This is a genomic window from Pseudomonas sp. S3_A09 (assembly GCF_054668065.1).
In genome coordinates this window covers 5,930,497-6,159,037 of record NZ_CP162752.1, presented here as the reverse complement: position 1 = coordinate 6,159,037, position 228,541 = coordinate 5,930,497, and the positions used below count along the sequence as shown (strand labels likewise).

The following is a 228,541-nucleotide window of genomic DNA, read 5'->3' as shown; positions in this document are numbered from 1 at the left end:
ACTGCCGCACAAGGACGTAACCCCATGAGTCTTGAGACCAACTCCGAACTCGACCAAGCCAACCTGCGCATCGTGGTGGCCAGCATTGCGATTGTCTACATCGGTGCATTGGGCTTCCTGCCCGGACAGTCGGTGGACACCTACCTGCCGGTGATCCTGTATATCTTTCTGTTCCTGCTGGCCTCCATCGTGTTGCGCCAGGTGATCGCCCGATGGCCCGGACATTACCCGGCGCGGCGGATCTTCGGCATGCTTCACGACTACACCGGCACCTCGTTCGGCATGGTGGTCGGTGGTGAGGCGGCATTGCCGCTGTATGCGGTGATGGTGTGGGTCAACCTCGGCAACGGCATGCGTTACGGCTCGCGTTACCTGGCGATTGCCACGGCGTTGGCGCTGCTGGCACTGCTGATTGTGTATCGATTGACGCCGGTGTGGCAGGCACAACCCTTCATGGTGCTGATGCTGATGATCACCAGCACGGTGATCCCGGTGTATGCGCACATTCTGCTGGAGCGCACGCGCAAGGCGTCGGAGCAAGCCATCGCCGCCAACCTGGAGAAATCCCGTTTTCTCGCTCAGGCCAGCCACGACCTGCGCCAACCCATCCATTCCATCGGCCTGTTCACTGCCTGCCTGCGCGAAGCCCGGCTGGGCGACGAAGAACGGAGGCTGGTGGACAATATCGACCGCTCCCTGCTCAACGTGTCGCAACTGTTCCGTTCGATTCTCGACCTCTACACCCTCGACAACGGCCGCCTGATGCCCAAATACCAGGCGGTGCACCTGGGCGAGTTCCTCGCCGACCTGGTACGCCAGAACGCCGAAGCTGCGCGCTGGGCCGGCGTGGAGCTGCGCCTGCGGCCGTGCGCGCACTGGGTGCTGGTCGACCCGGCGCTGCTGGCGACCATGGTGCAGAACGTGCTGTCCAATTGCTTCAAATATGGCGCGCATCGTCCGGTGCTGATCGGCGTGCGCGTTCGCGACGGCGGCTTGGCGGTGGAGATTCATGACCGGGGGCGGGGAATTGCCGAGGAGCATCTGTCAAAGGTCTTCGAGGAGTTTTATCGGGTACGCCACCTGCGTGACAAAGACGTCGAAGGCGTGGGCCTCGGGCTGTCCATCGTCAAGCGCCTGGGGCAATTGATGGGCGTGCAAGTGAGCCTGCGCTCCCGGGTTGGCCATGGCACCTCCGTGTGCCTGTATGGCCTCACTTTGGCCACTGCACCGCGGACTACGGCACCGCGTGACGACACGCGCCAGGCCGGGTTGCTCACGGGTTTGAAGGTGTGCCTGGTGGAGGATGACCACAACGTGCTGCTCGCCACCCAGGCGCTGCTGGAGCGCTGGGGGTGCGAGGTGCAGGCGGAGTCGTCTGGGCGTGACCTGGTCAGCGACTGCGACATCATCGTCGCCGACTATGACCTGGGTAATCATGCCACCGGTATCGAATGCATCGACGCCCTGCGCGCGCAACGTGGCTGGGCGGTCCCGGCGCTGATCCTCACCGGGCACGATGTGGAGAAAATCCAGGCCGCGTTGCACGACCGTCAGATCGCCATTCTCTCCAAACCTGTACGCCCCGCTGAACTGCGTGGCAGCCTGCGGGACCTGAGCCAGGAGTCCGTTACTGGGTGAAGCCCTGCAGTGGGTTGCCGCGTGCGCCTTTGGGCTGGCAGTAGGCGGCAGGCTTCATCAGGCCAAAGCTTGCGACCGCAAACGCGCCGCCGCTGGCACCGCTGGGCACCGAGCAGTTGTACTCGCCAGACGCCGCGGTGGCCACGTAGTAGGTGGTCATCGAGTCGCTGCGTACGTTGGAGATACGCTTGACCGGCTCGCCCAGGTTGGTTTCCGACAGGGTCTTGAGGTGGTCTTCAGTAGGCTTGATGTTGCTGCAGCCGGCCACGCCGATGATCAAGGCACCCAACAGGGTCAGGCGAGTAACAGAGGATTGCAGTTTCATGGTGATTCTTCCTTGGGGTTGTTATGGTTTTTCCAGCGCACAACACGCCCACGCGCAAGAAATGCACGGTGCCGGAGGAGCGTTGGAAGTGTCGGGGAATATAGCGCCGCAGGGGGGAGGGGTCGATTAGCACAGGTGTACTAATGGCACGATGACTTCATGGAAATCGCGTGAAGGGCTGAAGATAAAACCGGCCACTCCAAAGGATGCCCAGGTAGCGTTCGCTACCCGTTTGCAAGCCGTTCGCACTTCCGGCAGGCGCTTCCTGACATGGATCTCACGTAGCAGCCGTAAGAAAGCGTTTTCACCGTTAAATGATAAAGCCGTCCCGGATGGCTTTCGGTTCAACAGAATCGGCCAATAGCGCAGTTCAGCATGAGTTTTTGCTTATAAAGCGATACTCAACAGCCCGCCCATGACGCCGCTGCCGAGTACCACCAGCCACGGCGCAACTTTCCAGAACATCAACGCAACCAGCGCCACAAGGGCCAGGGCAAAGTCCTGCGGGGCGTGAATCGCACTCGTCCATACCGGCTGATAAAGCGCGGCGAGCAACACACCGACAACCGCCGCATTGATGCCCATCAGCGCCGCTTGCGTGCGGATGTTGTGCCGCAGATGCTCCCAGAACGGCAAGGCGCCCAGGACCAACAGGAAAGAAGGCGCAAATATCGCCAGCAGGCAAACCAGGCCCCCAAGCCAACCGTTGGGCGCTTGGTTCATCGACGCGCCGAGAAATGCAGCGAAGGTGAATAGCGGCCCAGGGATGGCTTGCGCGGCGCCATAGCCCGCCAGGAATGCATCGTTGCCGACCCAGCCAGTAGGTACGACTTCAGCCTGCAACAGCGGCAGTACCACATGTCCGCCACCGAAGACCAGCGAGCCAGCGCGGTAGAACGCATCCACCCTCGACAACATTTGACTTGGAAACCACGTTGCCAGGAGCGGCAGCCCGAGCAACAGAGCACAGAACAGAACCAGCCAAAACATGCCGGCACGACGGCGGATGCGAATGGGCAGCGGATCACGGGCTTCGCTCGGCTCGGGCTTGAAGAGGCACAAGCCAATGATCGCACCCATCGCTATGACCCCGACTTGCCCCAACGCGGAGGGTACGAGCAGCACGAAGCAGGTTGCTGCTGTCATGATGGATCTACGCGGTGTATCGGGACACAGATTGCGCGCCATCCCCCATACCGCCTGCGCGACCACCGCCACGGCTACCACCTTTAACCCGTGCAATACGCCAACGGGTATGACATCGCCATAACGGGCTATGCCCAACGCAAAGAGGATCAGGGCAATCGCGGAAGGTAAAGTGAACCCCATCCACGCCGCCAGCGCGCCACCGTAGCCTGAGCGAGAAAGCCCAAGCGCGATGCCGACCTGACTGCTTGCAGGCCCTGGTAGAAACTGGCAAAGGGCGACCAGATCCGCATAACTGCGCTCGCTGAGCCACTGTCGACGCACCACGAACTCGTCTCGGAAGTAGCCCAGGTGGGCGATTGGGCCACCGAAAGAGGTCAGGCCCAGGCGCAGGAAAATTAGGAAAACTGTCCAGTGGCGGCGGTCAGTCTGGCGGGTGTCGGTCATGTTGATTGATTCATCATCGGCCTATTCAACAGACATTAATCGAAAATTGTTAACGAAAGACAATACTCAAGCTGCGCGCATCACAGGATGCAGAGGCCTGCTGAGTCTTCACCGAGCGGATTGAGCCCGAACGTGGCACGAGTGATGCGACGGATGAGCTCGCTAACAGAGCAGCAAAGGCCAACGACAGACCGAAAGACCACTCCATTCATTTTCAGTCGGCGACGTCTTCCGGCGAAACCACCCAAACACTGCAAGGCATTTTGTATAACAGGTGTTCCACGGTGCTGCCGATCAACTGACCGATCCCTCGATGGACGACGCGTCCCATGACAATAACGTCAATGTCATAAGCATCCGCATAGCTGGAAAGCACCTTGGCCGGGTTACCCATGATCATGTGCTGGTTTTCCGCCGGGATGTTATTGCGCTTGGCCAGCTCATGGAAAGCATCGCTTTGTGCATCGAACAGCGCCTTGGCGGCGCTTGGAGAGAAGAACGCGGAGGCATTGTTGAAACCGAACTCGGCGGCGCTGATCGAGGACAGGTCGTGGGCGTAAATAACGTCCAGCTCAGCATTACAGTTGCTCGCCAGTTTTGCCGCTTCGTGCAGAATTCTGTCGTTAAGGCCTTCGTAGTGGGCATTGCGATGGAACGGGTCGACCGCAGCAACGATTCGCCGTGGAAGGGCGTGGTGCAGATGACTGACAAAGTGCAGGGGCACCGGGCATTCGCGTAGCAGATGAATATCCAACGGAGTGAACATCAGGCGTGACAGGACTGACTCGTGCTCCAGAGCTTTCACCAGTGCTGTCATGGGTTGTTCCCGGAGGTGGATGAGAATCTCTTGCAGGGGGCTTTGCACCCACACCACTTCAGTGGTCACGTGCACGCCGAGCTTGCGCAAGGGGCGGGCCTGATCCTCTAGCCATTGGTGGTGGCGCTCGACATATCCCAAGCGCATCTGTTCCAGAGCTTGCTCATTGACCAGGCCAGCAGTCGCCAGCCCCTCCAGATAGTCGAATGCCACGATGTGCAAGGCGGCGTCCGACGCCTTGGCCAGAGCGGCAGCGCGCTCGAAGGCCGGGCTGTTTTTCATGAGGGGCGAAACAACCAGCATGAAACGTGATTGCGCAGACATGGCAAATCTCCCATTGGTAATCGCTCAAACGCTCGCCAGTCGAACGTCCGGGCAGTGAGCCTTGCGCCTAGGGTGGCGCTGGCTACGCCAACGGGCTTGATTTTTGTCAAAGAGACGAGTGAGAGCGCCAAACGATCTGCGGCAGGCGCTTTGATTCTCTGATTGTTGACCATTATCAATCTGCGGTTGGTCGCCCTGGCGCAGTCTCGGGTGAGTGCAGCACTCACGAACTCGATCTGCGTAGGAGAACCGATGATGGCCACCATGAAAGCCGCAATATTCGTTGAGAAGAACCGCATCGTGCTCGAGGACAAACCGATCCCCGAGGTCGGCCCGCTGGATGCTTTGATTCGCATCACCACCACGACCATCTGCGGCACCGATGTGCATATCCTTCGCGGCGAGTACCCGGTGGCCAAAGGCTTGACCATCGGTCACGAGCCAGTGGGCATCATCGAACGGCTGGGTTCGCAGGTGCGCGGTTTCGTCGAGGGACAACGGGTCATCGCTGGGGCAATTACCCCAAGTGGCCAGAGTTATGCCTGCCTGTGCGGCTGCGCCTCACAGGATGGCCCCGACACCCGGCACGGATTTCGCGCCACGGGTGGCTGGAAATTCGGCAATATCATCGACGGCTGCCAAGCCGAATACGTGTTGGTACCAGATGCACTCGCCAATTTGTGCCCAATCCCCGATGGTTTGAGCGATGAACAGGTGCTGATGTGCCCGGACATCATGTCCACCGGGTTCTCTGGGGCGGAGCGCGGTGAGATCAATATCGGTGACACAGTCGCCGTATTTGCCCTCGGGCCGATCGGTCTGTGTGCCGTGGCCGGTGCACGACTTAAAGGGGCCACCACCATCATCGGCGTCGATGCCGTGGCGCAGCGCATGAGCGTCGCCCGTCAGTTGGGCGCGACCCACGTGGTGAATTTCAAGGAGGCAAATGTGGTCGAGCAAATCATGGCCCTGACCGATGGCCGGGGAGTCGATGTCTCGATCGAGGCTCTGGGCACCCAAGGTACGTTTGAGTCGGCATTGCGCGTGCTGCGCCCCGGCGGCCGGTTATCCAGCCTGGGGGTGTACTCCAGCGACCTGCGCATCCCGCTCGATGCCTTTGCCGCCGGCCTCGGTGATTACAGCATCGTGACCACGCTGTGCCCCGGTGGCAAAGAGCGGATGCGCCGGTTGATGGCAGTGGTGCAAAGCGGTGCCGTCGATTTGTCGCCGCTGGTGACTCACCATTTCAAGCTCGATGACATCGAGGTGGCCTATGAGCTGTTTGCCAATCAGCGTGACGGGGTGATGAAAGTGGCGATAACGCCTTGAGAACGTCTTTCGCAGGTGTTCATGAACTTCGAGATCACGCACTCACAACCCGCTCATTACTGGGATCAGGGCCACCATGATTGAAACCATTGGCATGGCGGGGGCGGCCGCCGCGCTGGGGATCGGCATGCTGATCGGTCTGGAGCGCGAGCGCCACAAAGGGACCGGAGATACCCGTGACTCCGCCGGATTGCGGACGTTCGCGATCACCGCGCTGCTGGGATATGCGGCGATGCAGGTGGGAGGGGCGTTGCTGGTCGGGATGGTCGCGATCAGTCTAACCGCGCTGGCGACTGTCGCCTATTGGCGAAGTCTGAGTGACGACCCCGGCGTGACCAGCGAAGTGGCTTTGCTCACCGTGCTGATCCTGGGCGCGCTGTGCAGTACCGCTCCCGAACTGGCCGTCGCTATGGGTGTGGTGGCGGCGGGGCTGCTGACGTATCGGGAGACACTGCATCATTTCGCCAAAAGCCAGTTGACCGAGCCTGAGATGCGCGATGGACTCGTCTTGCTGATTACGGCGCTGGTGGTGCTGCCATTGCTGCCGGATCGTTACATCGGCCCTTACGCAGCCCTCAATTTGCGCACCGTCTGCAGTTTGACCGTTTTGTTGATGCTGGTGGGCGCCGCGGGGCATATTGCGGTGCGTACGCTGGGAACTCGCTACGGCTACGCTATCAGTGCGATCGCCTCCGGATTCGCCTCCAGTACCGTGACCATCGCCTCGATGGGACATCGCGTCGCCACGGAGCCTGGCAATATCCGCGCCCTGAGTGCTGCGGCGATATTGTCCAATTTGGCCACCGTGATTCAGGTCGGGCTGATTTTTGGCCTGGTTGATCCCGCACTGTTGCGCAGCATATGGGGGCCATTGGCCTGCGGATTTGCTGTCACGGGGTTATATGGCGCATGCCTGATGTTTCCCGTCCAGAGCGGGGGCGCCAACGGGCCGATCAAGGTGGGGGGCGCATTCGATCTCAAGCTTGCCTTGATTGTGACGTTGACCATGACCGGTATCACCCTGGTTTCATCAGCCATGCTGAGCCACTTCGGTCAGGTCGGGATAATGTTGACTGCGACCTTGACCGGTTTTGCCGACGCGCATTCCTCCACAGCGTCCATCGCCTCCCTCGCCAAGGCCGGCTTGTTGCCGTTCGATGCCATCGTCGGCCCTGCGCTGGTTGCTGTCAGCAGCAACTCTTTGAGCAAGTGCCTGATGGCCTGGGTCAGCGGTGGCAGACGATTTGCCGCCTATGTTATCCCGGGCCAGGTGTTGCTGACGCTGGCCATGTGGGCGGGCACCTTGCTGCATTGAGTTCGGCCGGTATGTCCAGAACGCTGAAACGGCAACCGTTGCCACCGTTTCTCTTGGCCTGGTACATCGCGCTGTCGGCTTGGGCGAGCAGATCATCCACACTGCTTCCATCGCCGTGAAACAGGCTGATACCGATGCTTATAGCGGTTTCGATCCGATGATTGTCCACCATGAAAGGCTGATGGATAGCGGCGACCAATTTGTTCGCCAAGGGCTCAAGTTGGTCAATCTGGTCCACGCCGGAGATCAGGATCGCGAACTCGTCACCGCTCAGGCGGGCGACCACGTCGGAGCGGCGCACTGACTGGCCCAGGCGTTCAGCCACCGCGACCAACAGCCTGTCCCCGCAAGCGTGGCCGAGGGTGTCGTTGATGGATTTGAAGTGATCCAGATCGATAAACATCAGCGCCAATGGCTGCTTGTATTTGATCGCACCATTGATTGCCTGGTTGAGCAGGTTCAGGAACAGCAAGCGGTTGGGCAACCCCGTCAGAGCGTCGTGGAATGCCAGTTGCTGCATGGCGGCGCGCTCTTCGTCTATGAGACTGAAGTTGTGCAGGATGGCGATGAAGTGCGTCACCACACCGTCCTGGTCGAGCACCGGCGTGATGATCTGATTGACGGTGCAGGTGCCTCCGTCCTTGCGCCTCTCGACCATTTCGCCTTGCCAGCTCAGCCCCGCCATAATCGTCATCCACAAATTGCGATAGAACGTAGTGCTTTGTCTGCCTGAAGACAGCAGATGCGGGGTCTTGCCCACCAGCTCTTGCTTGGAATAGCCGCTCATCAGGCAGAATGCTTTGTTGAGCCACACGATGCTGCCACTGCGTTCGGTGATTAGCACCGGGTTTGTTGCAGCGTCCAATGCCCTTACCAACACTTGCTGGTCATTTTCGATCATTGCCTATTCTCTCTGCAGACACAGGACGCTTTGGTTCAGGCTATGAGGGTGCGAGGGGGTACTTGTTGATCAATATCAACTTTATTCGGGGCGATGTTCACCCTTACGACTGGCATACCTGACAAATATCAAACAGCTGAAGCCTGTAACGCTCAACCTTGAGCAATAGCCATCCAGATGGCCCCGTCCCGAGGTGCCCCATGTCACAGATCCAGCGTTTATTATTGATTGCCCCTCCAGCCATGATCCGCACTCCAGCCTTTGAGCGTGCCACGGCTCTGGCTCGGGCGATGCAACTGCCGTTGCACATCGTCGCGTTTGATTATCTGCAGGCACTAGCGGTGGCAGGCCTATTTGCCCCCGAACAGATGGGTGTAGCGCGGGAAGGGTATTTGCAAACTCATCGACAGTGGCTTGCGGAACAGGCCGAGCTGATGAGCAAACATGGCGTTGCAGTCTCCAGTGAGGTGGTGTGGGTACAGCATCCTTATGAAGAAATCCTGCATTTCGTCAGCGAGCTGCCGTTGGCACTGATCATCAAGGATGCTCACGAAGAGTCGGCGTTGAAACGGATATTTTTCACCCCGCTGGACTGGCAGTTGCTGCGTGATTGTCCAGTGCCGGTGCATCTAGTGATCAATGACCTGCATGCTCGACCTCGCCAGATCCTGGCTATTGTCGATGTCCTGCGCAGTGAAGAGCAGGATCAGGTATTCAACGATCAGATTATCGATGCCGCCGTGAAGCTGGCCGAGCAATGTGGTGCCACATTGGAGTTGGTGCATGTCTATGACTGGATGGCGGTGTATGCGACGGACATGGGCGTTGGTGCGTTACCGCTGGCCACGGGTCTCTATGAGGCGTTGGGCAGCGCAGAGCGTGAGGCGTTTGCGGCGCTAGCCGAGCGCCATCATGTGGCACCGCAGAACCGTCACTTTATCGAAGGTGCGGCGGTTCCAGGCATTTGTGAGTTCGCGACTAAACACGCTACGGACGTGATCGTCATGGGGACGGTGCAGCACCATGGCTTGAGTAAACTGTTAGGCACAACCGCCGAACAGCTCTTGCATAGGGCGCCTTGCAGCGTATGGGCGATCAAACCGTCGCGCGACTGATACGTGGCCCAGCCGGCAGGGCAGGCCGGCACTCCACGCCTACGGCGTGTCCCCTACCTTTAATGACGCGGCGCCCTTGAGCAAAGGCGCGCGTTATCGCGGGGCAACTGTTTACAGGTGAAGACGATGGATAACCTGAGATGAGTTGTCGGGGTCGCTAGACGTGTCGAACCCCAAGCTTCTTGCCAGGTCACGCATCGGCGTATTGCTTGCCGCGTCAATCGAGTACATCTGGGTGAAAGCGTTGCGACGCGCCGCCTTGATCAAATGCGTCATCAGATGCGTGCCCAAACCCAGATGCTTCCACTCATCAGCAACGGTGACTGCGCATTCACATACATGTTCTCCGGTGGCGGCATACCGACTGATACCGATCTCGGTAAGCTTGCCGTTATCGTGAGTCAGTGCGATGTAGGCCATGCGCTGGTCGTTGTCAGTGTCCATCAACTGATCCAGCATCGCTTTGCTCGGCTCATTGATCTGGGCAAGAAATCGCATATGCCGCGACTCGGGAGACAGGCGCTTGATAAACGCATACTCACGCTCGCGGTCTTCATCCGTGAGCGGCCGTATCAGCACGTGGCGGCCGTCTTTAAGGGGTTCGATCCAGTGGTGGCCGGTCACTTTGGCGTAGACATCAACGGCGCGTTCATTGTGTTCTTTGACGGTTTGCATGAAAAACCTCCATCCAGTTCAGATCGGCGCGCCGTGATTACCGCGCGGGTCATACCTTTCTACGTCGATGGGGCGGTCTGATTCTGATCTGGATCAGAAACCCGTGAGGTCGGTGCTCAATCGTGAGGTACTCAGTCAAACCGTCGTCGTGATGACAGTCGGGGAATGCGTCTGATTGCAACGTTTTCCACGGCGCTGGCTGCCGCGCGTACGCGATGGGGCGCCAAATGTGCGGGCGTTAGAGGACGGTCGGACGATTGCAGCCTGATACCAGTTGTTTAAGGCCCTCCATGTCCTGAATCTTGACGTTCCGGCCGGCAATATCCACCAGGTTCAGGTCTCGCAGGTGCGCGATACCCCGGCAGATGGTCTCCAGGCGTAGTCCTAAGTAGGAACCGATTTCCTCTCGGCGCATTTTCAGAACAAAGTCCTTGGGGGAATAACCGCGAATGCTCAAACGTTGTGAAAGGTTGAGCAGGAAGGCCGCTAGGCGCTCGTCCGAGTTCATGTTGCCCATGAGCATCAGCATTGTCTGGTCACGCACGATTTCCCGGCTCAACAGGCGGTTGAGGTTGTGTTGCAGCGACGGCAGGCTCTGCGAGAGTTTTTCCAGTTGCGCAAAGTGGATGGGGCACACTTCGCTGTCTTCCAGGGCAAACGCGCTGCACGCATGTATGTCGGCACTGATAGCGTCCAGGCCCAGCATCTCGCCAGGTATCTGAAAGCCGGTGACCTGCTCACGACCGTCGACTGACACCATGCTGGTCTTGAATGAACCAACTCGCACGGCGTAAAGCGAGCGCAAGGGGTCTCCGGTGCGGTACAACGCCGTACCTTTTTTGATCTTGAAGCGCTGGACGATCAGTTTGTCCAAGCGCTTCACTTCATCGCCCGATAGCCCTATCGGCAGACAAAGCTCTAGAACACTGCACTGTGAGCAGGCTGATTTGAGGCTCTGGACTTGTAACGGACGGGTTCCAGTCATCGGGTCTCGCTCCGCCAGGTATCTCCTGAGCATAGCGGGGGGGCGTGTGGGTCCGCACTTAATTTGCCCTTTTTCAGGTTAAAGGTGACGAGTGGAGAAGAACGCTATTCGAACGAACAGTCCTGCCGTTCCATGCTCCCCAAATTGATGGGTGCATCTGAACCGGCAGCGCGCCTTGCTGGCGGCCCGTTATTTACTTGATAAAGATCAGAGTCTGCCGTGGGCCGAATCCGATACTGCAGTCACAGCGCCGCCTGCAGTCCGAACAGGATGTCGGGTTTGCAGTCGGGTACAACGCTGTTGTCAGGAGACCGCGGTGATGCAGAAACTTAAACGTATTTTATTGATCGTACCGACCGAAATGACCCGTACTCCAGCATTCGACCGCGCGCAGGCGCTGGCCTGCGCCACCGGAGCGTCGTTGCACATGGTTGCGTTCGATTACGTCCAGGCCTTGGCGGTAGCAGGCTTGTTCGACCATGAAGCCATGACGCGTGCCCGAGAGGGTTATTTGCAAGTGCATCGGCATTGGTTGGAGCAGCAGGCGCGCTTTGCGGGAGGACAGGTGACCAGTGAGGTCGTCTGGGCTAAAGCAAGCCCTGGCCATGTACTCGATTATGTGAACGACTTCCATGCAGATCTCGTGGTCAAGGATATTCACCACGTGCCTGCACTGGGGCGGGCCTTTCACCAGCCACTGGACTGGCGGTTACTGCGCGAGTGTGAAGCGCACTTTCATCTGGTGACCGAAGCCAGGCACCCCAACCCTCTGAAAATACTCGTTGCCATCGACCTGTCCCACCTTGAAGAGTTGACTCAAGGTGTCAATGAGCAAGTGCTTGAACTGGCGTCGACACTGGCAGCCTCCTGCGGTGCCAGGTTGCACCTGCTCAGTATCAGCAACTGGTCGGTTGTGGGAGACACATCGACGAGTGTGTCCACGCTGAGTCTGAATGAAAGCCTTAGGGACGCGGTCAATGACGCGCAGGAGGAGGCGTTCGAGGTGCTTGCGTCACGCTACGGGATTGACGGCCACCGCCGTCACCTGCTGACGGGCATCCCCCACGCGGTCATTGAGCGGTTCGCCCAGCAGAATGAATTCGATATCGTGGTGCTAGGCGCCAGCCATGCTCGTGGCGGCGACATGTTCATCGGCAGCACAGCCGAGCGCTTACTCAATCACCCGCCGTGCAGCCTGTTGGTTGTGCAACCGTTAGCCTGAGCATGCACGTGCGTCAAATTTCGTTGCATCGACGCTTTATCGCCGTTCTCTGCCGCTCATGTCTCGACTAAAAGCGGCGCGCAATCGCGCTATCACGTGCTGGACTGACTCTCCTTGAACCTGCGGTGGTGTCGCGCTTTCTCCAAACTCACGCCATACAAACAGCGTCAATTCGGCCCCGTCGGTCAATGTCTGCGTCAGTTGCTGTGTGCCAAAACCTTGCAGCAACCGATAACGCTCATCTTGCCAGAACGCGTCCTCCACCCAGTCGTACACCGGAATGAAATGAAAGTGCAGCGCAAATCCCGGCATGTGCCCATAACGGCTGATATACAGCCATTTCGGTTTGAGCTGCGCCTCCATCACTCGCTGGGTTTTTGCCAGCAGCCCACCCAACTCGGCCAGCGCCGCTTCCGGCATGTCGGCCAGGGAGTGAATCGGCGCCTTGGCGCCTAGCATCAGGTAGCCGGGCAAGGCTGAAGCCAGGTGATGGTTGAGCAGCCAGTGTTCGGTTTCGTGAAGGACGTAGGCGGGGTCGATCTGCATAAGCGAATCCCTGTTAGCGATGCGGGCAGGATACCTGTATCCCAGAAAAGTGGTGGATCTGTGCCTATCGCCCGCGGGTCCAGATGGATAGCCTCAAGCCCCGCTAATCAACCACCGAGCCCACCATGGACCTCACTGCCGTCCCCTTTGGCACCACTGACTGGACCACGGTCGAATCCGTGACTTACCCAGGCATCACCGGCAACGCTTTATGGCGCACCTGCCACTTCGGAACCATCCGCGTGCGCATGGTTGAGTACACCCCCGGCTACTTGGCTGATCACTGGTGCTGGAGAGGGCATATTCTCTTGTGCCTGGAAGGCGAGTTGCATACGGAACTGGAAGACGGCCGCCAGTTCACCCTGACGGCCGGAATGAGTTACCAGGTGGGCAATGACATGGAGGGCCATCGCTCGTCGACGAGCGTAGGGGCGAAGCTGTTTATTGTGGATTGAGGCGGTATATCGGGTTGTTCAGCCAGTTGCGGATGCAAGCGCAAGCCCGCTCACCACAGGGCTCCCATGCCCTCAATGCATCTTGCTATGGTCCATCCCATCCACGCCACGGGCCGGGGCCTTCACTTCAATCGCCTGCTTCTCACCCTTGGCGTTTTGCACGGTGAGGGTCAGCGGCACCTGGTCGCCTTCCTTGATCTGGCCGGTCAGGCCCATCAGCATCACGTGGTAGCCGTTGGGGTCGAGGGTCACGGCCTTGCCGGCGGGCAGGGCCACCGAGTCCACCGGGCCCATGCGCATCACGTCGTCCTTCATGCTCATTTCATGGATCTGCACGTCCTTGGCCACCGGCGAGGCCACGCTCAGCAGTTGGCTGTCGCTGTCGGCGGTGACGGTCATGAACGCGCCGCTGGACGGCTGGCCCGGCACCGTGGCGCGTACCCACGCGTCGGTTACTTGCACCTGGGCACTGGCGTGGGCGGCAAGGCCCAGCAGGGTCAGGCCGATAAGGGTACGTTTGAGGTGTTGAACGGCAGTCATTAGCAGACCTCCATGACGGTGAGCAGGTCTTCTGCGCACTCTTTAGCGGTAAGGGATGCCTGCAGGCCCAGGCGCAGGTTGCCACGGGTGTCGAACACGAAGCTGGTGGCGGTGTGGGACAGGGTGTAGGTGTCGCCGGCAGGGATCTTTTCATAAAAGATCCCGAATTCCTTGGCGGCCACGGCGATTTCTTCCGGGGTGCCGTACAGCGCTTCGAAGCTGGGGTCGAAGGCTTTGACGTACTTGTCGAGGATCTCGGGGGTGTCGCGTTCCGGGTCCAGGGTGATGAACACCACCTGCATGATTTCGCCGTCGCGACCCATCAGTTTCTTGGCCTGGGCGGCGCGCGCCAGGGTGGTCGGGCACACGGCCGGGCATTGGGTGAAACCGAAGAACACCACCGGCATCAGGCCACGGTACGAGCTCAAGGTGACGGTTTCGCCGTCGGTGTTCTTGAGCTTGAAGGTACGGCCCATGATCTTGTCGCTCAGGTCCTTGCCGTACTTGAAGTTCAGCTTGGGGCTGTAGTCACAGCCGCCCAGCAGGCTGCCCAGGCCCAGCAGGCCCATTCCGGTCAGCACTTTGCGGCGGGTGAATAAGGTACTCATCAACTGTGCATCCTGTGAAACGCCTGCATTGCTCTGGATCAATACGTCAGGCTTTGAGGGCGTCCAGTCTACCAACCCTGGGAAGTGCACGTAATCTGCGACGTTCTGCCACAGGGGCAGGCGGCACTTCATCCTTTGGCGGCTCTGGTGGTAGAGTCGCCGCCATGAAATTGAGCCACCCCGACCGTTCCCTGATTGCCTGGGCCTTGTACTTCTGCGTGCTGATGAACCTGTTCGTCTGCGGTTTGGGGCATGGTCAGATGATGGGCCAGACACTGAATGGCATCGGTGGGGCGTTTTGTTCGGTGGACGGCAAGCAGGCGCCACTTTCCGACAAAGGGTTGGGCAGCCCGTCTTCCAGCAACATCTCGAACTACTTTGCCTGCCCGGTCTGCAACGCCTTGACGGTTGCCCTGGTGTTTTTGGTCGGTCTGGCCTGGTTGCTGGGGCTGGGGCAAACTCCACGGCCCGCCCATGAACGTCGCAACAAGGCGCCGCCGCGTTATTCCTGGCCTTCGGCCAACCCCCGCGCTTCCCCTGCATTCTGACGTTTGCCTTGGGCTTCCTGAGACCAGGAGGCATTCCATCGTCATGACTGTGAGTGCGTTTCATGAACCACCTGTTGCCCGCAGGCGCCAGCCGCCTGGTCAGCAAGGCGTCCCGCCGCCTGCACGCGGTACCGACGCCGCCTGAATACCCGAGCAATTCCCGCAACTTCGTGCACCTGGATGCACGGTTATTGCCGTATTGGCACACCCTGTTCGATATCTGCCCGGCGCTGCTCAAGCTGGATCCGCCCGAAGGGTTGAACCTGTTCCGCAGCTTCATGACCTGGGCCTACCGCAACCGGCCGCCGCAGGACTGGACCTATCACCTGAATGTCTGCCGCTGGCTGCTGGGCTCGCCGTATCGGTCGCAGATCGACGACGAGCCGATCGAGGCATTCATGGCGGCGGCCGCCGCGTGTTGGGTCAATACGGACGAAAGCCAGGCCCAGGGCGTGGCGCTGGCCTGGCAGTCGTCGAGGGTTGTCGATTGGAAAGACGCCCGGAGTGTCGGGGTCGAACAGCAGGCGCTGCCGCCGCCACCCTGGGATTTCGCCTGGTGTCCGTTGAAGGCGCCGGGTGGGTTCAGTGGGTGGTTGGCGGTGCCTTGACATGCGGCTGAATACCTTGACGTGACACGTGGATTGTTACGCAAACTGAAAAAGTGAATAGCGGTTTTGACGGCTTTTTCCCGTGGGACCAAGCCTATACCGTGCGCGCTCCCGTCGAATGTCACACGTTAGAGGCCTGCAACAAGAACAGGCTGAACGCCGACGGTGTTGCCTCAATCACTTCTCGGAGCCTTCATGAACCACAAGACTTGCCTGGCGCTCGCCGTCTCCCTCGGCGCTGCGCAGCAGGCGGCTGCGTCGGGTTTTATCGACGACAGCAAAGCCAGTCTCGACCTGCGCAACTTCTACTACAACCAGGACACCCGCAACGCCAAGGCCGCCTCGGACAAGGAGTGGGGCCAGGCCTTCATGTTCAATTACCAGTCCGGTTTCACCGAGGGCACGGTCGGCCTGGGCCTGGATCTGCAAGAGTGGTACGGCCTGCGCCTGGACGCCTCGGGCCGGGCCGGCAAGGCCGGTGCAGACAACACCCCCGGCAGCGTTTTCCCGCTGGACGACGGCAAGGCCGTCCATGATTTCAGCAAGACCGGCGTCACCGGCAAACTGCGTATCGCCCAGACGCAACTCAAAGCCGGCAACCTGATGCCCAAGCTGCCGGTGCTGACCACTGAGGACGGTCGCCTGTTGCCCCAGACCTTTCGGGGTTATCAGGTGGAGTCCAAGGACTTCAGGGACGTCAATCTGATCGCGGGCAAGATCGAGCAGGTGATGGACCGGAACTCCAGTAACGGCCAAGGCTTGTCGATTGCTGGGGCCAATGACCCGGTCAAGGGTAAGGCCAGCAACCAGTTCTACTACGGCGGTGTGGATTACGCCGTGAGCAAACGGCTGCAGGTGCAGTACTACTACGCCAGCCTGGAGAACTTTTACCAGCAGCATTTCCTCGGCTTGGTGCATAACTGGCAACTGCCGGTGGGCCAACTCAAGAGCGACCTGCGGTATTTCTACAGCACCGCCGACGGCAAGAATGGCAGCGTTGCCGGGCGCGGCGAAGGTTATGTCAGCTCGGGCTACTACGGGCCTGGCGTCAACGCCGGCAAAGTCGACAACCGTTTGTGGAGCGCCATGTTCACCTATGCCTTGAGCGGGCATTCGCTGAGCTTGGGCTACCAGAAAACCACCGGGCAAAGTGACTTCCCGCACATCAACCAGGGCCAGGGCCGCTCGCTCTACCTGATCACCAATTCCCAGTCGCTCAAGTTCGTGAATGCCGGTGAGCAAGCCACGGTTGGCAGCTATGCCTATGACTTTGCCGGCCTGGGCGTGCCGGGGTTGCGCTCCAGCGTGACGTATATCCACGGCAGCCACATCCGCACTGCCGGCCGCGACAACAGTGAGTGGGAGCGTGACCTGCGCCTGGATTACGTGATCCCCACCGGCACCTTGAAAGGCTTGGGCTTTACCTGGCGCAGCGCGGTGCTGCGCGGCAACGACACGGCGGACAAGGACGAGACGCGGCTGATTGTCAGCTACAGCATCCCGTTGATGTGATGGGTTGACCGGAATCAAGGTGTGCACGCTGGCAGGTCGTCACACTGGCGTTCCGGTACCCCCCCGCGAGGCCATCATGCCTTACCTACTGTTTCTGCTGGCGCACCTCTTCGCTGCGTTGATTTTTATCGGCACAGTGTTTTTCGAAGTGCTGATCCTGGCACGCCTGCACCACCAATTGCCTGCGCGGGTGATGGTGCTGGTGGAGCAAGGCGTCGGTCAACGCGCCAGGGTGATGATGCCCTGGGTATTACTGGTGCTGTTCGGCGCGGGGCTGGGCATGGTCTGGCTGCGTTACCTGCCGGTGCTGACCGCGCCTTTCGCTTCGTCCTTCGGGACTTTGCTGACCGTTAAGTTGACCCTCGCCGCCAGTGTGCTGCTGCACTTTCTGCTGACGATGCTGCGTATGCGTCTGGGGCGTGTAGGGCCGCGCTATCTGCGGTTTGTGCACTTGAGTTTGTTTGCGCATATGGTTGCGATTGTGGTGTTGGCCAAGGGCATGTTTTACCTCACTTGGTAAAACCCTCGATAGATAAACCGATAATGAGTTGAGGAGCCGTGGCATGCACGTACTGGATCGGCGCAAGGCAATGTCGATTACCCCGTTGTTGCGCCTGGCCTTCCGGCCATTTTTTCTCGGCGCGTGCCTGTTGGCGGCGCTGGTGGTGCCGTTGTGGCTGTTGGCCCTGGGCGGGCTGACTGGCGAGTGGCAACCGGCCGGCGGCTGGCTGGCCTGGCATCGGCATGAGTTGCTGTTCGGCTTTGGCCTGGCGATCATCGCCGGTTTTTTGCTGACGGCGGTGCAGACCTGGACCGGGCGCGCCGGCCTCAGCGGGACGCCCTTGGCGGTGTTGGCGGCACTGTGGCTGGCGGCTCGCGTGGGCTGGTTGCTGAATGTTCCGATGCCGTTGCTGGCCGTGCTGGAGTTGAGCTTCCCATTGGCAGTTGCCGGGGTGATGGGGTGGACGCTGTGGAAGGTCCGGCAGACGCGCAATTACCCGATTGTGCTGGTGCTGGTGTTGCTGGCCTTGGCTGACGGGCTATCGCTGTCCGACCCAGCGTTGCAGCGCCAGTCGGTTCTGACCGGCTTATGGCTCGTCGCGGCGATGATGGGCCTGATCGGTGGCCGTGTGATTCCGTTTTTTACCCAGCGTGGCCTGGGTCGGGCCGAAGCCGTCAAGCCCTGGCCGTGGTTGGACCACCTGTTGCTGAGCGGGTCGATTCTGGTGGCGCTGTTGTATGCCAACGGATGGGCCTTGATGCCTAATCTCTGGGTTGGCGTGCTATTCGCCGCGTTGGGCCTGGGCCATCTGCTGCGCTGGCTGCGCTGGCAGGATCGCGGCCTGTGGCGAGTACCGCTGCTGTGGTCTCTGCACCTGGCCTATGCCTGGCTCGCGCTGGCGTGCCTGGGCATGGCGCTGTGGCATTTCGGTGCCGCCTTCAATCCAAGCCTGGCGGTGCACGCGCTGACCATTGGTGCGATGGCTGGGTTGATCCTGGCGATGATCGCACGGGTCAGCCTGGGCCATACCGGTCGACCGTTGCAGCCGCCACCCGGCATGACGCTGGCTTTCGCGTTGCTGAACCTGGCGTGTGTATGCCGCGTGTGGTTGGTGCTGGTTTGGCCCTTGGCAGCCCTGTGGTTGGCAGGACTTTGCTGGTCCATTGGGATGGGCCTGTACCTGTGGCGCTATGGACCGATGCTGTGGCAGGCGCGGGTCGATGGGCATCCGGGCTAGGAGAGGTCAATGTCTTCTGTGTTGTGGATGGTTCATCGGTTGACGGTCCTCGCCAAGTCGTTGTGGTGAACCGCGATGCGGCGTCATGCCGCGGCGGAGTGTTGACCGCGGTCAAGGGATAGCGGCGCGGCAGTTCCCACACTGTGGCGAACTTTCTGGAGGACCGCGCCATGCCCCTGTCCCTTGCGCAATTGCGCCGCAACTACACCCTTTACGGTCTTCGCGACGATTGTGCGCAGGCCGACCCGTTGGCATTGTTTGGCCAGTGGCTGGACCAGGCACGCAAGACCGAAGTGCCCCCGGCGGAAGCCAACAGCATGGCCCTGGCCACGGTGGACAGCCACGGGCATGCCCATTGCCGCATCCTGTTGCTCAAGGGGTTCAGCGTCGACGGGTTTTTCTTTTTTGGTAATTACCAGAGTGCCAAGGGCCAGGAGTTGGCGGACAACCCCCATGCCGCCATGACGTTTTTCTGGCCGGGCCTGGAGCGTCAGGTCCGTATCGAAGGGCCGGTGGTGAAGGTCGCTGCGCAACTGTCGGACGACTACTTCGAGGCGCGTCCGACCGCCAGCCAACTGGGCAGCTGGGCCTCACCCCAGAGCCAGCCCCTGGCCCATCGCAGCGAGTTGGAAGGACGCCTGCGTGAGGTCACCGAGCGCTTCGCCGGGCGCCAGCCTCCTCGGCCCGAACATTGGGGTGGTTTCTGCCTGCAACCCCGGCGCATCGAGTTCTGGCAGGGCCGTCCCAACCGTCTGCATGACCGCCTCGACTACCGCCTGCTGGACGGCGAGTGGCAGCGCACGCGCCTGGCTCCCTGACGGCATACCTCCTTCGAGGAATAGGCCCTGCGCTCATTGCGGCGCAGGCTGGATGCATCTTTTCAATACCTGGAGCCTGGACCATGGCCCATCTGACCCAACGCAGTTTTGTCTCCCTGCATATCGCGGTGCTGACCATCAGCGATACCCGCACCTACGACACCGACATCTCCGGGCAAACCCTGGTGGACCGCCTGAAAGACGCCGGACATAGGCTGATCGACCGTAGCATCGTGATGGATGACATCTACCAGATCCGCGCACGGGTCTCCCAGTGGATCGCTGACCCTCACGTACAAGTTGTACTGATGACCGGCGGCACTGGCTTTACCGCCCGTGACAACACCCCTCAGGCCGTGCTGCCGTTGCTGGACAAACAGGTAGACGGGTTTGGCGAGTTGTTCCGGCAGGTGTCTTTGGCGCAAATCGGCATGTCCACCTTGCAGTCCCGCGCCCTGGCAGGGGTCAGCAATGGCGTGCTGGTGTGCTGCATGCCCGGTTCGCCGGGCGCCTGTCGGACTGCCTGGGACCAGATCCTGGTCGGCCAACTGGACAGCCGCACCGGCCCGTGTAACTTCGCGCCGCACCTCAAGCCGCAACTCGATCAACCGCTTCAAGCCTGTGGGGTACGGTCATGAGCCTGTGCGACAGCGGCGACCTGCTGCCGGTGGAGGAGGCCATCGAACGGTTGCTGGCTCAGGCACCGCCGCCACCGCCCACTGAGGTGATTGCGTTGACCGAGGCCCTCGGGCGTGTCACTGCCGAAGAGGTGTTTTCACCGATCGACCTGCCGGGCTGGAGCAACAGCGCCATGGACGGCTATGCGCTGCGCGCGTTCGATGTGCCGGAGCAGGGCGGTCATTTGCAAGTGGTTGGACGGATCGCCGCCGGGCACAGCAGTGACGTGCCATTGCAGCCGGGGCAAACCGTGCGGATCTTCACCGGTGCGCCGCTGCCCCCAGGTGCCGACAGCGTGGTGCCCCAGGAGCGCTGTCGCGTTTACGGTCAGCGCATCTGGTGTCCGCCGGTGCGCCTGGGCGAACACGTACGCAGGCGCGGCGAAGAGTTGCAACGCGGGCAGCGTGTGATGAGTGCCGGTAAACGCCTGCGTGCCCAGGAAATCGGCTTGCTGGCGGCCGCGGGCATACCGCGGGTCAAGGTCTTCCGGCCACTGCGCGTGTGCCTGCTCAGCAGCGGTGATGAACTGCGCGAGCCGGGTGAGTCCCTGGCGCCAGGGCAGATCTACAACAGCAATCGCTATCTGGTCGCGGCGCTGCTGCGCGGCTGGGGCGTCACGGTTCACGATTACGGTGTGATGGCAGACGCTCTCGCGGCCAGTCGTGATGCGCTGCTGCTGGCCTCTTCCGAATGCGATTTGCTGCTGACGACTGGCGGTGTGTCGGTGGGCGAAGAGGACCACCTCAAGCAAGCGATCCAAGCGCTGGGCAAGATCGAGTTCTGGCGCTTGGCAATCCAGCCCGGCAAGCCGCTGGCGTTCGGTCAGGTGGCGGGTAAACCCTGGATTGGCCTGCCGGGTAACCCGACGGCTGCGCTGGTGACCACGCTGATCGTAGTGCGCCCATTCCTTTTGCGTGCTCAAGGCGCGGAGCGAGTGTTGCCAGTGCCCATCAGCGTGCCCGCCGCATTTGAATGGGTGAAACCCAACAAGCGCCGCCAATACCTGCGCGCACGGCTGAGCCCCGGCAGCGACGGGCAATTGCGCGCCGTCCTGCACCCCCAGCAAAGCTCGGCGATGCTCGTCGCCGCCTGCTGGGCCGATGGTCTAGTGATCATCGAGCGCGAGCAGCAAGTATCCAAGGGAGCGGCAGTGTCTTTCCTGCCCTTCACCGGTTTTGAATAAGGAGCGGTCATGCAACTGGTTTGTCCGGCGGGTAACCTGCCTGCGCTGAAAGCCGCCGTGCGCCAAGGCGCCGATGCGGTGTACGTAGGGTTTCGCGATGACACCAATGCCCGGCACTTTGCGGGGCTGAACATGGACGACAAGCAGTTCGATGCCGCTGTCGCCCATATCCGCCAGCACCAGCGCAAGCTCTATGTGGCGGTCAACACCTACCCGCAACCGAAAATCTGGCCGCGCTGGCAACGCGCAGTGGACCGTGCCGCCGATCATGGCGTCGACGCCTTGATCGCGGGCGACCCTGGCGTACTGGGCTATGCCGCGCGACGCCATCCGCACATGGCGTTGCACCTCTCGGTGCAAGGCTCGGCCACCCATGCGGCAGCGTTGAAGTTCTACGTCGAACACTACGGCATCCGCCGTGCCGTGCTGCCACGGGTGCTGTCCCTGGCCCAGGTCAGACAGGTGGCGGCCAGCGGCACCGTGCCCATTGAGGTGTTCGGTTTTGGCAGCCTGTGCATCATGGCTGAGGGGCGTTGCCATTTGTCGTCGTATATCACCGGCGAGTCGCCCAACCTCTGTGGCGTGTGCTCGCCGGCCAAGGCCGTGCGCTGGAGCGACGACGCCGACGGCCTCAGCGCACGGCTCAGCGACGTGCTGATCGACCGCTATACCCCGGACGAACCTGCTGGCTACCCGACCTTGTGCAAGGGCCGTTTCCTGGTGGGCGGCAAGCGCTTCCACGCGCTGGAAGAACCCACCAGCCTCGACACCCTCGACCTGCTGCCCGAACTCAGCGCCATCGGCGTGGAAGCGGTAAAGATCGAAGGCCGGCAGCGCAGCCCGGCCTATGTGGAGCAAGTCACCCGTGTGTGGCGTGCGGCCCTCGACGCCCACCGCGCCAACCCCGCGAGCTTTGTGGTCAAGGCCCCATGGCGCCAGGTGCTCGCCGGGCTTTCCGAAGGCAGCCAGACCACCTTGGGTGCTTACCATCGTGCGTGGCAGTGAGGAGACACAGATGAAACTCAGCCTGGGACCGGTGCTGTTTTATTGGGACAAAGATCACCTGGGGCGCTTCTATGCCGACATGGCCGGCTTGCCCCTGGATGTGATTTACCTGGGGGAAACGGTGTGTTCCAAACGCCGCGCGTTCAACCTGGATCAATGGCTGGGCCTGGGCCGCGAATTGCAAGCGTGCAGCTCGGCGCAGATCGTATTGTCGAGCCTCACCTTGATCGAAGCCGCCTCCGAACTGTCCAGCCTGCGACGGCTGTGTGACAACGGCGATTTTTTGGTGGAGGCAAACGACATGGGCGCCGTGCAGTTGCTGATCGAGCGCAAATTGCCCTTTGTCGGTGGCCCGGCACTCAATCTCTACAACGGCCACGCGTTGGTGCAGTTGCTCGACGCGGGAATGCAGCGGTGGGTGCCGCCAGTGGAGTGCTCCCACGATCTGATCGCCGATGTGCTGGAGCAAGTGCGTGAACTGGGGAGGCCATTGCCGGAAGTGGAGATCTTCGCCTACGGGCATCTGCCCCTGGCGTACTCGGCGCGTTGTTTCACTGCGCGGGCGGAGAACCGGCCGAAGGATGATTGCCAGTTCTGCTGTATCAACTATCCGGATGGCATGGCGTTGACCAGTCAGGAAGGGCAGGCGTTGTTTACCTTGAATGGGATTCAGACGATGTCTGCCGATGTGACCAACTTGCTGGCTGACTATCCCGGTTTGGTTTCGTGTGGTGCCGATTTACTGCGCCTGAGCCCGCGGGCTGAAGGGATGGCTGATGTGGTGCGTGCCTTTGATCAAGTGCGCCAGGGAGCCCTGCCGCCGTTGTTTGTGGACGGGTGCAATGGTTATTGGCATGGGCAGGCAGGAATGTTGCGGGTTGAGGAGGTGGTGGGGTGTTGAGTCGCAAGCAGTGGGTGCTCAAGGGCGTGGATCGGGTGTTGCCGTTGATTCGGCGGGTGCCGTTTGCCGCGCAGCGGTTGGTGTTGGAGCAGGGGCTTAATCGGTGTTTGGCGGAGCCTTTGCGCGATGGAGGTTTCGATCTGCTGCGTGGGCGTTGGATGTGCCTGCGTGTTGCGGATTTGGGGGTGTGTTGGTATCTGACGTTGGGACGGGAGGGGTTGCGGGTGGCTTCGAAGGCTGCTGCCGAGGTGACGATCAGTGGGAATTGGCGGGAGTTTTTGTTGTTGGCCAGTCGGCAGGAGGACCCGGATACTTTGTTTTTTCGGCGGCGATTGGTGATTGAAGGGGATACGGAATTGGGGTTGGGGTTGAAGAATCTGATTGATAGTCTGGATTCGGATGTGTTGCCGGGGTGGTTGTGGTGGGGGTTGGAGAGGGCTGGGTTGGCTGTTTGACTGTGGGCATATCCGTTGCTGCGGAACCCATACCCGCGATCACCCCAATAACGGATATGCCCACAAGCCCCTGTCACCCCGCCTGCCTCAGATGCTCCATCGCCCAAACCGCCGCCTCCACCCGCGACCTCAACCCCAGCTTATGCAGCACATTCTTCACATGCACCTTCACCGTCCCCTCGGTAATCCCCAGCTTATGCCCGATCACCTTATTGCTGTACCCCCCGGCAATGGTCCTCAACACCTGCCGCTCCCGCTCAGTCAGCTCCACCGCCGCATGCGGCTGCGGCGAACGCAATGCCTGGGCCAGTACGCGGGTCAAGCCAGGGCTGATCACCAAGGCTCCCTGCAAGGCATCACGGATGAACTCCACCACCAACTCCGGTTCCATGTCCTTGAGCAGATAACCATTGGCATCCAGTCGTAGCGCATCACGAATATCGTCCTCCGCGTCGGACACGGTAAACAGCAGCACCTTCCCCGCATAGTTCATGGCCCGCAGGCGACGCAGTGTCTCCAGGCCGTTCATGTGCGGCATGTTGTTGTCCAGTAACACCAGGTCCGGTTGCAACGTAGCGATCTGATCAAGGGCCTCCTGGCCGTTACCGGCCTCACCAACCACGTGCAAATCGTCTTCCAGTTCAAGCATCTGACGCATGCCGTGACGCATCATCGGGTGGTCGTCGACCAACAGGATTCGGTGGCGAATAGCGGTGTTCATGAGGCGGTGCCTTGTAGAGAGTGGCCAAGAAATTCCGGCTGGAAACGCAATTGCACCCGCGTGCCCTGGGGCTCACGCGGGCTGATGTCGAGATGGCCGTGCAGGCTGCGTGCGCGCTCGTCCATGATGGTCAGGCCGTGGTGTTCGCGTTGGTCGACGTCGCCGCCGAAGCCACGCCCATCGTCTTCGATGCAAAGGCTCACGGTCTCACCAACCTGGCGCAGTTGCAGCCAGGCATTTTGCGCATGAGCGTGGCGCAGGCAATTGGACAGGGCTTCGCGGGTGATCTGCAGCACGTGGATCTGTTCACTGGCCGACAGCTGGAATGCCAAGGCGTCCACGTGCAGGTGTACCTGGAACTCGCCACGGCGGGAGAACTCTTCGGCGGTCTCCCGCAGCTCCTGCACCAACCCGGCGTCATGGATCTGCAAGCGGAAGGTGGTGAGCAGTTCGCGCAGTTGGCGGTAGGCGTTATTGAGGCCGTCACGCAATTCACTGGTGACGCAGGCCAGGGTTTCCACGGGCTCGCCACGGCGGATCAGGGTCTGCATGCGGCTCACTTGTAGCTTCATGTAGGACAGTGCCTGGGCCAGGGAGTCGTGCAGTTCGCGGGCGATGATGGTGCGCTCCTCCAGCAGTAACAGGCGGTGGTCCTGTTCCCGCTGGCGCTTGAGAGACAGCGAGGTGCCGATCAGGTTGGCCAGGGCCTGGATCAGTTGTTTTTCCCAATCCTGCGGGGGGTGGCCGTCGAGGAAGTGCGCCTTGAGTTCGCCCAGTTCTGCGCCCTGGTTGCTGATGCTGAATACCTCTGGCGGCGCCGCGTGGTGGCGTTCGCACGTCGCGCAGTCGCCGATCGCGCAGACGTTGCGGCTGTGTTCGCCATGCAGCGCCAGCATCTGCTGCGCCGGTGCGAGGAAGTGACCTTGCAGGCACAGCGACAGGCGCAAGCCCGGCAGGCGTTTCTGGAAGCGCCGGATCAGTTCATCCAGGCCTTCGGCATTGGCCAGGCGCGTGGCCAGGCTGCGGCTGCTCTGGTAAAGCAATTCCAGGGCGGCATTGGCTTGTTGCAGGTTGAGAGTTTTGAGCTGCACCTGGGCTTCCAGAGTGCGGTGGGAGGCCTCGATGGTCTCGGCCATGGCGTTGAAGCTCAGGGCCAGTTGGCCCAGTTCGTCCTCGGAACGGTGGTTGACGCGGGTCTGGTAGTTGCCATCGCGAAAGCGCCGAGTGGCGTGCACCAGTTCCTGCAAGGGCGTGACCACGCCGTACTGCAATTCGTAGAGGCCGATCAGCAGGATGATCAAGGTGCTGAACAACGCCAGTCCCTGGATCGCTTGTTGCCAGCTTTGCTTGTGCTCGCTCTGTTGCTGCAACAGGCTGACGAACTGGTTCAGTTGCTCGACGAACGCCGGCGCGCTGGCCTGGAACAGCACCGCATCGCCGCGCATCACCGCCGGGCGCAGCTCGTCGTTCCAGCGCCGCTGGATCTGCTGGTAGCTCTGTAGCAGGGCGCTGTGGGGGCCGTCTTCGAGCACCGCCTTGAGCGACTGGCTGTCGAGGCGCCGTTGCAGGCTCTGGCTGACCTCGGCGACCTCATCCGGGCGTGCACCGGCCGCCAGTTTCCAGCTGAGGTGATAGGTCTCCATGCGCACCGAGCCCGCGGTGTTGATCGCGGCGGCGTCGCCCTGGCTGAACCAGGCGATCAGCCCGGCGCTGAGGGAACTGGCCAGGGCCAGGATCGCAATCAGGATCACCGCCAGACCGGCGCGGGCGGGCAGGGAGCTGCGCAGCCAGTCAAACATGACGGCACAGTTGAAGGGGGCAGCAGAGCAGCATGGTCGCACCTGGAGCGGGAAAGGGGGGAGATGGCCTTCCCTGGCGCACTACCTCTAAAGAATTGCCGGCGAACCCTCCCACGGACAAAAGCCGGCACAAGAGAACAATCCATTGATAAATAAAGGCTTTCTCTTGTCTTGCGGGCTACCTCCTTGGAGGTAGACGGGGCCAGCATAGCGCCATACCCAACCGGCCCACGTTGATCTGGGTCAAGTTCTGCGAGGGGGTCGCCCCTAACCTGCGCTCATGGAATCACTTTCTGGAGCGCATACCGTGACTCAACCCCGTATGAGACAAGGCCTGGTGCTGGGCATGAGCACCCTGGCCTTCACCGTCTGCTTTATGGTGTGGATGATGTTCGCCGTGCTCGGCGTGCCCATCAAGGACCTGCTGCAACTCAACGAAACCCAGTTCGGCCTGTTGGCCGCCACCCCGGTATTGACCGGTTCCCTGGTGCGCCTGCCCCTCGGGTTGCTGACCGACCGTTTCGGCGGGCGCATCGTGTTCTTTGTGTTGATGCTCGCCTGTGTACTGCCGCTGTACCTGATCACCTACGCCACGGCGTATTGGCAGTTCCTGGTGCTGGGCCTGTTTGTCGGTTTGGCCGGCGGCTCGTTTTCAGTAGGCATCGCCTATGTCGCCAAGTGGTTCGATAAAGAGAACCAAGGGTTTGCCATGGGCGTGTTCGGCGCGGGTAATGCCGGCGCTGCCGTCACCAAATTTCTGGCCCCGGCGCTGATCGCCCTCGGCACCTGGCACCTGGTGCCCAAGGTGTTCAGCGCGATCCTGTTTGTCACCGCGCTGTTGTTCTGGTTCCTCACCCGCGAAAACAAGGCCCACCGCAGTGCTGGCGGCGCCACCCTGCGTCAGCAACTGCTGTGCCTCAAAGACCCGGCTGTGTGGCGCTACTGCCAGTACTACTCGATTGTGTTCGGCGGCTACGTGGCCCTGGCGTTGTGGATGACCAAGTACTACGTGCAGGAATACGGCTTCAGCCTGCAAAGCGCCGCACTGCTGGCCGCGTGTTTTTCCTTGCCTGGCGGTGTGTTGCGGGCGGTGGGCGGCTGGATGTCCGACCGCTGGGGCGCACACAGCGTGACCTGGTGGGTGCTGTGGGTGAGCTGGATCTGCCTTTTCCTGCTCAGCTATCCGCAGACGCAGTTGCAAGTGATGACCGTCAACGGGCCCGTCTATTTCCATCTCGGCCTCAACGCCACCCTGTTCACCGTGCTGCTGTTCGTGATGGGCATCGCCTTCGCGTTCGGCAAGGCCTCGGTGTTCAAGTACATCGCCAATGACTACCCGCAGAACATGGGCGCGGTGTCCGGCATCGTCGGCCTGGCCGGCGGCCTGGGCGGCTTTGTACTGCCGATTCTATTCGGCGCCCTGGTGGACCTCACCGGTGTGCGCTCCTCCTGCTTCATGTTGATGTACGGCGTGGTCTGGGTCTCCCTGACCTGGATGTACATCAGCGAGATCCGTAAACAGCCGTTGCTCGGCAAACAAGCGCTCCAAGGAGAATGATCATGTCTATCGCGCAAAAGCCCGAATCGGGGCCGGTGATCCACGACTGGCGCCCTGAAGACCCGGCGTTCTGGGGCGCCAGCGGCAAGAAGACCGCCACCCGCAACTTGTGGATTTCGATCCCTGCGCTTTTGCTGGCCTTTGCGGTGTGGATGGTGTGGAGCACGGTGATTGTGCGCCTCAACGCCATTGGCTTCAGCTTCACCACTGACCAGTTGTTCTGGTTGGCGGCGCTGCCGGGTTTGTCCGGCGCGACGTTGCGGGTGTTCTACTCGTTCATGGTGCCGATCTTCGGCGGGCGCCGCTGGACCGCCCTGAGCACCGCGTCGCTCTTGCTGCCGTCACTGTGGATGGGCTTTGCGGTGCAGGATCCGAGCACGCCTTACAGCGTCTTCGTGTTGATCGCCTTACTCTGCGGTTTTGGCGGCGGCAACTTTGCCTCCAGCATGTCCAACATCAGCTTCTTCTACCCTAAGGCCCAGCAGGGCACCGCCCTGGGGTTGAACGCCGGCCTGGGCAACCTGGGCGTTTCGGTGATGCAGTTCTGCGTGCCGTTGGTGATCACCTTTGGGGTATTCGGGTTGATCGGCGGGCAACCGCAAACCCTGGCGGACGGTAGCCAACTGTGGCTGCAGAATGCCGGCTTCATCTGGGTGCCATTCATCATCCTCGTCACCGTGGCGGCGTGGTTCGGCATGAATGACCTATCCAGCGCCCGCGCGTCGTTCAGCGACCAGGCGGTGATCTTCAAGCGCAAGCACAACTGGCTGATGTGCTGGTTGTACCTGGCGACTTTCGGTTCGTTCATCGGCTTCTCGGCGGCGTTTCCGCTGCTGATCAAGACCTCGTTTCCGGACGTGGTAGCGCTGAAGTTCGCCTTCCTCGGCCCACTGGTTGGCGCACTGGTGCGGCCACTGGGCGGCTGGCTGGCCGACAAGCTGGGCGGCGCGCGAGTGACCCTGTGGAACTTCGTGCTGATGATCGTGATGGTGTTCGGCGTGCTGCACTTTTTGCCGCAGAACCAGCAGGGCGGCAACTTCTACGGTTTTCTCGGCCTGTTTATGCTGCTGTTCATCACCACCGGCATCGGCAACGGCTCCACCTTCCGCATGATCCCGGTGATCTTCCGCACCCTCCACGAAAAAGCCAGTGTCGGCAAACCCGCCGCCGTGCGTGAACAGGCCTTGAAGGACGCCAGCAAGGAATCCGCCGCCGTGCTCGGGTTCAGCTCGGCCATGGGCGCGTTCGGCGCGTTCTTCATTCCCAAATCCTTCGGCAGTTCCATGGCCGCCACCGGCAGCCCGGCCATGGCCTTCTACCTGTTTGTCGGTTTCTACCTGAGCTGCATCGTCGTGACCTGGTGGTGGTACGCCCGCAAAGGCTGCGCCACACCCTGCTAGTCCGACCCGAATTCGCGGGGCAACGCACCCCACGGCACGCCTGATGAGGAAAGCATCATGAGTCACCTACTGGATCAACTGCGGTTCTTCAACCGCAAGCAAAACGAGTTCTCCGAGGGCCACGGCGAGACCCGCAAAGAGTCCCGCGATTGGGAGAACGTCTACCGTTCGCGCTGGCAGTACGACAAGATCGTGCGCTCCACCCACGGGGTGAACTGCACCGGTTCCTGTTCGTGGAAGATCTACGTGAAAAACGGCCTGATTACCTGGGAAACCCAGCAGACCGACTACCCGCGTACCCGCAACGACTTGCCCAACCACGAACCCCGAGGCTGCCCGCGTGGCGCCAGCTACAGCTGGTACATCTACAGCGCCAACCGGCTCAAGTACCCGAAAATTCGCAAACCACTGCTCAAACTGTGGCGTGAAGCGCGCCTGACCCTGGCCCCGGTAGACGCCTGGGCGAGCATTGTTGAGGACAAGGCCAAGGCCGAGTCCTACAAGAGCAAGCGTGGCATGGGGGGCTTCATCCGCTCCAACTGGGACGAAGTGAACGAGATCATCGCTGCTTCCAACGTCTACACCATCAAGCAGTACGGCCCGGACCGCATCGTCGGCTTCTCGCCGATCCCGGCCATGTCCATGGTCAGCTATGCCGCCGGCTCGCGTTACCTGTCACTGCTCGGCGGGGTGTGTCTGAGCTTCTATGACTGGTACTGCGACCTGCCACCGGCTTCGCCGATGGTGTGGGGCGAGCAGACCGACGTGCCGGAATCGGCCGACTGGTACAACTCCAACTACATCATCGCCTGGGGTTCCAACGTCCCGCAGACCCGTACACCGGACGCGCACTTTTTCACCGAGGTGCGCTACAAGGGCACCAAGACCGTGGCCATCACCCCCGATTATTCGGAAGTGGCCAAGCTCACTGATCTGTGGCTCAACCCCAAGCAGGGTACCGACGCCGCGTTGGCCCAGGCCTTCAATCACGTGATCTTCAAGGAGTTTCACCTCGACCACCCAAGCGCCTATTTCACCGACTACGCCAAGCGCTTCACCGACTTGCCGGTGCTGGTGATGCTCAAGCCCGTGACCGGTTTTGCACCGGGCGCCGGGTTCCAGCCTGACCGCTTCCTGCGTGCCTCGGACCTTGTGGGCAACCTTGGCCAGGACAATAACCCGGAATGGAAAACCATTGCCCTTGACGAAAGCGGCGAGCTGGTCTCGCCCCAAGGTTCCATCGGCTATCGCTGGGGCGAGAAGGGCAAGTGGAACATCCTCGCCAAGGAAGGCGGGGAAGGTCGCGCCATCGACCTGAAACTGAGCCTGATGGGGGCGGACGTAGCGGAGGTGGGCTTCCCGTATTTTGCCGGCGAATCCCACGAGCACTTCCAGCACGTGGCGGGCGATGCCGTGCAGTTTCGCCGCGTGCCGGTGCACAGCGTGACGTTGGCCGATGGCAGCGTGGCCAAGGTCGCCACGGTGTTCGACCTGTCGGCCGCCAACCTGGCCATCGACCGTGGCCTGGGCGGCAGCAACGTTGCCAAGGACTACGACGACGCCAGTGTGCCCGGCACCCCGGCGTGGCAGGAAGCGATCACCGGCGTCAGCCGCGAGAAAGCCATCCAGATCGCCCGTGAGTTCGCCGACAACGCCGACAAGACTAAGGGCCGCTCGATGATCATCGTCGGTGCGGCGATGAACCACTGGTACCACATGGACATGAACTACCGCGGGCTGATCAACATGCTCATGCTCTGCGGTTGCGTCGGCCAGACCGGCGGCGGCTGGGCCCACTACGTCGGCCAGGAAAAACTGCGCCCGCAATGCGGCTGGCTGCCCCTGGCGTTCGGCCTGGACTGGAGCCGCCCACCCCGGCAGATGAATGGCACCAGCTTCTTCTACGGCCATAGCTCGCAGTGGCGCCACGAAAAAATGAACATGCACGATGTGCTCTCGCCCATGGCGGACAAGTCGCAGTTCCCCACCCACGCGCTGGACTACAACATCCGCGCCGAGCGCGCCGGCTGGCTGCCGAGCGCGCCGCAACTCAACACCAACCCGTTGCACATCTGCCGTGAGGCGGCTGCTGTTGGCATGGATCCCAAAGACTATGTGGTCAAGGCCTGGCAGGACGGCACCCTACGCTTTGCCTGCGAGCAACCGGACAGCCCGGCGAACTTCCCGCGCAACATGTTTATCTGGCGTTCCAACCTGCTCGGTTCGTCGGGCAAGGGCCATGAGTACATGCTCAAGTACCTGCTGGGCACCAAGAACGGTGTGATGAACGAAGACATCGGTTTTGGCGGCGAAAGCAAGCCCACCGAAGCCGAGTGGGTTGACGATGGTGCCATCGGCAAACTCGATCTGGTGACCACGTTGGACTTCCGCATGTCGTCCACCTGTGTGTATTCCGACATCGTCTTGCCGACCGCCACCTGGTACGAAAAAGACGACATGAACACCTCGGACATGCACCCGTTCATCCACCCGTTGTCGGCAGCTATCGACCCGGCGTGGGAGTCGCGGTCCGATTGGGACATCTACAAGGGCATCGCCAAGGCGTTCTCGGCCATGGCGGTCGGCCACCTGGGTGTCGAGAAGGACCTGGTCACCGTGCCGCTGATGCATGACAGCGTCGGCGAGTTGGCCCAGCCTTTCGGCGGCACTGACTGGAAAAGTGCCGGTGTGGCACCAGTGCCGGGCAAGAACGCGCCGAACATGGCGGTGGTGGAGCGCGACTACCCGAATCTCTACAAGAAATTCACCTCCCTTGGCCCGCTGCTGGAAAAACTCGGCAATGGCGGCAAGGGCATCAACTGGAATACCGATGAGGAAGTGAAATTCCTCGGTGAACTGAACCATCACGAAGGCGACGCGGGCATCAGCCTGGGGCGGCCGAAAATCGACACGGCCATCGACGCCGCCGAAGTGATCCTGTCCCTGGCCCCGGAAACCAACGGCCACGTGGCTGTCAAGGCCTGGGCTGCGCTGTCGGAGTTCACCGGCATCGACCACAGCCACCTGGCATTGCCCAAGGCTCACGAGGCGATCCGCTTCCGCGACATCCAGGCGCAGCCACGCAAGATCATTTCCAGCCCCACCTGGTCGGGCCTGGAAGACGATCACGTGAGCTACAACGCCGGCTACACCAACGTCCATGAAAACATCCCATGGCGCACCCTCACCGGGCGCCAGCAGTTCTACCAGGATCACCCGTGGATGCAGGCATTCGGCGAGCAGTTGATGAGCTATCGACCACCGGTCAACACCCGCACCATCGAAGGGGTGAAGGGCAAGCGCAGTAATGGCGAGACCGAGATCGTACTGAACTGGATCACCCCGCACCAGAAATGGGGGATCCACAGCACCTACAGCGACAACCTGCTGATGCTCACCCTGAGCCGTGGGGGGCCGATCGTGTGGCTCTCGGAAATCGACGCCCAGCGCGCCGGTATCGAGGACAACGACTGGATTGAGTGCTTCAACGTCAACGGCGCGCTCACCGCCCGTGCGGTGGTGAGCCAGCGGGTCAAGGAGGGCATGGTGATGATGTATCACGCGCAGGAACGCATCGTGAACGTGCCGGGTTCGGAGACCACCAAAACCCGCGGCGGCCACCACAACTCGGTGACCCGCGTGGTGCTCAAACCGACCCATATGATCGGCGGTTATGCCCAGCAGGCCTACGGCTTCAACTACTACGGCACGGTCGGCTGCAATCGCGATGAGTTCGTCGTGGTGCGCAAGATGGCCAAGGTCGATTGGCTCGATGGCTCCGACGGCGATGATCTGCCACGCCCATTGCCGACCGATATCGAGGAGAACTGAGATGAAAATTCGCTCACAGATCGGCATGGTGCTGAACCTGGACAAATGCATCGGCTGCCACACTTGCTCGATCACCTGCAAGAACGTGTGGACCAGCCGCGAAGGCATGGAATACGCCTGGTTCAACAACGTCGAATCCAAGCCCGGCATCGGCTACCCCAAAGAATGGGAGAACCAGGACAAGTGGAAGGGCGGCTGGATCCGTAACGCCAATGGCACGATCAACCCGCGTATCGGCGGCAAATTCCGCGTGCTGGCAAACATCTTCGCCAACCCCGACTTGCCTAGCCTGGACGACTACTACGAGCCGTTCGACTTCGACTACCAGCACCTGCACACCGCGCCCCTGGGCGAACACCAGCCCACCGCGCGCCCGCGTTCGGTGGTGTCGGGCAAGCGCATGCAGAAAATCGAGTGGGGGCCCAACTGGGAGGAGATCCTCGGCACTGAGTTCGCCAAGCGCCGCAAGGACAAGAACTTCGACCAGATCCAGGCCGATATCTACGGCGAGTACGAAAACACCTTCATGATGTACCTGCCGCGCCTGTGCGAGCACTGCCTCAACCCGGCATGCGCAGCGTCATGCCCCAGCGGTGCGATCTACAAGCGTGAAGAAGACGGCATTGTGCTGATCGACCAGGAAAAATGTCGCGGCTGGCGCATGTGCATCAGCGGTTGCCCGTACAAGAAAATCTACTTCAACTGGAAGAGCGGCAAGTCCGAAAAGTGCATCTTCTGCTACCCGCGCATCGAAGCCGGCATGCCCACGGTGTGCGCCGAAACCTGTGTCGGCCGTATCCGCTATCTCGGTGTTCTGCTGTACGACGCCGACCGCATCAGCGAAGTCGCCAGCACCGCCAACGAGCACGACCTGTACGAGAAACAGCTGGAGATCTTCCTCGACCCGAATGACCCGGCTGTGATCCGTCAGGCCCTGGCCGATGGCGTGCCGCAGTCGGTGATCGACTCGGCGCAGCGCTCGCCCGTCTACAAAATGGCGGTGGACTGGAAGCTCGCGCTGCCGCTGCACCCGGAATACCGCACCTTGCCGATGGTCTGGTACGTGCCGCCGCTGTCGCCGATCCAGAACGCCGCCGCTGCCGGCACCGTGGGCATGAATGGGGTGATCCCGGATGTGGACAGCCTGCGCATTCCTTTGCGTTACCTGGCCAACATGCTCACGGCGGGCGATGAAAAGCCGGTCAAGCGTGCCCTTAAGCGCCTTCTGGCAATGCGCGCCTTCAAGCGTTCCCAGCAGGTGGACGGCGTCCAGGACCTGCAAGTCCTTGAAGACGTGGGCTTGAGCGTGCCGCAAGTGGAAGAGATGTATCGCTACCTGGCCATCGCCAATTACGAGGACCGCTTTGTGGTGCCAAGCGCCCATCGCGAGGACGCCATGAGCGATGCCTTCGCTGAGCGTTCGGGCTGTGGTTTCAGCTTTGGCAGCGGCTGCAGCGGCAGTTCCGACACCAATATGTTCGGCGCGAAGAAGGCCAACCGCCGCGACGTGTTGAAAACCGTACAGATCTGGGAGGACTGAACCATGCGCATTCTTAAAGTGATCTCGCTGCTGCTGGACTATCCCACGGAACACCTGGTGAGCGGCCGCGATGAGCTGGAGCAGGCGATTATCGAGTCACGGGAAATCAGTCCCAAACAACGCGGCGCCTTATTCGAACTGCTGGAGCTGATCTGCGCCAACGACCTGATGGATGGCCAGGAACACTACGGCGCGTTGTTCGGCCGCGGGCGTTCGCTGTCGTTGTTGCTGTTCGAGCATGTGCACGGCGAATCCCGCGACCGTGGTCAGGCGATGGTCGACATGATGGCCCAGTACGAGGCGGCTGGTTTTGCCATCGGCGTCAAGGAGCTGCCCGACTTCATCCCGCTGTACCTGGAGTTCCTCTCCACCCGTGAGGACATCGAGGCCCGCGAGGGCCTGGCGGATGTGGCGCACTTGCTGGCGTTGCTCGCGGCGCGCCTCGAAGAACGTGAAAGCGCCTATGCCAGTTGCTTCCGGGCACTGCTGCAAATCGCCGGCGCCGAGCCGCACCAGGCGGTGGCCGAAGTGCGCGCCCAGGTCGCTGCCGAGCCGCGTGACGACTCCCTCGAAGCCCTTGACAAGGTGTGGGAAGAAGAGGCCGTGGACTTCATGCAGGCCGAACAGCAGGACCGTTGCAGTGCGCTGCCGAGCGCTCCGGGCAAGGCGCGGGAAGAAAGCGCCGTGCCGTTGCACTGGGTGGATTTTCAGCAGGAAGGGCGGGCCGTGCTGCCTGCCGGGGAGGTGGGTAATGTCTAAGTGGAATTTGCTGGTATTCGGGGTGTACCCCTATGTGGCCCTGGCGATCTGCCTGTTGGGCAGTTGGGCGCGGTTCGACCTGTCGCAGTACACCTGGAAGGCCGGCTCCAGCCAGATGCTGAACAACCGTGGCATGCGCGTGGCGAGCAACTTCTTCCATATCGGCGTGCTGTTTGTGCTGGCCGGGCACTTTGTCGGCTTGCTGACGCCCGCGTCGGTGTACCACCACGTGATCAGCACGGAAAACAAGCAACTGCTGGCAATGGTCTCCGGCGGTTTTTTCGGCCTGCTGTGCCTGGTGGGGTTGCTGATGCTGATCAAGCGTCGTCTGAGTGACCCGCGTGTGCGGGCTACGTCGAGCGCGTCCGACATTCTGATCCTGCTGGTACTGCTCGCGCAGTTGCTGCTGGGCTTGCTGACCATTGTGGCCTCCACCGGGCATATGGACGGCTCGGTGATGGTGATGCTCGCCGATTGGGCGCAGAACGTGGTGTTGCTGCGGCCAGTGCAGGCGGCGGAGTCGATTGCACCGGTGTCGCTGATCTACAAGGCCCACGTGGCGCTGGGTCTGACCCTGTTCGTGCTGTTCCCGTTTACCCGCCTGGTGCACATGGTCAGCGCGCCGGTCTGGTACCTGGGCCGTCGTTATCAAATCGTGCGGCAGAAGTCGTGAGGAACACATGATGACCCAGCCTGAATTGATTGCCAGCAGTGAACAGGAATGGCCCATCGTCAGCGTCAACGGCGTGTCGATCACGCCCGAGGCGATGGCCCTGGAGCTGCAATACCATCCTGCCGAAAGCCGCGAAGCCGCGGTGTACCTGGCCGCTCGCGCGCTGGTGATTCGCGAGCTGCTGCAACAGCGCATCACCGAGTTGGGCCTGGCGGTGGACATCGCCCCCGGCGAGAACGAAGAAGAAGCCGCCACGCGCTTGTTGCTGGAGCGCGAGATCACCGTGCCGCAGTGCGACGAGGCGACCTGCCGGCATTATTTCGAAAGCAATCGAGGGCGCTTCCACAGCGCACCGTTGCTGGCGGTGCGGCACATCTTGCTCGAATGCGCGCCGGACGATGCCGAGGCACGGCAGATGGCCCATGTGCAGGCAGAAATCCTGCAGCTGAGCCTGGCGCAGACACCCGCCAGCTTCGCCGAACTGGCGCTCAAGTATTCGGCGTGCCCGTCCAAGGCCCAGGGTGGCTCATTGGGCCAGATCAGCAAGGGCCAGACCGTGCCGGAGCTGGAGCGCCAGTTGTTTACCCTGGCGCCCGGCCTGGCCGATAAGCCCTTGGAAAGCCGTTACGGCTGGCATGTGATCAGCGTCGACCAGCGCATCGAAGGCCAGCCGTTGCCTTACGAAGCAGTGGCGGGCGCCATTCGCACCCAGTTGCAGCAGGGGGTGTGGCAGAAGGCGCTGGTGCAGTACCTGCAAACCCTGATTGGCGCCGCGGACATCCGTGGTCTCGCGCTGCAAGGCGCCGACTCGCCGTTGGTGCAGTGACATGAGCCTGGTGGATGGGCTCGGCCGTTCAATCGATTACCTGCGTCTGTCGGTGACCGACCGTTGTGATTTTCGCTGTGTGTACTGCATGGCGAAAACCATGACCTTCCTGCCGCGCCAGCAGGTGTTGAGCCTGCAAGAGCTGGAGCGCCTGGCCCGGCTGTTTGTGGGCCAGGGCGTGCGCAAGATCCGCTTGACCGGCGGTGAACCTTTGATCCGTCCTGGCATTGTGGGGTTGTGCCGCACTATTGCTGCGTTGCCAGGCTTGCGTGAGTTGGTGATGACCAGCAATGGCTCACAGTTGGCGCGGCTGGCGCAGCCGCTGGCGGCGGCGGGGGTCAAGCGCATGAATATCAGCCTCGACAGTCTGGATCCCGTGCGGTTTCGGGCGATCACGCGCAACGGTGATTTGCGCCAGGTGCAGGAGGGGATAGAGGCGGCGCGGGACGCCGGGTTCGAGCGGGTCAAGCTCAATTGCGTGGTGATGAAAGGGCGTAATTTTGATGAGGTGCCCGCGTTGGTGCGGTATGCGATCGAGCAAGGGATCGATATCAGTTTCATCGAAGAAATGCCTTTGGGGGATGTAGGGCGTTCGCGGGGGGAGGCGTTTTGTGCCAGTGATGAGGTGCGGGAGGTGATCGCTCGTGAGCATCTGTTGCTCGACACTGCGGAAAGCAGTGGGGGGCCGGCGCGGTATGTGCGTTTGGCGCGTTACCCCGACACGCGCATCGGGTTTATCTCGCCCAATTCACAGAGTTTTTGTGGGAGTTGTAATCGGCTAAGGATGACGGTGGAGGGGCGGCTTTTGTTGTGCCTCGGGCAGGACGACGCGCTGGATTTTCGTGAGTTGCTCAGGCGGTCTCCGTTGGATGATCGGCCGTTGGTTGAGGCGTTGCATCTGGCGTTGAGGGGAAAGCCAGCGCGGCATGATTTTTCGGGGGCGGGGGAGGTTCAGGTGGTGCGCTTTATGAGCATGAGCGGTGGGTGAGGTTGGGGGGCACCGTAAGGGCGGAACCATGGATAGCCGTGACGGAATAAAGGGATATGCCCCGATCAGAAAACGTTGATCCCGATCAAGGGTTTCCAACGCTTCTCTCCGTAATATCACTGCATATTGTGTTTTATGTTATCGGATTGTCTATATGTAGTGTTTGGAGCTTCCAATGCAAAGCACGCTCACCCCGCTCACCAGCACCCACCTCCACAAACGCGACGGCAGCCTGGCCCCCTTCGACGCCGAAAAAATCCGCCAAGCCCTGATCGCCGCCGGCACTGCCACCGCGGAGTTTCAAGCGAACGACGCCGACCTGTTGCTGGGCGCAGTATTGGCACGCCTAAGGGGCATCGAACAACTGGACGTCGAACTCATCCAGGACAGCGTCGAACGCGTGCTGATGGACGCCGGTTACTTCCAATCGATGCGCGCCTACATCGTCTACCGCGAACAACACGGCCGCATGCGCCGTGACCGCAAGACCCTGGTAGAGGTCGCCACCTCCATGAACGAATACCTCGATCGCGAAGACTGGCGCGTGCAGGCCAATGCCAATCAGGGCTATTCCCTGGGCGGATTGGTGCTCAATGTGGCAGGCAAGGTCACTGCCAATTACTGGCTGGACGAGGTCTACAGCGAGCAGATCGGCCGCGCGCACCGCGAAGCGGATCTGCATATCCATGACCTGGACATGCTTGCCGGCTACTGCGCCGGTTGGTCACTGCGTTCGCTGTTGCACGAAGGCCTAAACGGTGTGCCGGGCCGGGTCGAAGCGGGCCCCCCCAAGCACTTGAGCAGCGCCCTGGGGCAGATGGTCAACTTCCTCGGTACCCTGCAAAACGAATGGGCCGGCGCCCAGGCCTTCAGTTCGTTCGACACCTATCTCGCGCCCTATGTGCGCAAGGATCAACTGAGCTACCCGCAAGTGCGCCAGGCCGTGCAGGAGTTCATCTACAACCTCAACGTGCCGTCGCGCTGGGGCACCCAGACACCGTTTACCAACCTGACCTTCGATTGGGTCTGCCCAGAAGATTTACGTGAACAGGTGCCGGTGATCGGCGGTGAAGAAATGCCGTTTGCCTACGGCGACCTGCAAGCCGAAATGGAGCTGATCAACCGCGCCTACATCGAGGTGATGCAGGCCGGGGATGCCAAGGGCCGGGTGTTCACCTTTCCGATTCCCACCTACAACATCACCCATGATTTCCCCTGGGACAGCGACAATGCTGACCGCCTGTTCGAGATGACGGCGCGCTACGGTTTGCCGTATTTCCAGAACTTCCTCAATTCCGATATGCAGCCCAATCAGGTGCGCTCGATGTGCTGCCGCCTGCAGCTGGACGTGCGTGAATTGCTCAAGCGCGGTGGCGGGCTGTTCGGTTCGGCGGAACAGACGGGCTCCCTGGGGGTGGTGACAATCAACTGCGCGCGCCTGGGCTACCTGTTCAAGGGCGACACCTCAGGCTTGCTGCAACGCCTGGACAGCCTGATGGAAATGGCCATGGAAAGCCTGGAGGTCAAGCGCAAGGTGATCCAACACCACATGGATGCGGGCCTGTATCCCTACACCAAGCGTTACCTGGGCACGCTGCGCAATCACTTCTCCACCATCGGCCTTAATGGCATGCACGAGATGCTGCGCAATTTCAGCGCTGACGAGGAGGGCATGCACACCGAACAGGGCCGCGCCTTTGCCCTCAAATTGCTCGACCATGTGCGCGCCACTTTGCTGCGCTTCCAGGAAGACACCGGCCACCTCTACAACCTTGAAGCCACCCCGGCGGAAGGCACCACCTACCGTTTTGCCAAGGAAGACCGCAAGCGCTACCCAAACATCCTGCAAGCGGGCAGCGACATCGCGCCGTATTACACCAATTCCTCGCAACTGCCGGTGGGCTTTACCCAGGACCCCTTCGAAGCCCTGGAACTGCAAGACGAACTGCAATGCAAATACACCGGCGGCACTGTGTTGCACCTGTACATGGCCGAGCAGATCTCGTCGACCCAGGCCTGCAAGCAATTGGTGCGCAAGGCGCTGGGGCGTTTCCGGCTGCCGTACCTGACGGTGACGCCGACATTTTCGATCTGCCCGGTGCATGGCTACCTCGCCGGTGAACATGAGTTCTGCCCCAAGTGCGATGAAGTCCTCGCCCTGTAGGAGCGAGCTTGCTTGCTCCCGTATGAAGCCATTCAACTCAACTCCACCCCAAGGAGATTCACCATGCAAACCTCCCAGCCACAACGCCAGCGCTGCGAAGTCTGGACCCGAGTAATGGGTTACCACCGGCCGGTGTCGGCGTTCAATCCAGGCAAGCAATCCGAGCACAAGGAGCGTGCGCACTTCACTGAAACGGCCGCTGCGGCCGGTCGCCAATGAGTCGAGCGCTGCGGGTCGGGGGCCTGGTGCCCCTGACCACCCTCGACTACCCCGGCATGCTCGCCTGTGTGCTGTTCTGCCAGGGCTGTGCCTGGCGTTGCCGTTACTGCCACAACCCGGACCTGATCCCGCCGCGCGCGAGCACGCAAGTGGATTGGCGCCGGGTGTTGCTGTTTCTGCAACGGCGCCGAGACCTGCTCGACGCCGTGGTGTTCAGCGGCGGCGAGCCGACCTTGCAAGAGGGTTTGCCGGCGGCGATGGATGAAGTCCGGGCGATGGGTTTTCACATCGGCCTGCACAGCGCGGGGATCAAGCCGGCGGGGTTTGCCCATGCTTTGCGGCATGCCGACTGGGTTGGTTTTGACGTAAAGGCCCTGGCCGAAGACTGCCAGTCGATCACCCAGGTCAAGGGCAGCGGCGCCGCCAACTGGCGCAGTCTCGATATTTTGCTCGCCAGCGGCATGGACTACGAATGCCGTACCACGGTGCATTGGCACCTGATTGACCCAGCCCGCCTGCTGCGGCTGGCCCAACGTTTGCAAGCCCGTGGCGTGCAGCGCTTCGCCGTGCAGATGGTGCGCACTGCCAGCATGCTCGACACGCAACTGCCGAGTTCCCCGGCACAGGCTGCGTTACCGGAGCTGTGGGGCCGCTTGCGTGAGTTGTTTCCCGCGTTTGTCTTACGAGGGTGACCCGCGCCCTCAACCGCGTTTTTATCGATGCTGCCCCTGGTGGGCAGGTGTTCATCAAGGAAGGTTCAGAATGAAGCAGTTAACCACGGCACAACGCATTGTCATCGGTTTCGCGATTGCGCCGCTGGCTCTGGTCGGTTTGGTGTTCTACGCCCTGCACGACCTCGCAACCCTCAAGCAACAATCCGAACAGATTGTGCAGCAGGACTGGCCGAAAATAGCGCCGATCATGGTGATCGCCACCGGCGTACGCGATAACGGCCGCAACACCCGTGACTTGCTGATCGACCAGGACAACCAACAAGCCCAGGAAGCCATCGGCGGCACCCGGCAACGCATCACCGAGGCGTTCGCCACCCTTGAGCCGCTGCTCGATACCGCCGAAGGCAAGGCCGCCTATGCGACCTTGAAAACCCATCGGGAAGCCTATGTGGCCGCTTTCACCCAGGTGCAGGCGCTGATCAAGCAAGGTGCTCGCGAACAGGGCCTGGCCCAGCTCAAGCAACAGGTGATGCCCGCCGAGCTTGCGGTGTTCAAGAGCCTGGACGCGTTGATGGCCATGCAGGGACGTCTGTTCGCTGAACGCGAGCAGGCGGCGCAGGTCCTGTACGACGAGGCCCGGCGCAACATGATCGGGTTGTTCCTGTTGTGTTTGGCCCTGGTGGTTGCCGCCGCGATTATCGTCACCCGCAGCGTGATTCGCCCATTGGGCGGCGAGCCGGACGAAGCCGCGCGCGTGCTGAGCCATATTGCCCAGGGCGACCTGACCATCGTGGTGCCAGTGGGCAACAGCGCCGAAGGCAGCGTGATGCGCAACCTGCACCAGATGCAGCAGAACCTGAACCAGATGGTGCGGCACATTGCGACGTCGGTGGACGGCGTGGCCAGTTCCTCCGAAGAACTGAGCGCGGTGAGCAGCCAGACCAGCAGCAGCTTGCAGTCCCAGGGCCAGGAGATCGAACAGGCGGCGACGGCGGTGAATGAAATGACCGCTGCCGTGGATGAAGTGGCGCGCAACGCGGTGAGCACCAGCGAGGCTTCGCGTCTGTCGGAACAGACCGCCCAGCGCGGCCGTGCCCAGGTGCAGGAAACCGTGGCGTCGATCAACACCCTGGCCACCGGCGTAGTGGAAACCTCCGAACGCATCCAGCAACTGGCGGGCCGCGTACAAGACATCAGCAGTGTGCTGGAAGTGATCCGCAGCATTGCCGACCAGACGAACCTGCTAGCCCTCAACGCCGCCATTGAAGCAGCGCGGGCTGGGGACGCCGGGCGTGGGTTTGCGGTGGTGGCTGATGAAGTGCGGGCGTTGGCCCATCGCACCCAGGCTTCGACCCAGGAGATCGAGCAGATGATCGGCAATATCCGCCAGGATACCGAGCATGCGGTCGCGGCCATGCACAGCAGCAGCGAGCGCGTGCAGGCGACACTGAGTGTGGCGCAGCGTTCGGGTGAAGCCTTGGATGAGATTACCCGGTCTATTTCGCAGATCAACGAGCGCAACATGATGATTGCCAGCGCCACCGAGGAGCAGGCGTTGGTGGCGCGGGAAGTGGATCGCAATCTGGTGGGCATTCGCAATCTGTCGCAGCAGGTGCTGCAAGGGGCGTTGCATACCGAGACGGCGGGGCATGACCTGGCGGGGATGGCGGGGGCGCTGCACCAGACCGTGGCGCGCTTTAAAGTGTAGCCAGATACCGGCAAAAAACTGCACTTCGCCAGGGCGTGAATAGCGGCGGCGAGCATCGAAACAGTGCGTGATCGAGAGTGAGGCTGGGCGCTTGATTTCGGTCAAGGCAGCATGGGTGTTTTAACACTAGGGTGTGAACACCGTCTCCAACAAGGCAAATGCCATGGCCAAGCCTTTTCCGCTGCACCCCAAGCATCCCGAGCGTATCTGCTGGGGGTGTGATCGCTACTGCGCTGCGAGCGACCTGGCCTGTGGCAACGGAGCCGACCGCACCATGCACCCTGCGGAGATGCTCGGTGATGACTGGTATGAGCACGGCGACTGGGGCGTTACGCCCGAGCCGCCGGATAAGGATGAGCCGTCAGCTGCTTGAGCGGGGTTTATCTTTACTGGGCTTATGGGTATCAGCAGGCTTGGCCGGCCTGGGCGGCTGCTTGTCGGTGTCTTTGGTCTTCTTACTGCTGTCGGAGGGGCTGCTGGGGTAGGTCCCCGGCGGCAGGGCAGAACCGGCGGCACCGTTACCATTCAAGGCGTTCGCGGCTGGCTCTGGGTTATCGCCGAACGCGGCGAGGGCGGGGCCAGTGAGCAAAGCGGACAGGCCGACAATGAGTAAAATCCTTTGGGACGATCTGGTCTTCATGACGCAATCCCCTCGTGTGATGGTTCCAGAGCCTGGATTACTCTCAGGCCCTGGTCATGCCTCGATCAAGCCGCCATGGGCTTGGTCGACTGCAACTTCTTGTGCGCTGCTTTCATCGCTTCCATTTCGGCGCCCAGTTCTTCCAGCAGCGCTTTGCCTAGCAGCTTTTTAGCTTGCGGGAACATCTCGGTTTCCTCTTCCTCGATATGGTGCTCCAGCAATTCCTTGACCACTTTGACGCGGCCGGAAAACTCCGTTGTCGAAGGCTCGGTCTGCTTCAGGTCCGGCAGTACCAGGGTGTCAACGGTGCGATGCTCTTCCTTGGCCTCGTGGTACATGATGTCTTGTTCCTTGCCACCAGCCTTCCTGAACGCCGGGTAGAGGATTTCTTCTTCCAGCCTGGTATGCAGGCTGATTTCGGCTTCCAGCTTGGCCAACAACTCAGTGCGTTTTTTCACCCCACGTTCGGTGGATTCACTCAACTGAGTCAACAGGGCCTTTACGCGTTCGTGGTCGGCTTTGAGCAGGTCAATCGCATTCATGGGTGACACCTCACGGGGAAATCAGGGCGTGTCGACATGCACACCTCGTCCATGACAGGAGTGCATCAGTTGTACCAACTTGAGCTGTTTTTAATTCGTGAGGAAATTCAAAGGCCTACGATGACATGGCGACTGAACCTGTCGTGCAGGTTGCATGGTCGGTGCGGTTGCACGTTGCATTCCACAACCCCGGGACATTCGCGCAAATTTTAATGAACCCTCGCGCTAAACACTTGACCTAACGTGTACGACCTAGGAGGTGAAGCATGGAAATTCAATATATCTGGATCGGTTTGGCGGTGGTTCTACTGCTACTGGAATTGTGGGCGATCAATATCGTATTGCGCAGCACTGGGGGCTGGGAGACCAAAGGATTGTGGGTGGTGGTGCTTATCTTTGTGCCACTTTTGGGCCTTATCGCTTGGGCGATGTTCGGGCCTAAACGCGAAATGCCGCAGCAGCATAAAAGCTGAGGCAGAAGTAGATAGAGAACAGGCGCCGTCGAGGCGCCTGTTTTCGTTGCGCGGTAGGCTTATCAGCCTGCCAATGCCTTGGCGATCGCCTCATTGAACGCCGGCAGATCATCCGGGGTGCGTGAGGTAATCAGGGTCCAGCCATTGGCTTTGCAGACCTTGACCTCTTCATCGACCCATCCGGCGGCGCCGGCGTTTTCCAGATCGATGCGCACGCTCTTGTAGGAGGTCAGGGTCTTGCCTTTGATCACACCGGCATCGATCAGCGCCCAGGGGCCATGACAGATTGCCGCCACGGTTTTGCCTGCCTCGACGAACTCGTTGATCAACTTCTGCGCCGCTGCATCCTGGCGCAATGTGTCAGCGTTGACGGTACCGCCAGGGATCACCAGTGCATCGAAATCACTGCCCGACAGCTCGGACAGCTTCGCATCGGACTCAACCGTCGTGTCCTTCTCGGTATCGCCGACGAAGGTCTGGGTGATGCCGCCTGTGCTGGAGCCGTGGGTCACTGTCGCGCCATAACCGCGCAGCGCTGCCAATGGTTTGAGCAGTTCATCGCGCTCGATACCGGTGTTGGACGTGATGACCAGAATCTTCTTGCCGTTAAGGTTTGAACTCATGATCGAATGTCTCCTGATGGGTGTACGAAGGATGGGATATGGGAGAGTTGATCCGGGTCGGGTGGCAAAGGTTTAAATTAATTTTCAGCAAATTTGCACCGGGTTGGCGCGGGCAATTTCCTTGAACTATCCAGGGCCGCAGGCTTCTGCTGCATAGGCGCTCGCTATTTTTACCCGCGCCATTGATTGGAGAACCACCATGACTGCCGATAAGACCCCAGCCCCCATCAGTTCCGAAGAAACTCAGAAGGGCACTGATAAAGCCACAAAAGGCCAGACCCTGGAACGCCCGAATCCCAAGACCGAAACCGTCGATAAAGTGCTGACCCCCACCTCGATCAAGGACACCGAGCGCCAGACCGATGCCATCAACGAACAGGCCGCCAAGGCCGAGCGCAAGCTGGGCCACTGAACATGGCCCGTTCTATTTCTGCGTCGGAGTTGGGCATCGAGCTCAAACCTGGCGATGACGGCAGCCTGTTCAAGTGGTTTATCGCCAGCTTCCTGATGGGCAAGCGGATCCAGGCACCGATTGCCGCACAGGCCTACAAGGTGATCGTTGAAGAGCAAGGCCGCGATACCGCGCGCAAGCTGCAGCACTGCACGTCGCGTGAGTTGGTAGCCATGCTCGGACGCGCGCATTACGTGCGCTATGATGAAACCACTGCCCAACGTTTACTCGACCTCAGCGCCAAGTTGAACGCCGAGTATGCCGGCAAGATCACTCATATGCGCAGTGCCAGCGAGAGCCGAGAGGCCTTCGAAAAACGCCTTGGGGCGTTCGACGGGGTCGGGCCCAAGACCATCGAGATTTTCATGCGTGATGCCGCCAAGGTGCTGTTTTGACGGCAACGCTGTTTGTGGGCTGTGCCGGCTGGAGTTTGCCGCGTGAGTACTGGGCAGCATTTGCCGAGGAGGGCACGCATTTGGAGCGTTATGCGTCGCGCTTCAATGCGGTGGAAATCAACAGTTCCTTCTATCGCCCGCACTTGGCGAAGACGTACGCGCGGTGGGCGCATTCGGTGCCGTCGGGCTTTCGTTTTTCAGTCAAGGTGCCCAAGCGCATCACCCATGAATTGCGCTTGCATGGCTGCCAGGCCGCACTGGATGCGTTTCTTGGACAATGTCTGCAACTGGGTGAAAAGCTGGGTTGCCTGCTGGTGCAATTACCGCCTTCGTTGCAATACGAACCGAGTGTTGCCGACGCATTCTTCACGGCGTTGCGCCAACGTTTTACCGGTGACGTGGTGCTTGAACCACGGCACGCGAGCTGGTTGGCGGCTGAAGAGATGATGCAGGCTCTGCAGATCGGGCGGGTGGCTGCCGACCCGCCGGTGATCCCGGCGGGAGATGTGCCGGCCGGTTGGCAAGGCGTGCATTATTGGCGTCTGCACGGAACACCGCGTGTCTATCACAGTGGCTATGGGGCTTCACGCGTTCAGGCGTATGCGCGTGTGTTGAGCGCGTCCGTAGCGGCTGGTATTCCTACCTGGTGCATCTTCGACAATACTGCCAGCGGCCTGGCTACGCCTGATGCGCTGTCACTACTCGACGTCCACTCGCAACACTTCCAACCCTAGCTGCTCATACGCCTCTACACTGGGCACATGCCATTCGGTGATCAGCGTGTGAATGCGACTGCACGGCGCCACCACAAAGGGCTCCACGGCGCCGAGTTTGTCCGCCATGGTCACCGCCACCACGTGGGACGCACTGTCGAGCAAGGCTTGCTTGACCGCCACCTCATCGAAGTGCAACGAGCTGATGCCCACTTGCGGATGCAGTGCGCACACGCCGGTGAATAGCACGTCGGCCTTGATGCTCTGGATCATGCGCACGGTTTCATGGCCGCTGGTAGACAGCGTCGCCGGGTTGAGCTGGCCGCCCGTGAGGATCACCTTTACGTCAGAGTGGTCGGCCAAGGCGATGGCGATCATGGGGGATGTCGTGACCACAGTGAGACGCATCGAGCGTGGCAACGACTGGGCAATTTGCAGCGTGGTAGACCCGGAGTCGAACAGTACGATTTGCCCCTCTTCCACGCGGTCGGCAGCGAGCCTGGCGAGGTGACGCTTGGCCTCGTTAGTCTCGCCGACACGGGTGAAGAAGTCTTTGCCGGTGTCCTTGGGCCGGGGCAGGGCGCCGCCGTGTACGCGTTGCAGCAGGCCGGCGGCGGCGAGTTCGCCGAGGTCGCGGCGGATGGTGTCCTGGGACACTGCAAAGTGGTCCACCAGCTCCGAGGCGGTGACTTTGCCGTCACGTTCCAGCAGCAACAAAATCTTCTGCTTGCGCAAAGAAGGCAGGTCGATGGCTTGATGAGTGGTGTGCATGGTTTTGCGTCTTTTTGCGTGTTTGTGCCAGATTAGTCGCGCTGCGATCTAAACGCAATGGCTGGTTGTGCAGCTGATGGGCGGTTACTCTCAGCATTCAGTTCAGGGAGAGGTGACCTAGATGCTGTTGATCACAACCATCGAAGATTTACGCAAACTCGCGCAAAAACGTGTCCCACGGATGTTCTACGACTACGCCGATTCCGGCTCCTGGACTGAGAGCACTTACCGGGCAAATGAAAGCGATTTTGCCTCCATCAAGTTCCGCCAGCGGGTGGCGCGCAACATTGATGAACGCTCGATCCGCGCCACGATGATCGGCCAGGAGATGGCCATGCCGGTGGCGCTCGCACCCACCGGGTTGGCCGGCATGCAGCACGCCGATGGCGAGATTCTCACCGCCCGCGCCGCCGCCGCGTTCGGCCTGCGCTACACCTTGTCGACCATGAGCATCTGCTCCCTGGAAGACATTGCCGAGCACGTCGGCCAGCCGTTTTGGTTCCAGTTGTATGTGATGCGCGACCGCGCCTTTATCGAACAACTGATCGAGCGCGCCAAGGCTGCCGGCGTGGATGCGCTGGTGCTGACCCTCGACCTGCAGATCCTCGGCCAGCGCCATAAGGATCTGATCAATGGCCTGTCCGCGCCGCCGAAGTTGACCCTGCCGAATATCCTCAACATGGCCACCAAACCGCGCTGGGTGATGGGCATGCTCGGCACCCAGCGTCGTGGCTTCGGCAATATCGTCGGGCACGTGAAAGGTGTGGCGGACATGAGTTCGCTGTCGTCCTGGACCGCCCAGCAATTCGACCCGCGCCTGAGCTGGGACGATGTGGAGTGGATCAAGAAGTGCTGGGGCGGCAAGTTGATCATCAAGGGCGTTCTCGATGTGGAAGATGCGCACCTGGCCGCGAATGCCGGTGCCGACGCACTGGTGGTGAGCAACCACGGCGGTCGTCAACTCGATGGCGCGCCTTCGAGCATTAGCCAGTTGCCGGCGATTGTCGAAGCGGTGGGCGAGCGCATTGAGGTCTGGCTCGACGGTGGCATTCGTTCCGGCCAGGACGTGCTCAAGGCGATGGCATTGGGCGCCAAAGGCACCATGATCGGTCGCCCGCATTTGTATGGTTTGGGGGCGATGGGCGAGGCAGGTGTAACCAAGGCGCTTGAGATTATCGCCCGAGAGCTGGACGTGTCGATGGCACTGTGTGGGTATAACGATATACGCGATGTGAATCGCGAGATTTTATTGCCGGGTACATTTCCCGAAAGCGTTTACTGAGCAAAAAAATCGTAAAAATATAAAAAGAGTTGTCCACGAAAACCGTGGGTATCTCTGTGGATAACTTTGCGAAGCCCCGGCAGGGTTGGCGATTTATGCAGAGATCATTATTTGATCAACTTCTGGTTTGGCCCCGCATGGGCTGGGTTTGCGCTTGACATGCAAGCGCGAACCCAGTGCCGGAAAGCGTTTTATGAGTCGCGATCACGGCCTGTGGAGTGCGTGACAACGTGGGGTGGTGCCTTCGCTTGCATCAGTTTGTCCAGCGCCTGGCCATAACTGCGACCGGCCAGGCTCATGCTGTTGTTATGGCTGGCACCGGGCACCAATAACAGCCGCTTTGGCTCCTGGGCGGCTTCAAACAGCTGCTGGCTGAAGCGCGGCGGCACGTAGCGATCGTCAAGGCCATGTACCACCAGCAGCGGCATACGGATATCGGCAATCTTGTCGATGGAATTGAATTTTTGCGACAGCAACCAGCGCACCGGCAACGACGTATTCGCCACGGCCGTGGCCACATCCGCCAGCGATGTGAAGGTGGACTCGATCACCAGGCCGCGCACCGGCAGTGGTGTTTGTCTGCCCAGTTCGGCAGCCAGGTCGATGGCCACCGCGCCGCCCAGGGAATGTCCGTAGATCAGGCGTTTGCTTGGGTCCGGTTGCAGTACCTGGAAACGCTCCCAGGCAATGCGTGCGTCTTCGTACACGGTGGTTTCCGACGGTAATTCGCCGCGGCTCTGGCCGAAGCCGCGATAGTCGATGGCCAGTACCGAATAACCCAGGGCGTGCAGTTGCTCGATGCGAAACAGTTGCCCGGTGAGGTTCCAGCGTACGCCGTGCAGGTAGAGGATGGCAGGTGCGTCCTTCTTGTCCGCCGGGTACCACCAGCCATGGATATTCTGTCCGGATTTGAAACTGGCCGGCTTGAGTTCGAACTCCTGCACCGCCTTGGGCAAGCCGCTGTACCAACTGGCGGTGCCCGGCTCGATGCGAAACACCAGTTCGCGCTCCTTGTGTTGCAGCACGGCGCAACCCACCGGCAGACCGACGATCAACAAGGCCATGCACACCATGGGAAACCAGCGCAGGCTCAGGCGCGAGAGGAAACGAGAGGACATGAAGGTTCCAGGAAAAAGATGAATCAGGGGTTTTACCAGATGGCCCAACCAGGCAGGAATTATTTCGACAGCCGTAAACGGGTATTCCTTGCAAAGTGTTACACCATTGAACAACGCGTGCCGGGGTTGTTAGGGTGGGCGGCCCGAACAGGAGAGCAAGCACATGGAATTCACAGGCAAAACCGCACTCGTCACGGGTGGCGCACGCGGGTTGGGGCTCAGCTATGCACGGGCTTTGGCCCAGGGCGGCGCGCGGGTGGTGATCAGCGATATCGGCACCGATAATGCCGGCGTGGGCAGCGATGCCTCGGTGGTCCAGGCCGCGGCAGACACCTTGCAGGCCGAGGGCTTGAACGTGATAGGTCACGGTGGCGACCTGTCCACGAACACCGGCTGCCAGCAACTGATCGCGTACGCCATCGAAGCCTTTGGCCAACTCGACATTCTGATTCACAACGCCGGCTGGGTCGGTTACCAGAACATCGCCGACCTCGATGCCGCGTTCCTGCAACGCGCCATGGACATTAACCTCTATGCGCCGCTGTGGCTGTGCAAGCATGCCTGGCCGCACCTGCTGCGCTCATCCGCGCCGCGCATCATCCTCACCACTTCCGACCGCGCCATGTACACACAATATGAGCAGACTGGACTGGTGGCCTACAGCGCGGGCAAGATGGCGCAACTGGGGATCATGAACGCGTTGAGTCATGAAGGTGCTGAGGCCGGGATCAAGGTCAATGCGATCTCGCCGGTGGCCAAGACGCGCATGTGGGGCGTTACCGAAGAACCGGATGAACTCAAGCCCGACTGGGTGACGCCGGGGGTGGTGTTCCTCGCCTCTGAGCAATGCCAGGACAGCGGTTACATCCTGCGCGCCAGCAACGGGCAATTCACGGCCACGCGCTTCACCGAGAACCCCGGGGTGGACTACCCGCGGAACCTCGCACGGATCAAGGCGAGCAGCGCAGAAGCAGTCGCCGCCGCCTGGAACAGCATCAAACAAGCACAACCCCTTTCTTGAGAAACCCGAGCATGGACAACAGCCCCGTTCGCATGACCGCCGAAGAAACCCTCTCGGAAAACTGGTACCTGCTGAAAAAATACAGCTTCGACCTGCGCCGCCGCGACGGCAGCTGGCAAGCCCAGACCCGCGAGGTGTACGACCGCGGCAATGGCGCGACCATCCTGCTGTACAACCGCGAGCAGCGCACGGTGTTGCTGATCCGCCAGTTTCGCATGCCGACGTTCGTCAACGACTATCACGGCTACCTGATCGAAGCGGCGGCCGGATTGCTCGACAATGCCAGCCCCGAAGAACGTATTCGCCTGGAAGCGGAAGAGGAAACCGGGTATCGCGTGGGGCATGTGGAGAAGATTTATGCAGCATTCATGAGTCCGGGGTCGGTGACGGAGCGGATTCACTTTTTCATGGGTGAATATCAACCAGGGGATCGGGTGGGGAGCGGTGGCGGCCTTGAGGAGGAGGGTGAGGATATCGAGGTGTTGGAGTTGGGCTTTGATGAGGCGTTGGCAATGGTGCAAAACGGCGAGATTGTGGATGGGAAGACCATCATGTTGTTGCAGCATCTGGAATTGCGGATGCTCAAAGAAGGGTGGTGAGTTGGTTGGTTAGGGTGTGAACACTCATTGTGGTGAGCAGCCTTGCCCTGCGTTGGGTTGCGGAGCAACCCTGAAACAAACGCTGCTGATTTAGCTGAAAAAACCATTGCCTGGATGGGGGGCCGCTGGGCGGCCCAAGGCGAACAAGCTCGCTCACTCCAGGACGGTAGATTAGGTTGAGTATTCATATGAAGAAAGACTCAGTTGAACTTTTCATAATCTTGGGCACCGAGTGATGCTAGCCACTTTTTAAAGAAGTCAATTTGTTCTTGTGGGTTGTTAGTAAGGTTTTCTTCTTCGTAATCGAACAGGTGAACGATGTTTTCGTTAGTGGCTTGCTTGCCTAGCGTCATTTCGTATGCGACAAGGCCAGCGCTCATTTGAGATGCCATTCTTGAAGGCTTGACATTCAACTTCGCGCCTTTGCATAGAAATGTTATGTGGGGGAAGTCTGCCCTGATTTTTGCGAGGCAGACATACATGTCTCTTCCTTCGTAAACTGTTTTGAAATTATCAGCCTCTGAAAAAACCATGATTGATTTCGATGTGTCATATTTTACAGTCACTTCTTTTTTCTGACTGCCGATTATTGCGAGTATTTTTTGTGTTTTCATGTTATTTCCTGTTTGGGTTCGGGATCGAATAACCTACATAACTTCCATCGGCTTTGAGTGGTGTAGCAAGGCGAGCAGCGCAGAAGCAGTCGCCGCTTGGAACAGTATCAAACAAGCACAACCCCTTTCTTGAGAAAACCGAGCCTGGACAACAGCCCCGTTCGCATGACCGCCGAAGAAACCCTCTCGGAAAACTGGCACCTGCTGAATAAATACAGCTTCGACCTGCGCCGCCGCGACGGCAGCTGGCAAGCCCACACCCGGCGAGGTGTACGACGTTGCTGATCCGCCAGTTTCGCATGCCGACGTTCGTCAACGACTATCACGGCTACCTGATCGAAGCGGCGGCCGGTTTGCTCGACAATGCCAGCCCCGAAGAACGTATTCGCCTGGAAGCGGAAGAGGAAACCGGGTATCGCGTGGGGCATGTGGAGAAGATTTATGCAGCATTCATGAGTCCGGGTTCGGTGACGGAGCGGATTCACTTTTTCATGGGTGAATATCAACCAGGGGATCGGGTGGGGAGCGGTGGCGGCCTTGAGGAGGAGGGTGAGGATATCGAGGTGTTGGAGTTGGGCTTTGATGAGGCGTTGGCAATGGTGCAAAACGGCGAGATTGTGGATGGGAAGACCATCATGTTGTTGCAGCATCTGGAATTGCGGATGTTGAAGGACGGCTGGTGAGTCAATTTTTGTCGTGAGAAGGCTTGCCCTGTGCCGGGCTGCCCAGCAGCCCTAAAAACGGTCAACACGTGTTCACTTGAAAACACCCATCGTCTGGATCGGGGTTGTTTCGCGGTCCAGCGCAAGCAAGTAGATTGTTTAAATGGCGGATTATCGTAAGATCTAGTTGGATTCCTCGTGAGGCAGACGGCGGTTGTTAACGGGTTTGCAGAGACTCGGCCCACTTATTTCGATAAGCGATCTGCTCATTGATATCGTTTGTAAGATTGCTTTCTTCGTAATCGAATATACGAACGAGTTCCGCATCGGGCTCACTCATTGTTACGTCATAAGCAACTAATCCGCTTGACATCTGTGAGGCCATCGCAGAGGGGTAGACACTCACCTTTGAACCTTTACACAAAAAAGCTATTTCACTGAACTCTCTTCTTAATAATCCAAAGCATGTATATATATCTATGTCAGAGTATGTTTTTTTTGTGCCGTCGGTAAATGTTATAGAAAGTGTTGATGTCGCTCTGTCAATCCCAAGTGTAGCGGTTTCTCTTTGGGTGTTTTTGATTATGGTTATGTCGAGTTCTTTCATTGGTCATTTTCTATTTGGATTAATGAGTGAGTAGCCTTTATGCGTTCCATCATCGTGGACGGGTGTGGCTCCTAGAATATCCTTGGTATCTATCCGGTTTGGTATGGCAATTTCGCGCTCCTTTTTATAGTCGGATAAAATGCCTAGTTCTTTGTTGACATCCCGACCCGGAATTTTCTTTAGGGTGTAAAGATAGCCTTCCTCAAACCCAAAGGATGTTGCGAACGTCAACCCTTGCTCCCTTGATATCGATGTGCTCACAAAATTGCTTGGTGGACTCGCATTGTTTTGCGAGTGTAAGTATAGGTCAGTGCTTTTTCCTCTGCTCTCAAAGCCTGTTTCAAAAATTTCGTCCGGGTGCCTTGAGTCCCCTCGATATAAATATTCTTGTTTTTTACTTGATGCTGGTAGCGAAGGAGTGCCGTCGTCTACGTTCAGCTGTTTATTTGAGTTTTCTGTGTTTGTGTGTGGTTTGCATCCATCCCCGCCGGGACACGTGTTCAAACCCAGTGGATCAACCCAGCCCGTAGGGTTGGGCACGTATTGGTACGCATTGATCCCACCCGCCAGCTTCACCGGGTCCGGCGTGAGGTAACGACCAATATCCGGATTGTAGTAGCGATGGCGGTTGTAGTGCAGCCCGCTTTCTTGGTCGAAGTATTGGCCCTGGAAACGCAGCGGGTTGTCGATTTTTCCGATGTCGAGACGGGTGATTTCACCGTAAGCACGGTAATGGGCGGACCAGACGATTTTGCCATCGGAGGCGGTGAGTTCCTGCGGCGTACCCAGGTGGTCGAGTTGGTAGTGGTAGGCCTTGGTTTCCTTTGGACCGAAACCTTCCAGTAGGACCAGCGGGCGAAAGGTGTTCGGCTCGTAGAGGTAACTGCGGTGGCGATCCGCGTGGTGCTCGGCGATCAGTGTGTCGCCCTGCCAGAAAAACTCCGTAGTGATGCCGTCAAGGGTTTTGCTGATGCGCCGCCCAAACGGGTCGTAGCAATAGCTGACAGTCTGGCCATTGGGTTTTTTAATGCCGATCAGACGGTGCTGGCAGTCGTAGCGGTATTCGGTGACGAGCGCGTGGCCTTTGCCGCGTCGTTGGCGGATAAGGTTGCCGAAGGCGTCGTAGTCGTAGTGGTGGTCGCCCTGGATCATCAGGCGATTGCCCGCCACGATGTCGGGGCCGGGGCGGTTTTGCATGAGCAGGTTGCCAGCCGGGTCGTGGGCGAAGCGTTCTTGCTCGCCTTGGGAGTGGTCGGCGCGGGTGAGGCGGTTTAGTGGGTCGTAGTGGTAGTGATGCTCGCCTTTGCGAGTGTCGAGGAGGCGGGTGAGGTTGCCGGATTGGTCGTAGTCGTAGTGGCATTGGTAAAGGGTGTGTTGTTGCTGGGTGACGGCGTGGGCGTGCAGGCGTTGCTGGTCGTCATAGTGGTAGTGGCTGATCAGTTGGCCTTGTTGGCGTTGGAGTTCCTTGCCGGCTTTGAATAGATGAGAAGTAAGGCTTTCACCGTTCAGTTCGACGGTCGCGAGGTGGCCGCCTTTGTCGTGGTTGAAGGTGAGACGGTTGTTGTCCGGCAGGCGCAGGTTTTGCAGTTGGCCGCAGGCGTCGTAGCCATAGCGCAGCGTGCCCCAGCCTTGGTGTTCGGCGGTGAGACGGTTTTGGCTGTCGTACTCGTAGGCCAACACCCAGTGGCCGTCCTCGACGCTTAAGAGGTTGCCTTGGCGGTCGTAGGCGTAATCGACAAGGCTGCCGTCGGGTAGGGTTTTTCTTACGAGTCGACCGGCATGGTCACGCTCGTAACGGGTAACCAGCTGACTGCCGTCATCGCCGTGTTCGGTCTTCTCCTGAAGGTTGCCGTTGAGGTCGTAGACGTAAGCCGTGCGCTGGCCATCAAAGCCGGTTTCCTGTTGGATCAGGCCGTTGCTGTGGTATTGGAGTCGGTAGGTTTCGCCCACCTCGTTTTCGATTTCGGTCAGCAATAACCTAACGTTGTCGTACCGGTATTTGACCTGGGTGCCATCAGCGTTGATGCGACGGCTGATCAGGTGCAGGCCGTCGGCGTATTCGTAGCGGGTGAGGTGGCCCAGTTCATCGCGTTCGGAGGTGATTTTTCCGTAAGCGTTGTAGCTGTATTCCCGTGTGGCACCGCCCGGTAGCACAACACGGATCAACCGACCTACGCTGTCCCACTGATACTGGGTTAGCGCCCCCTGTGCATCTTCACGGGCAACCTGTCGCCCAAGGTCGTCATAGCGATAGCGCTTAACGCCACCGTTCGGCAACTGCTCCTCAAGCAACTGCCCACGCTCATTCCACACCAGCCGATGACAGCTGTGATCCGGGTACCAAACACCAACCAGCTGCCCATATTTGTTGTAGCTGTAGTCAGTAGCGTTGCCGTCAGAGTCGGTCTTGCGCGTCACGTCGCCCTGGTCATTACGCTCGTATTTCCAGACCGCCTGACCCCGCCTTACAACCCGTACAAATCCATTGTCATGCTCGTAGGTCGTCGGCTCATCGTCCCCCGGAAACAGCGCCACCAAACGCCCGGCTTCGTCGTACTGATACGCCGTGATCGCTCCCAGCGGATCCTGCTCAACCGTCAGTCGGCCTTTGTCATCGTAGGATTTAAAGTGTTGGGCACCGTCAGGGTCCACGCGCTGCACCAGCCGCGCCCGCGGGTCATGCACGTAGACTTCCTGGCTTCCGTCGGCGTTAAACACCGTGACCTGCCCGTTGTCATCCCAGGCGTACCGCGTGTCCATCTGCGAGAAACTGGCCCAGTGCCGTACGCACCGTGCAGCCTTGCCAGACCGTTCCCACGCCCAGAAGAAACTCGCTCCACCGGCCAGTTCGCGCTCAAGAATCACGTGCTGATCGTCGTACCGGTAAACCTCGCTTTCGCCTACAGCGTTGGTTGCACAAACCAGTCGTCCACCAGCGTCGTAGGCGTAGGAAACAACGTTCTGCTCCGTCACCCAGACAAATGGGCCGTCATCCACAGCCCGCTCAATCTGGTAATCCACCGCCACAATGCGGCCCGACGCATAGCGCAAAAACAACGAGCGCCCGACGCCGTTATCCAACCGCTCAATCTGCCCCAGGTAATTACGGGAAATGCGCAGCCGGTTGTCATACGCATCGCTGATCGCTGTCAGCGCACCGTCGTGGAAGTGGTAGAAACGTGACCCTTGAGACAGGACTAACTCATCGGGCACAGCCCCCAAGTAGATCGCCGCTTCGGCCAGGCTATTGGTAATTGCAGGTCGCGAAACAGTCGGCAAGGGCAGGGCAGTCGAGCGATTTTCATGATCGGTCCACACCACCGAATCGCCGGAAACACTCAGCCGATGCGCCAGCGAGTGACTCCAGCCAAACCCCAACCCGCAATCCATTTCCACCGCACTGGTGCGGTACAAGCGGGTCCACTCAAACGGCAAGAGCCCGTCCAGCGTTCCATCGGTGAGGGTCAGCAGTTCCTCGCCCGTGACCATCGACACCGGGCACCCGTTGGTGGCGGTCTTGTCCGAAGACGAAGCGGCATTCCCAGCCGGGTTTCGAGCAGAAGCAGGCACATCGTCGACAGGCTCCTGCCGCACCAACACCGTCCGTTGCGTGGCCTTGTCCCGAACCAGCGGCACCGGGTTGGCAACCACCTGATCTCCAGCCTTCAACGGCACATCCGGAATCGTCTTGATCGTCGTTGCCCGGCTACTGAGCAATATCGGCTTAGCCAGCTCCGCGTGGTCATCCCCACGGAACCTCCCGAACTGCCCAGCCATATGCTCCAACCACTTACGCGCTCGCTGAGACTTGATGCCGCCCAGCACCTTCGTACTCAAGCGCACCGCCATCCCCATTCCTGCGGTAGCAAGACACAGCAGCAAATTGATCAATACTTCAGCGCTGATTTCCCCCAGCAACTCGTTCATATAAGGCGGCGGCAACATCCGCACCCAGCTGACCATCGCCGACACATAAATGAACAGCAGCGGCTCATCGCTCAGCACCAACAAGCCCTTTGCGATGCTTTCGGTGCCGAGCTTCAACAGCTTTTCACATTCATCCTGGGACAGGTAATGCAGGAGTTTTTCCGCGTAACCCATTGGGTCCGAAAGCCACTGAAACATCTGCTTGATGTTGTCCCAGAGCGCATACAACGCCTCACCAAACCCCCGAGCGTAGGCTTGGTGCAGCGAGAGATAGCGTTCCAGGAAGTTGGCTTCGGAATACCCCTTCCACAGCGGTTCAAACGTGGTGGTCCATTCAGCGCGCAGCCAACCTTCCAGCGGCGCGATAACCGACTGGTAAGAGGCGTACAGCGCCTTGAAATGCGCTGTGGAAACGTTGGGGTAGAAACTGACCCGGTACTGCTGGTTGCGATCACATTCAGTGATTTCGAGAATGCCGCTCGGGCCAATGGTTTTATGGAGGGGCTCCCCGAGCGGGCCACCCGTTGGATCGATGCGTTGCACCATCACGGGCGTATTGCCAATGGGCACGAACCGTGAACTTTGGAACATGTGCACCAGGGTCAACGTGCCGTTGGCCTGGCAGGTTGCGGTGATGGTGCTGGGAAACAGGGAGCGGTTGATCGGCGCGACCAGCGCCACTTCATCCCCGACCTTGAAGACCTGCTCGATATCCAGCGCCGAAAAGCTGAAAAAGCTTTCCGCCCAGGCATCGTAGTGATTGAGGCAGCGCTTGAAGTCGCTGATGACCGATTCAACGTCTCGCGTCTTTGAATCCAGGGTGGCCAGTACCAAATAGCCAATGGTTTGGCTGGTCACTTCGATCATGAGGCGGCCCCATCAACCGGGGGCCAAACAAACAACGCCATCCGCAATCCCTCGCACTGTGTACTCAGGCGAGGGACTTTGCGGACCTTTTCACGGGAGGGGAGTAGAGCTTATCCGGCAGGCATGTAGGACGTTTCGACAAACCTTGTCGTCCCTCACGCGACTAGCGGCTATTGTCAGAAATTTCCCGCAGGAGTACAAATGTACTCCATGACAACTCTAACGCCCCGCCGTACCGCCATCCTGACCTTCATCCGCGACCGTATCGCGCAGCAAGGCCAGTCCCCCAGCCTCGCCGAGATCGCCGAGGCGTTCGGCTTTGCCTCGCGCAGCGTGGCGCGCAAGCATGTGCTGGCGCTGACTGAAGCCGGGTTTATCGAGGTCAACCCGAACCAGGCACGCGGTATTCGCTTGCTCAATCAACCGATGCGTCCGCAATGGCTGGATGTGCCGGTGCTTGGCCGTGTCGCTGCAGGCTCGCCTATCGGCGCCGATGCCGAGGTGCATAGCCGCCTGCAACTTGACCCGTCGACCTTCGCGAAAACCCCGGATTACCTGCTGCGCGTGCAGGGCGATTCGATGATTGAGGACGGTATTCTCGATGGCGACCTGGTGGGCGTGCGCCGCAGTGCCGAGGCCTTGAACGGGCAGATTGTGGTGGCGCGCCTGGACGGTGAAGTGACCATCAAACGTTTCGAACGCCATGGCGACAGCGTGCGCTTACTGCCGCGCAACCCCGCGTATCAACCCATCGTGGTCGGGCCCGATCAGGACCTGGCGATCGAAGGGGTGTTCTGCGGTCTGGTGAGGCAAGGTTGATGGGCTCCGTGGTTGCACTGGACACGCTGTTCAATGGCGGGCGTGTCTGGAAAGGCCGGCCTGCCACGCCGCCAGCCAGTGTGCACCCCACCGGGCTGGCGGCGCTGGATGCGGTGTTGCCCACGGGCGGCTGGCCGGAGGCGGCCCTGAGTGAAATCCTCATGGCCAAGGAGGGGGTGGGCGAACTGCAACTGGTGCTGCCGACCCTGGCACGCTTGTCAAAGGCGCGGGAGCGCATTGTGCTGGTGGCGCCGCCCTATACACCGTACCCCCATGCCTGGCAGAACGCCGGGGTGGATCTGCGCTTGCTTTCGGTGATCCAGGCCGAAGAGCGTGATGCCCTGTGGGCGGTGGAACAGTGCCTGCGTTCCGGCAGTTGCGGCGCGGTGTTGTGCTGGCCACGCAAGGCCGATGACCGCGCGCTGCGGCGCCTGCAAGTGGCGGCGGAAACCGGGCAGACCCTGGCCTTTGCCTGGCGCGCCTTGAGTGAGGCGGTCAACTCATCTCCCGCCGCCTTGCGCCTGGCCGTGGAAGCCAAACCCGCGCAGGTGCGCGTGCTCAAGTGCCGGGGCGGCCTGGCCCATCCGGCGCCGATTACGCTGGCGGGGCATTGAGGTTGCCATGCGCTGGGTGTGTATTGTCTTCCCGCAATTGGCGCTGGACGGAGTGCAGCGTGCGCATCCCGAACCGGAGCAGCCTCTGGTCTTGCTGGCCGGCACGCCACAGCGGCGTGTGCTGCAAACGGTCAATGACGCCGCCCGCGCCTTGGGCTTGCGCCCCGGTCAATCCCTGACAGCTGCACATGCCCTGGCCAAGACCTTTGCCAGCGCCGAATATGATCCCGCCGAGATCGAACGCTACCAGCAGTTCCTCGCCGCCTGGGCCTATCAGTTCAGTTCTCAGGTCAGCCTGTATTATCCACGCGCTTTGTTGTTTGAGATCGAGTCGAGCCTGGGGCTGTTCGGACCATGGCCACGGTTCGAAGCGCGCTTGCGCAGAGAGTTGACCGAACTGGGTTTTCGCCACCGTATCGTCGCGGCACCCAACCCGGCGGCGGCGCGGGTGCTGGCAAATATCTACGATGGTTTGGCGGTGCAGGATGACGGCTTGATGCAGGCCCTGGCGCCGCTGCCCATCGACCGCGCCGGTCTTGACCCGCAGGCCGCTACGGCCTTGTCGCGCATGGGCCTGCGCACATTGGCCCAGGTGCAGGCGCTGCCTCGGCATACCCTGGCGCGACGCTTTGATGCCGGCTTGCTCAAGCACCTGGATGCACTGGTCGGGCACCGGCCGCTGGGCCTGGCGTTCTATCAGCCGCCGGACCGGTTCGATGTGCGTATCGAGCTGAATTTCGATGTGCAATCCCATCAGGCGTTGCTGTTTCCTTTAAGGCGTTTGACCGGCGATCTGTCCGCCTTCCTCTGTGGTCGCGACAGTGGCGTGCAGCGCTTCGACCTGCACTTGGAGCACGCCCAGGCGCCCGATAGCGTGATCAAGGTCGGCCTGCTCAGCGCCGAGCGTGAACCGGCGATGCTGTTTGAACTGGCGCGTGGCCGCCTGGAGCAAGTCCAAGTCACCTCACCGGTCCGCGGCTTTCGCCTGGTGGCCCAGGACCTGCCGGTGTTCGTGCCCCAGCGCCAGGACCTGTTCGACGACCGCCCGCAACAAACCCTGCCATGGGAGCAACTGCGCGAACGCCTGCGTGCCCGCTTGGGCGATGAAGCGGTGCAGGGCCTGCGCTTCCACGCTGACCACCGACCTGAATGCGCCTGGCAAGCGGCTGCGGATAAAACCCTGTGCCCAACCCTGAACAACGTGCAGCGCCCCGGCTGGCTGCTGAACGAACCGACCTTGCTGGGCGAGCAGGGTGTGCAGATCCTCATGGGGCCTGAGCGCATCGAGTCCGGCTGGTGGGACGGCGCCGATATCCGCCGCGACTACTACCTGATCCTGACGCGCGCCGGTCAGCAAGGCTGGGCCTTTCGCACCGTGGGGCAGGGCGATGGATTATGGTTGCAGGGTTGGTTTGCATGAGTTACGCCGAGCTGCACTGCCTGTCCAACTTCAGCTTCCAGCGCGGCGCCTCCAGTGCGCTGGAGTTGTTCGAGCGCGCCAAGCGCCAAGGCTACAGCGCGCTGGCGATCACCGACGAATGCACCTTGTCCGGCATTGTGCGCGCCTGGCAGGCGGCTAAGGCGGTGGAGCTGCCGCTGATCATCGGCAGCGAGGTGCGCATCGACAACGGCCCGAAACTGGTCCTGCTGGTGGAAGACCTCAGCGGCTACCAGCACCTGTGCCGCTTGATCACCCTGGCCCGGCGGCGTGCCGAAAAGGGCAGCTATCGCCTGCTGCGCGAGGACTTCGATCAACCGCTGCCCGGCCTGCTGGCGCTGTGGGTGGCCGAAGATAGCGACACCCAGGCCGATAGCCAATGGCTGCGCCGCACCTTCGGTGAGCGACTGTGGCTGGCGGTGCACTTGCACTGCGGCCAGAACGATGCGCGTCACTTGGAACAACGCCTGCAACTGGCCGCCAGCCTGCACCTCCCCGCGGTGGCTTGCGGCGATGTGCACATGCATGCGCGTGGCCGCCGCGCCCTGCAAGACACCATGACTGCCATTCGCCATCACGTACCGGTGGCCGAAGCCGGCACGCGCCTGCACCCCAATGGCGAGCGGCACCTGCGCAGCCTCGACGCCCTGGCCGCGCTGTACCCGCAACCCTTGCTCGACGAAACCGAGACCATTGCCCGCCGCTGCACCTTCGACCTCAGCCAATTGCGTTATCACTACCCGCGCGAACTGGTGCCCGCTGGCCACAACGCCCAATCCTGGCTACGCGCCGTGACCGAAGAAGGCATCGCCAAACGTTGGCCGCAAGGGGTCGACGCCAAGACCGCGCAGCAGATCAACAGCGAGCTGGAGTTGATCAGCGAGCTGGGCTACGAAAGTTACTTCCTTACGGTGCACGACATTGTGCAGTTCGCCCGCAGCCGGTCGATCCTGTGCCAGGGGCGCGGCTCGGCGGCGAACTCGGCGGTGTGTTATGCCCTGGGCATCACCGAGATCGACCCGAGCCTGACCAGCATGTTGTTCGAACGCTTCCTTTCAAGGGAGCGTAATGAACCGCCGGATATCGACGTGGACTTCGAACATGAACGCCGCGAAGAGGTGCTGCAGTACGTGTTCCAGCGTTACGGCCGTACCCGTGCGGCGCTGACGGCGGTGGTCAGCAGTTACCACGCGTCCGGCGCGGTGCGTGATGTGGCCAAGGCCTTGGGGCTGCCGCCGGACCAGATCAACGCCCTGGCTGACTGCTGCGGGCGCTGGAGTGACGCAGCGCCCCCGCTGGATCGCCTGCGTGAAGGCGGCTTCGACCCCGACAGCCCGATCCTGCGCCGCGTGCTCACGCTGACCCAGCAATTGATCGGCTTTCCCCGGCACCTGTCCCAGCACCCGGGTGGCTTCGTGATTTCCGAATACCCGCTGGACACCCTGGTGCCGGTGGAAAATGCCGCCATGGCCGAGCGCACCATCATTCAGTGGGACAAGGACGACCTCGATGCCGTCGGCTTGCTCAAGGTGGATATCCTCGCCCTGGGCATGCTCAGCGCAATCCGTCGCTGTTTCGACTTGCTGCGCCGCCATCGCAACCGGGACCTGGCCTTGGCAACCATCCCCAAGGAAGACCCGGCCACTTACGCGATGATCAGCAAGGCCGACACCATCGGCGTATTCCAGATCGAGTCGCGGGCGCAGATGTCGATGTTGCCCAGGCTCAAGCCGCAGAAGTTCTACGACCTGGTGATCGAGGTCGCCATCGTGCGACCTGGGCCGATCCAGGGTGGCATGGTGCACCCGTACTTGCGGCGGCGGAACAAGGAGGAGGAAACCACTTATCCTTCGCCGGAACTCAAAGTTGTGCTGGAACGTACCCTGGGCATCCCGCTGTTCCAGGAGCAGGTGATGCAGATCGCCATGGTCGCCGCCGACTACGGCCCAGGCGAGGCCGATCAGTTGCGCCGCTCCATGGCCGCCTGGAAACGCCACGGTGGCCTGGAACCGCACCAGGAACGCCTGCGCACCGGCATGCTGAAAAACGGTTACAGCGAAGCTTTTGCCGCGCAGATCTTCGAGCAGATCAAGGGTTTTGGCAGCTATGGCTTCCCCGAATCCCACGCGGCCAGTTTCGCCTTGCTGACCTACGCCAGTTGCTGGCTCAAGTGCCATGAGCCGGCGGCCTTCGCCTGTGCGCTGATCAATAGCTGGCCCATGGGGTTCTACAGCCCGGACCAGATCCTGCAGGACGCACGGCGCCATCGCTTGCAGATCCGGCCAGTGGACGTGCAAGCCAGCGACTGGGATTGCAGCCTGGAGCCGATCGACGGGGCACAGCCGGCGATTCGCATGGGCTTGCGCATGATCTCGGGGTTTCGCGAAGAGGACGCGCGGCGCATCGAAGCCGCACGCCACCGCCGGGCATTCAGCGATATTGCCGACCTGGACGATCGTGCCGGGCTGGATGCACGCGCCCAGGCACTGCTGGCGGATGCGGGTGCTTTGCGCGCCCTGTCGGGCAACCGGCACAAGGCGCGCTGGGAGGTCGCCGGTGTACACAAGCAACTCGGGCTGTTTGCCGGCCTGCCGAGTCCGGACGAAGCCGTGGTGGAGTTGCCGTCGCCCACGGTGGGTGAGGATTTGCACGCCGACTATGCCACGGTCGGCACCACCCTGGGCCCGCATCCGTTGGCATTGTTGCGTGCGGAACTGCGCAAGCGGCGCTGCCGCAGTTCCCAGGAGCTGATGGCGGTGGAGCATGGGCGCAACGTCAGCGTTGCCGGCCTGGTCACCGGTCGTCAGCGTCCCGGCACAGCCAGTGGGGTGACTTTTGTCACGCTGGAGGATGAATTCGGCAATCTCAATGTGGTGGTTTGGCGCGATCTGGCTGAGCGTCAACGCCAGGCGTTGGTGGGCTCGCGTCTGATGAAAGTGGATGGGCGCTGGGAAGCGGTGGGTGAAGTGCGGCACCTGATCGCCGGGCGCCTCACCGACCTGACGCCGTTGCTGGAAGGCATCACTGTGCGCAGCCGGGATTTTCATTAGGGGCTGTGGTTTCTGCGGGCATTCCTCCCTAAGTTATATAAGATGAAACCATCAGCTTCTGACGCGCTCCAAATTTCGCAGCTGTCTTTTCTTTGCGCAGAGTTCAATGATGCAATTTTTATCCAACCCTCATGGCTGTGAAGGTTGGGCCGGTGAAATGGCCCAGCGAATCCGCGCTTTCGATTGGGCCACCACCGACCTGGGCCCTATCGACAAATGGTCCACCAGCCTGACCTGCACCGTGCAGATGATGCTGGCATCACCCGTGCCCATGGTGATGCTGTGGGGGCAATGGGGGTACATGATCTACAACGACAGCTATTCGGTCTTTGCCGGTGGTCGCCACCCGTACCTGCTGGGAACGCCGGTAGAACTGGGGTGGCCGGAAGTCGCCGAGTTCAACCGTCACGTGGTGGACACTTGCCTGGCAGGCGGCACGCTGTCATTCAACAACAAGGACCTGGTGCTGTTGCGCAACGGCAAGCCAGAAACCGTATGGCTGGACCTGTATTACAGCCCCGTCGCCGGCGACAACCAGCAACCGGCGGGGGTGTTGGCGATTGTGGTGGAGACGACCGAGCTGGTGAAATCCGAACAGGTGCGCCAGGAGCTCACGCATAACCTGGAGCAGCGGGTCGCCGCTGAAGTGCAGGCGCGCTCGGCCGCCGAGGACCAACTGCGTCAGTCACAGAAGCTCGAAGCCATCGGCGGCCTGACCGGCGGTGTGGCCCACGACTTCAACAACCTGCTGCAGGTGATCGCCGGCAACCTGCATTTGCTGGCCCGCCACGAACCGGACAACGCCCAGGTGCAGCGCCGTGTCGCCGCGGCCATTGCGGCGGTGGAGCGCGGGTCCAAGCTGTCATCGCAATTGCTTGCGTTTGCCCGTCGCCAACCTTTGTCACCGGCGGTCTACAACCCGCAACGTATCTACGCAGGCCTCGGCGAGCTGCTGCAACGGGCGCTGGGGGAAACCATCCATATCGATGTGCAACTGCCCCAGGACTCGTGGTTTATCAACGTCGACCGCAACCAACTGGAAAATGCACTGCTCAACCTGGCGATCAATGCCCGGGACGCCATGAACGGCGAGGGCGTGATTCGTATCACCGGCGAGAACATCATCCTTAATCCGGACGATTGCGCGGGTAAAGGCATCAAGCCGGGCGAATATGTGCGCCTGGCGGTCATCGACACCGGTGTGGGTATGTCCGAGTCCACGTTGAAACGTGCGTTCGAACCCTTCTTCACCACCAAGCGCGAAGGCCATGGCACCGGCCTGGGCCTGAGCATGGTGTTCGGCTTTGTGCGCCAGAGTGGCGGGCATGTGGAGATGTGGAGCGAGGAGGGCAAGGGCTCGGTGGTGCAGATGTATTTCCCTCACAGCCTGGAGCCGGAAAGCCTCGATGTGCATATCGACCAACTCCCCCTAAGCAGCGGCCAGGAAACCATCCTGGTGGTCGAGGACAATGAAGGCGTGCGCCTGACCGTCGTCGAGTTACTCGAACAGTCCGGCTACACCGTGCTCACGGCCGATGACGGTGACCAGGCCATGCTCAAGCTACAAGCCGGTTTGCAGCCGGAGCTGATTTTCACCGATGTGGTCATGCCCGGCCGCGTCAAAAGCACCGACCTGGCCAACTGGGCGCGTGCGCAAAACCCGCCGGTGGCAGTCCTGTTCACCTCCGGCCACACCCGTGACATTCTCTCCAGCAATCATCTGCTGAGCGCCGATATTCATCTGCTGAGCAAGCCCTACAGCCCCGAAGCGCTGACGCAACGGGTGCGCAGCGTGCTCACCGCCCGACAAGGTTGTCCATGACTTCACAGCGCAACACGCCTGCAATCACTGCCCAGCAAACCGGTTTCGTCCGTGTGCGTGGCGCCCGCGAACACAACCTGCGGAATGTTGATGTGGATATTCCCCGGGATGCCTTGGTGGTGTTCACCGGCGTGTCGGGTTCCGGCAAGTCGTCCCTGGCGTTTTCCACGGTGTATGCCGAAGCGCAGCGGCGTTATTTCGAGTCGGTGGCGCCGTATGCCCGACGGCTGATCGACCAGGTGGGCGTGCCGGACGTGGACAGCATCGAAGGCCTGCCGCCCGCCGTGGCCCTGCAACAGCAGCGCGGTACGCCGAGCGCGCGCTCATCAGTGGGCAGCGTGACGACGTTGTCGAGCCTGATCCGCATGTTGTATTCCCGCGCCGGCAGTTATCCGCCGGGACAGCCGATGCTGTACGCCGAGGACTTCTCGCCGAACCTGCCCCAGGGGGCGTGCCCGCAATGCCATGGCTTGGGCCGTGTGTATGAAGTGACCGAAGCACTGATGGTGCCGGACCCTTCGCTGACCATCCGCCAGCGCGCGGTGGCGTCCTGGCCATTGGCGTGGCAAGGCCAGAACCAGCGGGACATTCTGGTGACCCTTGGCTACGACGTGGATATCCCCTGGCGCGACCTGCCGAAAAAGCAGCGCGACTGGATCCTGTTCACCGAAGAAACTCCCACCGTACCGGTCTATGCCGGCTTTACCCCGGAGCAGACCCGCGATGCGCTGAAACGCAAACTGGAGCCGAGCTATCAGGGCACCTTCATGGGCGCCCGGCGTTACATCCTGCACACCTTCGCCCACACCCAGAGCGCGCTGATGAAGAAGCGCGTGTCACAGTTCATGCAGGGCAGCGCCTGCCCGTTGTGCGAGGGCAAACGCCTGACCAAGGCTGCGCTGTCGGTGAAGTTTGCCGGGGTGGACATAGGTGAGTTGTCACAGTTGTCATTGGCGCAATTGGCCGAGTTACTGCGGCCAGTGGCGGCGGGGCAGGACACGATGAAACTCTCGGTGGAAAAACGCCTCGCCGCTCAGCGTATTGCCCAAGACTTGCTGGAGCGGGTCAGCACCTTGACCGAGTTGGGCCTGGGTTATCTGTCCCTGGAGCGCAGCACGCCAACCTTGTCGTCCGGCGAGTTGCAGCGTCTGCGCCTGGCCACGCAATTGGGCTCGCAGTTGTTCGGCGTGATCTATGTGCTGGATGAGCCTTCGGCAGGCTTGCATCCAGCGGATGGCGAGGCACTGTTCACCGCACTGGACCGTTTGAAAGCGGCGGGCAATTCATTGTTTGTGGTGGAGCATGACCTGGAAACCATGCGCCGCGCCGACTGGCTGATCGACGTTGGCCCGGCGGCCGGCGAACATGGCGGCCAGGTGCTGTACAGCGGCCCGCCTGCGGGGCTGGCACAGGTGCAGGCGTCGCAGACCCGCGCCTATCTGTTCGCTGAAAAGCGTGTCTCCAAGCAAGAGCGCCGTGAACCCACCGGTTGGCTGACACTGCAAGGTGTGACGCGTAATAATCTCAAGGACCTGAATGTCGATTTTCCGCTGGGCTGCTTCACGGCGGTCACCGGGATTTCCGGGTCGGGCAAGTCCAGCCTGGTCAGCCAGGCGCTGCTGGAACTGGTGAGCGCCGGTTTAGGGCGCGTGGTGGAAAATGACGAAGAACCAAGCCTGGAAGACGATGCGCCGCAAACCAGCGGCGGGCACATCCACGCCGGTCTGGAGCACATCCGCCGCCTGGTGCAGGTAGACCAGAAACCCATCGGCCGCACTCCACGTTCGAACCTGGCGACCTATACCGGGCTGTTCGACAATGTGCGCAAGCTGTTCGCGGCTACACCGGCGGCGAAGAAACGGCACTACGATGCCGGGCAATTCTCGTTCAACGTCGCCAAGGGGCGTTGCCCGAACTGCGAAGGGGAAGGGTTTGTCAGTGTCGAGTTGCTGTTCATGCCCAGTGTGTACGCGCCATGCCCGACCTGTCATGGGGCGCGCTACAACCCCGAGACCTTGGCGGTCAAATGGCAAGGTTTGACCATCGCCCAAGTGTTGGGGCTGACGGTCGAGCAGGCGGTCGAAGTGTTTGCCGAACAACCGAGCGTGCTGCGCTCGTTGCAGGTGCTGCGGGATATCGGCCTGGGCTACCTGCGTCTGGGCCAACCGGCCACCGAGCTGTCGGGCGGTGAAGCGCAGCGCATCAAACTGGCGACCGAGCTGCAACGCAATGCGCGGGGCGCGACCTTGTACGTGCTGGATGAGCCGACTACAGGCCTGCATCCGCGGGATGTGGACCGCTTGCTCAGCCAGTTGAATCACTTGGTGGATGCGGGGCATACGGTGGTTGTGGTGGAGCATGAGATGCGCGTGGTGGCGCAGAGTGATTGGGTGATAGATATCGGGCCGGGGGCAGGGGATTTGGGCGGGACGGTGGTGGCCAGTGGTACGCCGCAAAAAGTTGCGAAGAGCAAGAAAAGCCGGACTGCCGCCTTCCTGGCGAAAGCACTCTAAACCTGTGTAGGCGCGGGGCTTGCCGACAAGCCCGGCGCCTATACAAAAGCTGTCAGGTCTGTTGGATTTGCTGCTTGGCCTGCTTCACCACATTCTCCACGGTAAACCCGAACTTCTCCTGCAACTTGGCCAACGGCGCGGACGCACCGAAGCTGTTCATCACCACCTTGGCGCCGGTCTGGCCTACATAACGGTCCCAGCCCAATGGGCCTGCCTGTTCCACCACGACCCGCGCTTTCACCGCCGGCGGCAGCACACTGTCGCGGTAGGCCTGGTCCTGGTCTTCAAACAATTCCCAGCTGGGCATGGACACCACTTGCGCGGCAATCCCTTCGGTCTTCAGCTGCTCATAAGCCGCCACGGCCAGGCCGACTTCGCTGCCGGTCGCCAACAGCAGGACCTTGGGGTGGTCGGCAGCGGCCAGCACGTAAGCCCCCTTGGCCGCCCCGGACGCCGCTGCGTACTTTGTACGATCCAGCGTCGGTAACGGCTGACGCGACAACACCACGCAACTCGGCCGATGGGTTTGCGCCAGGGCAACCTTCCACAGCTCCAGGGTTTCATTCGCATCGCCCGGCCGCAGGGTCAGCAGCCCCGGCGTGGCGCGCAACTGCGTAAGGTGTTCGATCGGCTGGTGCGTCGGCCCATCTTCACCCACGCCAATCGAGTCATGGGTAAACACGAACACCACCGGCAACTCCATGATCGCCGCCAGGCGGATCGGCGGTTTCATGTAGTCGCTGAACACCAGGAACGTCGAGGTGTATGGCCGCAGGTAGGACAGCGCCAGCCCGTTGGCGATCGCGCCCATGGCGTGCTCACGAATGCCGAAGTGCAGGTTGCGCCCGCTGTAGTCGTCGGCACTGAAACGCCCGGCACCGTCAAAGGTAAGGTTGGTCTTGGTCGACGGTGACAAGTCCGCCGAACCGCCCAGCAGCCAGGGGACCTGTTCGGCGAACGCATTCAGCACCTCGCCGCCAGCGGCGCGGCTGGCGATGCCCTTGGGGTCGGTATCGAAGTCCGGCAGGTGCTTCTGCCAGTGTTCCGGCATTTCCCCGGCACGCATACGTCTCAATTCATCGGCCAATTCCGGTTCGAACTGCTCCAGCAAGGACAGGTGTTCGGTCCATTTTTCATACAGGGGCTCGCTGCGTTCAAGCAGGGCATCACGCAATTGTGCGCGTGCTGCTTCGGGGACCAGGAAGCTCGAGTCCTCGGGCCAGCCATACGCCGACTTGGTCAGGCGAATTTCCTCTTCGCCCAAGGGCTCGCCATGGGCGGCGGCCGTGTTGTGTTTGTGCGGTGAGCCATAGCCGATCACGCTGTCGACCACAATCAGCGTGGGTGCGCCACGATTGCAATGAAAGGCTTCCAAGGCATTGCTCAGGGCTTGCAAGTCGTTGGCATCGGTAACGTGCAGGGTGTGCCAACCATACGCCTGGAAGCGCTGGATCACGTCTTCGCTGAACGCAAGTTCAGTGTGGCCTTCAATGCTGATGGTGTTGTTGTCATAGATCCAGCACAGCTTGTCCAGCTTCAAGTGACCGGCCAAGGACGCGGCTTCACCGCTGATGCCTTCCATCATGTCGCCGTCGCCGCACAGGGTATAGACGTTGTAGTCGAACAAGGTTTTTTCTTCGCGGTTGAAGCGCTTGGCCAGCCAGCGTTCGGCCATGGCCATGCCGACACTGTTGGCACAGCCCTGGCCGAGCGGGCCCGTGGTGGTCTCCACGCCAGTGGTCATGCGGTATTCGGGGTGGCCAGGGGTCTTGGAGCCGGCTTGTCGAAATTGCTTGATATCGTCCAGGCTGACCGCGGGTTGGCCGGTGCGCTCGCCGTTGGCATCCAATTCCACTACGCCGGCCAGGTGCAGCAGCGAATACAGCAGCATCGAGGCATGACCAACGGACAACACAAAACGGTCACGGCTGGGCCAGTCGGGATGCTGGGGATGATAGCGCAGGAAGCGGCTCCACAACGTATACCCCACCGGTGCAAGGCCCATGGGCGTGCCCGGATGGCCGGAATTGGCCTTCTGCACGGCGTCCATGGCCAAGGTGCGAAGGGTGTTGATGCATTGGGTGTCGATATCAGTGGCAGCATGAGTCATGAAACCGGTCTCCCTCGGTTGGCTATCTAGAGTGGAGGGCAGGGGGCGGCAAAGGTTTGATCCAAACGCCCGCGCTGCGACGAACGGGGCTGTATTGACCCCGGACATGACAAGACCCCTCGCAATGGTCTAGCTTCTAGGGCGTAAGCCATTGATCAACTTGCGGAGGTACGCCATGCCAGTGAAACACGACCTGTATCAGGACTTGGGGTTGAGCAAGGAAGTCGTTCACGAACGCAGGGCGAGCGACAAACGCCTGGACTCGCTGCTCACTCAATACGATGACGCTGATAAGGAGGTGCTGAAGGCAGAATCGGCAAGCGCCAGCGATGAGGATGTGGAGAAGCTGAAGAAGAAGCGGCTGTTGATCAAAGACGACATTGTCGCAAAGCTGGGGTAAACCAAAACGCCTCCCCTGTAGGAGCAAGCTTGCTCCTACAGCAGGGACGGACATATTTGTTCAGAATTGTCTGGGGGACAGGATGCTTCTCTCTGCCTATCATGCCGACCGCCCACCCGGCTCTGGGGACTGTTGCGGCGCAAGGATTGTGCTGGTGAGTCGGGTGGGCACTTCATTTCAGGCCAGCAGTGCCTTTGTGCATTCATCGATAGAGCGTTGCTGCGTCACGCCATACAGCTTCAATTCATCAATCGTCCGACGTCCCAGCGCCTTTTCAAACTCGGCCCGATTCGAGTTGGCCGCGTAGTGACTCTGGGCTGCATCCCCCAGGTTCGACTGAAAAATCCCCGCCGCACTCACCGGTAGGAAATCCTCATACACCAACGGCTCCACATCGATGTGGCCGGCCTCGACCAGCGCTTCCAGTGTGCGCGGTTGAGCGGCAGTACCGCGCGCCGCCAAACCTTGTTCGGTGGCGAAGTAGCGGAAGTAGGCCAAGCCCTGTTCGCGCATCTGTGCATGGTTATCCGGGAACGCCTGGAAATGCCGTTCCATCAATTCGACATAACGTGCAGCGTTGCCCTCATTGGGAAAGGCGCCCAATTCGTCGCGCGCGGCGTTCAGCAACTGGTCGTACAGCGCGCGGCCTTTGGGGGTGAGCGCCACGCCGCGCTGTTCGATTTCGCCAAAGCGCGCACTGTGGCTGCCTTGAGCGTCGGTAAAGGCGATGGGTTCGTCGAGGGCCTTGAAGCTGGTCTGGCGCAGCAGGATCGGGCAATGCCGGCGCGGTGGGCCTTCGATCACAGCCTTGGGGGTGATGCCTTTGCCGGGCATGGCGGCCTGGACCTGGTCGATGTCCAGGGTGCGCGGGGTCAGGTGGTTGATATGCGGGCCTTTGAAGGCGACCACGTCGGCGATCAGGCGGTGCTGGTCGCTCAGTTGCTGGTACTGCGCGCCGGTGACGGTGGCGGTGTGGTGCCAGCGGAAGGTTTCCAGGGCCTGGCGGATAAACTCATCGGCGTCCTCGGCGTTGAGGCCGCCGTCCTTTTCCGCTTGTTCGATCAGCGTCAGGGCGCCAGGGGTGAAGATCGAGCGCTTGGCCAGCGCGGTTTCGGCGAAGGTGCGCAGGTCGGGATTTTCGATCAGTTCCAGGCGCAGCAATGAGGTAAATACCCGAAACGGGCTGGTTTGCAACGCCTGTTCATGCACGGCGCGAAACGCGGTGGAGTGCACCGGTACGCCGGCCGGTGTCAGGTCGTAGTAGCCCACCGGTTGCATGCCCATTACGGCAAACAGGCGGCTGATGGTCGCCAGCTCTGCCGCGGTGCCCAGGCGGATCGCGCCGTGGCGTTCCATGTCCAGGCGCTGTATTTCGCCGGTGCGTTGCAGCTGCTGCGCCAGCTGCGGCTGGGTGTCGAGTACGTGGGCATTGGTCTCGGCCACCAGCTCCATCAGGGCGCCATACAAGGGAACTTCATCTCGGTACATGTCGGACATGGCCTTGGAAAAGCCCCTACGGATCTGGTCGGGGCTGACATGTGCGGTGCTGGGCATAGAAAAATTCCTGATGGCTATAGCGGTAGAGGTGGCCTTTGCCTGGATTTTGTTGAGCGCAAAGCACCCTTGCAAACGAAGATTCCTCAGGACTTCATTCTGCAAATGAATGAGATGACGTGAATATGACAAAAAACAGCCCGTGAGAAATTTCATTTAACGGCGGCTTTCCTAACTAATTCTTCACGGATTCCGCCCTGGTCGGCATGAAAGAATCGTCACGTTTGCAAGGATGAAAACGCCGTTATGCACACCAGACACATAAAAAAATGTTTAGGGGCTGTCGTTAATGAAAATTTCTACACTGGCGTTGTCGATCACCGCCGCCGTTCTTGCACAACAGGCGTTCGCTGATGATTTCGGGCTCGGTTCGCTGGGCACCGGCAACGGTCACAGCGGCTTCTTGGAAGACAGTCATGCGGCCATCAGTTCGCGGACCATGTACTACAGCGCGGATAACCGCTCGGGGACCAACAACGACCTGCGCGAAGCCGCAACCGCGCTGCGTTTTGACTACAAATCCGGTTTCACCCAAGGCACCATCGGCTTGGGCTTTGACGTCATGGCTTTCGGCGCGCTGCGTCTGGATGGCGGTGATGGCCACACGGCGGGCGCGGGCCTCTCGGGCAACGGCAACAGCTTCTTCCCGACCAAGAACAACGGCACCGAGCCTGCGGATTCCTTCGGTCGCGCGGCGGGCAACGTGAAGTTCCGCATTTCCCAGACCGAATTGCATGTCGGTGGCGGCTTGGCGCCGGTGTTGCCGATCCTGGTTTCCAACGACAGTCGCGTGGCTCCGCAGACCTTTGGCGGTGGCATCCTCACCTCCAATGACATCCCCAATGTCACCTTCACCGGCGGTGAACTGAACCGCGCCGAAGGCCGTGCTTCCAGCAACTCCACGGGCTTGAGCGTGGCAGGCGGTACCCGCGACAGCGACAGCTTCAAATTCGGTGGGGTGGACTACAAACCGTTTGGTTCTTCCGACAACGTGATCGCGAAAAACCTGACGTTGCAGTACTACTACGCGCAACTGCAGGACTTCTACAAACAGAACTACTTCGGCCTGGTCCACGTGCTGCCGCTGGGCAATGATCAGTCGTTCAAGACCGACCTGCGCTACTTCGACAGCTCCAGCGACGGCAAGAACGGCGAGAGCGGTTACCAGTTCAACAACAACGGTGGCTACGCCAAGCACGCCAACGAAGTGGACAACAAAACCTACAGTGCGGCCTTCACCTACCAGTTGGGCGGCAGCAGCCTGATGCTTGGCCACATAGGCGTGGGTGATGACGGCGGCTTCGTGTGGGTGAACCAGGGCAGCCTGGCCGACCCGCACGCACAAGGCGCCGGCGGCAGCGACTTCTACCTGTTCACCGACGCCGTGGTCGGCCAGTTCTCCCGTGCGGGCGAGCAGGTCAACTTTGGTCAGTACTCGTATGACTTCAAGGCCTATGTGCCGGGTCTGAAGGCGTCCGTGGCTTACCTGGACGGCAGGGACATCAAGTCGAAGGTGGCCGGTGGCCCTGAACAGAAAGAAAACGAAGCCGACTTCCGCCTGGACTACGTCGTGCAGGCCGGTCCGCTGAAAGGGTTTGGTACGACTTTCCGTACCGGCACCTATCACGGTAAAAACACCGGCACCGCCGACCAGGACCAAACCCGCCTGATCTTCAACTACACCTACGCGATCTTCTAAGTCTTCATGTGCGCCCGGACGTCATTGGGCTCTACACTGCCTCTCACTGGGTAGGCGATGGAGGACCCGATGACGGCCACACCCGACAACCGGATACTTGGAACCCTCGAAGGCCAACGCTTGGCGCAGCAGGATGCCGAACGTTGGCGCGAGTGGGGCCCTTATTTAAGCGAACGCCAATGGGGCACGGTGCGCGAAGACTACAGCGCCGATGGCGATGCCTGGACTTACTTCCCCCATGAACACGCGCGCAGCCGTGCCTATCGCTGGGGCGAGGATGGTTTGGCGGGATTCAGCGACAAGGCGCAACGCTGGTGCCTGGGCCTGGCCCTGTGGAACGAGCGCGATGCGATCATCAAGGAGCGCTTGTTCGGCCTCAATAACGCCGAGGGCAACCACGGTGAGGACGTCAAGGAACTGTATTTTTTCGTCGACGGCGTACCGAGCCATGCCTATATGCGCATGCTCTACAAATACCCGCATGCCGCCTTTCCCTATGACGACCTGATCAGCGAAAACGCCCGCCGTGGCCTGGCGGATGCCGAATACGAGATCCTCGATACCGGCGTGTTCGAAGACAACCGTTACTGCGATGTCAGCGTCGAATATGCCAAGCATCAGCCCGACGACATTTTCATGCGCGTGACTGTGCGCAACCGTTCGGAGCAGTCGACGCGCGTGCAGGTAGTGCCTCAACTCTGGGCGCGCAATGACTGGAGCTGGACCTTCGACGCGCCCAAGCCGCAATTGACGATGGACGGGGAACAGGTGCTGGCGCGCCACCCTGAGTTGCCTGATCGGCATCTCGGCGCCTGGGGCCAGGACGGCGTGGAGTGGTTGTTTTGCGAGAACGAGACCAACGTTGCGCGGCTGAATGGGCAGCCGGCGCCGGGACCGTTCAAGGACGGGATCAATGATTACGTGGTGGCGGGTGTGCAATCGGCGATTCGCCGTGACCGCGGCACAAAAGTCGCGGCGCGCTTCATCCTTGAGCTGGCAGGCCTGGAAAACAAAACCCTCTACCTGCGTTTCGCCCCCGTTGATGCACCGCAGGTCAACGCCCGCAAGCTGTTCGAACAGCGCCGCCAGGAGTCCGATGACTTCTATGCCGCCTTGCAACACAACATCGCCGATGAGGATGCGCGCAATGTGCAGCGTCAAGCCTTGGCCGGGTTGCTCTGGTCAAAGCAGCTCTATTATTTCGATGTGAACCAATGGCTCGACGGCGACCCGGCACAACCCGCGCCGCCGCCCGAGCGCCTGCATATCCGCAATACCCATTGGCGGCACCTGTCCAACTTCGACATCCTCTCGATGCCTGATACCTGGGAATACCCGTGGTACGCCTCATGGGACCAGGGCTTCCAGGCGGTGGCCATCGCGCTGATCGATCCGGGATACGCCAAGCAACAGCTGTTGCTGTTGGTGAAGGACCGTTTCATGCACCCCAACGGCCAGTTGCCGGCCTATGAATGGCGCTTCGACGACGCCAATCCGCCGGTGCATGCCTGGGCCAGTTGGCGTGTCTATCAGCAGGACAAAGCGCTGACTGGCGTAGGCGATATGGATTTTCTTGAGCGAATTTTCCACAAGCTGCTGCTGAATTTTTCCTGGTGGGTCAACCGTAAGGACGCGGAGGGACGCAACCTGTTCCAGGGCGGCTTCCTCGGGCTGGACAATATCGCGTTGTTCGATCGCTCAGCCGCGTTGCCACCGGGTTACCAGCTGGACCAGGCCGATGGTACGGCGTGGGTGGCGGCCTATGCGCTGGACTTGATGCGCATCGCCCTGGAGCTGGCAAAGCGCAATGGCGTGTACGTCGACATTGCCGTGAAGTTCTTCGAGCACTTCCTGTATATCGCCGGCGCCATCAATCGCGTCGACGACAGCGCGGAAGGCCTGTGGGACGAGCAGGACCTGTTCTTCTACGACGTGCTGCATCGGCCCGACGGCGCGAACGAGCCGGTGCGCCTGCGTTCGATCGTCGGGCTGATGCCGCTGTTTGCCGTGTTGGTGCTGGAGCAGCGCGAGCATGAAGGCCTGGAAGGTTTGCGCGAGCGTTTGCTGGGGTTTATGAAGCACCGGCCGGACCTGGCCAAATTGGTCTCGCGCTGGAACGAGCCGGGGCAGGGCAATCGCCTGTTGCTGGCATTGTTGCGTGGTGAGCGCACCAAGGATTTGTTGCGGCGCATGTTGGCTGACGAAGAGTTCTTGTCGGCGTTTGGCGTGCGCTCCCTGTCCAAGGCGTTCGCCGAACAACCGCTGGCGTTGAAGATGAACGGCAACACCCTGTGTGCGAGCTACCAACCCGGCGAATCCGACTCGCGGTTGTATGGCGGGAATTCCAACTGGCGCGGGCCGCTGTGGATGCCGGTCAACTACATGCTGATCGAGTCGTTGCGAGAGTTTCACCGCTACTACGCGGACAACTTCTCGGTGGAGTACCCGGCCGGCAGTGGTTACCTGTCCTCCCTGGAGGACGTCGCCAACAGCCTCAGTCAGCGCCTGACGCGTCTGTTTCTGCGCGACGAAAATGGCTCAAGGCCGTCGATGGCAGGGTACGCCCAGCTGGAAGCTGACCCGGCCAGCCGCGACCTGGTGTTGTTCCACGAGTATTTCCACGGGGAAACCGGGTGCGGGTTGGGCGCGTCCCACCAGACGGGGTGGAGCGCGCTGGTGGCGTTGCTACTGCAGCCAGGGGCTTGAGCTTCTTTGTGGCGATTGTTGTGGTGAGCGGGCAGAGCGCTGAACTACAGGCGACGCAGGAAGGATTTAACGATGTGCCGGGTGGCGTCGGTGGTGTCCAGTTCATCCATGGCGCCATAAGGGTGCCACTGGCAATCGATTATTTCATTGCAGGGTTTTGCATTGGCGATGTTCACCACTGACGCTTCGAACACGTGGTGAACGGTGTCGCGCGCCTTCAGTTCCTGCAAGTACAGCAAGCCGTCCACGTTCAATCCGGTTTCTTCTTCCAGTTCGCGTTCCGCCGCGCCGACCGGGCGCTCATTGCGTTCGACCTTGCCGCCCGGCAGCGCCCATTTCGATCTGGCCTTGCGTACGAAGAGGATATGCCCCTCGTGTTCGCAAATGACCGTGGCCCTTATTTTCATCGTCTGTGCCCCCGCAGTGGGATGAATGTCATAAAAGTGTAATGCAATTGTCATGCTAAGTGGTTATGGCGCTGACGCGTGGGGTTGTGGATACTGCCCGATTGATCAAAACGGACGAGGAGAGCAGATGAGCACCGTACGCTGGGGCATGATCGGCTGTGGCAGTGTCACTGAGTTAAAGAGTGGACCCGCTTTCTACAAAGCGCCAGGTTCGGCGCTGGTCGCCGTGATGGGGCGCCGTGAAGAGGCTGTGCGCGATTATGCGACACGCCACGGGATTGCCCGCTTCTACACCGATGCCCAGGCCCTGATCAACGATCCCGAAGTGGACGCGGTGTACATCGCCACGCCACCCGACAGCCACCTGGAATACAGCCTGATGGTGGCCGCCGCGGGCAAGCATTGCTGTGTCGAAAAGCCGATGGCATTGAATGCCGAGCAAAGCGCATTGATGCAGCGCACCTTCGAGCGTGCCGGCCTGCATCTGTTTGTCTCGTATTACCGCCGATCACTGCCGCGTTTCCAGCAAGTGCGCCAGTGGCTGCAGGACGGGCGCATTGGCCAATTGCGTCACCTGACCTGGACCTTGTGTAAGCCACCGGGCGCCGACGACGCCAGCGCCGCCAATTGGCGTACCGACCCGCTCATTGCCGGTGGGGGTTACTTTGCCGACCTGGCCAGCCATGGGTTTGATCTGTTCCAGTACCTGGCCGGGGATATCGTCGAGGTCTCGGGCTTTACCGCGCGACAGGCCGGGCGCTACGCCGCCGAGGATGCGGTGACCGCCTGCTGGACGTTCGCGTCCGGCGCGCTGGGCATGGGCTGCTGGAATTTTGTCGCCGACCGCCGCGAAGACAAGGTCGAGCTGATCGGCAGCAAGGGGCGCATCACGTTTGCAGTATTCGAAGACCAGCCGCTGCGCCTTGAAGGCGAGGTGGACGAGGTGCTGGAGGTGCCTTGCCACGCGCATATCCAGTGGCATCATGTGCTGGCCATGAACGCCCATATTCGCGGGGAAGCCGAACACCCCTCACAGGCAATCGAGGCGTTGAAGACCGATCGGATCCTCGACAAGGTGCTACAGCGTAACCCCCATCATCCTGGCTAGGTACGATAGGGTTGTGTTTTTTCAAGGAACAGATGGATGAAATTCTGGATGATGGTGTGGCTGGTCATTGCCACCAGCGCAATGGCCGCACCACGAGAACAACGCCCGGCAGGGGATTTTGATTTTTATGTGTTGTCACTGTCGTGGTCGCCCACGTTCTGCCTGACGCACCCGAGCAACGAGCAATGCACGGGTAAAGGCTACGGCTTTGTATTGCACGGGTTATGGCCGCAGTATGCCCGAGGCGGGTGGCCGGCGTCGTGTGACCCGCAATCGCGGCTGTCGGCCGAAGACATTGCCAAGGGCGCGCTGATGTTTCCCACCCAGGCATTGCTCAAGCATGAGTGGGCCAAACACGGTACGTGCAGCGGCCTGGGACCCACGCGTTACCTGGACGCCACCGACGCGGCGCTGGCCACGGTGCAGATCCCGCAGCAACTGCAGCCATTCAATGTGCCCAATTACCTTGAAGCACGGGACATCGAACAGTTGTTCCGCCAGAGCAACCCCGCCATGGGCGATCACAGCATGGCGGTGATCTGCAAGGGCAAGGTGCTGTCCGAAGTGCGCGTGTGCCTGAGCAAGGAACTGCGCTTTGCCGGCTGCCCCAAAAGTGTGAAAACCCAGTGTCGCGGCGGTGATATTCGTATTCCGGTTCAGCGCTGATCCGGCGTCTGGAGCGCGTGCAACGCAATGGTTGCCGCGGCGTTGGCCGTTGGCGCCCCGGCGCGATCTGCCAGGTAACGTGCTGGCGGCTGGCCTACCGCCTTGCGGAACATGGTGATGAAGCCGCTGGCGTTCTCGTAGCCCAGGTCCAGAGCGACCCGCTGCACACTGTCGCCCCTGGCCAGGCGTTGCAGTGACAGGATCACATGCAACTGCCGGCGCCAGCGGCCGAAACTCAAGCCAAATTCTTCCAGCAACAGGCGCGTCATGCTGCGCTCGCTCATGCCGATGCGCATGGCCCATTGGCCGAGCGTGGCCTTGTCGCCGGGGTCGGCCAGCAGGCTGTCGGCCAGGCGCCGCAAGCGCGGATCCCGGGGCATCGGCAGGTGCAGGTCCTCGATGGGCGCCTGGGCCAGCTCGTCCAGCAGTGTGCGGATCAGGCGCCCCTGTGCGCCGTCCTCGTCATACAGTTGCGGGAAGCTTACGGCCTTGCTGATCAGTTCATGCAACAGGCCGGACACCGACAGCGTGCAACATTGCGCGGGCAGGGCGCCGGCGGCGTCCGGGTCGATCAACAGGCAATACACCTCCGCTTCGCCGGAACCGCGCGCCGCATGGGGCAGGCCGCCGGGAATCCACAGCGCGCACTGGGGCGGCACGATCCAGATGCCAGCCTCGATCTGGCAATGAATCACCCCGCGCAGGGTGTACATCAGCTGCCCTTTGCGATGGGAATGCGGGGCATGCTCCCAGCTCTCGGACGTGCTGGTGGCGTTCACGGCCACCACGGCGCGCGGGAGCAGGTCGGCGTCCCTGACTCTGGCGGGATCACGATGATCAAGGCGGTGGCGTTGCATGGCGGCTTCACGTATTGGCTGAATTGCGAAACATTCTGGCTATTCTGTGCAATGCCGTCCAGCGGGTTGAGCCTTATGCTGAGATTCACTCTCATCAACGGCTACTCAAGGGGCTTTGCCATGCGACTCGACAGTTCAACATTCCCAGTGGTGAAAATCGTCTTCGATGCACCCAACGAGGGCGGGCCGGAAGATGCCTTCCTGACCTTCGAAAGCCTGCTGGCCCGCCAGCAATCCTTCGTGCTGCTGCACGAGAAATCCGTGGATGAAAACAACCACGAGCACTCCCACGAGGAGCGCAAGCACGCGTCGATCTGGATGAAGAAAAACAAACAGGCGCTGCGCACCTACGTCAAAGGCATGATTCAGGTGGAGCCCAGCGCCGCGCAACGCTTGGCGCTCAAGCCGTTTGCCGTCATGTTCGGCAAGGCCTGGGGCTACCCGCTGCTGGTGGTGGAATCCAGGGAAAGCGCCTGGGCACTGGCGCGGGATGTGCTGGATGAGCGGGTGTCGGATGTGGCGCACTTCTAACCGCTCCTACAGGGGGATATGGCTCAGTCCACGCAGATCGCCCGCCCCAGCTTGCCTTTCTCCACCGTCGCCGAGCAGCCGAAGTGGCTGTTATCCACCTGGCAGGTGCCGCTGATCGGTGTGGTGCCTGTTTGCGTGGTCACGCTGGTCTGGCACTCACCCTCGCACTGGCTTGAATCGGTGCACGCCTTGCCCGCGTCCCTGTACGGCGTGATGCACTTCCAGGTCTGCAACTTGCCGACTTGCTTCATCGTGCCGCCGCCGGCCAGGCATGTTGACGCAGCGGAGTCTTGGGCGGGGGGCGTGGTGGGCGTGGTCGTGGTGCAAGCCGATACCAACAGCAGGGCGGCCAGGCCGATCATCAATTTCATGCAAAAGTCCTCATGGAGTAAGCGCAACGGTGCAGTGTACGGGCATTTGGACTACTTTGATTGACGAGCGATCCCTACCCGGTACTGGCCATGCGCACGTTATGGAAGCGGTATATGGCGTTGTTGGAAAACGATCTGAGCACGCAGATCTTCGACAACGTGAAAAACTTGCTGGTGTGTGCACTGCTGTTTGCGGCGGGGACGAATACGTTGCTGGGGCAGCGTGACTTGTTTATCGGGGTGTTTGCCTCCAGCGTGGCCGGCTGGGGCCTGATCATCCTGTCGACGCTGTTGATGCTCCTGAATATCAGCGACGGTATTCGCCGGCTCGCCAAGCTGCGTTATCACCTGGCGCTGCAGTTATTGTTGATCCTTGTCTACCTGGTGATCGCCGAACGGGTGGTCGAGATTGTGTGGGGCTTTCGGGCGCATTGAAGTATCCTCCGCGACCCGTTTGCCAGTGATTCAAACACAGATGACAGGACAAGACATGCAGGCGATGCTCTCGTCGATCCTCGACGAAGTGCGCCCCCTGATCGGCCTCGGCAAAGTCGCCGACTACATCCCCGCACTTGCCGATGTGCCCGCCAACCAACTCGGCATCGCCGTTTACGGCAACGATGGTGCGGCCTACTGCGCCGGTGATGCCGATACGCTGTTCTCGGTGCAGAGCATCTCCAAAGTGTTCAGCCTGGTGCAGGCCATCGACCACGGCGGCGAAACCATCTGGGAACGCCTGGGCCACGAACCTTCGGGGCAGCCGTTCAACTCCATGGTGCAACTGGAGTTCGAACGCGGCCGCCCGCGTAATCCGTTCATCAATGCCGGCGCGCTAGTGATCTGCGACATCAACCAATCGCGCTTCGCCGTGCCGATTTTGTCGATGCGCGACTTTGTGCGGCGTCTGTCCGGCAACCCGCAGATCCTGGTCAACAGCGTCGTCGCCGAGTCCGAAGCCCAACACGGCGCGCGCAACGCGGCCATGGCCTACCTGATGAAGTCGTTCGGCAACTTTCACAACGATGTCGATGCGGTGCTGCACAGCTATTTCAATTATTGCGCGCTGCAAATGAGCTGCCTGGATTTGGCCCGGGCCTTCAGTTTCCTGGCCAACGAAGGCGTGAGCGCCCACAGCGGCGAGCAGGTCCTCACCGCGCGCCAGACCAAGCAGGTCAACTCGATCATGGCCACCAGCGGGCTCTATGATGAAGCGGGAAATTTTGCCTATCGCGTGGGGTTGCCGGGCAAGAGCGGGGTAGGCGGCGGGATTGTCGCCGTGGTGCCGGGGCAGTTTACGGTGTGCGTGTGGTCACCGGAGTTGAACGCGGCGGGGAACTCGCTGGCGGGGATGAAGGCATTGGAATTGTTGAGTGAGCGGATTGGGTGGTCGGTGTTTTAGATCGCGTCGGATGGCAGCACTCAGGCCGTTCAGGCATAGATGGGTAAACGTCCAACTTTGTGGGGGCAGTTCACTCTGCGTGGGAGCGAACTCATCTCCCCCTGTGGCGGGGATCTGTTCAGTATTTGTGTTGCTTCATTTTGAACGTCTCTTCGGTATCGGAAAAATCATGCTGACCTCTCCCTGATACTCGCGATACCTGTCTCCAAACAACACCGTCAGATCCTTCTCTTCAAAGTAGGTGCCGATAAAGAGATAGACCGTCAGCCCCATCGCAAACTGTAAATGACCGACCGTCATGTCCGGCGTAGCCCAAAAGGCAATCAGGAACCCAAGATACAGCGGGTGACGAATGATCTTATAGAGCAACGGGGTCCTGAACACTGGCGCGTATTGCGCTGTGTCGCGCCAGCGGTCAATCGCTTGCTTGAGCCCGAAGAGTTCGAAGTGGCTGATCAACAGCGTCGCCAATAACACAATGGCCCACCCCGCCCAGAACAGCCCCGTTATCAAAGCCCTCGCCCAGGCTGTTTCGATATGCCATACCTGATAGGTGATGGGGTGCCACAGCCAGAACATCACCCCCAGTACCAGACTGCTGAACAACACATAGGTGGAGCGTTCAGCCGCCGTCGGAATGAGTGCAGTCAACCTGCTCTTGAAACGTTTACGCGCCATGACGCTGTGCTGTAGACCAAACAGGATGATCAGCAAACTGTTGATCAACGTTGCCAGTGGCCAGTCGATAAGTCGCCCCGCGTTGATGTTCTTGGGCACCACGACGCTGCCCAAGAACCCCATCAGGTATAAAAAGGTGACTAGGAAAACCACGTAGCAAGCGATGCTGTACACCAACCCGACCAAGCGCGCGGGGAGGCTGTCGGCGTGTGTTTGTGGGTTCATGGACGATTCCTTTCGCACATGGTAAAGGCGTGAGCCAGACGAGGATTGAGTTCGACTGGCTCAGGCTAGCAGGGTGCGTCGGTTCAGTAACCTGTGAGTGTTGACAGCTCTTTAGAGTGTTTAGCGATTCAAACGATGTTCAACCGGTCCAACAGGCTATACCACGCCACCCCCGCCCCGATGTAGAAACGCTGCAACCCATGCATCGGTAGCCGTTGCAACGGTGTCACCGGGTAGGCGAACTCCGCCTGGCTGTCACACAACTTGCCCGCCAACTGTTGCCCCAGGCTGGTACACAGTGCGATCCCGCGCCCATTGCAGCCCAGTGCCAACGTTAAACCCGGCGCGGGCTGGTGAACGTGGGGCATGAAGTCCCGCGTGATCGCGATACGTCCGGCCCAGCGATACTCGAACTGCAGTGGCCCCAACTGCGGAAACAGCAGCGCCAGCGAGCGTTCCAGGTGGGCGAAATCTGTCGGTGAAGTGGGGTCGTTGAACAGTCCGCGGCCGCCCATCAACAAGCGCCCATGGCTGTCCTTGCGAAAGTACAGCAGCAGCCTTTGCGCGGTGGAGACGGTTTCCTGGCCCGGCAGGATGCGCTCGGCGACGCTGCCACTCAACGGTGTGGTAGCGACGATAAAGCTGTTTGCCGCAAGGACGCTCTGCGCCATGCCCGGCCACAGGTTGCCGCTGTAGCCGTTGGTGGCCAGCACGACTTGATCGGCCATGACCCGTGCACCCGAAGCCGTCTGCAATTGCCAGCCCGCTCCCTGGCGCCGCAAGTCTGTCACCGCGCTCTGCCCATGAATGCGTACACCCGCCGCCAATGCCGCGCCCACCAATCCACGGGCATACGCCAACGGTTGAATCGCCCCTGCACGACCATCCAGCCAGCCGCCGGCAAATGCGTCACTGCCCATGCGTGACGCCACCGTCGACGCATCCAGACGCTGCACCGGCACACCGCGCCGCGCCCACTGATCCGCTCGCGCGTGCAGCCCGGCGACGCCTTTTTCGGTGTATGACACCTGCATCCAGCCCTTGCGTACCGGCGCGCAATCAATGCCGTGCTTTTCGATCAGCTTGAACACCAGGTCTGCTGAACTCGACACGGTCGAGATCAACGGTTCGGCGCGCTCCGGCCCGAACATCTGCACCAGTTGCTCGGGGTCGTATTTGAGCGTGGGATTGACCTGCCCACCATTGCGTCCAGATGCCCCCCAGCCGGGCTCATTGGCTTCCAGCACGCACACGCTGACACCACGCTCGGCCAAGTGCAGTGCGGTCGACAAACCGGTGTATCCCGCCCCGACAATCGCCACATCCACCTTCACCGACTCCCTCAACGCAGGTGTCGGCACCACCGAGGGCGCCGTCGCGGACCACAATGACTTCATGACAGGCTCCGCGTATCGCCAGTGGGGTGCAGCACCCGCCGCAGGAAATCCTGGGTACGCGGATGCTGCGGATTACCCAGCACCTGTTCCGCCGCACCACTTTCGACGATGTAACCGCCATGCAGGAAACACACGCGGTCGGCGACTTCGCGGGCAAAGCCCATTTCGTGGGTGACCACAATCATGGTCATGCCTTCGTCGGCCAGGGTGCGCATCACCGCCAGCACATCGCCCACCAGTTCCGGGTCGAGGGCGGAGGTGGGTTCGTCGAACAACATGGCGTCGGGTTTCATCGCCAAGGCGCGGGCGATGGCCACGCGTTGTTGCTGGCCGCCGGAGAGTTGCTCCGGGTAAGCATCGGCCTTGGCGCTCAGGCCGACCTTTTCCAGCAACACCAGGGCTTCTTCGCGGGCTTGCGTGGGCGGTTCGCCTTTGACGTAAACCGGGCCTTCCATCACGTTTTCCAGTACGGTGCGATGGGGGAACAGGTTGAAGCGCTGGAACACCATGCCCATGCGGCTGCGCAGGGCGTGCACGGTCTTGCTGCCGCGCTGCACGGTTTCGCCGAACACGGTGATCACGCCGCCGTCGTAGGCTTCCAGTGCATTGATGCAGCGCAGCAGGGTGGATTTGCCCGAGCCCGAGGGGCCGATCAGGCACACCACTTCGCCCTTGGCCACGTTCAGGTCGACACCGTGCAGTACGCGGTGGCTGCCGTAGTGTTTGTGCAGTTGGTGAATGTTGATCATGCTTTTTTCCTCCGACCCAGGTGTTGTTCCATGCGGCGCAGGCCATACACCAGCGGCAGGCTCATCAGCAGGTAGAGCAGGGCGACCAGGGTGTAGACGGTCATGTTCTGGAAGGTCGACGAGGCGATCAGCTGGCCCTGTCGGGTCATCTCGGCCACGGTGATGGTCGACACCAGGGACGAGTCCTTGAGCATCATCACCAGGGTGTTGCCGTAGGGCGGCAGAGCGATGCGAAACGCTTGTGGCAGGATCACCCGGCGCATCATCAGCGCCGAGCGCATCCCCAAGGCTTCGGCAGCTTCGCGCTGGCCTTGTTCGACGGCAATGATGCCGGTACGGAAGTTCTCGGCCTGGTACGCCGAGTAGGCGATGCCCATGCCGATCACACCCGCATAGAACGCGGTGAGGTGTACGCCCATGTCGGGCAGTACGAAGTAGATGTAGAACAGCTGCACAATGATTGGCAGGCCACGGATCACGTTGATGATGGTGCTGGCCGTCCACGACAGTGCACGAATCGGCGACAGCTTGAGCAGCGCCAGTACCAACCCGAGCGCACTGCTGAGCAGGAACGACAGCACGGTGATCTGGATCGTCACCCAGGCGCCTTGCAGCAGGATCGGCAGGAAGTCCAGGGCGTTTTGCAGGAACTCAGCCGGCTTCATGGGCGCACCTGGGTATCAAGTCCCCACTTCTTGAGGATGCTGTCGAGGGTGCCGTCAGCCTTGATGCTGGCGATGGCGGTGTTCAGGCGCTCCAGGGTTTGTGCATCGCCCTTGCGCACCACCAGGCAGACTTCGCCGACGTTGCTGGGCGTGTAGTCAGGAGCGAGCTTCACGCCTTTGAACAGCTTCTGGCGAATCTGGTAGGCCACCACTGGCTGGTCGCCCACAGCGGCCTTGATGCGGCCCAGGGAGAGGTCGCGGACCATCTCGCCGATGGAATCGTAGGTGCGGATCTCCTTGAAGATGCCGAGCTTGTTCAGCTGGTCATAGAAGATCGTGCCGGCCTGCACGCCGACCACCTGATCCTTGAGTGGCATGAGATCAGGGTAAGCGGCGTTGTCGTCGGCATTGATGATCAGGCCTTCACCGTACGCGTAAACCGGGGCGCTGAAGTCGACGACCTTGGTGCGCTCTTCGGTCTTGAGCATGCCGGCGGAAATGAAGTCGAGCTTGCCAGAGGTGAGGGAGGGGATCAGCGCGGCGAAGTTGGTCTGCTCGATCTGGCTGGTGAAACCGCCGGCCTTGCCTACGGCTTCAGCGACATCAACCATCACGCCCTGAATGCTGTTGCTCTTGATGTCGAGGAAGGTAAACGGCGAACCACTGGCCGTTGCACCGACTTTGTAAGAGGACGCACTTTCTGCGTGCACGGCGGTAACGCAGAACGTGGCACAGAGGCCGAAGGCAAGGCGGCGAAACAAGGGCGAAAGACTGTTCATCGGGTTACTCCAGAAGGAAAACGGAAAGTCAGTACCGCAAGCGGCTGCCGATGAAATCGCAAGCTCTGTGCCATTTCGATTAATAAAAATCGTATATCGCTACACAAAATTGAAAAAATGAAGCAGTCGTATCGATATGCGATATTAGATGGTCTATTTTTGTAATTTAAGGTAGAAATATCGCCACGCCTGATCGACCTGACCACGAGTACGCCATGTCCGAAGATCGCAACAGTCTGCACAACCAATCCCTGGAAAAAGGCCTGTCGGTGCTCAAGGCATTCAGCGCACAGCGCCGCAGCATGAGCCTTGCGGAGGTGGCCGAGGCCGCCGGCATGACCAAAAGTTCGGCCCAGCGCATGGTATTTACGCTCGAAAGCCTGGGTTACCTTCGGAAACACTCGCGCACACGGCATTACCAACTCACACCTCGGGTGTTGGAGTTGGGCTTCAGCTATCTGGATGCGCATTCGTTGATCGAGGTGGCCAACCCGTTTTTATCGGAACTGACGCGATTGACCGGCGAGACGTCGTGCCTTACCGAGCCTGCGGGCTACGACATGACCTACATCGCGCGCTTCGTCAGCTCGGGTTTCGTACCGGTGCACATGCCGATTGGCTCGCGGGTACCGATGTACTGCACGGCGTCGGGGCGGGCGTATTTGAGCGCGTTGCCGCAGGAGGAGGCGTTGGTGTTGATCGAGAACAGCCAGCGCATTGCGCATACCAGCCAGACATTGACCGAGGTCGACAGGATTCTGGAGTCGTTGCAGCAAGTGCGCGAGCAGGGCTATGCGGTAAATGGCCAGGAGCTGTTCCTGGGCGACATGACCATCGGCGCGCCGGTACTGGGTGCCAATGGCCGGCCGGTGGCAGCGGTGCATGTGGTGGCGCCGACCAGTCGGTGGAGCAGGGCGGATGCGCAGAAGCAACTGGCGCCGGCGTTGTTGCAGTGTTCGCGGGCGCTGAGCAATTCAGCGCGGAACCTCGAATAACCGACAACCTCTGTAGGCGCTCGCGAAAAACCAACAGGCACCGCGTGCATCCAGAATGCCCGCGTCTTCGTTGACGTTCTTCGCGAGCAGGCTCGCTCCTACAGTAGGGTGGGTTGGCATCAAAAAAAATGCGCCCCTCAGGACGCATTTTTTGTTCGGTCAACGATTGCCTATTCAGGCAATTGCATCCCAGGCACGATCACCGTGCTCGTCTTTGATCCGCGTCGGCAAGCCCATCACGTCCAGCGCTTTCAGGAACGGCTCGGCTGGCAGTTCCTCGACGTTGGCCATGTGCTTCACATCCCATTCGCCACGGGCGACCAGCAGCGCAGCGGCCACCGGTGGTACGCCTGCGGTGTAGGAGATGCCCTGGCTGTCGGTTTCGGCAAAGGCTTCTTCATGGCACGCCACGTTGTAGATGAACAACTCGCGTGGCTGGCCATTCTTGGTGCCCTTGACCAGGTCTCCAATGCAGGTTTTGCCGGTGTAGCCCGGTGCGAGCGAAGACGGGTCGGGCAGCACGGCCTTGACCAGTTTCAGCGGCACGACTTCCAGGCCTTCGGCGGTGGTGACCGGCTTCTCGGAGAGCAGGCCGAGGTTCTTCAGTACGGTGAACACGTTGATGTAGTGTTCGCCGAAACTCATCCAGAAACGCACGTTGGGCACGTCGAGGTTTTTCGACAGCGAGTGCACTTCATCGTGGCCGGTGAGGTAAAGGTTCTGCGAACCGACTACCGGCAGGTCGTCGGTGCGTTTGACTTCGAACATGGTGTTGCTGGTCCACTGGCTGTTCTGCCAGCTCCACACCTGTCCGGTGAACTCGCGGAAGTTGATTTCCGGGTCGAAATTGGTGGCGAAGTATTTGCCGTGGGAGCCGGCATTGACGTCGAGAATGTCGATCGAATCAATGCGGTCGAAATGCTGTTGCTGCGCCAGCGCGGCATACGCGTTGACGACACCCGGGTCGAAGCCCACGCCAAGGATGGCGGTGATGTTCTTCTGTTTGCACTCTTCCAGGTGGTTCCACTCGTAGTTGCCGTACCACGGCGGGGTCTCGCAGACCTTGCCCGGCTCTTCGTGGATGGCGGTGTCGAGGTACGCAACGCCGGTGTCGATGCAGGCCCGCAGGACCGACATGTTGAGGAACGCGGAACCGACGTTGATGACGATCTGCGATTCGGTCTCGCGGATCAGGGCCTTGGTCGCTTCCACGTCCAGGGCGTTCAGCGCGAAGGCTTGGATATCGGCGGGAACCTTGAGGCTACCCTTGGCCTTGACGCTGTCGATGATGGCCTGGCATTTGGAGATGTTGCGCGACGCGATAGCAATACGACCGAGTTCGTCGTTGTGCTGCGCGCACTTGTGGGCCACCACCTTGGCGACACCTCCTGCACCAATGATAAGAACGTTCTTTTTCAATTGCTTTATCTCTCCTTTATCCGCCAGCTTACGAAAGGCTGGACAGGTAGTCGTCGTAACCAAATTCACGAACCACTTCGACAGTACCGTCGAGTTGTTTCACTACGATGGACGGCATTTTCAGGCCGTTGAACCAGTTTTTCTTGACCATGGTGTAGCCTGCGGTGTCGATGAACGACAGCCGATCGCCGATGGCCAGCGGACGATCAAATTGATACTCGCCGAAAATGTCCCCGGCCAGGCAGGATTTGCCGCACACCATGTAAGTGTGTTCGCCATCGCTCGGTGCCAGCTTGGCATTGAGGCGATAGATCAGCAGGTCCAGCAGGTGGGCTTCGATGGAGCTGTCTACCACGGCGAGGTTCTTGCCGTTGTAGAGGGTGTCGAGCACGGTGACTTCCAGGGAGGCACTGTTGGTGATCGCCGCTTCGCCGGGTTCCAGGTACACCTGCACGCCGTACTGTTCGGAGAACGCTTTCAGGCGCGCGCAGAACGCGTCCACCGCGTAGTCTTCCCCAGTGAAGTGGATGCCGCCGCCGAGGCTGACCCACTCGACCTTGTGCAGCAGCGCGCCGAAGCGTTCTTCGATCACGCCCAGCATCTTGTCGAACAGGCTGAAATCGCCGTTCTCGCAGTTGTTGTGGAACATGAAGCCGGAGATCTGCTCGATCACACCTTCGATCTTCACCGGATCCCATTCGCCCAGGCGGCTGAATGGACGCGCCGGGTCGGCCAGCAGGTAGTCGGAACTGCTCACCTGTGGGTTCACGCGCAGGCCACGGGTCTTGCCTTCGGAACGTTCGGCAAAACGCTGCAGCTGGCTGATGGAGTTGAAGATGATCTTGTCGCAGTTATTCAGCATCTCTTCGATTTCATCGTCGGCCCAGGCCACGCTGTAGGCGTGCGCCTCGCCTTCGAACTTCTGGCGACCGAGCTTGAGCTCATACAGCGACGACGACGTGGTGCCGTCCATGTATTGCTGCATCAGGTCGAACACCGACCAGGTGGCAAAGCACTTGAGCGCCAGCAACGCCTTGGCGCCGGACTGCTCGCGCACGTAAGCAATCTTCTGCATGTTGACCAGAAGCTTCTGTTTATCGATGAGGTAGTACGGCGTTTTGATCATTTTTGAGAGCCTGCGGCGGTGCCTGCCAAAAAAGGACACGCATTGTGCCCGCACTTGGATCGAATCGAAAGGTTAGTGGGCGGATTTTGCGTGCCCGATTTTTCCAGACTAGCCCAGGAGTATGACTGTCTATGGATAGACACCGGCCCACATTTGGACCGCTGTTCATCCTGCTGCAGGGTATTTGCTGTCATCAAACCGTAACCCTCCCACCACCGTCCTGCCATATTCCCCCGCTAGTGTCCTCGCCAATGAGATCGATCTCAAGCGAGTGACAATGACTGACCTGAAAGACGTAGCACGGCTGGCTGGGGTATCCCGCGCCACCGCCGCCCGTACCTTTGCTTCCCCTGACCAGGTGCGCCCGACCACCCGTGAGCAGGTGTTCGCCGCCGCCCGTGAGCTGGGCTTTCGCCCCAATCTGCTGGGCCGCCAACTGCGCCTGCAAACCACCCAGTTGATTGGGGTGGTGGTGCCCAACCTGCTCAACCCGGTATTCGCTGAACAGTTCCAGGCCATGGAACGTGCGGCGCGGGCGCGCGGCTACAGCCTGTTGCTGGCGACCACCGACTACAGCAGCGAACGCGAGTGCAGTGTGGTCGAAGAGCTGCTGCGCCAGCGTGTCGACGGCCTGGTGCTGACGGTGACCGATGCCGAAAGCAACAGCGTGCTCAGCAGCCTTAACACCGAACAGACCCCGTTCGTGCTGGCCTACCACCAACCGAACAACCCCGACTACAGCGCCGTGTCGGTCGACAACCGCGCCGGCATGGCAATGGCTACCCGTTATCTGCTGGATGCGGGCCATCGACGCATCAGCATGGTCGCCGGCCCCGCGTTGCAGTCCGACCGTGCCCGCCTGCGCTACGCCGGTTATTGCGATGCCATGCTCGAATACAGCCTTGAGCCCCGCTCAGTGATCGAAATGCCGGCCCACACCCAGGCCGAATTCGCCGCCATCCAACCCGTTCTCCAAGGTGCTGATGCGCCCTCCGCGCTGGTGTGTTCCAACGACTTTCTGGCAATCAGCCTGATCGCCGAACTGCGCCGTAACGCCTGGAACGTGCCCGAACAACTCTCGGTGATGGGTTTCGACGGCATCAGCCTCGGCACTCAGATGCACCCGACCCTGTGCAGCGTGGTGCAGCCCATCGCCTTGCTGGCCAGCACCGTAATTGACCAACTGCTGGCGCAAATCGCCGGCAATGCCCCGACGTCCCATTGCCTGCCTTGCCATATCCGGCCGGGCGACAGTACTCAACCCCACGAGGAAACCCACGATGCGCGCACTCAGTAAAACCCTGGCAGCCGTGCTGCTCTGCGGTGCGGCCAGCCTGGCCCAGGCCGCCGACACTGCAATCTGCTACAACTGCCCGCCGGATTGGGCCGACTGGGGCACCCAACTCCAGGCCATCGCCGCCAGCACCGGTGTGCAAGTGCCGCTGGACAACAAGAACTCCGGCCAATCCCTGGCACAGTTGGTGGCGGAAAAAGCCGCACCGGTGGCGGACGTCGTTTACTACGGCGTGACCTTCGGCCTGCAGGCGCAAAAAGCTGAAGTGGTCGACACTTACAAGCCCAAGGCCTGGGACCAGATTCCTGCAGGTTTGAAAGACCCCGCCGGCCATTGGTTCGCGATCCATTCCGGCACCTTGGGCATTATGGTCAACGTCGATGCGCTCGGTGGTTTGCCGGTGCCGCACAGTTGGGCTGACCTGCTCAAGCCGGAATACAAAGGCATGGTTGGTTACCTCGACCCGTCCAGCGCCTTTGTCGGCTACGTCTCGGCAGTGGCGATCAACCGCGCCATGGGCGGCGACCTGGACAACTTTGCGCCGGCCATCGACTACTTCCAAAAGCTCGCGAAAAACACGCCCATCGTGCCCAAGCAAACGGCCTATGCGCGCGTGCTGTCTGGTGAGTTGCCGATCCTGGTGGACTACGACTTCAACGCTTACCGCGCGCGCTACAAGGACAAGGCCAACGTCGCCTTCGTGATCCCGGAGGAAGGCAGTATCAGCGTGCCCTATGTGATGAGCCTGGTGGCTAACGCGCCGCACCGCGCCAATGCGCAAAAGGTCCTCGATTTCGTGCTGTCGGACGAAGGCCAGGCACTCTGGGCCAAGGCCTACCTGCGCCCGGTGCGCCCGATGAAAATGCCGGCTGACGTAGCTGCACAGTTCCTGCCCGACAGCGACTACGCCCGCGCCGGGGTGGTGGACTACGAAAAAATGGCCGCCGTGCAGGAAACCTTCGCCGCCCGTTATCTGAACGAGGTCAAGTAAGTGGCAGCATCGTCAAGACATGCGGCCTGGGCGCTGGCCCCGGCCTTTGCGGTGCTGCTCGCGTTCTGGCTGTTGCCGCTGGCGCAATTGGTGGTGCTCGGTGCCGACAGCCGCGACAGTAACGGCAGCGGGTACTGGCAGGTGCTCAGCAGCGCGCAGTACTTGGGCAGCCTTGGGCAAACGTTGGTCCTGGCCGTGGTGGTAACGCTGGTTGCGTTGGTGATTGGCGGCATCAGCGGCGTATTCCTCGCCCGGCAGCAGTTTTTCGGGCGCTCGGCGTTGGTGGCATTGCTCACCTTTCCTTTGGCCTTTCCCGGTGTGGTGGTGGGCTTCCTGGTGATTTTGCTGGCTGGCCGACAAGGCCTGCTGGCCTCACTGGGCCTGCAACTGGCCGGCGAGCGCTGGATCTTTGCCTATTCGTTGGCGGGACTGTTTATGGGCTACCTGTACTTCTCGATTCCACGGGTGATCCTCACGGTGATGGCCGCGTGCGAAAGCCTTGACCGCAGCCTGGAGGAGGCTGCGCATTCCCTCGGCGCCGGGCATTGGCGCGTGGTGTGCGACGTGATCGTGCCGGGCCTGGCGCCCGCGTTGGCGTCCTGCGGCGCGATCTGTTTTGCCACGTCCATGGGGGCCTTCGGTACGGCCTTTACCTTGGGCACGCGACTGAATGTCACCCCGGTGGCGATCTACAACGTATTCACCAACTACGCCAACTTTGCCGTCGCCGCTGCGCTGTCGGTGGTGCTTGGCGTGGTGACCTGGGCGGTGTTGCTGCTCACGCGACGCCTGGTGAAAAACGCGGGAACTGTGCTGTGAAACGCTCATCACTGTTTGTGCTGCAACTGCTGTTCACCCTGCTGGTGTGTGCCTTCATGTTGGTGCCGGTGCTGATGTCTTTGCTGGCCGGCTTGACCCGCAACTTTTTCGTGGGGCTGTCCAGTGGCTTGACCTTTGATTGGTTGATCCAGGTGTGGCAGGCCTATTCGCCCACCGTGTGGTTGTCGCTGCAATTGGCGCTGGCCTGCGCGGTAGGTGTCTGCGTGATCGGCGTGCCGGCGGCCTACGCGCTGGTGCGGATGAACAACCGCTTCAGTCGCGCCTTCGAAGAGTTGATGGTGCTGCCGGTGGCGATGCCGGGGTTGGCCAGTGCGCTGGCCTTGCTGCTCACCTACGGCCAGTTCGGCAGTTTTCGTAGCAGTTGGCTGTTCATCCTGGTTGGCCATGTGCTGTTCACCTTGCCGTTCCTGGTACGCCCGGTGATGGCGGTGATGCAACGCCAGCAACTGCCGCTGCTGGAGGAGGCGGCGGCCAGTCTGGGCGCGGGTCCGATCAAACGCTTTTTCAGCGTGGTGGTGCCCAACTGCCGGGCGGGGATTCTGGCGGGTGTGCTGATGGTGGTGACCTTGTCCCTGGGTGAATTCAACCTGACCTGGATGCTCCACACCCCCATGACCAAGACGCTGCCCGTGGGCCTGGCCGACAGCTATGCCTCGGCGCGCCTGGAAATCGCCAGTGCCTACACCCTGATCTTTTTGCTGATGATCGTGCCGCTGCTGATTGCGTTGCAGGCCATCAGTGCCCGTTTGTCCCGTGGAGAACGTCGATGACCGCTATCACTATCCGCCTGCAAGGCTGTCGCAAGGCGTTCGCCGACGGCACCGTGGCCGTGCATGACTTGAACCTGACCGTCGAGGGCGGCGAAACCCTGGCGATCCTTGGCCCATCCGGCTGTGGCAAAACCACCACGTTGCGCCTGATCGCCGGCCTGGAGCGCCCGGATGTGGGCCAGGTGCTTTTCGGCGATCAGGACGTGACCCGCCTGCCCATCGAGCGCCGCGACGTGGGCATGGTGTTCCAGAACTATGCGCTGTTTCCCAACCTGAACGTGGCGGGCAACATTGTTTATGGCTTGAAGATTCGTGGCATGGGGGGAGTGGAGCGCGAGAAGCGCTGCGAAGAGCTGCTGGAGCTGGTGGGCTTGCAACACCACGGCAAGCGCAGCATCCACGAACTTTCCGGCGGCCAGCGTCAGCGCGTAGCACTTGCCCGCGCCTTGGCGCCACGTCCGAAAGTGCTGTTGCTGGACGAACCGCTGGCGGCCCTCGACGCGCAATTACGTGAGCGCCTGCGCAGCGAACTGAATGACCTGTTGCGCGGTCTTGGCATCACCTCGGTGTTCGTCACCCATGATCAGGGCGAAGCCATGGCCCTGGGCGATCGCATCCTGGTCATGGAGCACGGCCGTGTGGCGCAACTGGCCAGCCCGCGTGACATCTACCACAAACCTGCCAACGCCTTTGTCGCCGGCTTCGTCGGCAACCTCAATGCCTTTCCGGTCATCGAACCGTCGGCCCATGGCTTGAAAGTCTGCGGCGGCGAGTTGCCGTGGCACGCCGCCGAGCTGCCCAGCACAGTCTATTGCCGCCCCGAACACCTGAGGGTGATGGAGGGTGAGGGGCACCTGCACGGCCACCTGCTGGCGCAGTTCTTCCAAGGCGCGCAAAGCCGCCTGCTGGTGGATGTGGGCGGCCCGCAACCGCTGTTGGTCGACAGCAGCGACAACCAGTTGTACGCCGTCGGCGCGCCAATTGCCCTGGCGATTGCGCCGCACATGTTGTTCACCCTGAATGCTTGAGAATCTATTGTGAATCGACCGTTTCTTGTCGCGCAGATCAGCGACCTGCACCTTAAAGCCGGCCAGCGTCTCACTTATGGGGTCGTCGACACCTTGGGCGCATTGCGTCGCGCCGTCGACCACCTGAACGCCAGCGACCCGCGCCCCGATATCGTGGTGATCAGCGGTGATCTGGTGGACTTCGGCCGCGCCGATGAATACGCCGTGCTGCACCCCGAACTCGCCCGACTGCACATGCCGTACTACCTGGTCCCCGGCAACCACGACAGCCGCGGGCCGTTGCTGGAGGCGTTTCGTGATCACGCGTATTTGCCGTTGTCCGCAGAGGGTCCATTGGACTGGGTGGTGGACGAGCATCCGCTGCGCCTGATCGGTCTCGACTCCACCCTCCCGGGCAGTCACGGCGGCCAGCTGCATGACAGCCAATTGCAGTGGCTGGACGCGCAATTGTCCTTGCGCCCGGAGGCGCCGACCTTGTTGATCCTGCACCACCCGCCGTTCATCAGCGGCATTGGCCATATGGACCGCGAACCCTTCATCAATGCGGCCGCGCTGGAGCAGGTCGTTGCCCGCCATCCGCAAGTGGAGCGCCTGCTCTGTGGGCACTTGCACCGCCCCATGCAGCGCCGTTTCGGTGGCAGCTTGAGTTGTGTGTGCCCCGGCACCTCCCACCAAATCGTACTGGACCTACAAGAAGCGGCGCCCGCGCATTTCAACCTGGAGCCGGCGGGCTATCTGTTGCATCGCTGGGAGGCGCAACAGGGTTTGATCAGCCACAACGGCGTATTCGGGGACTACCCGGGGCCGTATCCGTTTTATGACGCTCATGGGTTAATTGACTGAGGTTGTGATGAAAGCCACTTTGAATGTGTTAAGCGTGTTGACCGGCAGCCTGGGCGTTGCCCTGAGCCCTTTGGCGTCGGCTGATTTCTTGAGCGACAGCAAAGCCAACTTGAGCATGCGCAACTTCTACTTCAACAACGACAACCGGGATGGCACCGCCGCCCCGTCGAAGACTGAAGAGTGGGGCCAGGCGTTTATCCTCAACTACCAGTCGGGCTTCACCGACGGCACCGTGGGGTTTGGTCTCGATTCCATCGGTATGCTTGGTGTCACCCTCGACAGCGGCGCCGGTCGCCATGTGGGCAGCTCGATGATCCCCAACGATGACGGCAAGGCCACCGACAACTGGGCCCGAGGTGGCGCCACCGCCAAGGCACGTTTTGCCAAGAGCGAACTGCGCTACGGTTACCTGCGCCCGAACCTGCCGATCCTGGTGAGCAACGACGGCCGCCTGTTGCCGCAGTCGTTCGACGGTGGGCAAATCACCAGCAAGGACATCGACAACCTGACCCTGATCGGCGGCCAACTGCAACACACCACCGGCCGTGGCTCCAGCGACCGTAGCGGTCTGGCGGTGGCGGGCGGCACCCAGGAAAGCAACACATTCAACTACGCCGGTGCCGATTATCAGGTGACCAAGGACCTGATGCTCCAGTACTACTACGCCAACCTCGAAGACTATTACCAACAGCACTTCGCCGGGCTGATCCACGTGTTGCCCCTGGGCGACTACGGCTCGTTGAAAACCGACCTGCGCTACTTCAAGACCACCTCCGACGGCAAGAACAGCAGCGTCGCCGGCCGTGCCGAAGGCTACAAGCTCGGCGGCTACACCAAGAACGGCACGGGTGAAATCGACAACAACACGTGGAGCGCGGCGTTCATCTACTCCCTGGGCCCGCACGCGATCACCGCCGGTTACCAACAGGTCTCGGACGACAGCAACTTCGCCCAACTCAACCAGGGTGGCCTGGTGAATAAAGGGGAGGGCGGTTCCAGCCTGTACCTCTACACCGACCGTACCGTGCAAACCTTCATCCAGGCCGGCGAGCGCACCGCCTTTGCGCAATACGCTTATGACTTCGCGTCACTCGGCGTACCGGGGTTGAAGGCCTCGGTGATGTACTTGAAGGGTGACCACATCCTCACCGCCAGCGGCAACGATGCGAGCGAGTGGGAGCGGGACATCTCGTTGGATTACGTGGTGCAGAGCGGGACGTTCAAAAACGTCGGGTTTGGCTGGCGCAACGGTGTGTCGCGCAGTGAAGTGGCGCGGGATCAGGATCAGAACCGGGTGTTTGTAAATTACTCGATTCCGTTGATGTAACGTCCCTTCAAACACCGCAAAGCCCAATGTGGGAGCCGTCGAACCCAGTGAGGTCGCGATGACCACAGCACTGTCGATAGAGATGCCGCCTGACACACGGCTATCGTCGCCTCGCTGAAGCTCGACAACTCCCACTTTTGCGCTCTGTCATTGAGCCTGCAGCATCTGTCTCAGCTGTGCCCCAAGGCTTTTGTGTGGGTGGCCGTGTCATCAGCCACTTGATCAAAACCACAGCGAAGGTAGAAAGCTGCCGCCTCAGAGGAATCGGTGGACAGACGTACCTGGTAAAAATGCACGGCAGCGTTTTCCAGCAATTGATGCACCAAGGCCTTTCCAGCCTGCCGCCCACGGTGATTGCGCTCTACGTAGACCCGGCGAAGCCGTCCAACGCCCGGTCCCGCAAAGGGATCACAAGACAGACCGCCGACTGCGATCAACTGCCCTTCACAAAACATCCCTAGAAAGCATTCACCCGGTTGATCAAATCGATGGGTGCCATCTTCCCACTCTGTGATCAATCGTGTCAGGAACCTGAAACCTTCGGCGACTGCCTGAACTTCGAGCGCGCGGATCTGCACCGGAAGTTGCTCCAGTTTACGTATCGAGACGTTTGCGTTGCGCTGACTCAAAGGAACTGTCCGTGAATCCAGGTTGCCTTGATTCGTTGTGTCCATGCCTGGTTTTATCCCGAAGAGTTCGACAAACACTATACCCGTGGCGAGGCAGCTTGCTCCCGCTGGAAGGCGCAGCATCATCCCCATATCGGCCACAACCACAAACGTACAAGAATCCCCCCAACGCCCCTCAGTAGACTCGCCGCACTCTTTCTACTGCAGGTCTCCCATGGACATCTTCCTCTACGCCTTCAGCGTCATGTACAGCCCCGGCCCCGTAAATTTCATGGGCCTTAACGCCGGGCTCACGGGGCAGTTCCGTCGCTCCACCGGGTTTTTCGTCGGCGTGGGGTGCGCGATGCTGGTGTTGTTCATGCTGTTCGGCTACACCGGCGAAGCGATCATTTCTCAGGCGGCGTTGCCCTATATCTCATTGATTGGCGGCGTGTACACCTTGTACCTGGCTTATCAGGTGTTCACCGCGCGCACGGTGGTCGATGAAGAAGCCTCAACCGCTCCGACCAGGACCCTCACGTTCTGGAACGGCCTGGTGATCCAGTTGCTCAACCCCAAAGGCATCATGGCGGTGCTGCCGATCACCAGCGTCATGCTGCCGGCGGCGCATATCACCGGGGTGTCGATTGCGGCGGTGTCGGGGTTGCTGGCCTTTGGCGCGTTTGGCGCGCCGTGGATCTATGCGTTGCTCGGCGCACTCCTGGGACGGCGGATCAACGGGACGTCAGCGTTTACGGTGTTCAACCGCTGTATGGGCCTGGCGCTGGCGGTGTGTGCGTATTTCATGTTTCACGCGTTCTATCTGCATCTGGTCGCGACATGAAGGGCCCTGGGCGCCTCGGTAGCCTGCATAGACCGAGGTGATGCAATCGCAGGCAAGCCAGCGCCCACAGAAAAGCTGTCCGGATTCTATAGATATTTGAGCCAGGCCAGGTCGCGGCGCCGCGCCTTCAGCCCGGCGAACCAATGTACCGGCGGGTACAGCGCCAGCGGCAGCAGCAGCGCCACCAGCCAAATGGCGCCCATGCCGTCAAAGCCGAAGTAGTTGCCGTGATTCAGGCCAAACAGCGCCACGCACACGACGTAGAGGATTTTCAGCACATACAGGTGCAGCAAATAAAAGAACATCGGCGCCGCCCCGAAGGTGGCGAGCATGCTGATCCAACGCTTGGCCCCAGCTTGTTCAAACGCCAGCAACAGCAACAATCCGATACCCAGCGTCAGGGCCAAAAACAGCAACGAAGGCGGGTACTTGGTGATGTTGAAAAAACTCATCAGGGTTTGCACGCCGTTGTCATAGGCTTGCCATGGTGTGTCGCCATACCCATTGGCCGCTCGCACCACCACGAACCCCACCCACGCACTCACACCGCCGAGCAACAGATAACGTTGGCGCAACGTCGGCTGCATGCTTTTGGCAAACCACGGGCCCAGGCAATAACCCAGGGCTATCACACCGATCCACGGCAGCACCGGATAAGTGATGCGCAGGCGCAGCGAGTCGCCCACCTCGATCCAACTGCGCTCATGCAGGATCGCCCATGGAACATGCAGTGCCGAACCGGTCTCGAAGTGCAGCCCGTCCAGCAGGTTGTGCCCGGCGATAATCACCACCGCCAACGCAATCAACAGCGGACGCGGCAACCACACCAGCGCGGCAAGGGCGATCATGCTCACGCCAATCGCCCAGATCACTTGCATGTAGATCACGCTGGGCGGCAACTGGAAGGTCCACGCGAAGTTGACCAAGGTGAATTCCAGCACCACCAGAAACAGCCCGCGCTTGAACAGGAACGCCGACACGTCGCGTCGGCCCTGGTATCTCTGGCCATACAGCCAGGCCGATAACCCCGTGAGCAACACAAACACGGGCGCACACAGGTGGGCGAGGGTACGGCTGACAAACAGCGCAGGCTCGGTGCTGTCGATGGTCATCGGGTCGCTGACCTGGCGGTGCAGCAGGAAGGTTTCGCGCACGTGGTCCAGCAGCATGAACAGGATCACCAGGCCGCGCAGGGCATCGATGGAGAGCAGGCGTTGGCGCAGGGGAACAGCATCGGTCATGGGCGGGGTCACAGGGCAGGGCGGAAGTGGGGTGTTATCCTATAACATTAGTGTGCGCGTTGCTGCGATTCGTTGCTCAAATTTGAATGCGATCAGCTCTTAACTGCTACCGGGGGCGGGGGATCGGCATGTCGTCTTCGCTCCCTCTGCCTGTCCAGGCGTTGTATTGCGAACATCGCCGGTTTCGGCAGCGAGCCGCACGCAGTCAAGTGCTCGGCAACAGTGGACTTCTGATCCGCAAACACGGTCCACTGTAGGCGCCGGCGAGCCGGTTCCTACAGGAGATAGCCCCGTGAGTGCGACCCAACACACCCCACAATCCGTCATCGAGTTCTGGAAACACGCCGGCCCCAAGCGCTGGTTTGCCAAGGACGAAGCCTTCGACGCCCGCTTTCGCGACACCTTCCACACCACCCACCTGCAAGCTGCCCGGCGTGAACTCGAACACTGGCTGGACTCTGCGCAAGGTGCCCTGGCCCTGCTGATCCTGCTCGACCAATACCCGCGCAACGCCTTTCGCGGCACCGCCCATATGTTCGCCACCGACCCGCTGGCACGCTTGTACGCCCGCCGCCTGGTCGACGCCGGGTTGGCTCAACAGATCGACCCGGGGTTGCGCGCATTCTGTTACCTGCCGTTCGAACATTCGGAAAACCCGGCGGACCAGCAGCGCTCGCTGATCCTCAACCAGGCATTGGACGCCAGCACCTACCATTGGGCCAAGGAGCATGCCCGGATCATCGAGCGGTTCGGGCGCTTTCCTCATCGGAATGAGGTGTTGGCTCGGGAGACCACGGAGGAAGAACGCGCCTTCCTGGACGAGGGTGGGTTTGCCGGCTAGGCCAGTATTCCGCCAAGGAATGCCCCCATAAAAACAGCGCATTGTCTTTCTTGCGGCACATCTCGTAGCGTGGTGTTCCCCTCAAGGAGAATCGTTATGCGCCTGTATGTTGACCATATGTACACCAGCCCCTACGCCCTGTCGGTGTTCGTCACGCTGCGCGAAAAAGGCCTGGCGTTCGAGACGATCACCCTGGACCTGGATGCCGCGCAACAGCACGCGGCCGACTTCGCCCGCCTGTCCCTGACCCAACGCGTACCGACCTTGGTAGAGGGCGACTTCGCCTTGTCGGAGTCCTCGGCGATCACCGAGTATCTGGAGCAAGCCTACCCCGGAACGCCGGTGTACCCGGCCAACCCAAAGCTGCGGGCGCGGGCGCGCCAGATACAGGCTTGGTTGCGCAGTGACTTGCTGCCGATCCGCCAGGAGCGTTCGACGATGGTGGTGTTCTACGGGCAGAAGATGCCGCCATTGTCCCCAGTCGCTGAAGCGGCGGCGGCCAAGTTGATCAGTGCGGCGCAGGACTTGTTGGTCGGCAACCCAGCGTATCTGTTCGGCGACTGGTCAATCGCCGATGTGGACCTGGCCGTGATGCTTAACCGCCTGATTCTCAACGGCGACAGCGTACCTGCCGAATTGGTGGAATACGCGCAGCGCCAGTGGCAGCGGCCCTCCGTACAGGCGTGGGTCAATCAGCATCGTCCTGCGCTGTAGAGCGCTCAGAGATTTGCAGGACCCGGCGATCCAGGTCCTCCCAATCCGCCATGCCCAGCACCCGCGTTGTGTTCAGGCCGCGCAGGTAACCGCGCAGTTGTTGGGCGCTGGCGCTGACTTGATCGTTGTCAGCCGCCTCGTCCAACAGCACGTTTTCATAATCGACCAGGTAATCGGCGACCCGCTCGCGAAACTCCGGTAGTACGGCTTCGCGGATGCGGTCGAAGGTTTTCTGGTGGGGCTTCATGGCGGGGTCCTTATAAGTTTTATGTCAGCACTATCGGTTCAGATAATAGTCACCATCATGGAACGCAAGTTCTGTTTTTGCGGGAAAAGCGCAAAATCACCCCATCGAGATGCTGTTCAAGGAAATACGCGATGAGGACGTTTATTCAGCTGGCTTTGATGACTTTGATGCTCGGCACGGTTGCCTTCAACAACGCGGCAGTCGCCGATGATCTGCGCACGCGCCATTTGCTACCTGTCAACGGTAGCGTAGAATCCCTGCAGCACGCGCAGTCGGTGGGTGTATTGCTGAGTGACAACACCCGCGACAACCTCAGCTACCTCGAACGCTACCACGACATGGCCTTGAATGGCGCCAGGGATGCCCTCGACGGGCGTATCCGCCAGGCGTTCGTCAACAGCTCCGACCCGGAGCTGGCCATCGATTGGTTGATGAGCTCGCTGCAAGGCACCTTTTTGTCGGTGACGGTCTACGACAACCTGGATGCCCTGGTGCAGGCTCACCCCGATGTGGTGGTGATGCTCGATACCCATAACCAGTTGCTGACCCAGCGTAACGACCAGGTCGAGGCGCGTTTCATTGCGCGGTTCTACGATGCGAACCTGCAATACATCGCCAAGGCCGAAGGCTCGGTGCACAAGCAGGTGCCATCGGTGTGGGTACGCGACAAGGCCGCGCCGGAAATTGCCGCGCAGATCGAGCAGCAGCGGGATGTGCAACTGGATGCCTTGAAGCAGTTCGATGCCTCGCTCAAAGCGTTGGTTCGTGCCGGTTGATGTGAACCTTTATTTTTATCGTCAGGAATTTTTGATGCGCGCTTTTTTCGCCCCGGCCTTGGCCCTTGCTTCCTTGTTGTTGGCCGGTTGTGTTTCCGCCCCCAACGCTCCAACCATGACCTTCCAGACCAGCAAAACGCCTGAAGCCTATGTGCAGTGTGTGTTGCCCAAGCTGGAAAAACACGGGATCGCCGCCACCGTGACGCAGAACTCGCGCCACGCCAAAGTGGTATTGACCAGCAAGATTGCCGCCGATGATGTGCTGGAAGCCTACAAGTCCCAGGACGGTGGCAAGGTGTTCCTGTATGAGCGCAAGCCGCTGGCGTCGACGATTAAGCCGTCGCGATTGGAACTTGCCGCACAGGAATGCAAGTAACACCGCCCCCTGTGGGAGCGGGCTTGCTCCCACATTTTGAAGTGTGTCAGGCCTAGGGTTTGGCTTCGTTGCTGAAGGCGTTGACCGTCTTGATCAACCCCTGCGCCGCCAACGCCACCAGCTCCCCACCTTTTTCCACTGTCGCCAGCGCCGGGTCCGAACCCATGCGTCCGTCCGGGAAGCGTGCGCGGAAGTCCAGGGCTTCACGGATCGGCCCGGTGTTGGCAATTTGCGGCGAGTAATCCGCCGTCTTGATCGCGTCCGGGTAGGCCCATTGGGTCACTGCAATCTCCGAAGGCGTGGCATGGCTGCCATGGCCCACCGGGAATTGGCGTTGCGCCAGGTCGTTCACACCTTCCAGGTCCCACCAGTTCACCAGCTTCAAGGCAAACCCGGCCGGGCGCCGGGCGAAGCTGGCTTCGGCGTACAGCTCGGAAAATGCGGCTTCAATGGTGGCGATATTGCCGCCGTGGCCGTTCAGAAACAGGATCTTCTCGAAACCATGCCCGGCCAGCGAACGCACCCAATCGCCAATCGCGGCGATAAAAGTGGAAGGGCGCAGGGAAATGGTGCCGGGAAAGCCCAGGTGATGCTGGGCCATGCCGATGTTGAAGGTGGGGCCGATCAGCAGGTCAGCGTTCTTCTGCGCTTCATGGGCGATGATTTCCGGGCACATCCAGTCGGTGCCCAGCAGGCCGGTGGGGCCATGCTGTTCGTTGGAACCGATCGGAATCACCACCGTGCGGTTGCGCTCCAGAAACTGCCCGATCTCGATCCAGGTGGATTTGTGTAGAAGCATGCGACGCTCTCTTTTATCTATGGGGACAGGCTATCCGCCACGGATTGTACGACTACTCGCCACCTGTTGGGGTTTGCAATTGAGGTAGGTCGAAGACTTCAACCAGCGCTGATCGGGGTACCACGAAAACATGAACTGCCCATCCTTGAGCTTATCCACTACCTGGCGCGCCACTTGCGGGCGCACGGCCGGGCAACCCTGGCTGCGGCCGATACGGCCTTCGCGCTTGCTCCACAGGGGGCTCACATAGTCGGCGGCGTGAATCACGATGGCACGATCGCGGGCCTGGTCATTGAAGCCCGGCTCCAGGCCGTCCATGCGCAGCGAGTAGCCGTGGGTGCCCAGGTAGCTTTCCTGGGTGCGGAACAGCCCAAGGCTGGACTGGTGGCTGCCTTCCAGGTTGGAGAACTGTGTGGCGAAGTTCTCCCCGGATTTGGCACCATGGGCCACCAGGTCGCGCAGCACCAGGGTCTTCTTGCGCAGATCGAAGATCCACAGCCGACGGGCGGTCGATGGCTGGGAGTAGTCAATAACCGCTAGGCGCTCGGAACGTTCTTCGCCGTTATTGACCGCACACTGCACCGCGTTGAGGGCGCTTTTGAGTACGGTGGGATTGAGTTCTGGAGCCGAGCGCGCCAGGCTGCTATACAAGTTAGGAGAGGTCTGATTGGCAGCAAGCGCAAAATCGCTCAGCGTAGCCAACGCCACGGTCATCAAACCGAGGCGGCGCATGAAAGTCAGCATCTACGAAGTGTCCCCCGGTGTGGATTGGAGCCTGGTCAATTGTTCAAAAAACACGCATGTTACTTGAGCATTTGCCTGCTCGTTGCACCATTGGTCGCGACAGCCGTCGCGCTGCCGGTCGGGCCGTTGCCGGTGACCACACCGGCGCCGGTCGATCTGGCACCCGTGCAACAGGCGTTGGCGCAACTGCCCAGTGTCTGCCCGGACCTGGCTCGGCAGGTCGACGCCGCCGCCCAGTTGCGCCTGCAAGCCTTCTACCAGCAGCAAGGCAACATGCCGCTGTGGTCCGCCGATGACCGTCGACAAGCCCTGCAATCTCAGTTGCTGATGCTCGCCGATGACGGCTTGGACCCTACCCACTATAGCTTGCCTGTGCCAGATGCCACGGCTAACGTGCTGTGCAGCGATATCACCAGCAGCCAGCACTACCTGCAAGCCCTGCAGGATCTTCATTACGGCCGCCTGCAGCAATCGCGCTTCGAACCGCTGTGGCACGCTCAACCACCCACCCGCGACCCCAACGTCGAAGTGCTGGCGTTTGCGGCCCAAGGTCTGCAAGACATGGCCCAGGCGTTCGACCAGGCACGGCCCAGTGCCGATTTGTATCGCAGCCTGCGCAACGCTTATTCCACCGTGCGCCAGCAACCCTTACCGCATTGGGACCCTGTGGCCAGCGGCCCGCTGCTGCGTCCGGGCATGGAAGACCCACGCGTGCCGGAGCTGGCGCGGCGCCTGATCAGTGGCGGCTACCTGGCCAACGCGCCCAGCGGCAAGCAGTACCGTGATGAACTGGTCAAGGCGGTCAAGGCCTTTCAGCTCAGCCATTCGTTGCAGGCCGACGGGGTGATCGGCGCCGGCACTGTGGCCGAATTGAACATCAGCCCGGCGGTGCGCCGCGAACAACTGCGCATCAACCTCGAACGTTTTCGCTGGCTGGCCCAGGACTTGGAGCCCGAAGGCGTGTTGGTCAACGTCGCTGCCGCGCAACTGAGCGTGTACCAGAGCGGCATCCCGGTCTGGCAAACCCGCTTGCAAGTCGGTCGCGCCGAACGTCAGACGCCGCTGCTCAAATCGCGCATTACCCGGCTGACCCTCAACCCCACCTGGACCATCCCGCCCACCATCATGCGCGAGGACAAACTCCCGGCCATCCGCCTTAACCCCGAATACCTGCGCCAGCAGAACCTGCAAGTACTGGACGCCGAAGGCCACCCGCTGACTGCCGAACAGGTGGACTGGGCCCGACCCGGCAATATCCTGCTGCGTCAGGAAGCCGGTCCGCGCAATCCGCTGGGCAAGATCGTGATGCGTTTTCCCAACCCGTACTCGGTGTACCTGCATGACACGCCGAGCCAACCGCTGTTTACCAAAGGACCGCGGGCATTCAGTTCGGGATGCGTGCGGGTCGAGCAACCGTTGTTGCTTCGGGATTTACTGGTGAGCCCGGCTGAGCGCGCCCGTACCGATGAGCTGCTGGCTACCGGCCTGACCCATGAGTTCAGGTTGGCCACGCCGGTACCGGTGCTGTTGAGTTATTGGACGGTTGAGGTCAATCGCGAGGGCGGGTTGGTGTATGCGCCGGATATCTATGGGCGGGACCTGGTGTTGATGAAGGCGATGGGGAGCGTGCTTTGAGCGTCGCCAGCACTCTTGTTACCGCCTCATCCGGCGTCATGAGTGCGGTGTCGAGCGTCATCGGCACTTCGGCCCACGCCTCGTACTCATGCGCCAGCACCGACTCCCAAGGGGGTGGAGCCAGGCCGGGAATATCTCCCGTGCGGGCTTCCACCCGCCGTTGATGTTCCTGCCGGTCAGAACAAATCACCCGAATATCCAGCAACTGCGCACCTGCCATTGCCGCCGATGTTTTCCACGCCTCCCGGCTTTCCTTGACCGGGTTCACGCAGTCAGCCACCACCGCATGCCCCAATCGCAGATTGCTCAACGCCAAGGCATTCGCTACCCCATAACCGCTGGCACCCACATCGCTCGCCAACACGCCCGCGTCACGGATCGCCTGCTCAATCACATCGATGCGCAGGTACACTGCGCCGATCTGGCCTGCCAGCGCCTGGGCGATGGTGGTCTTGCCGGTGCCGGGCAGTCCGCTGAAGACAATTAGCATGGGTGGCTCTCGATAAGATGGGTGCGGTTCAGGGTATCCTTCAGTTCCCCATCGGTCGACCACAGGAAAGCCCATGCCTCTGCCGTTTGTGAAAATGCACGCCCATGGCGATGATTTCATCATCATCGATCGCCGGGGCCTGCACGATCCGATTACCGCGAAAGTTGCCCGCCAACTCGGTAACCGCCACACCGGTATCGGTTTCAACCAACTGGCCGTGCTGCTCGATTGTGATGACGCCGCCGCGCGCATCAAATTCTGGAACCCCAACGGTACGCTGCTGGCCACCTGCGGCAGTGCCACCCGTGGCGTGGCTGACCGTCTGATGCATGAGGCGGGCACGGATTCGGTGGTGCTGCGTACTGACCGCGGTTTGCTGACCTGTGCGCGGGCTGCGGGGCGGCAAATTTCGGTGAACATGGGTGAGCCGTCGCTGGACTGGTCGGCCGTGCCGCTGGCCGAGGCCATGGATACGCTCACCTTGCCCATCGATGGCAACCCGGCGGCGTGCAGCATGGGCAATCCGCATTGCACCTTTTTCGTGGAAGACCTCACGGCTGTCGACGTGGCGACCGTGGGCCCGGCGCTGGAAATTCACCCATTGTTCCCAGCCAAGACCAATGTGCATTTCGTGCAGGTGCTCGACCGTGGTCATATCCGCCTGCGCATCTGGGAGCGCGGCGGTGGCGTGCCGCTGGGTTCCGGGTCGTGCTGCTGTGGCGCGGTGGTCAATGGGATCCGCCGTGGCTTGCTGGACGCCACGGTGCAGGTGCACTGCGACGGCGGCACGGTGACTGTGCACTGGGCGGGCGAGGGGGCAGTGGTGCTCACAGGCAGCGTGGAGCCGGTGATGCAGGGCAGCGCCTACGTAGGCTGAAAGTTGACGGTAAACGTCGTGCCGCCCGTGACACAGGAACTCACCGCTACATCGCCGCCATGCACCCTGGCCAATTCGCGCACGATGTACAGGCCAAGGCCGACGCTGCGTACGTCACTGCCCTGATCGGTACCACGTGTCATGGGCTCGAACAATTCGGCCAGCAACGCTTTCGGGATCACTCGGCCGTAGTTATGTACCGACACTTCGCACCGGTTATCTCCCAGGCGTGAAGTGATGGTGATTGGTCGTTGCGGGTCACCATACGCCACGCTGTTCGCCACCAGATTACCGATGATCTGCTGCACGCGGTCGGCGTCCAGACTGGCGTCGCCATTGCCATCGGCGAGGTGCACCAAGGATGCCTTGGGAAAGGCCACGCGCAGTTCATCCACAGCACGATGAATCACCTCATGCAGGTCCAGCGGCGCTGCCTTGATGGTGATGCCCTGGCCGACGCGTGCCTGGGTGAAGTCCAGCAGGTCGGCGATCATGCGTTGGGCACGCTCGGACGACTGGCCGATATGCCCGAGCAGTTGGCGTTCCTTGGTCGTGCGTTCGCCCCTTGCCAGAAAATCCGAGGCCATACGTATGGCGGTCAGCGGGTTTTTCAGGTCATGGCTGACAATCGCCACCATTTGCTCGGCAAACCGTGCGCGACTCTGGGAAATGGCATAGGCCTCGTGCAATTCGGCCTGGGCGTGCTGCAGGGCAAGTTCGGTGTCAGTCTTTTCCTGAAGCAAGGCCTCGGCCAGTTTGCGTGCATTGAGCAGCTCGCGCTCGTACTTGTCACGGTCAGTGGTGCCGAACAGCGCCAGGTCGTGTACCACGGCATCGGTCTGTTCTCGCTTGATACCGTTGAGCAGTACGGTCACTTTGTGGCCGTCACGGTGCAGCATGTCGAGTTTCACTTCGGTGACGCTGCCGCGCATGCGCAGCATCGGCGCCAGATGGGTCTGGTGGAAGATTTGCCCGCCCATGGTCAGCAAATCCTGAAAACGCTTGCCGCACAGCTCAGTCGTGCTGAACCCCAGCCACTCGCTGAACCGCGCATTGACTTGCAGGATCGTGCCGTCCTCTGCCGTGACGGCGAGGGCGCAGGCGGCGCTGTCGAACAGATCAGTCGGCACGTGCAGCCGCCCAAGGGGCCAGGAAGCTGTGCATGGCGGTTGCACAGGCGTGCGGCGCGCTCATGTGCGGGCAATGGCCGACGTTGTCCACCAGGCAATAGGTGCTATTGGGCAACACGCTGTGCAGGTATTCACCTACGGCGACCGGGGCAATCAGGTCGTCGCTCGATTGCAGGACCAGTACCGGAGTGGCCAGGCCGATCACGTCCTGGCGGTTATCCGACATGAAAGTCACCCGTGCAAATTGCTTGGCGATCTCAGGTTCGGTGCGGCAAAAGCTGTCGGTCAATTCCTGGCTCAACGCCGGTTGCCCAGGCGCGCCCATGATCACCGGCGCCATGGCGCTGGACCAACCGAGGTAGTTGCTGTCGAGGGTGTCGAGCAGGTCCTGGATATCGCCCCGTTTGAAGCCGCCGACATAACCGTCGGCGTCGATGTAGCGCGGCGAGGGGCCGATCATGACGTGGGCGGCAATACGGTTGGGGGGCTGGCGGTCGGCGAGGGTGCTGATCATGGCGCTCACCGAATGGCTCACCAAGATCACTGGGCCCACGGCGAAGGCGTCAATGATCTCGTTCAAATCGCGCGCGTAACCGTCGAGGGAACTGTATTTGGCCTTGTCGAACGCACTGAGGTCCGACAGGCCGGCGCCCACCAAGTCGTACATCACCACGCGAAAACGCTCGGAAAATTGCGGGGCCAGGTAGTTCCACATCGCCTGGTTGCAGCCGAAGCCGTGGGAGAACACCAGGGTCGAACTGCCGTTGCCCATCACACTGACATTGTTGCGGTGGCGTAGATCCATGGGCTTTCCGGTTGTGGCGTTTTGCTATGCGTGAAGGGAGTTTAAATAGTCAACGGCGTGGGGTCACGCGATATAGTGCGGATAAGGTAAAGTCGCCGCCTTCAGGAAGAAACTTCAGGTAACAAAACATGATGGCGATTCTGCGGCAATCCGTCTTGAGTCTGGTGGCGCTGGTGTTCTTAGGCCTTTTGAGCACCGCCCAGGCGGACACTTCACCGATTGGCGTCGCCCTCGACCAACGGGTGATCGACCTCACCGACACCCTGGATGCCAGCACCACCACCCGTCTGAAAAACCAACTGGCCGACCTTGAGCAGCGCAAGGGCGCGCAGGTGGCCGTGCTACTGGTGCCCACCACCGGCGGTGCGAGCATTGAGGATTACGCCAATCAACTGTTCCGCGCCTGGAAGTTGGGACGCAAGGGCGTCAATGACGGCGTCCTGCTGGTGGTGGCCAAGGAGGACCGTAAGGTGCGTATTGAGGTGGGGTACGGCCTGGAGGGTACGGTGACTGACCTGCTGGCACACCGCATCATCGAAGAACACATCACCCCGGCCTTCCGCCAGGGGGATTTTGCCGGCGGTGTTTCCCAGGGGGTAAACGACTTGGTGGTGCTGGTGGACGGCGGCGACCTGCCCAAAATCGCCGGGCCAGGGGCGAATCCTCAGTTCATTGCGATAGCGCTGGCGTTTGTCATCGGCGCCATTGGCGGTGTGCTGATCAGCGCCGGTAGGCTTCACTGGCGCCGCGCCTTGATTGCGATGGCGGCCGTCACCGTGCTGCTGGCGATTTTTGGTGGGGGCCGCGACTGGCTGATGTTCCTGCTGGTGCTGCCATTGACCCTGCTGATCGGCGGCGCGACGTTTGGTGCGTTGTGGATGGCCCGCTCGGTGTTTTACGGCGTGGTTGCGCTGCTGGCCTACATCCTTGGGTTGGTGGTGGTTGATCAGCGATATGCCGACGTCAACTTCATTCATTGGTTGGTGTTTCCGCTGGGTGCGTTGCTGGCGTTGGGGTTGTACCTGGTCCTGTTGATGATCATGAAGGACGCCTGGAAGCAGAGCCGCGTAGGGTTTATTGCGCGACTGGTGGCCGCGGTGGGGGTGTATGTGGCGGCGGGGATGCTGATGGAACTCGGCCGTAACGGTTGGTTGTACGCCTTCCCGATAGCCTCGTTCGCAGCGCTGTTCATTTTTGGCAAGACCAGCGGCGGGTCTGGGTCCGGGTCGAGTGGTGGCTCAAGCTCGGGTTCCAGCAGCTCCAGTTCCAGTAGCAGTTCTTCCGGTGGCGGAGGCTCCAGTGGGGGTGGCGGGGCATCCGGAAGCTGGTAAAGGCGCCAGGCTGCGTGTAATCCACCGATCTCTGCACGCCGCCCCCGGGCTGGACGTGCGCAGACCGCTTCGCGGCTGCCGCGTCATCCCTTCAATAAATAATGCAAACAGCTCCGCCAGGGATAGTCCGCCCCGCTGTAGAAGCGTCAGGTCAGGACGATGTAGTCATTCTGCTGGCGGATCGGCTGGTGCGGGCCCTGTACCAAGTGAACATAGCGACCGTCCACCAGATCGATCGGCAGGCAATCATCGATATCCAGTACGCCGTCGGTGTGGGCCTGGGACCACTGGCGCAGCATTTGTTGCTTGCCCTTGCTCGTAGCCTCCTGTTTATTGCGGGCCACCACCAACAGGTAGTGGTGGGCTTCGCCAAAGCTGTTGGCTTCATAACCGCCAAGGTTAATGAAGTACAGGTGATGCGCGCCGGCAGCAGGCGCCAGGGGGCTGAACTCGACTTTCCAACCGTCGACGCCATCCACCGCCATCCACGCATCGATATGCATACCCTTGGGGCCGCCAAACCAGCCATCGCGCAGTTGCGGGTAGGTGGCCTCCAGCGTGTCCGCGACAACAAATACCACATCGTGTACTTCAATTTTCGCCCGGGGGTGCTTACCCCCGAGCATGACGACAAACAGCATTACAGGTTCTTCCTGGCGACTTGGCAGAGGCTAACCATACTTCGATTGAACCCTTTTGTCCGGCCAATGCCACACTGTTAATCCGCGAACTCATGAGGAGGTTGTCATGCGCACCATCGATCTGGCGGGTGTTCCCGTTCCTGTTATCGGCCAGGGAACCTGGCGCATGGGCGAAAACCCCGACCAGCACCGCGCTGAAGTCGCGGCGTTGCAATTGGGCATCGACGAGGGCATGACCCTGATCGATACCGCCGAAATGTACGGCGATGGTGGCGCCGAAACAGTGGTCGGCGAAGCCATTCGTGGCAAGCGCGACCAGGTATTTCTGGTGAGCAAGGTCTACCCGCACAACGCCAGTCACAAGGGCGTGCCCCGCGCCTGTGAAGCCAGTCTCCAACGCCTGGGCACGGACTACATCGATCTTTATCTGTTGCACTGGCGCGGCCAGTACCCCCTCGAAGAAACCGTCGAAGCCTTCGAACGCCTGCGCGAAGCCGGCAAAATCGGACGTTGGGGGGTGTCCAATTTCGATGTGGCCGACCTGCAGGAACTCGCATCCCCGGCCTGCGCCACCAACCAGGTGCTCTACAACATCGAAGAGCGTGGCATCGAATTCGACCTACTGCCGTGGTGGCAACAGCATCACTTGCCCTTGATGGCGTATTGCCCGATCGCCCAAGGTGGTGAGTTGTTGTCCAGCCCGACCCTCAAGCAGATCGCCCACCGCCATGAGGTCACACCCGCGCAGGTCTCCCTGGCCTGGGTGTTACGCCAGGATGGCGTGATCGCAATCCCCAAGGCCGTCACCCCTGAGCACGTGCGGCTCAATGCGGCCGCCGCCAAGCTGGTACTGGATGAGCACGACCTGGAGGCGATTGATCGCGTGTTTGGCGCACCCAAACGCAAACATCCACTGGCGATGGTTTAGCCCCTTCGCAGGGACGGCGCCATCCTTGGCGCCGTCCCTGCGTCAAGCCGGTTTAACCTGCAACCGGGCTACGCCAGTCATCTGACCCTGATGTGCCGGACACTTCGTGGGTCCACACGATCTTGCGATAGGTGAAGTAAACGTCTTCCAAGTGAGTGAAATGAGCGTTGTCCGGATCCTGGCAGTTCGGCATGCGTGACTGGATGTCCACGATGGTCGCCCCCTCCAGTTCAATCGTAAAGTAGTGCTCCTGGGTGCCGGCCGACGAGGTGCGCAACCATTCCAGCCGGCACTTGACCTCTTCGCCGCTGGTCAATGCACTGAACAGCAACGGTGAGGATTTATCGAAGACTTTGCTGATCATCATGGGCTTATGCACCCTCTGGCCCGTTGGTTGGCCGGATTGAGGGTCACGCGGAATGATCACCTGGTGAGAAAAGGCCTGGACCAGGATCTGGTCCTCATGGCCTTCCTGATAAATGTTACCTACCGAGTCCTGGGTAAACGTGCCTGCCGTGATCAAACCTTGTTTGACGCCGGTGACGGAGAGATACGCGGGTGTTGGCATGACGGGTTTCCTTGTCTGATTGAAGAGGTAGTTCCAACCGATAATTACGCGGGTTGGGAAAGGTGCCTAGTACAAGAACCGTGCCTGAAAGTACGCGGGCCAATAAACATTGAGGTGTGGCGTTATATAAGTTCGTTTTTTGGATTGTGTGGGATGAACTTTGTGGGTGTAAACCGTATTTAATTGCGCAGCTGTGCGCATTTAGTTGCTCAGTTGGAAGAATGGTTGAATGTCGAAGTTTTAAGGTCAAGTTGAGCGCATAAGCATGAATGGGTGCGCAAAATGCTGCGCAGTGGCCCATTTAATAAGGTTGTAGGAAAAGGATTAAGTGTCATTCCGTCGCTTGCTGAATGATTTGGGCGTGGCTAAGGTTCGGGAACTTTGCAGAAGTTAGGGCAAGGTTCAGATGCCTTCTAATGCGTATTTCAAGTGCGGTTAGTTGGCTGCTCACGTATTGGTTAGTTGCGCCTGGTGCGAAATGTCTTATTCGGACACGCTGTGTGATTATTATCTTGAGGTTGCAAGGTCGCCTTGTTCGCAAACATGTTTTGCGGGCGGCGATATGCGCTTTTCAAGTGAATATGAATGCCTGGAATCCGAGTTGACCAAGGCGCAATCCATTCATGGCACCCGCCAGCCTGATTGGCACAAGATCCTGGAAACCAGCGAACGCCTGTTGCGCCAGCAATCCAAGGATCTACGCGTGGCGGTGTGGATGACCTGGGCGTTGTACCAACGTGAGTCTTATCCTGGCTTGCTGGCGGGTCTCGGGTTGCTGCGCTATCTCTGTGAGCATCATTGGTTGGAGAGCTACCCCGAAAAACTGCGTACCCGAAGCGCAGCGTTCGCCTGGCTGGTGTTGCGCATTGAGCCTCTGTTTGCACAGGGCCTGCCACTCCAGAACCAGCAGCTGTTGTTCCGCGCCGTGCTTGAGCACCTGACGAGCCTTGAAGAGCTGTGGGGCAGGCACTTGGGGGACGACGCGCCGCTGCTGCTGCCGATTCGCAGGCAATTGGCCCAACGGCTGGAGCAGGCGCTTCAGGCTGATGCCCCGGCAGCAGGCTTGAGCGGCGTCATTGCCCAGGTCAAGCAGGCGACCAGTCAATTGCTCAAATCCGAGCCCGTGGTGGACAACGAAAAAGACGCAGGCAAGTTGCTACGCACTTTGCAGGAGCAGGCCCGTCCGTTGTGTGCCTGGTGGTTGCGCCAGAACGCCACCGATCTACGCGCCCTGCGTCTCAACCGAACGTTGAACTGGCTCGTCCTGAGCGGATATCCGGACGCCGACAGCGAACGGGTTACCACCCTGCGTGGGCCAGCCCCTGAAAAACTCAAGCGTTATCAGGAGCGTTTTGCTCAAGGGCATCACGCCGACCTGGTACTTGAACTCGAAGCCAGTCTCGCCGGTGCGATGTTCTGGTTTGACGGGCTGCACATGCTCTGGCAATGCCTGGAAGCCTTGCGGGCCGAACAGGCCATGATCGAGTTGGAAGTGACCTTCGCCTTGCTGCTGCAACGTCTGCCGGACCTGCCGTCCTTCTGTTTTCACGACGGCATCCCTTTTGCCGACGCCGCCAGCCGTGACTGGATCACGCTGCAGGTCAGCCGTCATCTGCAAACACCCGAATCAGCCGCCGTGGTGATTGATACCGAAGCCGAGCCTTGGGAGAGCGCCTTGCAGGCAGTCGCACCCCGGTTGCGACAGGACGGGCTCAAAGCCGCGATCCATGAACTCAAACAAGGGATGTATGCCGCTCGCAGCGAACGCGCGCGATTTCATTGGCGGCTTGCCCAGGCGCGCCTGTGTGTGCAGGCCGGCAAGCATGAGCTGGCGAAGATCCAGCTCGAACACCTGGACCACGAACTGCAACACACAGGTCTTGAGCACTGGGAGCCGGAGTTGGCCCTTCAGGTCACCCAGCTTCTGTATCGCTGCTGCGACCTGTTGCCACAAAACCACGCAGTGCGTGAGCGCAAGGAAGACACCCATCGCAGGCTGTGCCTCTTCGATCTGGAAGCGGTACTTGAATAGGCTTTCGAGCCACTGAATAAGGAAATACACCATGGCCAAAGACGTTTCGGTCGCCCCCAAGGAGCGTATCAACATCACTTTCAAGCCCGCTGTAGGCGGGGCGCAGGAAGAAGTCGAGCTGCCGTTGAAGCTGTTGGTGCTGGGCGATTTCACCCAGCGTGAAGATGCTCGCAAGCTCGAAGATCGAAAGCCAATTGCGATCGATAAGAACACCCTGGATGACGTGTTGGCCAAACAGGCGTTGAGCCTGACGCTGAACGTCCCTAACCGTCTGCAGGAGGATGCAGACGTTGAGGAACTGGCCATTCAGGTAAGCATTAATTCCATGAAGGATTTTAATCCCGCGAACCTGGTAGAGCAGGTGCCCGAGTTGCACAAGCTGATGGCGTTGCGCGAGGCGTTGATGGCGCTCAAAGGCCCGTTGGGCAACACGCCGAGCTTTCGCAAGGCTATCGAGCAGGCCCTGGCCGATGACGATTCCCGTGCCCGGGTATTGGCGGAGCTGGGGCTGGACACGCCTGACGCCTGACATTTTTCAGTAAAAGGACACTGACCGCATGACGACACAACAGCACTCACTGCCTGCACAAACCGCTGATCAATACAGCATTCTCGACAACATCGTTGCACAGACTCTGCTGAGTGCGGACGACGAGGCGTATGGCATTGCCAAGCGTGGCGTCTCTGCGTTCATCGAAGAGCTGATCAAGCCGCAGAACCGTGGCGAGCCCGTCAAGAAGCGGCTGGTGGATCGGATGATTGCCGAGATCGACACGAAGCTCAGTCTTCAGATGGATGAGATTCTGCACCACCCGGATTTCCAGGCCTTGGAAGCTTCCTGGAAAGGTTTGCAGTTGTTGGTTGATCGCACCAATTTTCGCGAGAACATCAAGATCGAACTGCTGAACATCTCTCGGCAGGACCTGCTTGAAGATTTCGAGGACTCTCCGGAAGTGACCCAGTCCGGGCTGTACAAGCATATCTACAGTGCGGAATACGGTCAGTTCGGTGGCCAGCCTGTGGGCGCGATTATCGCCAATTACTTTCTGTCCCCCAGCGCACCCGACGTGAAGCTGATGCAATACGCATCCAGCGTGGCCTGCATGGCCCATGCGCCGTTTATCGCAGCTGCCGGGCCTGGGTTCTTCGGGTTGGAAAGTTTCACCGGCCTACCGGATCTCAAAGATCTGAAAGACCATTTCGAAGGCCCTCAATTCGCCAAATGGCAAAGCTTTCGCCAAAGCGAAGACGCACGCTATATCGGCTTGACCGTGCCGCGTTTCCTGCTTCGTACGCCCTACGATCCCCTTGAATGCCCGGTCAAGACCTTTGCTTATCAGGAAAACGTGGTCAATAGCCATGAGCACTACCTGTGGGGCAACACTGCCTACGCCTTTGCTACGCGTTTGACCGACAGTTTCGCGCGCTTTCGCTGGTGTCCGAACATCATCGGCCCGCAAAGCGGTGGCGCGGTGGAGGACTTGCCGCTGCATCACTTCCACAGCATGGGTGAAATTGAAACCAAGATCCCGACTGAAGTGCTGGTTTCCGATCGGCGTGAATACGAGCTGGCGCAGGAGGGCTTCATTGCCTTGACGATGCGCAAGGGTAGCGACAATGCAGCATTTTTTTCCGCCAGTTCGGTTCAGAAGCCGAAACACTTCGGTCTCAGTCCAGAAGGCAAGGAGGCCGAGCTGAATTACCGCCTGGGCACTCAATTGCCCTACATGATGGTGGTGAATCGCCTGGCCCACTACCTCAAGGTCTTGCAGCGCGAGCAATTGGGGTCGTGGAAGGAGCGCACTGACCTGGAGCTTGAACTCAACAAGTGGATTCGCCAGTACGTCGCCGATCAGGAAAACCCCAGTGCCGAAGTGCGTGGGAGGCGACCCTTGCGGGCGGCCCGCATCGTTGTCAGCGATGTCGACGGCGAACCCGGTTGGTACCGCGTCAACTTGAGTGTGCGCCCGCACTTCAAGTACATGGGGGCGGATTTCACATTGTCCTTGGTCGGCAAGCTCGACAAAGAATGAGCAGAGGCCAGGGAATGCCCAATCACCAGAGTCTTTTCCAGCGCCTTGAACGCCCGGCTACTCCCGCAAGTGCCGTGACATCCGTCGCGAGTCACCTGGGAAAAATGCTCAGCATCCGTGCGGGCAGTGTGCAGACGCTGCCGGATTACGGCTTGCCCGACCTCAATGACATGAACCAGAGCCTGCATGAGTCATTGGCTCAGTCACGCTTGTTGATCGAGCGATTCATCCGCGCCTACGAGCCGCGCTTGAAGGATGTGCGGGTCAAGACGTTGCCGAGGGACCATGACCCGCTGGCCCTGGCCTTCGCCATTGAAGCCACGCTAGTGATTAAGGGCACCCAGCACCCCGTAGTGTTCACCGCTCGGCTAGGCGACTCCGGTCGGGTAGAGGTCTTGCCGGATGTCGTTTAATCGTTATTACCAAAGCGAACTCAGCGCGTTGCGACAGCTCGGGCGGCGGTTCTCCGAGCGTAATCCTGCACTCGCTCCCTTTCTCGCAGAGTCCGGTCAGGATCCGGATGTAGAGCGGCTGCTGGAAGGCTTTGCGTTTCTTACGGGGCGCTTGCGCCAGAAACTCGATGACGAGCTTCCAGAACTGACCCACTCGCTGATGCATTTGCTCTGGCCCAACTACATGCGCCCGATGCCTGCGTTCAGCATGCTGCAGTTTGATCCGTTGAAGCACTCAGGTCCTGACGTGTGCGTGGCGAGGGGAACGCCGGTTGAGAGCGCCGCAGTCAATGGCGAGCGATGCCGTTTTCGGACCTGCTATGCCACGCAGGTTCTACCGTTGCAGCTGAACGCCTTGGAGTATGGCTCCCGAGCAGGACAGGGGGTGTTGAGTCTGCGTCTGGAGATGAGCGCCGAAGGGAATTTCAGTGAATGGACCCTCAACCGGTTGCGCCTGCATTTCGCCGGGGATCGCTACATCAGCCAGGAGCTGTACCTGAGCCTGCTGCGTCATCTCGAGGGTATCGAGCTGCTGCCTTTGGGCCACGATGGCCTACCGGTCAATGGGGTTGATGGTCAGGCGTTATCGCTACGACTGGGTGCCGACCAGGTCCAGCCGGTGGGTTTCAGCGAGGAACAGGCGTTGATCCCGTATCCGCAGAATACCTTTCCGGGGTATCGCCACCTGCAGGAGTATTTTGCCTTCCCTGACAAGTATCTGTTTGTCGATGTGGGGGGGCCTGGGCGTACTGCAGGAATTACCTGGCGAATTGCTCAAGCAGGTCAGTGGAGTGATGTTGCGCTTCGAGTTGCGCAGTCCATGGGGTGAGTCCCGGCAGCCCACCCTGGAGAACGTCAAACTGTACTGCACCCCCATCGTGAACCTGTTCAAGCATGATGCAGTGCCCATCCGCCTGGACGGGAAGCAGGATGAGTACCTGCTCGTCCCCGGTGAGTATTCACGGGAAAACGCGAGCGTATTTTCCGTTGACAGTGTTACAGGGTGGCAACCGGGTGGGCGTGGATACAAGACCTACGTACCCTTCGAATCCTTCGAACATGATGTCGATAACGACCTGTCGGATGGCCCAGCGAGTTACAGCATTCGTCAACGGCCATCGACACAACATGCAGGCCTTGAGACCTGGCTTGCGTTTGGTAACGGTCCTGAGTCAGCGCAGCAAACACTGTCGATCGAGTTGACGTGTACCAATCACAATCTGCCTCGGCTATTGCAGCTTGGGGACATCAACCTGCCTTGCGAACAGACGCCAGAGGGGTTGTCGTTTCGGAATATCTGCGCACCGACGGCCAGTTTCCCGCCCCCCTGGATCAGGATTTTCTCTGGCGGTTGATCAGCAACCTGTCGCTCAACTATCTGTCGTTGAGCGATATCAATGCCTTGAAGGTGATCCTTCAAACCTATGACTTACCGCGCTACCACGACCGACAAGCGCAGAAGATCAGCGAGAGGAAGCTGGGCGCAATGCGATCCGTCAGTCATACGGCGGTTGACCGATTGCACCGTGGCTTGCCGTTTCGGGGGATACGAATTGATCTGAGCATCGATCCCCAAGGCTTTTTGGGGCATGGCGAAGTGTTCGTCTTCGCGTCGGTACTCAACGAATTCTTCGCGCTTTACGCCAGCCTCAACGCCTACCACGAACTAAGAGTCATCAGCACACAAGGAGACGTGTACCTATGGCCACCACGGATGGGGCAGCAGCCCCTGCTTTGACGCGATTGTCCCTGAGCATCCGCGAGTACTCGCTATTCCAGGCAGTTTTGCAGGTGATCAAACGCTTGCGCGTTGCCCATCCGCTGTTGGATGAAGACGCGTTGTATGACCTGTTGGAGTTTCACGCCAATCCAGGTCTTGGCTTTCCCGGTCACGATATTGACCGGGTGGAGTTTTTCATCGAACACGAGCAGTTGCGTGCGCGTCTTCGACTCAACCTGTTGGGCTTGTGTGGCGCGGGGTCGCCCTTGCCGGCGTTTTATGGCGAGCAGGCGTGTGCCGACGGGGTGGGTGGCAATACCACGCGAGATTTTCTGGACGTGTTTCATCACCGTCTGCAACGACTGATGCTACCCGTCTGGCGTAAGTACCGTTACCGGGCGCGTTTCCAGGCAGGCGCGCGTGACACGTTCTCCGAGCAGATGTTCGCGTTGATCGGCCTGAGCGGACAGCAGATTCGCAGTATCGCGCGATTGAACTGCGAACGGCTGCTGCCGTACCTCGGGATGCTTGGCCTCCGGTCGCATTCGGCATCCTTGATCGAGACGGTGCTGCGCTACTACTTCAAACACCACCGCTTGTTCATTGAACAGTGGGTACTGCGCACGGTGGTCATCGACGATCCGCAGCGAAACCGGCTCGGCAACGCGAACAGTGTGCTCGGTCATGACCAGGTGCTGGGCTGCCGGGTGGCCGACCGTAGCGGCAAGTTCAGGGTGCATCTGCAGGGCCTGGGTTGGCAGCAACTCCATGGGTTTCTGCCCACTGGGGCCGACTACCCGCTGCTGTGTTCGCTGGTGCGCCTGACGGCTCGGGATCCATTGGAATATGACCTGCGCCTGGTGCTGGCCGAGGAAGAGATCCGACCGTTGCACATTGGCGAACACAACGTCTGCGGCCTCGGCTGGACCAGTTGGCTGGCACATGAGTGCGCCGATGGTGTGGTCATGGTGTCGGGCAATGCTCATGAAGGATGAATCATTATGATGAATGTGGATCTGCAACAACTTATCCAGACATTGACCGCCCAGGCTCGCCGGGATTTGGTGCGCGCTGCTGAACGCTGCGTGACACGCGGGGGCAGGGAAGTGTTGGTGGAGGACCTGCTGCTGGCGCTGCTGGAGCATCAAGACGGCCTTCTGGTACGGGCAATGGCGGATGCGGGCATTGAGGCCGGCGAGCTGCAAGCCACACTGCAACCGAAGGGGGAGGCCAGTGCTTCGCGCAATCCAGTGTTTGCCCTGGCGCTTGTGCAATGGCTGCAACAGGCCCTGATGGTTGCCCATGTGGAACTGCGCCAGGCTGAGGTCGATCACGGCGCCCTGCTGTTGGCACTGCTGCGTCACCCGCTGCAGTACGCGGGGAGTGCCTATCAAGTGTTATTGAGCCGGTTGGACGTGCAACGGGTGCATGGTTTCGTGCTGGGCCAGGCGCCTTGCCCAGGTCCTGCGCCGACGGTTGATTCATTGCTGGAGCGCTTTACTCACGACCTGACACGGCAGGCCCGTGAAGGACATATCGATCCGGTGTTGTGCAGGGATGCTGAAATTGGCCAGTTGATCGACATCCTGATGCGCCGGCGCAAAAACAACCCAATACTTGTCGGAGAAGCCGGGGTCGGCAAGACGGCCGTTGTCGAAGGCCTCGCGTTGCGCGTTGTCACTGCGCAGGTGCCGGAACCTCTCCGGGATGTGCGGGTGCTGACCCTGGACATGGGGCTGCTACAGGCCGGCGCGAGCATCAAGGGGGAATTCGAACGGCGCCTCAAGGGCGTGATTGACGAGGTCAACGCCTCGATGAAACCGGTGATCCTGTTTATCGACGAGGCGCATACGCTGGTCGGGGCGGGCGCCCAGGCGGGCGCGTCCGACGCCGCTAATCTGCTCAAGCCAGCCCTGGCCCGTGGCGAACTGCGCACCATCGCCGCCACCACCTGGTCGGAATACAAGAAATACTTCGAAAAAGACCCCGCACTGGCGCGGCGCTTCCAGTCTGTATTGGTTGGCGAGCCTAGCGTCGAGCAAGCGGTTTCGATCCTGCGTGGACTGGTTTCGGTGTATGAGCGCAGCCATGGCGTTTACGTACGGGACGACGCGGTGGTAGCGGCGGCGCAGATGAGCGCGCGTTATCTGTCCGGGCGTCAGTTGCCGGACAAGGCAGTGGATGTATTGGACACCGCCTGCGCTCGCTTGCGTACCCGTCGGGACACGGCGCCGGAGGCATTGCAACGCTTCTACGCGGAACAGGCAGAAGGTGTGCGGCAGCATCAGGCAATAAGTCGTGACAGGCAGGAAGGGTTTCCCGTGGATGAGCAGGTGTTGCACGGACTTAACCTGCGCATGGAGACGATGGAAAGTGAACGTCAGCACTTGGAGCAGTGTTGGCTGGAACAGCCAACATCGACGCAGCAGGTGTGCCCGCGCCTGGTGGCCGAAGTCATCAGTGGCTGGACCGGTATCCCGGTTGAACAACTGGCATTCGAACACAGTGCACGGGTGCTGGGCCTAGCCGATGCGCTGCGCGCGCGCATTCTTGGCCAGGAACACGCGGTGCAAGCCCTGGACCGCAACCTGCGCGCCGTTGCCGCCGGGCTCAATAAGGTCGATGCGCCGGTCGGAGTATTCCTGCTGGTCGGCCCAAGTGGCGTCGGCAAGACCGAGACTGCGTTGGCCCTGGGTGATCTGTTATATGGCGGTGAGCGTTTTGTTACCACCCTCAACATGTCCGAATTTCAGGAAAAACACTCGCTGTCTCGCTTGATTGGGGCACCGCCCGGTTATGTCGGTTTCGGCGAGGGCGGTGTGCTGACCGAAGCCGTACGCCAACGCCCATATTCGGTGGTGCTGCTCGATGAAGTCGAGAAAGCCGACCCGGAAGTGGTGAACCTGTTCTATCAGATTTTCGACAAGGGCGTGGCCAATGATGGGGAAGGCCGGGAAATCGATTTTCGCAACACGCTGATCCTGATGACTTCCAACCTGGGCAGCGAGTGCATCGGTGAGCTGTGCGCAGGTGGCCAGCGACCTGAGATGCACGTGCTGCAAGAGGCAATCCGTCCTCTGCTGCGTGACCACTTCAAACCCGCGTTATTGGCCCGAATGCGCGTGGTGCCGTATTACCCGGTGACGGGTGAGATTCTGAATGATTTGACCAGGCTTAAGTTGGAGCGCCTGGGGCAGAGGTTAAGTCTGCGCAAGCTGGCGTTCAGCTATACGCCCGAACTGGTTGCACACATGGCCGAGCATTGCTCCCACGGAGACAGTGGCGCTCGTTTTATTGACCAGTGGATCGAGCTGCATTTGTTACCGCAGGTGGTGGACCGCTTGCTGCGGGCGATGGCTCAAGATGAACCCTTGACGCATGTGCATGCGTACCTGGCGGGGAATGGCATGCCCATCTGTGAGTTCAGCCAATGAGGGACGACCGGTCCAACCAGGAACCCCATTCGCGGGCTTACGCCGACGCGCTGCTTGGCTGGTTCATTCGGCTGGGTATCGATGGCGACGAAGCCACGTTGCCCGGTCTATGTGTTACGGCGGTGGCGCAGTTGAGCCAATGCGAACTCAGTCAGTGGTACTGGCGAGATGAGTCCACTGGCCGGCTTGAGCTGATTGCCCAGCATTTGTCCGGAGCGCTTAGCTCCGGCGATCCGGTCGGCACCAAGGACTTTCAGCATGAGCAGATGCTGCGCCATGTACTCAGTCATCAGATGGCCCTTAGCTTGGAAGATCCCACCGACAGCGTGTATGAATGCGGGTTTCTGCCAACGCTGGCATCCCCCTGGAAAGCGCTGTCCTGCGTGCCGTTGTTCAACCGCGGCAAGGCCATCAACGGCGTGTTGGTATGCGCCAGTCAATGCCGGAAAAATTTGCAGGACTACTCTGTCTCCTTGAGCCAACTGGGCAGTTTTGCCTTGATGCAGCTGCTTCTGCTGAAGCGTCAATGTTCCACAGGAAGTATCGCCCTCCAGAATGACCGTACACCGGCCCCCCGTGCAGAATTTGGGCTGATCGGCAGCAGTTCGGCGATGGATGAAACGTACCGCCTGATCGGCAAGGTCATGCAGACGCCTTACACCGTATTGCTGCGTGGCGAGACGGGGACAGGCAAAGAGGTGGTGGCGCGGGCTATCCACGCTGCAGGACCGCGCAAAAGCAAAGCGTTCGTGGTGCAAAACTGTGCGGCGTTTCCGGAAGGGTTGCTGGAAAGCGAACTGTTCGGCTATCGCAAAGGGGCTTTCACGGGGGCTGAACGCAACCATGTCGGGCTGTTTGACGCGGCGCATGGTGGCACGCTGCTCCTGGACGAAATCGGCGACATGCCGTTGTCTCTGCAGGCCAAGTTGCTGCGGGTTCTGCAGGAGGGCGAAGTTCGCCCGCTGGGCGCCAGTGCGGCACACAAGGTTGATGTGCGCATCATCGCTGCGACGCATCGCGACCTCGCCGCAATGGTAGCCCAAGGCAGTTTTCGCGAAGATCTCTACTACAGGCTGGCGCAATTTCCCATCGAACTGCCGCCCTTGCGTGAACGCGACGGGGATGTGTTGTTGCTGGCGCGGGAATTTGCGCAACAGGCTTCCATTGCGCTGGGACGTGTACCGGTGTCGTGGTCCAGCGCGGCCCTCGACCAACTGTCGAGCTATGCCTTCCCCGGCAATGTCCGTGAGCTCAAATGCCTGGTGGAGCGCGCAGTACTGCTCTGCGATGACGGAGTGATCCTGCCGGTGCATCTTTCCTTGCCTGCACCACCTGCCAATACCTCTGTCGATGCGACGTTACGCCAACGCTTGGAGCGGGTAGAGCGGGTGTTCCTGATCGATTGCTTGCACAAGAACCGTGGTAATCGCACCCGAACTGCGCGAGAGCTGGGCGTCGCCCGCCGCACGCTGCTTTATCGCCTGGCGCGTCTGAAAATCCCCGTTGGCGATGTACGTGAGGAGTGCTGAGTGGGGACGTGCTGGCACCTGGTTTTCATGGGAGATACCTGATGTTTTTTCATCCGTGGCAAGCCCTGTTGCTTGCGCTGTGTTTGTTGAGTGGCTGTAACGCCAATTATGTCTTTGACGATGCCGACTACCGCCCCTTGGGTGATCCCCAGGCTGTCCGTCGTGGGCAGTGAGCAGGAGAGTTCTGCCATGCAATTAGTGTTTGAAGTCTGCAGTGTCGTGAACGGTGAACCGTTGGCCCGCAAGACGTTTGAGGGGGGTGGCGGTGTGATCGGCCGTGGGGTGGGGTGTGACTGGATCATCCCCGATGCCCATCGCCTGATCTCCAGTCATCATGCCCTGGTCAGTTATCGAGAAGGTCACTACTTCCTGACGGATATCAGCAGCAATGGCATCACGGTGTCAGGCAGCATGGAACGCCTGGACAAGGGGCAAGCGCGGCTGATCAAAGATGGGGAAGTGTACCAACTGGGCCAATTGGAAATTCGTGCTCGCCTGGTGGCCAATGAACGGCGGCCCTTTGCTCGGAATGACTTGATTCCAGACGACGCATTCCTCGGGCTTGACCCTCTTCATGCACTGGATCGCGAGCAATTGTGCGTCGACTCATCGGCAGAATTGGATGCTCTGGATGCGTCAACGCAGGTGTCTCCCCAATCCCACATGCAAGGGCCTGTGGATCGCGATCATCTGATCGTACCGACATGGGCCGCACCCGACAGGCAAGTGAACCCTCCCGAACCCGTCATCGCCGTGCCTGCTGCCTCGCAAGCGTTCTGGCCGCAGTTCGCGCAAGCATTGGGCCTGCCATTGGACACGCTTGATACGCCAGGTCGCGAAGCCCTTGCGATCAAGGTGGCAGGGCTGTTCAGGCACGCCATCGAAGGGCTGCAGCAAAGCCTGCGAACGCGCGATGAGCTCAACAGCGAGATCAACGTTGCGTTGGTCTCCCCAGTGCTGAACATTCGCAACCCGTTGAAAGTCTGCGCCGACAGCCAGGCTGCCATGGCGTCGTTGTTGGGCACTGGTGAGTCGGGTGAACTCGCTGCCGAGCAAGCCGTCGCCGAGGCCTGTCGAGACCTGCAAGTTCATCAGCTGGCGATGGTCGTGGCCTGCCGGGCCGCGGTACGGGGTGCACTGGCAGCCTTTGCGCCTGGGCAGTTGTTGCCGTGTTTCGAGCGCGAGGGCAAGCGCCCCAGGTTTTTCACCGAGGCGGCCCATTGGCGGAGTTACCAACGCCACTATCGACGACTGGTTGACGAAAACTCCTTGGGTGATCAGTTGCTGCGCAATGACTTTTCCAATGCCTACGGGGAGCAGGTACGCCTGGTTTCCACCCTGAATGTAGGGTGCCCAGGATGACGTTCAGGTACCGAATTACTGCCCTGTCACGGGTGTCAGCACTGTGCCTGTTGGCCGGATGTAGCAGCCTTTCACCTTTTTCGACCCTGACCAAACTCGACCTGACGTTGATCGCAGGTGATGAAGTCAACCCCGACCTTCACGGTCGCCCGTCACCCGTGGTGGTGCAACTGCTTGAACTGCGGCACCCCGTGGCCTTTGAAAACGCCGATTTTTTCAGCCTGTACGACCGCGCCGAGCAGACGCTCTCCAAGGATTGGGTCAGCGGCGAGGAATTGGAATTGCGTCCTGGTGAACAGCAGGCACTCAAGCTCAGTGTCGAGCCGCATAGCCGCTACGTCGGCGTGCTGGCGGCCTATCGCGACTTGCCTCATGTGCAATGGCGGCTGGTGCTGCCGGTGGCGCCGGGGCAATTGACGCGTGCCGACATTGTGCTGGACCAGACGGGCCTGCGGATGGCAGCCCCTCAGACTGACAGGGCGGAGAATTGAGATGCTGGTCCATAACGTTATCTGGCAAGAGGGCATGCTGTTGCGGCCCCAGCACTTGCAACACAACGACCGCTACTACCATCGACAGCTCAACCGAACTCGGTTGCTGAGCAGTGATGCGTGGGGGTTCCTGACCCTGGACCTCGATTTGCAGTACCTCAATCTGGGCAAGGTGGTTGTCAACCAGGCCAGTGGAGTATTGCCGGACGGCAGCTTGTTCGAGTTGAGCGGCGCGATGGAGCCCTTGGTGTTGCAGGTGCCTGCCAACGCGGGCAGGCAAGCTGTTTACCTGGCGTTGCCGCTGGCGACGGAGAATCAGGTCGAAGTGCGCAGGAAGGAGCAAAGCGATGTGCTGGCACGCTACGTCGCCTGTGAAACAGAGATCGGCGATTCCAACGCTGGCGACGATTCGCGTTGCCAGATCAACTGCGCACGCCCGGACTTGCGCCTGATGCTGGGCGAGGGGCCCAGTGATGCGTTCTACGTGAAACTCCAGGTCGCCCAGGTGCAGGATTCGACGCCCGAAGACGGCGTAAGCCTGGATGCGGATTTTGTGCCGACGTTCATCTATCTCCAGGGCACCGGTTATGTGTCGTCATGCATCAAGGAGGTGATCAGCCTGCTGGCGACGCGTGGCGATGCGATTGCAGCGCGAATCCAGGGGAGTGGCGCCTCGACAGGCGCACAGGTCGGCGACTTTCTAATGCTGCAACTGATCAATCGTGCCGAGTTGATCCTGCGTCACTACCTGGTACAGGCCCAGGTGCGACCGGAGCGGCTGTATCGAGAGTTGCTGTCGATCCTCGGTGAGCTGTCGACGTTCGCCAACGACAACAAGCGCGCGCAACTTGCCGTGCACTACAGGCATGGTGATCAGGGGGCGAGCTTTCGTGGGCTGATGGAGGGGCTTCGCACAGTGTTGTCGTCGGTGCTGGAGCAACATGCCATCGAGCTGGTGTTGCAACAGCGGCAATACGGGGTGCTGGTTTGCCCGGTCAGCGATCTCAAGTTGCTCGGCACTGCCACATTCATTTTGGCCGCCACCGCCCAATGTGATTCGGAAGAGCTTCGCCATCGTTTGCCAGCGCATCTCAAGATCGGTCCCGTGGAACGGATCCGCGAGCTGGTGAACCTGCACCTGGCCGGTATCAAGGTACAGCCGCTGCCGGTCGCACCGCGGCAGATTCCATATCACGCCGCCAAAACCTATTTCATGCTCGAACTCAGTCCGCGTGACATCGCGCAGTTGGAGCAGTCGGGTGGTTTTGCCTTCCACGCGAGCGGTGAGTTCGCCGAGCTGGAACTCAACTTCTGGGCTATCAGGAACTGAATACCATGACGATGGACAGTGAATACCCGCTGGATGAAAAAACCGTATTGCTGGACCGTGATGGGCTCGGACCGGCACGGGGACCCGTTACGGACTTCCCATCGCCGCCACGCTTCGAGCAGTTGGAAGATCGGATGATCTACGCCGCCAACCTGCCGGGGCAGCGTTTCAAGATGGGCACCAACATGCTGTTGGCTGCGGCCTGGGAGCTCCTGTCGCAGGTTGCCCAGCTCAAGGCCAGCCCCGCTCGGGAAAGCTTGCAGGCGCTCAATGACCAGCTCTCATCGGCCATCAGCGCATTTGAGGCCCATGCCTTGCACCTGGGGGCAGAGACCAGCCAGGTGATGTCTGCACGCTATGTGCTGTGCAGTGTTATCGACGAGGCAGTAGTCACCACGCCGTGGGGAAGTTGCACCGATTGGTCCAAGAGGAGCCTGTTGAGCCGCTTTCACAACGAAACCTTCGGTGGTGAAAAGTTTTTCCAGTTGCTGGAGCGTTTGTCCCGCGATCCCGTCAAGCACATTGCCATGCTCGAGCTTATGTACCTGTGCCTGGCGTTGGGATTCGAAGGCAAATACCGCGTCATGGAGCGGGGAAGGGGGCAACTCGAAGCGGTTCAGGATGCTGTTTACCGCCAGATCAGGCATGTGCGGGGTGACCGGGTGCCGCTATCCATTTCCCCAGAGAGGGGGAAGGCTCCTCGCGGACGAATACGCATCGTCTCTGCCATGTGGGCCGCTGTCGGTGTGCTGGCCTGTTTACTGGTGATGTATTCAGGGTTTGCCTGGGTGCTGAGCCAGGAGCGCGAGGCGGCACTGCAACCTCTTCAATTTCCGGTGTCAGTCCTGTCTCGGACACCCTCGTAACGCAGGGAGCAATGGATGAACGCATTCTTCAAAGGCGTGGGTACGGTGCTACGTAAAAGTTGGGTATATAGCTTGCTGCTGGTGCTGTCCTGTGCGCTGCTGGTGTGGTTCTTCGGGCCGTTGCTGGCGGTGGATGACTACCGTTTCTGGCAAAGCCCGACGTCCCGTTTGCTGACCATCAGCGGGTTGCTGTTGCTGTGGGGGCTGGCGATGGTCGGGATGGGCGCGCGTCGTACCGCTCGGTTGAATCAGCCTGAAGAGCATGAGCGCCATCAGCGGCGGGCATTGATCAACGAGGAAATACGACAGGTACGGGCGCGCTTCAAGGAGGCGCTGCAGGCGTTGAAAACCTCACGACGCTACGGTGAGCGCAGTGAGCGTTGGCGAGACGAGTTGCCTTGGTATCTGTTGATTGGCGAGCAAGGCAGTGGAAAGACCAGCCTGCTGGCGGCCAGCGGCTTGCCGTCCCCATTCGACCACCCCGACGCGGCGCCCCTGGGGGCTGCGTCTTGGTGTGACTGGTATTTTGCCGAAGACGCCGTTCTGGTCGAGGCTGCGGGCCGTTACTTGGGCCAGCCGGACCCTTCAGTGGATGCAGCCGGATGGTCGACGCTGCTTGATCTGCTCAAGTGGCGGCGCAGGTCGCGGCCACTCAATGGCGTAGTTGTCACGTTGTCGGCCGACACACTTTCAAGCAGCAACGAGCACGACCTGGAGCGTCATGCCCGCCATGTGCGTACGCGCTTGCAGGACATCCAACAGACACTGCACGTGGATGTGCCGGTGTATCTGGTATTGACCCAGTCTGACCGGTTGGCCGGTTTTGCCGAGTTTTTTGATGCTCAGCAGGGCGATGGCACAGAGCAGGTCCTGGGAGGGGACCTGGGTACGGACCTCGCCCAGGTGAGAGACGTGTTCGAGAACCTGTTGCAGCGCCTGGGTGGAGACCTGATTCCGCGCTTGCATCAAGAGCGAAATGTCGAGCGCCGAGGGCACATGCTTGATTTTCCCCGGCAGGTCGCACGCATCGGTGACGCCCTGTGCCTGTTTATCGAGGCGGCGTTTTCTGTCAACCGCAATCAGCCGATCAATGCCCTGCGAGGTTTCTACCTGACCTGTGCGAAGACCGTCGATGTACGTCCGCATTTTGTCCAGGGGTTGTTTAAACGCGTGATATTTGCCGAGGCCGACCAGGCCGGACTGCTGACCCCGGAGCGGCAGCGCATACATCGGCGCCACGGATGGATGGCGCTGGCAGCGACTGTGGTCATCGGGACAGTGGGGGCAGTGTGGGCGCACAGTTACTCGTTCAACCATCAGCGCCTATTGCAACTGACGGGACTGATCCACACCCAGACCGGCACCCCGCCAGGGGCGGACGAGAGCCATGCGTTGCTGACGCTGCTGGACAGTCGCCTGGCGGCAACCCAAGTGTTTTCGTCACAGGCGCAAGCTCGGTGGATCGATCGGGCCGGCTTGTATCAGGGCGCGCTGAGTATTGCACCGCTGGCCGCAGCCTATGAGCACACCTTGCAGCAGCGGTTTCTGCCATACGTGGCCACCGTGCTCGAAGGACGCGTGCGAGGCAGCCTGGGTGACCGCGAACAACTGCTGGATAGCCTGCGTGCCTACCTGATGCTCAACCTGCGTGAGCGGCGTGATAACGCCTGGCTGGCAGAGTATGTGTCTGGCCAATGGTCGGGAGACTCCTCGGCGAACAAGCGCCTGAATGAGCACTTTGCTCGGCTCCTCGAACAACCGTTTCTGGCGCCGTTGGATGAAGCGCTGGTCGCCCGGGCGCGCCTGGTATTACGCGGGGAGTCACTGGCGGAGGTGGTCTACCGGGCGCTGCGGGAACAAGCGCGGAACCTGGAGCCTTACCCGCTGGCCGAAGGCCCGGCGTTTTCCAGGGTTGCACCGCCCATACCGGGGTTTTACACCAAGAAATACCTGCAGTTATTCGAACAGCAGGGCACTCAGATGGTCCATGCCATTGCTCAGGACAATTGGGTCCTTGGAGAGGGCGGCGATCTCAGCGCAGCAGATTTGCGCAGGCTGATGCTGGCGCTGGAGCAGCGCTATTTCAGTGAGTACGCCGACGCCTGGAGCGACGCCCTCGGTCGAATCAGATTGCGCGAAAGTGGCAGCCTGCAACAAGGCGCTGAATATCTCGCAAGCCTTACATCGGCTCAATCGGCCCTGGTGCAGCTGTTGCAGCAGGTGCGCGAAAACACACGGTTAGTGTCGGTCTCCGATCGACTTGAAACGGCAGTCCAGCCAGTCGCCGGGCTGGGCGCGGTGACGTCCAGGAGCCTGTCCCGCGCGGGGCTACCGGATAATGCCCGGCGTGCCTTGCAACGCCGCTTCGAGCCCTTGCACCTATTGCTCGACGAACAGCAGAACCCAGGGGGCGAGTTGACGCAGGCATTGCGCTTGCTGGATGAGCTGCAGTTGCAATTGTCGGCAGTGAGCCGGGACAGTTCACCGGAGCAGGCAGCGTTCAAAATGGCCAGGCAACGCATGGATGGACAGCAGCCCCTGCTGGGCAACCTGCGTGATACGGCGGCTCGCTTCCCGCAGCCGCTCAAAGGGTGGTTCGAAGGTATTGCCGACCAAAGCTGGCGCCAGCTGCTCGATAACGCCTACGGGTTTGTGAATCAGCACTATCAAAACGAAGTCTATGGCTTCTATGCGAAAGCCATTCAGCGCCGCTACCCATTCGATGCGCATGCTGGCAGCGACGTTGCCCTGGGCGATTTCCAGGCGTTTTTCAAGCCTCGGGGTGCCATGGCACGCTTTTATGAGAGTTACCTGCGGCCGTTCGTCGTCGTTGAGGGCAACCGCTATCGCCTGCGGGGGATAGAAGGGCGCAGCCTGCCGATGTCGCGCTCGTTACTGGAACAACTGACCAGGGCGCAGATCATTCGCCAAGGTTTTTTCACCGAGGATCAGGGGGAGTTGGCCGTACGGTTCACGCTGGCGCCCTATAGCCTGGACCAGGCCGTCAGCCGGGCGACGCTACGGGTGGGTGATCAGCAGTTGGAGTACCGCCACGGCCCGATCGTGCCGGTGGCGTTCCATTGGCCAAACGAGGCGGAGAATGGTCGCAGCAGCCTGGTGCTGGAGCGTGGTGCCGAGCGGCCATTGGGCATTGAGAAAGACAGTGGCGCCTGGTCGTTGTTCCGGTTTTTCGACCTGATGCAAAGCGAGCCCGCGAGCGGCAGGGATGCGCAGGTTCTCAAGGCTGACCTGGCCGGCCTGCGGGCCAATTACCTGCTCACCAGTCAACGTGACTCGAGCCCATTCCAGATGGCGACATGGCGCACCTTCCGCCTGCCGGAGCAACTGTGAGCGGTGCACAGCCCTGGCGCAGCGCCGGGCGCACGGCGCAAGGCAAGAGCCGCACACGCAACGAGGATGCGTTCCTCGATTGCCCGCAACGTGGTTGTTGGGCGGTGGCGGATGGTATGGGGGGGCATCATGCCGGGAATGTGGCCAGCCAACGGGTGGTTCGCAGCCTTGCTGCACTGCCCGGCCAAGGCGATTTTGACCAACGCATCGAGGCCGTTGGGCGGTGCCTGCGAGGCCTCGACAGCCAGTTACAACCTGCCGATGGCGTGGCGGGCATCATGGGCAGTACGGTGGTGGTTTTGTTACTGGAGCACCATCGCGCCGCCTGTGTCTGGGCAGGGGATAGCCGATGCTACCTGTGGCGAGGGCAGCGGCTGTATCAACTGTCGCGGGACCACTCTCTGCAGCAGCAACTGATAGACACGCAACAGTTGAGCCCGGAACTGGCCCAGGCTCATCCTGGCGCAAGAGCCTTGACCCGTGCGGTGGGAGCCAGGCAGCCATTGAGCCTTGAGATATTGGAGCTGCGCGCCCAGCCCGGTGATGTGTTTTTGTTGTGCAGCGACGGTCTGTACCAGGGGCTCAGCCATAAGGAGTTGGGGAGTGCCATGAGCGCAGGCACGCCACGGCAGGTGGTGGATCGGTTGTTCCGTGGCGTGCTGCAGGGGCCGGCACGGGATGACCTGACCGCCGTGGTAGTCCAGCCATGAGCGCAGCGGCAGGTCCGCCGAACTTGCTGGCGGGGCGCTATCAGCTTGAGCGGATCCTCGGCACCGGGGGCATGGGGGTGGTCTATCGCGCGCGGGATCTGCTGCATGAAGCTTTCGGCGAGCCAGACTGCCGTGTGGCGCTGAAATTGTTAGGCGAGAGCCTATCCGCCTCCACCGACGCGCATGTGCTTCTCTACAGCGAGTTCGCCCTGACCCGAAGCCTGCGCCATGATCACGTGGTGCGTGCATTTTCGTTCGAGGTAGACACAGCCCTCCAAGTGGCATTCTTCACTATGGAAGTGATGCCTGGACTGACCCTGGATCGCCTGCTCCAGGAGTGTCCTCAAGGACTGCCATGGCAAGAGTTGCAACCCATGGCCCTGCAACTGCTGGAAGCACTGGCCTACACCCACCGGCAGGGTGTCCTGCATGGCGATGTGAAACCGGCGAATATCATGGTTGGGGAGCAGGGGCTACGCTTGTTCGATTTTGGCTTGGGTCACGCGCAAGCCCAGGCAGAGGCGGGCTTGCCGGCTTTGAGCCGCAACCGGCTGAATGCCTGGACGCCGGCGTATGCGGCACCGGAGCTGATAGCAGGAGGATTGCCGTCGGCTAGCGCCGACTTGTATGGGGCGGCCCGGGTGCTCTATGAGATGGCCGAAGGACGGCGGCCTGTAGAGCCTCAACGCAATCAACGATTGCCGCGACCCAGGCAACTGCCCAGGCAGTACTGGCCGTTGTTACGTTCAGCATTGGCCATTGACCCTGTGCAGCGAACCGTCGATGTTGCCGAGCTGTGCGAGGGCTTGGCAGCCCGTCGGTGCCTATGGTTCAGGGGCTAATGCGTCAACCGGCCACATCATGTATCCGGCAGTATTCGTCCCAGCTCAGCCCCGCCATCTGTGCTACTTCCTTGTGGACGTCAAGGCGTTGGGTTTCAAAGGCTTCGGGGGACTCGGCGGTCAGTTTCAGCGTCAACTCCCAAGCAAACAGGCCCTGACGTTCGGCTTCGGCTTCGAAGGCTTCATGCAGCCGTTCGGCGCGGTAGTGTGCCAGGGTTTCGCCCTTGGCTTGTGCGGCCAGCGGGTTCAAGGTCTCGAGTTCTGCGGCAACATCGGGGTGTTCGTTGAGGAATCTGTCCAGTGCCAACTGGTGGTTATCGCCGGGTGGTGACAAGGGCTTACTCCATTCAATGGCCGGGCTTTGGTCCGTGGCCTGCCGCGAGGCGGCGGGTGCGTTTGTATCGCCGGCGGTTGGTCCAGGCACGCATAGGATTGAGTAAAAACAATAACAGGAAGGTCATCAGCACCGAAGCAGATTTAGTGAGTGGCCCACGTCACAAAACTCAATTACTTTTGAAATCTGAGGAATTGACTGTCATCCATTATGGAAAAACATCTGGATAAATGGCAAAAGGCTTTCGCTCAGCGTGCCTTGACGTGTAGCGTTAACCCCGTATTTCCGGCCCTGCCTTTCAGGGACAGTGGGCGATGGGCAGAGGGATCGGTCATGGCGCAAACGCTGTTCAAGCTTTTCTTCACCCAACGTCTGGCCGCCTTGGCCAGCACGGAGTCTCTTCGAGCGATCCGCGAAGGTTTGTTGTGGATCCTGCCTTGCCTGCTGGTGTCTGCCGGTTTCCTGATCCTGTCCGAATGCGCGCGGATGCTGGGTTTCGATGCGCAAGTGGTGGCGTTCTTCGCTGGCTTGCACAATCAAATCAGCTCTGTGATCCCGCTGCTGGTCGCTGCGTCCATCGGTTACATGTTGGCAATCCAGCATCGATTGCCGCAACTGCCGGTGGCGTTCCTGTGTCTGGCCCATGTAGTGGTGGCAACGTTTATCCTGCGTGAATACCCACGCGCTTCGGCCACTTTCGTCCTGTTTATCGCGATTGCTTCGCCGCTGTTGAATGTGCCGGCGATTGCGTGGCTGCACCGTTACCGCTGGACTCGGTTGGTCAATGAAGACCTGGTGGGGCACAACCTGCGGGGCACTATCAATATGGTGGTACCGGGCGCCATCACCGCGCTGGCGTTGGTGGTGGTGTTGTCTTTGCTGCTGCAGATTCCTTACGTGGCGCAACTCCAGGGGCCCCAAGTACTCCATGCCCTGGAGTCGCCTTACGGCAGCGGCCTGTTTGTGACCCTGATGAATTCGCTGCTGTGGTTCTTCGGCATCCACGGTGTGTACGCCATGCAGCCGCTGTTCGATGTGCTGGACCAGGCGGTGGCGCTGAACGGTGCGGCGTCGGCGGCGGGCGAGCCGATCAACTACCTGTTGAACAGCGGCCTGTTGGGCAGCTTCGCGTTTATCGGCGGTTCGGGTGGAGCTTTATGCCTGTTGCTGGCGATCCTGCTGTTCTCCAAGAGCCAGTCCATGCGTTTGTTGGCGATGGCGAGTCTGCCGCTGTCACTGTTCAACGTCAGTGAGGTGCTGTTGTTCGGTTTGCCGATCATCCTAAACCCGCGCTTGTTCATTCCCTTTCTGGTGGTACCCGCGTTGAATGCCATGGTGGCGTTGACGGTGGTGCAGATGGGCTGGGTCTCGCCGGCGGTGGTCAGCGTTCCACTCACAGCGCCGGTGCTGCTCAATGCCTACCTGAGCACTCATGGTGACTTCGCGGCGGTGGCGCTGCAACTGACGCTGCTGGGCCTGGGCACGTTGGTGTATGCGCCGTATGTGCTTGCGATTCATCGCCAGGCCACCGAAGGCGGCACGGTCTACCTCAAGTCTCTGGACATGACCTTCCGTGGTCTTGAAGAAAAGGGCCGGCTGCGTGAGCTGGATCCGGTGCTCGCCTCCCACAAGGCCCTGGCGCGCCAGGCCAATGAACTGAGCCGCATCCAGCAAATCAGCGACTACGATTTCTACCTCGAATTCCAACCACAAGTCTCGACGCGCACCGGCCTGTGCACCGGCTGTGAAGCGCTGATGCGTGCCCGTGACGCCCAGGGCAAGGTGCATTCGCCTTGGGAGTTCCTGCAATGGCTGGCCCAGGCGCAGTTGATGCCGGACGTGGATGTGTGGGTTGCCTCCCAGGCGGTTCGCCAGTACCAGAAGTGGCAGAAACTCGGCTTTGTCCTGCCGATGACTATCAATATTTCCAGCGCGACGCTGACCGACGCCGCCTATGGTGAACGCCTCGTAGAAATCCTGGCCCAGGCCCACGGGCACGTTTCGGTGGAAATCACCGAAGACGCGCTGGTCGGCGATATTCAGGTCACGCGCCAAACCATCCAGAAGCTGCAGGCCATCGGCGCCAAGGTCTATATCGATGACTTCGGCACCGGCTTTTCGGCCTTGAGCTACCTGCATCAGTTTCCAGTGGATTTCATCAAGATCGACCGCAGTTTCGTGGTGGCCCAGCGCGACCCCAAAGGCGCCCAAGTCATGACTGGTATGCTGCGCTTCTGTGAGGCGCTGAACCTGGGTGTGGTGGTGGAAGGCGTGGAAACCGCCGAGCAGTTGGCCTTTCTGAACACCGGCGCCGAATTGATTATCCAGGGCTGGTATTTCAGCAAGGCACTGCCGGCAGATCAGTTGGAAGACTTTGTGCGTGAGCGCGCCGCCTTGGCGCAAGCCTAATACCCGCGCTGAGTCTGTTCGATCTCCTCGACCAACCCGTCGATTCCCGCCAGGCGCGCACGGTTGTCGTGGTCCCAGGGGTGAAAGCCGGGTTTGAAGTAATGCAGCCACGGCACCAGCATCCGTGGGAAAACTCCCTTGGGCCCATACAGAAATTTCAGCATGCGCCAGAAGCCTTTCAGGTGCCCGCCGGACTTGCGGTCAGCGATCAGCAGGCGCAGGTGGAAATCGAAGACCACCAGCCAGAAAAACACCGTGGTGGTGAGCATGGTCCCGGTACGCAATAAATAGCGCTTCGGCCCGGGCTTGATCACGGTGTTCCAGACATCGAAGGCCACCGCTTTGTGTTCGGTTTCCTCCAGGGCATGCCAGTACCACATCTGTTGGTAGCCCTTGAGTGAATCGCCGAAGCGAGACGGGTCGCTCAGCAGGATTTCGGCCAGCATCGCAGTGTAGTGTTCAAGGGCAATGGTCACGGCCAGGTTGAACGAAGCTGGCAGGTGTTTTTTCTGCAGGTCGAGGATGAACTTCAACCGACGGTCCAGCGTGTGCGCTGGTAGGCCGGCCGCTTGCAGCAGATCGTTGTAGGCCACGTGTTCACGGCTGTGCATGGCCTCCTGGCCGATAAAACCCTGGATCTCTTTCTTCAGCGCTGGATCGTCGATGCGTTGGCGGTAGTGGCGCACGCTGTCCATGAAAAACAGCTCGCCCTGGGGGAATAGCAGCGACAGTGCGTTGAAGAAGTGCGTGATGAACGGCCCCTGTTCATGCCAGTTTTTGATGCGCTCGGCGGGCAGGGCGAAATGAATGTCACGGCGGATCGGCAGCATAGTGCGTGCTCCTGTTCAGAGACGAGGCTCGTCGTTGGTTTCAAGCACCGGTGTGCGGGGTTTCGGCGCCATGCGCTGGCTGGCGAACACCACCAGGGCTTGATAGGCCGCCGGCAGACAGCGGGCGAGCAGGTCGAGGAAATAGGCGTCGCGGCCGATCAGCACGCGACGTTTGTTTTTACGCACCCCGTGCAGGATCACCTTGGCGGCCTGGTCGGGGTCGGTGATGAACAGCTTTTCGAAGTCGGCGCGGGCCTGCTGCTCGCTGTGGATCAGGAACCCGGTCATGTTGGCGTCGATACGGCTGCTGCGGCAGATATCGGTGCGTATCCCACCGGGGTGCACGCAGGTGGCCGATACGCCGCAACGTTGCATGTCCAGCTCTTGGCGCAGGGATTCGGTAAAGCCACGCACGGCAAACTTGGTGGCGTTGTAGCCGCTCATGCCCGGTTGGGCAAACAGGCCGAACACGCTGGAGGTGTTGACGACATGGCCTTCTCCTGAGGCTTTCAGGTACGGCAGAAACGCCTTGGTGCCATGGACCACTCCCCAGAAGTTGATGCCGACAATCCATTCCAGGTCGGCGTAGTCCACACCCTCCACCGTACTCGACAAGGCCACCCCTGCATTGTTGAAGACCAGGTTGACCCGGCCGTGTTCGGCCACGCAGCGCGCAGCCCAGTCCTCCATGGCCCGGCGATCGGACACATCCAGCACCTGGGTGGTGATCAGCACGGGGGCCAGGGTGGAGGCCTTGATCAATGCCAACGTCTGTTCCAGCCCCTGGCTGTTTTTGTCCGCCAGTGCCAGGTGGCAGCCTTCCCGTGCCAGGGCCATTGCCAGGGCGCGGCCCATGCCGGATGCCGCGCCGGTAATGGCCGCTACGCGGCCGTTGAATGACTTCATGACAGGCTCCCTTCGGCAGTGGAATGGGCTGTAGGCACAGGACGGTGGGGCGCATGGATCGGCACCCGACTGGTCACATAGTCCTTGAGCGCAAACTGGCGGGTGACGCGTTTGAAGCGCCAGGTCGAGCCCGGCCACAAGGTGGTGTTCTTGCCCGTGCGCGGGTCCAGGTACCAGCTTTGGCATCCGCCGGTGTTCCAGATGGTGCGCTTGAGTTTGGCTTGCAGCTGTTGGTTGTAGGCGCTCTCCACGCTGGGTTTGACGTCCACGCTGGCGATGCGATGTCGCTGCATTTGCTCAAGTGCATCGAGAATGTAGGTCACCTGGGCTTCAATCATCAGGATCATCGAGTTGTGCCCCAGGCCGGTGTTGGGCCCGACGATCAGGAACAGGTTGGGATAGCCGGGCACCGTGGTGCCCTTGTAGGCATGGGCGCCGTCTCGCCAGGCATCCATCAGGTCCACGCCGTCGCGCCCGATGATGCAGTCGCGGGGCAGGGGGTCAGTGGCCTGGAAGCCGGTGCCGAAGATCAGGCAGTCGGCTGGGTGCTTGATACCGTCGGCAGTGATCACCCCGTCTGCTTCGATGCGCAGCACGTTGTCGGTGACCACTTCGACATTGCTTCTCGACAGCGCGGGGTAGTAGTCATTGGAAATCAGCACGCGCTTGCAGCCGATGGTGTAGTCCGGGGTCAGGGTCTTGCGCAGGGAAGGGCGTGCCACTTGTTTATGCAGATGGCGCAGGGCAATTTTCTGCACCATTTTCATCAGCCGTGGGTGCAGGGCAAAGCCGACCACGCGGCCTTCCAGAGCCCAATAAAAGGCACTACGCACCAGGCGTTGGGTGAAGGGCAGGTGCTTGAACAGCCAGCGTTCGAGAGGTGAGATTGCCCGGTCCGGCTTGGGCATGATCCACGGTGGCGTGCGCTGGAACAGGTCCAGATGAGCCACTTGGGACGCAATCTGCGGCACGAACTGAATGGCGCTGGCGCCGGTGCCGATCACCGCCACGCGCTTGCCCTTCAAGGAGTACGCGTGGTCCCACTGCTGTGAGTGGAAGCGTTTGCCCTTGAAGCTGTCGAGTCCCGGGATATCCGGCAGCGCCGGACGCGACAGGCCGCCCATGCCCGACACCAGCACCCGCGCGCTGACCTGGCGGCCATCACTGAAGCGCAATTGCCAGCGCTGGTGTTGCTCATCGAATACCGCCCGCTCAAGGCCCATGCCGAAACGCAAGTAGGGCGCCAGCTCGTAGCGCGTGGCGCATTGCTCCAAGTACGCACGGATTTCTGCCTGGGGCGCGAACTGCCGCGTCCAGTCCGGGTTGGGCGCGAAGGAAAACGAATACACGTGGGACTGCACATCGCAGGCGCAGCCTGGGTAGTGGTTGTCACGCCAGGTGCCGCCGAGGGTGTCGGCCTGCTCGGCGATAAAGAAGTCGGTGAACCCGGCCTTCTTGAGCTTGATCGCCATGCACAAGCCGGCAAAGCCGGAGCCGATGATGGCGATATCGATTGAGTCGCTCTGGGCATTCATAAGCATTCCTTCATGGGCATCGGGTGTGCTCCTTTTCTTGTTGTGTCTTTTAGATAGAACACCATTGCAAAGAAAAATTGAATTACTTATTTTAAAAAAGATTTTAAATAATCTACCTGAAAATATCACCTACGCTAGTCCCAGGTTCCTCATGTGCGACTTGTCCGACGGACAGGCGCGATATTCAGGTCCAGGGTGTGGGCGATAGCTGAGGCTTTGATCAATTCCGGTCAGGTCGACAGCAGCAGGGAAGCAGAGGACCGAGCTATGGCTGTTGAATGGGTTATCGCTGCGGCTGTATTGATAGGCGCGAGCGCCATTTCATGGGGGTTTAGTGCGTGGATGACTCGGCGCATTGAAGCCGCCGTTCCGGGCAGCGGGCGTTTTGTGGAGGTGGACGGCGAACGCTTTCATTATTACGAAGAGGGCAAGGGCCCACCGCTGCTGATGATTCATGGGCTGATGGGCAGCAGTCGCAACCTGACGTATGCCCTGTCCGGGCAGTTACGTGAGCACTTCCGCGTTATCACGCTCGATCGTCCTGGATCGGGTTACTCCACGCGTCATAAAGGCACCGCTGCGGACCTGCCGGCCCAGGCGCGGCAAGTGGCGGCCTTTATCAATACGCTGGGCCTGGATAAACCCATAGTGTTGGGGCATTCCCTGGGCGGGGCGATTTCCCTGGCGCTGGCCCTTGACCATTCCCACGCGGTGTCGGGGTTGGTGTTGGTGGCGCCACTGACCCATCCACAACCCACTTTGCCGCTGGTGTTCTGGTCACTGGCGGTGCGACCGGCTTGGCTGCGGCGCTGGGTGTCTCACACCCTCACGGTGCCTATGGGCCTGTTGACGCGCCGTGCCGTGGTCAAAGGCGTGTTCGCACCGGACAGCGCCCCCGACGATTTTGCCACCCGTGGAGGCGGGCTGCTGGGCATGCGCCCCGATAACTTCTATGCCGCGTCCAGCGAGATCGCCCTGGTCAACGACGACCTGCCGGAGATGGTCAAGCGCTACCCGCAATTGACGCTGCCCATCAGCCTGATCTACGGCGCGCAGGACAAGGTCCTCGACTTTCGCAAACACGGCCAGGCCCTGGCCGATAAGGTCCCAGGGCTGAAGCTGCAGTTGGTGGAGGGGCGCGGGCACATGTTGCCGATCACTGCCACCGCGCGGGTGGTGGAGGCGGTGCAACAGCTGGCGAAGCGTGCGCGGCCAGCGCAAACCGCGGCAATCCTGCATCCTCCGTTCGCCCTGACAAGCCAATAATCGTGGCACTCACCGCGGGTTGTACCGTCCGAAATGCTTGCCCTAGAGACCTGACCAAGCGGCTGCAAAAGAGACTGTCCGGTCACACAAAAAAGGCCTCGAAAAACTAGTTGACGACCTAACGATTCCGCGCTATTTATTTAAAAAAATATTTCAATGTTTCTTTTGAAATGATTTTTGAAATGCCTAAGAGCGAATAAAAATGAAAAAAACGTCTTTTATCGCATGGTTGATTGCTCGGAGCATCCAACGCTCCCTGAACCTGTTTTCCGCCTCCCTACAACGGAGGCTGCCATGAATCAGACACTGGCAGCTCCAAGCATCTGGACCGACGGCAAGCGTCACCTGTGGTGGTTGGGCATCATGCCCTTGGCCACGCCTTTGTTGTCCGGCGCTTTGGCCATCACCACCGGTGTCCAGCAGCTCTGGTGGGTAGGTGTATTGGTGATCTTCGGCCTGATCCCGCTGATCGATGGCTTGCTCGGTGAAGACGTGAGCAACCCGCCCGAATCCGCCGTCAGCCATCTCGAATCGCAACGTTACTACCGCTGGATCGTTTACACCGGCGTGCTCTTTGTTATCTCGTCGGTGGTGATCACCGGTTGGCTCGCCGCTGGCGGTATCGACTGGATCATCCAGGGTGGGCTGTTGCAGGCTGCCGCTAGCCTGGAACCGTCGAGCGGTTTGTCCCATGCGGCCAGCTACATCACCACACGTACTCAACTGCATGGCGAAGTGAGTGCGTTCACTTACCTGGGCATGGCCATGTCGACCGGCGCCGCAACTGGCATCGCGATCAACACCGCCCATGAACTGGGGCACAAACCCAATGCGCTGGAAGTGTTCCTGGCCAAGGTCACCCTGGCCCCGACGTTCTACGGTCACTTCTACACCGAACACAACCGTGGCCATCACGTACGCGTTGCAACCCCAGAAGACCCAGCCAGTTCGCGGCTGGGGGAGAGCTTCTGGGCCTTCCTGCCACGCTCGGTCTGGTTCAGTGCCCGCTCGGCCTGGAATCTGGAGCGCGAACGCCTGCGCAAGCTCGGCCTGCCGGCGTGGCACTGGCAGAACGGCGTGCTCAGCGCCTGGATGTACAGCGTGGTGTTGTGGGGCGCAATGATCGCCTGGCTGGGGGCAGCAGTGATTCCTTTCCTGATCATCCAAGGCATCTACGGTTTCTCGCTGCTGGAAGTGGTGAATTATGTAGAGCACTACGGCCTTAAACGTCAGAAATTGCCCAATGGTCGCTACGAGCGTTGTTCGCCACGGCATTCATGGAACAGTAATCGCATTGTTACCAATATCTTTCTGTTCCAGTTGCAACGGCACTCGGATCACCATGCCAACCCCACACGTAGTTATCAGTCGTTGCGTCACTTTGATGAGTCGCCGCAACTGCCGTATGGCTATGCGAGCATGATTGTCTGGGCTTATGTGCCTTACTTGTGGCGACGGCGCATGGATCACCGGGTACTGAATCATTACGCGGGGGATATTACCCTGACCAATCTTCAGCCGTCACAGCGCTTGAAGTATCTGGAGAAGTACAGCAACAGCGCCAAACCGTTCTAAGTTCAACTTTACAGTGTTTGCGTACTCGGGGTCTGGATGCCGCGCAGGTCTTTATCGCCCGCCCGTTTCCAGATCAGTTGCCAGAAAGTTGTTTGACCCGAACAAAAATAATTAAAGGGAAGGACGTACATCATGCAATCACCTGCCACCTTCACCACCCATATCGTATTGGCTGCGCTGGGCCTGATCGCCTATCACCAGGCCCAGGCCGCCCGTATCGAACCCGCCGGCAGTGCGTTTACCGCCCAAGGGCCCATCAGTTTTTCAAAAGGCGCGCTGATCAGTGCTGATTGCACCATCAAAGTGGCCGGCAAGGTGGCGGCTGATGGTTCATCGGTAAACGTCGACAAAGTCGAATTCGACGGCGGCCTCAAGTGCAGCCGGGTTGAAGCCATCAACTTGCCTTGGGTACTCGTCGCAAAAGACACCAAGAGTGGTTCCATGTCGAAGATCGCCGTGGATGTCCATGCCTTTGGTTTGGGCGGCAAGTGCGGGCCATCCACTGCCGACGGTACATGGGACAACGCCACCGGCAAGTTGGAAGCCACGAATGTGCCCATCGGCGAAGACTGCAAAATCAAGACGGTATCTATCAAGATGCCGCCGACCTTTAAAGTTGTTGAATAACCGCCGGATGTTGTTGCGGTAATTGAATTGAGATTTGGCTGGAAAGGGAAGTTCTGCAGTTTCACCGTGACCTCTCGATCATGGCCATTACCCCTGGCGAAATGAATTCGCCATAACATGTGAGGAAAAACAATGAAAAGCTTGAAAACTCTCGTGTCGTTGACTGCTTTGACTGTTTGCATGGGTGCTGCTTCGATGGCGAATGCCTACAGCATCAGTCCTGTCAGCACAAACTTCTCCGCGCCAGGCACCATTTCGGTGAAGTCACCGTCGTCCTTCCAGGCCACCGTTAACTGTGGCGCCACCTTTACCGGGAACGTCGATGCGACCGGTGTTGCCAAGATCACCAACGTCGCCGTCACCGGTGGCGGCCTGTGTGCGCTGCCTAAAATTACCGGCTTGCCTTGGACGTTGACTGCCACCGGTCCTGCTGCCGGGTCAGTGACCAACGTCGGCTACACCATTGCCTCTTCGATTCTGTATCCCGCCTCCAATTGCGGGCCTTCCACCATCACCGTGGGCTACAGCGGTGGTGTGCTGACCGCTACCAACCAGACCCTGAGCGGCAGCTGCACCGTGGTAAGCCTGAGTGTTACCCCAAGCCCTGCACTGACCATCGTGCCTTGAAGAAGGCCTGAGAACAAAGGGTTGATCACCCGGTGAAAAACTGGCGCCTCGACAGGGCGCCAGTTCATGAATTGCAAGCCGCAAGACGAACCGGCAGGGCTGGCTCAGAGATAATAATAAGGAGTGCCGCATGAATAATAAGAAACAACATGTGCAGGTTTTGCTGGGGCTGGCGTTGATGGGCGGGGCTATGGCGACGGCACCCGCACAGGCCGGCGGTTTTTCAACACCGACCTACGGGGCGCCAGGGTGGGGCCGGGCATTTGCCGGCGGTTCACTGTTTAAGAACGACCCGAGCTCAGCGTACAACAACCCGGCGGCCATGGCGTTTGTGGAGCACAACGTTGCGCAATTTACGGTCGACTACGCGCGCATCAAGATCAAGTACAAGGGCGATGCCTCTGATTATGCGGGCAACCCCATTTCCAATACGCCATTGGATGCCAATGGTTTTCCGGATGGGACGGCGACTACGGTCAATAACAATGATGGTGGGCAGGGCGGGTTTACGGCCTGGTTGCCAACCGGGTTCATGGTCATGCCCCTCGGGGATCGCTTCGCGTTCGGCTTGAGCCAAGTTGTGCCCCAGGGCATGCGCTCTACCTGGGATGAGAACTCGAAACTGCGCGACTTTGCAGTGGACACCAAAATCGAAACTGTGGGGCTGACCGGCTCCCTGTCCTTCAAAGTGAATGATCAGTTCTCCATCGGAGGCGGGGTGATCGTTCAGCACAGCAAGGGGTTCGTCAGCCAGAACGTCGACTTGCTGTCTGCCGCTGCAGTGTCCGATTCGGTGCTGGGTGGCATCAATTTCCCATCGGATGTTGGTCATGCGTTGATGCGTGTCAAAGTTGACAATATTTCGGCGGGCTGGTTTACCGGCGTGGTCTGGAAGCCCACAGAACGAGATACGCTTGGCTTGAATTACCACGCCAAGATCAAGAACAAGATGACCGGCAAATACAATATTTACGCCGATCAGTTTTCCTACAACTTGATGACCCAACCGAGTCCGTTTGGCGGTAGCGGTACGTTGGTGAACACCGCTTATCCAGGGTTGGAGTTGGCACCGGACGGCGCCCACGCCAGCGTGCAGTTGGACATTCCTGCCACGGCGGGTCTGGACTGGGTACACCAGTTCAACGATCGTTTCACCTTGGGAGCGAGCGTGACCTGGACGGAGTGGTCCTCGTTCAAGGACCTGACGCTTAACTCCGGCGGCACCACTATTGTGTCCATTCCCTACAACTACAAGAACACCTGGATGTACTCCCTCGGTGGCGACTATCGGGTTACCGATGAGCTGACCTTGCGTGCAGGTGTCGCCCTTGATCAGACACCTACCCGCAATTCGACTCGCGACCCGCGAATCCCGGATGGCGACCGTACATTCCTGTCGTTGGGGGCCGGCTACGACGTGAAAGCAATCAAGGGGCTGAGTGTTGACTTGGCCTATTCCCACCAGTTTGTGCAAGAGGTCAAGCTCAAGACCCAAAACGTCGATCGCCTCGGTGGCGCAAGCCTGAATGGCAAAGCCGAATCTTCAGGTGATGTTGTTTCTGTTTCGGCTACCTACGCGTTCTAGTTCAATGCCCCAACATTAGGGATAAACGCGCCAAGCGCATCTTGGTGCGTTTATCCTCGATGTTTCTTTTTAACGGGATGCTCGCGTAACCCGTTCATGTCTCCTAATTATCTCCACGTGAGAAATTAATAGTTGTTGGCAACTCTCCCGTTTTTTCAAGCGTCGATCGGCTGCGCGTTTAGTTGCGTGGTTTGGTACTACTCATCACTCAGATTATTCCTATTTCAGCTCATGTTCAGATGCAAGAGATTTGTTCTACCCGAACCGCAATGGTTTCAGGGAAGAACAATGTAGGTCGAACAGAGCGTTGATGATTTGGCTGTATCAAGAGAACTGTGGTTTACGCAGGGCTTTTTGAACATGGCCATTACTCCAGGCGATTAAAACTCGCCTTTATCGATGAGGAATAATAATGATGAACTTGAAAACTCTGGTGTCGTTGTCTGCCCTGGCTGTGTGCATGGGTGTTGCTTCTATGGCCAATGCGTACAGCATCACTCCTGTCAACACCAGCTTCTCCGCGCCCGGCACGATCTCGGTGAAATCGCCATCTTCCTACCAGGCGGCGGTCAATTGCGGGGCGACCTTCACCGGTAACGTCGACGCCGCTGGCGTTGCCAAAATCACGGATGTGGCCATTACCGGTGGTGGGCTTTGCAGTCTGCCCAAAATCACGGGCTTGCCTTGGACCATGACGGCTACCGGCCCAACAGCAGGTTCAGTGACCAACGTCGGATACACCATTGCGGGCTCGATTCTGTACCCAGGCTCCAATTGTGGCGCGTCGACTATCACTGGCAACTACAGCGGTGGCGTATTGACGGCGACCAATCAACCCCTGGCAGGCAATTGCACCGTGGTGAGCTTGAGCGTCAAGCCAACCCCGGCGTTCACCGTTGTTCCTTGAGGATGGCGTGAGCGCAAGGGGCTGATCGCCCGTTAAACGACAGGCGCCGCCACAGAGGCGTCTGTTGCGACTGCGTACCCCAGGGCATGCGCTCCACCTGGGACCCAGACTCGAAAGTCCGTGGGTTTGACGGGAGCCTTGTCGTTCAAGGTCAACGACCGGTTCTCCGTTGGCGGAGGGATGATTGTCCAGCACAGCAAGGGGTTCGTCAGCCAGAACGTCGACGTGTTGTCAGCGGCGGCGGTGTCGGACTCTGAACTGGGCGGCATTCCTTTTCCGTCGGACGTCGGCAGCGCGCTGATGCGAGTAAAGGTCGACAATGTGTCAGTTGGCTGGTTTTCCGGTGTGGTCTGGAAACCCACGGAAAACGACTCCCTGGGCTTGAACTACCACGCCAGGATCAAGAACAAGATGACTGGCAAGTACAACATCCATGCCGATCAATTTTCCTACAATCTCATGACTCAACCGAGTCCCTTCGGCGGCAGCGGTACGCTAGTGGGCGTGGCCTATCCGGGGCTTGAGCTGTTTCCGGACGGTGCCCACGCCAGCACCCAATTGGACATTCCTGCCACCGCAGACCTGGATTGGGTACACCGATTCAATGACCGACTCACCCTGGGCGCGAGTGTGGTCTGGACGCAGTGGTCATCGTTCAAGGACCTGACACTCAGGTCTGGGGACATCACAATCGTCTCTATTCCCTACACCTACAGGAACACCTGGATGTACGCCCTCGGTGGCGACTTCCGTGCGACCGATGAACTGACCTTACGCGCAGGTGTGGCCATTGACCAGACGCCAACGCGCAATTCGACCCGTGATCCGCGCATCCCGGACGGTGATCGGACCTTCCTGTCGCTCGGTGCAGGGTATGACGTGAAGGCAATCGAGGGCCTGACCCTCGATGTAGCTTACTCCCACCAGTTCGTTCAGCCGGTAAAGTTGAAGACCCAGAACGTCGACCGGCTGGGGGCGGCAAGTCTGGATGGCAAAGTGAATGCCTCCGGCGATGTCGTGAGCCTGTCGGCCACCTATACGTTCTGACCTTTCAGGGCGGTGATCCCTTTAGATGACGGGTTGACCCGGCGGCCCATTCAGCCGCCGTTTTTTTCGTGCAGGCGTTAAATAAATATTTCAAAACAAAATTTGAATATAGTTTTCGAATTTTGTAGTGTGGCGTTACGCCGCATGTCATCCGACCTGGCGCACGTAGGCCGTACCCTGAATCGAGTAGAGGTATCTCCATGGTTATCTGGTTACTGGTGGGTTTCGCAGCAGCGATCGCCCTGGCATATCGACAAGCTGTCGCCACCTTATGGTTGGTCACGGGCCTGATCTGGCTGGCAGCGGGTTACCTGTTCAACGTGGTGGCCGGTTTCGGCACCGCTGTCGCGGCGATACTGGTAGTGGCGCCCGCGTTGCTGATGACGATCAAACCCTTGCGCCGCACCTTGCTGACCCGTAGGGCCCTGGGCCTGTTTCGTACGATCATGCCGGCGATGTCTGACACTGAACGCGCCGCCATCGAATCCGGCACCGTGTGGTGGGACGCCGAGCTGTTCAGCGGCAAGCCCAATTGGCAGCGCCTGCTGCAAGCGGCACCGGCTAGCCTGAGCGCTGAAGAGCAAGCCTTCCTCGACAACGAAGTGGAAACCCTGTGCGACATCGCCAACGACTGGGAAACCACCCAGATCTGGCAGGACATGTCGCCCGAAGGCTGGCAGTACACCAAGGATGCCGGGTTCCTTGGCATGATCATTCCCAAGCAATACGGCGGTAAAGGCTTCTCCCACTACGCGCACTCCCAGGTGGTGATGAAGCTGTCGACCCGTTGCTCGGCGGCGGCGATTTCGGTGATGGTGCCCAATTCCCTCGGCCCGGCCGAACTGCTGCTGCATTACGGCACCGATGCCCAGCGCAATTACTACCTGCCGCGTCTGGCGAGGGGTGAAGACATTCCGTGCTTTGCCCTGACCAGCCCGTATGCCGGCTCCGATGCAGGGGCAATTCCCGACCTGGGCATCGTCTGCAAAGGCACCCACGAGGGCGAGGAAGTACTGGGCTTCCGTGTGACCTGGGACAAGCGCTACATCACCCTGGGCCCGATTGCGACGGTGCTGGGCCTGGCGTTTCGCGCAGAAGACCCGGATGGGTTGCTCGGCGCTCCCGGTTCACTCGGCATCACGTGCGCACTGATCCCAACGTCCCATCCCGGCGTCAACAGTGGCCGCCGTCATTGGCCGCTGAACGCGGTATTCCAAAACGGTCCTACCACCGGCAAGGACGTGTTCATTCCGCTTGAGTGGGTGATCGGAGGTCGTGAACAAGTCGGCAACGGCTGGCGCATGCTGATGGAATGCCTGGCGGCCGGCCGGGCGATTTCGCTGCCATCGGCCAACGTCGGCCTGGGCAAGGTGGCGGTGCGCGGCACCACCGCCTATGCCGCGATGCGCAAACAATTCGGCCTGCCCATCGGCAAGTTCGAAGGCGTGCAGGCGCCCTTGGCGCGCATGGCCGGGCACTTGTATGCCTGCGATGCGGTGCGCAAGGTCTCGGTGGCGTCCCTGGACGCGGGTGAGAAACCGTCGGTGATCTCGGCCATTGCCAAGTACCACGTCACCGAGCGTGCGCGGCTCATCGTCAATGACGGCATGGATATCGTCGCCGGCAAGGGCATCTGCATGGGCCCCAACAACTTCCTGGCCCGTGCCTACCAGCAAAGCCCCATTGCCATTACGGTGGAAGGCGCGAACATCATGACGCGCTGCCTGATCATCTTTGGCCAGGGCCTGATCCGCTGCCATCCCTATGTGTTCCGCGAGATGGAAGCTGCGCGTAATCCGGACCGGCGCAAGGCGCTGGAAGCCTTCGACAGTGCCATGTTTGGCCATGTGAGTTTTGTGTTGGCCAATACCGTACGTGCAGCGGTGCATTCCCTGACAGGCGGGCGGTTGATCGCTGCCCCGGCCAAGACCGAGCCGGCACTGGCATCCTACTACCGCCAGGCCAATCGCCTGTCAGTGGTACTCGCGCTGATCTCGGACATTTCCATGGGCGTGCTGGGCGGTGCCCTCAAGCGTAAGGAAAGTATCACTGGGCGCCTGGGGGATATGCTGTCGCAGTTGTACATCCTGTCCTGCGTACTCAAGCGCTTTGAGGACGACGGCCGTCCCCAGGCGGATCTGCCGTTGGTGCATTGGTCGGCCCAGGATGCGTTGCTGCGGGCCCATGAAGCGCTGGCGGAAGTGCTCGACAACTACCCGTCGAAACCTGCGGCGGCGGTGGTGCGTGGCCTGACATTCCCGTTCGGGATCCCACTGCGCAAACCGTCGGACCGTCTGCTGGCCCAGGTGGCCGACGTGGTGCAGACACCAGGCGAAACCCGTGACCGCTTACTGGCCAACTCCTACATCCCACGTCCGGAAATCGACAAGCTGGCCTACGGCGAACTGGGTTTCCGTCTGTTGCCGCAGGTGGAGCTGATCGACGCGCGACTCAAACCTGCCGTCAAGCAAGGCCTGATCGAACCGATGCCTATCTCCGCAACGGCCTTCACCGGCTGGCGCGTCAGGGCGCGGGCGCTGGACCTGATCAGCGACGACGAAGACACCTTGCTCGGGCGCTACGTGGAATACGCCGATCACGGCATCCAGGTGGACGACTTCCCGCAGGACTTCGGGTTGCTGGAGGCATTGCAGCAGCGCAAGCAAGCGCTGGAGCCCGTGCCAAAGCGCCGAACCGCCCAAGGTGAAAACGCCTCGGTCAGTTGAGTGGCACTGAATGTACACGGTCAGTGTGGGAGCTGGCTTGCCTGCGATGCAGACGACTCGGTGCATCAGAAACACCGAGGTGATGCCATCGCAGGCAAGCCAGCTCCCACATTGATCGGGTTTACACGTCAAGACAGTGGGTTTACCTATGAGTGACAGCTACCTTACTTTCGTTAATTCCCCTTGGGGCCGTCGCTTGGCCCAGGCCGTTGGTTTACCGCAACCCTTGCCACTGCAACGTCACCGCAGCGGCCAGCAGGGCATGGCCAATCCGGTGATCGTCGCCGGAGCAGGGCGCCTGGCCGCCGAGGTGCGGCGGATTTTCGCGGCTACCGATACCGTTGTCGGCACCCCGGCCACGCTCAAGGCGCCTTCCACGGTGAAAGTGCAGGGCGCCGTGTTTGATGCCAGCGCCGTGGCCGATCTGCAACAGTTGGATGAGTTGTATGTGTTCTTTCACGCCAACGCCAAGCGCCTTGGCCACCACGGGCGCGTGGTGGTGCTCGGCACCGCGCCGGAACAGTGTCAGGATTTGCCCCAGGCCATCGCCCAACGCGCCCTCGAAGGCTTGGTGCGCTCGCTGGCCAAGGAGCTGCGCCGGGCGATCACCGTGCAGTTGATCTACGTGGCGCCCGGTGCTGAAGACGCGCTGGACAGCAGCTTGCGTTTCTTCTTGTCGCGCCGGTCGGCCTATGTATCCGGGCAGGTGGTACGTCTTGAAAAGCCCGTGGACGGTCACGTCACGGTCAACTGGGACAAACCCTTCGCCGGTCGTCGCGCCCTTGTCACCGGTGCTTCTCGTGGCATCGGTTTGGCGATTGCCCAGGTGTTGGCGCGGGACGGCGCCCATGTCGTGTGCGTGGACGTGCCCCAGGCCCAGGCGTCGCTGCAACAGGCGGCGGACAGTGTCGGCGGTTCTGCGCTGCCCCTGGACATCACCGCGACGGACGCCGCCGCATTGCTGCAAGCCCATGTCAGCCAATACGGCGCTTTTGATGTGGTGGTGCATAACGCCGGGATCACCCGAGACAAGACCATCGCCAAAATGACCGAGGCCGCCTGGCGCAGCGTGCTGGCGGTGAACCTTGAAGCGCCGTTGCAACTGAGCAATGCCTTGTTGGACAGCCAAGGCCTCACGCCTGGGGGCCGTATCGTTTGTGTCTCGTCGATTTCCGGCATCGCCGGCAACCTCGGGCAAAGTAATTACGCCACTTCCAAGGCAGGCGTAATCGGCCTGGTGCAGGGCCTGGCACCGCGTGCGGCGGCGCAGCAGGTGACGGTGAATGCGGTGGCGCCAGGGTTCATCGAAACCCAGATGACCGCAAAGATCCCGCTGATGATCCGTGAAGCCGGGCGGCGCATGAATTCGCTGTCCCAGGGCGGGCAGCCCATCGACGTGGCCGAGACCATCGCCTGGCTGGCGCATCCTGCTTCCGGCGGGGTCAACGGCCAAGTCGTACGGGTGTGCGGCCAAAGCCTGCTAGGAGCCTGAGCCATGGACTACGTGACGCAAATCATCGATCCGCCGCCCTCACGCACCCGCTTGCTGCTGGACGGCGTGCGTGCCTTGCGCAAATCCAAGCTTGACGGTGCGCCCGTGCTGCCCAAGGAGCGCCTGGTGCGCTCGGCGGTGGCGTTGTCTGCCGGCGACATCGCTGCTTATGGCCGCGCCTGTGGCTTTCGCCGCGAGCAGGGCGTGCCGTTGAGCTATCCCCATGTGCTGGCGTTTCCGTTGCACTTGATGCTGCTGACCCGTCCCAGCTTCCCGTTCCCGGCCAGTGGCATGGTGCACCTGGCCAATCGCATCCGTCAGCACCAGCGTTTGCACGAAGGCCAGGCGTTGCGCATTGAGGTGTATTGCGAGCGTTGGGTTGCCCATCCCAAGGGGCAGGCGCTGAGTATTGCCACCCGTGCCTACGGTGCCGACACACTGGTATGGGAAAGCGACAGCCTGTACCTGCGCCGTGATGCGAAAGACCCTGTCGGCGAGCCCTGGGAGGACGCTTTGCCGTTGCAGGAGGAAGGCTTGTTACGTACCCAGCGCTGGGTGTTGCCCGCCGACCTGGGCCGGCGTTTTGCCAAGGTGTCGGGGGATTTCAACCCGATCCACACCTCGGTGATCGGCGCCAAACTGTTCGGCTTTCGTCGCGCTATCGCCCATGGCATGTGGACGCTGGGCCGCGCGCTCGCTGCCCAGCAACCGCCCGGCGGCCTGGACCAGGCCGAGGCGCATTGTGACTTCAAGTTACCGATCTTCCTGCCCGGCCAGGTCGCGCTGTGGCGCCGCCCGGTGACCGGTCCGCGCCGCGAATTCGAAGTGCGCAATTTCGCCGGTGACAAACCCCATATGCGTGGCCTTTTCATCTGGAAAGAGAACCTGGAATGAGTGAATACAGCTTCAACCCGGCCCCGGTCCGACGCGTGGCGATCATCGGCGGTAACCGCATCCCTTTTGCTCGCTCCAACACGGTATACGCCCACGACAGCAACCAGGACCTGCTGGTCGCCGCCCTGCAAGGCTTGGTCGACCGCTACAACCTGCACGGCCAACGCCTCGGTGAGTTTGCCGCCGGGGCGGTGATCAAACATTCGCGCGATTTCAATCTGGCGCGAGAGTCGCTGCTGTCTACCACGTTGTCGCCGGATACGCCGGCCTACGATGTGCAGCAAGCCTGCGGCACCGGGCTGGAAGCGGCATTGCTGGTGGCGAACAAGATTGCGCTCGGTCAGATCGAGGTGGGTATCGCTGGTGGTGCCGACACCACCTCCGACGCGCCTATCGGCATCAATGAATCCCTGCGCCACACCTTGCTCGCGGCCAATCGAGCCAAGGGCATGGGCGACAAGCTGAAGACATTGCTAAAGGTGCGGCCAGCGATGTTTTTCAAACCGCTGCTGCCACGCAATGGCGAGCCCCGCACCGGTTTGTCCATGGGCGAACACTGCGAGGAAATGGCCAAGCGCTGGCAGATCAAGCGCCTGGCCCAGGACGAGTTGACCCTCACCAGCCATCAGCGCCTGGAGGCGGCCTACAAACGCGGCTTCTTCGACGACCTGATCAGCCCCCATCGCGGCCTGGCCCGCGACAATAACCTGCGCGCCGATGCCAGCCTGGAGAAGCTCGCCGGCCTGTCCCCGGCCTACGACCGGCAAAACGGTACGCTCACGGCCGGCAACTCCACCCCCTGACCGATGGCGCCTCGGTGGTGCTGCTGGCCAGCGAAGAATGGGCGGCCGCCAACGGCTGGCCGGTGCTGGCTTACCTGCGCACCGGCGAAACCGCGGCGGTGAACTTTGTCGATGGCACCGAAGGCCTGCTGATGGCCCCGGCTTACGCGGTACCGCGCATGCTGGAACGTGAAGGCCTGAGCTTCAAGGACTTTGACTTCTTCGAGATCCACGAAGCCTTTGCTGCCCAGGTGTTGTGCACGCTGAAGGCCTGGGAGGACCCCGATTATTGCCGCGAGCGGCTAGGCTTGGACGCGCCCCTGGGCACCATCGACCGCGCGAAGATGAACGTCAACGGTGGTTCGCTGGGTTGCGGCCATCCCTTTGCGGCCACGGGGGGCCGGCAGTTGGCGGCGCTGGCCAAGATCATCCATGAGAACGGCGGCGGGCGCGGCCTGATATCCATCTGCGCGGCGGGCGGGCTGGGCATTACCGCCATCGTCGAAAAGTAGCTCTATCAAAAACAACAACAAGGAGACTGCCATGAACGCTGTAAGCCTGGAACACACCGAACGGATCTGGTTGAACGCTTACCTGCCCGGCGTCCCGGCGGATATTGACGCCGGTATCGAGGACTACCCATCGTTGCGCGAGGTGTTCCTGGAACACCTGGAGAAGTTTCGCGAGCGGGTGGCGTACGTCAGCATCGGCACCGAAATGACCTACGCCGACTGGCAGGTGCAAGGCGTTGCGTTTGCCGCTTGGCTGCAGGGGCAGGGCGTCAGGAAAGGCGAGCGTGTGGCGCTGATGATGCCTAACTGCTTGCAGTACCCGATCTGCCTGCTGGGCACGATCCTGGCTGGGGCGGTGGTGGTCAACGTCAACCCGCTGTACACCTCCCATGAACTCAAGCACCTGCTCAAGGACAGCGGCGCGGAAACCGTGGTGATTTTCGAAAACTTCGCCCACACCCTGGAAAAAGTCATCACCGGCAGCAGCGTCAAGCGCGTGGTGATCGCGGCCATCGGCGATTTGCTCGGTACGTTCAAGGGCGCGGCGATGAATTTCATCCTTCGCCGTGTGCAAAAGCAGGTGCCGGCGTTCAATCTGCCTGGCTCGGTGCGCTTTAATCAGGTGTTGAAACAGGGGCGGGCGCTCAACCATTTCCCGGTGGAGATGCACCTCGACGAGCTGGCCTTTCTGCAATACACCGGCGGCACCACCGGCGATGCCAAGGGCGTGATGCTCAGCCACCGCAATATCATCGCCAACCTGTTGCAAGCCAAGGCCTGGGTGGGGGATCAACTGGACCAGGACAAGCAGGAAACCAACGTCACCTTGCTGCCGCTGTACCACATTTTTTCGCTGACGGTGAATTGCCTGATGTTCATGTGCCTGGGTGGGCGCAACATCCTGATCGCCAACCCGCGGGACGTGAAACGTGTACAGATGATCCTGCGCAAGGAGCGCTTCAATGGGATTGCCGGGGTCAACACCTTGTTTAACGGTTTGCTGGAGAACGAGGCGTTCTGCGCACGGGACTTTTCCGACCTGCGCATGGTGATCGCCGGCGGCATGGCCACGCACACGGCGGTGGCCAAGCGCTGGAAGGAAGTCACTGGGCTGCCGATCATCGAAGGCTATGGCCTCACCGAGTGTTCGCCGGTGGTGAGCATCAGCCCGATTGACATTGCGCGCATGCGCGAGATGGAATTCACCGGCAGCATCGGCGTGCCGTTGCCCTCGACCTGGGTGCGGTTTGTCCGCGAAGACGGTGAGTTGGCTGAGATTGGCGAGCAGGGCGAACTGCAAGTGCGCGGGCCCCAGGTGATGCAAGGTTATTGGCAGCGCCCCGAGGCCACTGCCGAAGTGCTGGATGCCGAAGGGTGGTTGTCGACCGGTGATATCGGGGTGATGGACGCCCGTGGTTACATCCGTCTGGTGGACCGCAAGAAGGATATGATTCTGGTCTCCGGTTTCAACGTTTACCCCAATGAAATCGAGGACGTGGTGGCGCTGCACCCCGCAGTGGCCGAAGTGGCGGCGATTGGCGTAGAAGATGGCGTGACCGGTGAGAAGGTCAAGATCATCGTGGTGCGCAAGGACCCGAACCTGACCCAGGAACAGATCCTTGCCCATTGCCGCGAGTATCTGACAGGTTACAAAATGCCCAAGTATGTGGAGTTCCGCACTACCGAGTTGCCCAAGACCACCGTGGGCAAAGTGCTTCGTCGGGCGCTGCGCTGAGTTTGAAGATTTAGGTGATTCAAGTGTGGGCGCTGGCTTGCCTGCGAGAGCGGTGTATCAGTCACATCGCTATCGCAGGCAAGCCAGCTCCCGCAGGGTTCGGTGGGTTGGTTTAGAGTGCGTTCACTGTTACCCAGCGTTCTTCGAGGGCAGCTACGCGAATCGCCGTCGCCAGCCGCTCCACCTCCCACGCCGCTTCGAAATCAGTGCCATCCGCGCCTTGACCGGCTATGGCCATGATCAATTCCTGCACTTCCAGCGTCTTTAGTTCGTTGTACCCCAACTGATGCCCCGCCGCCGGACTGAACGCCGCATAACCGGGCAGGGCCGGTCCTGCGAGCACGCGTTGGAACCCGTCCTGGCCCACGCGACACACCTGCAATTCATTCAAGCGCTCCTGATCGAACGCCAGTGTGCCTTTCGTCCCGCTGATCTCGAAACTCAGGTGGTTCTTGTATCCGTGCTTCAGCCAACTGCTGCTCACCGTGCCGCGCGCGCCGTTGGCGAAGCGCAGCAGGGCATGCACCTGGTCATCCACCGCGATGGGTTTGAGCTGCGCGCTGCCGTTGATGGCAGGTCGCCGGGCGTGGACGGTCTGGGTATCGGCACACACACTGACCACATCACCGAGCAGATAGCGCGCCATCGACAGCAAGTGGCTGCCCAGGTCCGCCAGGGCGCCGCCGGCATGCTCGACTTCGCAACGCCACGACCATGGAGAGGCCGGGTCGGCCATGAAGTCTTCGCTGAACTCACCCTGGAAGCTGATGATTTCGCCCAGTTCGCCACCGGTAATCATCTGCCGCGCCAACGTAATCATCGGGTTGTGCTGGTAGTTGTAGCCCACCCGCGTGACGACCCCGGCGGCACTGGCGGCGCGGCGCATGGCGTCGGCTTGTTCCAGGCTCACCGCCAGGGGTTTCTCGCAGTACACCGCCTTGCCCGCCGCGATGGCTGCCATGGCCATGGGGTAGTGCAAATGGTTGGGAGTGGTGATGGCCACTACGTCGACATTGGGATCATTGATCAAGGCTTGCCAGTCGCCGTGGGCCTGGGCAAATCCCCACGCCTTGGCGCAGCGTTGTGCGCGTTCGGTGTCGGCGTCGGCCAGCGCCGCCAGCTTGAGGTGTACCGGCAGTTCGAATACCGCGCGGGCGTTATTGAAGGCCAAGGCGTGGGCACGCCCCATGAAGCCTGTGCCGATCAAGCCGATTCCGAGTTCACGCATTGCCGTGGTCCTTTGGATTATTGTTTTCAGTGGGCTTATTAATGGAATAAAAATTCCCTAAATTCAATAGATGGAATAAAAATTCATTGAGGCCCCGACGATCACCCCGGCGAATGCAGTTATATTCAGGCTCTGACGAAAGCGGCTCAGTTAACAAAAGATAACGTAGCGCCGATTGTCAGACGATTCGAAAGCCCGCTAGGATGGCCCCTGCTTCCTCCAGGCGCTCTAGATTGCAGGTTTCAAGGCCCCGGAAGGCAGCGATAACAATAATAAATGGGAGAAAGGTCTATGAGTGAGCCTGTCATGGGTTGGGTTGTCTGCCGCCCACGCGCCGCACGCAGGGTTGCGATGCTGGCCGCAGCGCTCTCGCTGTTTGGCGCTGTCGCGTTGCCGACGGTTGTCCAGGCCGCCAGCGATACCTCTTTTGCGATTGAATCCCCCAAGGCCGCCAAAGGCCTGATGATCGATGTGGTCCATGCGGGCAAGCGCCTCGTGGCGGTTGGTGATCGCGGGCACATTCTCTATTCCGATGACCAGGGCAGCACCTGGACCCAAGCCAAAGTGCCCACCCGGCAGTTGCTCACGGCGGTGTTTTTCATCGACGACAAGCAAGGCTGGGCGGTGGGCCATGATGCGCAAATTCTTTCCAGTTCCGACGGCGGTGCCACCTGGACCCAGCAGTACCAGGATCTTAAGCGCGAAGCCCCGTTGCTTGATGTGTGGTTCAACGATGCCAATCACGGCCTGGCCGTCGGCGCCTATGGCGCGCTGATCGAAACCACCGACGGCGGCAAGACCTGGGAAGACGTCAGCGACCGCCTCGACAACGAAGACCAGTACCACCTCAACGCCATCGCCTCCATCAAGGACGCCGGCCTGTTTATCGTCGGCGAGCAGGGCAGCATGTTCCGCTCCAGCGACGACGGCCAGACCTGGGAAAAACTCGAAGGCCCCTACGAGGGCTCGCTGTTTGGGGTGATCAGCACGGCGCAACCGCGAACCCTGCTGGCCTATGGCTTGCGCGGCAACCTGTACCGGTCGACGGATTTCGGCAGCACCTGGGAGCAAGTTGAACTCAACGCCGCGCGGGGCGCGCTGGAGTTTGGTTTGTCCGGCGCGACGTTGCTGGAAGACGGCTCGATTGTTGTCGTTGGCAATGGTGGCAGCGTGGTGGTCAGCCATGACGACGGGTTGACCTTCAGCGTATTCAACCGTCCGGACCGGATTTCCCTTTCGTCCGTCACGGCGGCAGGCAATGGCAACTTGATTCTGGCCGGGCAGGGTGGCGTTCGCGTCGCTAAAGCCGATGGCGCCGAACCGACAAAACAATAAGAAGGCGGGGAAAGAATGAGCAGTCATCACAACGATAAAGCGACCTTTCTTGAGCGCCTGATCTTCAACAACCGCCCGGCAGTGATCGTGATCTGCCTGCTGGTGAGCATTTTCCTGTTCTGGCAGGCGACGTTGATTCGCCCCTCCACCAGCTTCGAAAAGATGATCCCGCTCAAGCATCCCTTCATCGAGAAGATGATGGAGCACCGCAATGACCTGGCGAACCTGGGCAACACGGTGCGTATCTCGGTGGAGGCCAAGGACGGCGACATCTTCACCAAGGAATACATGGAGACCCTGCGTCAGATCAACGACGAGGTGTTCTACATTTCCGGGGTCGACCGCTCGGGCCTGAAGTCGCTGTGGAGCCCCAGCGTACGCTGGACCGAAGTGACCGAAGAAGGCTTTGCCGGCGGTGAAGTGATTCCGCAGAGCTACAACGGCTCGCCGGAAAGCCTCGATCAACTGCGCAACAACGTGCTCAAGTCCGGGCAGGTCGGGCGCCTGGTGGCCAACGATTTCAAATCGAGCATCGTTGACATCCCACTGCTGGAGTCCTACCCGGACCCACAAGACCAGGGCAAGTTGCTGGCCCTCGACTACCGCAAGTTCTCCCATGAACTCGAAGACAAGATCCGCACCAAATTCCAGGAGCAGAACCCCAACGTCCAGATCCACATCGTCGGTTTTGCCAAGAAAGTCGGTGACCTGATCGATGGCCTGATCATGGTGGTGCTGTTCTTCGGCGTGGCCTTTGGCATCACCCTGGTCCTGCTGCTGTGGTTCACCAACTGCCTGCGCAGCACCATTGCGGTCTTGAGCACCACCCTGGTGGCGGTGGTGTGGCAACTGGGCCTGATGCATGCCGCCGGTTTCGGGCTGGATCCCTACTCGATGCTGGTGCCGTTCCTGATTTTCGCCATCGGTATTTCCCACGGCGTACAGAAGATCAACGGTATCGCCCTGCAATCGAGCGAGGCGGACAACGCGCTGACCGCCGCACGCCGCACCTTTCGCCAATTGTTTCTGCCGGGAATGATCGCGATCCTGGCCGATGCGGTGGGCTTCATCACGCTGTTGATCATCGACATTGGCGTGATCCGTGAGCTGGCCATCGGCGCCTCTATTGGCGTGGCGGTGATCGTGTTCACCAACCTGATCCTGCTGCCAGTAGCAATTTCCTACGTCGGTATCAGCAAACGCGCAATAGCCAAGAGCAAGAAAGACGCCAATCGCGAACATCCGTTCTGGCGCCTGCTGTCGAAGTTCGCCAGCCCTAAAGTCGCGCCGGTCTCGGTCTTCCTGGCCCTGATCGCCTTCGGTGGCGGCCTCTGGTACAGCCAGAACCTCAAGATCGGCGACCTGGACCAGGGCGCGCCGGAGCTGCGCCCGGACTCGCGCTACAACAAAGACAACAACTTCATCATCAGCAACTACTCCACCAGTTCCGACGTGCTGGTGGTGATGGTCAAGACCAAGGCCGAGGGCTGCTCACGCTATGAAGCCATGGCGCCCATCGACCAGTTGATGTGGAAGATGCAGAACACCGACGGCGTGCAGTCGGCGATCTCGTTGGTCACCGTGTCCAAGCAGATGATCAAGGGCATGAACGAAGGCAACCTGAAATGGGAAACCCTGTCGCGCAACCCGGATGTGCTGAACAACTCCATCGCCCGTGCCGATGGCCTATACAACAACAATTGCTCGCTGGCGCCGGTGCTGGTGTTCCTCAACGACCACAAGGCTGAAACCCTCGACCGTGCGGTGCATGCGGTGCAGGACTTTGCCAAAGAGAACAACAAGGACGGCCTGGAGTTCATCCTTGCCGCCGGTAACGCCGGGATCGAAGCGGCCACTAACGAAGTGATCAAGGAGTCCGAGCTGACGATCCTGATCCTGGTGTACCTGTGCGTGGCGACGATGTGCATGATCACCTTCCGCTCTTGGGCCGCGACGCTGTGCATCGTGCTGCCGCTGGTGCTGACCTCGGTACTGGGCAACGCGCTGATGGCGTTCATGGGCATCGGCGTCAAGGTCGCGACCCTGCCGGTGGTAGCGCTCGGCGTGGGGATTGGCGTGGACTACGGCATCTACATCTACAGCCGCCTGGAAAGTTTCCTGCGCGCCGGTTTGCCGTTGCAAGAGGCGTACTATCAGACGCTCAAATCCACCGGCAAGGCCGTGCTGTTCACCGGCCTGTGCCTGGCGATCGGCGTGTGCACCTGGATCTTCTCGGCCATCAAGTTCCAGGCCGACATGGGCCTGATGCTGACGTTCATGCTGCTGTGGAACATGTTCGGCGCACTGTGGCTGCTGCCGGCACTGGCGCGGTTCCTGATCAAGCCCGAGAAGCTGGCGGGGCAAAAGGGTAATTCGTTGTTTGCCCACTGAACCAGGGCGTGAGGGCGTCTTCGCCCTCACGCTCGGTTGTCACTGACGGGGCCGTGGGGCCTGCACGATCTTCAGGAATATCTGGTCCACCGGCGGGGTGATCAGTACGTAGAGAACCCGACTGAGCGGCACGGCGGACGGTTCCGGCTGCTGGCGCAAATGGGCCTGCACGTGTTCCTTGAGCAAATCCTTCTGTGTGTATTTACGCTGTTCCGCCAACTTCAGGTGCGCCCGCGTGTAGTGCGCGGGCGGGGCGTCGGCGCTGGCGTAGTGAAAGTGCGCATACCACAACACCACCGGCGGTTTTTTTGCCTTGTCATACACGGCGTATTCGGTGAAGAAGTCGCCGCTGAGGGTCGGACGTTGCAGGTCGGCCACGCTGGTCAGGTTGATGTCGATCTGTTTGTGTTCCCATAGATAATTGAGGCTCTCCTGTGTTGGCCATTGGCGCTTATACGCATCACTGCATAAACGCTCTGCCTGCCGGGTCATGTCCCGCGCTTCGTCCCTGTATTCATCGATCAGGCGCTGTACCGCCGGTTTTTGCTCAAGGTGTTCGCGTAGCAATTCATCGGCCAATGCGGTGAGTTTTGCAGCTTGCCCGGTGAGCAGTTCATTCCAGTTGCCGGGGTCAACGTGTTGGCGGGTGAGGGCGGAATCGAGTTTTTTCTGCTCGGCTTCTATCAGTTGACCAATGCCTTTGCGTTCGTTGACCAACGCCAGGGCCAAGCCTTTGATTGTCGCCAGCGATCGACCCGTGGGCGCGGGCTCTGCCGAGGCTGCGGGCGTGTCGGAGGTGGCCTCCCAACCGTCTTCATGCCGGTTGAAGGTGGCAATGGTTTCGCCGGTCGGCGTATCGACGATGGTGAACTGCTCTTCAAGCTGTTGCGCATTGGTCTGCTTGAGGTCCCCAACCAGGTATTTCTTCTTGCGCGTTTTGAATACCCGTTTGGAGGCCGGCTTGGGGCGCAGCGTCTTGGACAAGGGTAATTCGACGTCCAGCGCTTCCTGCTTGCTCACCACGCCTTCCAATTCGGTTTGCGCCAGGGCCTGGGCATATTCAAGGCCTGTCAGCAAGCGCTCGGCCTCCGGGCGCAGGCAGCGTGGATTGATGATCTTGAGCGCACGAATGCCCTCCTCATAACGGCGGTACTCGTTGAGGACGGTTTCATACACGTCCCGCTGATCGGCAAGCGGGTACTCGGCGCCACTGCGCACATCGATGTGAGACTGCAGCGTTTCAAACAGGTCGGTTTGTTCGAGGCGATCGAGGTAAAACCGTTCCAGGGGCACCACCGACGTATGGGTCTTATCAAGGCTGGCGGCGGTGAGATAACTCAGCGTATTGAGCTTCAGGTTGTCGGCAAAAAAGTTCTGCGGGAACTGGATCCGAGACAGCTTTTCCTGGCGTATGGCGCGTCCCGCCACCGAGTCTTGCGCCAGCTGTTCGAGGGTCTGCTCCATGGCCGTGGAGACCTCGGCCATGTGCTGGCGGATGTTTGCCGATTCAACGGTGTTGCTGATGTATTCCTCATAGACCGTGAAATCTTCCAACAGATTATCGATAAACATCCTGCGTGCCATGTGCTCCATGGGCTCACCCGCCCTGGAAAAACGCATGGCGTTCAACCGGTCCAACAGCAGCGTGTGGATGGCCAACTGTTGATCCCAAATGGTTCCCAGGATTCTGGCCCGCTCCTGTACATGCGTACCGGCGCCCCCGACCCGTTCGAGTTCTTTGCCCACTTTGACCATTTCCAGGCGTGGGGACAGTGACTGGGCAAACTGATCTTCCAGGTTTTGCAACAAGATCTTAAACTCGGTGCGCCGCGCCTGGTGTTCCAGGATTTCCCGCTGATGGCGTTCCGCAAGCGCCGGTTTTTGTCGGGAAGTGGCTTTTTGCAGAAGATCCCAGATCAATCGCACGGTTTTGCGTTGGTTCTTCAAGGCTGTGAGGGCGTCCAGCATTTGATCCATTGTTGCCAGGAACGGCGGCATCAAGCCGCTGATTTCTGAATTGAGTGCCTCCCCGCGCGCGACAAGTTCGGCTTTTCTACGCTGATTTTCTTCACGCAAACTCGCCATCCGCTTGGGACCACCGCCTAGCAGTTTAAGGCCACGGTCCAATGTCCAATGCCCCTTGCCGTCGGTTTTAAGCTTGATGCCTGGGTGGTCGGGTTTCTGCGGGTGAATGATGAAGACCTCGCCAAACCCCGGTGTAATGCTGACCCTGAACAACAGGCCGCCGACCGAGGCATGCCATAGGCCGTCGATCCTGTACAACCCTTGGTGAGGGCCGATGCTGATCGGGTTCGGCGGCGGCGTAGGCCAGGCAATGTTGACCGCGCGCAGCGTGTTCAACAGCTTGCTCGCGGCCGCATCACCGGCCACCGATTGGTCAAAGTCCAGCAGCGTACGGCCTCCACCGGGCGGTTCGGAAGGCACGCCAATCTTGCCGTGTTCAATCAGGACCGTTCGCGCCAGCGGTGAGCCAGTCGGCTTGCGTCTGAAAGGCTGGCGCGTCATGACCTGTGTATCCGGCGCCGCGGTGTCGGGTGCCACAGTCACCGAGCCATGGTGCAACAGCAGCATGGCGATGTTCTGCAGCAGGTCAACCCAAACCAACTCCCTTGCCGTCGGGTCATGGCTCTCCAGGGCCGGCACGTCCTGCGTGAGGCTTTGTACCAGTTGCATCAGCCAGCCGACGGCCGCCAGCGGCCCGCGTACGGCCATCAACAGCGTGTTGAACCCCAGTTGCATGCCTTCGATTATCAGTGCCCAGCGACTTTCCCTGTTGGACGTCGAGGCGCGTTCGGCCTGGTCCAGCAACTGCCGGGTTTCACTGCCGAACAGGTACTCCATCAGGCGCCCATTGTTCAGCGCCTGGAGGATTTCATCGCTGCTCTCGTCACCAGCGCCAGCCAATTGGGCAGGCTCGGGAACGCTGGGCAACGGGGCGAATTCCGAGCCCATGCCGACTCTGACAATGTGAGGCTGTGTGAATCCGCCGTTGCTATAGATGGCTCTCGCGGTCTCCGGCAGCCAAGTCAAGACGCTGTCCTGCAGCGCGCCCGGCACTGCGATGGCTGCCAGCAGGCTGTCGCGATTGGCAAACTCCAGCAGTGCGTCGCGATAGGCGGGCCGATACAGCACGTGCGGCCCTCGCTGTGTATCGCGGGGTTCGATGATGAACATATTCTGTACGACGTCGGCCGTGGCGCCGGGCTTGCGCAGGAAGGCCAAGGCGCGGATGACAATGGCGTCATCGTCGACCTGCTGCGCCAATGGCTCAGGGTCGAGCACGGCATTCACACAACGAACACCGCGATGGGTCAGGCCCGCCTGTCCTTTGATCTTGTGTTCCAGCGCCTGGGTTTTCAGATGAACCGGGCGCTGCTGTTCGAACAGGCGTTGGCGTTTTCGCGCGACGTCGGTATCGCTCATCAGCGCCTGGCGTAGGTAACGAGGGTAGTTTTGGCCGATGTCGACACGCTGCACCAATTGGCGGATGTAATCGTCGGTCAACCAGGCTTCGAGTTCACGACCCGCGCGATGGCGCAGTGTCATACGGCCTTTGGGCGCACCCGACAGGTTTTGCAGGGCCAGATCGACCAGGCTTATGCAGACCGGTTCGACGTAGCCACCGGCCAGTGTGCCGACCGGGACGTGGAAGGTCAGTTCCAGGTCATCTGCGTTGTACCCGGCTGCCCGCGCAGCGTCATCGCAATGACGTCGGCCGCCGAGCGCCTGCGCGCGGTCCAGGCACAGTTGGTGATTCAAGTGCTCGGTGGCATAACTGCGCAGCGTTTCTACGCCAGCGAAGTCTGAGTCACCCAGGGTCAGTCGGCGTATACCGGCTTGCTCCAGCAGGCACTGATGATAGGCCAGACGGTCGGCGGTGCTGGCGCGCTGCAGCCAGCCAGGCAAGCCTGCCTGGATCGAGGCCAAGGTGGTCCGTGGGGTGCTGGATGAGGCGCTGAACAAGAGCGCCGGGTCGGTGGCCGTGGCAAACAAGTCCTCCAGGGCTTGCACGCTGGATGTGCCGGGCAATTCAATCGCGGCCAGGTTATCCAATTGCTGGTTGATGATCAGTGCGGCTTGCACCTCGAAAATATTGCCGTCGGGCTCGTACTGCTGCCAGGTGATCCTGTCGGCGCCGTAACGTTGTTGCATGCTTGCACCCCATGCCTGGCCGAAGGCATCGAGGTCGGCGTATGCCTCGATTTCTCCCGATACGCGACACAGCAACACCTGCGCCTGGCAGACCACCAGGAGGTCGATGGCTTGCAGGGTGAGTCGGCTGCGAGCCTGGTCCAGATGCGTTTCCAGGGTATAGGCGTGTACCGCGCCCTCACGCCCTGGCCGGCGTGCACGGGTGGCGCGGTCGGGGTAGCGGGCCAGCGTGGCCAGGGTTTTCAGTGCGGGCATCGCGGCGCCGGCCTGGCCAATCGCCGAATCCAGCAGCGAGCCTTGCAGGACCTTGGCCAACCATTGCCAGCGACTGCCGCCGGCATCGCTGTCCTGGCTCCAGTAGGTTGCCAGCGCGTCTTGAAAGCCGATGAACAGTAGTGTCGGCAGCTCCCGGATGACAGCTTCGATCACCGCCACGTCATAGTCGCGAGCACCATTGGCTTGAAAGGTGAGGCGGGTGCCGGTGGCATCGCCTAGGTAGCAATCCAGGTTGTTGCGCGCAGACAAGTCCGGGAAATTGCCATCGGCCATGTAGCCCAGCGTCACCTCCAGCAGCGGCAATAGGGCGCGGCCACCGCCGTCCCGCGGTACGGCCAGTCGCAGTTCACCGACGGGATGCGCCAGCGGCGGGTAGTGTTCTTTCAAGTGGGTGGTCAGCATCTGCGCGGTGACTGAGCGCAACGTCGGGCGGGTGCGAAATTGGGCCTCAACCGCTTGTCGGGTCGGGTGTGCGGCAGGTGGGGTGTTGGGGTCTGTCATGGGTATTCCTTTACGCGGGATAGGACATGCCCAAGCAAGGTAATGCGCAGCGCCGCGACCCGGTGGTAGCCCGTTATGGTTTAGGCCCTGGCGGCAAACTCGCCTATGATTAGCCCTTTGAACCTGATGAAAGACTGTGATGACTGATAATTTGCCTGCCGTCCTTGAAGCTTCCGACATGCTTGAAATCGATGGGCTGCATGCCTTCGACTTCGTGCTCGATAAAGAGAAACTGCTGATCATCGCCATGGACGGCCGCGCGGAAAAACGCTGGTGCTTCAGCCTGGAGCAAGTCCAGGCAGCTACCTTCGATGACACCTTGCAAAGCTGGACCCTTACCGGTGAGTCGGGCGAGCACCGCCTGATCTGCATGAGTGCGTTCACCGGCAACAATAACAACGAGGAGCAAGCGGATGATGATGCGTAAATTCTGGCCCCTGCTGATGGCGGGCAGTGTCGGTGCGATGTCGGTGCAGGCCGCGCCGGCCGAGACTTACGAGTTGCTGGTGGGTAGCTACACCGCGGGCAGCAGCGAAGGGATCTATCGCCTGCAGTTCAATAGCCGGACCGGTCAGTTCAGTGGCAAGCCGGTACTGGCCGCGAAGGCTGCCAACCCGTCGTGGCTGACGGTCTCCAAGGACCAGAAACACCTGTTCGTGGTCAACGAAAACGGCCCCGGCCAGAACGACCCGGTCGGTCGCGTCAGCAGCTACAGCATCGATCCGCAGAATTACCAGCTCACCTTGATCAATCAGGTGCAGAGCCTGGGCAACGAGCCGACCCACTCCAGCGTCGCCGCTGACGGGCGCTATGTGTTTGTCGCCAACTATTCGGTACTCGAAGACCCGGGTGGCAGCCTGGCGGCCCTGCCGGTCGATGCGACGGGCAAGCTATCAGCTCCCGTGCAACTGAGCGGGCATCCGTCCAGCCGTGTGAACCCAGAGCGGCAGGCGTCCAACCATGTGCACTCGGTAGTGTCGTCGCCAGATGGCCAATACGTGTTCGTCCAGGACCTGGGCGCAGACAAGGTGTTTGCCTACCACTACGACCCCAAGGCCAACCCTGAACTGCCCTTGACGCCGGCCAGCCCGGCCTCGGTGCAACTGCCGCCCGGCAGTGGCCCACGGCACCTGCTGTTCAGTGCAGATGGCAAGCATGCGTGGTTGACCACCGAGATGAGCGCACAGGTGGCGGTGTTTGATTACAAGGACGGCCAACTGACCCAGACCCAGTTGGTGGACTTCGCCGCCGGGCAGCCGGTGTCGGACAAGGCCGGCGCCGCGTTGCATGCGTCCAGTGATGGCAAGTTCCTCTACGTGAGCAACCGTGGTACGGCCAACCAACTGCTGGTGTTCAGCATCGACCCGGCCACCGCGCACCTCAAGGAGCTGCAACGCCGTCCCGTGGAAGGCGACCACCCGCGCGAGTTCAGCCTGGACCCGAGCGGGCGGTTTTTGTTGATTGCCAACCAGAAAAGCAATGAAATCGTGGTGGTCGAACGCGACCCCAAGACCGGCCTGCTGGGTAAAACCGTGCAGAAAATGCCGATCGATGCGCCCAGTGACCTCAAGTTCCTGGTGCGTCAATAAGCCACAGGCCCCGCGATGCGGGGCCTGAGCCTTTGTATTAATTCTATTAATAGCGGCTACTGTTTCAAAGCATTTCTAAGGCTTAGCCCTCGGGCGTAAGTTTGGTTCCAAGGCCTTCCCCGGCCACTCAACCAAACGAACACAAGGGTTACCGACATGAATTTGAATCTCTTCTCCATCATCGCCGCTTCCGCTGTTTCCGCCACTGTTGCGCTGCCAGCAGCAGCCAGCGTGGAAGTCACCGGCAAAAAATCCAGCACCAGTGCCTACACCCAGAAATACCTGCAACAAAGCGCCAACTTCTACGCCGCACTCGATCACAAAACCCAGCAATAACCTGCACACCCGCAGACGCCAAACCACTGGAACGAAGCCTGGCTCGTTCGAGTGGTTTGGCGTTTGTGCAGGCGTGGAAGAAAAATGATTGATATCACATTGCCATGTGTTTAAATTTGACGCTCAACTTTTGACGCTTTTCTTCATGGAATCGACAGCATGGCAATCCGACTCGCCGCACTCATACTGGCCCTCTATTCCGCGCCCATCCTGTCTTCTGTGCAGGGGGTAGACAGTGAGCCTGAGATTGCCCGCGAGCGATTGCTGGATTTGGCCCAGGGCTAAACCTTCGCCATCACCGCGACAAACAGCGGCGATTGCAGAAACCGCTCCAGCCAGTGCTGCAAGCGGGGGTACGGGGCACTGGCAAACCAGTCCCGATCCACATGGGCAAACTGCCGCACGAACGGCGCCAGGGCCATGTCCGCCAGGCTTGGATGATCCGCCAGCAAATAGGCGCGGCCCGCCAGTAATGCTTCAAGCTTGCGCAAAAATACTTCGCCCTCGGCCCGATAGTGTTCCATCGGCAGTTCCGGGTAGCGTTCGGCGTACTTGTATCGATCCAGGTGATACTTGAAGCCTTGGTCATTCTCGGCAACGAGCGCCAGCACCGCCGGATCACCCTGCAGTAACCAATCCTGCGGATCATGCTGCGCCAGCGCCCATTGCATGATGGCCAGGCTTTCATCGATCACCTCGCCCGCCACACTCAACACCGGCACCGTGCCCTTGGGCGAAAGCGCCAGCATCTCGGCCGGCTTGGCCTTCAGGCTGACTTCAATGATGCGCACGGGCACGCCGCTGTAGCGCAAGGCCAGCCGCGCACGCATGGCATAGGGGCAGCGCCGGAATGAATACAGCAGCGCCTCGCTCATTTGACCTCCAGGGTGCTCAAGCCATTGCCCTGGCGCTTGACCTGAATCTGCACAGGAATGCGTTCGTGCATTTCCTGTACGTGGGAGATCACCGCAACCTTACGGCCTTGAGCCTGCAAGCCATCCAGCGCATCCATCGCCAATTGCAACGATTCCGGGTCGAGGCTGCCGAAGCCCTCATCGATAAACAGTGACTCGATCTTCAACGTGCTGGAAGCCATCGACGCCAGGCCCAAGGCCAGCGCCAGGGACACCAGGAAGGTTTCGCCGCCGGACAACGAATGCACCGAGCGCAATTCATCGCCCATTTCCGTGTCCATCACCAACAGGCCAAGCATGCTGCCGCCACGCTTGAGGCGGTAACGCCGCACCAGCTGACGCAGTTGCACGTTGGCGTGGTGCACCAACAGGTCGAGGTTGTAGGCCTGGGCGATCTTGCGGAAGGTGTCGCCGGTGGCCGAGCCGATCAGCGCGTTCAGGCGTGCCCAGCGTTGCCACTCGTCATAGGCTTTGGCGATGTGCTCGGCGAAGGCCTGGTTGGCCTCCTGGCGGCGCTGGTCTTCGGACTGCCGTGCGCGCAGTTCGGCGCAGATTTTCTCGCCTTCGGCCAATTGCTGGTTGAGCGTGGCCAGGGCGCTGTCCAAGGCTTGGGCCTCAAGATTGCCATTGTGCAGGGCCTGGTGGTCGGCGAGGCGCTGTTCGCGTTCTTGCAGCAGCACCTTGGCCTGTTCGACGGCTTTTTCGCTGAGCTGCAACTGTTGGCGCAATTGGCTGACCTGGGCGTCATCGTAGGCCAGCAAATGGCTAAGCCCTGCGTCATCGAGTTCCGGGTGCAGGGCACGCCATTCGCTGATGCGCGTGGCGAGGGCATGGTGTTCGGCCTGCAACGCGTGTTCGCGTTCCTGCTGGGCCTTGAGGTCGGCGGCCAGTTCGATCAGTGCATTGTGGATCTCTTGCAGCTGTTTGTTTGCGTCGGTTTCGCTTTGACGTGACTGGGTCACGGCCTGTTCCAGCTGCTGCTGCCAGTGTTCGGCGCTGGAGTGCTCGCCCAGTAACGCGCTGAGTTTTGCCTGGGCCGTTTGCTGTTGGCTCGCCAGCTCGTTGACCTGCTGGAGCAGGGCGTCGAGTTGTTGCTGGCGATGTTGCTGGTGAGTCTGTTCCTTCTCGATCGCCTGTTGGCGATCTTGTTGCTCAGCCAGCTCATCGCGTTGATGGCCCAGCTGTTCCAGGCGCTGGTTGACCTGCTGGTCCAGCTGCATGAAGGTGGCGGCCGGCTCGGCGCGCAGACCTTCCAGGGTGTCCGCGGGCAGCAGGTTGGCGAAGGCGCTCAGTTCCTGATCAAGGCGTTCGCGGTCACCGGCCAGCTCGCGTTGCTGGTCGACCAACAGTTGACGGGCTTGCTGGCTCGCGTCCTGGGCGGCTTGCAACTGCTGCTGCAGGCGCCCGGCGTTTTGTTGCAGATTAAGCAGGGCGCCTTGGCGTTGTTCGTCCTGGCTGATGCGCTGGGTCAGTTGGCCCAGTTGCTGTTCGAGCCAGGCGCTGCGTTTCGCAGTTTCCTGGTTGAGCAACGACGCGTACAGCGGGTGTGCATCCAGGCTCGGCTTGAGTGCTTGCTGTTGCGTCGCCAGGTGTTCCTGCTGTTGCAGGTATTCCTTCTGCTGGGCGATCAAACCGCCCACTTCGCCACGCAACTCGGTGAGCTTTTCCTTGAGTGTATCGACCGCTTTCTGCGCCGCGGCTTCTTCGTTTTCGTCATGACGACCGAGGCTTTGCAACAGGGCTTCGGGCTGGTGGTACGGATGTTCGTGGCTGCCGCACACCGGGCAGGGCTGGTCGTCCTGCAACTGCTCGCGCAACTCTTCGACGCTGGCGCTGCGGGCCAGGCGCTGGCGTTCCAGCAGCTGTTTGGTCACGTTTAGCGTCTGTTCGGCAACGCTCAGCTCTGCCTTGGTTTGCAGGCCGGCCTGGTTCAACTGCTCGCGCTGCTGTTGGGCATCGGTGAGCTTTTGCGTCAAGGTAGCGGCTTGTTGGTCCAACTGCTGCTGGTTGTCCCACAGGCGTGTCAGATCTTCGAACGCGCGCTGCTGTTTGCGATTGTCTTGCAGCAGGCTGGCCAGTAGTTGGATCTGTTCGGCCACGGCGTGAGGCTCGGCACCGGCCTCCTGATACAGCAGGTCCAAGGCTTCGCGTTGCTGGGTGAACTGTTCGGCGGCGCTGGTCGCACGTTGCTCCAACTGCGGCAGTTCGGCTTGGCCTTTATTCAGGCGGTTGCCTATCAGCATCAACTGTTGCAAGCGGTCGCGGTAGGCGGTCCAGGCGTCGCTCAGCGGTGCCAGCGCCGCGCTGCGGTCAAGCTCGGTGCTCAGGCGTTGCAAGCGTTCGGCGACCTGGTTCTGTTTTTCCAGCAGGCCAGTGAGCTGGCGCTGGCCTTCGATGCAGGCGCTTTCGTGTTGCTGTTTGTCCTCGATGCGCTTTGCCAACTCTTTGGTCAAGTGGGCGAGGGTGCTCTGTTCTTCGAACGCCTGGCGCAGCAAAGGCACGGCATCAGCCTGGTTTTTCAGGGCTTGCGCCAATGCGGTTTGCGCGCTGGCTTGCTGTTGTTGGGCCTGTTCCTGGCGAGTATGCAGTTCGCCTTGTTGTTGGCGATGCAACTGGATCTGCGCGGCCAGCGGCGCAAGCAGGGTGCTCAGCTCTGCCTGGCGCGCAAACTGGTGACGCTGTGGCGCCAACTGATCCAGGCGGCTCAGGTCGTCACGTTGCTGGCCCTGGTTATCCCACTCGGCCTGCGCCCGCTGTAGCTGTTCGGTAGCGGCGAGTTGGCGCTCTTGCCATTCGCGCAGTTCCTTGAGCCAGGTGTGCTGCAACTCCAGCTGCTTGAGCTGGGCTTGCTGGGTCTTGAGGTGTTGTTGCGCCGCGTCGAATTGCTGATCCAGTTCGGCACGGGCTTCGGCGGCCAGCGGCACCACACCGGTCGCCTGGTCCTGTAGCTGTTTATGCGCTTCCCTGGCCTCTTTGGCCTTGTCGAACGCGCGCCGACCGAGCTGGGTGTAAAGGGCTGTGTCGGTGAGTTTTTCCAGCAGTTCGCTGCGCTCATTGTCGTTGGCCTTGAGGAAGGCGCTGAACTCACTTTGAGCGAGCAACACGGCACGGGTGAACTGTTCGAAGTTCAGGCCCAGGGCCAGTTCCAGTTGGGTCTTGTATTCGGTTTTCTGGCTGGCCAGCAGTTGGTCGCTGTCCAGGTCGATCAGGCTTTGGCGGCTGTTCTGCAATTTGCCGCTGGCTTTGTCCCGTGCGCGGTTGGCTTCCCAGCGTGCGCGGTAGCGACGGCCACTGACGCCGACGAAGTCCACCTCGGCATAACCGCCACCGGTGCCACGCCGCAGCAAGGTGCGCGGGTCACCAATGGAAATGTCGCTGTCGGCATCCGGCATCTTCGCCTGGCCGGTATCGCCCAGGCGCGGCACCGCGCCAAACAGCGCCAGGCACAAGGCATCGAGCAGGGTACTTTTACCGGCGCCGGTCGGCCCGGTAATCGCGAACAAACCGGCACTGGCCAGCGGCTCGGCCGTGAAGTCGATCTCAAACGGGCCCGCCAGGGAGGCGAGGTTTTTCAGGCGGATGGCGAGGATCTTCATGGCTGTTCGCCCTCCTGTTGCACTTCCTGGAGCAGCACGGCGAAGTCCTTCAAGGTCTGTTCATCCACGTCACTGCCATAACTGTCCTGCCAGGCGCGGCTGAACAATTCCTGGGGCGTGAGCTGGTCGAGATCGATCAGGCGGTCGTCGCCTTCGTCCTCACGGCTGCCGGTACCGGCGTATTCGGCGGCGATGCGCACCAGGCGCACGGCCTTGCCTTGCAGCGCGCTTTCGATCTGCTGACGCAGATCGGGTTGTGGTTCATCCAGGCGTACGCGAACTTCGAGCCAGGGGTGGCGCTGGGTTTCGGCAAGCAGGTCGATATCCGGCAACTCGGCCAAGGCCTTGAGGATATCGGCCAGGGGCGCGGCTTCCAGGCGTTGCAGGTCGACCGAGCGGGGGATCAGCAGCGGTTCGACACTCACCAGGCATTGGCCCTGAAACGTCACGTCGAGAATCTGGTGTTTATAGCCGATTTCGGAAAACGACAGCGGAATCGGCGAGCCGCTGTAGCGAATGCGTTCTTCGCCATTGACCTTTTGCGGCTTGTGCAAATGGCCGAGGGCAACGTAGGCGACACTTCTATCGAACAGGCTGGCCGGCAGCGCCTCGGCATTGCCGATGATCAGGCTGCGCTCGGAGTCTTCCGACACCGAACCACCGGCCATGTGCGCGTGGCTGATGGCAATCAGCGCCTGGCCTTTTTGCGCTTGGCGTTGGCGGCGGCGATCAGCCATTCATGCACCTGGCCGATGCCGCGCAGGTAGTCGTCACCCAAGTGCGCACCGGTGACTTCCGCCGGACGCAGGAACGGCAACGCCAGGCACCAGGCGGCAATCTTGCCTTTGGCATCCGGCAGCGGGATCAGCAGGCGTTCGGCGTCGAGTTGGCCGTCATCCAGCCACAGCACGCGGCCCAGCGCATGGGTACGCAGGCGCCGCATCAACGGCGCGGGCAGCTCGATACGCGAGCCGGAATCGTGGTTGCCGGCGATCATCACGATGGTCAGCTTGGGGTTCTGTTCATGGGCGCTGATGATGAAGTCATACAGCCGCTCCTGGGCCTTGAGGGGCGGGTTGACCGTGTCGAAGATATCACCGGCGATCAGCAGCACATCCGGGAGATGGGTTTTCAGTTGGCCCAGCAGCCACTCAAGGAAACAGGCGTGTTCGAAGTCGCGTTCCTGGCCATGGAGGTTTTGGCCCAGGTGCCAGTCGGAGGTGTGAAACAGACGCAAGGCGAACTCCGTGGAGAATATGAAAAGGAAGGGAGTTTACCTGCAAAAACACACTCAGTGCCCGCGGGAGGCCAAGATCCAGTGTGGGAGGAAGCAGGCTATTTGGGATACAACGGCGGCAAACTGGTGGTATCCGCCGCCGGGTCCAGTTCACGTTCAGCTATCGGAATCGCTTTCACGGCACGCCACAAGTCCTCACCCAGCCAGAAATGCCCACTCTCGCTGTACAGCGCGCCATTCAAGCCATCCAATGCATCCGACAATGGCACAAATCGCGCTGCCATGTCCGCGAGCGTTTCCGGCTGCTGCCGCGCCCAGGCGTCGAGGGCCTGGCGGGTGGCTTGAGGGTCGTTGGCCTGGGTGGCGCGTTTAAGGTCATCGAGCAGGGTGCGCGGGCTCGGGCCCGTTTGCGCGGCACGTTGCACGGCCGGTTGCCGGCGTGCGCGCCACCACAGGCCAAAACCCAGCAGGGTGGTGCAGGCGAAGAGCAACGTGCTCAGTTGCCACAGCCACAGGCGTTCATCATCCGGCGCGGTGATCACCGTGGGCGTGGCGGGAGTGTCGACGGCCAGGCTCGGGTTGATCGCCACTTGCAGGGTGCGCGCGGGCAGGCTGGTACGCTCCAGATGATCTTCGTGGGTGTTCCACCACACTACGTCCACGGCGGGCAGGTCCATGCTGCCTGCGAGGGTGGGCACCAGGGCTTCGCGGTCTTCACGGCTACCGATCAGGCCACGGTCGTTGGTCTGGTTGCCGAGCACCGGTTGGTCCGGGTAGCGGCGCAGGCCGTTGACGTCGGTGCTGGGCAGGGCCGGCAGTTGTGCGCTGGACAGGCCTTCGGCCTTGACCGTGAGGCTGCGGGTCAGGGAGTCGCCGACCTGCACATGCTCAGGCGCCGGGTTCCAGTTTTCGCTCAGGGTCAGGCTGCGTGCCGGTAGCCATGGGGCGTCGGCGGGATATAGCGCGGGCTTGGGTTTGACCACCAGCGGTAACTCCGCAGAGCTGACGTGAATCAGCTTGCCCGGCTTGGTGCCTTGCAGGGTGTTTTCCTGCGGTGGGCGCGACTCCACCAGCGTGGCGCTGAAGGTCTGCGCCGGAATCGCCAGGGTGCCGCTGTGCTGCGGATAGATCGCGTAGCGGGTCTCGATCACGCCATGGCGGATACTGTTGATGACCTTTTCGTAGGTGCGGGACTCGCCCAACTGCTCCACGCGCGCATCGGCAATCTGCAGGGGGGTGAGGCTGCTGTCATCGTACAGCGACACCGAGTGGTAGACGCGTACGGTCAACAGTGCCTGGGCCTGGACGTAGACGCTGGTCTGGTCAAGGTTGGCCTCGACAAACACCGGCGCCAGCTCGGCGGCGGTGTTCTGGCTGGCGGTTTCGACCACTTGCAGGCTGATGGGCTGGGTCTTGTATTCGCCCACTTGCAGGGGCGGGATGACCACTGTGCCGTTTTCCTTGGGCAGCAGGGTGATGATCCAGCGCGTGGTGGCGTGGTTATCGCCGCCCAAGGTGGTGAGCTGGTTGATCTGGCGGGTGCCGCTGACTTCGAACTGCGCATCCAGCGGCGACAGGTCCGGCTTGCCGAACTGCGTGACATCGCTGGACTCCACCGTCAATTCCACCGTTTCCCCGGAGTTGACGCGGCTGCGGTCGACGCTGGCGGTCAGGTTCGCCGCCTGGGCGTGGCCTGCCGAGAGGGCGAGCAGGAGCAGTAGGGTGGTGCGGCGGCTCATCGAGTCTTGTCCTGATGTTGTTGCTGTTCGTACCAGAATTTGCGGCGCAGCAGTTCACCGGGATTGTCCGGGATCTCCTGCAGCCATTGCTCCAGGGCCTGACGGTGTTCACCGTCGAGGCTCGCGTTGTCGGGGCGCAGCGGCGGGGTGGTGGTCTGTTCGTCGCCCAGTTCGCTGCCGGGCACTTCGTTGCCTGGGGGTGGCGATGGACTGCCGGCCTGGGTGTCGTCAGTACCGGATTCGCCCTGGCCCTGGGACGACGGCTCGCCCCCCGTGGCGTTTTGCCCACTGGCGCCCGGTTGCGCAGTTTGGCCGGGTTGAGTGGTTTCGTCATCTTCGTTTTTTGCCGGCTGGGTCGGTTCCGGTTCGTCGCGTTCCTGCACCAGTGCTTCCACCAACGCCTTGTTTTTCAGGGCGGGCTGCAGGTCGGGCTGGGCTTCGAGGGCCTGTTCGTAGGCATCGATGGCGGCTTCCAGCTCACCGGACCTGGCCAGGGCGTTACCCCGATTGTAGTGGGAGTAGGCGTCATTGCCTTCGGCAAACAGCTTGATAGCCTCGGCGTAGTTGCCGGCTTCGTAAAGCGCCACGCCTTTCCATTGCGGGTCTTCGAAGTGTTCGGCGGCTTCGGCAGGGCGTTTTTTCTTCAGCAGGTATTGGCCTTGCTGGTCGGGACGCAGCCACAGGTCCTGCAAGCTGAATGCGTAGCTGGGCTGTGGTGCGCTCAACAGCAGCAGGGGCAGGCAGAACAACCAGCCACGCCGCCCGGCACAGGCAGCGAGTAGCAACAGGGGCAGGAGCAGCCAGTAACCCTGGTCGGCCCAGGTGTCCAGGCGCAGCAGTTGGCCATCGTTGCGCAGGGTCTGCGGCGGGTCGAGCACGCCGAGTTGGCGCAGGTCTTTGTCGTCCAGGCGTGCCGCGCGGTAGCGCCCACCCATTTCACTGGCGAAGGCCTTGAGCGTCGGGCTGTCGAGGCGCGGCACCAGGATCGCGCCTTGTTCGTCCTTGAGAAATTCACCGCTTTCCTGGGTCACCGGCGTGCCTTCACGGCTGCCGATGCCGAGGATCGACAGGGTGGGCGATTGTGCGTTTTGCAGCAGCAGGCGAATGCCCTGGCGTTCCTGTTTGGACAGCGAAGAACCAATCAGCAGTAGGCGTCCCTGGCCGAGGCCACCTTGCTTGAGCAGGCCGAGGGCTTTCTCGACGGCCAGGTCGGCGCGATGGCCGGCCTCAGGCATGATCGAGGGGCGCAGGGCGTCCAGCAGGTTGCGGCTGGTGGCCAGGTCATCCGACAGCGGCACCAGGGTGTGGGCGCTACCGGCGTAGACGACGATGGCGGTTTGTGCGTCGGTACGCGCCTGCAACACGTCATATAGCTTGCGCCGTGCCTGCTCCAGGCGGTTAGGCGGGCTGTCGGTGGCGAGCATTTCCGGGGTCAGTTCCAGCAACACCACCAACGGATCGGAAGGCTTCTGGCTCGACTGCTCAACACGCTGCCAGCTTGGGCCGAGCAACGCCAGCACGGCCAACAGCCAGGCAATGCCCAGCAGCACCCACGGCGATTTGCTCTCGCGGCCGTTTCCACCCCTGAGCAACACGGCATGGAAGGCCGCAGGCAAGATCATCTGCCAGCGCCCGGCGCGCTTTTGCCGGTGCCACAGGTGCCACAGCAACCAGCCGAGCAACGGCAGCAGCAACAACCAGCCGGGGCGGAACCAGTGCGGCCACAGGTCGATCATCGACGCCTCCGCAAACGCAGGCGTTTGAGGCGTTGGCGCCATTCCGGGTGTTGTTGCAGGAAAATCCCCTTGCTCGACAATTTGTTGAACAACCGTTGCAGGGCGTTGTTCGGCCAGCGTTCTTGAATCACCAGCAGCATGCTCAGCACCAGCGCCAGGGCCAGCGGTGCGCTGTACAGCGCCAGGGCCGGGCGTGCCTGCGTCGGTTGCTGTTCGACCGGTTCCAGTTTGTCGAGGGTCTCCTTGATCGCTTGCAATTGCTCACCGTCACGGGCGCGGAAGTATTGGCCGCTGGTGACGTCGGCGATGGCCTTGAGCGCTGGCTCGTCGAGGTCCAGGCTCGGGTTGACGCCGAGGATGCCCAGGGAGCCGGTTTGTTCCGGGTCGGCGCCGATGCCGATCGGATAGATTTTTACCCCTTCTTCAGCGGCGAGGCGCGCGGCAGTCAGCGGGTCGATCTGCCCGGCGTTGTTGGCGCCGTCAGTGACCAGGATCAGCACGCGGCTCTGCGCCGGGCGCTGGCGCAGGCGTTTCAGGGCCAGGCCGATGGCGTCGCCAATCGCGGTGTTCTTGCCGGCAATGCCGATGCGCGCTTCATCCAGCCAGGTGCGCACGGTGCGGCGGTCAAAGGTCAGTGGAGCTTGCAGGTAGGCTTGGCTGCCGAACAGGATCAGGCCAACCCGATCACCTTCGCGGCCCTCAAGAAAATCGCCGAGCAGGTGCTTGACCAGGCTCAAGCGACTCACGTCTTCGCCCTGCCAATGCATATCGGGGAAGTCCATGGAGCCGGACACGTCCACCGCCACCAGCAGGTCGCGGCCACTGGCGGCGATCGGCAGCGGTTCGCCGAGCCATTCCGGGCGTGCGGCGGCGGTCAGCAGCAGCAACCACAGCACCACGAACGGTGCTTGTTGGCGCCAACCGGGCAAGTTGATGCGGGCGCGACGACGGGCCAGGCCTTCGAGGTCGCTGAGGTAGCTGACTTTCAAGGCGGGCTCACCGCTGTCGGCGGCCGGCAGCACCAGGCGCATCAACCACGGCAAGGGCAACAGGGCGAAGATCCACGGCCAGGCGAACTCAAACATGTTTGCGAATCCAGGTGTCGACGGCTTGGGTCAGGCCGGCGATAGCCTTGTCGTCCAGTTTGCATTCGGGTTTGTAGGCGCCCTCTACCAATACCATCCAGCGTGTGAGGCCGGCGGCGGGGCAGCGGTTATCGAGGAAAGCCAGCCATTTGCGGCCGTTGAGGGTGTGGCTCTGGCTATAGGGATAATCGTTGCGACACAGCCGTTTGAGCAGACCGTTGAGCTGTTGCAGCCAGGCGCCGGCGGGCGCGCCATCGTAAGGCTTGGGCATTAGCGCAAGCTCTGCCAGGGCGGCGATGCGCAGCGGGTCCAGCGGCTGTTCGGCGCGGGCGATGGGGCGGCGGGCCGGCAAAAAGCGGCGCAGTGACCACAGGCCCCAGCCGAGCAGCGGAATCACCAGCAGCAACAGCCACCAACCGGGTGCGGGCGGCCAGAAGCCGACGGCGGGCGGGGCGATCAACGGCTGCAGTTGGTCAAGGCTGCTCATTGTTTTTTAACCGGGCGTTGCGGGTTGAGGTATTCGCGCAGTTGCTCGACCATTTCGCTCTGGGTGCTCAGGGGCATCAGCAGCACACGCAGTTTCTGGGCGAGCAGCTCCCAGCGCGCGATGCGGGCTTCGGCCTGGGCCTTGTAGGCCTGGCGCAGATCGAAATTGAGCGTATCCAGTTCCAGTTGAGCACCGCGCTCCGCGAAGCGCAGCAGCCCGGCGGCGGGCAGGGCGTGGTCGAGTGGGTCGGAGATCGGCAACAGCAGCAGGTCGCAATGCCGCGACAATAGGCTGAGTTGTTGCTCGGCGCCTTCGGTCAGCGCGCGTTCATCGCAGATCACAATCACCAGGCTACCGGGGCGCAACACTTCGCGGCCACGGCGCAAGGCCATGCCGAGGGCGTCGGCTTCGGGGCGGCTTTCGGTGCTCAGGCTCTGGTTGACGCGCACCAGGCGGTTGAGCAATTGCAGCAGGCTTTGCTTGCTGCGGCGCGGCTTGATTTCGTAGTGCTCGTTGTCGCCGAACACCAGGCCGCCCACACGGTCGTTATGCCCCAGTGCGGCCCAGCCAATCAGACTGGCGGCCTGTGCGGCCAGCACCGACTTGAACATCTGCCCGGAGCCGAAAAACAGCCGGCAGCTTTGTTCCACCATGATGAAGATCGGTCGCTCGCGTTCTTCATGGAACAACTTGGTGTGCGGCTCTTGGGTGCGCGCCGTCACACGCCAGTCGATGGTGCGCACGTCGTCCCCGGCCTGGTACACGCGCACCTGGTCGAAGTCCACACCACGCCCGCGCAGCTTGGAGTGATGCAGGCCGATCAGCGGGCTGCGCTGGCTTGGCGTGGAAAACAACTGCACTTCGCGCACGCGATGGCGCATCTCGATCAACTCGCTGAGCGTGACGCGGACCCCATCGCTTGCGTTCATGGGTTTCAAGCGACGGCAACGACGTCGAGAATGCGCTGCACCACACGGTCCTGGTCAATGCCGGCGGCTTCCGCTTCGAACGACAGGATGATGCGATGGCGCAACACGTCGAACAGCACCGCCTGGATATCTTCCGGGCTGACAAAGTCGCGACCGGCCAGCCAGGCATGGGCGCGGGCACAGCGGTCGAGGGCGATGGAGCCGCGTGGGCTGGCGCCGTAGGCAATCCATTCGGCCATTTCCAGGTCGAACTTGGCGGGGGTGCGGGTGGCCATCACCAGTTGCACCAGGTATTCCTCTACGGCATCAGCCATGTACAGGCCGAGGATTTCCTTGCGCGCGGCGAAGATCGCCTGCTGGCTGACGCGGCGCTCAGGCTTGGTTTCGCCGTTGAGGGCTTCGCCACGGGCCTGTTGCAGGATACGTCGCTCGACGGCGGCGTCCGGGAAGCCGATTTTCACATGCATCAAGAAGCGGTCGAGCTGGGCCTCGGGCAACGGGTAGGTGCCTTCCTGCTCGATGGGGTTTTGCGTGGCCATCACCAGGAACAGTGGCGACAAGTCATACGTGCTGCGTCCGACACTGACCTGGCGCTCGGCCATGGCCTCCAGCAGGGCCGACTGCACCTTGGCCGGCGCGCGGTTGATTTCGTCCGCCAGCACCAGGTTGTGGAAGATCGGCCCTTGCTGGAACACGAAGCTGCCGGTTTCCGGGCGATAGATCTCGGTGCCGGTGATGTCGGCGGGCAACAGGTCGGGGGTGAACTGGATTCGATGGAACTGCGCTTCGATGCCTTCCGCCAACTCTTTGATGGCCTTGGTCTTGGCCAGGCCCGGCGCGCCTTCCACCAGCATATGGCCGTCGGCGAGCAACGCGATCAACAGGCGATCGATGAGTTTTTCCTGGCCGAGAATCTGCGTAGAAAGAAAGGTTCGCAGCGCAAGCAGCGCTTCACGATGTTCCATCGATGACGGTTCCTGGAGAGATGAGCCCGGCGGTCGAGCAAAAACGCCGGGCTTGGGAGGCTTACTTTAATGCATCGAGGGGGGTGGCGACTAACGGCGTAACGGGAATTTTTGGCAAAACTTGTAGGATTTTTGTGTGGGAGGCATCACGCGCGGACGTAGGTGCCAGTGCCTTTGAGGATGTTTTGCAGGGTTTCTTCGACTTCGGCCAGATCCGACGCGGCTGTGGCGTGGGTGATCTCAAGGTGATCCTTGCCGCCCAGTGCATCGGCGTCACCCGCCGCCAGCTCGACCCGTAGCGTGGTGTCACTCAGCGTGATCTTCAGCCCATCCAGGGTCGATGGCTCGTAGTCCCAGGTCAGCTCCACTTCGTCTTCATCCGGGTAGCGGGTCAGCATGAACATTTCGCCGTTCTTGCCGTGACAGCAAAGCATCGCCATGTTGTCCTCTTCGTCATCGCACGGGGTGACCATCAGGGCGTCGGTTTTCAGCTGCAGCATGGGGAATCCTGGTAGGGGGTAGGGCGTAATAGGGGCAATTGTGCCATTGCGGCGAATTTTGTGCTGCATCCTGTGTCAGACCCAGTGCATGACCTGACGGGCAATATCAGTCATTTCTGGTACTCGCACGCCTTGAAATAGCCGGTTTTTTTGCCGGATGTTGCGGGTTGCCCAAGTCGCAACCCTACGCCTGCTTACCGATGACCGAATATGTCGCAGCGTCGCAAGCAGCTGGCTTCCCACACTCGTTAAGCTGCGCAACGGATGTGCCCTGTGCCGGGAGTCTGACCTGCCCGTCGTACCGTCGCCTGGTAAGGCGCATATCCAATGGAAGTTGTATGTGACCTGACTGTCTTGTCCAGCTTCACTCACCTGTCACGCTGAATTCGCTATGGTTAACCTGCGAACAGCGCTGACGGTCTCCCCGCAAGGGGATAACACGCGACGCTTCCATCAATAACAAGCCCAAGCGGAGTACCACAGATGGCGTTCTTCACCGCAGCCAGCAAGGCCGACTTCCAGCATCAACTGCAAGCGGCACTGGCGCAGCACATCAGTGAACAGGCACTGCCACAAGTGGCGCTGTTTGCTGAACAATTCTTCGGCATCATTTCCCTGGACGAACTGACCCAGCGTCGCCTTTCCGACCTGGCCGGTTGCACCCTCTCTGCGTGGCGCCTGCTTGAGCGCTTTGACCATACCCAACCGCAAGTGCGGGTCTACAACCCCGATTACGAACGTCATGGCTGGCAGTCGACCCATACCGCGGTTGAAGTGCTGCACCATGACCTGCCATTCCTGGTGGACTCGGTCCGTACCGAGCTGAACCGCCGCGGCTACAGCATCCACACCTTGCAGACCACCGTGCTCAGCGTACGCCGTGGCGCCAAGGGCGAGTTGCTGGAAATCCTGCCTAAAGGCACCCAGGGCGAAGGCATCCAGCAAGAATCGCTGATGTACCTGGAAATCGACCGCTGCGCCAACGCCGCCGAACTGAACGTGCTGAGCAAAGAGCTTGAGCAGGTGCTGGGCGAAGTGCGCGTGGCCGTGGCCGATTTCGAGCCGATGAAAGCCAAGGTCCAGGACCTGCTGGCCGGTATCGACGCCAGCCAGTTCAGCATCGACGGCGAAGAAAAAGCCGAGATCAAGAACTTCCTGGAATGGCTGGTGGGCAACCACTTTACCTTCCTGGGATATGAAGAATTCGTGGTACGTGACGAGGCGGATGGCGGTCATATCGAATATGACGCCGATTCCTTCCTCGGCCTGACCAAGCTGCTGCGCGCCGGCCTCACCGCCGACGACCTGCGCATCGAAGACTACGCCGTGGCCTACCTGCGTGAGCCGACCGTGCTGTCGTTCGCCAAGGCCGCGCACCCGAGCCGTGTACACCGTCCGGCGTACCCGGACTACGTGTCGATCCGTGAGATCAGCGCCGACGGCAAAGTGATCAAGGAACACCGCTTCATGGGCCTGTACACCTCCTCGGTGTATGGCGAAAGCGTGCGGGTTATTCCGTACATCCGTCGCAAGGTCGCGGAAATCGAACGCCGCTCCGGCTTCCAGCCCAAGGCTCACCTGGGCAAGGAGCTGGCTCAAGTCGTTGAAGTGCTGCCACGCGACGACCTGTTCCAGACCCCGGTCGACGAATTGTTCAGCACTGTGATGTCCATCGTGCAGATCCAGGAACGCAACAAGATCCGCGTGTTCCTGCGCAAGGACCCGTACGGTCGTTTCTGCTACTGCCTGGCCTACGTGCCGCGCGACATCTATTCCACCGAAGTGCGCCAGAAGATCCAGCAAGTGCTGATGGATCGCCTGAAGGCCTCGGACTGCGAATTCTGGACCTTCTTCTCCGAATCCGTGCTGGCCCGTGTGCAGCTGATTCTGCGGGTTGACCCGAAGAACCGTCTGGACATCGACCCGCTGCAACTGGAAAAAGAAGTGGTGCAGGCCTGCCGCAGCTGGCAGGACGACTACTCCAGCCTTGTCGTCGAAAGCTTCGGCGAAGCCCACGGCACCAACGTGCTGGCTGACTTCCCGAAAGGCTTCCCGGCCGGCTACCGCGAGCGCTTCGCCGCGCATTCCGCCGTGGTCGACATGCAGCACCTGCTGAGCCTGACCGAAGCCAACCCGCTGGTGATGAGCTTCTACCAGCCGCTGGGCCAGGTTTCCGGCCAGCGCGAGCTGCATTGCAAGCTCTACCACGCCGACACCCCGCTGGCGCTGTCCGACGTGTTGCCGATCCTGGAAAACCTCGGCCTGCGCGTGCTGGGCGAGTTCCCGTACCGTCTACGCCATGCCAATGGCCGTGAGTTCTGGATCCATGACTTCGCGTTCATCGCCGCCGAAGGCGTGAACCTGGACATCCAGCAACTGAACGACACCCTGCAGGATGCGTTCGTGCACATCGTGCATGGCGACGCCGAGAACGATGCGTTCAACCGCCTGGTACTGACCGCGGGCCTGCCTTGGCGCGATGTGGCGCTGCTGCGTGCCTATGCCCGTTACCTGAAGCAGATCCGCCTGGGCTTCGACCTGGGTTACATCGCCAGCACCCTGAACAACCACACCGACATCGCCCGCGAGTTGACCCGGTTGTTCAAGACCCGCTTCTACCTGGCGCGCAAGCTGACCGCCGACGACCTGGAAGACAAGCAGCAACGCCTGGAACAAGCGATTCTCAGCGCCCTGGACGATGTCCAGGTGCTCAACGAAGACCGCATCCTGCGTCGCTACCTGGACCTGATCAAGGCCACGCTGCGCACCAACTTCTACCAGACCGACGCCAACGGCCAGAACAAGTCGTACTTCAGCTTCAAGTTCGACCCACGCGCCATTCCTGAACTGCCGAAGCCCGTGCCGAAGTTTGAAATCTTCGTGTACTCGCCACGCGTGGAAGGCGTGCATCTGCGTTTCGGCAACGTCGCTCGCGGCGGCCTGCGCTGGTCCGACCGTGAAGAAGACTTCCGGACCGAAGTGCTCGGCCTGGTAAAAGCCCAGCAGGTGAAGAACTCGGTCATCGTGCCTGTGGGTGCGAAGGGCGGCTTCCTGCCGCGTCGCCTGCCATTGGGCGGCAGCCGCGACGAGATCGCGGCCGAGGGCATCGCCTGCTACCGCATCTTCATTTCGGGCCTGTTGGACATCACCGACAACCTGAAGGATGGCGCCCTGGTGCCGCCGGCCAACGTCGTGCGCCATGACGACGATGACCCGTACCTGGTCGTCGCAGCGGACAAGGGCACCGCGACCTTCTCCGACATCGCCAACGGTATCGCCATCGACTACGGCTTCTGGCTGGGTGACGCGTTCGCGTCCGGTGGTTCCGCCGGTTACGACCACAAGAAAATGGGCATCACCGCCAAAGGCGCGTGGGTTGGCGTGCAGCGTCACTTCCGTGAGCGCGGCATCAATGTGCAGGAAGACAGCATCACCGTGGTCGGCGTTGGTGACATGGCCGGTGACGTATTCGGTAACGGCCTGTTGATGTCCGACAAGCTGCAACTGGTCGCGGCGTTCAACCACCTGCATATCTTCATCGATCCAAACCCGAACCCGGCCACCAGCTTCGTCGAGCGTCAGCGCATGTTCGAGCTGCCGCGTTCGGCCTGGACCGACTACGACACCAGCATCATGTCCGAAGGCGGCGGTATCTTCTCGCGCAGCGCGAAGAGCATTGCCATCTCGCCACAGATGAAAGAACGCTTCGACATTTCCGCCGACAAGCTGACCCCGACCGAACTGCTGAACGCCTTGCTCAAGGCGCCGGTGGACCTGTTGTGGAACGGCGGTATCGGGACCTACGTCAAGGCCAGCACCGAAAGCCATGCCGATGTAGGCGACAAGGCCAACGACGCGCTGCGCGTCAACGGCAACGAGTTGCGCTGCAAGGTCGTGGGCGAGGGCGGTAACCTCGGCATGACCCAACTGGGTCGTGTGGAATTCGGCCTCAATGGCGGCGGTTCCAACACCGACTTCATCGACAACGCCGGTGGCGTGGACTGCTCCGACCACGAAGTGAACATCAAGATCCTGCTCAACGAAGTGGTGCAGGCGGGTGACATGACCGACAAGCAACGCAACCAGTTGCTGGCGAGCATGACGGACGAAGTCGGCAACCTGGTGTTGGGCAACAACTACAAGCAGACCCAGGCCCTGTCCCTGGCTGCGCGCCGTGCCTATGAGCGTGCCGCCGAGTACAAACGCCTGATGAGCGACTTGGAAGGCCGTGGCAAGCTGGACCGTGCCATCGAGTACCTGCCGACCGAGGAGCAGCTCACCGAGCGCGCCGCGACTGGCAAGGGCCTGACCCGTCCGGAACTGTCGGTGCTGATCTCGTACAGCAAGATCGACCTCAAGGAAGCGCTGCTCAAGTCCCTGGTGCCGGATGACGAGTACCTGACCCGTGACATGGAAACCGCGTTCCCTCCGAGCCTGGTCGCCAAGTTCTCCGAGGCCATGCGTCGCCACCGTCTGAAGCGTGAGATCGTCAGCACCCAGATCGCCAACGACCTGGTCAACCACATGGGCATCACCTTCGTTCAGCGGCTCAAAGAGTCCACCGGCATGAGCCCGGCGAACGTGGCCGGCGCCTATGTGATCGTGCGTGACATCTTCCACCTCCCGCACTGGTTCCGCCAGATCGAAGCCCTGGACCACCAGGTTTCCGCTGATGTGCAACTGGAGCTGATGGATGAGCTGATGCGCCTGGGCCGCCGCGCTACGCGCTGGTTCCTGCGCAGCCGTCGCAACGAGCAGGACGCTGGTCGTGACACCGCGCATTTCGGTCCGCACCTGGCGGCGTTGGGCCTCAAGCTCGACGAACTGCTGGAAGGCCCGACCCGTGAAGGCTGGCAGAACCGCTACGGCAAATACACCGAAGCCGGTGTGCCGGAGTTGTTGGCGCGTATGGTTGCCGGTACGACGCACCTGTACACCTTGCTGCCAATCATCGAAGCGGCTGACGTGACCGGGCACGATGCCGCCGAAGTGGCCAAGGCCTACTTCGCCGTCGGCAGCGCCCTGGACCTGCCCTGGTACCTGCAGCAGATCAGTGATCTGCCGGTGGCCAACAACTGGCAAGCCCAGGCCCGCGAGGCCTTCCGCGACGACGTGGACTGGCAGCAGCGCGCGATCACTATCTCCGTCCTGCAAATGGCCGATGCGCCGCAAGACATGGAAGCCCGCGTGGCCCTGTGGCTTGAGCAGCACAAGGACATGGCCGATCGTTGGGTGGCGATGATGGTTGAGATTCGTGCCGCTGTGGGTACGGACTACGCCATGTACGCGGTGGCCAACCGTGAGTTGCTGGACCTGGCGTTGAGCGGCCAGTCGGCGTTGCAAGCGGTTTGATTTAACTGCAAGACAGAAAGCCCCGTATCTTGAGATACGGGGCTTTTTTTTGACTTAAAAACTGGCATGACCCAGGCAAGGCTGGATGACTCTTTTCAAGCCGTTGTTATTGACTGGTAATAAGAAGGTCGCGGTCAGCGGCTTGTCGCCTTCGTTGGCAGGCGCTATTGAGAGTTTTAGTGTTTGACCGCGTGAGGCATCGCTGGCCCAGTAGGCTAATTCGTCAGGCGCAACGGCAGTACTGAGCGCAAATACCGTTCCGATCTGGAACGCCCCGCCGTAGGTCCAGACACCGTTTACCGGGTGATCGATGGCGGTGCGTGTTGCCGTGGTGATGCGCAATGGCCCATTTGCGCTGGCGTCTGGACCTTCGAATGGCGCCGCGTCAAAGCCCAGCGAGGCCGGCGTGATCTGCAGTGCAACGCTGGCCGTCGGGCTTTGCGGGGAGCAACTGATCTCAAGGCTGGCCTTGACGTGATAGTCGCCGTAAGCGCTGCCGCCGAAAGTGCGGGCGGTTAGCATCGGGCTATCGGCGTAGGGTTGTTCAAGCAGCCAGACGGGGGCTGCCGGGGTGATGATGTAAGTCCCGGCCGTTAACGCGTCGCCCGCCCATACATAGGCATTGAACTGCGGAATGAAGAGGGCGGTGACCAGTGCGAAAGTGAGGGCTTGCATAACGCTATTCATCCGAGTTCAAGGCTGTAGGGATGAATACAATTGTGCAGTGCCATGACCCTCCGGGCTGTCGGCGATTTCGGAGATCACCGCTGTATTCGTAGTCAGTCAGGGTGGGCTTTATGGCACAGCCTGGCTCAGCAATTTGGCTTCCAGGTGATCCAGGTGTTGGGTCATCAGCGTCACCGCGGTGGTTGAGTCGCGCCGCTCCACCGCATCCACAATCGCCGCATGCTCCTGCCACGCGCAATACGTGCAGGCTTTGGCTTCAAATTGCGCAATGATCAACGAGGTCAGTGGCACCAGGCTGTTGAGAAACTGTGCCAGCGGTGCATTGCCCGCCACGGCCGCCAGTTGCAGATGGAATTCCCCGGATAACCGAATCGCCGGTCCACGCTGATCACGCTCAATGTACTCGCGTTCCCGTGCGATCAGCTCGCGCAACTGGCGGATCTGTAGGGGTGTTGCTTGCGCACAGGCCAATTGCACCACGGTGATTTCTGTCAGTCGCCGCGCTTCCAGAATCTGCCGCGCCTGCTGCGTGTCCGGCGCTGCCACCTGGGCGCGCTGGTTGGGGCGCAGGAGGATCACTTGCTGATGGGAAAGCTTTGCCAGGACGCGGCGAATCACACTGCGGCTCACGCCAAAGATCTCGCCCAGGCCTTCTTCGGTAAAGCGGCTGGCCGGGGCGATACGCTGTTCCAGGATGGCGTCGAACAATCGCGGATAGATGTCGTCCACCGAAGGCTTTTTTACCGGCGACCAGACGCAGGGTTGGGAGGATAGGGTCGTAGTGCAAGGCGCGAGCGGTCATGGCCTGTCTCCAAAAAGTCAGCTGCCCAGATGGTCGTCCGGGATGTTCAAGCGAATGCCCATGCGCAGGCCTTCCTGAAGGATGTGGCGACGCATTTCGGCGCTGGCCAGGGCGCTGTTCTTGTTGCGGATGGCGCGCACAACGGCTTCATTTTCCTGCAGGCGTTCGGCCAGGTGCTCTGGCGAGTTGCGCAGCACCTGGGCGCTTTGCTTGAGTGCGTTGCTGGTCTGTTGCACCACGTTCTGGAAGATCGGGTTGGAAGTGAGGGCAAACAGCTCTTCGTGAAAACCGATGTAGGCGTTCATTCCGGCCTCTGCGTCGCCGGCGTCGAGGGCCTCGCGCATGTCCATCAAGGTCAGGCGCAGTTGGCCCACCTCTTTGCTGCTGATGGACTGGGCCACCAGGCCGACAATGAAGGGCTCGAGGGTGTAGCGCAGTTGCAGGATGTCTTCCAGGCTGGCGTCGGCCACCGCGTCGCTGGCGTGCGGTTCGCTGATATTGGTCTCCAATACCACCACGCCCTTGCCGGGCATGGAGCGCACCAGGCCGAGCGTTTCCAGCACGATCACCGCCTCACGCAGGCTGGGGCGGCTGATACCCATTTGTTCGGCCAGTTCGCGTTGGCCGGGCAGCATTTCGCCGCGACGCCACTGCCCGCGGGCCAGCGCGGCGCGGAGTTTTTCTACGACTGAATTGACGACGGTTGAGGTGCTGATCACGCCGTTACCTCCTTGATGTTGCGAACAGGGTTGTCAAATTGACGACGGTTAAAATGTGGGAGCGGGCTTGCTCGCGAAAGCAGTGTGTCAGTCACCCCATTTGCAGGCTGAACTACCGCATTCGCGAGCAAGCCCGCTCCCACATCTTGGCCTGTGTCGCTCATGAAATGGATCAAAACTCCTGATGCGCCGGCACGACCGGCTTCTTGGCCTGGAAGGCATAGCCTTGCTGGCCGTCCAGCACCTTGTTGGCGCGCTGGATATCGATGTCTTTTTCCCAGCGGGCGATGGCGACGGTGGCGACGCAGTTGCCGATCAAGTTAGTCAACGCGCGACCGATGCCCATGAACCAATCCACCGCCAGCACCAGCACCAGGCCCACCACCGGGATCGCAGGGATCGCCGTGAGGGTCGCCGCCAGGATCACCAGCGCCGAGCCGGGAATCCCGTGGGCGCCTTTGGAGGTGATCAACGACACCAGCAGAATGGTCAGCAGATCCGTCATCGATAGCGGTGTGCCGGTGGCATTGGCGATAAACACGATGGCCAGCGTCAGGTAGATGGAAAAGCCGTCGAGGTTGAACGAGTACCCCGTCGGAATCACCAGGCCCACGGTAGAACTGCCGATGCCCAGGTGTTCGAGTTTACGCATGATCTGTGGCAGCACGGCGTCGGAGGAGGCGGTGCCCATCACAATCAGCAGTTCTTCACGCAGGTACTTGAGCAGCGGCAACATGCGCAGCCCCGACAGGCGCATCACCAGACCGAGGATCAGCCCGACGAAGGCAAAGCACGTCAAGTAGAACAGGCCCACCAAACTGCCCAGGTGTTGCAGGGAGTCCAGCCCGTAGGTGCTGGTGGTGAAGGCGATTGCGCCGAACACACCGATTGGCGCCAGGCGCACAATCATGCCCATGATGCGAAAGATGATGTGGCTCAGTTCGTTGATCAGTCGCGAGATGCCCGAGGCTGCTTCGCCGACCAGGTTCAACGCACTGCCGAACAGCACCGAGAACAGCAGCACTTGCAGCACGTTGTTGTCGGCAAAGGCGCCGATCACCGAGTTGGGGATCAGGTCCATGAGGAACTGGCTGGTGCCACGGATGTGCTGACCCTTGTCTGCCAGTTCATTCAAGCCGGCCGACGACAGTTGTTCCAGATGGATATTGGCGCCGGTGCCGATACCGGTGCTGAAGGCCATCACCAGGCCGATCACCAGAGCGACGGTGGTGAGGATTTCAAAGTAGATCACGGACTTGAGGCCGATGCGCCCGACTTTCTTCAGGTCGCCGGCGCCGGAAATGCCGCTGACCACCACGCAGAACACGATCAGGCCGATCAGCATCTTGATCAGCTTGATAAAACCGTCACCCAGGGGTTTGAGTTGCGAGGAGAATTCGGGAAGGGTCAGGCCGCAGATTATGCCGAGCATCAGGCCAATCACGACTTGCAGGAAAATCGAACGCGAGCACCATCTGAGCATGGGAGGGATCTCTATTCGGTGCCCTGGTGGTTCCAGGGCTTAATTGTTGTGGTCTTACCGGTAAGTCCAGTGCGGGGCCAGTCTACGCCCGGTATTTTTGAAATCACAAGCAATTATTTGGCGGTTGACAGGTCCCGGTCTGACCAGTTGGACGGTAAGGTCGAGGCTTGAGCGGTTGGCGCGGTGGAAATTTTTTCGCTTATCATCCACCGCTCGGCACGTGAGGTGATGGATGGACACACCAGGACTGACCACTGACGACACCGGGCAGACCCACTGCACCTGGCGCATGGCCGCGCCGGAATACCCGCGTTATCACGACCAGGAGTGGGGCGTGCCGGTGGCGGATGATATTCAGCTGTACGAGAAGATCTGCCTGGAGGGCTTTCAGGCTGGCATGGCGTGGATCACCATCCTGCGTAAGCGTGAGCAGTTCCGCGTGGCGTTCGAGGGTTTTGATTTTCGCCGTGTGGCGCACTATGGAGAGGCGGATATTGCGCGGCTTATGCAGGACCCGGGCATTGTGCGCAATCGGGCCAAAATCGTTTCCACCATCAACAACGCACGCAGGGCCTGTGAGCTGGTGGATGAGACCGGTTCCCTGGCGCGCTGGTTGTGGGCGTTTGAGCCCGGTGAAGATGAGCGCCCGACCGTGGTGGACATGGCTTATTGGACGGGCAACCCCACTTCACCGGCTTCGGTGCGTTTGTCGAAGGCCTTGAAGAAGCGCGGTTGGACGTATGTGGGCCCGACCACGATGTATGCGTTGATGCAGGCGATGGGCATGGTCAATGATCACTTGGAAGGCTGTGTGTGCCGGCCACGGATCGAAGACCTGCGCCGGCAGTTCCAGCGACCTTGAGGCTTACTGCTGGAGCGGCGTCAGCACTTCAGCGTTGTCATCCAGCACCATCACCACCAGCAATCTGGCCGGTTTTGTCTGGCTGGCATTGCTCGACTCAAAGTGTCGCGAACCCGCAGGTTCGTAGAACGATTCGCCGACCTGGTAGGTTCTCGCTTTCTCATCATTCACCCGCGAAGTGATCGCGCCTTCCAGCACATAAGCCACGGCAGTGCCGGTGTGGCTGTGGGGCATGGTGGCCTGGCCTGGGGCGTAATCGACGGTGAGCATAATGGTTTTCTTGCCGGGCACATTGGTCAAGGCATGGGTTTGAAGCACCTTGATCAACTCCTGGTTGTAAACCGGTTCGTGGGCAAAGGCGCCGAGCGAGGCGAGCATCAGCGAGGCAGCGAGCAATCGTTTCATGGTGAGGTTTCCGAGTCATTCGAGACCTCTTCACCCTACGCCGCCGTGCCTGGGGGACCAATGACCAATCCGGAGGAAAATCCACTAGCCAATCTGCAGCAGGATATCGCGTACCTTATCCAGCGCCGGGTCGATGTCCAGGGTCTCGATGGCGCCGAAACCGATGATCAGGCCAGGACGTATGGGCGCATCGTGGAAGAACACGTCCAGGGGGTACACGCCCACTTCTACCCGGCGTGCCAGTTCCATCAGCAACGGGATGTTCACCGGCACCTTGCACAACGCCGCCATGTGGAACCCGGCCACGGTAGGCACCGCTTCGAACCAGGGCGACAAGTCGCCCGCCAGGCGTTGCAGGATGCGTTCACGGCGCCCGGCGTAAACCGTGTGGCAGCGGCGGATATGCTTGAGCAAGTAGCCTTCACTGATGAATTTGGCCAAGGCCCATTGCGGCAGCGTCGAGCTGTGCTGATCGGTCAATTGCTTGGCCTTGAGGACCGCGCCGTAAATGGCCGGCGGCAGCACCGCGTAACCCAGGCGCAACTCCGGCAGCAAGGTTTTCGAGAAGGTGCCGACGTAGGCCACCACGCCACGGGTGTCCAGGCTTTGCAGGGAGTCGGTGGGCCGCCCCTCGTAGCGAAATTCGCTGTCGTAGTCGTCTTCGATAATGATCGCACCCAGCTCGAACGCTCGCGCCAGCAAGGCTTCACGGCGCGCTGGGCTCATCGGCATGCCGAGGGGAAATTGGTGGGAGGGCGTCACGTAGATCAGTCGTGTGCCGTCGGGAATTCGGTCGACGCGAATGCCCTGTTCATCCACCGGCACGCTGACGACGCTGGCGCCCATCGCCATGAACATCTGGCGTGCGGGGCTGTAGCCGGGGTCTTCCATGGCAACGAGGCTGCCCGGTTCCAGCACCACGCGGGCGATCAGGTCCAGCGCCTGCTGTGCACCGTTCGTGACCACGATGTCGCTGTCACGGCAGTTGACCCCGCGGGAGAACGCGATGTGTCCGGCGATGGCGCTGCGCAGCGCCGGCAAGCCTTCGGGCTGGCTGTAGAAACCGCTGTTCTGGGCGATGCGCCGTAAGGCGTCCTGGGTACAGCGACGCCACTCATCCTGGGGGAACTGGTTGCGGCTGGTGGCACCGCCGATAAATTCGTAACGCAGCGTGCTGTCACGGGTGGGGTGACGCATCGGGGAGGGCAGTGACTGCCACTTCGCGAGGTTGGCGGCGCAGGCCAGGTCGGTGGCGCCTTGCTGGCGTTCAGTCTGTGGCGCTCGGGCATTGACGAAGGTGCCACGGCCGGTCTTGCCGATCAGTAATCCTTCGTAGGTCAGGGTGGCGTAGGTGTCCGACACGGTCTTGCGCGACACCCCCAGCTGTTGGGCGAGCAAGCGGCTGGGCGGCAACTGCGCACCGGCGGCCAGGCGCCCGGAGCCGATGGCTTCACGCAACTGTTGATACAACTGTTCGGCCAGATCCTTGCGGCCGTTAATGACAACGTGCAATTCCATGTCTTACCCCGTGCATTCACTCGGGCCAAGAGTACGCGCGCATGCCGCAGGTGCAAAATGGTCTCTGCATAAACCGGCTGATTGGCTATAGGGCTTATGTCGTGTGGGCTCTAGGCTGGACTGTGATTGCACCCACTGACAGAGAACCATCGCCATGGAACCCCGCCTGGATTACTACACCGCCTCGCCGCAAGCGCTCAAAGGCATGCTTATGCTGGAGGCGACGACCTTCGGCTTGTCCATCGAAAAGCACTTGCTGGAGCTGATCAAGATCCGGGTCTCGCAGCTTAACCACTGTGGTTTCTGTACAGATATGCACTCGATGGCGGCACGTCAGCGCGGCGAGACCGAGCGGCGCTTGTTCGCGGTGTGCGTATGGCGTGATTCGCCGTTCTTCACGGCACGGGAAAAGGCCGCGTTGGCTTGGAGTGAAACAGTCGCGACGTTGCCGACCTCGACGGTATCGGATGAACTGTTCGCCGCCGTGCGGTTGGAGTTCAGCGAGCAGGAACTGGTGGACCTGACCATGGCGGTGTCCAGCATCAGTGGCTGGAACCGCCTGGCAGTGAGTTTTCGGCAGCCGCCGCCAAATGCTTGATCAGGACAGGAAGCCACCGTCCACATTCAGTGACACGCCGGTGGTGTAGCTCGATGCATCGCTGGCCAGGAACAGCACCGCGCCGGCCATCTCGCTCGGGTCGGCCACGCGCTTGAGCGGGATCTGCGCCAGGGCCATTTTCAGGATCGCATCGTTCTTCACCAGCGCCGAGGCGAACTTGGTGTCAGTCAGGCCCGGCAGCAGCGCGTTGCAGCGAATGCCGAATGCCGCGCATTCCTTGGCGAACACCTTCGTCATGTTGATCACGGCAGCCTTGGTCACCGAGTAGATGCCCTGGAACACGCCCGGGGAGATTCCGTTGATCGACGCGACGTTGATGATGCTGCCGCCACCGTTCTCGCGCATCAGCTTGCCGGCTTCCACGGACATGAAAAAGTAGCCACGGATATTCACGTCAACGGTCTTCTGGAATGCACCGAGGTCGGTGTCCAGCACGTTGCAGAACTGCGGGTTGGTCGCTGCGTTGTTGACCAGGATATCCAGGCGGCCGAACTGCTCGCGGATGCCGGCAAATACCTGGGTAATCTGCTCCATTTCACCGATATGGCAGGCCACCGCAGTGGCCTTGCCACCGTCGGCGATGATCGCATCAGCCACGTGCTGGCAGCCTTCCAGCTTGCGACTGGACACGATCACGTGGGCGCCTTGCTGGGCCAGCAACTTGGCGATGGCCTCGCCGATGCCACGGCTGGCACCGGAAACAAAAGCGATTTTGCCGTCGAGGTCGAACAGGTGGGTCTTGGACATAGCGGTTCCTTAAAGGGACGATTTGCTGATGACGTTCAGGCTCATCTGCTCCAGCAGCTTGTTCATGTGAATGAACTGCGCAAAGCGTTTGTCCTGGGTCTGGCCATGGAAGAAGCGGTAGTAGATCTGCTGCACGATGCCGGCCAGGCGGAACAGGCCGTAGGTGTAATAGAAATCGAAGTTGTCGATCTGGATGCCCGCGCGCTCGGCGTAATAGTCGACGAATTGACGGCGGGTGAGCATGCCGGGCGCGTTGCTCGGCTGGCGACGCATAAGTTGCACCGGCGCTGGGTCGGCCGCTTCGATCCAGTAGGCGAGGGTGTTGCCCAGGTCCATGAGCGGGTCGCCGAGGGTGGTCAGCTCCCAGTCCAGCACGCCGATGATCTGCATCGGGTTGTGCGGGTCAAGAATCACGTTATCGAAGCGGTAGTCGTTGTGCACGATGCTTGAGGTCGGGTGGTCGGCCGGCATCTTGTCATTGAGCCAGGTGCGTACGGTTTCCCAGCTTGGCGCGTCGGGGGTCAGGGCTTTTTCGTAGCGGTCGCTCCAGCCACGGATCTGGCGCGCCACATAGCCTTCGGGTTTACCCAGGTCGCCCAGCCCACAGGCGCTGTAGTCGACCTGGTGCAGCTCGACGAACTTGTCGATAAAACTCTTGCAGAGTGCCTCGGTCTTGGTTGCGTCCAGGCCCAGTTCGGCTGGGAGGTCGGAGCGCAGGATGATGCCGTTGACGCGCTCCATCACGTAGAACTCGGCGCCGATCACCGACTCGTCGGTGCAATGCACGTAGGCTTTGGGGCAATACGGGAAGCCGTCTTTGAGCTGGTTGAGAATGCGGTATTCACGGCCCATGTCATGGGCGGACTTGGCTTTGTGGCCAAAGGGTGGGCGTCGCAGCACGAATTCCTGACCGGGGTATTCCAGCAGGTAGGTCAGGTTCGACGCACCGCCCGGAAACTGGCTGATCGTGGGCGTGCCGCTCAGGCCCGGGATATAGGCCTTGAGGTAGGGATCGATCAGGCTGGCATCAAGTTCTTCGCCTGGGCGAATCTGGGTCGATTGGTCGTTCAGCGCCATGCTTATCCCTTCTGCTTATTCTAAAGGCCTCGGACTATTTCCTAATCTAATGCGCACCACCGCCCAGCGACAAGGTCGGGGCGGCTTAATAGGTTAGCGTGTTGGACGATGATCAGCGTGCCTGATCGGTCATTTAGTGGGCGGGGGCAGGGCGACCGGCGTGAGCACCGGGCGGCCGGCGAAGTATTCCACCAGGTTGTCGGCCACGCGCTGCACAGTGTCGTGGGCGGCCTCTGGCGACAAGCCGGCCACATGCGAAGTGAGCACGGTATTGCTGAGCTTCTTGAGAGCATCGGGCACTTGGGGTTCGTCGTCGAACACATCCAGTGCTGCGCCACCGATGCGGCGTTGTTCAAGGGCGGCGACCAGGTCGGCGGTCACCACTACGCTGCCACGGCCGATGTTGACCAGGTAGCCGTTCGGGCCAAGCGCATCCAAGGCGTGGCGATCGATCAGGTGGCGCGTGCTGGCGCCACCGGGCGTGGCCAGGATCAGGAAATCCGAGGTGCGCGCCAGTTCCACCGCCGTGGCGCAGTAGGTGTAGTCGACGTCGTCGCGTGGCTGGCGGTTGTGATAACTCACCTCCATGCCGAAGCCCTGGGACGCACGCTTGGCGATTTCCAGGCCCACCGCACCCAGGCCGAGGATGCCCAGTTGCTTGCCGCCCAGGGACGGGCGCATCACCTTGGGCCATTCACCGCGGCGTACGGCGACGTCGGTCTGCGGGATGCCGCGCACCAGCGAGAGCAGTAATGCCATGGCGTGATCGGCCACCGATGGCGCATTCACCCCTGCGCCATTGGTCACGACGATCCAGCGATTGCTGGCGGCTTGCAGGTCTACGTGTTCGTAGCCGGCACCGATCACGCAGATGATTTCCAGCTGGGGCAGGGCGGCGATTTCCTCGGCGTACAAGCCCAGCGGGCCACGGGTCAGCACGGCCTTGATCTGGCTGCCGTGGGCCTTGATGGCTTCGGCGCGTTCGGCGGGTGTCGGTGCCAGAATCACATGAAAGTCATTGCCCTCGATGATGGGCAGGTATTCATTGATGGTTTCAACCAGGACCAGAACAGTGGCGGTCATCGGAAGGCTCTTCCTGAAGGGTTTGAGGGGCTGAGTATGCCGTATTTGAGCGCTCAGAAGCTGATCTCGACGGCGCTTGCACGCGTCACAAACGCGCCGGCCAGGGTGGCATTGTGGTGTTCGATAATCGCCTCGGCCTTCAGCGCCGGCGTGTCCATGCAGGTATGACCGTCTTCTGGCAGTACCACCGAAAACCCCAGTTCCACGGCGACCCGGCAGGTGGTGTCGATGCAGAACTGGGTTTTCATGCCTGCAATCACCAGCTCGTTGACCCGCGCAGCTCTCAATTGCTGTTCCAGGTCCGTGCCCAGGAAGCAACTGGGGCGGGTCTTGTTGAACAGGTGATCGCGGGATTCGTCTACCTCCAGTTCATGCCACAGCTGCCAGAGCGGGCTGCCGGCTTCAATCGGTGAGCCGGCCGGGCCGGTGTGGCGAGCCACGAAGATCGGGGCGCCGGCATCGCGCGCGCGTGCTATCAATTGGTTGAGGGTGGCGAGTACGCGTTCGCGCTCGAAGGGTTTTTCCGGACCGTCGTATAAACCGGTTTGCATGTCGATGATCAGCAGGGCGTCAGCCATGGTGTTGCTCCTTGTGATTGCCACATGGGCGGAGCAATAAAAAGGCCCCGTCCATTGCTGGCGGGGCCTTGGGTTGAATCTGTGAAGTGTCTAGCTCAAGCACTCACAGCCACCGCGCGACCCGCCGGAAGCGGTCGTGGTGGTGGTACGGGTGAGGGCGAGCTGGATAAGGTTCATGGGCCGATCATGCTGGGACGGGTGAAGGGCTGTCAACGGGTAACAGGGCCTTTCGTGCAGCAATCAGGAATTCATCCGACAGGTCATTGCCACGTGTCGCACGTGCCAGTGTCACTGCTCCGATCATCATTGCGTACTTTGCGAGCAGGGCCTGGCGGTCTTCATCGTGCAACTGCGCGAATATATCCAGCGACTTTTCGACGCCTTCGATAAACGTATGTTGCAAGGCCGTGTCGGCGGGCTCATGGCACATGTCCGGGGCGAATGCCGACACTGGGCAGCCGTCTCCGGGGTTATCGCGATGGGTGGCGGTCAAATAAGGCCCCATCACGGCCTCACGGGCCGCCTGCTGATCTACGCTGCGATCGATTTTTGCCTGCCAGCCCAAGTTCGCTTGCTCGAATGCCTGCTGGCAAGCTTCGGTGGCGAGGGCTTCCTTGGAGGCGAAGTGCCCGTAGAAACCGCCGTGGGTCAGGCCGGCTGCAGCCATGACGTCCGACAGGCTGATACCGTGCAAGCCGCGTTCGCGAAACAGGTGCGTGGCGGCCTCGACGATGATTTCGCGGTTGAGTTCGGCTTGTTTGCGTGAAACGCGAGGCATGGCAGGGCTCACAGGAAGAAGGGCGGGTGCTGTATGAAAACTACAGGAATGGGTGCCATTCTTAAATAGATTTATGCGGGCATGTATTATTCCCGAGAGGCCGCTCCGTTGCGCCCCTTTTGCGCATTGGGGCGCAACCGCTGTCAGGCGATCACTGTTGGGCGCTGCGTCGCGCCTTGTCTTGCTCTGCCTGTGCAATAGGCATGAAATTGTAGGTAGGAAAAAATTCCGTGGTGTACACCCCCCACGCGCTGTTTTCGATTGCCAGGTTGACCTCTGCCAGGCGCGAGGCCGGGAGACGGAGCACGACGACCTGTCCAATGCCAATGGTGATGTTCCAACTCAGTACTTCCACCCCGGGCGGTGGAAATACCGCGTGGAACGCTTGCCTGGCCAGTTGCGTTTTTAACTCGCCCAAGGGGCGGGATTGATCATGTTTAAGAAATACGGTCAACATGACGGCGTTATCGGCAGTGATGGGCGTAGTCTTTTCATTCAGCGCAACAGCGGTTTGTGCAGTCGCTGAAACTGGCAATAGCGCGGCGGCCAGTAGTGCAGGTAATAACAATAAATGGAGAGGGTTACGTTTATTCATGGTTGGGCACCTTGCTCATTGTTGTTTGTATTGGCGATGTTTGATTAATTCGACATGGCGGTCTTGATTGGACCTTTATAGGGGGCGTGCACGACATAGATACGTACGGGCGGTTGCGTGGGGATCATGTTGCGCGGTACTTCGCGAGAGTAAGTGAATTCACGGTTATCAAGTTTCTCCAGGCGCCTGACGATTGTTCTGTTCGGGCCGAGATCAGGGAACAGGATATGGGTCTTGCGGTCTCCCGTGACCATGAAATACCCGCCGCCGCCATCGGCATGCTTTGAACGGCCGGTGTCGGTGTAGAAGAATTCATAGCGATTGCGCAGTGGATCCCACATTGATATGCCAACGACGCCGGGGTAGTTGGCCTTGACGTCTTTGTCCGGTTCCCCCTCAACATAGACTTTGGTGGTCAACCATTGCGCAGAAGAGGCCAGCGCTTGAATGTCCGCTTCAGGTTCCAGCTGTTCTGCACTATTGGCGTGCGCGCTGAACATGCATGAGAGTAACAGACTGATGAGCACACATTTAAATCTTCGCATTGTCGAATTCCTGTTGTTTTCAATAAGCGACGTTGTTTTTTTGTGGGGTCTGCTGCGGGTGATATTAGTTTCAACGTGGGTGGTTGCTCAATGACTATGTAGGGTTGTGTAACAATTAACGCCGCACTTTGCTTATTATTTTAGTTGGATAGCTATTTGCGTCTGATTGGGTTGTAGGCCGATTCTCTAAATAGGCCAAGTTCAGTTTAAACGCGACGACTTGGGTGCAGCCGTGAAGAGCACTTTCCGCTCGCGCCAAATGGTGTTGGCATGCCCGCAACCTTCGCTTATGGCGGCCCTAGAGCGCCTGCACCGGTACACCGTTCCTCAGCTAAGTCTTTGCTTATTCAAGAGAATCCCGGACAATCACGGCCCTTCTATGGTCGGGGCGCTGCCTGTCAGGTTTTTCTGACTCGTCCCGGCTATGTAAATGCGGAGATCCGACCGGATGAATGATCAGGCCAATAGCGTCGACGAACGCTATGCAACGACACCTGCAACCCTCACGAGCTGGAGCCGCCAGGACACCACCTGGATGCTTGGCCTGTTCGGCACCGCTATTGGCGCCGGTACCTTGTTCCTGCCGATCAACGCCGGCCTGGGCGGCTTCTGGCCCCTGGTAATCCTTGCGCTGCTGGCGTTCCCGATGACCTTCTTCGCCCACCGTGGTCTGACCCGTTTCGTGCTGTCTGGCCGTGAAGGCTCGGACATCACTGACGTTGTCGAAGAACATTTCGGCATCAAGGCCGGCGCGCTGATTACGTTGCTGTACTTCTTCGCGATCTTCCCAATCCTGCTGATCTACAGCGTCGCGTTGACCAACACGGTCGCCAGCTTCATGGAGCATCAACTGCACATCATGCCGCCGCCACGGGCGATCCTGTCGTTCGTGCTGATCCTCGGCCTGCTGGCCGTGGTGCGTTGCGGCGAGCAAGTGATCGTCAAGGCCATGAGCTTGATGGTGTACCCGTTTATCGTCGCCTTGCTGTTCCTGGCGGTTTACCTGATCCCGCACTGGAATGGCGGCATCCTCAGCACCGCCAGTCAGGTCCCGACGCCGTCCGCGCTGCTTAACACCTTGTGGCTGGCGATCCCGGTGATGGTGTTCTCGTTCAACCACTCGCCGATCATCTCGGCCTTCGCGGTGGACCAGAAGCGCCAGTACGGTATCCATGCCGATGAGCGCAGCTCGCAGATCCTGTCCCGCGCGCATCTGTTGATGGTGGTGATGGTGCTGTTCTTCGTGTTCAGCTGCGTGCTGACCCTGTCGCCGGCGCAACTGGCCGAGGCGAAGGCACAGAACCTGTCGATCCTGTCGTACCTGGCCAACCACTTCAATAACCCGACCATCGAGTTCGCAGCCCCCTTGATCGCGTTTGTGGCGATTACCAAGTCGTTCCTGGGGCATTACATCGGTGCCAGTGAAGGCCTCAAGGGCCTGGTGTTGAAGACGGGTCGTCGTCCGGGTGCGAAGCGCCTGGATCGCATGACCGCCGCCTTCATGCTGGTGGTGTGCTGGATTGTGGCGACATTGAACCCAAGCATTCTCGGCATGATTGAGGCGCTGGGCGGTCCGATCATTGCTTCGATCCTGTTCCTGATGCCGATGTATGCCATCCGCAAGGTGCCGGCCATGGCCAAGTACCGTGGGCAGGCGTCCAATGTGTTTGTCACGGCGGTTGGTCTGGTGGCGATCACTGCAGTGGTTTATTCGCTTTTTGCTTGAGCCTGATGCGGTCTATCCGACTGCGCAGGGTTAAAAATGTGGGAGCGGGCTTGCTCGCGAATGCGATGTATCAGTCACATCATCCGGGACTGATACACCGCATTCGCGAGCAAGCCCGCTCCCACAGTTGGTTTAGGGTGTTGCCGATGCTGTTTTGCAGGCATAAAAAAACGCCGCGTACCTTGCGATACGCGGCGTTTTTTATGTCAACACACCCTTAGGCTTGAATCACCGGGATGTTGGCGCTTGCTGCGATCTTGCGGAACTCAGCGATCTGATCGAAGTTCAGGTAGCGGTAGACGTCACTGGCCATGGTGTCCAGTTTCGCTGCGTAGCCCATGTACTCTTCGACGGTCGGCAGGCGACCCAGGGTAGAAGCTACTGCCGCCAGCTCGGCCGAAGCCAGGTAGACGTTAGCGCCGTCACCCAGACGGTTCGGGAAGTTACGGGTCGACGTCGACACAACGGTCGAGTTCGGTTCTACACGTGCCTGGTTACCCATGCACAGCGAGCAGCCCGGCATTTCCATGCGCGCGCCAGCCTTGCCGTAGATGCCGTAGTAGCCTTCTTCGGTCAGTTGGTGAGCGTCCATCTTGGTCGGAGGCGACAGCCACAGACGGGTAGGCAGCTGGCCCTTGACTTGCTCCAGCAGCTTACCGGCCGCGCGGAAGTGACCGATGTTGGTCATGCACGAACCGATGAACACTTCGTCGATCTTCTCGCCGGCAACGCTCGACAGCAGACGGGCATCGTCCGGATCGTTCGGTGCGCAGAGGATCGGCTCGTTGATCTCGGCCAAGTCGATTTCGATGATTTCAGCGTATTCCGCGTCGGCATCGGCTTCCATCAGCTCAGGGTTCTTGACCCAGGCTTCCATCGCTTGGGCGCGACGTTCCAGGGTACGTGGGTCACCGTAGCCTTCACCGATCATCCAGCGCAGCAGGGTGATGTTGGAGTTCAGGTACTCGGTGATCGACTCTTTCGACAGCTTGATGGTGCAACCGGCAGCCGAACGTTCAGCCGAGGCGTCGGACAGCTCGAAAGCCTGCTCCAGCGTCAGGTCGTTCAGGCCTTCGATTTCCAGGATGCGGCCGGAGAAGGCATTCTTCTTGCCTTTCTTCTCTACGGTCAGCAGACCCGACTGGATCGCGTAGTAAGGAATGGCATGAACCAGGTCACGCAGGGTGATGCCAGGTTTCATTTTGCCTTTGAAACGCACCAGGATCGATTCCGGCATGTCCAGTGGCATGACGCCAGTGGCTGCGGCGAACGCGACCAGACCGGAACCGGCCGGGAACGAGATGCCCATCGGGAAACGGGTGTGGGAGTCACCACCGGTGCCGACGGTATCCGGCAGCAGCATGCGGTTCAGCCAGCTGTGGATGATGCCGTCGCCTGGACGCAGGGATACACCGCCACGGGTCATGATGAAGTCAGGCAGGGTGTGGTGGGTGGTCACGTCGATCGGCTTTGGATAGGCCGCGGTGTGGCAGAACGACTGCATCACCAGATCGGTCGAGAAGCCCAGGCACGCCAGGTCTTTCAGTTCGTCACGGGTCATCGGACCGGTGGTGTCCTGGGAACCCACGGTGGTCATCTTCGGTTCGCAGTAGGTGCCAGGACGAACGCCTTTGCCTTCTGGCAGACCGCAGGCCTTGCCGACCATTTTCTGTGCCAGGGTGAAGCCTTTGCCGGTGTCGACAGGCGCTTCCGGCAGCTTGAACAGATCGGTTGGGCCCAGGCCCAGCTCGGCACGGGCCTTGTCGGTCAGGCCGCGACCGATGATCAGCGGGATACGGCCGCCGGCGCGGACTTCGTCCAACAGCACCGGGGTCTTCATTTCGAAGGTGGTGATGACTTCATCGGTACCGTGCTTGCAGACTTTGCCAGCATGCGGGTACAGGTCGATCACGTCGCCCATGTTCATGTTGGTAACGTCGAACTCGATTGGCAGTGCGCCAGCATCTTCCATGGTGTTGTAGAAGATTGGAGCGATCTTGCTGCCGAAGCAGAAGCCGCCGGCGCGCTTGTTCGGCACGTAAGGCACGTCGTCGCCGAAGAACCACAGTACGGAGTTGGTCGCGGATTTACGCGAGGAACCGGTACCGACCACGTCACCGACGTAGGCGATCGGGAAGCCTTGGCCGCGCATCTCTTCGATCTGCTTCATCGGGCCGGTCTTGCCTTGCTCGTCCGGCACGATGCCTTCACGGGCCATTTTCAGCATGGCCAGGGCGTGCAGCGGGATGTCAGGACGGGACCAGGCATCAGGAGCCGGGGACAGGTCGTCGGTGTTGGTTTCGCCGGTGACCTTGAAGACGCGCAGGCTGATTTTGTCGGCCAGGGTAGGGCGGTTGCGGAACCACTCGCCGTCGGCCCAGGACTGGATCACGGCTTTGGCGTGTTCGTTGCCGTTCCTGGCTTTTTCAGCCACGTCGTGGAACGCATCGAACATCAGCAGGGTGTGCTTGAGTTGGGCGGCGGCGACCGGAGCCAGTGCGGCGTCGTCCAGCAGCTCAACCAGGGTCACGATGTTGTAGCCGCCTTGCATGGTGCCAAGCAGTTCAACGGCGCGTTTCTTGTCGATCAGGGGGAAGTGGCTTCGCCCTTGGCCAGGGCAGACAGGAAACCGGCCTTGACGTAGGCAGCTTCGTCAACGCCTGGTGGAATGCGGTTGGTGATCAGGTCAACGAGGAATTCTTCTTCGCCAGCCGGAGGATTTTTCAGCAGCTCGACCAGGCCTGCGGTTTGTTCGGCGTTAAGCGGCTGGGGAACAATACCCAGGGCTGCACGCTCTTCGATATGTTTGCGGTAGGCTTCAAGCACAGTTATTACCCTCATCAGTGGTCCCACGGGACGCTCATCCAGAAATGAACGGCACGCATGCGCTCAGGGGCTTTTTGGGCCGCAAAGCCAGCGCTGCCGGCATTCCTCACAGAAGCTGCTTTCAAAGTTTTACGCCTGCAGAACGGAGCTGATGAGGGTTGGCGAGGGCTCTGACCTACCGAGTCATGGACCATCGCCAACACCGTTCTGAAGGAACGACTGTGCTCGTGACGCTTTGAAAACAGCTTCCAGCGGATTATTGGCGCCTTACAAGGCCGGATGATTCTACGGCAAAAAATTTCTAAAGGTAAGTTGCCTCACCAAGTTTGAAGGGTGATCACGCTTAGACAAAGGGCTAACATGGCGCATTGTTTCGCTGATTTGCGTGTCGTTGCCCATGTCCAACCAAACCATCAAGACCCCCTGCGTCGGCCTGTGCTCCACGGTCTACGGCGATCTCGTGTGCCGTGGCTGCAAGCGCTTCCACCACGAAGTGATCCAGTGGAATGGCTATAACGAAGAGGAAAAACGCGCGGTCTGGCTACGCTTGGAGCAGCTGTTGGTGCAGGTGATGGCCGGCAAGCTGGAGGTGTTCGACCCCAAGACCCTGCGCGGCCAGCTGGAGCAGCGCAAGATTCGCTTCGTGCCGCACCAGTCCGAGTATTGCTGGGCATACCAGTTGATCGCCCGTGGTGCGCGGGTGATTTCCAACTTGGAGGCTTACGGCATGGTGCTGTTGCCGGAATTTCGCGACTGGCCCTTGCCGGACCTGCGTGATGCCATTGATCGGGAGTTTTTTATCCTGTCAGAGGCGCACTACCAGCGCTATATCGCGCCAAACTTTCTCAAAGATGTATTTTCCAACGGATAACGCGCAACCCAATGTGGGAGCGGGCTTGTTCGCGAATGCGGTGGATCAGTCAATTATTCATTCACTGACACACCGCATTCGCGAGCAAGCCCGCTCCCACAAAGTTGATCGCAGTTGTTCGGAAGACCCCGTCAGGCCTTGGTAGCCAGTTCTCCCAGCTGATCCATCAGCGTGTCGGGCTTGAGCACCAGCACATCGCTTTCCACGGCATCCAGTATCACCTCCGCCGTATTGCCGATCAGCGCCCCGGTAATCCCGGTGCGCGCCACCGTGCCGATGATTGTCACGGCTGCCTGCCACTTATGGGCAGCGAACGGGATCAGCACATCCGCCGGGCCTTCCTCAATGTGCAAGTGTGAGTCGTCCACATCAAACTCTGCCTGGAACGCCTTGCATTGCTCGCGATAACGCGCCTCGATGGTTTCCTTGAGCTGAAACGTCGGGTCCGCCGCCGACAACATCGGCGACGGATGGGCGCTGATCACATGCAATTGCGCCTTGGCCAAGCTGGCGATATCAAAACCATGGTCAATGATCGCGTTGTGCAGAGAGCGGTGCTCGCCATCGGTATTGCCGACATCGATGGCCGCCAAAATCACCCCGCCGGTCCATGGCTTGGCGGTCTTGACCAGCAGCACCGCTGTCGGGCAATAGCGCAGCAACTTCCAGTCGGCAGGCGTCAGCAGCGCCTTTTTCAATGGACTGTCGGGGAAGTGTTGCTTGATTACCAGCCCGCAACCCTCCGCCTGCTGCACGTCGATAATGGTTTCATGCAGGCTGGCATTCCAGGCCTGCTCGGTGCTGACGCTATAGCCGTCTTCGTGCAAACCCGACTTGAGCAGGGCCAGCAGCGCCGAGTGCTCGTGCTTCTTGTCGCAGACCAGCAAATGCAGGTGCGCGCCGGTGACCCCGGCGATCAGCTTGGCACGCTTGAGGGCCAGGCTTTCCGAATGCTCGGGCTCGATGACCACCAGGATGCTGCGGATGGCTTGCATGGTCGGGATCTCCAAAAAGGGTGGGCCTGGAACAACTATAGTTGCTGCACGGCAGACGTCATGTTGATGCACATCAAGGCCGGTGGCTGGTGGTCTGCGGCGGGGTCGGTATAATCGCCGGCCTTTTGTGATCCTTTTGCCCGTGAGCCCGATGAACCTGCCAGATATCCACGAATTCCTCGGTTGCCGCACCCCTGACGCCTGGGTCCAGGCCGCGCTGGCCGATCAGGACACCCTGCTGATCGACCACAAGAACTGCGAATTCAAAGCCGCCAGCACCGCCCTGAGCCTGATCGCCAAGTACTACAGCCATGTGGACCTGATCAACATGATGTCGCGCCTGGCCCGTGAAGAGCTGGTGCACCACGAACAAGTCATGCGCCTGATGAAAAAGCGCAAAGTCGAGTTGCGCCAGTTGAATGCTGGCCGGTATGCCTCGGGTTTGCGCAAAGTGGTGCGCACCCATGAACCTGTCAAGCTGGTGGACACCCTGGTGGTGGGCGCTTTTATCGAAGCGCGCAGTTGTGAGCGTTTCGAAGCCTTGGTGCCGCATTTGGACGAAGAACTCGGCAAGTTTTACTTCGGCCTGCTGAAAAGCGAGGCGCGGCACTTCCAGGGTTACCTCAAGCTGGCCTACCAATACGGCGACGCCAAGGACGTCGCCCAGGTGATCGAGCGGGTGAGGGCGGCCGAGCAGGAACTGATCGAGTCACCCGACATCGAGTTCCGCTTTCACAGTGGCGTGCCAGCCTGAGGCCACGGCCGCGCCGATCAGCGCGGTGATTCCGGCGAGCAGCAGGATCACCGGCTGTGTACCCAGCGGTGCTGCCAACACTGCTATCGCCAAGCCTGCCAAAGGTTGCGGCAGGTTGTTGAGCAAGGTGATCACGCCCACGGTCTTGCCGAAGTCCTGCACGGGAATCACCCGCTGACGGGTGCTGCGCAGGTAGACGTTGAACATCTTGTCGAAACCGGTGACCAGCAGGAAGCCCACGGCGTATAGCCAGATGCCGGGGCTGATCGCCATGATCACTGCACCTACCGCAATCATCGAATACGACAACCCGCCCAGCACCCTCAGCGGGAGCCCGGCCCGCGCCAGGTAAAACAGAATCCCGATGGTCACCAAGGCGCCGGCTGCCTGCAGCAGGGCATAGGTGTCCTTGTCTTGCGCAAATTGGCCGGTCACCATCGCCGCAGATGTGGCCAGCGTGACACCAATGATCAAGTTGACGCCCACGGCCAGCGTAATGATCCGCTTCAGTTCCGGCAGGCTGCGGATATGCCCGAAGGCAATCTTCAGTGGCTGCAGCCAGATATCCCGATGCTGCTCGAACGTTTCCAGCTGTGTCGTGTTGGAGCGTTGCCACGCCCGCATTGCCAGGTCGGCCAATAAAAACAGCCCGGCCACCCCGAGTACGACCCAGTGCCAGGCCCACACTTCCAGCATCAGCGCGGCCACCAAAGGCCCGAGCACCAGCCCGCTCTGGTCAGCAATCTGCGAATAGGAAAGCGTCTTGGCATAGCTGTAGTGGGGAAAGACATGAGGCATCAACACTTCCCGCGCCATGATGCCCTGGGTGGTCAACACGCCGCAGAGCGCCGAGAGCAGCACGATCCAGAGGATACCGTCGAAGACCCCGTACAAAACCACGGCCACCCCGCAAGCCAGCGCCCGGCAAACCTGGCTGATATGCAGGATGCGCACCGGCGCGAACTTGTCGCACAATGCGCCACACACCGGGAACGCGAGATAACGCGGCAGCGACTCGACAAAGAATGCAAGTCCAGCCCAAGCCACGCTCTGGGTAGTCTGGAACACGATCAAGGGCACGATAAACAGCAGAATCTGGTCGGCCAGCCGCGACAAGAACAGCGAAACAAAGAACGCCAGGTAATCCTTGCGCATACAACTCCCTGTGGTTGGCGTTAAAGATTGCAGGTTATTTGTTAAAAACTCTTAAAAACATGAACCTTCGTGGCCAATCCTGGCCAGCGGCTTCAGTTGTCCAGCTTGCCACCTATAATGCCCGCTCTTCAATCCGTGTCTGCAGACTGAGAACTTATGGAAAACCTGGGGCTGGGCAAGGTCTTGCTCGTTGAGGACGACGAAAAACTGGCAGGGCTGATCGCGCACTTTCTCGCGCAGCATGGCTTTGAGGTACGCGTGGAGCATCGGGGCGATGAGGCCTTGGCGGCGTTTCTCGCGTTCAAGCCGAAGATCGTCGTACTTGACCTGATGTTGCCGGGCCAGAGTGGCCTGCATGTGTGTCGCGCAATTCGCGCGGTGTCCGACACGCCGATCGTGATCCTCACGGCCAAGGAAGACGACCTGGACCATATCCTTGGCCTGGAGTCCGGTGCCGACGATTATGTGATCAAGCCGATCAAGCCCCCTGTGTTGCTGGCGCGCCTGCGTGCCCTGCAACGACGTCAGGCGCCGGAGCCGACGGTGCGCGGGGCGCTGGCCTTCGGGCGGCTGGCCATCGATCGCAGTTGCCGCGTGGTCAGCCTTGGCGATGACAAGATCGACCTCACCACCATGGAGTTTGAATTGCTGTGGCTGCTGGCCAGTAACTCGGGGACGATCCTGTCCCGCGATGACATCCTCAACCGCATGCGCGGCATTGCGTTCGACGGGCTCAACCGCAGTGTCGATGTCTACATCAGCAAACTGCGCAGCAAACTCAACGACAACCCGCGCGAACCAGTGTGCATCAAGACCATCTGGGGCAAGGGCTACCTGTTCAACCCGTTTGCGTGGGAGGCCTAGATGCTGCGGCTCTATATCCGCCTGTACATCATCCTTGCGCTAGGCCTGGCGGGCGCTATCTGGCTGGTCAACTACACGTTCGACGAGCTTCTTCCCGAGGCCAACGAAACCTATAACCGCGAGGCCATGCGCGGCCCGGCCTATGCTTTGGTCGAGCAGTTGCGACCCTTGCTCGGTGATGCCCGCCAAGCGCGTCTGGGCGAGTTGCAACCCCATTACGGTCTGCACCTGAAACTGGTCCAGCGCGATGACCTGGCGCTGAACCCGCGTGAGCAACAGTTGCTGGCGGCTGGGCAGTTGGTGGTGCGTGGCGATTTCATGGAGTTCATCGCCAATCTCGACGGCGGCCCGCAATTGCTCAATATCAAGCTGCCCGACGAGCCTAAATGGCTGTACTTGTGGGCCTACAGCCTGTTGGGGCTGAGCCTGGCGATCGTGCTGTATTTCTGGGTTCGGCCGCACTGGCGCGATCTGGAGCATATCCGTCTGGCGGCGCAACGTTTCGGTGACAACGAGCTCAGCTCGCGCATCCTGCTGCCGCGCCGTTCCACCGTGCGTGAGCTGGCGGGGCACTTCAACCAGATGGCCGAGCGTATCGAAAGCCTGATCGCCAACCAGCGCGAACTCACCAACGCCGTGTCCCACGAACTGCGCACGCCCATTGCACGCCTCTCGTTCGAACTCGACCAACTCAAGCAGCAGGCCGACCCGCGCCAGCGTGGCGAATTGATTGCTGACATGTATGCAGACCTGGGCGAACTGGAAGAAATGGTCTCCGAACTGCTTACCTATGCCAGCCTGGAACGTGGCGCCACCCAGGTCACACGCGAAAGCATCGAGGCCCTCAGCTGGCTCGACAGCGTGATCGGCAGTGTGGCCCTGGAGGCCGAGGCGGCAGGTATTCAATTGTCGTTGCGCACGTGCGAGGTGGACTTTATCCAGATCGAGCCACGCTTTATGGCACGTGCGGTGATCAACCTGTTGCGCAACGCCATCCGCTACGCCGAGCGTCGGGTGGAAGTCTCGCTGGTCAAGTTCGGCAGCGGCTACGAAGTGCGGGTGTGTGACGACGGGCCCGGCGTCCCGGAGGACGGCCGGGCGAAGATTTTCCAACCCTTCATGCGCCTGGACGCGAGTCGCGATCGCCGTACCGGCGGCTTCGGCCTGGGCCTGGCGCTGGTGCAGCGGGTGTCGCAGTGGCATGGCGGCCAGGTGCAGGTGTTGGACTCGGAATGGGGCGGCGCCTCATTCCGAATGACGTGGGCGTACGTTGAGTCATAGGGTTATCGAGTGAATTGGCGCGGCCTATAAGTGATTCTCAGGTCGTCATGTATAGGAGGCAGGCCGGGCGGAGCGATATTGATCCTGATGGTTTGACCATGGTTTTTTTGGATGTGCGGAATGGCTTTTCCATTAAATAAACCTTCCGTCAATAGATCGGTGGCTTGCTCAATAACTGCCGACGTCCCATTGGGATAGTTTCGCAACACCTCATTTCGTACTCCGTTTCGTATGGCGGTTACGGATGTCGAGCCATGCGTCAATGAGACGGTCCCTTCAAACGCCTTGACCGGTTTGTTTATTTCTTGTTGAAAGAGGCGCCCAAATGCTTTGCTTCTGCCTTCAGCGGAGTAGCACACCAGAAGGCGTACGTTATCGGCAGAAGTAAGGTCCACACCCTTTGCTCTCAGCAGCTTCGCTAACCCAGGCGCATCATAAAGCGTGTTGTCCATGATTATCTTCGTACCGTCACCTGTGATCCGCTCAACCCAATTTCGTTTGATACCGTGTGCGACGACATTGAGGCGGTTCGTGCCTTTATAGGTATCGGTGAAGGTATGAACTTCATTGCCAATCAGTTTCAGATCCCTCATCGGCCCGCCCATTTGAATGACATTGTCGCGGCTCAATCCTATGTCCAGTGCGCGCTGCTGAGGTGTCATGGCAGGTGTGCTTGTGCCAGGCGCTGCAGACACCTGTGGCTTGAAGTCCTCCAAGGGCTTTCCATACGTTTTGTTGGTCTTTGGATCTACCGCATACCATTTGCGGGTTGTTCTATCGAACCTTGCTGGTGTGGAGAATTCGGTAAGGCCTCTTTTGTAAGTGCCTTGCGCGATGTCAGGTTTTCGGGCGAGGTCGGAAAAGTCATATTGCCCGGTTTTTCCTGGCGAGAACTTATGGAAATTAGCGTTGAGCCCACCGGAAGGCTGAGCCGGTGTTTGTGTAAACAGCCGTCGTCCGAAAGGTTTACCGCTTTGTTTCAACGCGCTATTCACCGGCTTGGCCGCTGCGCCAGCAACCTTGCCCAGACCCGCGGTGGTCAAGTACATGACACCATCGAATACGATGTCGGACGCCACCGCAAGCCAATCGCCGTTGAGCACGTTTCTGATGGGGTTCACGACAACCATCGAGGCGAACAGCACCTCTCTGTTCCTTTCGAACTCTTCATCTTCTTCGTCAAATCGCGTTGTGTGGCCGCTGGCATTCACCAGTTGTTCAAGCTCGACATCACCGAGGGTGTGCTTGGAGAGCAACTCCCCCAGAAACTGACTGCGTGCACTGTTATACGATGCCGGGACACTGGCGTCTGCCGGCGGCGTGATGGCTTGTAACTTATGGCTGTCGGTCTGCGAGACGCTAAATGGCGTGATGGCTGTATTGGAGAATTTTTCTCCTGCCAGATGAGGTGTGGGCGCCTTGATCCATGGCCCTTGAGGGCCTGGAACGAATGCGCTGCCCAGGTCATCGCGGGCTTTCAGATAGTTGTGTTGCGGGCAAAATTCATAGAATTTTACTTTGTTCTCATGCGTTGACTTGATGATCAACGCGCGCTTGCTCGGATCTTGACTCGGCGTTGATTGGTCGAGATTGACGGCGCCGGACTTGGTGATGACTCGATGTTTGATGACGGTGCCTTCAATGAAAATCTCGAGTTTTCCATATTCCAGCTGCTTTCTATCGCTGATCGGTTGTTGCGCAATGAGATGTTTGCTGAGGGTGACCAGCCCGCTTTCCCTGCGTTGCTGATAATTGGCCACAGCAAGGCGGTGTACGGACTTGATATCCGGGAGGTGGTGAAGTAATCCGGTGGTTGTTCCTGGAAGCGCCTGTTCTCTCAATGAATACCATGTGTTGTCCTCCTGCGGGGCTGGCGCTCGGCCTGAGAGATAAAGGTCCAATAGGGAATAAGGGCCCGTGTTGGTATGTAATATATCGTTGTTGAGGACGTTATTCGCCCGCGCCTGGGGCGTTGTGAGCACGGCCAGTTCAAAGGGCACATTCTTATAGCGCTTCCCCAGTTCTTCCAGTGCCTGGTCTTTGAGCAGTGGAACCTTCGCGGTGATGTCCCCGGGGGTTGTTTGCAGCTCGCTCATGACCTCGGAGAACGCTTTCTGCGCTGTGTCCAACTGCTCGTCTGAATAGCGCCCTGTAGGTGATGGCGAGAGGACGCCATGCACTAACGCCCAATCGATGACCATGTCTAATTTGGCCGCATTCAATAGCGCTTGGTCTTCTGTAGCAACCGGATCGATTGCCGCGAATTTTACGACTTCAGCAAAGCTCATGAGGGAACTGCTGCCAGGGCTCTTTGCTTCTATGTAGGCCACTGTGGCTTTCAGGGTGGCCCACGCCGGTGAACCGTAAGTCACGTCAGCGGGGATGTCCTTGACCAGCAGTTCCGGCGCGGCACTTGATAGCAGCATAAACGCCGCCACGGGGGCCATCCTGGTCGTGCAACGGCCACTCTCGGCCAAATGGGGGATCAACGCTTGCTTGATGTGACTCAGCGGCTGCCCATAGAAACATGGGGCCGCGAGGTCGAAACCGGCACATTCATTTCTCTTCGCCACATCATGGGCCGTGGGTGCATCCAGCCCCAACAGGATCGCCGCGAGGGTCATGTCAGAGCCGTCGGTATCGCCAGCGACGCCCATTTTCCGCTGTAGGGCAGCTTCCAGCGTCCGGGCTTTTGGCGAGCGAAGGAGGTCATCTACGATTTCTCGTGGGGCGTTCAGCTCGGCGTCTGTCCAATGGCGATTTTTCGTCAGGTAGGTAAAAGCCCCTCCTTCATTGTTCACGGCGTGCGAAGCACCCAAGTCCGGTAGCTTGAGGTTGTTAAAGCGTATGTGGCTGTAGAGCTGCTTTTTTTCATCCAGCGTCAGTGCCGCCGCCCAGCTCAAGGCGCCGGTGAGATTGCCATGGGGGATGGAAGGCAAGGGCCCGCGTTGAATGGACTTGATCAAGTTGTTGATGTCGTCTTTGGTCTGCGGAACGATCCACCCCTTGTCGGTGATGAATCGTCTGAGGCTGACGCTGGCCTCCGGTGCCAACTGCTCATCCTGAACGTACCAGGAAGTGGGGTCCACGTTTAACTTGAACGCGTCACTGTCGAGCATTTGCGCAATCAAGGTTTTTTCGTGTTGCGCAGCCTGTTCTGAGGTGTGTGGCGAATCAATGAAAGAGGGAGGGCTGTCGGTCGCGTTGGCAGAGGCGGGGGTGGCGTGATTGCCGTGGACAACAGTTGGCACAGGCGCGTGTTGTTACGAACATCGCCCCATTCCCTCTGCTGCTGTTCCAGCGCGGTCTCTGAGCGCAGTTCAAATTGTGCGGGTGAGAGCACCGCACCAGGCAGGGGAAAGGTGTTAGCGTGTTTGACGTCATTCGCGCGTTCTGTGAGCGCTTCACGGCTATGGGGCACCTGCTCGCCATAGAAGGCCGCAATGTCTTTGAGGTCAGCGGGGCGCGTGGCATGCGTAACGGGGTCGGACCGACCGGGCGAAGGGACAGAGACGCAGATGTTGCCCGCCGCTAACGTTTTGGACGTCTGCATGATCAATGGCCACGAGGCAGGCAACGATTGGCCGTCGCTGAACTGTGCCCCCAGCGCGAGGATGCTGGCGCGCGCACCGGCTTCACCGGATGCCGAGGGCTTGGCGTAGGCCTGTATCCAACCGGGCGTGGTGTCGCTCGGGGGGAAAATGCGAAGGGGGCGGGATAGGTCAACGCGATTGGCGTGGGCCCACTGCTTGAAATCGTCACCCGCCACTAGGCTGTCGAGGTGGTTTCGCCATTGCCCGAACGTAGAGTCGACAGGCACAGGGTAAACGGCCTCACTTCCGGTCACCGGTAAGGGCAAGTCTTGGGCTGCGCGGGTTAGCGCGGCGGCATAGGTTCCCGCCAATTCTGCGTCGGCTATATACCGCGGGGTACTTTTTATGAGTTCCAACCAGTCAGGTGCTTGTGGGGCCGACTGAGGTGAAGGGGGTTGCTGTGCATCCGGTGGTGGGGACTGGTACGTGGCGGCCGAAACAGTAGCGGATTGAGTCGATGAGACCATCAGTAAACTCCAGAAGAACGACGATAGCGACTGCGTGTTTTCCCACATGCAGCAGTGACTATTCGTCGCAAGTGCCAGGCCTCCGGTTCCCCTCTGCTCAGTGAGGGGATATTTCACTCCTCAGGGGTTGAGCGTTGATGCCGACTTCCCCCTCAAAAGCTGTATTCCAGCACACCCATCACCGACGTCTGCAACCGACGCTCCACGATCGGGCTCTTGCCGGCTTCATCCGCCAGGTACTGCACATCCAGCAAGGTCGAGAACTGGGTGTCCTCGCTGATCGGCAGGCTCCACACCAGGTTCATGCCATTACTGATATTGCCCGCGCCCGCCTTGTAGGTTTTGAAGCGGCTGCGTGCGGCTTGGCCGGTGGTCACGCCGTACCAGGTCTGCAAGTAGTCACGGTCCCCGAAATGGCTGTTGAGGCTGGCGTCGAGGGAGCCGAAACGGCCTTCATACAGGTTGGTGCCCAGGCTCAGTTCCACGTGGGTGAACGCCTTGCCGCTGTCCTTGTGGTCATCTTCCTTGAGCGCATGTTCCAGGGTGGCGCCAACAATCACGCCGCCCAGGTTGTAGCTGGCACTCACACCCAGTTGCGGGCGTGACTTGATCTCGCCCATGCCTTTGAGACGCTTGGTGCCGAGGTGCATGGACGTGTTTTTGTCCTTGCGCGAAGCACTGGCACCGACGTAGGCCTCGAAGCTCAAGGCATTGCCTTCGTAACCCCAGCCCAGGCCTTTGTCGGTGTCGAGAAAAAGCCCCCAAGGGCTGACGATGGCACCACCGAGCACGGGAGCAGTCATGCGCTCATCGCTGCCGCTGTAGCGGGGCAGGTTGGCCACACCGGCGTTGAGGCTGTAGGTCCAGTCCTCGGCCAGTGCGCTGTTGGCTCCGGCGAGTAAACACAGGGAAGTCATGGACAGGCAGAGGTTTTTGGGGCTCATCAGGGTTTTCATGTCAGTCAGAAACTCAAGGGTGGATGGGTACGTTTGAAGGCGTAGCCCGAAGCGCTCAGGCCATTGATCTGGCGGCTCACGGTGTCGCCCAGGCCATAGCCGGTCCCGGCCAGTACGGCGTGGGCGTTGTCGACGGGCAGCAGGATGTAGTCGGTCAGCGGCTCGTCATGCAGTTGGCCGCGAATCACCAGGAAGCCTTCTTCGAGGCGCACGCTGATGCCGCTTAATGGCGCGTCGGGCTCAAAGCTGTTGAGCACCTGATAGGTGCCGACCGTGTCGGCCCAGGCCATGGGCAGCGGCGGCGGGTCGATGCGCTCACCGATGGGGATGCGTTGGCCGTGGCTGCGCGCGGTGAGCATCTGCCGGCCTTGCACGGTGATCACGTCGAGTTGTACGTGGCCCAGTTCACCGAGGTCCTTGAGCCAGAAGCCGAAGAGTTTCTTCTGCGCGCGCAGCCAGCCCTGATCGTCACGCAGCAGTTAGAAGTTGAAACCCGCCAGTTCGCCGCGCAGCCGCTGCTCATCATCCTTGATCCTGAAGACGCCCCAGGCGGTTGCGTAAAACCCGGCCAGGCGCTGACGGTCGATGGCTGTCGGCACTTGGCGCAGCTTGAGCCCATGGCGGGGTGACTGGCAGTCGTCGCTGCACACAGGCGTGCCGGTTTGCGCTTCAAGCATCAGGCGCAGGGTGTCAGTGGCCAATCTGGCGACCAGGTCTTCGGCATTGCTGTCGTTGGCCATGATGATCACTGCCAATTGATGGTCCGGCAGCAGGCTCAGCTGTGCGGCGAAATCATCGCCACCGCCGCTGTGCTGGTAGGTACGCACCCCAGGACCGACCGGCGCGTCACCACAGGGCGCCAAAAACCACGCCAGGCCGATCTGGCAGTCGAAGTCCAGGGCATTGCCGGTGTTTTGCTGGGTGAACATTTCATCGATGGAGCGGCTTGCCATTACCCGCTTGCCCTTGTAGAGGCCCTTGGCAAATAGCATCTGCACGTAATGGCTGAGGTCCTTGGGGCTGGCCCACAAGCCGCCGGCGGCGATGTCGCGCAGTTGCGCATCGGTGCTGGCGACGCCTTCCTGATAGCCCAGGGCGCGAAAGCCTACTTGGGCAGCGGTCCCGACAAAGCTCGCGCGATCCATCTCCAGCGGCTTGAGCAGGCTGTGTTGCATTTGGGCTTCAAACTCCTTGCCGCTGCTGCGCTCGATCGCCGCGCCCACCAGCGCATAACCCAGGTTGGAATAGGCCACTTGCGTGCCGGGCGGTGTGCTCAGCCAGACACCGGACAGGCGCATCGGCATCTGCCCCATGGCGTAGCTGTTGCGCAGGTCTCGCAGGTGTTCACTGGGCAAGCCGGACTGATGGCTCAGCAGGCGACGCAAAGTGATGTCGCGGTCGGCGGCCTGCTGGTCGGCGTGGAAGCGCGAGCGCACATAGAACTCGCGCAGGGTCTGCTGCAGGGGGGCATCCAGCGTCAGTCGCTGTTCTTCAACCAGTTGCAGGGCCGCGCTGGCCGTGAGCAATTTGGAGATCGCGCCGGCCCGGAATGCAGTGTTTGGCGTGACAGGCAGGCCCTTGGCTTTGTCGGCCATGCCGAACCCGCGGGCCCAGATCAATTCCTGGCCGTTGACCAGTGCTATCGACAGGCCCGGGATGTTGTCCTGGGCCATGTCCCGTGGGATCCGGGTTTGCAGGTAACGGATGATCGCGCTGTAGTCACCCTTCGCAATTGACGGAGGGGCAGGTGACTGCCCGTGGCAGCCAATACTGCCCAACAGGCAACCGAGCAACGGAAGACCGCGCAATGTGCGAAGCATGACGAGCACCCGACAGGTGATTTGGATGCTCGCATGCTAGGGGCGCAGCGCTCGCCGGTCTTTTGCAGCTTTGTCGAGAAACTGTCAAAGACTGTTAACGGGTCACGCCGTTACGCTCATGCCATTGGGCGATGGACTCTTCGGGGTACTCATCGAACTGCAGATCGCCTTGGCGCAACGTGACTTCCACCCACGGCGCCTTCGAGCCCAGCATCAGGTGCGTATGTTCCGGCGGCACCGGCAATGGCGTGTCGATGGCCGAGGCAAACGGGTGGATCAACGCCGGCCACTCGGGGCTGAACAACCACAAGGCGCTGCCGCATTGCGAACAGAAATGCCGCTCAGCGCTGCTCGCATGGGCCCGGCGGGCACCCTCGGGCTTGAGCCTGGCGTGGTAGATCGAAATCAGTTTGCGCCCGCGCACCTTCAAACTCTGGGCATCGCCGGCCAGGTTGATCGCATAGCCGCCACCGCCCTGGGTCTTGCGACAGATCGAGCAGTAGCAACGCTGGTAAGGGTAGGGGTGGGCACTGGTTAGGCTGAACGTCACGGCGCCGCAATGGCAGGATCCTTCAAGCTGCATGGGCTGACTCCTGATATGAGTATGTAACAACGCTTTGCTAATACCTTAGCCTCAGGCAAGATTCTCCGCTTTGGTTTCAGGGAAGACACCCATGATTGCTCAGTTGCAGAGCGCTGCCGCGCAAATCCGCCACGCCGTGCGTGCCGCTACCGAAGGCTTGGTCGGGCGCGAGCAACTGGCCGAATTGATCGTGCTGGCAGCTGTGGCCCAGGAGCACATCCTGGTGATCGGGCCGCCCGGCACTGCAAAAAGCGCGGTGGTGCGGCGTGTCGCGCAGTCTATGGGTGGGCGTTACTTCGAATACCTGCTCGGACGCTTCACCGAGCCGTCCGAACTGTTCGGCGCGGTAGACCTGAAAAAGCTGCGCGAAGGCACGGTGGAAACCGACGTCAGCGGCATGCTGCCGGAAGCCGATATCGTGTTTCTCGACGAAGTCTTCCTGGGCTCTACCGCGATCCTCAACACCTTGCTGGGCGTACTCAACGAGCGCCGCTTCCGTCGTGGCCATACCCAGGTGCAATGCCCGCTGCGCGTGTGCGTCGGCGCCGCCAACGGCCTGCCGGATGATGAGGCGTTGGCGGCCTTCGGCGACCGTTTCCTGTTGCATCTGTTTGTCGAGTCGGTGCCGGACAATCAATTGGAAGCCATGCTGGCCGGCGGCTGGCAGTCGGAGCAGCGCCCGGTGCAACAGTTGCTCGGCCTTGCGCAACTGGACACGCTCGGCCAGGCCCTGAAACATGTCGACCTGACCGCTGTGCGCCCAGCCCTGGCCCAAGCCATTCGCCGCTTGCGCGAAGCCGGCATCCAGTTGTCAGACCGGCGCATCGTCAAGTCTCAGCGCTTGATCGCGGCCGCTGCATTGCTCAGTGGTCGCCTGGAAGCCAGCGACGCCGACTTGTGGCCGCTGCTGTACGTGTTGCCGACCCAGGTTACCCAGCAACACGGCCGCGAAGTGTTGCGCGACCTGTTTGCTGCCTCCAGCAACAGCCATTTGTTCAGCGCGGTGGAAGAGGCCACGTTGCAGCCGACGTCACGTGTGAATCGGCTGCTGGAAACCGCCGAAGACTACCTCTCCCGTGCCGAGCCGCCGGCCAGTAGCGTGCTCGAAGGCCTGTTGCGCGAGATCGATGCCAATTTCAATAGCCAGACCCTGCCCGAACCTCTGCAGCAGGCGCGGGGACAACTCACTCGATTGCTGACCCCCAGCGAATGAGTGCGCTGACCCAGCCTTGGGCCTGGCGTTCACGGCCAGTGCCCGCCGAGGCTCAGGCCGCCGTGGCCTGGGGCGATGCTGCCCGGCGCCTGCACGCACGCCTGGCGCTGCTCGCGGCCGACCATGCGGCGCGGCTGCAAGCCACTGCCAATGGTGATGTACTGGTGGTGACGGGCGTAATGGCTGACCTGCCTTGGGTCGACGGTGTTGCTTACGCTGCGCCCAGCACCAACGCACCGCATCTCTGGCTGCCGACCAGTTGGGAACCGCAGGTGCCACAGGACCTGCTGGGACAGGCCTTGTCCGCTCGCTTCAAACGCGCGCCCTTGCTGGTGTGGCACGACCCGCAGGCAGTGATCCCGCTGGACCGCCTGCTGGCCGTGTCGCCTGCGCATCTGCAACGTATCGCCGCCTATTGGAGAGGCACCCATGCAACTGCCTGAGGCGCTGCAACCCTGGCGGCAGTGGCTGGAGTGGTTTGCCCCGCAACACCTGCCCCTGTTCGCCGACCTGCTCGGTCGACTCAACCCTCTGCTCGGACCGCTGCGCGGCCTGCACCAGGGCGGAGTGCCGGAGCCCGATGGCCTGGGCGACCTGCATCGGCGCGGCCCCTATGAGCGACTGCTGTCCAGTGAATGGCTGCTGGCCGATGAAGTGCCTGACGAATTCCTGCGCCGGGCGGTCGGCGGTGAGCATATGTTCCTCGCCCCGCACTACCGTGCCCGTGAAGCGAACCGTCTGATTGTGGTGCTGTTCGATGCGGGCCCCTTGCAACTGGGGGCAGCGCGCTTGGTGCACCTGGCGCTGTTGATGCTGCTGGCGCGGCGTGCCGCAGAGGCGGGGGCGCAATTGCGCTGGGGCATCTTGCAAGCCACGCCCGAGTTGCATGAGCTGGATTCATCGGCGCAGCTCAAGCGCCTGCTCGACGCCCGCACCTACGAGGTCGTGAGCGACGACCATTGGCTGGCCTGGCGTGACGCGCTGGCCGACCACGCCGTTGGAGAATGCTGGGTGGTCGGCCAGCGCTTGCCGCCCACTGACCCCAAGGTCTGCACCCACCGCGTGCAGATTACGCGCAACCTGGATGGGCGCAGCCTGACGTTCGCCTTGAAATCGCGGCGCGTGTCGCTGCCGCTGCCGGAGGAGCAGCAGGCCGTGCGCTTGCTCAAGGGCCAGTTCGATAATGCCGTGCACACGCCGGCACCGAGCGCTGCCGGCCGGGTGGCGCGGGTTGCATTGACCCTGCCACCGGTCATCTCCGGTTCCGGCAACTATGTCGCCCTGCGTTTGCTCGATGAGCACGGCATGGTGGTGATCAAGCTGCCGCACAAGAACCAGAAAAAAAACCTCGAAGTGCGACGTCGCCTGTGGGGCAAACATCAGCACGTGCTCGCGGCCACCTTTAACTACCGCAGCCTCGGTGCGGTGCTCGGTGATGGCAATATCCTGACCTTCTGGAACATCCCCAGTCTCGTTTCGGTCAACAAGCCGACACGCGAAGAAATGCACCTGCCACCGGGCACCGCGACCTTTCTGCCCGCGGTGTGGCTGCGCGGCGATCAGACGGAGCGCCTGTATTTACTCGATACAAACGGTCAGCTCGCTCACTGGCAGCGGCCTGGCCACGCGCCGAGGGGAGAATGTTTCTCGGTGACGGACAATGTCATGGGGCTGGCGCAGTTGGACGCCTTATCGTTGATCTACGCCCGCATCGAGGGTGGGCAACTGGTGGCTTACCCCGCGACGTCTTCCGGTGCCCGCAGTCACGGTTATGCAGTCGGTGCGGCTGCCGGTGTGAGCCAGATACTGTTCGCCAGCACCCCGCATTGGAAGTACGCCTTTGGTGGTTGCGCATTACTCACTCACCAGGATGGCCGCCAGAGTTGGCGCCTGGTGACCCACGACAGTTTTCCCGCGAAAAAGGTACAGATCGACTTGGCGCCCGGCTGGAGCGCCATCGGCCTGGATCACCAGGTGGCGGCGCAGGAACGCTATTCGCTGGTATTGCTGGGGCCGAACCAGCACACCGTTGGCCTGTACACCGAGGGCCAACAACAGATGCTGTTCACCACGACGGCACCGATTGCCCGTGCGAGTTTCTGCCCCATGAGCGGCCTGGTGGCGGTGCTGACCACCGCCCGGGAATTACTGGTGTTCAACGTTGCCGAGCGCGCCATGCGTTTGCAAGTGATGTGTGACCTGAAACATGAGCCTGCCCATGCTTGAGCAAGAATCCCTGTTGATCCGCCGGCCGTTGTTGACCGGGCATCAACCCATCGACGGCATGTGGTTGCCCGCCGAGCGTTTTGCGCTGCAGGAGCGAGCTCGCTTGATGCTGGATCACTGGCGCACGGGCGCGACGGCCTACCGTTTTGTCGACGGCGATTTAGTGCAGTTCAGCACGCCGGTCGCGCTGGATTGCCAGACCCTTGCCGGCTGGCCGCTGGTGCGTCAGGGCCGTGGTCTGTGTTCGGCGCAGTTGAGCAACGAGGAGCAGCGCGCTTTACCGGCCGCCGACCTGTGGCTGGTGCGCGGCAGCCAGGTGCACGCTTTGCAGTTGCGCGATGCCCAGGCCCTGGAACCTGGGCAGTGGCTTGATATCAGCGCCTACACCTTGCTCGATACCTTCGATTGTCATGCGCCCGTCGTGCCGGCCCTGCCTGAACCGGTGATCACCGATGTACGCGAGATCCTGGGCGGATTGGCGCCGGTCAGCCCCGAGCAGGAGAGCGTGATCCGGGCCTTGCTGGAGCGGCAATCACCCGCACCGAAAGCGCCGCTCCCCAAGGCTGCACGCCAATGGGGCAACGAGGAGCCCGTACCCTATCCGGCGTTGAAACTGGGCGTCACCCTGGCACTGGTTGCAGGGTTGATCTGGATGGCCACCCAAGGCCAATCCGTGCCGCTGGCACCAGTGTCTGCCACAACCACCGAAGACATCAGCGGCGTGATCCTGGGCATGCTGCTGAGCGCCATTGTTTTCACCGCCTTGCTGGTAGCGCTGAACAAATGCCTGCGCCGAGGTGCGCGGCCTATCGGCGCTGTGCAGCAAGCCGCGGACAACCCAAGCATTCCCCAGCGTGCCAAACCGGCTCGTCATAAGCCGGCGGCCTGGCGCCGCTGGCTGACCCGCCTGACCGAGCATTCAAAACTGTCCCGGCTGTACGGCAGGCGCCAGGCGGCTTACATGCAGCGCATGCTGGAGATGTTCGAGGACGGCGATTTCGCCGAAGCTTTGCGCCATGCCATCCCCTTGGGTGACCAGCAATCGAATGGTGAACAGCACTTCGGTACGCCGCAGCGCCGCGAGGACCTGACTCTTAGCCAACAGCACGGGCCCAACCGTACCTACCGCTTCGAGGAAGGGCTGACCGAGCACCTGCGCCAGATCTACCGCCGCTCCTATGAGCGCCTGGCCCGCGAAAATCGTATCGAAGAAGCGGTATTCGTACTCGCTGAACTGCTCAAGGAACGCCAGGAAGCACTCGATTATCTGGAAAAACACGCGCGCTACCAGCAGGCCGCCGACCTCGCTCTCGCCTGGGACATGCCGTCTGCGGTCATCGTGCGCCTGCTGTGCCTGGCCGAGAACTGGCAGCGCGCCTTGCTGGTGGCGCGTCGAGATGATGCGTTTGCCGATGCGGTGGTGTTGCTTCACGCCAAGCAGCCGCAGATCGCCGACCGTTTACGCCTGGAGTGGGCCGAGTCGCTGATCGCCAAGGGCCTGTGGTTGCAAGCCGTTGAGGTGGTGTGGAGCTTGCCGCAAGAGCGCCCGCGCGCCGCTCAATGGCTGCTCGATGCCGAAGCGGCCGGTGGGCGTCTGGCGATTGGTGCCTTGGTAAAACGTGCCATATTGCTGCCCCAAACCCTGGACGCTTACGGACCCTGGATCGAACAACTGCGTGACGATCCCAGCCGTTGCGCCGAGCGGGATGCCCTGGCGCACGCGATGTTGGCGCACAAGTCCGACACCGTGGCCCTGGCCTGGCTCGCCGGTGCCACCGTGCACGCGGTGCTCGCCGACCAGCTCAGTGGGCGCGGGGGGCTCAACTTCAACCAACTGCAGTCGCTGGTCAAAATGAGCCGGGACAAATGTTTGCAGGCGGACTTGCCCGGCCAGTCACTCAAACGTCCCGCCGTGCGCTCGCTGGAGCACGCGGGCGAGGCATTGCAGTGGTCAGCCCCGGTCCTGGGCAGCCGCTCGGTATACGATGCGGTGTCGCTGGATGACGAGCGTTATCTGGTGGCACTGGGCGAGGTCGGTGCAGTGGTGACGGATGCCAGCGGCACGCCGCTGTTCCATTTCGCCGTGCCGGCCCAGCGGATTGTCTTGGCGCACAGCCGGCAAATGGCGCTGGTGCTGACCCGGCGCGACACGGTGTGGCGCATCAGCAAGTTGGACTTGGTCAATCGTGCCGCGACCGACTTGGGCGTGCAGGTGCTTGACGTGTTCGCCGATCAGTTTGATGGCAGCACCTGGACCCTCGGCCAAGGCCGGCAACTGCGTGTGGTGGACGTGGATCGCGGCTTTGAAACCCTGTGGCACGTCAGCGACTTGCCAGGCTCGGTTCGCGCCCTCAAAGGTGATGAACGCAATGAGTTCCTGTGGCTCCATAGCCCCCTGGAAGGTTTTGAGCGCTGGCATTATCGCCTGCCTGAGCGGCGGTTGGCGGGGCGTGAGCCGGCGTCGCCGCAGTCAGAGGAAAGCAACGCGTTGTTCTGTGCACTCGATCAAACCGTTGAGTACCTGGTCCGGTACAGCGACGACGAAGAGCCAGTGCTGATCCTGGATGTCGACGGCAACCGCAAGGGGTATCGCCTGACGGGCTGTGATGAAGGGTGCTTCGATAGCAACCCGGTGCGCATCGTCGTCGACGCGGATTGGTTGGTATTTGGCTATATCGCCAGTGACCGCGACACCCGCTGGCACTTTATCCATCGTGGCAGTGACAACGTGTGTGCTGTGCTGCATTGGCCGCGCTACGAGGTGAATATCCGTCGCACCGGCGATGGCTGGCTGTTATTCGATGACCAGGGACGTTTGAGCCACATCACAGTGGAAGACGCCCGCCAGCGCAACCTCAGCCTGCATTGACCGAGTCCGGCATCAACGTGGCAATCAACGCACGAATGGTGCCGGGCAACGCCTCCAGCTCTCGCACCAGGATGCTGCGCTCGCGAATCGCCCAGGGTTCATCCAATTGCACTGCGATCAATTGCATGGTGCGGCTGTGACGCACGGCGGCCGACTCTGGAATGATGCCGATGCCCACACCGGCTTCGACCATTCGACAGATCGCCTCGAAACTCGACACTTGGATACGCAGCGACAAATGCTTGCCCAGCCGCTCGACATGCTCGCGCAAGAAGCTCAGCAAGGTGCTGCCTTCGTGCAGGCCGATGTGCTGGTAAGCGAGGGTCTGTTCCAGCGTCACTGACGCTTGCCCCGCCAACGGGTGCCCGACCGGCACCATCAACACCAGTTTATCCGTGCTGAAATGCAGCACCTGCAACCCCGAAGCTTCCACCGGCCCGGCGATGATGCCCATGTCGCTGGTGCCATCGAGTACGCCGCGCACGATGTCTCGGGACAGGCGTTCCTGGAGGTCGACGGTCACGCCGGGGCGTTCTGATAGGAAGCCCGCCAGTACTTCGGGCAAGAATTCGGTGACCGCGGTGGTGTTGGCGAAGATGCGGATATGCCCGGCTGAATCCACGCCGTACTGGGTGAATTCGCTTTTGAGGTAATCCACCTGACGCATGATCAGCCGCGCATGGTGCAGCAGGCGTTCACCGGCCGGGGTGATCTCCACGCCACGGCTGTCGCGGTACAACAGGCGGGTGTCGAGCTGGCCTTCGAGGGCTTTGATCCTTGCGCTGGCGGCGGCCGGCGAGAGGAACGCGCGCTTGGCGCCTTGGGTCAGGCTGGGGGATTCGGCGATATGGATGAACAGGCGCAGGTCGGCCAGATCGAAGTGCATGCGTGACTCCTGGGACAGAACGGCGGCGTTCAGCATAACCGAACGCCGGTTTATTGAAATGCAAATTCTCAGAACGGCTGCAGGCTTGCATGATCCGGGGAAGACACTCACTGCCCGAGGACCTGCACCCCATGAGCGCCACCGATTGGATCGGCCGAAGCGAAACCGCCCACGACCACCTCAGCCATAACCTGCTCAAGCGCATCGCCGCCACCTTCGGCGAGGCCGTTCCCGAGGATGGGGCGGACATTCCGTCGCTGTGGCAGTGGTGTTTCTTCCAGGACCCGCTCCCGGAAACTGCCCTGGGCACTGACGGCCACCCGGCCCGTGGCGGCTTTCTGCCGCCGGCCGATAACCGTAATCGCATGTGGGCCGGTGGGCGCATCGAGTTCCTGCATGCGCTGCGTGCGGGCGAGGCGGCGACGCGCGTGTCGACCATCGTTCAGGTGGAAGAAAAGACCGGTCGCACCGGCTCGCTGCTGTTTGTCACTGTGCGCCACGACTATTCCCAGGACGGCCGCCTGGCGATCCGCGAGGAACAGGACATCGTCTATCGCGAGCCCACGCCGCCCAAATCCGGCAGTGGTGACGCGCTGGAGCAGGGCGGATGGTCTGAAACCGTCGACCCCACGCCAACCCTGCTGTTTCGCTACAGCGCCGTGACCTTCAACGGTCACCGCATTCACTACGACTACCCCTACGTCACCGGCACCGAAGGCTACTCAGGCCTGGTGGTGCATGGTCCGTTGATTGCCACCCTGAGCCTGCGCGCGTTCTGCCGCGCCAACCCTGGTGCAACCTTGCGTCGTTTTGCCTATCGCGGCGTGCGCCCTTTGATAGCGCCGCAGCCGTTTGAAGTGGGCGGCCGCGTGATCGAAGCCGGTGTGGCACAGCTGTGGGCCGGCAACGTCGAGGGCCTGGCGCAGCAAGCAAGCGTGCATTTCGAATAATCCAAGAACAACAGGCGGAGCGCCGGTAATGAACCCCAATGACAATGAAGAACTCAATGCGATCCGCGAAGGCGTGCGCGCCTTGTGCGCGGAATTCGATGCTGCGTACTGGCGCAGGATTGACGAGGAAAAGGGCTTCCCCGAAGCCTTCGTCAAGGCGCTGACCGACGCCGGCTGGCTGTCGGCGATGATTCCTGAAGCATACGGCGGCTCCGGCCTGGGCCTGGCTGAAGCGTCCGTGATCCTTGAAGAGGTGAACCGCTGCGGCGGCAACTCCGGCACTGTGCACGGCCAGATGTACAACATGTTCACCCTGTTGCGACACGGCAGTGAAGCGCAGAAACGTTTCTACCTGCCCAAGCTCGCCAGCGGCGAATTGCGCCTGCAATCCATGGGGGTGACCGAGCCCTCCACCGGCACCGACACCACCAAGATCAAGACCACGGCGATCAAACGTGGCGACAAATACGTGATCAACGGCCAGAAGGTGTGGATCTCGCGGGTGCAGCATTCCGACCTGATGATCCTGCTGGCGCGCACCACGCCACTGGCCGAGGTGAAGAAAAAATCCGAAGGCATGTCGATCTTCCTGGTGGACCTGCGCGAAGCCATCGGCAACGGCCTGACCGTGCAGCCCATCGCCAATATGGTCAACCATGAAACCAACGAGCTGTTTTTCGACAACCTGGAATTGCCCCTGGACAGTCTGATCGGCGAAGAGGGCAAGGGCTTCAAATACATCCTCGACGGCCTCAACGCCGAGCGCACCTTGATCGCCGCTGAATGCATCGGTGATGGCCGCTGGTTTATCGAAAAGGCCAGCGCCTATGCCCGCGACCGCGTGGTGTTTGGCCGGCCCATCGGGCAAAACCAGGGCGTGCAGTTTCCGATTGCCGAAGCGCATATCGAGATCGAAGCCGCGGACCTGATGCGCTGGCGTGCCTGCGAGGAATACGACAGCGGCAAGCAGGCTGGCGCGAGCGCGAACATGGCCAAGTACCTGGCGGCCAAGGCGTCGTGGGAAGCAGCCAACGCCTGCCTGCAGACCCACGGCGGTTTCGGTTTTGCCTGCGAATACGACGTGGAGCGCAAGTTCCGCGAGACGCGCCTGTACCAGGTGGCACCGATCTCCACCAACCTGATCCTGTCCTACGTGGCCGAGCATCTGCTCGAACTGCCACGCAGTTTCTGAGGGCCTGACCATGAGCCATACCCAAGCCTTGTGTCGGTTCCTGGCCGAACTGAACGTCGCGCAGCTGCCTGAAGAGGTGCTGGCGCGCACCGAAGACCTGTACCTGGACTGGCTGGCCTCGGCGCTGGCGAGCAAGGGGGCGCACCCGATTCCGTTGTTCGAACGTTATGCGCAGAAGATGGGCCCCGGCAGCGGCCCGGCGCAGGTGATCGTCAATGGCGGCAGCAGCAGCGCGTATTTCGCTGCGCTGGTCAACGCTGCTTCATCCCATCTGGTGGAGCAGGACGACCTGCACAACAGTTCCGTCCTGCACCCGGCGACTGTGGTGTTCCCGGCGGCACTGGCGGCCGCCCAGGACCTTGGCAAATCCGGCAGCGACTTGCTGCTGGCGTCGGTGGCCGGTTATGAAGCCGGTATCCGCATCGGCGAATTCATGGGCCGGTCCCATTACCGCATCTTCCACACCACTGCCACCGTCGGCACGCTGGCCGCCGCCGTTGCCGTGGGCAAATTGCTGGATTTCAACGAAGAACAATTCATCAACCTGTTGGGCAGCGCGGGCACCCAGGCTGCCGGGTTATGGGAGTTCCTGCGTGATGCCGCCGACTCCAAGCAGCTGCACACCGCGAAAGCGGCGGCGGACGGCTTGCTCGCCGCGTACCTGACGGCGGACGGGTTGACCGGTGCACGCAATATTCTTGAGGGCGACCAGGGGCTGGCGGCGGGCATGTCCACTGATGCCGAGCCTGCCAGACTGTCCGCCGACCTCGGCAGCCGCTGGGCGTTGCTGGAAACCTCGTTCAAGTTTCATGCGTCGTGCCGCCATACCCATCCTGCCGCCGATGCGCTGCTGGACCTGATGCAGCGCGAAGGTCTGCACGCCGAACAGATCGCCCGCGTGGAAACCCGCGTGCACCAAGGCGCCATCGATGTGTTGGGCCGCGTGACCGTGCCTGCTTCTGTGCACCAGGCCAAGTTCTCCATGGGCACCGTGCTGGGCCTGATCGCCGTGCATGGCAAGGCCGGGCTTACGGAGTTCCATGAGCTGGCGTTGACTGACCCAGCCGTCGCGGCGTTGCGCGACAAAGTCAGCATGACCCTCGACCCTGAAGTCGACGGCGCCTACCCCCAGCGCTGGCTCGGCCGTGTCACCGTCACCACGCTGGAGGGTCGCACGTTGCACGGCGCTATCGACGAACCCAAGGGCGATCCGGGCAACACCCTGAGCCGTGCGGAACTGGCGGATAAATTCCAGCGCCTCACCCAGTTCAGCAACGCCCGCACACCGGCCCAGGCCAATGCCCTGATCGACAAAGTCTGGGACCTGCGCAACGCCGTATCCATGGCCGATTGGCTTTGAGGAACCGTCATGACTAACCCAAGACCGCTGGACGGCATCACCGTTGTCAGCCTGGAACACGCGATTGCCGCGCCATTCTGCACCCGTCAATTGGCTGACCTGGGCGCGCGCGTGATCAAGGTCGAGCGCCCCGGCGCCGGCGACTTTGCCCGTGGCTACGATGAACGTGTGCGTGGCCTGGCCTCGCATTTCGTGTGGACCAACCGTTCCAAGGAAAGCCTGACCCTGGACCTCAAGCAGGAGGAGGCCGGTACGATTCTCGACACACTGCTGGCCGACGCCGATGTACTGGTGCAGAACCTGGCACCCGGCGCAGCCGCGCGCATGGGCCTGTCGTTCGAGGCGCTGCACGAGCGCTTCCCGCGCCTGATCGTCTGCGATATTTCCGGCTACGGCGAAGGCGGCCCGTACGAAAAGAAGAAGGCCTACGACCTGCTGATCCAGAGCGAGGGCGGCTTTCTTTCCGTCACCGGCGGCCCTGGCGAAGACCAGATGGCCAAGGCCGGTTGTTCCATCGCCGACATCTCGGCGGGCATGTATGCCTACAGCGGCATCCTCTCGGCGCTGCTGCTGCGCGGCAAGACGGGGAAGGGCAGCCGCATCGACGTCAGCATGCTGGAAAGCCTGGTGGAATGGATGGGCTACCCGATGTACTACGCGTTCGACGGCGCACCCCAACCCCCGCGTGCCGGGGCGGCGCATTCGACGATCTATCCCTACGGACCGTTTCCCACCGGTGACGGCGGTACCGTGATGCTCGGCCTGCAAAATGAGCGCGAATGGGCGGCGTTCTGCGACAAGGTGCTGCTCACCCCGGCATTGGCGACCGACGAGCGTTTCTCCGCCAACTTCAAGCGCTCGGCGAACCGCGAAGTGCTGCGTCAGATCATTGTCGACAGCTTCGCGCAGTTGGATGCCGAGGCGGTGATCCAGCGCCTGGAAAGCGCGCAGATCGCCAGCGCCCGCGTCAACGATATGCAAGGCGTGTGGGATCACCCGCAACTCAAGGCGCGTGACAGTTGGCGAGCAGTCGACAGCCCGGCCGGTCCGTTGCCGGCGCTGCTACCGCCGGCCCGCAATGCCGCCTTCACTCCGCGCATGGACGGTGTTCCAGGCTTGGGCCAGCACAGCCAGGGCATTCTCGACGGGCTCGGTTACTCGACAGATGCCATCGACGGCCTGCGCGCGCGCGGCGTTATCTAACCATAAGGAATTCAACAGATGCCCAAGCCACTGGTACGTTCGGCGTTGTTTGTGCCCGGTAGCCGACCGGAGCGATTCTCCAAAGCCTTGGCCAGCGGTGCCGACGCAGTGATCGTGGATTTTGAGGATGCGGTGGAAGAGCCGCTCAAGCGTCAGGCGCGGGAAAACCTGGGGGCGTTTCTGACGGCCAACCCCGCCGCTCAGGTGTGGGTGCGTATCAACGCGCCGGAACATGCCGAGCATTTTGAGGATGTGGCTTTCTGCAAGGCTCATCCGACTGTGGCGGGCGTCCTGTTGCCAAAGGTCGAGAGCGCATCCCAGGTCGCCGTCGTGGCGGCAACCGGCAAAGTCATTTGGCCGATTATCGAGAGTGCGCGTGGTTTGTTGGCAGTGGCCGAGATCGCCCATGCACCGCAGGTGGAACGCCTGTCATTCGGCGGGCTGGATCTGGCGCTGGACCTGAACCTGAGCAGTAATTCGCCTGCCGCCCAGTTCGCCCTGGACCAGGCGCGGCTGGCGCTGATTGTGCATTCCCGCGCTGCGGGCCTGGTTGCACCGCTGGATGGCGTGCACTCGGCCATCGACGATCCTGAAGGCCTGCGCCGCTCGATCCGGCATGCCTATGAGATGGGGTTTGCCGGCGCACTGTGTATCCATCCCAAACAGGTGGCGGTGATTCACCAGGCATTGGCGCCAAGCGCCGAAGATTTGGCCTGGGCCCGGCGTGTGGTGGATGCCGGTGCCCATGGGGCAGGCGCCTATCAGATCGATGGGCAGATGGTGGATGCGCCGGTGTTGTTGCGGGCGCAACGGCTGTTGGCGGCTCTGCTTTAGCGTTCGTCCAGGCCGAACGCAGGTATCAAAAAATCGAAATTCACTACACGCGTGACATCAGGCACCTTGCCCTACAACACAACAATAAGAAGGTGATTTCCCATGCTCAAGCTTTCTCGGGCGCTGCTGTGCGCCGCCACCTTGTTCGCCGCGGGCCTGGCCCAGGCGGCGGACCCGATTGTCATCAAGTTCGCCCACGTGGTCGCCGAAAACACCCCCAAGGGGCAGGGCGCGCTGCTGTTCAAGAAGCTCGCGCAAGAGCGCCTGCCCGGCAGGGTAAAGGTCGAGGTGTACCCGAACTCGTCGTTGTTCGGCGATGGCAAG

At 60.8% G+C, this 228,541-nt stretch carries 189 protein-coding genes and 9 pseudogenes (1 of these 198 cut by a window edge); 121 read left to right on the top strand and 77 right to left on the bottom strand.

From position 1 onward, the window contains the following. Positions 1–24 precede the first annotated feature (24 nt). Positions 25–1,638 carry a hybrid sensor histidine kinase/response regulator gene (locus tag AB4N92_RS28555; RefSeq protein WP_021492309.1) on the top strand — a complete coding sequence of 538 codons (1,614 nt, stop codon included), beginning with the start codon at positions 25–27 and terminating at the stop codon, positions 1,636–1,638. On the opposite strand, the gene AB4N92_RS28550 is transcribed toward AB4N92_RS28555, so the two are convergent. From AB4N92_RS28550 to AB4N92_RS28540, 3 genes are all read right to left on the bottom strand, one after another. Then, positions 1,628–1,963 (bottom strand): hypothetical protein, encoded by a 336-nt coding sequence (locus tag AB4N92_RS28550; RefSeq protein WP_010209787.1) that lies wholly within the window; start codon positions 1,961–1,963, stop codon positions 1,628–1,630. The genes AB4N92_RS28555 and AB4N92_RS28550 overlap by 11 nt on opposite strands. 387 nt (positions 1,964–2,350) lie before the next feature. Beyond that, the gene (chrA, locus tag AB4N92_RS28545; protein WP_021492308.1) at positions 2,351–3,556 is read right to left on the bottom strand and encodes a chromate efflux transporter; all 1,206 of its coding nucleotides are present in this window, start codon (positions 3,554–3,556) and stop codon (positions 2,351–2,353) included. Positions 3,557–3,770: 214 nt separating this feature from the next. Continuing rightward, on the bottom strand, positions 3,771–4,697 hold the full coding sequence (locus AB4N92_RS28540; protein ID WP_236267193.1) for a universal stress protein: 927 nt from the start codon (positions 4,695–4,697) through the stop codon (positions 3,771–3,773). Positions 4,698–4,952: 255 nt separating this feature from the next. On the opposite strand from AB4N92_RS28540, the gene AB4N92_RS28535 reads away from it, so the two are divergent. Both AB4N92_RS28535 and AB4N92_RS28530 read left to right on the top strand, forming a co-directional pair. Next, positions 4,953–6,026, top strand: a complete 1,074-nt coding sequence (locus AB4N92_RS28535; protein WP_031290940.1) for an NAD(P)-dependent alcohol dehydrogenase — start codon at positions 4,953–4,955, stop codon at positions 6,024–6,026. A 76-nt stretch (positions 6,027–6,102) separates the two neighbouring features. Next, positions 6,103–7,341, top strand: a complete 1,239-nt coding sequence (locus AB4N92_RS28530; RefSeq protein WP_010209791.1) for an MgtC/SapB family protein — start codon at positions 6,103–6,105, stop codon at positions 7,339–7,341. On the opposite strand, the gene AB4N92_RS28525 is transcribed toward AB4N92_RS28530, so the two are convergent. Continuing rightward, entirely contained in the window at positions 7,283–8,242 is a 960-nt protein-coding gene (locus AB4N92_RS28525; RefSeq protein ID WP_010209792.1) for a GGDEF domain-containing protein, read from the bottom strand. The two genes, AB4N92_RS28530 and AB4N92_RS28525, sit on opposite strands and share 59 nt — an antisense overlap. Before the next feature lie 200 nt (positions 8,243–8,442). Here AB4N92_RS28525 and AB4N92_RS28520 point away from each other — a divergent pair, with 200 nt between their 5' ends. Further along, complete coding sequence (locus AB4N92_RS28520) at positions 8,443–9,357, top strand: universal stress protein (RefSeq protein WP_010209793.1); 915 nt, start codon at positions 8,443–8,445, stop codon at positions 9,355–9,357. A 111-nt stretch (positions 9,358–9,468) separates the two neighbouring features. On the opposite strand, the gene AB4N92_RS28515 is transcribed toward AB4N92_RS28520, so the two are convergent. Further along, positions 9,469–10,032: a GNAT family N-acetyltransferase gene (locus AB4N92_RS28515; RefSeq protein ID WP_010209795.1), complete on the bottom strand. Its 564-nt coding sequence runs from the start codon at positions 10,030–10,032 to the stop codon at positions 9,469–9,471. Between the two features lie 238 nt (positions 10,033–10,270). Further along, on the bottom strand, positions 10,271–11,017 hold the full coding sequence (fnr, locus tag AB4N92_RS28510) for a fumarate/nitrate reduction transcriptional regulator Fnr (protein WP_021492303.1): 747 nt from the start codon (positions 11,015–11,017) through the stop codon (positions 10,271–10,273). Between the two features lie 319 nt (positions 11,018–11,336). Here fnr and AB4N92_RS28505 point away from each other — a divergent pair, with 319 nt between their 5' ends. After that, positions 11,337–12,239 (top strand): universal stress protein, encoded by a 903-nt coding sequence (locus tag AB4N92_RS28505; RefSeq protein ID WP_010209799.1) that lies wholly within the window; start codon positions 11,337–11,339, stop codon positions 12,237–12,239. A gap of 36 nt (positions 12,240–12,275) precedes the next feature. Here AB4N92_RS28505 and AB4N92_RS28500 read toward each other — a convergent pair whose 3' ends face one another. Beyond that, a complete protein-coding gene (locus AB4N92_RS28500; RefSeq protein ID WP_010209800.1) occupies positions 12,276–12,785 on the bottom strand; it encodes an HIT family protein in 510 nt (169 codons plus the stop codon). A 125-nt stretch (positions 12,786–12,910) separates the two neighbouring features. On the opposite strand from AB4N92_RS28500, the gene AB4N92_RS28495 reads away from it, so the two are divergent. Then, a complete protein-coding gene (locus AB4N92_RS28495) occupies positions 12,911–13,240 on the top strand; it encodes a DHCW motif cupin fold protein (protein ID WP_236267194.1) in 330 nt (109 codons plus the stop codon). Between the two features lie 72 nt (positions 13,241–13,312). On the opposite strand, the gene AB4N92_RS28490 is transcribed toward AB4N92_RS28495, so the two are convergent. Both AB4N92_RS28490 and AB4N92_RS28485 read right to left on the bottom strand, forming a co-directional pair. Beyond that, positions 13,313–13,780, bottom strand: coding sequence for a copper chaperone PCu(A)C (locus AB4N92_RS28490; RefSeq protein ID WP_010209803.1), 468 nt, complete (start codon positions 13,778–13,780; stop codon positions 13,313–13,315). Then, entirely contained in the window at positions 13,780–14,388 is a 609-nt protein-coding gene (locus tag AB4N92_RS28485; RefSeq protein ID WP_034106413.1) for an SCO family protein, read from the bottom strand. Before AB4N92_RS28485 ends, AB4N92_RS28490 begins: the two co-directional genes overlap by 1 nt. A gap of 164 nt (positions 14,389–14,552) precedes the next feature. Between AB4N92_RS28485 and AB4N92_RS28480 the strand changes: the two genes are divergently transcribed. From AB4N92_RS28480 to ubiT, 11 genes are all read left to right on the top strand, one after another. Next, on the top strand, positions 14,553–14,936 hold the full coding sequence (locus AB4N92_RS28480; protein ID WP_021492300.1) for a DUF2946 domain-containing protein: 384 nt from the start codon (positions 14,553–14,555) through the stop codon (positions 14,934–14,936). A 62-nt stretch (positions 14,937–14,998) separates the two neighbouring features. Beyond that, entirely contained in the window at positions 14,999–15,544 is a 546-nt protein-coding gene (locus tag AB4N92_RS28475; RefSeq protein ID WP_021492299.1) for a putative natural product biosynthesis protein, read from the top strand. Between the two features lie 195 nt (positions 15,545–15,739). Further along, positions 15,740–17,056 carry an OprD family porin gene (locus tag AB4N92_RS28470; protein ID WP_021492298.1) on the top strand — a complete coding sequence of 439 codons (1,317 nt, stop codon included), beginning with the start codon at positions 15,740–15,742 and terminating at the stop codon, positions 17,054–17,056. Between the two features lie 76 nt (positions 17,057–17,132). Continuing rightward, entirely contained in the window at positions 17,133–17,576 is a 444-nt protein-coding gene (locus AB4N92_RS28465; RefSeq protein WP_010209808.1) for a membrane protein, read from the top strand. Between the two features lie 43 nt (positions 17,577–17,619). After that, the gene (locus AB4N92_RS28460; protein ID WP_044287323.1) at positions 17,620–18,795 is read left to right on the top strand and encodes an NnrS family protein; all 1,176 of its coding nucleotides are present in this window, start codon (positions 17,620–17,622) and stop codon (positions 18,793–18,795) included. Positions 18,796–18,965: 170 nt separating this feature from the next. Beyond that, on the top strand, positions 18,966–19,613 hold the full coding sequence (gene pdxH, locus AB4N92_RS28455; protein ID WP_047543933.1) for a pyridoxamine 5'-phosphate oxidase: 648 nt from the start codon (positions 18,966–18,968) through the stop codon (positions 19,611–19,613). An 83-nt stretch (positions 19,614–19,696) separates the two neighbouring features. After that, on the top strand, positions 19,697–20,251 hold the full coding sequence (moaB, locus tag AB4N92_RS28450; RefSeq protein ID WP_236267195.1) for a molybdenum cofactor biosynthesis protein B: 555 nt from the start codon (positions 19,697–19,699) through the stop codon (positions 20,249–20,251). After that, on the top strand, positions 20,248–21,474 hold the full coding sequence (locus tag AB4N92_RS28445; protein ID WP_045791979.1) for a molybdopterin molybdotransferase MoeA: 1,227 nt from the start codon (positions 20,248–20,250) through the stop codon (positions 21,472–21,474). Before moaB ends, AB4N92_RS28445 begins: the two co-directional genes overlap by 4 nt. A 9-nt stretch (positions 21,475–21,483) precedes the next feature. Next, entirely contained in the window at positions 21,484–22,479 is a 996-nt protein-coding gene (gene ubiU, locus AB4N92_RS28440; RefSeq protein WP_045791980.1) for a ubiquinone anaerobic biosynthesis protein UbiU, read from the top strand. Between the two features lie 10 nt (positions 22,480–22,489). Further along, entirely contained in the window at positions 22,490–23,380 is an 891-nt protein-coding gene (locus AB4N92_RS28435; protein WP_047543940.1) for a U32 family peptidase, read from the top strand. Further along, positions 23,374–23,835: a ubiquinone anaerobic biosynthesis accessory factor UbiT gene (gene ubiT / locus AB4N92_RS28430; protein ID WP_010209816.1), complete on the top strand. Its 462-nt coding sequence runs from the start codon at positions 23,374–23,376 to the stop codon at positions 23,833–23,835. The genes AB4N92_RS28435 and ubiT overlap by 7 nt, the downstream gene beginning before the upstream one ends. A 73-nt stretch (positions 23,836–23,908) precedes the next feature. Here ubiT and narL read toward each other — a convergent pair whose 3' ends face one another. Together narL and AB4N92_RS28420 are read right to left on the bottom strand one after the other, a co-directional pair. After that, entirely contained in the window at positions 23,909–24,556 is a 648-nt protein-coding gene (gene narL, locus AB4N92_RS28425) for a two-component system response regulator NarL (protein WP_010209820.1), read from the bottom strand. Further along, on the bottom strand, positions 24,553–26,355 hold the full coding sequence (locus AB4N92_RS28420) for a HAMP domain-containing protein (protein WP_021492292.1): 1,803 nt from the start codon (positions 26,353–26,355) through the stop codon (positions 24,553–24,555). The genes narL and AB4N92_RS28420 overlap by 4 nt, the downstream gene beginning before the upstream one ends. 307 nt (positions 26,356–26,662) lie before the next feature. Between AB4N92_RS28420 and AB4N92_RS28415 the strand changes: the two genes are divergently transcribed. The 12 genes and pseudogenes from AB4N92_RS28415 to AB4N92_RS28360 all read left to right on the top strand — a co-directional run bounded on the left by AB4N92_RS28415 (position 26,663) and on the right by AB4N92_RS28360 (position 43,068). Further along, the gene (locus tag AB4N92_RS28415; RefSeq protein WP_029529118.1) at positions 26,663–27,913 is read left to right on the top strand and encodes an MFS transporter; all 1,251 of its coding nucleotides are present in this window, start codon (positions 26,663–26,665) and stop codon (positions 27,911–27,913) included. 2 nt (positions 27,914–27,915) lie between these two features. Next, complete coding sequence (locus AB4N92_RS28410) at positions 27,916–29,313, top strand: NarK family nitrate/nitrite MFS transporter (protein ID WP_029529119.1); 1,398 nt, start codon at positions 27,916–27,918, stop codon at positions 29,311–29,313. Between the two features lie 57 nt (positions 29,314–29,370). Beyond that, positions 29,371–33,144 carry a nitrate reductase subunit alpha gene (locus AB4N92_RS28405; protein WP_236267196.1) on the top strand — a complete coding sequence of 1,258 codons (3,774 nt, stop codon included), beginning with the start codon at positions 29,371–29,373 and terminating at the stop codon, positions 33,142–33,144. A gap of 1 nt (position 33,145) precedes the next feature. Further along, positions 33,146–34,684: a nitrate reductase subunit beta gene (gene narH, locus AB4N92_RS28400; protein WP_010209830.1), complete on the top strand. Its 1,539-nt coding sequence runs from the start codon at positions 33,146–33,148 to the stop codon at positions 34,682–34,684. Between the two features lie 3 nt (positions 34,685–34,687). Continuing rightward, on the top strand, positions 34,688–35,443 hold the full coding sequence (gene narJ, locus AB4N92_RS28395; protein WP_010209831.1) for a nitrate reductase molybdenum cofactor assembly chaperone: 756 nt from the start codon (positions 34,688–34,690) through the stop codon (positions 35,441–35,443). Next, the gene (narI, locus tag AB4N92_RS28390; RefSeq protein WP_010209832.1) at positions 35,436–36,116 is read left to right on the top strand and encodes a respiratory nitrate reductase subunit gamma; all 681 of its coding nucleotides are present in this window, start codon (positions 35,436–35,438) and stop codon (positions 36,114–36,116) included. The genes narJ and narI overlap by 8 nt, the downstream gene beginning before the upstream one ends. A 10-nt stretch (positions 36,117–36,126) precedes the next feature. After that, positions 36,127–36,942, top strand: coding sequence for a peptidylprolyl isomerase (locus tag AB4N92_RS28385; RefSeq protein ID WP_010209833.1), 816 nt, complete (start codon positions 36,127–36,129; stop codon positions 36,940–36,942). A 1-nt stretch (position 36,943) separates the two neighbouring features. Further along, complete coding sequence (gene moaA / locus AB4N92_RS28380) at positions 36,944–37,930, top strand: GTP 3',8-cyclase MoaA (protein WP_460128903.1); 987 nt, start codon at positions 36,944–36,946, stop codon at positions 37,928–37,930. A gap of 175 nt (positions 37,931–38,105) precedes the next feature. Further along, positions 38,106–40,313: pseudogene (locus tag AB4N92_RS28375) on the top strand (ribonucleoside triphosphate reductase). Continuing rightward, on the top strand, positions 40,310–41,005 hold the full coding sequence (locus AB4N92_RS28370; protein WP_010209838.1) for an anaerobic ribonucleoside-triphosphate reductase activating protein: 696 nt from the start codon (positions 40,310–40,312) through the stop codon (positions 41,003–41,005). The pseudogene AB4N92_RS28375 and the gene AB4N92_RS28370 overlap by 4 nt, the downstream one beginning before the upstream one ends. Before the next feature lie 70 nt (positions 41,006–41,075). Beyond that, positions 41,076–42,695, top strand: a complete 1,620-nt coding sequence (locus AB4N92_RS28365; protein WP_010209839.1) for a methyl-accepting chemotaxis protein — start codon at positions 41,076–41,078, stop codon at positions 42,693–42,695. Positions 42,696–42,858: 163 nt separating this feature from the next. Then, complete coding sequence (locus AB4N92_RS28360) at positions 42,859–43,068, top strand: DUF3079 domain-containing protein (RefSeq protein WP_042572200.1); 210 nt, start codon at positions 42,859–42,861, stop codon at positions 43,066–43,068. 332 nt (positions 43,069–43,400) lie between these two features. On the opposite strand, the gene AB4N92_RS28355 is transcribed toward AB4N92_RS28360, so the two are convergent. After that, positions 43,401–43,877 (bottom strand): hemerythrin domain-containing protein, encoded by a 477-nt coding sequence (locus tag AB4N92_RS28355; RefSeq protein ID WP_010209845.1) that lies wholly within the window; start codon positions 43,875–43,877, stop codon positions 43,401–43,403. A 266-nt stretch (positions 43,878–44,143) separates the two neighbouring features. Here AB4N92_RS28355 and AB4N92_RS28350 point away from each other — a divergent pair, with 266 nt between their 5' ends. Beyond that, entirely contained in the window at positions 44,144–44,350 is a 207-nt protein-coding gene (locus AB4N92_RS28350; RefSeq protein WP_010209848.1) for a PLDc N-terminal domain-containing protein, read from the top strand. A gap of 62 nt (positions 44,351–44,412) precedes the next feature. Here AB4N92_RS28350 and AB4N92_RS28345 read toward each other — a convergent pair whose 3' ends face one another. Further along, positions 44,413–44,973 carry a type 1 glutamine amidotransferase domain-containing protein gene (locus tag AB4N92_RS28345; RefSeq protein ID WP_069673432.1) on the bottom strand — a complete coding sequence of 187 codons (561 nt, stop codon included), beginning with the start codon at positions 44,971–44,973 and terminating at the stop codon, positions 44,413–44,415. Positions 44,974–45,172: 199 nt separating this feature from the next. Between AB4N92_RS28345 and AB4N92_RS28340 the strand changes: the two genes are divergently transcribed. From AB4N92_RS28340 to AB4N92_RS28330, 3 genes are read left to right on the top strand one after another with little or no spacing between them, the layout of a single operon-like run. Beyond that, positions 45,173–45,385: a hypothetical protein gene (locus tag AB4N92_RS28340; RefSeq protein ID WP_010209852.1), complete on the top strand. Its 213-nt coding sequence runs from the start codon at positions 45,173–45,175 to the stop codon at positions 45,383–45,385. Positions 45,386–45,387: 2 nt separating this feature from the next. After that, the gene (locus tag AB4N92_RS28335) at positions 45,388–45,819 is read left to right on the top strand and encodes a hypothetical protein (RefSeq protein ID WP_010209854.1); all 432 of its coding nucleotides are present in this window, start codon (positions 45,388–45,390) and stop codon (positions 45,817–45,819) included. Continuing rightward, positions 45,816–46,553 carry a DUF72 domain-containing protein gene (locus tag AB4N92_RS28330; RefSeq protein ID WP_047543958.1) on the top strand — a complete coding sequence of 246 codons (738 nt, stop codon included), beginning with the start codon at positions 45,816–45,818 and terminating at the stop codon, positions 46,551–46,553. Before AB4N92_RS28335 ends, AB4N92_RS28330 begins: the two co-directional genes overlap by 4 nt. Here AB4N92_RS28330 and AB4N92_RS28325 read toward each other — a convergent pair. Continuing rightward, positions 46,518–47,303: a DeoR/GlpR family DNA-binding transcription regulator gene (locus AB4N92_RS28325; protein WP_154847123.1), complete on the bottom strand. Its 786-nt coding sequence runs from the start codon at positions 47,301–47,303 to the stop codon at positions 46,518–46,520. The genes AB4N92_RS28330 and AB4N92_RS28325 overlap by 36 nt on opposite strands. A gap of 121 nt (positions 47,304–47,424) precedes the next feature. Here AB4N92_RS28325 and AB4N92_RS28320 point away from each other — a divergent pair, with 121 nt between their 5' ends. Beyond that, positions 47,425–48,585 carry an alpha-hydroxy acid oxidase gene (locus AB4N92_RS28320; RefSeq protein WP_460128895.1) on the top strand — a complete coding sequence of 387 codons (1,161 nt, stop codon included), beginning with the start codon at positions 47,425–47,427 and terminating at the stop codon, positions 48,583–48,585. A gap of 191 nt (positions 48,586–48,776) precedes the next feature. Here AB4N92_RS28320 and AB4N92_RS28315 read toward each other — a convergent pair whose 3' ends face one another. Beyond that, positions 48,777–49,703 (bottom strand): alpha/beta hydrolase, encoded by a 927-nt coding sequence (locus AB4N92_RS28315; protein ID WP_010209861.1) that lies wholly within the window; start codon positions 49,701–49,703, stop codon positions 48,777–48,779. 163 nt (positions 49,704–49,866) lie between these two features. Between AB4N92_RS28315 and AB4N92_RS28310 the strand changes: the two genes are divergently transcribed. Beyond that, positions 49,867–50,724 (top strand): SDR family NAD(P)-dependent oxidoreductase, encoded by an 858-nt coding sequence (locus tag AB4N92_RS28310; protein WP_106120254.1) that lies wholly within the window; start codon positions 49,867–49,869, stop codon positions 50,722–50,724. Positions 50,725–50,735: 11 nt separating this feature from the next. After that, positions 50,736–51,323, top strand: coding sequence for an NUDIX domain-containing protein (locus AB4N92_RS28305; RefSeq protein ID WP_137206057.1), 588 nt, complete (start codon positions 50,736–50,738; stop codon positions 51,321–51,323). A gap of 200 nt (positions 51,324–51,523) precedes the next feature. Here the strand turns inward: AB4N92_RS28305 and AB4N92_RS28300 are convergent, their stop codons facing one another. Next, positions 51,524–51,937, bottom strand: a complete 414-nt coding sequence (locus tag AB4N92_RS28300) for a hypothetical protein (protein WP_021492280.1) — start codon at positions 51,935–51,937, stop codon at positions 51,524–51,526. A 144-nt stretch (positions 51,938–52,081) separates the two neighbouring features. Here AB4N92_RS28300 and AB4N92_RS28295 point away from each other — a divergent pair. Continuing rightward, positions 52,082–52,620, top strand: a pseudogene (locus AB4N92_RS28295) (GDP-mannose pyrophosphatase). Positions 52,621–52,816: 196 nt separating this feature from the next. Here the strand turns inward: AB4N92_RS28295 and AB4N92_RS28290 are convergent. Further along, on the bottom strand, positions 52,817–53,206 hold the full coding sequence (locus AB4N92_RS28290) for a hypothetical protein (RefSeq protein ID WP_044287314.1): 390 nt from the start codon (positions 53,204–53,206) through the stop codon (positions 52,817–52,819). Positions 53,207–53,209: 3 nt separating this feature from the next. Next, positions 53,210–58,000, bottom strand: a complete 4,791-nt coding sequence (locus tag AB4N92_RS28285; protein WP_460128890.1) for an RHS repeat-associated core domain-containing protein — start codon at positions 57,998–58,000, stop codon at positions 53,210–53,212. A 201-nt stretch (positions 58,001–58,201) separates the two neighbouring features. On the opposite strand from AB4N92_RS28285, the gene lexA reads away from it, so the two are divergent. The 6 genes from lexA to uvrA all read left to right on the top strand — a co-directional run bounded on the left by lexA (position 58,202) and on the right by uvrA (position 68,256). Further along, positions 58,202–58,819: a transcriptional repressor LexA gene (lexA, locus tag AB4N92_RS28280; RefSeq protein WP_021492567.1), complete on the top strand. Its 618-nt coding sequence runs from the start codon at positions 58,202–58,204 to the stop codon at positions 58,817–58,819. After that, positions 58,819–59,433, top strand: coding sequence for a translesion DNA synthesis-associated protein ImuA (gene imuA, locus AB4N92_RS28275; protein WP_236267260.1), 615 nt, complete (start codon positions 58,819–58,821; stop codon positions 59,431–59,433). Before lexA ends, imuA begins: the two co-directional genes overlap by 1 nt. Positions 59,434–59,440: 7 nt before the next feature. Next, a complete protein-coding gene (locus tag AB4N92_RS28270; RefSeq protein WP_010209875.1) occupies positions 59,441–60,853 on the top strand; it encodes a Y-family DNA polymerase in 1,413 nt (470 codons plus the stop codon). Then, positions 60,829–63,921, top strand: a complete 3,093-nt coding sequence (locus tag AB4N92_RS28265) for an error-prone DNA polymerase (protein ID WP_221928146.1) — start codon at positions 60,829–60,831, stop codon at positions 63,919–63,921. The genes AB4N92_RS28270 and AB4N92_RS28265 overlap by 25 nt, the downstream gene beginning before the upstream one ends. 109 nt (positions 63,922–64,030) lie before the next feature. Continuing rightward, positions 64,031–65,743: an ATP-binding protein gene (locus AB4N92_RS28260; protein WP_010209882.1), complete on the top strand. Its 1,713-nt coding sequence runs from the start codon at positions 64,031–64,033 to the stop codon at positions 65,741–65,743. Further along, positions 65,740–68,256: an excinuclease ABC subunit UvrA gene (gene uvrA, locus AB4N92_RS28255; protein ID WP_021491609.1), complete on the top strand. Its 2,517-nt coding sequence runs from the start codon at positions 65,740–65,742 to the stop codon at positions 68,254–68,256. Before AB4N92_RS28260 ends, uvrA begins: the two co-directional genes overlap by 4 nt. Positions 68,257–68,308: 52 nt before the next feature. On the opposite strand, the gene tkt is transcribed toward uvrA, so the two are convergent. Further along, complete coding sequence (gene tkt / locus AB4N92_RS28250; RefSeq protein ID WP_106119112.1) at positions 68,309–70,366, bottom strand: transketolase; 2,058 nt, start codon at positions 70,364–70,366, stop codon at positions 68,309–68,311. Positions 70,367–70,541: 175 nt separating this feature from the next. Between tkt and AB4N92_RS28245 the strand changes: the two genes are divergently transcribed. Then, a complete protein-coding gene (locus AB4N92_RS28245) occupies positions 70,542–70,766 on the top strand; it encodes a DUF465 domain-containing protein (RefSeq protein ID WP_010209888.1) in 225 nt (74 codons plus the stop codon). Between the two features lie 177 nt (positions 70,767–70,943). Here the strand turns inward: AB4N92_RS28245 and hglS are convergent, their stop codons facing one another. Continuing rightward, positions 70,944–72,320, bottom strand: coding sequence for a 2-oxoadipate dioxygenase/decarboxylase HglS (gene hglS / locus AB4N92_RS28240; RefSeq protein ID WP_154847128.1), 1,377 nt, complete (start codon positions 72,318–72,320; stop codon positions 70,944–70,946). Between the two features lie 289 nt (positions 72,321–72,609). On the opposite strand from hglS, the gene AB4N92_RS28235 reads away from it, so the two are divergent. Beyond that, positions 72,610–74,019, top strand: coding sequence for an OprD family outer membrane porin (locus AB4N92_RS28235; RefSeq protein WP_236267261.1), 1,410 nt, complete (start codon positions 72,610–72,612; stop codon positions 74,017–74,019). A gap of 69 nt (positions 74,020–74,088) precedes the next feature. Continuing rightward, positions 74,089–76,725, top strand: a complete 2,637-nt coding sequence (locus tag AB4N92_RS28230; RefSeq protein ID WP_236267264.1) for an MGH1-like glycoside hydrolase domain-containing protein — start codon at positions 74,089–74,091, stop codon at positions 76,723–76,725. A 44-nt stretch (positions 76,726–76,769) separates the two neighbouring features. On the opposite strand, the gene AB4N92_RS28225 is transcribed toward AB4N92_RS28230, so the two are convergent. Beyond that, positions 76,770–77,132, bottom strand: coding sequence for an NUDIX hydrolase (locus AB4N92_RS28225; protein WP_236267265.1), 363 nt, complete (start codon positions 77,130–77,132; stop codon positions 76,770–76,772). Between the two features lie 127 nt (positions 77,133–77,259). On the opposite strand from AB4N92_RS28225, the gene AB4N92_RS28220 reads away from it, so the two are divergent. Both AB4N92_RS28220 and AB4N92_RS28215 read left to right on the top strand, forming a co-directional pair. Then, positions 77,260–78,240 carry a Gfo/Idh/MocA family protein gene (locus AB4N92_RS28220; RefSeq protein ID WP_021491604.1) on the top strand — a complete coding sequence of 327 codons (981 nt, stop codon included), beginning with the start codon at positions 77,260–77,262 and terminating at the stop codon, positions 78,238–78,240. 36 nt (positions 78,241–78,276) lie between these two features. Further along, positions 78,277–78,906 (top strand): ribonuclease T2 family protein, encoded by a 630-nt coding sequence (locus AB4N92_RS28215; RefSeq protein WP_010209899.1) that lies wholly within the window; start codon positions 78,277–78,279, stop codon positions 78,904–78,906. Here AB4N92_RS28215 and AB4N92_RS28210 read toward each other — a convergent pair. Next, a complete protein-coding gene (locus tag AB4N92_RS28210; RefSeq protein ID WP_010209900.1) occupies positions 78,897–79,763 on the bottom strand; it encodes an AraC family transcriptional regulator in 867 nt (288 codons plus the stop codon). The two genes, AB4N92_RS28215 and AB4N92_RS28210, sit on opposite strands and share 10 nt — an antisense overlap. Positions 79,764–79,883: 120 nt before the next feature. On the opposite strand from AB4N92_RS28210, the gene AB4N92_RS28205 reads away from it, so the two are divergent. Further along, on the top strand, positions 79,884–80,294 hold the full coding sequence (locus AB4N92_RS28205) for a hypothetical protein (RefSeq protein WP_236267267.1): 411 nt from the start codon (positions 79,884–79,886) through the stop codon (positions 80,292–80,294). Positions 80,295–80,317: 23 nt separating this feature from the next. On the opposite strand, the gene AB4N92_RS28200 is transcribed toward AB4N92_RS28205, so the two are convergent. Further along, positions 80,318–80,665 (bottom strand): hypothetical protein, encoded by a 348-nt coding sequence (locus AB4N92_RS28200; protein WP_010209902.1) that lies wholly within the window; start codon positions 80,663–80,665, stop codon positions 80,318–80,320. Between the two features lie 90 nt (positions 80,666–80,755). On the opposite strand from AB4N92_RS28200, the gene AB4N92_RS28195 reads away from it, so the two are divergent. Continuing rightward, a complete protein-coding gene (locus AB4N92_RS28195; RefSeq protein ID WP_029529123.1) occupies positions 80,756–81,100 on the top strand; it encodes a hypothetical protein in 345 nt (114 codons plus the stop codon). Between the two features lie 55 nt (positions 81,101–81,155). Further along, the gene (gene glsB, locus AB4N92_RS28190; protein WP_010209905.1) at positions 81,156–82,064 is read left to right on the top strand and encodes a glutaminase B; all 909 of its coding nucleotides are present in this window, start codon (positions 81,156–81,158) and stop codon (positions 82,062–82,064) included. Positions 82,065–82,199: 135 nt separating this feature from the next. Here glsB and mddA read toward each other — a convergent pair whose 3' ends face one another. The 5 genes from mddA to AB4N92_RS28165 all read right to left on the bottom strand — a co-directional run bounded on the left by mddA (position 82,200) and on the right by AB4N92_RS28165 (position 86,557). After that, positions 82,200–82,967, bottom strand: coding sequence for a methanethiol S-methyltransferase (gene mddA, locus AB4N92_RS28185; RefSeq protein WP_045791996.1), 768 nt, complete (start codon positions 82,965–82,967; stop codon positions 82,200–82,202). A gap of 128 nt (positions 82,968–83,095) precedes the next feature. After that, a complete protein-coding gene (locus tag AB4N92_RS28180) occupies positions 83,096–84,364 on the bottom strand; it encodes an NAD(P)/FAD-dependent oxidoreductase (protein ID WP_021491601.1) in 1,269 nt (422 codons plus the stop codon). Further along, the gene (locus AB4N92_RS28175) at positions 84,361–85,113 is read right to left on the bottom strand and encodes an amino acid ABC transporter ATP-binding protein (protein ID WP_010209910.1); all 753 of its coding nucleotides are present in this window, start codon (positions 85,111–85,113) and stop codon (positions 84,361–84,363) included. Before AB4N92_RS28175 ends, AB4N92_RS28180 begins: the two co-directional genes overlap by 4 nt. Beyond that, positions 85,110–85,778, bottom strand: coding sequence for an amino acid ABC transporter permease (locus AB4N92_RS28170; protein WP_021491600.1), 669 nt, complete (start codon positions 85,776–85,778; stop codon positions 85,110–85,112). Before AB4N92_RS28170 ends, AB4N92_RS28175 begins: the two co-directional genes overlap by 4 nt. Next, positions 85,775–86,557 (bottom strand): ABC transporter substrate-binding protein, encoded by a 783-nt coding sequence (locus AB4N92_RS28165; protein WP_010209912.1) that lies wholly within the window; start codon positions 86,555–86,557, stop codon positions 85,775–85,777. Before AB4N92_RS28165 ends, AB4N92_RS28170 begins: the two co-directional genes overlap by 4 nt. 215 nt (positions 86,558–86,772) lie before the next feature. Here AB4N92_RS28165 and AB4N92_RS28160 point away from each other — a divergent pair, with 215 nt between their 5' ends. Then, positions 86,773–87,552: an IclR family transcriptional regulator gene (locus AB4N92_RS28160; RefSeq protein WP_010209913.1), complete on the top strand. Its 780-nt coding sequence runs from the start codon at positions 86,773–86,775 to the stop codon at positions 87,550–87,552. Positions 87,553–87,726: 174 nt separating this feature from the next. Here the strand turns inward: AB4N92_RS28160 and AB4N92_RS28155 are convergent, their stop codons facing one another. Beyond that, on the bottom strand, positions 87,727–88,971 hold the full coding sequence (locus AB4N92_RS28155) for a saccharopine dehydrogenase family protein (RefSeq protein WP_010209914.1): 1,245 nt from the start codon (positions 88,969–88,971) through the stop codon (positions 87,727–87,729). A gap of 28 nt (positions 88,972–88,999) precedes the next feature. Then, a complete protein-coding gene (locus AB4N92_RS28150; RefSeq protein ID WP_044287303.1) occupies positions 89,000–90,097 on the bottom strand; it encodes a carboxynorspermidine decarboxylase in 1,098 nt (365 codons plus the stop codon). Between the two features lie 277 nt (positions 90,098–90,374). Here AB4N92_RS28150 and AB4N92_RS28145 point away from each other — a divergent pair, with 277 nt between their 5' ends. Genes AB4N92_RS28145 through AB4N92_RS28115 form a run of 7 tightly spaced genes read left to right on the top strand, consistent with a single transcriptional unit; the run spans position 90,375 to position 97,190 of the window. Further along, positions 90,375–91,394, top strand: coding sequence for a LacI family DNA-binding transcriptional regulator (locus AB4N92_RS28145; protein WP_021491597.1), 1,020 nt, complete (start codon positions 90,375–90,377; stop codon positions 91,392–91,394). Beyond that, entirely contained in the window at positions 91,378–92,382 is a 1,005-nt protein-coding gene (locus AB4N92_RS28140; protein WP_236267269.1) for an ABC transporter substrate-binding protein, read from the top strand. The genes AB4N92_RS28145 and AB4N92_RS28140 overlap by 17 nt, the downstream gene beginning before the upstream one ends. Next, positions 92,383–93,201 (top strand): ABC transporter permease, encoded by an 819-nt coding sequence (locus AB4N92_RS28135; RefSeq protein WP_236267270.1) that lies wholly within the window; start codon positions 92,383–92,385, stop codon positions 93,199–93,201. It begins immediately after the preceding gene. After that, a complete protein-coding gene (locus AB4N92_RS28130; protein ID WP_010209920.1) occupies positions 93,198–93,992 on the top strand; it encodes an ABC transporter permease in 795 nt (264 codons plus the stop codon). Before AB4N92_RS28135 ends, AB4N92_RS28130 begins: the two co-directional genes overlap by 4 nt. Then, positions 93,989–95,020 (top strand): ABC transporter ATP-binding protein, encoded by a 1,032-nt coding sequence (locus tag AB4N92_RS28125; protein ID WP_010209921.1) that lies wholly within the window; start codon positions 93,989–93,991, stop codon positions 95,018–95,020. The genes AB4N92_RS28130 and AB4N92_RS28125 overlap by 4 nt, the downstream gene beginning before the upstream one ends. A gap of 9 nt (positions 95,021–95,029) precedes the next feature. Beyond that, positions 95,030–95,863 carry a phosphodiesterase gene (locus tag AB4N92_RS28120; protein WP_042572216.1) on the top strand — a complete coding sequence of 278 codons (834 nt, stop codon included), beginning with the start codon at positions 95,030–95,032 and terminating at the stop codon, positions 95,861–95,863. A gap of 7 nt (positions 95,864–95,870) precedes the next feature. Then, positions 95,871–97,190, top strand: a complete 1,320-nt coding sequence (locus AB4N92_RS28115; protein ID WP_236267272.1) for an OprD family porin — start codon at positions 95,871–95,873, stop codon at positions 97,188–97,190. Positions 97,191–97,360: 170 nt separating this feature from the next. On the opposite strand, the gene AB4N92_RS28110 is transcribed toward AB4N92_RS28115, so the two are convergent. Beyond that, on the bottom strand, positions 97,361–97,945 hold the full coding sequence (locus tag AB4N92_RS28110; RefSeq protein ID WP_329605893.1) for a GNAT family N-acetyltransferase: 585 nt from the start codon (positions 97,943–97,945) through the stop codon (positions 97,361–97,363). Between the two features lie 88 nt (positions 97,946–98,033). Here AB4N92_RS28110 and AB4N92_RS28105 point away from each other — a divergent pair, with 88 nt between their 5' ends. Further along, complete coding sequence (locus AB4N92_RS28105; RefSeq protein WP_176332325.1) at positions 98,034–98,642, top strand: LysE family translocator; 609 nt, start codon at positions 98,034–98,036, stop codon at positions 98,640–98,642. An 86-nt stretch (positions 98,643–98,728) separates the two neighbouring features. On the opposite strand, the gene AB4N92_RS28100 is transcribed toward AB4N92_RS28105, so the two are convergent. Beyond that, on the bottom strand, positions 98,729–99,883 hold the full coding sequence (locus AB4N92_RS28100) for a DUF1624 domain-containing protein (RefSeq protein ID WP_187517012.1): 1,155 nt from the start codon (positions 99,881–99,883) through the stop codon (positions 98,729–98,731). Between the two features lie 292 nt (positions 99,884–100,175). Between AB4N92_RS28100 and AB4N92_RS28095 the strand changes: the two genes are divergently transcribed. Together AB4N92_RS28095 and yfcF are read left to right on the top strand one after the other, a co-directional pair. Then, positions 100,176–100,724 carry a DUF924 family protein gene (locus AB4N92_RS28095; RefSeq protein WP_045792002.1) on the top strand — a complete coding sequence of 183 codons (549 nt, stop codon included), beginning with the start codon at positions 100,176–100,178 and terminating at the stop codon, positions 100,722–100,724. Between the two features lie 96 nt (positions 100,725–100,820). After that, positions 100,821–101,438 (top strand): glutathione transferase, encoded by a 618-nt coding sequence (gene yfcF, locus AB4N92_RS28090; protein ID WP_236267274.1) that lies wholly within the window; start codon positions 100,821–100,823, stop codon positions 101,436–101,438. On the opposite strand, the gene AB4N92_RS28085 is transcribed toward yfcF, so the two are convergent. Then, positions 101,413–101,685: a hypothetical protein gene (locus AB4N92_RS28085; protein WP_010209937.1), complete on the bottom strand. Its 273-nt coding sequence runs from the start codon at positions 101,683–101,685 to the stop codon at positions 101,413–101,415. The two genes, yfcF and AB4N92_RS28085, sit on opposite strands and share 26 nt — an antisense overlap. A 131-nt stretch (positions 101,686–101,816) precedes the next feature. Between AB4N92_RS28085 and AB4N92_RS28080 the strand changes: the two genes are divergently transcribed. Then, the gene (locus tag AB4N92_RS28080) at positions 101,817–102,461 is read left to right on the top strand and encodes a hypothetical protein (RefSeq protein ID WP_010209938.1); all 645 of its coding nucleotides are present in this window, start codon (positions 101,817–101,819) and stop codon (positions 102,459–102,461) included. A 34-nt stretch (positions 102,462–102,495) separates the two neighbouring features. Then, on the top strand, positions 102,496–102,837 hold the full coding sequence (locus tag AB4N92_RS28075) for a hypothetical protein (RefSeq protein ID WP_047541642.1): 342 nt from the start codon (positions 102,496–102,498) through the stop codon (positions 102,835–102,837). Positions 102,838–102,889: 52 nt separating this feature from the next. Here AB4N92_RS28075 and AB4N92_RS28070 read toward each other — a convergent pair whose 3' ends face one another. Together AB4N92_RS28070 and AB4N92_RS28065 are read right to left on the bottom strand one after the other, a co-directional pair. Beyond that, positions 102,890–103,636, bottom strand: coding sequence for a creatininase family protein (locus AB4N92_RS28070; protein WP_021491591.1), 747 nt, complete (start codon positions 103,634–103,636; stop codon positions 102,890–102,892). Between the two features lie 30 nt (positions 103,637–103,666). Next, on the bottom strand, positions 103,667–104,380 hold the full coding sequence (locus tag AB4N92_RS28065; protein WP_044287298.1) for a murein L,D-transpeptidase catalytic domain family protein: 714 nt from the start codon (positions 104,378–104,380) through the stop codon (positions 103,667–103,669). A gap of 39 nt (positions 104,381–104,419) precedes the next feature. Between AB4N92_RS28065 and AB4N92_RS28060 the strand changes: the two genes are divergently transcribed. Next, positions 104,420–106,015, top strand: a complete 1,596-nt coding sequence (locus AB4N92_RS28060; RefSeq protein WP_236267275.1) for a L,D-transpeptidase family protein — start codon at positions 104,420–104,422, stop codon at positions 106,013–106,015. On the opposite strand, the gene AB4N92_RS28055 is transcribed toward AB4N92_RS28060, so the two are convergent. Further along, positions 105,930–106,505 (bottom strand): P-loop nucleotide/nucleoside kinase family protein, encoded by a 576-nt coding sequence (locus AB4N92_RS28055; protein WP_154847139.1) that lies wholly within the window; start codon positions 106,503–106,505, stop codon positions 105,930–105,932. The two genes, AB4N92_RS28060 and AB4N92_RS28055, sit on opposite strands and share 86 nt — an antisense overlap. Before the next feature lie 73 nt (positions 106,506–106,578). Here AB4N92_RS28055 and dapF point away from each other — a divergent pair, with 73 nt between their 5' ends. Beyond that, positions 106,579–107,382 (top strand): diaminopimelate epimerase, encoded by an 804-nt coding sequence (gene dapF, locus AB4N92_RS28050; RefSeq protein ID WP_010209946.1) that lies wholly within the window; start codon positions 106,579–106,581, stop codon positions 107,380–107,382. Here dapF and AB4N92_RS28045 read toward each other — a convergent pair. Continuing rightward, positions 107,370–108,512 (bottom strand): PAS domain-containing sensor histidine kinase, encoded by a 1,143-nt coding sequence (locus tag AB4N92_RS28045; RefSeq protein ID WP_010209947.1) that lies wholly within the window; start codon positions 108,510–108,512, stop codon positions 107,370–107,372. The genes dapF and AB4N92_RS28045 overlap by 13 nt on opposite strands. After that, positions 108,502–109,317 carry an alpha/beta fold hydrolase gene (locus AB4N92_RS28040; protein WP_460128865.1) on the bottom strand — a complete coding sequence of 272 codons (816 nt, stop codon included), beginning with the start codon at positions 109,315–109,317 and terminating at the stop codon, positions 108,502–108,504. The genes AB4N92_RS28045 and AB4N92_RS28040 overlap by 11 nt, the downstream gene beginning before the upstream one ends. A gap of 128 nt (positions 109,318–109,445) precedes the next feature. On the opposite strand from AB4N92_RS28040, the gene AB4N92_RS28035 reads away from it, so the two are divergent. Further along, entirely contained in the window at positions 109,446–110,648 is a 1,203-nt protein-coding gene (locus AB4N92_RS28035; protein WP_045792005.1) for a TPM domain-containing protein, read from the top strand. Between the two features lie 146 nt (positions 110,649–110,794). Here AB4N92_RS28035 and AB4N92_RS28030 read toward each other — a convergent pair whose 3' ends face one another. Next, on the bottom strand, positions 110,795–111,289 hold the full coding sequence (locus AB4N92_RS28030; protein WP_010209951.1) for a DUF1543 domain-containing protein: 495 nt from the start codon (positions 111,287–111,289) through the stop codon (positions 110,795–110,797). A 106-nt stretch (positions 111,290–111,395) separates the two neighbouring features. Between AB4N92_RS28030 and AB4N92_RS28025 the strand changes: the two genes are divergently transcribed. Then, positions 111,396–112,217: an aldo/keto reductase gene (locus AB4N92_RS28025; RefSeq protein WP_010209952.1), complete on the top strand. Its 822-nt coding sequence runs from the start codon at positions 111,396–111,398 to the stop codon at positions 112,215–112,217. A gap of 52 nt (positions 112,218–112,269) precedes the next feature. Here AB4N92_RS28025 and AB4N92_RS28020 read toward each other — a convergent pair whose 3' ends face one another. After that, entirely contained in the window at positions 112,270–112,785 is a 516-nt protein-coding gene (locus AB4N92_RS28020) for an Hcp family type VI secretion system effector (protein ID WP_010209954.1), read from the bottom strand. A gap of 478 nt (positions 112,786–113,263) precedes the next feature. On the opposite strand from AB4N92_RS28020, the gene tssA reads away from it, so the two are divergent. From tssA to AB4N92_RS27940, 16 genes and pseudogenes are all read left to right on the top strand, one after another. Continuing rightward, positions 113,264–114,817 (top strand): type VI secretion system protein TssA, encoded by a 1,554-nt coding sequence (tssA, locus tag AB4N92_RS28015; protein ID WP_106119123.1) that lies wholly within the window; start codon positions 113,264–113,266, stop codon positions 114,815–114,817. A 31-nt stretch (positions 114,818–114,848) separates the two neighbouring features. Next, positions 114,849–115,346, top strand: a complete 498-nt coding sequence (gene tssB, locus AB4N92_RS28010; RefSeq protein WP_106119124.1) for a type VI secretion system contractile sheath small subunit — start codon at positions 114,849–114,851, stop codon at positions 115,344–115,346. Positions 115,347–115,374: 28 nt separating this feature from the next. Beyond that, positions 115,375–116,850, top strand: coding sequence for a type VI secretion system contractile sheath large subunit (gene tssC / locus AB4N92_RS28005; RefSeq protein ID WP_044287290.1), 1,476 nt, complete (start codon positions 115,375–115,377; stop codon positions 116,848–116,850). A 14-nt stretch (positions 116,851–116,864) separates the two neighbouring features. Then, positions 116,865–117,263, top strand: a complete 399-nt coding sequence (tssE, locus tag AB4N92_RS28000) for a type VI secretion system baseplate subunit TssE (protein ID WP_010209959.1) — start codon at positions 116,865–116,867, stop codon at positions 117,261–117,263. Beyond that, positions 117,253–119,040, top strand: a pseudogene (tssF, locus tag AB4N92_RS27995) (type VI secretion system baseplate subunit TssF). The gene tssE and the pseudogene tssF overlap by 11 nt, the downstream one beginning before the upstream one ends. Beyond that, positions 119,004–120,017: a type VI secretion system baseplate subunit TssG gene (gene tssG, locus AB4N92_RS27990; protein WP_045792008.1), complete on the top strand. Its 1,014-nt coding sequence runs from the start codon at positions 119,004–119,006 to the stop codon at positions 120,015–120,017. Before tssF ends, tssG begins: the two are co-directional and overlap by 37 nt. 6 nt (positions 120,018–120,023) lie before the next feature. Then, a complete protein-coding gene (locus AB4N92_RS27985) occupies positions 120,024–122,456 on the top strand; it encodes an AAA family ATPase (RefSeq protein ID WP_236267560.1) in 2,433 nt (810 codons plus the stop codon). Next, positions 122,453–123,985, top strand: coding sequence for a sigma-54 interaction domain-containing protein (locus AB4N92_RS27980; RefSeq protein WP_045792010.1), 1,533 nt, complete (start codon positions 122,453–122,455; stop codon positions 123,983–123,985). The genes AB4N92_RS27985 and AB4N92_RS27980 overlap by 4 nt, the downstream gene beginning before the upstream one ends. A 41-nt stretch (positions 123,986–124,026) precedes the next feature. After that, positions 124,027–124,158, top strand: a complete 132-nt coding sequence (locus tag AB4N92_RS27975) for a hypothetical protein (RefSeq protein ID WP_010209967.1) — start codon at positions 124,027–124,029, stop codon at positions 124,156–124,158. Between the two features lie 16 nt (positions 124,159–124,174). Then, positions 124,175–125,347, top strand: a complete 1,173-nt coding sequence (gene tagH, locus AB4N92_RS27970; protein ID WP_042572228.1) for a type VI secretion system-associated FHA domain protein TagH — start codon at positions 124,175–124,177, stop codon at positions 125,345–125,347. Beyond that, positions 125,344–125,838 (top strand): type VI secretion system lipoprotein TssJ, encoded by a 495-nt coding sequence (tssJ, locus tag AB4N92_RS27965; RefSeq protein WP_021491578.1) that lies wholly within the window; start codon positions 125,344–125,346, stop codon positions 125,836–125,838. The genes tagH and tssJ overlap by 4 nt, the downstream gene beginning before the upstream one ends. Position 125,839: 1 nt before the next feature. Next, positions 125,840–127,168: a type VI secretion system baseplate subunit TssK gene (gene tssK, locus AB4N92_RS27960; protein ID WP_460128854.1), complete on the top strand. Its 1,329-nt coding sequence runs from the start codon at positions 125,840–125,842 to the stop codon at positions 127,166–127,168. 5 nt (positions 127,169–127,173) lie between these two features. Next, the gene (gene icmH, locus AB4N92_RS27955) at positions 127,174–128,034 is read left to right on the top strand and encodes a type IVB secretion system protein IcmH/DotU (RefSeq protein ID WP_236267557.1); all 861 of its coding nucleotides are present in this window, start codon (positions 127,174–127,176) and stop codon (positions 128,032–128,034) included. Between the two features lie 15 nt (positions 128,035–128,049). Beyond that, positions 128,050–131,385 (top strand): type VI secretion system membrane subunit TssM, encoded by a 3,336-nt coding sequence (gene tssM, locus AB4N92_RS27950; protein ID WP_236267556.1) that lies wholly within the window; start codon positions 128,050–128,052, stop codon positions 131,383–131,385. Further along, positions 131,382–132,095, top strand: coding sequence for a PP2C family protein-serine/threonine phosphatase (locus AB4N92_RS27945; RefSeq protein ID WP_010209975.1), 714 nt, complete (start codon positions 131,382–131,384; stop codon positions 132,093–132,095). The genes tssM and AB4N92_RS27945 overlap by 4 nt, the downstream gene beginning before the upstream one ends. Next, the gene (locus AB4N92_RS27940) at positions 132,092–132,937 is read left to right on the top strand and encodes a serine/threonine-protein kinase (protein ID WP_010209976.1); all 846 of its coding nucleotides are present in this window, start codon (positions 132,092–132,094) and stop codon (positions 132,935–132,937) included. Before AB4N92_RS27945 ends, AB4N92_RS27940 begins: the two co-directional genes overlap by 4 nt. A gap of 4 nt (positions 132,938–132,941) precedes the next feature. Here the strand turns inward: AB4N92_RS27940 and AB4N92_RS27935 are convergent, their stop codons facing one another. After that, positions 132,942–133,271 (bottom strand): DUF6388 family protein, encoded by a 330-nt coding sequence (locus AB4N92_RS27935; RefSeq protein WP_010209978.1) that lies wholly within the window; start codon positions 133,269–133,271, stop codon positions 132,942–132,944. 333 nt (positions 133,272–133,604) lie between these two features. Between AB4N92_RS27935 and AB4N92_RS27930 the strand changes: the two genes are divergently transcribed. Beyond that, complete coding sequence (locus tag AB4N92_RS27930; RefSeq protein WP_010209980.1) at positions 133,605–135,680, top strand: EAL domain-containing protein; 2,076 nt, start codon at positions 133,605–133,607, stop codon at positions 135,678–135,680. Here AB4N92_RS27930 and AB4N92_RS27925 read toward each other — a convergent pair. The 3 genes from AB4N92_RS27925 to AB4N92_RS27915 are packed head-to-tail and all read right to left on the bottom strand — an operon-like array spanning position 135,677 to position 138,951. Beyond that, a complete protein-coding gene (locus AB4N92_RS27925; protein ID WP_010209982.1) occupies positions 135,677–136,510 on the bottom strand; it encodes a metal-dependent hydrolase in 834 nt (277 codons plus the stop codon). The two genes, AB4N92_RS27930 and AB4N92_RS27925, sit on opposite strands and share 4 nt — an antisense overlap. Before the next feature lie 15 nt (positions 136,511–136,525). Next, on the bottom strand, positions 136,526–137,416 hold the full coding sequence (locus tag AB4N92_RS27920) for an SDR family NAD(P)-dependent oxidoreductase (RefSeq protein WP_010209983.1): 891 nt from the start codon (positions 137,414–137,416) through the stop codon (positions 136,526–136,528). After that, complete coding sequence (locus tag AB4N92_RS27915) at positions 137,413–138,951, bottom strand: flavin-containing monooxygenase (protein WP_010209985.1); 1,539 nt, start codon at positions 138,949–138,951, stop codon at positions 137,413–137,415. Before AB4N92_RS27915 ends, AB4N92_RS27920 begins: the two co-directional genes overlap by 4 nt. Before the next feature lie 267 nt (positions 138,952–139,218). Here AB4N92_RS27915 and AB4N92_RS27910 point away from each other — a divergent pair, with 267 nt between their 5' ends. The 12 genes and pseudogenes from AB4N92_RS27910 (at position 139,219) to AB4N92_RS27855 (ending at position 154,726) form a co-directional block, all read left to right on the top strand. Then, positions 139,219–140,217, top strand: a complete 999-nt coding sequence (locus AB4N92_RS27910) for an alpha/beta fold hydrolase (protein ID WP_029529126.1) — start codon at positions 139,219–139,221, stop codon at positions 140,215–140,217. 294 nt (positions 140,218–140,511) lie between these two features. After that, positions 140,512–141,792, top strand: a complete 1,281-nt coding sequence (locus tag AB4N92_RS27905; RefSeq protein ID WP_010209991.1) for an alkane 1-monooxygenase — start codon at positions 140,512–140,514, stop codon at positions 141,790–141,792. 132 nt (positions 141,793–141,924) lie between these two features. After that, complete coding sequence (gene praA, locus AB4N92_RS27900) at positions 141,925–142,419, top strand: alkane oxidation protein activator PraA (protein ID WP_010209993.1); 495 nt, start codon at positions 141,925–141,927, stop codon at positions 142,417–142,419. A 132-nt stretch (positions 142,420–142,551) separates the two neighbouring features. Beyond that, positions 142,552–143,046, top strand: coding sequence for an alkane oxidation protein activator PraB (gene praB, locus AB4N92_RS27895; protein ID WP_021491573.1), 495 nt, complete (start codon positions 142,552–142,554; stop codon positions 143,044–143,046). Positions 143,047–143,176: 130 nt separating this feature from the next. Then, a complete protein-coding gene (locus tag AB4N92_RS27890; protein WP_021491572.1) occupies positions 143,177–144,631 on the top strand; it encodes an outer membrane protein transport protein in 1,455 nt (484 codons plus the stop codon). 412 nt (positions 144,632–145,043) lie between these two features. Further along, the gene (gene praB / locus AB4N92_RS27885; protein ID WP_236267077.1) at positions 145,044–145,538 is read left to right on the top strand and encodes an alkane oxidation protein activator PraB; all 495 of its coding nucleotides are present in this window, start codon (positions 145,044–145,046) and stop codon (positions 145,536–145,538) included. Between the two features lie 74 nt (positions 145,539–145,612). After that, positions 145,613–146,585 (top strand): annotated as a pseudogene (locus AB4N92_RS27880) (outer membrane protein transport protein); the annotation flags it as partial. 200 nt (positions 146,586–146,785) lie between these two features. Next, entirely contained in the window at positions 146,786–149,311 is a 2,526-nt protein-coding gene (locus tag AB4N92_RS27875; protein WP_236267078.1) for an acyl-CoA dehydrogenase, read from the top strand. A 148-nt stretch (positions 149,312–149,459) separates the two neighbouring features. Next, a complete protein-coding gene (locus tag AB4N92_RS27870) occupies positions 149,460–150,803 on the top strand; it encodes a 3-oxoacyl-ACP reductase (RefSeq protein ID WP_106119136.1) in 1,344 nt (447 codons plus the stop codon). Positions 150,804–150,806: 3 nt separating this feature from the next. Next, on the top strand, positions 150,807–151,697 hold the full coding sequence (locus tag AB4N92_RS27865) for a MaoC/PaaZ C-terminal domain-containing protein (protein ID WP_236267079.1): 891 nt from the start codon (positions 150,807–150,809) through the stop codon (positions 151,695–151,697). After that, positions 151,694–152,991, top strand: a pseudogene (locus AB4N92_RS27860) (acetyl-CoA C-acetyltransferase). The gene AB4N92_RS27865 and the pseudogene AB4N92_RS27860 overlap by 4 nt, the downstream one beginning before the upstream one ends. 31 nt (positions 152,992–153,022) lie before the next feature. Further along, entirely contained in the window at positions 153,023–154,726 is a 1,704-nt protein-coding gene (locus AB4N92_RS27855) for an AMP-binding protein (RefSeq protein ID WP_137206039.1), read from the top strand. Positions 154,727–154,838: 112 nt separating this feature from the next. On the opposite strand, the gene AB4N92_RS27850 is transcribed toward AB4N92_RS27855, so the two are convergent. Then, positions 154,839–155,954 carry a Gfo/Idh/MocA family protein gene (locus AB4N92_RS27850; protein WP_236267080.1) on the bottom strand — a complete coding sequence of 372 codons (1,116 nt, stop codon included), beginning with the start codon at positions 155,952–155,954 and terminating at the stop codon, positions 154,839–154,841. A 306-nt stretch (positions 155,955–156,260) separates the two neighbouring features. Here AB4N92_RS27850 and AB4N92_RS27845 point away from each other — a divergent pair, with 306 nt between their 5' ends. Further along, entirely contained in the window at positions 156,261–157,289 is a 1,029-nt protein-coding gene (locus tag AB4N92_RS27845; protein WP_029529128.1) for a WD40/YVTN/BNR-like repeat-containing protein, read from the top strand. A 15-nt stretch (positions 157,290–157,304) separates the two neighbouring features. Then, entirely contained in the window at positions 157,305–159,680 is a 2,376-nt protein-coding gene (locus tag AB4N92_RS27840) for an efflux RND transporter permease subunit (RefSeq protein WP_236267081.1), read from the top strand. Between the two features lie 39 nt (positions 159,681–159,719). Here AB4N92_RS27840 and AB4N92_RS27835 read toward each other — a convergent pair whose 3' ends face one another. Further along, a complete protein-coding gene (locus AB4N92_RS27835; RefSeq protein ID WP_236267082.1) occupies positions 159,720–164,630 on the bottom strand; it encodes a dermonecrotic toxin domain-containing protein in 4,911 nt (1,636 codons plus the stop codon). Positions 164,631–164,769: 139 nt separating this feature from the next. On the opposite strand from AB4N92_RS27835, the gene AB4N92_RS27830 reads away from it, so the two are divergent. The 4 genes from AB4N92_RS27830 to AB4N92_RS27815 all read left to right on the top strand — a co-directional run bounded on the left by AB4N92_RS27830 (position 164,770) and on the right by AB4N92_RS27815 (position 166,840). After that, complete coding sequence (locus tag AB4N92_RS27830) at positions 164,770–165,057, top strand: DUF5629 family protein (RefSeq protein ID WP_010210024.1); 288 nt, start codon at positions 164,770–164,772, stop codon at positions 165,055–165,057. Further along, complete coding sequence (locus AB4N92_RS27825) at positions 165,044–166,219, top strand: lactonase family protein (protein ID WP_137206038.1); 1,176 nt, start codon at positions 165,044–165,046, stop codon at positions 166,217–166,219. Before AB4N92_RS27830 ends, AB4N92_RS27825 begins: the two co-directional genes overlap by 14 nt. A 156-nt stretch (positions 166,220–166,375) precedes the next feature. Beyond that, the gene (locus AB4N92_RS27820) at positions 166,376–166,555 is read left to right on the top strand and encodes a hypothetical protein (RefSeq protein WP_010210027.1); all 180 of its coding nucleotides are present in this window, start codon (positions 166,376–166,378) and stop codon (positions 166,553–166,555) included. Between the two features lie 159 nt (positions 166,556–166,714). After that, on the top strand, positions 166,715–166,840 hold the full coding sequence (locus tag AB4N92_RS27815) for a hypothetical protein (RefSeq protein ID WP_021491563.1): 126 nt from the start codon (positions 166,715–166,717) through the stop codon (positions 166,838–166,840). On the opposite strand, the gene AB4N92_RS27810 is transcribed toward AB4N92_RS27815, so the two are convergent. The 10 genes and pseudogenes from AB4N92_RS27810 to AB4N92_RS27765 form a co-directional block, all read right to left on the bottom strand. Then, positions 166,837–167,430 carry a glutathione S-transferase gene (locus AB4N92_RS27810; RefSeq protein ID WP_042572240.1) on the bottom strand — a complete coding sequence of 198 codons (594 nt, stop codon included), beginning with the start codon at positions 167,428–167,430 and terminating at the stop codon, positions 166,837–166,839. The genes AB4N92_RS27815 and AB4N92_RS27810 overlap by 4 nt on opposite strands. Then, positions 167,427–171,065: an AAA family ATPase gene (locus tag AB4N92_RS27805; protein ID WP_236267083.1), complete on the bottom strand. Its 3,639-nt coding sequence runs from the start codon at positions 171,063–171,065 to the stop codon at positions 167,427–167,429. The genes AB4N92_RS27810 and AB4N92_RS27805 overlap by 4 nt, the downstream gene beginning before the upstream one ends. Next, positions 171,062–172,302 (bottom strand): annotated as a pseudogene (locus AB4N92_RS27800) (exonuclease SbcCD subunit D C-terminal domain-containing protein). The gene AB4N92_RS27805 and the pseudogene AB4N92_RS27800 overlap by 4 nt, the downstream one beginning before the upstream one ends. Positions 172,303–172,400: 98 nt before the next feature. Beyond that, the gene (locus AB4N92_RS27795) at positions 172,401–174,041 is read right to left on the bottom strand and encodes a BatD family protein (RefSeq protein WP_236267084.1); all 1,641 of its coding nucleotides are present in this window, start codon (positions 174,039–174,041) and stop codon (positions 172,401–172,403) included. Beyond that, complete coding sequence (locus AB4N92_RS27790) at positions 174,038–175,777, bottom strand: tetratricopeptide repeat protein (RefSeq protein WP_010210035.1); 1,740 nt, start codon at positions 175,775–175,777, stop codon at positions 174,038–174,040. Before AB4N92_RS27790 ends, AB4N92_RS27795 begins: the two co-directional genes overlap by 4 nt. Continuing rightward, positions 175,774–176,862: a vWA domain-containing protein gene (locus AB4N92_RS27785; RefSeq protein ID WP_021491559.1), complete on the bottom strand. Its 1,089-nt coding sequence runs from the start codon at positions 176,860–176,862 to the stop codon at positions 175,774–175,776. Before AB4N92_RS27785 ends, AB4N92_RS27790 begins: the two co-directional genes overlap by 4 nt. Beyond that, positions 176,855–177,349 carry a DUF4381 domain-containing protein gene (locus tag AB4N92_RS27780; RefSeq protein WP_021491558.1) on the bottom strand — a complete coding sequence of 165 codons (495 nt, stop codon included), beginning with the start codon at positions 177,347–177,349 and terminating at the stop codon, positions 176,855–176,857. The genes AB4N92_RS27785 and AB4N92_RS27780 overlap by 8 nt, the downstream gene beginning before the upstream one ends. Beyond that, positions 177,346–178,278 (bottom strand): DUF58 domain-containing protein, encoded by a 933-nt coding sequence (locus tag AB4N92_RS27775; RefSeq protein WP_069673401.1) that lies wholly within the window; start codon positions 178,276–178,278, stop codon positions 177,346–177,348. Before AB4N92_RS27775 ends, AB4N92_RS27780 begins: the two co-directional genes overlap by 4 nt. A gap of 5 nt (positions 178,279–178,283) precedes the next feature. Next, the gene (locus tag AB4N92_RS27770) at positions 178,284–179,243 is read right to left on the bottom strand and encodes an AAA family ATPase (RefSeq protein WP_010210043.1); all 960 of its coding nucleotides are present in this window, start codon (positions 179,241–179,243) and stop codon (positions 178,284–178,286) included. A gap of 146 nt (positions 179,244–179,389) precedes the next feature. Then, positions 179,390–179,743 carry a hypothetical protein gene (locus tag AB4N92_RS27765; RefSeq protein ID WP_010210044.1) on the bottom strand — a complete coding sequence of 118 codons (354 nt, stop codon included), beginning with the start codon at positions 179,741–179,743 and terminating at the stop codon, positions 179,390–179,392. A gap of 483 nt (positions 179,744–180,226) precedes the next feature. On the opposite strand from AB4N92_RS27765, the gene AB4N92_RS27760 reads away from it, so the two are divergent. Then, positions 180,227–185,095, top strand: a complete 4,869-nt coding sequence (locus tag AB4N92_RS27760) for an NAD-glutamate dehydrogenase (RefSeq protein ID WP_010210045.1) — start codon at positions 180,227–180,229, stop codon at positions 185,093–185,095. Positions 185,096–185,149: 54 nt separating this feature from the next. On the opposite strand, the gene AB4N92_RS27755 is transcribed toward AB4N92_RS27760, so the two are convergent. The 4 genes and pseudogenes from AB4N92_RS27755 to AB4N92_RS27740 form a co-directional block, all read right to left on the bottom strand. Further along, positions 185,150–185,770 carry a hypothetical protein gene (locus AB4N92_RS27755; protein ID WP_236267085.1) on the bottom strand — a complete coding sequence of 207 codons (621 nt, stop codon included), beginning with the start codon at positions 185,768–185,770 and terminating at the stop codon, positions 185,150–185,152. A 120-nt stretch (positions 185,771–185,890) separates the two neighbouring features. Beyond that, a pseudogene (locus tag AB4N92_RS27750) lies at positions 185,891–186,584 on the bottom strand (GntR family transcriptional regulator). A gap of 17 nt (positions 186,585–186,601) precedes the next feature. After that, positions 186,602–187,303: a FadR/GntR family transcriptional regulator gene (locus AB4N92_RS27745; protein ID WP_010210048.1), complete on the bottom strand. Its 702-nt coding sequence runs from the start codon at positions 187,301–187,303 to the stop codon at positions 186,602–186,604. A 172-nt stretch (positions 187,304–187,475) separates the two neighbouring features. Beyond that, positions 187,476–188,801, bottom strand: a complete 1,326-nt coding sequence (locus AB4N92_RS27740) for a C4-dicarboxylate transporter DctA (RefSeq protein WP_175439684.1) — start codon at positions 188,799–188,801, stop codon at positions 187,476–187,478. 217 nt (positions 188,802–189,018) lie between these two features. On the opposite strand from AB4N92_RS27740, the gene AB4N92_RS27735 reads away from it, so the two are divergent. Continuing rightward, complete coding sequence (locus tag AB4N92_RS27735) at positions 189,019–189,648, top strand: DNA-3-methyladenine glycosylase I (protein WP_010210050.1); 630 nt, start codon at positions 189,019–189,021, stop codon at positions 189,646–189,648. Between the two features lie 3 nt (positions 189,649–189,651). Here the strand turns inward: AB4N92_RS27735 and AB4N92_RS27730 are convergent, their stop codons facing one another. Both AB4N92_RS27730 and pdxR read right to left on the bottom strand, forming a co-directional pair. Then, positions 189,652–190,053 carry a cupin domain-containing protein gene (locus AB4N92_RS27730; RefSeq protein ID WP_236267086.1) on the bottom strand — a complete coding sequence of 134 codons (402 nt, stop codon included), beginning with the start codon at positions 190,051–190,053 and terminating at the stop codon, positions 189,652–189,654. 84 nt (positions 190,054–190,137) lie between these two features. Further along, positions 190,138–191,571, bottom strand: a complete 1,434-nt coding sequence (gene pdxR / locus AB4N92_RS27725) for a MocR-like pyridoxine biosynthesis transcription factor PdxR (protein WP_010210053.1) — start codon at positions 191,569–191,571, stop codon at positions 190,138–190,140. Positions 191,572–191,725: 154 nt separating this feature from the next. Between pdxR and AB4N92_RS27720 the strand changes: the two genes are divergently transcribed. Beyond that, positions 191,726–192,169, top strand: a complete 444-nt coding sequence (locus tag AB4N92_RS27720) for a carboxymuconolactone decarboxylase family protein (RefSeq protein ID WP_010210054.1) — start codon at positions 191,726–191,728, stop codon at positions 192,167–192,169. Here AB4N92_RS27720 and AB4N92_RS27715 read toward each other — a convergent pair whose 3' ends face one another. The 7 genes from AB4N92_RS27715 to AB4N92_RS27685 form a co-directional block, all read right to left on the bottom strand. Further along, positions 192,170–192,937, bottom strand: coding sequence for an SDR family oxidoreductase (locus AB4N92_RS27715; RefSeq protein WP_010210056.1), 768 nt, complete (start codon positions 192,935–192,937; stop codon positions 192,170–192,172). 9 nt (positions 192,938–192,946) lie between these two features. Then, on the bottom strand, positions 192,947–194,014 hold the full coding sequence (locus tag AB4N92_RS27710) for a phosphotransferase family protein (RefSeq protein ID WP_021491554.1): 1,068 nt from the start codon (positions 194,012–194,014) through the stop codon (positions 192,947–192,949). 129 nt (positions 194,015–194,143) lie between these two features. Continuing rightward, positions 194,144–195,097: a 2-hydroxyacid dehydrogenase gene (locus tag AB4N92_RS27705; RefSeq protein ID WP_236267087.1), complete on the bottom strand. Its 954-nt coding sequence runs from the start codon at positions 195,095–195,097 to the stop codon at positions 194,144–194,146. Positions 195,098–195,150: 53 nt separating this feature from the next. Then, a complete protein-coding gene (locus AB4N92_RS27700) occupies positions 195,151–195,675 on the bottom strand; it encodes a cysteine hydrolase family protein (protein ID WP_010210061.1) in 525 nt (174 codons plus the stop codon). A 184-nt stretch (positions 195,676–195,859) separates the two neighbouring features. After that, complete coding sequence (locus AB4N92_RS27695; RefSeq protein ID WP_010210063.1) at positions 195,860–196,453, bottom strand: TetR/AcrR family transcriptional regulator; 594 nt, start codon at positions 196,451–196,453, stop codon at positions 195,860–195,862. Between the two features lie 151 nt (positions 196,454–196,604). Further along, on the bottom strand, positions 196,605–197,048 hold the full coding sequence (locus tag AB4N92_RS27690; RefSeq protein ID WP_460128827.1) for a hypothetical protein: 444 nt from the start codon (positions 197,046–197,048) through the stop codon (positions 196,605–196,607). A gap of 44 nt (positions 197,049–197,092) precedes the next feature. Next, the gene (locus AB4N92_RS27685) at positions 197,093–197,548 is read right to left on the bottom strand and encodes a DUF4822 domain-containing protein (RefSeq protein WP_021491551.1); all 456 of its coding nucleotides are present in this window, start codon (positions 197,546–197,548) and stop codon (positions 197,093–197,095) included. A gap of 493 nt (positions 197,549–198,041) precedes the next feature. On the opposite strand from AB4N92_RS27685, the gene AB4N92_RS27680 reads away from it, so the two are divergent. Next, positions 198,042–199,319: an HAAAP family serine/threonine permease gene (locus AB4N92_RS27680; protein ID WP_069673403.1), complete on the top strand. Its 1,278-nt coding sequence runs from the start codon at positions 198,042–198,044 to the stop codon at positions 199,317–199,319. 217 nt (positions 199,320–199,536) lie between these two features. Here the strand turns inward: AB4N92_RS27680 and acnB are convergent. Continuing rightward, positions 199,537–202,145: pseudogene (gene acnB, locus AB4N92_RS27675) on the bottom strand (bifunctional aconitate hydratase 2/2-methylisocitrate dehydratase). Positions 202,146–202,542: 397 nt separating this feature from the next. Here acnB and AB4N92_RS27670 point away from each other — a divergent pair. After that, entirely contained in the window at positions 202,543–203,016 is a 474-nt protein-coding gene (locus AB4N92_RS27670) for a DUF1289 domain-containing protein (protein ID WP_010210072.1), read from the top strand. Between the two features lie 131 nt (positions 203,017–203,147). Here AB4N92_RS27670 and AB4N92_RS27665 read toward each other — a convergent pair whose 3' ends face one another. Further along, on the bottom strand, positions 203,148–204,011 hold the full coding sequence (locus AB4N92_RS27665) for a universal stress protein (RefSeq protein WP_010210073.1): 864 nt from the start codon (positions 204,009–204,011) through the stop codon (positions 203,148–203,150). Between the two features lie 151 nt (positions 204,012–204,162). Here AB4N92_RS27665 and AB4N92_RS27660 point away from each other — a divergent pair, with 151 nt between their 5' ends. Beyond that, a complete protein-coding gene (locus AB4N92_RS27660) occupies positions 204,163–204,765 on the top strand; it encodes a MiaE family protein (protein WP_010210074.1) in 603 nt (200 codons plus the stop codon). On the opposite strand, the gene AB4N92_RS27655 is transcribed toward AB4N92_RS27660, so the two are convergent. Then, the gene (locus AB4N92_RS27655) at positions 204,721–205,920 is read right to left on the bottom strand and encodes an MFS transporter (RefSeq protein ID WP_069673404.1); all 1,200 of its coding nucleotides are present in this window, start codon (positions 205,918–205,920) and stop codon (positions 204,721–204,723) included. The genes AB4N92_RS27660 and AB4N92_RS27655 overlap by 45 nt on opposite strands. A 156-nt stretch (positions 205,921–206,076) precedes the next feature. Between AB4N92_RS27655 and AB4N92_RS27650 the strand changes: the two genes are divergently transcribed. Both AB4N92_RS27650 and AB4N92_RS27645 read left to right on the top strand, forming a co-directional pair. Next, complete coding sequence (locus tag AB4N92_RS27650) at positions 206,077–206,784, top strand: winged helix-turn-helix domain-containing protein (protein ID WP_010210077.1); 708 nt, start codon at positions 206,077–206,079, stop codon at positions 206,782–206,784. Next, positions 206,785–208,065 (top strand): ATP-binding protein, encoded by a 1,281-nt coding sequence (locus AB4N92_RS27645; protein ID WP_010210078.1) that lies wholly within the window; start codon positions 206,785–206,787, stop codon positions 208,063–208,065. It begins immediately after the preceding gene. A 2-nt stretch (positions 208,066–208,067) separates the two neighbouring features. Here the strand turns inward: AB4N92_RS27645 and AB4N92_RS27640 are convergent, their stop codons facing one another. From AB4N92_RS27640 to AB4N92_RS27625, 4 genes and pseudogenes are all read right to left on the bottom strand, one after another. Next, entirely contained in the window at positions 208,068–211,184 is a 3,117-nt protein-coding gene (locus AB4N92_RS27640; RefSeq protein ID WP_460128820.1) for a hypothetical protein, read from the bottom strand. Between the two features lie 1,093 nt (positions 211,185–212,277). After that, entirely contained in the window at positions 212,278–213,069 is a 792-nt protein-coding gene (locus AB4N92_RS27635; RefSeq protein ID WP_080662767.1) for a MipA/OmpV family protein, read from the bottom strand. Between the two features lie 17 nt (positions 213,070–213,086). Then, positions 213,087–214,901 (bottom strand): annotated as a pseudogene (locus AB4N92_RS27630) (serine hydrolase domain-containing protein). A 94-nt stretch (positions 214,902–214,995) separates the two neighbouring features. Continuing rightward, positions 214,996–215,484, bottom strand: coding sequence for a GFA family protein (locus AB4N92_RS27625; RefSeq protein WP_236267089.1), 489 nt, complete (start codon positions 215,482–215,484; stop codon positions 214,996–214,998). Positions 215,485–215,575: 91 nt separating this feature from the next. Here AB4N92_RS27625 and AB4N92_RS27620 point away from each other — a divergent pair, with 91 nt between their 5' ends. The 4 genes from AB4N92_RS27620 to AB4N92_RS27605 are packed head-to-tail and all read left to right on the top strand — an operon-like array spanning position 215,576 to position 221,792. Beyond that, the gene (locus tag AB4N92_RS27620) at positions 215,576–216,697 is read left to right on the top strand and encodes an AAA family ATPase (RefSeq protein ID WP_106119151.1); all 1,122 of its coding nucleotides are present in this window, start codon (positions 215,576–215,578) and stop codon (positions 216,695–216,697) included. Further along, entirely contained in the window at positions 216,694–217,140 is a 447-nt protein-coding gene (locus AB4N92_RS27615; RefSeq protein ID WP_047541713.1) for a bpX5 domain-containing protein, read from the top strand. The genes AB4N92_RS27620 and AB4N92_RS27615 overlap by 4 nt, the downstream gene beginning before the upstream one ends. Further along, entirely contained in the window at positions 217,127–218,923 is a 1,797-nt protein-coding gene (locus tag AB4N92_RS27610; RefSeq protein WP_047541714.1) for a hypothetical protein, read from the top strand. The genes AB4N92_RS27615 and AB4N92_RS27610 overlap by 14 nt, the downstream gene beginning before the upstream one ends. After that, on the top strand, positions 218,916–221,792 hold the full coding sequence (locus tag AB4N92_RS27605; protein WP_236267091.1) for a bpX6 domain-containing protein: 2,877 nt from the start codon (positions 218,916–218,918) through the stop codon (positions 221,790–221,792). Before AB4N92_RS27610 ends, AB4N92_RS27605 begins: the two co-directional genes overlap by 8 nt. Here the strand turns inward: AB4N92_RS27605 and AB4N92_RS27600 are convergent. Further along, positions 221,779–222,678 carry a LysR family transcriptional regulator gene (locus AB4N92_RS27600; RefSeq protein ID WP_047541718.1) on the bottom strand — a complete coding sequence of 300 codons (900 nt, stop codon included), beginning with the start codon at positions 222,676–222,678 and terminating at the stop codon, positions 221,779–221,781. The two genes, AB4N92_RS27605 and AB4N92_RS27600, sit on opposite strands and share 14 nt — an antisense overlap. A gap of 131 nt (positions 222,679–222,809) precedes the next feature. Between AB4N92_RS27600 and AB4N92_RS27595 the strand changes: the two genes are divergently transcribed. The 6 genes from AB4N92_RS27595 to AB4N92_RS27570 form a co-directional block, all read left to right on the top strand. Next, complete coding sequence (locus AB4N92_RS27595; RefSeq protein ID WP_021491546.1) at positions 222,810–223,628, top strand: HTD2 family dehydratase; 819 nt, start codon at positions 222,810–222,812, stop codon at positions 223,626–223,628. A gap of 28 nt (positions 223,629–223,656) precedes the next feature. Then, positions 223,657–224,820: an acyl-CoA dehydrogenase family protein gene (locus AB4N92_RS27590; protein ID WP_021491545.1), complete on the top strand. Its 1,164-nt coding sequence runs from the start codon at positions 223,657–223,659 to the stop codon at positions 224,818–224,820. Between the two features lie 10 nt (positions 224,821–224,830). Next, the gene (locus AB4N92_RS27585) at positions 224,831–226,180 is read left to right on the top strand and encodes an MmgE/PrpD family protein (protein ID WP_236267092.1); all 1,350 of its coding nucleotides are present in this window, start codon (positions 224,831–224,833) and stop codon (positions 226,178–226,180) included. Positions 226,181–226,189: 9 nt separating this feature from the next. Beyond that, a complete protein-coding gene (locus AB4N92_RS27580; RefSeq protein WP_010210090.1) occupies positions 226,190–227,383 on the top strand; it encodes a CaiB/BaiF CoA transferase family protein in 1,194 nt (397 codons plus the stop codon). Between the two features lie 18 nt (positions 227,384–227,401). Then, positions 227,402–228,217, top strand: a complete 816-nt coding sequence (locus AB4N92_RS27575) for an HpcH/HpaI aldolase/citrate lyase family protein (RefSeq protein WP_236267093.1) — start codon at positions 227,402–227,404, stop codon at positions 228,215–228,217. Between the two features lie 102 nt (positions 228,218–228,319). Then, a protein-coding gene (locus AB4N92_RS27570; protein WP_042572258.1) for a TRAP transporter substrate-binding protein crosses the window boundary here: on the top strand, positions 228,320–228,541 show its beginning. The gene runs 762 nt beyond the window's last position; only the first 222 of its 984 coding nucleotides appear in the window; it begins with the start codon at positions 228,320–228,322; its stop codon lies beyond the right edge, outside the window.

What these genes read in the sequence shown, in the direction of transcription:
- AB4N92_RS28555 (WP_021492309.1), top strand. Translation starts at nt 25, where the DNA reads ATGAGTCTTGAGACCAACTCCGAACTCGACCAAGCCAACCTGCGCATC.
- AB4N92_RS28550 (WP_010209787.1), bottom strand. Translation starts at nt 1,963, where the DNA reads ATGAAACTGCAATCCTCTGTTACTCGCCTGACCCTGTTGGGTGCCTTG.
- chrA (WP_021492308.1), bottom strand. Translation starts at nt 3,556, where the DNA reads ATGACCGACACCCGCCAGACTGACCGCCGCCACTGGACAGTTTTCCTA.
- AB4N92_RS28540 (WP_236267193.1), bottom strand. Translation starts at nt 4,697, where the DNA reads ATGTCTGCGCAATCACGTTTCATGCTGGTTGTTTCGCCCCTCATGAAA.
- AB4N92_RS28535 (WP_031290940.1), top strand. Translation starts at nt 4,953, where the DNA reads ATGGCCACCATGAAAGCCGCAATATTCGTTGAGAAGAACCGCATCGTG.
- AB4N92_RS28530 (WP_010209791.1), top strand. Translation starts at nt 6,103, where the DNA reads ATGATTGAAACCATTGGCATGGCGGGGGCGGCCGCCGCGCTGGGGATC.
- AB4N92_RS28525 (WP_010209792.1), bottom strand. Translation starts at nt 8,242, where the DNA reads ATGATCGAAAATGACCAGCAAGTGTTGGTAAGGGCATTGGACGCTGCA.
- AB4N92_RS28520 (WP_010209793.1), top strand. Translation starts at nt 8,443, where the DNA reads ATGTCACAGATCCAGCGTTTATTATTGATTGCCCCTCCAGCCATGATC.
- AB4N92_RS28515 (WP_010209795.1), bottom strand. Translation starts at nt 10,032, where the DNA reads ATGCAAACCGTCAAAGAACACAATGAACGCGCCGTTGATGTCTACGCC.
- fnr (WP_021492303.1), bottom strand. Translation starts at nt 11,017, where the DNA reads ATGACTGGAACCCGTCCGTTACAAGTCCAGAGCCTCAAATCAGCCTGC.
- AB4N92_RS28505 (WP_010209799.1), top strand. Translation starts at nt 11,337, where the DNA reads ATGCAGAAACTTAAACGTATTTTATTGATCGTACCGACCGAAATGACC.
- AB4N92_RS28500 (WP_010209800.1), bottom strand. Translation starts at nt 12,785, where the DNA reads ATGCAGATCGACCCCGCCTACGTCCTTCACGAAACCGAACACTGGCTG.
- AB4N92_RS28495 (WP_236267194.1), top strand. Translation starts at nt 12,911, where the DNA reads ATGGACCTCACTGCCGTCCCCTTTGGCACCACTGACTGGACCACGGTC.
- AB4N92_RS28490 (WP_010209803.1), bottom strand. Translation starts at nt 13,780, where the DNA reads ATGACTGCCGTTCAACACCTCAAACGTACCCTTATCGGCCTGACCCTG.
- AB4N92_RS28485 (WP_034106413.1), bottom strand. Translation starts at nt 14,388, where the DNA reads ATGAGTACCTTATTCACCCGCCGCAAAGTGCTGACCGGAATGGGCCTG.
- AB4N92_RS28480 (WP_021492300.1), top strand. Translation starts at nt 14,553, where the DNA reads ATGAAATTGAGCCACCCCGACCGTTCCCTGATTGCCTGGGCCTTGTAC.
- AB4N92_RS28475 (WP_021492299.1), top strand. Translation starts at nt 14,999, where the DNA reads ATGAACCACCTGTTGCCCGCAGGCGCCAGCCGCCTGGTCAGCAAGGCG.
- AB4N92_RS28470 (WP_021492298.1), top strand. Translation starts at nt 15,740, where the DNA reads ATGAACCACAAGACTTGCCTGGCGCTCGCCGTCTCCCTCGGCGCTGCG.
- AB4N92_RS28465 (WP_010209808.1), top strand. Translation starts at nt 17,133, where the DNA reads ATGCCTTACCTACTGTTTCTGCTGGCGCACCTCTTCGCTGCGTTGATT.
- AB4N92_RS28460 (WP_044287323.1), top strand. Translation starts at nt 17,620, where the DNA reads ATGCACGTACTGGATCGGCGCAAGGCAATGTCGATTACCCCGTTGTTG.
- pdxH (WP_047543933.1), top strand. Translation starts at nt 18,966, where the DNA reads ATGCCCCTGTCCCTTGCGCAATTGCGCCGCAACTACACCCTTTACGGT.
- moaB (WP_236267195.1), top strand. Translation starts at nt 19,697, where the DNA reads ATGGCCCATCTGACCCAACGCAGTTTTGTCTCCCTGCATATCGCGGTG.
- AB4N92_RS28445 (WP_045791979.1), top strand. Translation starts at nt 20,248, where the DNA reads ATGAGCCTGTGCGACAGCGGCGACCTGCTGCCGGTGGAGGAGGCCATC.
- ubiU (WP_045791980.1), top strand. Translation starts at nt 21,484, where the DNA reads ATGCAACTGGTTTGTCCGGCGGGTAACCTGCCTGCGCTGAAAGCCGCC.
- AB4N92_RS28435 (WP_047543940.1), top strand. Translation starts at nt 22,490, where the DNA reads ATGAAACTCAGCCTGGGACCGGTGCTGTTTTATTGGGACAAAGATCAC.
- narL (WP_010209820.1), bottom strand. Translation starts at nt 24,556, where the DNA reads ATGAACACCGCTATTCGCCACCGAATCCTGTTGGTCGACGACCACCCG.
- AB4N92_RS28420 (WP_021492292.1), bottom strand. Translation starts at nt 26,355, where the DNA reads ATGTTTGACTGGCTGCGCAGCTCCCTGCCCGCCCGCGCCGGTCTGGCG.
- AB4N92_RS28410 (WP_029529119.1), top strand. Translation starts at nt 27,916, where the DNA reads ATGTCTATCGCGCAAAAGCCCGAATCGGGGCCGGTGATCCACGACTGG.
- AB4N92_RS28405 (WP_236267196.1), top strand. Translation starts at nt 29,371, where the DNA reads ATGAGTCACCTACTGGATCAACTGCGGTTCTTCAACCGCAAGCAAAAC.
- narH (WP_010209830.1), top strand. Translation starts at nt 33,146, where the DNA reads ATGAAAATTCGCTCACAGATCGGCATGGTGCTGAACCTGGACAAATGC.
- narJ (WP_010209831.1), top strand. Translation starts at nt 34,688, where the DNA reads ATGCGCATTCTTAAAGTGATCTCGCTGCTGCTGGACTATCCCACGGAA.
- narI (WP_010209832.1), top strand. Translation starts at nt 35,436, where the DNA reads ATGTCTAAGTGGAATTTGCTGGTATTCGGGGTGTACCCCTATGTGGCC.
- AB4N92_RS28385 (WP_010209833.1), top strand. Translation starts at nt 36,127, where the DNA reads ATGACCCAGCCTGAATTGATTGCCAGCAGTGAACAGGAATGGCCCATC.
- moaA (WP_460128903.1), top strand. Translation starts at nt 36,944, where the DNA reads ATGAGCCTGGTGGATGGGCTCGGCCGTTCAATCGATTACCTGCGTCTG.
- AB4N92_RS28370 (WP_010209838.1), top strand. Translation starts at nt 40,310, where the DNA reads ATGAGTCGAGCGCTGCGGGTCGGGGGCCTGGTGCCCCTGACCACCCTC.
- AB4N92_RS28365 (WP_010209839.1), top strand. Translation starts at nt 41,076, where the DNA reads ATGAAGCAGTTAACCACGGCACAACGCATTGTCATCGGTTTCGCGATT.
- AB4N92_RS28360 (WP_042572200.1), top strand. Translation starts at nt 42,859, where the DNA reads ATGGCCAAGCCTTTTCCGCTGCACCCCAAGCATCCCGAGCGTATCTGC.
- AB4N92_RS28355 (WP_010209845.1), bottom strand. Translation starts at nt 43,877, where the DNA reads ATGAATGCGATTGACCTGCTCAAAGCCGACCACGAACGCGTAAAGGCC.
- AB4N92_RS28350 (WP_010209848.1), top strand. Translation starts at nt 44,144, where the DNA reads ATGGAAATTCAATATATCTGGATCGGTTTGGCGGTGGTTCTACTGCTA.
- AB4N92_RS28345 (WP_069673432.1), bottom strand. Translation starts at nt 44,973, where the DNA reads ATGAGTTCAAACCTTAACGGCAAGAAGATTCTGGTCATCACGTCCAAC.
- AB4N92_RS28340 (WP_010209852.1), top strand. Translation starts at nt 45,173, where the DNA reads ATGACTGCCGATAAGACCCCAGCCCCCATCAGTTCCGAAGAAACTCAG.
- AB4N92_RS28335 (WP_010209854.1), top strand. Translation starts at nt 45,388, where the DNA reads ATGGCCCGTTCTATTTCTGCGTCGGAGTTGGGCATCGAGCTCAAACCT.
- AB4N92_RS28325 (WP_154847123.1), bottom strand. Translation starts at nt 47,303, where the DNA reads ATGCACACCACTCATCAAGCCATCGACCTGCCTTCTTTGCGCAAGCAG.
- AB4N92_RS28320 (WP_460128895.1), top strand. Translation starts at nt 47,425, where the DNA reads ATGCTGTTGATCACAACCATCGAAGATTTACGCAAACTCGCGCAAAAA.
- AB4N92_RS28315 (WP_010209861.1), bottom strand. Translation starts at nt 49,703, where the DNA reads ATGTCCTCTCGTTTCCTCTCGCGCCTGAGCCTGCGCTGGTTTCCCATG.
- AB4N92_RS28310 (WP_106120254.1), top strand. Translation starts at nt 49,867, where the DNA reads ATGGAATTCACAGGCAAAACCGCACTCGTCACGGGTGGCGCACGCGGG.
- AB4N92_RS28305 (WP_137206057.1), top strand. Translation starts at nt 50,736, where the DNA reads ATGGACAACAGCCCCGTTCGCATGACCGCCGAAGAAACCCTCTCGGAA.
- AB4N92_RS28300 (WP_021492280.1), bottom strand. Translation starts at nt 51,937, where the DNA reads ATGAAAACACAAAAAATACTCGCAATAATCGGCAGTCAGAAAAAAGAA.
- AB4N92_RS28290 (WP_044287314.1), bottom strand. Translation starts at nt 53,206, where the DNA reads ATGAAAGAACTCGACATAACCATAATCAAAAACACCCAAAGAGAAACC.
- AB4N92_RS28285 (WP_460128890.1), bottom strand. Translation starts at nt 58,000, where the DNA reads ATGATCGAAGTGACCAGCCAAACCATTGGCTATTTGGTACTGGCCACC.
- lexA (WP_021492567.1), top strand. Translation starts at nt 58,202, where the DNA reads ATGTACTCCATGACAACTCTAACGCCCCGCCGTACCGCCATCCTGACC.
- imuA (WP_236267260.1), top strand. Translation starts at nt 58,819, where the DNA reads ATGGGCTCCGTGGTTGCACTGGACACGCTGTTCAATGGCGGGCGTGTC.
- AB4N92_RS28270 (WP_010209875.1), top strand. Translation starts at nt 59,441, where the DNA reads ATGCGCTGGGTGTGTATTGTCTTCCCGCAATTGGCGCTGGACGGAGTG.
- AB4N92_RS28265 (WP_221928146.1), top strand. Translation starts at nt 60,829, where the DNA reads ATGGTTGCAGGGTTGGTTTGCATGAGTTACGCCGAGCTGCACTGCCTG.
- AB4N92_RS28260 (WP_010209882.1), top strand. Translation starts at nt 64,031, where the DNA reads ATGCAATTTTTATCCAACCCTCATGGCTGTGAAGGTTGGGCCGGTGAA.
- uvrA (WP_021491609.1), top strand. Translation starts at nt 65,740, where the DNA reads ATGACTTCACAGCGCAACACGCCTGCAATCACTGCCCAGCAAACCGGT.
- tkt (WP_106119112.1), bottom strand. Translation starts at nt 70,366, where the DNA reads ATGACTCATGCTGCCACTGATATCGACACCCAATGCATCAACACCCTT.
- AB4N92_RS28245 (WP_010209888.1), top strand. Translation starts at nt 70,542, where the DNA reads ATGCCAGTGAAACACGACCTGTATCAGGACTTGGGGTTGAGCAAGGAA.
- hglS (WP_154847128.1), bottom strand. Translation starts at nt 72,320, where the DNA reads ATGCCCAGCACCGCACATGTCAGCCCCGACCAGATCCGTAGGGGCTTT.
- AB4N92_RS28235 (WP_236267261.1), top strand. Translation starts at nt 72,610, where the DNA reads ATGAAAATTTCTACACTGGCGTTGTCGATCACCGCCGCCGTTCTTGCA.
- AB4N92_RS28230 (WP_236267264.1), top strand. Translation starts at nt 74,089, where the DNA reads ATGACGGCCACACCCGACAACCGGATACTTGGAACCCTCGAAGGCCAA.
- AB4N92_RS28225 (WP_236267265.1), bottom strand. Translation starts at nt 77,132, where the DNA reads ATGAAAATAAGGGCCACGGTCATTTGCGAACACGAGGGGCATATCCTC.
- AB4N92_RS28220 (WP_021491604.1), top strand. Translation starts at nt 77,260, where the DNA reads ATGAGCACCGTACGCTGGGGCATGATCGGCTGTGGCAGTGTCACTGAG.
- AB4N92_RS28215 (WP_010209899.1), top strand. Translation starts at nt 78,277, where the DNA reads ATGAAATTCTGGATGATGGTGTGGCTGGTCATTGCCACCAGCGCAATG.
- AB4N92_RS28210 (WP_010209900.1), bottom strand. Translation starts at nt 79,763, where the DNA reads ATGCAACGCCACCGCCTTGATCATCGTGATCCCGCCAGAGTCAGGGAC.
- AB4N92_RS28205 (WP_236267267.1), top strand. Translation starts at nt 79,884, where the DNA reads ATGCGACTCGACAGTTCAACATTCCCAGTGGTGAAAATCGTCTTCGAT.
- AB4N92_RS28200 (WP_010209902.1), bottom strand. Translation starts at nt 80,665, where the DNA reads ATGAAATTGATGATCGGCCTGGCCGCCCTGCTGTTGGTATCGGCTTGC.
- AB4N92_RS28195 (WP_029529123.1), top strand. Translation starts at nt 80,756, where the DNA reads ATGCGCACGTTATGGAAGCGGTATATGGCGTTGTTGGAAAACGATCTG.
- glsB (WP_010209905.1), top strand. Translation starts at nt 81,156, where the DNA reads ATGCAGGCGATGCTCTCGTCGATCCTCGACGAAGTGCGCCCCCTGATC.
- mddA (WP_045791996.1), bottom strand. Translation starts at nt 82,967, where the DNA reads ATGAACCCACAAACACACGCCGACAGCCTCCCCGCGCGCTTGGTCGGG.
- AB4N92_RS28180 (WP_021491601.1), bottom strand. Translation starts at nt 84,364, where the DNA reads ATGAAGTCATTGTGGTCCGCGACGGCGCCCTCGGTGGTGCCGACACCT.
- AB4N92_RS28175 (WP_010209910.1), bottom strand. Translation starts at nt 85,113, where the DNA reads ATGATCAACATTCACCAACTGCACAAACACTACGGCAGCCACCGCGTA.
- AB4N92_RS28170 (WP_021491600.1), bottom strand. Translation starts at nt 85,778, where the DNA reads ATGAAGCCGGCTGAGTTCCTGCAAAACGCCCTGGACTTCCTGCCGATC.
- AB4N92_RS28165 (WP_010209912.1), bottom strand. Translation starts at nt 86,557, where the DNA reads ATGAACAGTCTTTCGCCCTTGTTTCGCCGCCTTGCCTTCGGCCTCTGT.
- AB4N92_RS28160 (WP_010209913.1), top strand. Translation starts at nt 86,773, where the DNA reads ATGTCCGAAGATCGCAACAGTCTGCACAACCAATCCCTGGAAAAAGGC.
- AB4N92_RS28150 (WP_044287303.1), bottom strand. Translation starts at nt 90,097, where the DNA reads ATGATCAAAACGCCGTACTACCTCATCGATAAACAGAAGCTTCTGGTC.
- AB4N92_RS28145 (WP_021491597.1), top strand. Translation starts at nt 90,375, where the DNA reads ATGACTGACCTGAAAGACGTAGCACGGCTGGCTGGGGTATCCCGCGCC.
- AB4N92_RS28140 (WP_236267269.1), top strand. Translation starts at nt 91,378, where the DNA reads ATGCGCGCACTCAGTAAAACCCTGGCAGCCGTGCTGCTCTGCGGTGCG.
- AB4N92_RS28125 (WP_010209921.1), top strand. Translation starts at nt 93,989, where the DNA reads ATGACCGCTATCACTATCCGCCTGCAAGGCTGTCGCAAGGCGTTCGCC.
- AB4N92_RS28115 (WP_236267272.1), top strand. Translation starts at nt 95,871, where the DNA reads ATGAAAGCCACTTTGAATGTGTTAAGCGTGTTGACCGGCAGCCTGGGC.
- AB4N92_RS28110 (WP_329605893.1), bottom strand. Translation starts at nt 97,945, where the DNA reads ATGATGCTGCGCCTTCCAGCGGGAGCAAGCTGCCTCGCCACGGGTATA.
- AB4N92_RS28105 (WP_176332325.1), top strand. Translation starts at nt 98,034, where the DNA reads ATGGACATCTTCCTCTACGCCTTCAGCGTCATGTACAGCCCCGGCCCC.
- AB4N92_RS28100 (WP_187517012.1), bottom strand. Translation starts at nt 99,883, where the DNA reads ATGACCGATGCTGTTCCCCTGCGCCAACGCCTGCTCTCCATCGATGCC.
- yfcF (WP_236267274.1), top strand. Translation starts at nt 100,821, where the DNA reads ATGCGCCTGTATGTTGACCATATGTACACCAGCCCCTACGCCCTGTCG.
- AB4N92_RS28085 (WP_010209937.1), bottom strand. Translation starts at nt 101,685, where the DNA reads ATGAAGCCCCACCAGAAAACCTTCGACCGCATCCGCGAAGCCGTACTA.
- AB4N92_RS28080 (WP_010209938.1), top strand. Translation starts at nt 101,817, where the DNA reads ATGAGGACGTTTATTCAGCTGGCTTTGATGACTTTGATGCTCGGCACG.
- AB4N92_RS28075 (WP_047541642.1), top strand. Translation starts at nt 102,496, where the DNA reads ATGCGCGCTTTTTTCGCCCCGGCCTTGGCCCTTGCTTCCTTGTTGTTG.
- AB4N92_RS28070 (WP_021491591.1), bottom strand. Translation starts at nt 103,636, where the DNA reads ATGCTTCTACACAAATCCACCTGGATCGAGATCGGGCAGTTTCTGGAG.
- AB4N92_RS28065 (WP_044287298.1), bottom strand. Translation starts at nt 104,380, where the DNA reads ATGCTGACTTTCATGCGCCGCCTCGGTTTGATGACCGTGGCGTTGGCT.
- AB4N92_RS28055 (WP_154847139.1), bottom strand. Translation starts at nt 106,505, where the DNA reads ATGCTAATTGTCTTCAGCGGACTGCCCGGCACCGGCAAGACCACCATC.
- dapF (WP_010209946.1), top strand. Translation starts at nt 106,579, where the DNA reads ATGCCTCTGCCGTTTGTGAAAATGCACGCCCATGGCGATGATTTCATC.
- AB4N92_RS28040 (WP_460128865.1), bottom strand. Translation starts at nt 109,317, where the DNA reads ATGGATCTACGCCACCGCAACAATGTCAGTGTGATGGGCAACGGCAGT.
- AB4N92_RS28035 (WP_045792005.1), top strand. Translation starts at nt 109,446, where the DNA reads ATGATGGCGATTCTGCGGCAATCCGTCTTGAGTCTGGTGGCGCTGGTG.
- AB4N92_RS28030 (WP_010209951.1), bottom strand. Translation starts at nt 111,289, where the DNA reads ATGCTGTTTGTCGTCATGCTCGGGGGTAAGCACCCCCGGGCGAAAATT.
- AB4N92_RS28025 (WP_010209952.1), top strand. Translation starts at nt 111,396, where the DNA reads ATGCGCACCATCGATCTGGCGGGTGTTCCCGTTCCTGTTATCGGCCAG.
- AB4N92_RS28020 (WP_010209954.1), bottom strand. Translation starts at nt 112,785, where the DNA reads ATGCCAACACCCGCGTATCTCTCCGTCACCGGCGTCAAACAAGGTTTG.
- tssA (WP_106119123.1), top strand. Translation starts at nt 113,264, where the DNA reads ATGTCTTATTCGGACACGCTGTGTGATTATTATCTTGAGGTTGCAAGG.
- tssB (WP_106119124.1), top strand. Translation starts at nt 114,849, where the DNA reads ATGGCCAAAGACGTTTCGGTCGCCCCCAAGGAGCGTATCAACATCACT.
- tssC (WP_044287290.1), top strand. Translation starts at nt 115,375, where the DNA reads ATGACGACACAACAGCACTCACTGCCTGCACAAACCGCTGATCAATAC.
- tssE (WP_010209959.1), top strand. Translation starts at nt 116,865, where the DNA reads ATGCCCAATCACCAGAGTCTTTTCCAGCGCCTTGAACGCCCGGCTACT.
- tssG (WP_045792008.1), top strand. Translation starts at nt 119,004, where the DNA reads ATGGCCACCACGGATGGGGCAGCAGCCCCTGCTTTGACGCGATTGTCC.
- AB4N92_RS27985 (WP_236267560.1), top strand. Translation starts at nt 120,024, where the DNA reads ATGATGAATGTGGATCTGCAACAACTTATCCAGACATTGACCGCCCAG.
- AB4N92_RS27980 (WP_045792010.1), top strand. Translation starts at nt 122,453, where the DNA reads ATGAGGGACGACCGGTCCAACCAGGAACCCCATTCGCGGGCTTACGCC.
- AB4N92_RS27975 (WP_010209967.1), top strand. Translation starts at nt 124,027, where the DNA reads ATGTTTTTTCATCCGTGGCAAGCCCTGTTGCTTGCGCTGTGTTTGTTG.
- tagH (WP_042572228.1), top strand. Translation starts at nt 124,175, where the DNA reads ATGCAATTAGTGTTTGAAGTCTGCAGTGTCGTGAACGGTGAACCGTTG.
- tssJ (WP_021491578.1), top strand. Translation starts at nt 125,344, where the DNA reads ATGACGTTCAGGTACCGAATTACTGCCCTGTCACGGGTGTCAGCACTG.
- tssK (WP_460128854.1), top strand. Translation starts at nt 125,840, where the DNA reads ATGCTGGTCCATAACGTTATCTGGCAAGAGGGCATGCTGTTGCGGCCC.
- icmH (WP_236267557.1), top strand. Translation starts at nt 127,174, where the DNA reads ATGACGATGGACAGTGAATACCCGCTGGATGAAAAAACCGTATTGCTG.
- tssM (WP_236267556.1), top strand. Translation starts at nt 128,050, where the DNA reads ATGAACGCATTCTTCAAAGGCGTGGGTACGGTGCTACGTAAAAGTTGG.
- AB4N92_RS27940 (WP_010209976.1), top strand. Translation starts at nt 132,092, where the DNA reads ATGAGCGCAGCGGCAGGTCCGCCGAACTTGCTGGCGGGGCGCTATCAG.
- AB4N92_RS27930 (WP_010209980.1), top strand. Translation starts at nt 133,605, where the DNA reads ATGGCGCAAACGCTGTTCAAGCTTTTCTTCACCCAACGTCTGGCCGCC.
- AB4N92_RS27925 (WP_010209982.1), bottom strand. Translation starts at nt 136,510, where the DNA reads ATGCTGCCGATCCGCCGTGACATTCATTTCGCCCTGCCCGCCGAGCGC.
- AB4N92_RS27920 (WP_010209983.1), bottom strand. Translation starts at nt 137,416, where the DNA reads ATGAAGTCATTCAACGGCCGCGTAGCGGCCATTACCGGCGCGGCATCC.
- AB4N92_RS27915 (WP_010209985.1), bottom strand. Translation starts at nt 138,951, where the DNA reads ATGAATGCCCAGAGCGACTCAATCGATATCGCCATCATCGGCTCCGGC.
- AB4N92_RS27910 (WP_029529126.1), top strand. Translation starts at nt 139,219, where the DNA reads ATGGCTGTTGAATGGGTTATCGCTGCGGCTGTATTGATAGGCGCGAGC.
- AB4N92_RS27905 (WP_010209991.1), top strand. Translation starts at nt 140,512, where the DNA reads ATGAATCAGACACTGGCAGCTCCAAGCATCTGGACCGACGGCAAGCGT.
- praA (WP_010209993.1), top strand. Translation starts at nt 141,925, where the DNA reads ATGCAATCACCTGCCACCTTCACCACCCATATCGTATTGGCTGCGCTG.
- praB (WP_021491573.1), top strand. Translation starts at nt 142,552, where the DNA reads ATGAAAAGCTTGAAAACTCTCGTGTCGTTGACTGCTTTGACTGTTTGC.
- AB4N92_RS27890 (WP_021491572.1), top strand. Translation starts at nt 143,177, where the DNA reads ATGAATAATAAGAAACAACATGTGCAGGTTTTGCTGGGGCTGGCGTTG.
- praB (WP_236267077.1), top strand. Translation starts at nt 145,044, where the DNA reads ATGATGAACTTGAAAACTCTGGTGTCGTTGTCTGCCCTGGCTGTGTGC.
- AB4N92_RS27875 (WP_236267078.1), top strand. Translation starts at nt 146,786, where the DNA reads ATGGTTATCTGGTTACTGGTGGGTTTCGCAGCAGCGATCGCCCTGGCA.
- AB4N92_RS27870 (WP_106119136.1), top strand. Translation starts at nt 149,460, where the DNA reads ATGAGTGACAGCTACCTTACTTTCGTTAATTCCCCTTGGGGCCGTCGC.
- AB4N92_RS27865 (WP_236267079.1), top strand. Translation starts at nt 150,807, where the DNA reads ATGGACTACGTGACGCAAATCATCGATCCGCCGCCCTCACGCACCCGC.
- AB4N92_RS27855 (WP_137206039.1), top strand. Translation starts at nt 153,023, where the DNA reads ATGAACGCTGTAAGCCTGGAACACACCGAACGGATCTGGTTGAACGCT.
- AB4N92_RS27850 (WP_236267080.1), bottom strand. Translation starts at nt 155,954, where the DNA reads ATGCGTGAACTCGGAATCGGCTTGATCGGCACAGGCTTCATGGGGCGT.
- AB4N92_RS27845 (WP_029529128.1), top strand. Translation starts at nt 156,261, where the DNA reads ATGGGTTGGGTTGTCTGCCGCCCACGCGCCGCACGCAGGGTTGCGATG.
- AB4N92_RS27840 (WP_236267081.1), top strand. Translation starts at nt 157,305, where the DNA reads ATGAGCAGTCATCACAACGATAAAGCGACCTTTCTTGAGCGCCTGATC.
- AB4N92_RS27835 (WP_236267082.1), bottom strand. Translation starts at nt 164,630, where the DNA reads ATGACAGACCCCAACACCCCACCTGCCGCACACCCGACCCGACAAGCG.
- AB4N92_RS27830 (WP_010210024.1), top strand. Translation starts at nt 164,770, where the DNA reads ATGACTGATAATTTGCCTGCCGTCCTTGAAGCTTCCGACATGCTTGAA.
- AB4N92_RS27825 (WP_137206038.1), top strand. Translation starts at nt 165,044, where the DNA reads ATGATGATGCGTAAATTCTGGCCCCTGCTGATGGCGGGCAGTGTCGGT.
- AB4N92_RS27820 (WP_010210027.1), top strand. Translation starts at nt 166,376, where the DNA reads ATGAATTTGAATCTCTTCTCCATCATCGCCGCTTCCGCTGTTTCCGCC.
- AB4N92_RS27815 (WP_021491563.1), top strand. Translation starts at nt 166,715, where the DNA reads ATGGCAATCCGACTCGCCGCACTCATACTGGCCCTCTATTCCGCGCCC.
- AB4N92_RS27810 (WP_042572240.1), bottom strand. Translation starts at nt 167,430, where the DNA reads ATGAGCGAGGCGCTGCTGTATTCATTCCGGCGCTGCCCCTATGCCATG.
- AB4N92_RS27805 (WP_236267083.1), bottom strand. Translation starts at nt 171,065, where the DNA reads ATGAAGATCCTCGCCATCCGCCTGAAAAACCTCGCCTCCCTGGCGGGC.
- AB4N92_RS27795 (WP_236267084.1), bottom strand. Translation starts at nt 174,041, where the DNA reads ATGAGCCGCCGCACCACCCTACTGCTCCTGCTCGCCCTCTCGGCAGGC.
- AB4N92_RS27790 (WP_010210035.1), bottom strand. Translation starts at nt 175,777, where the DNA reads ATGATCGACCTGTGGCCGCACTGGTTCCGCCCCGGCTGGTTGTTGCTG.
- AB4N92_RS27785 (WP_021491559.1), bottom strand. Translation starts at nt 176,862, where the DNA reads ATGTTTGAGTTCGCCTGGCCGTGGATCTTCGCCCTGTTGCCCTTGCCG.
- AB4N92_RS27780 (WP_021491558.1), bottom strand. Translation starts at nt 177,349, where the DNA reads ATGAGCAGCCTTGACCAACTGCAGCCGTTGATCGCCCCGCCCGCCGTC.
- AB4N92_RS27775 (WP_069673401.1), bottom strand. Translation starts at nt 178,278, where the DNA reads ATGAACGCAAGCGATGGGGTCCGCGTCACGCTCAGCGAGTTGATCGAG.
- AB4N92_RS27770 (WP_010210043.1), bottom strand. Translation starts at nt 179,243, where the DNA reads ATGGAACATCGTGAAGCGCTGCTTGCGCTGCGAACCTTTCTTTCTACG.
- AB4N92_RS27765 (WP_010210044.1), bottom strand. Translation starts at nt 179,743, where the DNA reads ATGCTGCAGCTGAAAACCGACGCCCTGATGGTCACCCCGTGCGATGAC.
- AB4N92_RS27760 (WP_010210045.1), top strand. Translation starts at nt 180,227, where the DNA reads ATGGCGTTCTTCACCGCAGCCAGCAAGGCCGACTTCCAGCATCAACTG.
- AB4N92_RS27755 (WP_236267085.1), bottom strand. Translation starts at nt 185,770, where the DNA reads ATGCAAGCCCTCACTTTCGCACTGGTCACCGCCCTCTTCATTCCGCAG.
- AB4N92_RS27735 (WP_010210050.1), top strand. Translation starts at nt 189,019, where the DNA reads ATGGACACACCAGGACTGACCACTGACGACACCGGGCAGACCCACTGC.
- AB4N92_RS27730 (WP_236267086.1), bottom strand. Translation starts at nt 190,053, where the DNA reads ATGAAACGATTGCTCGCTGCCTCGCTGATGCTCGCCTCGCTCGGCGCC.
- pdxR (WP_010210053.1), bottom strand. Translation starts at nt 191,571, where the DNA reads ATGGAATTGCACGTTGTCATTAACGGCCGCAAGGATCTGGCCGAACAG.
- AB4N92_RS27720 (WP_010210054.1), top strand. Translation starts at nt 191,726, where the DNA reads ATGGAACCCCGCCTGGATTACTACACCGCCTCGCCGCAAGCGCTCAAA.
- AB4N92_RS27715 (WP_010210056.1), bottom strand. Translation starts at nt 192,937, where the DNA reads ATGTCCAAGACCCACCTGTTCGACCTCGACGGCAAAATCGCTTTTGTT.
- AB4N92_RS27710 (WP_021491554.1), bottom strand. Translation starts at nt 194,014, where the DNA reads ATGGCGCTGAACGACCAATCGACCCAGATTCGCCCAGGCGAAGAACTT.
- AB4N92_RS27705 (WP_236267087.1), bottom strand. Translation starts at nt 195,097, where the DNA reads ATGACCGCCACTGTTCTGGTCCTGGTTGAAACCATCAATGAATACCTG.
- AB4N92_RS27700 (WP_010210061.1), bottom strand. Translation starts at nt 195,675, where the DNA reads ATGGCTGACGCCCTGCTGATCATCGACATGCAAACCGGTTTATACGAC.
- AB4N92_RS27695 (WP_010210063.1), bottom strand. Translation starts at nt 196,453, where the DNA reads ATGCCTCGCGTTTCACGCAAACAAGCCGAACTCAACCGCGAAATCATC.
- AB4N92_RS27690 (WP_460128827.1), bottom strand. Translation starts at nt 197,048, where the DNA reads ATGAATAAACGTAACCCTCTCCATTTATTGTTATTACCTGCACTACTG.
- AB4N92_RS27685 (WP_021491551.1), bottom strand. Translation starts at nt 197,548, where the DNA reads ATGTTCAGCGCGCACGCCAATAGTGCAGAACAGCTGGAACCTGAAGCG.
- AB4N92_RS27680 (WP_069673403.1), top strand. Translation starts at nt 198,042, where the DNA reads ATGAATGATCAGGCCAATAGCGTCGACGAACGCTATGCAACGACACCT.
- AB4N92_RS27670 (WP_010210072.1), top strand. Translation starts at nt 202,543, where the DNA reads ATGTCCAACCAAACCATCAAGACCCCCTGCGTCGGCCTGTGCTCCACG.
- AB4N92_RS27665 (WP_010210073.1), bottom strand. Translation starts at nt 204,011, where the DNA reads ATGCAAGCCATCCGCAGCATCCTGGTGGTCATCGAGCCCGAGCATTCG.
- AB4N92_RS27660 (WP_010210074.1), top strand. Translation starts at nt 204,163, where the DNA reads ATGAACCTGCCAGATATCCACGAATTCCTCGGTTGCCGCACCCCTGAC.
- AB4N92_RS27655 (WP_069673404.1), bottom strand. Translation starts at nt 205,920, where the DNA reads ATGCGCAAGGATTACCTGGCGTTCTTTGTTTCGCTGTTCTTGTCGCGG.
- AB4N92_RS27650 (WP_010210077.1), top strand. Translation starts at nt 206,077, where the DNA reads ATGGAAAACCTGGGGCTGGGCAAGGTCTTGCTCGTTGAGGACGACGAA.
- AB4N92_RS27645 (WP_010210078.1), top strand. Translation starts at nt 206,785, where the DNA reads ATGCTGCGGCTCTATATCCGCCTGTACATCATCCTTGCGCTAGGCCTG.
- AB4N92_RS27640 (WP_460128820.1), bottom strand. Translation starts at nt 211,184, where the DNA reads ATGCTCGACAGTGACGCGTTCAAGTTAAACGTGGACCCCACTTCCTGG.
- AB4N92_RS27635 (WP_080662767.1), bottom strand. Translation starts at nt 213,069, where the DNA reads ATGAGCCCCAAAAACCTCTGCCTGTCCATGACTTCCCTGTGTTTACTC.
- AB4N92_RS27625 (WP_236267089.1), bottom strand. Translation starts at nt 215,484, where the DNA reads ATGCAGCTTGAAGGATCCTGCCATTGCGGCGCCGTGACGTTCAGCCTA.
- AB4N92_RS27620 (WP_106119151.1), top strand. Translation starts at nt 215,576, where the DNA reads ATGATTGCTCAGTTGCAGAGCGCTGCCGCGCAAATCCGCCACGCCGTG.
- AB4N92_RS27615 (WP_047541713.1), top strand. Translation starts at nt 216,694, where the DNA reads ATGAGTGCGCTGACCCAGCCTTGGGCCTGGCGTTCACGGCCAGTGCCC.
- AB4N92_RS27610 (WP_047541714.1), top strand. Translation starts at nt 217,127, where the DNA reads ATGCAACTGCCTGAGGCGCTGCAACCCTGGCGGCAGTGGCTGGAGTGG.
- AB4N92_RS27605 (WP_236267091.1), top strand. Translation starts at nt 218,916, where the DNA reads ATGCTTGAGCAAGAATCCCTGTTGATCCGCCGGCCGTTGTTGACCGGG.
- AB4N92_RS27600 (WP_047541718.1), bottom strand. Translation starts at nt 222,678, where the DNA reads ATGCACTTCGATCTGGCCGACCTGCGCCTGTTCATCCATATCGCCGAA.
- AB4N92_RS27595 (WP_021491546.1), top strand. Translation starts at nt 222,810, where the DNA reads ATGAGCGCCACCGATTGGATCGGCCGAAGCGAAACCGCCCACGACCAC.
- AB4N92_RS27590 (WP_021491545.1), top strand. Translation starts at nt 223,657, where the DNA reads ATGAACCCCAATGACAATGAAGAACTCAATGCGATCCGCGAAGGCGTG.
- AB4N92_RS27585 (WP_236267092.1), top strand. Translation starts at nt 224,831, where the DNA reads ATGAGCCATACCCAAGCCTTGTGTCGGTTCCTGGCCGAACTGAACGTC.
- AB4N92_RS27580 (WP_010210090.1), top strand. Translation starts at nt 226,190, where the DNA reads ATGACTAACCCAAGACCGCTGGACGGCATCACCGTTGTCAGCCTGGAA.
- AB4N92_RS27575 (WP_236267093.1), top strand. Translation starts at nt 227,402, where the DNA reads ATGCCCAAGCCACTGGTACGTTCGGCGTTGTTTGTGCCCGGTAGCCGA.